Raw genomic sequence first — 224648 nt, forward strand, 5'->3', positions numbered from 1 at the left:
ACCCAACCCGTTGGGGGTTGAGTCCGGATAGGAGAGACGGTATCTACAGTAAAAGGATGCGGTAGGAGCGACTTCAGTCGCGATATCTCCCCGACCAAACCGCACCTGCCCGGCCATCCCTGGCCGGGCGTAAACCGCGCTGCGAAGCTTGCTTCGGTAGTGCCTTCTTTCCCGCGTTGTGCCTGCCATCCCTGGCGAGAGGCAGTGCCATTAGAGGGCCCTGCCCGGCCATCCATGGCCGGGCGTAAACCGCGCTGCGAAGCTTGCTTCGGTCGCGGTTTACCCCTCCTGCAAGAGTTTTCTTAGGTCGATGAGGGCGGCGTTGGCGCGGGACAGGTAATTGGCCATCACCAGGGAATGGTTGGCGAACACCCCGAAGCCGGAGCCGTTGAGAATCACCGGGCTCCACAGGGTCTGCTGGGTGGCTTCCAGTTCGCGCACCATCTGCCGGAAGCTGACGGTGGCGTTCTTGCGCCGCAGCACGTCGGCGAAATCCACCTCCACGGCGCGCATCAGCTGCACCAGGGCCCAGGACGCGCCGCGCGCTTCGTAGAAGACGTTATCGATTTCCATCCACGGGGTCTGAACATAGGTTTCCTGCTCGTCCAGTTCCCCCACCGGGGTGTCCTCGTCGGTGTTCAGCTGGGAACGGCCCACGCTCTGGCTGAGGCTCAGGCTGAGAGAGCCGAGCCGGTTCTGCACCTCGTTGAGCCAGTAGTTCAGGTTGTCGGCGCGGGTGTAGAAATGGGCGCTGCCGTCCTCGCGGCGAAGCGCGTCCAGATAGCTTTGCAGGGCGCGGATGCCGCGCCGGTACTCGCTTTCCGTGGCCGGCATGGCCCAGCTTTCAGCGTCGAAGTTGAACTGCGGCTCGGCCACGGCGAGGAAGGGGTTTTCCTGGCTTTGCGACTGAGAGCGGCTCATGTCCCGGCGCATCACCCGGGTCACGTCGCGGATCTGCACCAGCACGCCGTATTCCCAGCTGGGCATGTTGTCCAGCCACAGGCGGTGGGGCAGGATGTCGTTGCTCAGGTAGCCGCCGGGTTTGTCCAGCAGGGTGCTGGCCACGTGGATCACTTCCCGGGTGATGGTTTCGCCGGCCACGGCGCCGTCGGCGCGGCGCACTTCCGTCAGTTCCGGCTCCCAGCTCCAGTACCAGCCCAGGATCACATCCACCAGCAGCAGAATCAGCACCAGGGCCAGCAAGCCTTTCCAGATGCGGTTGTTCTTCGGGTCGAGCAGGGTGTCCCCCACTTTCTGGCCGAATTTATCGTCTTTCATGGGCGCTCCCCGTTTGCATCCCTTCCAGTGTCTCGCCACTACTATACCCCAGGCCGGCGTCAAGCCGCAGGCAAGGTCATCACCGCCGCGGCGGGCTGATCCTCCGTGCGTAGCCGGTAACGGAGCGCACCACCATAGATGGTCAGGATGCGGTCGACAATGGAGAGCCCCAGGCCGGCGCCGGGCACGTCCTGGCGGCCTCGGCTGAAGCGGCCGGTGAAGCGGCTTTGCTGCTCGGCGGTGAGCCCGGGGCCACCGTCGAACACTTCCACCAGAACCTGGCCGGCGGCGGCGCGCACCCGCACGCCCACCGCCGTCCCCCGGGGAGAATAGCGGCAGGCGTTGTCGAGCAGGTTGCGGATCAGCATGTCGGTGACCTCGGCGGGCAGCGCCACGGCCTGCCGGTCCGGCGCGTCCAGGGCCACGGTTTGCCCGCGCTGTTCCGCCAGGGGGGCGATCAGCGCCAGGCAGTCCCGGGCCACCGCCACCACGTCACAGCGCGCCTCGGCGGCGCCGGCCTGCGGATCCAGGCGCGACAGATTCATCAACTGCTCCACGGTGCGCGAGGCACGGTCCACGGCACGGCGCAGCTGGGTCAGCGAGGCACTCACCTCCTCCGGATCGGAAAGCTGGGCGGCGTTGTCGGCGTGCAGGCGCAGGGCCATGAGCAGGGTGCGCAGCTCGTGGGCGGCGTCGGCGGTGAAGCGCTTTTCCCGCTCCAGGGTGCCCACCAGCCGCGCCAGCAGCATATTGATGGCCTCGGTGAGCGGCGCCAGCTCGCGCACCGCCCGGTGACGCAGGGGCGCCAGATTGTTGGCGTCACGCTGCTGCACCGAGCGCGCCAGCCGGGTCAACGGCCCCAGCCCCCAGCGCACCGCCAGCCACACCAGCACCAGGATCACCGGCACGCTGAGCACATAGGGCAGCAGCACGGTGGCGGCCATATTGGCCACCAGGGAGCGCCGGGCCGCGTCGCTTTCCGCCACCACTACCCAGCGGTCGCCGGGCAGGGGCATGGCGTAGGCGTGCCAGCCGCCCACTTCCCGATACCGCCCGCCGGCGGCCGGATCCTCCAGGGGCAGAAGGGGGTCGCGGGGGGCACCATCGCTGGCCAGCACCCGCTCGCCGCCGTCCCACAGCTGATAGACGAAGTAGCGCCGGTAGCGGTGCTCGCTATCCTCCAGGCGCGCCACCGCCGGGTCCGGCACATGGCCTTCGTTCCAGAAAGCGGCCATCAACCGGCCGCTTTGCACCAGCTCAGCGTCGTACTGTTCGTCCAGTTCGTGATAAAGGGTGCGATAGGTGCCCCAGCCCAGCAGGGTGCCGCCGCCCAGGATCACCGCCACCAGGGCCAGCATCAGAAAGCGCCGGATCGAGAACATCAGCCTTCCCCGGCGGCCGGCGCCACCAGCATGTAGCCCACGCCGCGCACGGTCTTGATACTGTCCCCGCCGAGCTTGCGGCGCAGATGATGGATGTGCACTTCCAGGGCGTTGCTTTCCACTTCGTCGCTCCAGCCGTACAGGGCCTGCTCCAGGTGCGCGCGGGTGAACACACGGCCGGGGCCGCGCGCCAGTTCCACCAGCAGCGCCAGTTCACGGCGCGGCAGGCGCACCGGCTCCCCGGCCCGGGTCACGGTCATGGCGTCCGGGTCGATCACCAGCTCGCCCACTTCCAGCAGCGGCCGCGCCGGCTCCGGCCCGCGCCGCAGGCGCGCGCGCAGCCGGGCGCGCAGTTCCTCCACGGAAAACGGCTTGATCAGGTAATCGTCGGCGCCGGCGTCCAGGCCACGGACGCGGTCGTCGAGCCGGTCCCGGGCGCTGATCACGATCACCGGCACCGGGTCGCGGCGCTGGCGCAGGGTGCGCAGCGCTTCCAGGCCGTCCATGCCGGGCAGGCCCAGGTCCAGCAGCACGGCGTCGAAACGCCCCGCCTCCACCGCCGGCTGTACCTGGTCGCCGCGCGTCACATGGTCCACCGCGTAGCCGTCATGGCGCAGGGCACGTACCAGGCCATCGGCGAGCAGTTCATCGTCTTCCACCAGCAATACACGCATCCGGAGCTCCGTGCTTTCACGCCCTGATTGATTCGCGCCGTCACTATAGGACGGCCCCGAGGGGACCGCCATGGCCGGGGCCGGCGGCTTTTGCACCCCCCGGCGGTTACGGGGACAATATGCCGCCGTCCAGCCTGGACGGTGGAACTTAACGGTTTCTTAAACCCGGGCCGCCAGCCTGCCCGGAACCTCCGTGTCACGGAGGCATCCAACACCGAGGAACCGGCGGGAGGAAGGAATGACGTTTTCAGACGGATGGCGCGGCCTGCGTGCGCTGATGGTGCTGCTCGGCGTGCTGCTGGCCGTTCCGGCCACGGCGCTTTCCCTGGGCGGCGAGCCCGGCGGCGCCTTTTCCAGCCTGGGCGGCGGCGACGGCGAACTGCCGTCCGTGGACGAAGCCATCCAGGTGGTGCCGGACGCGGACTGGGACGGCCAGCGCTTGCTGGTGACCTTCAGCCTTCTCAAGGACGTCTACCTGTACCGCCACAAGCTAGATTTCACCCTGCGCGATGCCAACGGCAACCTGCTGGATGATTTCGACGACCTGGCGCTGCCGCCGGGCCAGGACAAGACCGACGAAATCTACGGCGACGTGAAGGTGTTCCACGATCAGCTGGACGTGGAACTGCCCCTGGACAGCGTGCCCCTGGCGGACACCGAGCTGGAGGTGAAGTACCAGGGCTGCATCGAGGACCGGCTGTGCTACCCGCCGGAGGTCCGCACCTTCGCGTTCAGCCCGCCGCGCCCGGGCGGCGATGACGGTGCCGACGACGGCGCGCCGGACAGGGCCGCCGCCGCCACGCCGACGGACGCCGGGGACGACGGTTTCCTGGCCACCCTATTCTCCGAGGACGCCAACGCCTTCAACCAGTGGATGAGCGGCCGTGATCTGGGCCTGATCGTGGCGCTGTTCTTCGCCGGCGGCCTGCTGCTGGCCTTCACCCCCTGCGTGTTCCCGATGATCCCGATCCTGTCCGGCATCATCGCCGGCCACGGCCATGCCCCCGGCCACGGCGCCGGCGCCAAGCGCGGCTTCGTGCTGAGCCTGGCCTACGTGCTGGGCGTGGCGGTGCCCTACACCCTGGCGGGGATGCTGGTGGCGGTCTTCGGCGCCGGCCTCAACCTGCAGTTCCTGCTGCAGCAGCCGGCGGCGATCATCACCAGCGTGGTGATCTTCGTGCTGCTGGCGCTGTCCATGTTCGGGCTCTATGAGCTGCAGCTGCCCGCCGCCCTGCGCCACCGCCTGAACAACGCCGGCCCCGGCGGCGGCGGGCTGTTCGGCGCCGCCGTGCTGGGCGCCATCTCGGCGCTGGTGGTGTCGCCCTGCGTGACGCCGATCCTGGCCGGCGCCCTGCTCTATGTGGCCGGCACCGGCGACGCCTTCACCGGCGCCGCCTCCCTGTTCGCCCTGGCCATTGGCATGGGCGTGCCGCTGATCATCTTCGGCACCGGCGGCGGTCACCTGCTGCCCCGGGCCGGCCACTGGATGGAGGAGATCAAGCGCTTCTTCGGCGTGATCATGCTGGGCGTGGCGATCTGGCTGCTCGACCGCATCGTCGGCGACACCCTGACCCTGGCCCTGTACGGCGTGCTTCTGACCGCCTACGGCGTGCACCTCGGCGCCCTGGAACCGGTGGCCGAGGGCGGCTCGCGGCTGAAGCGGGCGGCGGCCCTGGTGCTGGCCCTGTACGGGGCGGTGATGCTGATCGGCGCCGCCGGCGGCGGCACCGATCCCTGGCAGCCGCTCAAGCCGATGACCAACCCGGCGCCGCTGGCCGCCGCGGCACCCGCACCGGAGCGGAGCGACGCGCCCACGACCCGCCCGGCCCCGGACGGGGACCACGGCCCCTGGGTGAGCCTGGCCGGCCGCCAGCCCCTGCACGACGCCCTGGCCGCCTCCGCCCGGGCGGACCGGCCAGTGCTGGTGGACTTCTTCGCCGAGTGGTGCGTGGCCTGCAAGGTCATGGAGGACACCACCCTGGCCGACCCGCGGGTGCTGGAGGCCATGGCCGGCTTCGATCTGTACCGGGTGGACATCACCGAGATCAACGACGAGAACCAGAAGATCATGGAGGATTACAACATCTTCGGGCTGCCCAGCTTCGTGTTCTTCGACCCGGACGGCGCGGAAGTCCCCAATGCCCGGGTGCTCGGCGAGATGGACGCGGAGCGCTTCCTGAAGCATCTGGACAACAAGATCCTGCCGGTCACGTCGCCCTGATCTCCACATGTAACGAATGGTGTAAAGTCCTTTATTTCCGCAAGTGGATACCCTTAGACTGCGAACGTCGACGAAAAGCCGGACAAACCGGCATTTCGTCACACGTTCAACGCAGATAAGTGCAAATTCAGGGGTAGACGTCTTGGCCAGCATCCTCGTCCTGCACGGGCCCAATCTCAACCTGCTGGGTCAGCGCGAGCCGGACAAATACGGCACCACCACCCTGGCGCGGATCAACCAGGCGCTGGAGGAACGGGCCGTGAGCGCCGGGCACCGCCTGCAACATCTGCAAAGCAACGCCGAACACGAGCTGATCGAGCGCATCCACGCGGCGCGGACCGACGGCACCGATTTCATCCTCTTCAATCCGGCGGCGTTCACGCACACCAGCGTGGCCCTGCGCGATGCCCTGCTGGGCGTGGCGGTGCCGTTCATCGAGGTGCATCTGTCCAATGTCCACGCCCGGGAGCCGTTCCGCCACCATTCCTATTTCTCCGACATCGCCGAGGGCGTGATCTGCGGTCTGGGTGCCGCCGGCTATGAGCTGGCGCTGACCGCCGCCCTGGAACAACTGGATCAGGCACAGGACTGAGCATGGACATCCGTAAAATCAAGAAACTGATCGAACTGCTGGAAGAGTCCGGCATCGAGGAACTGGAAATCCAGGAGGGCGAGGAATCCGTCCGCATCAGCCGTGGTGGCCGCCAGGCGGCCGCTCCGGCGCCCCAGTATCCGCCGCAGTACATGGCCGCCCCGGCCCCGGCGCCGGCCCAGGCCCCCGCGCCCGCCGAGAGCGCCCCGGCCCCGGCCGATGACACGCCCAGCGGCCACCTGGTGCGCTCGCCCATGGTCGGCACCTTCTACCGCTCGCCGTCTCCGGGCGCCGCCGCCTTCGTGGAAGTGGGCCAGAAGGTCCAGGCCGGCGAGGTGCTGTGCATCGTCGAGGCGATGAAGATGATGAACCAGATCGAGGCGGACAAGTCCGGCACCATCGATGCCATCCTGGTCGAGGACGGCGAGCCGGTGGAGTTCGACCAGCCCCTGTTCTCCATCGTTTAACGGGGGTTTCCCATGCTGGAAAAGGTTCTGATTGCCAACCGTGGTGAGATCGCCCTGCGCATCCTGCGCGCCTGCAAGGAGCTGGGCATCCGCACGGTGGCCGTGTATTCCAAGGCGGACCGCGACCTGATGCACGTGCGCCTCGCCGACGAGGCGGTGTGCATCGGCCCGGCGCCGTCCACCGACTCCTACCTGAACATCCCGGCGATCATCAGCGCCGCCGAGGTCACCGACGCCGACGCCATCCACCCGGGCTACGGCTTCCTGGCGGAGAACGCGGATTTCGCCGAAAGCGTGGAACGCTCCGGCTTCATCTTCATCGGGCCGCGCGCCGACACCATCCGCCTGATGGGCAACAAGGTGTCCGCCATCGAAGCCATGAAGGCCGCCGGCGTGCCCACGGTGCCCGGCTCCAACGGCCCGGTGGGCGACGACCAGGACGCCACCCTGATGATGGCCGAGGAGATCGGCTATCCGGTGATCATCAAGGCCGCCGCCGGCGGCGGCGGGCGCGGCATGCGCGTGGTCGAGGACCGCCAGCAGCTGCTCAACGCGGTGACCCTGACCCGCTCCGAGGCCAAGAACGCCTTCGGCGACAGCACCGTGTACATGGAGAAGTTCCTGCAGAAGCCCCGCCACGTGGAAATCCAGGTGCTCTCCGACGGCGCCGGCCACGCCATCCACCTGGGCGACCGCGACTGCTCCCTGCAGCGCCGCCATCAGAAGGTGGTGGAAGAAGCACCGGCCCCGAACATTCCCGCCCACCTGAAGGAAGAAGTGGCCCAGCGCTGCGTCAACGCCTGCAAGGAAATCAACTACCGGGGCGCCGGCACCTTCGAGTTCCTCTACGAAAACGAAGGCTTCTACTTCATCGAGATGAACACCCGCGTGCAGGTGGAACACCCGGTCACCGAGATGATCACCGGCGTGGACATCGTCAAGGAACAGCTGCGCATCGCCGGCGGCGAGGGCCTGACCATCCAGCAGGAAGACGTGAACTTCCAGGGCCACGCCATCGAGGTGCGGGTCAACGCCGAGGACCCGGCCACCTTCGTGCCCAGCCCCGGCAAGATCACCTACTTCCACGCCCCCGGCGGCAACGGCGTGCGCGTCGACTCCCACGTCTACGGCGGCTACACGGTACCGCCCTTCTACGACTCCCTGATCGGCAAGCTGATCACCTGGGGCGAAAACCGGGACGTGGCCTTCGAGCGCATGCGCATCGCCCTGGAGGAAATCGTGGTGGAAGGCATCAAGACCAACGTGGCCCTGCACCGCGACAAGATCTTCCGCGACCCGGCCTTCAAGGAAGGCGGCGTGGACATCCACCACCTGGAAAAGAAACTCGGCAACCACTGACCCGAACGGCCGGCGCGGACCCACCGCCCGGCCCCTCCCCACCGTCCGGTATCGCGGCTGAAGCCGCTCCTACACCCCCCAACCACCTCCACCACGCCCCACAGGGAAGCGGCGTGCCGTCTGGCACGGAGGCGGGAACGGTTTCCCCCGGCCCGGACCGTTGGAGGCATGGATGCCGGAAACGAGCTACAGGGACGTACTTGCCGCGTGTCCGGGCCGGGGGAAACCGTTCCCGCCGGCCCCTCTGGAGAACCCACCCCAGAAAAAACCGCTAAAACAGAAAGTCCCGAATGCGCTCCGCCACTTCCCCCACCTCCCGCATCGACAAATCCGCCGCGTCCCGATACCCGAACAGCAAGGCATCGATCCACTCCGGCCGCCAATGGGGCCGATCCTCCACGCAGCGCAGGAAATGCAGCCAGTTGCGCCGCCGCGCCCAGCGCGACATGGACCAGGGCCGCACCTTCATATCCAGCACGTCGATCAGCCCGATGCGAAACCCGTCGATGACGATGTTGCCCGGGTGCACCGAGCGGAAGAACACCCCCTGGCGATGCAGCCGCGCCAGGAACACCCCCACCCGGTACATCAACTGGGCGTCCAACTCGCCCCGGGCCAGCAAGGCGCGCAGGGTGTCGCCGGGCATCGGCTGATAGACCGCCACGGTGTGCGGCTCGCCGATGATGCGATGCAGGCTTTCCACGGTCAGGGTGGGAATGCGCAGGCGCTCCAGCTGCCGGGCATGGCGCGCGAAACGCACCGCCGCCGGCGACAGCAGCTCGCGGTTGAAGAACCGCTTGCGCCGGAAGTACTTCAGATAACGGCCGTCGCTCAGCCGTAGCACCTTGATGCCGTGGCCATCACGCTCCACGACCTCCGACCGCTCCATCACGCGCTCCAGTTGCGCGCGGCTAAGAGGGTGGATGTGAACCATCGTTACGGGCTCCTTCAGAAACAACCCCGGGCCTCAGTCGGACCGGTGGCGGGTCAAACGGGGCAGAATCCCCCCGGTACGTTCCATGTAATCCAGATAGCGGTGGCCGTGGCGCTCCAGATGCCGCTGTTCCTCCAGCGGTACCCGCAGCAGATAGGCCAGCGCGAAGGTCACCGCCGCCACCGGGCCGGCCAGCCAGTTCTGCAACAACAGCAGCTGGGCCAGGGCCCACAGCAGCATGGCGGCGTAGGCCGGATGGCGGAGATAGCGGTACACGCCGTGGGCGCGCAGGACGCCGTCGTCGCCCGCCACCGGGCGCCCGTCCCGGCGCGCCCGCCACAGCAGCCACACCGAGGCGCTGCCCAGCAGCAGCCCCAGCCAGGCGACCTCGTCCAGGAACACGAAATCGGCGAATTCGAACCAGGGCACCAGGGCGTCCAGCAACGGCACCACCACCATGGCCACCACCACCAGCACCCGCAGCACCGCCTTCTCCAGATCCCGGCCCCGGCGGCGCGGCCGGCGCAACAGCGTCACGCGCGGGTCGCAGCCGTGCAGCAGCAGGCTGGCGATCATCATCAGAACCACGATCAGTTCCGCGGCGTTCTCGGTCATGGGCGGGGCACACCGAAAAGGGAAAGTAACCTTAACTATACGCCGGCCCGCCCCCGCATCGCCAGCCCCGGCGCCCTGCTCTATACTGCCGCCTCCTTTTTTCAGCCGCCGCGGAGACCCCATGGCCTGGCAGCAATTGCACATCGCCACCGACCCGGACCACGCGGATGCCTTCCAGGACGCCCTGGAGAACCTGGGCGCCGCCGCCGTCACCCTCACCGACGGCGCCGACCAGCCGGTGTTCGAACCGCCACCGGGGGCCCGGCCGCTGTGGAACACCACCGTGGTCACCGCCCTGTTCGACGACGACGCGGATCCCGAGGCACTGCTGGCGGCGCTCGCCAAACAGGGGCTGAAACCCGCCGACCACCGCGTGGAAGCGCTTGCCGACCAGGCCTGGGAGCGGGCCTGGATGGACGACTTCCAGCCCATGCGCTTCGGCCAGCGGCTGTGGATCGTGCCGAGCTGGTCCGAGGCCCCGGACGCCGGCGCGGTGAACCTGAAACTGGACCCCGGCCTGGCCTTCGGCACCGGCACCCACGACACCACGGCCCTGTGCCTGGAATGGCTGGACGGCGCCGATTTGAACGGCCGCCAGGTGCTGGATTTCGGCTGCGGCTCCGGGGTACTGGCGATCGCCGCCCTGCTGCTGGGCGCGGAGCGCGCCCTGGGCACCGACATCGATCCCCAGGCGCTCACCGCCAGCGCCGACAACGCCGCCGCCAACGGCGTGGCGGACGGGCTGGCGCTGTGCGCGCCCGATGCCATGCCGGCGGACTACCGGTGCGATCTGCTGGTGGCCAACATCCTGGCCGGCCCGCTGATCGATCTGGCCGGGACCCTGGCCGGTTACTGCCGCCCCGGGGCGCCCATGGCCCTGTCCGGCATCCTCGCCGACCAGGCCCAGGCGGTGCGCGACGCCTACGCGCCCTGGTTCGATCTCGGCCCCACCCGCCAGCGCGGCGACTGGGTGCGCATCGACGGCGTGCGACGGGGCTGACAGCGGACCGGACGTGGCCCGGTTGGCAAAGGCCGCGTCCCGGTCTTGCGGCGTACCCGGCTTTTTCTGTACAACGATCTTCCGACTCACCGAATCACGACATCCCATGGCCGGCCCTTACAAGACCCGCTGTCCGCATTGCGGCGCGCAATTCAAGATCAGCGACGAACACCTCGGCCAGGCCCGGGGCGCGGTGCGCTGCGGGTCCTGCCTGCGGATCTTCCAGGCCACCGACCACCTGGTGGGCGACGCCGCCCCGCCGGCGGCGGACCGCTGGCGCCATGCCCTGGACGACGCCCCCGCCGAAAACGACCACGACGGCCTGAAACTGAGCGACGATTTCCTCGACCTGGACGGCGACGATCCGGACGGCCCGGACCCGTTCGCGGACCTGGACGAGCCGTCCAACGGCGGCGATGGCGCCGACGAATCCTGGGCCGAGGCCCTGCTGGAGGAACTGGAAGACGAGCGCGACCCGGCGGCGCCGCCGGCCGGGGCGCCGCCACGCACCGAGCCCCCCGCCACGGCGGCCGCGCCGGAGCGGGCCGAGCGCCCGGCGCAACGGCCGGCGCGACGGGAAGCAGCCACCGACGACCCGTTCGAATTCCTCAACAGCACCGCCGCCCGCCGGCGCGGCGGCGGTGAACAACCCGACTATCTGGCGCCGCCGCCCAGCGGTCCGGCGGTGGTGGCCAAATGGGGGCTGCTGTCGCTGCTGGCGTTGCTGGTGCTGGCCGGCCAGTACGCCGTGTTCCACTTCCAGGAGCTGGCGCGCACGCCCCAATGGCGCCCCTACTACGCCCAGGCCTGCGAGGTGCTGGGCTGCGCCCTGCCGCTGCGCTCCGATCCGCAAGCCCTGCGCGGCGCCAACCTGGTGGTGCGCAGCCATCCGGAGTACCGCAACGCCCTGATGGTGGACGCCCTGCTGTTCAACGAGGCGGCCTGGCCGCAGCCGTTCCCGGTGCTGGAGCTCACCTTCCAGGATATGGACGGCAACACCGTGGCTTCGCGCCGTTTCCAACCCTCGGAATACCTGCGCGGCGAGCTGGCCGGCAACGGCGCCATGCCGGTGGCCACGCCGGTGCACATCGGTCTGGAAATCGTCGATCCCGGGGCCCGGGCGGTGAACTACAACCTGCGGCTTCTCGCCGCCGACCGGCCGGATCCGCGCCTCGGCGCCGCCCCCTGAACCGCTTTTCCGGCAGATCGGGCTTTCCCCCGGGCCTCCGTGTCACTATCATTGTCGCCCCCGCGCGGACCGCGCGGGCTGTTTGAACGCCCTTTCAGGCGGACACCTGAGACGGAAATCCTGCCAACCGACCCCTTCATCGCCATGCAGATCGGCCCCTACGTGCTTCCCAACCCCCTGATTCTCGCGCCCATGGCCGGCGTGACGGATCGCCCGTTCCGGCGCCTGTGCCGGGAATTGGGGGCGGGCCTCGTGGTGTCCGAGATGGTGACGTCCGACACGCGCCTGTGGAATTCGCGCAAATCGGCGCAACGTCTCGACCACCGCGGCGAGCCGGGCCCCGTGTCGGTGCAGATCGCCGGCGGCGAGCCGGAGATGATGGCGGAGGCGGCCCGGGCCAACGTGGACCGGGGCGCCCAGATCATCGACATCAACATGGGCTGCCCGGCCAAGAAGGTGTGCAAGCGCGCCGCCGGCTCCGCCCTGCTTTCCGATCCGGACCTGGTGGCCCGGATTCTGGACGCGGTGGTGGCGGCGGTGGACGTGCCGGTCACCCTAAAGATCCGCACCGGCCCGGACCGTGAAAACCGCAACGCCGTGGCCATCGCCCGCATCGCGGAACAGGCCGGCATCCAGGCCCTGGCCATCCACGGCCGCACCCGCGCCGACAAGTTCAACGGCGAGGCGGAGTTCGATACCCTGCGCGCGGTGACCGCGGCGGTGACGCTGCCGGTTATCGCCAATGGTGATATCAAATCGCCGGGAAACGCCCAACGGATACTGGAATCCACGGGTGCCAGTGGTATTATGATCGGCCGCGCCGCTCAGGGTAATCCATGGATCTTCCGGGACACCCTGCATTACCTGGAGCATGGCCGGCTGCCCCTGGCGCCGCGCGTCGACGAAGTGCGCGAGCGGGTGCTCACGCACCTCGACGATCTGCATCACTTTTACGGGGAATACACCGGCGTGCGCATCGCCCGCAAGCACCTGGGGTGGTACACGCAGTACCTGCCCGGCGGAGAGCCGTTCCGGCGCGGGTTCAACAAACTGGAAGAGGCCGGCCAGCAGAGGCGGGCCGTTGAGCAGTTTTTCCTGGAAATCAACAGCCTTGGCGATCGCGTCCGTTTCGGTCGCTATGGCGAGGTGTCTGCCCGGAACCTCTTAGCCCGGAAAAAGAATGGAGCACTGGCCGCATGACCCTTTCTTCAATGAAGACCGCCGCTGCACGGACACTCACAGAAATGAATACCGCCGAATCACGCAAGCCCCATCTGACGCTGGCCCGCAGCGAAACCCACGACACGCTGCGCAACTGCGTGCGACGGTCCCTCGCCGACTACTTCAACCAGCTCGACGGCGAGCCGGTGAGCGAGCTGTATCAGATGGTCCTGGCGGAGATGGAAATCCCGCTGTTGGAAAAAGTCCTGGAGTACACCCGCGGCAACCAGACCAAGGCCGCCGAGCTGCTGGGTCTCAACCGCGGCACCCTGCGCAAGAAGCTCAAGCAGTACGGTCTGCTGTAAGACCGCCCCGGATCATGAAGGGCAGTGCCACACTGCCCTTTTTTAGTTTCTGAACCCTGAACACACGCACGCCCCGCGTGCCGCCCCCGGCGTGCCGGCGTGACAGCGAAGGTGAGCAACCATGAGCAAGGCCGTTGAACGCGCGCTGATCAGCGTTTCCGACAAAACCGGCATCGTCGACTTCGCCCGGGCCCTGGCGGACCGGGGCGTGGAGCTGCTGTCCACCGGCGGCACCTTCCGCGCCATCCAGGACGCCGGCATCGCCGTGCGCGAGGTCTCCGACTACACCGGCTTCCCGGAAATGATGGACGGCCGGGTCAAGACCCTGCACCCCAAGGTGCACGGCGGCATCCTCGGCCGGCGCGGCCAGGACGACGCGGTGATGACGGACAACGGCATCCAGCCCATCGACCTGGTGGTGGTGAACCTCTACCCCTTCGAGCAGACCGTGGCGCGCCCGGACTGCACCCTGGAGGACGCGGTGGAGAACATCGACATCGGCGGCCCGACCATGGTGCGCTCGGCGGCCAAGAACCACGCCCATGTGGGCATCGTCACCGACGCCGCCGATTACGCCCGGGTACTGGACGATCTGGAAGCCGGTGACGGCCGGCTCTCCGACGCCCTGCGCTTCGACCTGGCGATCAAGGCGTTCGAGCACACCGCCGCCTACGACGGCGCCATCGCCAACCACTTCGGCAAGCTGGTGGGCGAGAACAACCAGGACTTCCCGCGCACCTTCAACCTGAATCTCCGCAAGGCCCAGGACATGCGCTACGGCGAGAACCCGCACCAGAAGGCGGCGTTCTACGTGGAGCGCGAGCCGGCCGGCGCCAGCGTCGCCACCGCCCGGCAACTGCAGGGCAAGGCGCTCAGCTACAACAACATCGCCGACACCGACGCCGCCCTGGAATGCGTGAAATCCTTCACCAAGCCGGCCTGCGTGATCGTCAAGCACGCCAACCCCTGCGGCGTGGCGGTGAGCCTGGACGGCATCGACCAGGCCTATGACCTGGCCTTCGCCACCGATCCGGAATCCGCCTTCGGCGGCATCATCGCCTTTAACCGGGAGCTGGACGCGGCCACCGCCAAGGCCATCGTCGACCGCCAGTTCGTGGAAGTGATCATCGCGCCGCGCGTCAACGAGGACGCCCTGGCCATCACCGCCGCCAAGAAGAACGTGCGGGTGCTGGAGTGCGGCGAGATCGACGGCCCCACCGCCGGCGGCCTGGACTACAAGCGCGTCAACGGCGGCTTGCTGGTGCAGGACCGGGACGTGGGCATGGTCGGCGAAAACGACCTGAAGGTGGTGACCAAACGGGCCCCCACCGACACCGAGCTGCACGACCTGATCTTCGCCTGGAAGGTGGCCAAGTTCGTCAAGTCCAACGCCATCGTCTACGCTCGCAACCGGCAGACCATCGGCGTCGGCGCCGGCCAGATGAGCCGCGTGAATTCGGCGCGCATCGCCGCCATCAAGGCGGAGCAAGCGGGCCTGGAGGTGAAGGGCTCGGTGATGGCCTCGGACGCCTTCTTCCCGTTCCGCGATGGCATCGACAACGCCGCCGCCAACGGCATCCGCTGCGTGATCCAGCCCGGCGGCTCGATCCGCGACGAGGAAGTGATCGCCGCCGCCGACGAGGCGGACATGGCGATGGTGTTCACCGGCATGCGCCATTTCCGGCACTGAATCAGGGGCACACATGAAAGTCTTGATCATCGGCGGCGGTGGCCGCGAGCACGCACTGGCCTGGAAAGTGGCCCAGGCCGAGGCGGTGGAAAAAGTGCTGGTGGCGCCGGGCAATGCCGGCACCGCCCGGGACGCCAAGCTGGAAAACGTGACGGTGGACGTGAGCGACCAGGCGGCCCTGGCCGAGCTGGCCGAGCGCGAAGGCGTGGCGCTGACCATCGTCGGCCCGGAAGCGCCGCTGGTGGAAGGCCTGGTGGACTACTTCCAGGCCCGCGGCCTGAAGTGCTTCGGCCCGTCCAAGGCCGCCGCCCAGCTGGAAGGCTCCAAGGCCTTCACCAAGGACTTCCTGGCCCGCCACGCCATCCCCACCGCCGCCTACGGCAACTTCACCGACATGGACCAGGCCCTCGCCTACGTCCGTGAGCAGGGCGCGCCGATCGTGATCAAGGCCGACGGCCTGGCCGCCGGCAAGGGCGTGATCGTGGCCATGACCCTGGAAGAGGCCGAGGACGCGGTGCGCGATATGCTGGACGGCAACAAGTTCGGCGACGCCGGCCACCGGGTGGTGGTGGAGGAATTCCTGGACGGCGAGGAAGCCAGCTTCATCGTCATGGTGGACGGCGAGCACATCCTGCCGATGGCCACCAGCCAGGACCACAAGCGCGTGGGCGACGGCGACAGCGGCCCCAACACCGGCGGCATGGGCGCCTATTCGCCGGCGCCGGTGGTCACCGACGAAGTCCACGGGCGCATCATGGACCAGGTGATCCGCCCCACCGTGGCCGGCATGGCCGCCGAGGGCATGCCCTACACCGGCTTCCTGTACGCCGGCCTGATGATCGGCGCCGACGGCCAGCCCAAGGTGATCGAATACAACTGCCGCTTCGGCGACCCGGAGACCCAGCCGATCATGATGCGCCTGCGCTCCGATCTGGCGGCCCTGTGCCTGGCCGCCCTGGACGGCAAGCTGGACCAGGTGGAAGCGGACTGGGATCCGCGCCCCACCCTGGGCGTGGTGATGGCCGCCGGCGGCTACCCGGACGGCTACGACAAGGGCGACGCCATCAGCGGCCTGGACGACGCCGACTCGGACACCGTCAAGGTGTTCCACGCCGGCACCGCCGAGAAGGACGGCCAGGTGGTCACCAGCGGCGGCCGGGTACTGTGCGTCACCGCCCTGGGCGACAGCGTGGCCGATGCCCAGCGCCACGCCTATGAGGCGGTGGCGAAAATCACCTGGCGCGACGCCTACCACCGCACCGACATCGGCTACCGGGCCGTGGCACGGGAACAATCGTGACGGCACGCCGTGCCTGAATCGATCCCCCTGTTCCTGGCGGCGGTGGCCGTCGGCTGCTACATCCAGACGGTCACCGGCTTCGCCCTGGGCATCTTCGTGCTCACCGTGGTCACCCTCACCCAGGTGGCCTCCATCCCGGTCACCGCCAGCGCCCTCAACATCATGAACCTGATGCTCGGCTCGGTGGTGGTGCTGCCCCGCCTGCGCCAGGTGAACTGGCGCCTGATCGCCCTGAGCCTGGCCGGCGGGCTGCCGGCCATGGCCCTGGGCGTGCTCGCCCTGGGTTACCTGGACCGCAACGCCGAGCACTTTCTGCACCTGTTGCTGGGCGGGCTGATCTTCGCCGCCGGCGCGGTGATGGCGCACCGCCCCAACCAGCGCGACACCCTGTCCTCGCCACCGGCGTTCATTGGCGCCGGCGCCCTGGGCGGCTTCTTCGGCGGCCTGTTCAGCATTGGCGGCCCGCCGGTGGTCTACCAGCTCTACCGCCAGCCGATACCCGCCGCCACCTTGCGCCTGACCCTGGTGGCGCTGTTCTCGCTCACCTCCATGGGCCGCCTCGCCGTGGTCGCCGCGCACGGCGACCTGACCGGCGACGTGCTGCGCACCGGCCTGATGAGCCTGCCGGTGGTGGCGCTGGCCGCCTGGCTCGGCCGTCGCTACCCGCCACCGCTCAGCGAGCGCGCCATGCGCCGCCTGGTGTTCCTGTTGCTGATGCTCAGCGGCGCCGCCGTCACCCTGCTGGCGCTTCTGTAAGCGCGTACCCCATCACACTGGCCGCCCCCGGCCGGTGCGCGGTGCCGCGAAAGCGCCTACAGTGGATGGTCGGTCGTCCTGGGGGGCGGCCCGCGATAACAACAGGGGGAGTTCCATGAGCGCCACCGAGTCCGCTACCCGCCACCCGTCCAGTGGCGGCGACGGCGCCGATATGAGCCGGCTGAGCCACTTCATCCCGTTCGACGGCCTGAGCGAATCGCACCTGGCGGAGATCCGCGACCAGGTGACGGTGCAGCGCCTGCCCGCCGGGCGGCTGCTGTTCAAACGCGGCCAGGCCTCCGACAAGGCCTGGTTCCTGGTCGACGGCGAGCTGGATCTGATCGACGCCGGCTACCAGGTGCGGCCGTTCGCCGCCGACGACGACGAAAACTACCTGGCCGTGGACAACTACCCGCGCCACACCGTCAACGCCATCACCCGCGAACCCGCCACTCTGTACGGCATCGACCGGGACAAGCTGGATCTGCTGATGGCCTGGACCCAGGCCCCGGACCTGCTGCCCGAGGACGATTCCGACGACCGCGACTGGATGGACGCCCTGCTTACCTCCGGCCTGTTCGCCCAGGTGCCGCCGGCCAAGCTGCACGCCCTGTTCGTCAAGTTCCGCCCCCGCGAGGTGGGCCTCGGCGAGGTGGTGGTGGAGGAAGGCGAGCCCGGCGACGTCTTCTACGTGATCAAGCGCGGCAAGGCCATGGTGACCCGGGCCGCCCCCGCCGGCACCCACACCCTGGCGGCGCTGAGCGCCGGACGCTTCTTCGGCGAGGACGCCCTGATCAGCGACCAGCCGCGCAACGCCACCGTCACCATGACCAGCGACGGCGAGCTGATGTGCCTGGACAAGAGCGATTTCCAGGCCATTCTGCAGGCCTCGGTAATCCGCCGCATCAGCGAGGACGCCCTGGACACCCTGGTGCTGGAGGGCGAACGGGCGGTGGTGCTGGTGGACGTGCGTCTGCCCATGGAATCCCGCCACGACACCATTCCCGGCGCCCGCAACTTGCCGCTCAACGAACTGCGCCAACGGGCCCGCGGCCTGGAACGGGAATTCCTGTACATCCTGTGCGCGGAAGGTCGACGCAGTGAGCTGGGAGCCTATATCCTCTCCGAAGCGGGCCTGGACGCCCTGGTGCTGGATCGGGGAGACAATGAAAACAGGGATACCCAGAACGAGGAGCACGCCGAGGCCACCGCGCCCCGGTGACCGGCGCCGCGCGGCGCGCCTGTGGCTGGGCGCGTTGCTGCTGCTGTTGGCGGCCCTGGGCCGCGCCGATCCGCCGCCCCCCTATGTGATCAGCAGCCTGCCGGAGCGGGCGCGCATCACCATTTACTCGGAATACCTGCCCGACCCCGGCGGCGACCTCTCCGTGGCGCGGGTGGCCGCCGGCGACCACGAGGGCGCCTTCCGGCCCGCCTCCCGCTTCGTGGAACGGCTGGGGCTCAGCGACCACCCCTGGTGGATCCGCGTGGCGGTGCGCAACGAGCTGGGCAATCAGCAGCGCTTCGCGCTGATCCTGGGTCCGCGCAACTACCACGACAGCACCCTGTTCGTGCCCGACGGCGACGGCCACCGCCCGGCCACCGCCGAGGAGCGCTTCCTGTTGCATACCCCGGTTTACCTGGTGGACCTGCCGCCCGGCGAGACCCGGGTGTTCTACTGGCGGGTCAATCCCCGGGGCGGGCTGCTCTACTCCATGCGCCTGGGCACCCTGGCCTCCGCCCTGAACGGCGACGCCGGCTTCATTCTGTATTGGGCGCTGCTGGGCATGATGCTGACCCTGGCCGCCTACAATGTGCTGGTGGCCACCCTGCGCGGCGGCCCCAGCCACGGTTACCACGCCGGCTTCCTGGTGGCGATGGCGGCGCTGCTGCTGTTCGTTTCCGGGGAACTGGCGGACAGCGCCTTCTGGGGCCCCTGGCTGCCGCGCCTGAAGCTGGTCTCGATCATGGCGGTGATCCTGTGCGCCTGCGGCGTGGGCCGCACCTTCGTGGACAGCCGCCGCTACGCGCCCTGGTTGCACCGCCTGTTGCTGCTGATTTCCGGCCTGGCGGTGGCCGGCCTGGTGATCGGCCCGTGGCTGTCGCCGGTGCGCGGCCTGACCCTGGCCTTCGGCCTGGCCCTGGTGGCCGCCGTGGTGATGCTGGTGCTGGCCTATCAGGCATGGCACCGGGAAGCGCCCCTCGGCGGCCTCTACTTCCTCACCAGCCTGGTGATCGCCAGCCCGCTGATCCTCGCCTGTCTGACCCTGTTCGGGCTCACCGGCGGCGGCCTGGACCTGGTGCTCAGCGTCATGGTGGCGGTCAACCTGGCCGCCTTCATCCAGGCGGTGGGCCTGCGCATCCAGTATCTGCGCCGCCAGCGCCTGATCATGGCGCAACGGCGCGACCAGGCGGTGGCCGAGGCGGTGAACAGCACCCGCCGGGAAACCCTGGCGCGCATGGGCCACGACGTGCGCACGCCGCTGAGCGGCATCCTCGGCATGGCCGAGATCCTCGACGACACGCCCCTGACCCCCAACCAGAAAGAGTGCGTGAGCGGCATCCGCAATGCCGGCGGCAACCTGCTCAAGATCATCAACGACGTGCTCGAATACTCCCAGCTTTCCGATCAGGGCGCCGACCTGAACCGGGAAGCCCTGGACACCAACGACCTGCTGATGGACGCGGTGGATCTGTTCCGCGAGCGCGCCGAGGAAAAGCAGGTGGAGCTGATCACCCATGTGCACACCAATGTGCCGGGGCGCCTTGAGGGCGACCCGGGCCGGCTGCGCCAGGTGCTCACCAATCTGCTGGGCGCCTTCATCCGCCATGCCCAGCCCGGCGAGCTGATCATCGACATCTCCCTGGAGCCCACCGGCCGGGCCGGCCTGGTGCGTTTCGAATTCAGCGGCTCGGCGCTGCGTCCGGGCACCCTGTCCCGGCTGCGCGAGCAGGATGCCCGCCGCGACAGCAGCGGCCTGAACCTGTCCATCGCCGAACAGCTGGTGGCCGCCATGGATGGCCGCCACGGCGAGCGCGACGAGCCCGGCGGCGACGCCGGCTACTGGTTCGTGCTGCCGCTGCCGGCGCTGGACCCGGCGCCGGACAGCGCCGACACCGACGGCTCCGTGCTGCAGGGGCGCAGCATGCTGGTGGTGGACGACTCCTCCACGGTGACCCGGGTGATCCGCCATCTGGCGCTGAGCTGGGGCATGCGCGTCACCGCCTGCCACGATCCCCGCGAGGCCCTCGCCTCCCTGCGCACCCAGGCCAACATCAACGAACCCTACGACGTGGTGCTGCTGGATCAACTGATGCCCGGCATGAACGGCCTGGACCTGGCGGCGCGCATCCATGAGGACCCGGTGATCACCCAACCCACCGCGCTGATCATGCTCACCGGGGTGAACAACGCGCCCAACGGCACCGAGGCGCGCAACGCCGGTATCCACCGGGTGCTGGCCAAGCCGGTATCGGCGCCGCGCCTGAAGCAGGCCCTGGCCGAGGAACTGGGGCTGCTGCACCGCTCTCCCCGGGGCCGCCGGCAGGCGGCGCCGGACCCGGGCCTGCGGCTGCTGGTGGTGGAGGATCACAAGCTCAGCCAGAAGGTGATCCGCGGCATGCTCAACAAGCTGGGGCTGGACCCGGAGTTGGCCGCCAACGGCAAGGAAGCCCTGGAGAAAGCCTGCCAGCGCCGCTACGACCTGATCCTGATGGATTGCGAGATGCCGGAAATGGACGGCTTCGAGGCCACCCGCCGGATCCGCGAGCACGAGCGCCGCCACGGCCTCGCCCCGGTGCCGATCGTGGCGCTCACCGCCCATATTCTGCGCGAGCACCGGGAACGCAGCCTGGCCTCGGGCATGAACGCCCATATTCCCAAACCGGTGGAGATGAGCGTGCTGCGCGACACCCTGGTGCGCTTTACGTCGGGCTCCGGCGGCGGCGCCACGCCACCGGAGACGTCCCCCGCCAGCGACGAAAGGCGCGACTGAAGGCGCTGGACTCGGAGAACCCCAGCAGCAGGGCGATTTCGGTGAGGCTCAGGGCTGGGTCGCGCAGGTAGATGTCCGCCAGGCTGCGGCGCAACCCGTCGAGCACCTCCTGGTAGGGCTGGCCCTGACGACGCAACCGGTCCTGCAAGGTGCGCGGCGCCAGGCCCAGGTCCGCGGCGACGCCCTCGATGGACGGCTCCCCGGCGCTCAGCCGCCGGTACAGCGCGGCCCGGGCCCGACTGACCAGATTGCCGTGGGCGTCGAAGTCCGCCAGCAGGGCGCGGGCCTCGCGCTCCATCATGCGCCCCAGGCCCGGGTCGGCGCTGCGCAGGGGCGCCGCCAGCAACTCCGGCGCCAGGCGCACGCCGTCGAAATCGGCGGCGAAGCGCACCGGCGCCCCCAGCGCCGCCTGGTAGCGCTCCGCGTCCGGCGGCGCCGGGTGGCGGAAACAGACTTCCAGGGGCGCCGCGTCCGCCGGCATCAGCGGCCGCATGAAGGTAACCCAGCCGGTGATCGCCGCCTCGCGCACGAAGCGCGCCGGCTCCCCCTCCACCGGGCAGTGCCACTCCAGGCGGACCTCGGTGTCGCCGTCGTGGCGCTCGGTGCGGCCCAGGTTGCCGGACAGCTTCTCGAAGCGCATCAGCCGGGCAATGGCCTCGTCCAGGTCGCGGCTGGCGAGAATCACGTAGCCGAGCACCTGATAGGAGCGCGGCCGTACCCGCCGGCCCACCTCGAACCCCAGGCCCGGGTCGCCGCAGGCGTCCAGAATCACCAGGAACAGACGCATCACGTCCAGCAGCGGCAGCAGCCGGCCCGGGTCCTGGAACACGGCCGGGTCGATGCCGGCCTGCTCCAGCACCGCTCCCCGCTCCAGCCCGTAGTGGGCGAGCAGGTCCGGCAACACCGAGTCCACGAAAGCGGCCGACAGGCTGCGTTCGTCGCCGGCCGCCTGATGCAGGTCGATCACCGCCATGGCGCCTCTTCACTGTGCTTCGGAAAGCCGTATGCTAGCATGCCGTCACGATCGCACCGGAGGCCGGCCATGACCGAACGACAGCTCTCCCCCCTGGACCGCCTGCTGAGCCGGGTGGACCACGCCATGCGCACCCTGACGCCGGGTTCGGCGCGGGCCGAGCGCCAGCCCAGCGGGCTCGATGAAGCCCGCGACGAGGGGCCGTTGTCCGCTCCGGAACGCCGTCACATCACCGGTCTGATGCGCATCAACCACACCGGCGAGGTGTGCGCCCAGGGCCTCTATCAGGGCCAGGCCAGCACCGCCACCCTGCCCCATGTGCGCCACGCCATGGAGGAAGCCGCCCGGGAAGAAGAGGACCATCTCGCCTGGTGCGAGGACCGCATCCGCGAGCTGGGCGGCGTGCCCAGCCGTCTCAACCCGATCTTCTACGCCATGAGCTACGCCTTGGGCGCCGGCGCCGGCCTGGCCGGGGACCGCTGGAGCCTGGGCTTCGTGGCGGAAACGGAGAATCAGGTGGTGCGACACCTGGAGGACCATCTGCAGCGGCTGCCCGAGCGTGACCGCCGCAGCCGCGCCATCCTCACCCAGATGCGCAGCGACGAGCTCAAGCACGCGGTCACCGCCAGCGACGCCGGCGGCGCCCCCCTGCCACCGCCGGTGCGCGGCGCGATGACGGCAATGAGCAAGATGATGACCTTCACCACCTACAGAATCTAGTGAACGGTTAAGAGTGAACAGTTAACAGCGGCGCGGGCAAGGCCGTGCCGGCTCGGAACGCATGAGGCCGCGCCCCACCCGGGAACGCGGCCTCAGCGTTTGAGCACCCGCAAGCCAACTCCGCGCGCTGTTAACTGTTACTTATTCACTGTTAACTGCTTTCTTCACAGGTTGCGGCTGTAGAAGATTTCCAGCATTTCCGTCTGCAGACGGTCGCGGATGTCCTTGAGCTCGTGGTCGTCGAACTCGTCACTGCCGGCGCCGAACAGATAATTGTTCAGATCGAAGTCCTTGAGCAACATCTTGGTGTGGAAGATGTTCTCCTGGTACACGTTCACGTCGATCATCTGATAGGCGTTCTGGGTATCCTCGGTGAGGAAGTTCTGGATCGAGTTGATGTCGTGATCGATGTAGTGCTTGGTGCCGTCCAGATCCCGGGTCATGCCGCGCACCCGGTAATCGATGGTAACGATGTCCGAGTCGAAGCTGTGAATCAGGTAATTGAGCGCGCGCAACGGTGAAATCACCCCGCAGGTGGACACGTCCACATCCACCCGGAAGGTGGAGATGCCGTTGTCCGGATGCGATTCCGGATAGGTATGCACGGTCACGTGGCTCTTGTTGAGGTGCGCCACCACGGAATCCGGCAGCGGCCCCGGCGCTTCCTCGTCCCAGTCCTCGCCGGAGGGCGGGGTCTCGTGCTCGGCGATCAGCATGGTCACGCTGGCGCCCTGGGGATCATAGTCCTGGCGCGCGATATTAAGAATATTGGCACCAATAATCCGGGTCACATTGGTGAGGATCTCGGTGAGCCGCTCGGCGTTGTAGAGTTCATCGATGTACTCAATGTACTCCTTGCGGTGTTGCTCGGTCTTCGCGTAAGCGATGTCGAAAATGTTGAAACTCAGGGATTTGGTCAGGTTGTTGAAACCATGGACCGAAATCTTGGGATTGGGATCTTTCACCACGGCGTTTCCCCGCTGACCAGTGCTACCGCGTTTTCAGGACTCAATGCTATAGCTGTGGGTGACCTCGACGCCACCACGGCTGAGCATGATGGCGGCGGAGCAGTATTTTTCGGCCGACAGCTCCACCGCCCGTTTGACGTGATTTTCCTTGAGGCCGTGACCGGCGATCACGAAATGCAGGTGGATCTTGGTAAAAACGGCGGGAATCTCGTCCTCGGCGCGTTCGGCGCTCAGTTCGCAGCGGCAGGCGGTCACGTCCTGGCGGGCCTTGCCGAGGATGTGCACCACGTCGAAGCTGGAGCAGCCGCCCAGGCCCATCAGGACGGTTTCCATGGGCCGCGCGCCCCGGTTCCGGCCACCATGGTCCGGCGGCCCGTCCATGAGGATTTTATGTCCGGTGCCGGATTCCGCCTCGAAGCAGACGTCACCCTGCCATTCAACCACCGCTTTCATTCGCGTTCTCCTGATCGGGCCATCCCGGAATGGTCGCGCAGACTACCATACCCCGGGGCGGCGCCATAGCCCGCGCGTGGCGCGGCATGGCGGGAAACGGCAGACTGTGCGACGTGTCCCTTGGCAGCCACGTGAAAAAAAGGCAAACTCCCTTAGCTTAAGTTGCTACTACTTTTTTCCGGCCCCAGCAACGTGCCTGCTACAGCAACGCCTTATTAAGCAAAGAGTGCCCATGAGCGACGGAAATAAGATAATCCCAAACCTGGATCGGTTTCTCGCCAATTGTCACCGGCGAAAATACCCGGCGAAAAGTACCATCATCTACGCGGGTGATGAGTCGGACGCCCTTTATTACATCCTCAAGGGTTCGGTGACCGTCATGATCGAGGACGACGATGGTCGCGAGATGATCATGGCTTACCTGAACGCCGGGGACTTCTTCGGGGAAATGGGCCTGTTCGAGGCGGAGCCGTCCCGTTCCGCCTGGGTCAAGGCGAAAACCGAGTGCGAGGTGGCCGAGGTCAGCTACGCCAAGTTCCGCCAGCTGACCCGCGAGGACGCCGACATCCTGTTCGCCGTCTCCGCCCAGATCGCCGGCCGTCTGCGCGCCACCACCCGCAAGGTCGGCGATCTGGCGTTCCTGGACGTCACCGGCCGGGTCGCCGGCACGCTGCTGGATTTGTGCAAGCAGCCCGACGCCATGACCCATCCGGACGGCATGCAGATCAAGGTCACCCGCCAGGAAATCGGCCGCATCGTCGGCTGCTCCCGGGAAATGGTGGGCCGGGTGCTCAAGAACCTGGAAGAGCAGGGCCTGGTGTCCGTCAAGGGCAAAACCATGGTGGTGTACGGCACCCGCTGACCGGTTACGAGCGAGTTACCCGGACACCACAAAGTCCCCACCGACACGTCGCCGGGCGGTCATATCCGCCCCCTAAAGTGCCGGTCGCCGTCCTTGGACGCGCGTCCATTCGCACTGCAAAAAGGGGCTCCGGTGACTGCTTCCAAACCTCGCCATACCCGCCGGCACCAGGCGCCGGCGCTACTCTGCCTGATTGTCATGCTGGCCGCCTGCGGTGGCGGCGGCGGTGGCGGCAACGCCGCCGGCCCCGTCGCCAACCAGCCGGACGGGCCGGAGCTTCCGGATCCGCCCGCTCCTCCGGAAACCGCCTGGTTCGATTCCCACTGGGACAACGGCGAGCCACCCGCGCCATCCCGGGCCGCGCCCCGGGGCGAGTGGCTGGCCACCGATACCCATGTGCACAGCGACCATTCCTCGGACGGCTCGATCTGGCGCCAGGCCAGTGATGACGCCCTGCCCGGCAACATGGCGGTGAGCGACCAGATCGGCCAGGCCCGCCGCCAGGACCTGGACTTTCTGGCGCTCACCGACCACCGCACCTACGATCAGCACTGGGACCCGCTGTGGACCTCCGACCGGTTGCTGCTGATTCCCGGCGAGGAGGCCAACGGCCGCCCCCACGCCAATATCCTGGGCGCCACCGACACCATCCTCGACGGCGCCAGTCCGTCCTCCGGCGCGGAGCACCGTCCCACCCAGCAAAGCCTGTGGGACGCCCATGGCCAGGGCGCGGTGATGCAGACCAACCATCCGGACCGGGACTGGACCGGCGACGACGGCGTGCCCAACGACCACGCCAGCACCCAGGGGGTGGACCTGATCGAGGTCTGGAACGTGGCCCAGGATATCGACGCCCAGCTCACCTACGCGGAAAGCCGCTGGAACCGGGGTTGGGAAACCGGCATCACCGCCAGTTCCGACAATCACTTCCGGGAACTGTGGCCGATCGGTTTCGGCCCCGGCACGGTGAAGACCCATGTGTTCGCCGCTACCCGCGGCGAGGCCGGCATCCTGGCGGGGCTGCGCGCCGGCCATACGGTTCTCGGTGACGGCGGCCCGCTGGCACCCCTGCTGACCCTGGAGGCGGATGCCCAGGGCGACGGCGTGTTCGAGGCGCTGCCCGGCGACGCCGTGGCGGTGCCACCCGGCGGCGGGTTGGCGCTGCGCCTGCGGGTGCGGGGCGGCTTCGGCCATCGGCTGCGCCTGTACACGGCGCCGGGCCGGCGCGTCGGCGCGGTGGCCGAGTTCATCGCCGGCCGCGCCGACCAGACCTTCAACACGGTGATCACCCGCCCCGACCGCCCCGGGCCGTTCTGGGTGTACGCCGAGCTGACCACCCTGGCCGGGGTGCGCAAGGGGCTGACCTCGCCGCTGTTCATGCGCACCGGCGCGCCGCTTCGGCCACGGGGCGAACGCGCCGTGCCGGAGAGCCTGACCATCGAGGACGACGCCGCCCTGGCCCTGGGCGAGCGCGGCCGCTTCACCGGCTTTCCCGACGTGGCCGAGGACCAAGGCGGCGTGCCGCTGACGGTGGCCGAACGGCACGGCCCCGAAGGCACCGACGTGGTGTTCCGGCGCGGTGACGGCACGGACGTCAGGGTGCTCAATACCGTGGCCGGCGGCGCCCGCTATCCGCGCATCGCCGCCGCCGGCGGCACCCTCTGGGTGATCTGGCAGGACGAACGCCAGGGCCAGGTTCCCCGCCGCCCGCGTATTCTGACCCGCGCCTCGGTGGATGGCGGCCTCACCTGGGGACGGGAATACACCCTGACCCTGGGCGGCGACCGCGCCATCCGCCCGGCGGTGGCGGCCCTCGCCGACGGCACCCCGGTGCTGGCCTGGAGCGACAACCGCCGGCGCTGCTTCGACCTGTACGTCCAGGTGGGGCTCAACGGCGAGGCGGAGAACCTCACCGCCGACAAGACCTGCGACTCCGGCAACGGCCTGGACACCCGCTCCACCCGGGACCCGGCGTCCCTGCATCCGGCGCTCACCGTGCTCGACGACGACACCGTGGTGCTGGCCTTCCAGGACAACCGCTTCGACGTGAACCCGGGCTGGACCGGCCAGACCGGGTTCCACGACGGCCTGGAAGGCCTCGACCGCACCGATCCCGACAACTGGGAGATTCTCGCCCGCCGCCGTGATCCGGCCAGCGGCGACTGGTCGCCGGCGGTGCGCGTCTCCAACAACGGCGACCCGGATGACGCCTTCGCCGAGGACGCCCTGGCCGACCGTCACCCGGCGCTGGGCCACGACGACCAGGGACGGCTGGTAGCCGCCTGGGACGCCAAGGTGCTGAACAGCTCCGGGGTCAACAGCGCCATCTTCGCCAGCGTCTCCGAGGACGGCGGCCTGAGCTGGTCGTCACCGCTACTGGTGGGGCGCAACGACGACGCCATGAGCCAGCGCCCGGCCCTGGGCCGGGCCCCGGACGGCACCGTGCTGGCGGCCTGGATGGACACCCGCGACGCCGATTGGCGGCACCGGATATGGGGCAGCCGCTGGACGGCGGAGAACGGCTGGGCCGACGCGCGACGGCTGTCCGGCACCGGCAACGGCGTCTGGCCGAGGCTGGCCGGCGCCCATCTGGTGTTCGCTTCGGACCGGGGAGCGGCGCCGCAGCGGGACGCCACCTGGCGAGTGCTTCACCGCGCCACGGCGCCGGTGGGGGACAGTCCCACCGCCATGGCGCGCACCCACAGCCTGCCCGGCGGCACCGTCGGCCAGTGGCGGGATTATTGGCGGGAACGGGGAGCGCTGGAGGACCTGGCCGAGCCGGACCACGACCACCGGCACCCCTGAGTCAGAAGAACAGGGCCTTGAGCGCGGCGCCCGGGTCGCCGGCCTTCATGAAGGCCTCGCCCACCAGGAAGCCGTTGATGCCGTTGTCGCGCATCAGGCGCACGTCCTCGCGGGAATGGATGCCGCTTTCGGTGATCACCAGCCGGTCGGCGGGCACCTCGTCGGCCAGGCTCAGGCTGGTGTCCAGCCGGGTCTCGAAGGTGCGCAGGTCCCGGTTGTTGATGCCCACCAGCTCGATATTGAGCTTCATGGCCCGCTCCAGTTCCTCCGCCGAATGCACTTCCACCAGCACATCGCAACCGGCCCGCTGGGCGGCGTGATAAAGCTCATCAAGCTGGGCGTCGGACAGCGCCGCGACGATCAACAACACGGCGTCGGCGCCCATCGCCCGGCTCTGGAAGATCTGCCACGGATCGATCATGAAATCCTTGCGCAGCACCGGCAGCGTCACCGCGTTGCGGGCGGCGCGCAGGTAGTCCTCATGGCCCTGGAAGAACTCCTCGTCGGTGAGCACCGACAGCGCGCTGGCGCCGGCTTCCTCATAGCGCCGGGCGATGTCCACCGGGTCGAAGTCCTCGCGGATCACGCCCTTGCTGGGCGAGGCCTTCTTGATCTCGGCGATCACCGCCGGACGGTGCTCGGCGACGCTGCGGTAGAGGGCGGCGGCGAAACCCCGGGCCTTGCCCTGGTTCTCCGCCATGGCCTCGAAGTCGCCGATCGTGTAGTGCTGCTGGCCCGCGTGAATTTCCGCGCGCTTGCGTTCGATGATCCGGTCCAGGATGGTCTCGCTCATGGCTGGCTCTACACCTCCTCTTTGAGGGCGAATGTGAATTGCGCCAGTTCGCGCATGCGTTCCGCCGCCTCGCCATTGTGAACCAGATCCTCCGCCATCCGAACCCCTTCTTCCAGGGTGCGGGTGACACCGGCCACATAGATGGCGGCGCCGGCGTTGAGGGTGATCATGTCGGCGGCCTTGGCGGCGTGTTCGCCCCGGCGCTTGCCGAAGGCGTCGCGGATCAGCGCCAGGGAGGCCTCCGGGTCGGTGACGTCCAGGCCCACCAGGGAGGCGGAATCGATGCCCACCTGCTCCGGCGTCAGTGTGTATTCACTGACCTCGCCATCCTTGAACTCGGCCACATGGGTCTTGCCGGCCAGGCTGATCTCGTCGAGGCCGTCCAGGCCGTGCACCACCATCACGTGCTCGGCGCCCAGGCGGCCCATCACCTCGGCCATGGGCCGGCACAGTTTGTCGGAGAACACCCCCACCACCAGGCGGCGCACGCCGGCCGGGTTGGTCATCGGCCCGAGGATGTTGAACAGGGTGCGCATGCCCAGCTCCTTGCGCGGACCGATGGCGTACTTCATGGCGCCGTGGTGGGCCGGGGCGAACATGAAGCCCACGCCCACGCCGTCCACGCACTGGGCGATTTCCGCCGGGGTCAGATCCAGGCGGATGCCGGCGGCCTCCAGCAGGTCCGAGGAGCCGCTTTTCGAGCTCACCGAGCGGTTGCCGTGCTTGGCCACCCGGCAGCCGGCGGCGGCGGCCACGAAGGCGCTGGCGGTGGACACGTTGAACAGGTTGGCGCCGTCGCCGCCGGTGCCGACGATGTCCACCAGGTGGCGGCGGTTCTCCACCACCACCGGGGTGACCAGTTCACGCATCACCATGGCGGCGCCGGTGATCTCGTCCAAGGACTCGCTTTTCATGCGCAGGCCGACCAGGAAGCCGCCGATCTGGGCGTCGCTGGCGCCGCCGGTCATGATCTCGCGCATCACGTCCCGCATCTGCTCCGTGGACAGGTCGATGTGGTCCACCACGGTGGCCAGGGCTTCCTTGATGTTCATGCGCTTTCCCCCTTCAGGAAGTTGTTCAGCAGGTCATGGCCGTGCTCGGTCAGAATCGACTCCGGATGGTACTGGACGCCTTCCAGGGGCAGGTCCTTGTGGCGCATGCCCATGATTTCGTCCATGTCGCCGTTGTCATCCTCGGTCCAGGCGGTGATCTCGAAACAGCCCGGCAGGGTCGCCTTGTCCACCACCAGGGAATGGTAGCGGGTGGCCACGTAGGGACTGGGCAGGCCGCGGAACACCCCCTGGCCGGTATGATGCACCGGCGAGGTCTTGCCGTGCATCACCGTGCGCGCGCGCACCACCTTGCCGCCGAACGCCTGGCCCAGGGCCTGGTGGCCCAGGCACACGCCGAGAATCGGCAGCTTGCCGGCGAAATGGCGGATCGCCTCCACCGAGATGCCCGCCTCGTTGGGCGTGCACGGGCCGGGGGAGATCATCAGCCGGTCGGCGTCCAGGGCTTCCATGCCGGCCAGGTCGATGCGGTCATTGCGGTGCACCAGCACCTCCGCGCCCAGCTCCTGCAGGTACTGCACCAGGTTGTAGGTAAAGCTGTCGTAGTTGTCGATCATCAGCACGCGCATTACTTGCCCTCCGGGGTCTGCAGGTCGAGGCCGCCCAGGGCCATGTTCACGGCGCGGAACACGGCGCGCGCCTTGTTCATGGTCTCCTTCCACTCCAGATCGGGCACCGAATCGGCGACGATGCCGCCGCCGGCCTGCACGTACAGCCGGCCGTCCTTGACCACCGCGGTGCGGATGGCGATGGCCATGTCCATGTCGTCGTTGAAGCCGATGTAGCCCACCGCGCCGCCGTAGACACCGCGCTTGGTGGGCTCCAGCTCGTCGATGATCTCCATGGCGCGAATCTTCGGCGCGCCGCTCAGAGTGCCCGCCGGGAAGGTGGCGGCCAGCACCTCCAGGGGACCCAGGTCCTTGCGCAGGGTGCCTTCCACGTTGGAAACGATGTGCATCACGTGGGAGTAGCGCTCGATCTCCATGTTGCCGGTAACGCGCACCTGGCCGGGCTCGGCCACCCGCCCCACGTCGTTGCGGCCCAGATCGATCAGCATCAGGTGCTCGGCGCGCTCCTTGGGATCGGCCAGCAGTTCCTCCTCCAGCGCCTTGTCGCGCTCCGGGGTGGCGCCGCGCTTGCGGGTGCCGGCGATGGGCCGCACCGTGACGGTGTCGTCCTCCACCCGGGTCAGGATCTCCGGCGAGGAACCGGCGATGTGGAAGTCATCCAGGTCCAGATAGAACATGTAGGGCGACGGGTTCAGATAGCGCAGCGCCCGGTACAGGTCCATGGCCGGAGCCGGGAAGTCACAGCTCATGCGCTGGGCCGGCACCACCTGCATGACGTCGCCGGCGAGGATGTACTCGCGGATTTTCTCCACCGCCGCGGCGTGCCGGTCGCGGGGAAACTCGGAGACGAAATCGTTCTCGTCCACCGGCGCGCCGTACACGCGGTGCTCCGGCTCCGGCAGGGGGGCGCGCAGCTTGCGCTGCAGCTCGTCCAGACGCGCCTCGGCGCCGGCCCGGGCGCCCTCCTCCGCCGGGTCCACGTGCACCACCAGGAAAAGGCTGCCGCGCAGATTGTCGAACACCACCACTTCCTCGGAGCGCATCAGCAGGATGTCCGGCACGCCGAGCACGTCCTCGCCGGGCGCCGGCCCCAGACGCGGCTCGAAGTAGCGCACGCTGTCGTAGCCGAAATAGCCCACCAGGCCGCCGTTGAAGCGCGGCAGGCCGGGCACGTCCGGGGTCCGGTAGCGCTGGCGGTACTCCTCGATCCAGGCGATCGGGTCGTCACGGTCGAATTCCTCGCGGCCGGCCTCGCCGTCCACCACGATATGGGAGCCGGTGATGCGCACCACTTCCCGGGCCGGCAGCCCGATGATGGAATAACGCCCCCAGCGCTCACCGCCCTGCACGGATTCGAACAGGTAGCTGTAGGGGCCGGCGGCCAGTTTGCGGTAGGCGGACAGCGGCGTGTCCAGATCCGCCAGTACTTCGCGTACCACGGGTACGCGGGTATAGCCCTGGCGGGCGGCATCGTCCAGATTTGGTGACATGGTGGTCCCCGGTTCTTATTCAGGTGTCGGATTGTAGCGAAAACAAAGGGTCGCCGTTATCGGCGGACACGCCGCGAGCGGCGCGCGAGGGCAAGCGTCACCATCGCCAGCGGGCGGGAGAGAAGGCAGGCAGCGGATTGTTTGATCTGGGGTGGATCACCGCGAACATCCTGAGCAAAAGCGACAGTGTCCGGATTCTAGCCCGCGAAACGGTCAAATGCCAATGGCGTGGCGCCGTCACGATGCCCATACTGGGCGCCATGACACAACCGCACTCCTGGACCGACTGGTTCGACGCCACCCGGGCCGCCGCGCCCCATTGTTTCATGCAGCTGGCCACGGTGGCCGCCGATGGCGCCCGCTGCCGTACCCTGACCCTGCGCGAGCGCCACGGCGCCGGCCTGTGGTTCACCACCGACCTGCGCAGCGACAAGGTCACCGAACTGCGCCGCCAGCGCCGCGCCAGCGACGGCGCGCCCCGGGCCGAGGCCTGCTGGTACGACCTCACCAGCCGCGTTCAATGGCGCTTTCGCGGCCCGATTCGCCTGCTGCTGCCGGAGAACCACCCGGACGACTGCCAGCGCCTGTGGGAACGGATCGGCGACGCCGACCGGGCCCGCTTCCATGGCCCGCCGCCGGGCAGCGTTCATCAGGGCCCGCCGCCGGAACCGGCACCGCGCATCGCCGAGGATTTTTCCATTCTGGTGCTGGAGGCGGAACGGGTGGACGTGCTGGAACTGGCCGACGAACCGCACCGCCACTGGCGCTATCAGGGCGTCGACGACACCTCCCCCGCGCGCCTGATGCCGTGAGCGTTCAAACGCCCCGGGAACGGGGCGGCGGGTTATTTGATCTGGCGCTTGCCCAGCTTGCGAGCCAGGGTGCGCCGGTGCATGCCCAGCCGGCGGGCGGTCTCGGAGATGTTGAAGCCGGTTTCCGCCAGGGTCTGGTGAATCCGCTCCCACTCCAGGGTCTTGATGGAGGTGGGGCGGCCTTCCACGGCCACCTCGGTGCTGCCGTCGGCGCGCTCGAAAGCGGCTTCGATGTCGTCGGTGTTGGAGGGCTTGGCGAGATAATGGCAGGCGCCCAGCTTAATCGCCTCCACGGCGGTGGCGATGCTGGCGTAACCGGTGAGCACCACGATCAGCATTTCCGGGTCGTGCTCGTGGAGAGCCTGCACGCAGGTCAGGCCGGAGGCGTCGCCCTTGAGCTTCAGATCCACCACCGCGTAACCGGGACGGTATTCCTCCAGGGTCCCGGCCAGGTCTTCCATGCCCTCCAGGGACCGCACCGCGTAGCCGCGCCGCTCGAAGGAGCGGCCCAGGGTGCGCGCCAGGGCGGCGTCGTCCTCGACGATCAACAACCGCCGGACGTCCTCGGCATGACCGGTATCAGCACTCATCAGGGTTCTCCTCCCTCCTGCTCGTCTTCCAGCGTGATCGCCGCCAGCGGCAGGGTCAGCACCACCTCGGCGCCGCCCTGGGGGCGGTTGTGGGCGCGCACGCCGCCACCCAGGGTGCGCGCCACGTTGACCACCAGGAACAGGCCCAGGCCGCTGCCCGGCCGGCCCTTGGTGGACTGGTAGGGTCGTCCCAGCCGGGTCAACATGGCGTCGCTGAAGCCGGGGCCATCGTCGCTCACCGCCAGCACCAGGGCGTCGCCGTCACGGCGCACGGTCAGCGTGACCCGCTCGCGGGCCGCCTCCAGGGCGTTGTCGAGCACATTATAAAGGCTCTGCTTGATGGCCGAATCGGACACAATGTCCACGTCCTCGCCGAAGCGGTCGTGGTAGGAGAAGGTCTTCACCGGGCGGCTGCCGCGCCATTCCTCGACGATGTCGTTGAGGAAGGCGTGCACCGTGGTTTCCTCGGAGGATTCGCCGCGCGCCTCCCCGGCGGACAGCAGGATGCCGCTGACGATGGACTTGCAGCGCTGTACCTGGGTCTGCATCTCGCCGATTTCCTGCCGCAGGTCCGGGTCGCCCTTGAACACCGGCATGTGCTTCCAGTCGCCCAGGATCACCGCCAGGGTGGACAGCGGCGTGCCCAGCTCGTGGGCGGCGCCGGAGGCCAGCAGCCCCATGCGCACGATGTGCTCCTCCTCGGCGGCGCGCTGACGCAGGTCCGCCAGACGCTCGTCGCGCTCGCGGCGGTTGCGGGTGATGCGGTTAATGAACACCACCAGCAGCACGGCGTTGAGCACGAAGCAGATCAGCATGCCCTGGATGTAGAGACTGAACGGCCCGCGCTCGTAATCCGGCGGCAGGGTCAGCGGCCGGCCGGCGAACTCCAGCCACACGAAACAGGCGGCGGTGATCAGCACGATCACCCAGGTGGACCAGGCCTCCAGCAGCACCGCCGCCAGCACCACCTGCAGCAGATAGAGGAAGATGAACGGGTTGGTGGCGCCGCCGCTGAGCCACAGCTGCACGGTGAGGGTGCCCACATCCACCAGCAAGGCCAGGAACAGCTCGCCGTTGCTCACCTCCCGGCCCACCAGCTTGAGACGCAGCATGCTGATGCCGTTGAAGGCCACCAGCCCGGCCAGCACCGCCATCATGTAATGCATGGGCAGCGCCACGCTGAACACGAAGTGGGCCACCAGAATGGTGCCGATCTGGCCGAGCACCGCGATCCAGCGCAGCTGGATCAGCTGCTGCATGTTATTGCGGCCGGTGGCGTCGTGTTCAGTGTGAACCGCTGTGGTCATGGTCGTCGTCTCCCTGGTCCCCGGGCCGGAATTCCTGACGCGCGGTGTAGAGCGCGCCGGCGGCCACCATCAGGGCGAGGATATACCAGGTAATGGCGTAGACCAGGTGATTGTTGTGGAACTCGATCACCGTCAGGCCCGGCACCGGCCCGGCCTCGGGGGCGGCGTCCGGATCGCCGGTGACGTCCACGAAGTACGGCGCCACCGGCGCCAGGTCGCGGGCCTCGGCGATGGCGGCCAGGTCCCGGGAGTACCAGCGGTCGGCGGCGGGGTCGTTGTCGCGCAGGAAGCCGCCGCCGGGCTGGTCGACACGCAGCAGGCCGGTGACGGTGACCGGCCCTTGCGGGCGGGCGTAGTCGGCGTCGCGGTCGGGCACGTAGCCCCGGTTGATCAGCACCAGGGTGCCGTCGTCGCGGCGCAGGGGGGTCATCACCCAGTAACCGCCGCCCAGGCGGGTGGTGGCCTGGACCAGGGTGTCGCGGTCATGGAGGTAGGTGCCGTGCAGGCGCACCGGGCGGTATTCGTCCCGGTCTTCGTTGACGCCGTCCCAGTCCATGGGGCGGGGCGCGGTGAGCGGGTCGGCGTGGACGCGCTCCTCCACGCGCTGGATCAGATCCAGCTTCCAGGCGCGGCGTTCCACCTGCCACTGGCCCAGGGCCAGAAAGCCGGCGAAGGCGCCCAGGGCCAGCAGGCCCCAGAACACCCGGGCCGCCCAGCGGCGGGCGCTCACCGGAGCGCCGCCAGCGTGGTTAGCCATACTCCTTCATCAGGCCGGGCATCATGTTCACGTTGAGGTGATACATCACCCACAGCGAGCCGGCCAGGGCGATAAACACGATCACCGCGGTGAAGATCAGCGCCAGCATGTTCCAGCCCCCTTCGGAGTGGAAGTTCATGTGCAGGAAGTAAATCATGTGCACGACGATCTGCACCGCCGCGAAACCGAGGATCACCAGGGCGGTCATGCCGGTGTCCTTGATCACGTCGCCCATCACCAGCCAGAACGGGATGGCGGTGAGAATCACCGACAGCACGAAGCCGGTCATGTAGCCCTTGAAGGTGCTGTGCGGCATGTCTCCGCCGTGATGATCGTTGGATCCGCTCATGGCAGCACTCCCATCAGATATACGAAGGTGAAGACGCCGATCCAGACCACGTCCAGGAAGTGCCAGAACATGGACAGGCAGAACAGGCGGCGCTGGTTCTCCGGAATCAGGCCGTGCTTCTTGAGCTGGAACAACAGGGTCACCAGCCACACGATGCCGAACAGCACGTGCAGGCCGTGGGTGCCCACCAGGCCGAAGAAGGCGCTCAGGAAGCCGCTGCGCCAGGGGCCCGCGCCCTCGTGGATCAGATGGTTGAATTCATACAGTTCCAGGCCCAGGAAGCCGGCGCCGAGCAGGCCGGTGATGGCCAGCCACACCATGGTGCCGCGCAACTGGTTGGCCTGCATTTTCAGCATCGCGAAGCCGTAGGTGATCGACGACAGCAGCAGCAGGCTGGTGTTCATCGCCACCAGGGGCAGATCGAACAACTCCATGCCGGTGGGGCCGTCCGCGTAGCTGCGCCCCAGCACGCCGTAGGTGGCGAACAGACTGGCGAAGATCAGGCAGTCGCTCATCAGGTAGATCCAGAAGCCCAGCAGAGTGCCGGTCTCCGGATGATGCTCGGTGGTCTCGTGGAACTGCAGCGGCTCGCCGCGCTCCGCGTTACCGGCCAGGGTGTCGTGGGTGGTCTCAGACATGGTTCGCAAGCATCCGTGTACGGTTTGCCTCGGTCTCGGCCACTTCGTCGGCCGGGATGTGATAGTCGCGGTCATAGTTGAAGGTATGACCGATCGTCACCGCCAGCAGGGCCAGGAAGCTGACGCCCACCAGCAGCCACATGTGCCAGATCAGCGCGAAGCCCAGCACCGTGGCGATGCCCGCCAGAATGATCCCGGCGCCGGTGTTCTTGGGCATGTGGATCGGCAGGAAACCTTCCTCGGGCCGCTTGTAGCCGTGCTCTTTCATCTGCCACCAGGCGTCCATATCGTGCACGCGCGGCGTGAACGCGAAGTTGTAGTACGGCGGCGGCGAGGAGGTGGACCACTCCAGGGTGCGGCCGTGCCAGGGGTCGCCGGTCTCGTCGCGCAGCTCGTCGCGGCGGCGGTAGCTGACCACCAGCTGGATCAGGAAGCTGGCGATGCCGATGGCGATCAGGAAGGCGCCGAAGGCGGCGATGATGAACCAGATCTGCACGGACGGATCGTCGAAGTGGTTCATGCGCCGGGTCACGCCCATCAGGCCCAGCACGTACAGCGGCATGAAGGCGAAATAGAAGCCGATGGTCCAGAACCAGAAGGACATCTTGCCCCAGAACGGATCCAGCTTGTAACCGAACGCCTTCGGGTACCAGTAGGTGATGCCGGCGAACATGCCAAACAGCACGCCACCGATGATCACGTTATGGAAGTGCGCCACCAGGAACAGGCTGTTGTGCAGCACGAAGTCCGCCGGCGGCACCGCCAGCAGCACGCCGGTCATGCCGCCGATCACGAAGGTGATGATGAAGCCCAGGGTCCACAGCATCGGCACTTCCATTTCGATGCGCCCGCGATACATGGTGAACAGCCAGTTGAACACCTTCGCCCCGGTGGGAATCGAGATGATCATGGTGGTGATCCCGAAGAACGAGTTCACCGTTGGCCCCGAGCCCATGGTGAAGAAGTGGTGCAGCCATACCATGTAGGACAGCACGGTGATCACCACGGTGGCGTAGACCATGGAGGCGTAGCCGAACAGGCGCTTGCGCGAGAAGGTGGAGACGATCTCGGAGAACACGCCGAACGCCGGCAGAATCAGGATGTACACTTCCGGGTGACCCCAGATCCAGATCAGGTTGATGTACATCATCACGTTGCCGCCCAGATCGCTGGTAAAAAAGGCGGTACCGAGGTAACGATCCAGGGCGAGCATGGCGAGCACGGCGGTGAGCACCGGGAAGGCGGCGACGATCAGCACGTTGGTGCACAGGGCGGTCCAGGAGAACACCGGCATGCGCATCAGGGACATGCCCGGGGCCCGCATCTTGACGATGGTGACCAGCAGGTTGACCCCCGATAGCAAGGTGCCCACCCCGGCTATCTGTAGCGCCCATATGTAATAGTCCACGCCGACGCCGGGGCTTTTTATGATTCCCGACACCGGTGGGTAGGCGAGCCAGCCGGTCTTGGCGAATTCGCCCACGAACAGGGACATCATCACCAGCACGGCGCCACTGGTGGTCATCCAGAAGCTGAAATTGTTGAGGAACGGGAACGCCACGTCGCGGGCGCCGATCTGCAGCGGCACCACATAGTTCATGATGCCGGTGATCATCGGCATGGCGACGAAGAAGATCATGATCACGCCGTGGGCGGTGAAGATCTGGTCGTAGTGGTCCGGCGGCAGATAGCCGGCGGCGTCGCCCACCGCCCAGGCCTGCTGGATGCGCATCATGATGGCGTCGGCGAAGCCGCGCAGCAGCATGATGATGGCCAGCACAATGTACATGATGCCGATTTTCTTGTGGTCGATGCTGGTGAACCACTCGTGCCACAGGTAGCCCCAGGCCTTCTTGTAGGTGATGAAACCGAGCAGCGCCAGGCCGCCCACGGCCACCATCGCGAAGGTTATGATCAGAATGGGCTCGTGATACGGGATCGACTCCAGGGTGAGGCGACCGAAGATCAGCTTTGTCAGGTCCAATTCAGACATTTCGTATACCGACGCTGGAAGCGTTTACCGATTGAGGGACCGGGCGTTGTCACCGGCCATGGTCAGATCCAGAAGTTCGCGCACCTCTTTCTCGCTACCGGCTTCGCGATCACGGGGATCACCGGCGATGCACATGGTCAGGCCCAGTTCCGTGAAGGCCATCATTTCGTCCATGCAGACGTCACCCGGCTCCAGGCAGCGGTTGAGAATGTCGTGGTAGAGCGTCTCGTCCGCGCTGGCGTAGTAGGTGACCGGGTTGGCCTGGCTGGGTTGCTCAAGCTCCCGATAAACGTCGCGGGTCAGCGCGTTGGGGCTCGCCTTGACCTTGCTGATCCAGGCATCGAAATCCGCCTCGCTGAGACCGTGGAACTTGAAACGCATGTCCGAGAAACCGGCGCCGCTGTAGTTGGCGGAGAAGCCGTCGTACACGCCGGGCTCGTTGATCACCGCGTGCAGTTTGGTTTCCATGCCGGCCATGGAATAGATCTGCCCCGCCAGCGCCGGAATGAAGAACGAATTCATGGCGCCCTCGGAGGTGATCTTGAAGCGGATCGGCCGGTCCACCGGCGCCGCCAGCTCGTTGACCACCGCCACGTTCTGCTCCGGATAGAAGAACAGCCATTTCCAGTCCAGCGACACCACCTCGATGACCAACGGCTCCACGCCCTCCGGAACCGGCCGGTTGGCGTCGATGCGCTCCAGCGGCCGGTAGGGGTCGAGCTTGTGGGTGCTCACCCAGGTCATGGCGCCCAGGGCGATGATGATCATCAGGGGCGCGCCCCAGATCACCAGTTCCAGGACCGTGGAATGGTCCCAGTCGGGCTTGTAGGTGGCGTTGTTGCCGGCCCGATAGCGGAAGGCGAACACCAGGGTGAGGATGATCACCGGTACGATCACCAGCAACATCAGGAAGGTGGCCCAGAGGATCAGGTCGCGCTGCTGGGACGCGATATCGCCGGACGGCGACATCAGCACCGTGTCGCACCCGCTCAACAGGGCGACGGCGATCAGAACAGGGGTTATGCGCAAAAATTTGAGTAACTGCATTGCCGGATCATACAGACGTGGCCCAGGGTGCGGCGCACTCTACCCGCCGGGAAGCGCGGCGGGAATTGGACATTTTGTCCAATGGCGGCGGAGCGCGTTTCGAGAGAAGCCTCGCACGCGCGATGATACGGCGCACCGGGGCGGGGACTGGATTTCCTTGACCGCCGGGGCCAGCATACCCCTAATGAATTCCAATAAACCAGCACGCAGCGAGACCGGATCATGTCCAGCACACACCAGCCCGCTTTGACCGACGCCCCCCAGGAGCCCGCCGCCGACCGCGCCAACGTGGCCCCCGGCGAGATCGCCGTGGGGGTGGTGGTCGGCCGCACCTCCGAGTATTTCGACTTCTTCGTTTACGGCATCGCCTCGGTGCTGGTGTTTCCGTCGGTGTTCTTTCCCTTCGCCGACCGCCTGGAAGGCACCCTCTACGCCTTCGTGGTGTTTTCCTTCGCGTTCATCGCCCGGCCCTTCGGCACCGCCCTGTTCATGACCATCCAGCGGCGCTGGGACCGCAGCGTGAAGCTCACCACCTCGCTGTTCCTGCTCGGCACCGCCACCGCCGGCATCGCCTTCCTGCCCGGCTACGAGACCCTGGGCGGCTTCTCGATCCTCCTGTTGGCGCTGTTCCGCATCCTCCAGGGCATCGCCCTGGGCGGCTCCTGGGACGGCCTGCCCTCGCTGCTGGCCCTGAACGCCCCCCGCGAACGGCGCAGCTGGTACGCCATGCTGGGGCAGCTGGGCGCGCCGATCGGCTTCCTGGTGGCCAGCGCCCTGTTCCTGTTCCTGTTCTCCAGCCTGGACAGCAGCGACTTCCTGGGCTGGGGCTGGCGCTACCCGTTCTTCGTCGCCTTCGCCATCAACGTGGTGGCCTTGTTCGCGCGGCTGCGGCTGGTGGTGACCCATGAGTACACCGAAGCCCTGGAGGAAGGCGAGCTGGAGCCCCTGGGCACCCGGGAAATGCTGCGCAAGCAGGGCTACAACATCTTCATCGGCTCCTTCGCCGCCCTGGCCAGCTACGCACTGTTCCACATGGTGACCATCTTCCCCTTGTCCTGGATCAACCTGGGTGACACCCAGGCCATCGGCGACGTGCTCGCCGTGCAGATCGCCGGCGCCATCCTGGGCATGGCCGGCACCGTGTTCTCCGGCTGGATCGCCGACCGCATCGGCAAACGCACCACCGTGGCCACCCTGGCGGTCCTGATCGGCGTGTTCAGCCTGTTCACGCCCATGCTGATGGACGGCTCCGCCCTGCAGCAGGACCTGTTCATCCTGATCGGCTTCGCCCTGCTCGGCGTCTCCTACGGCCAGGCCTCCGGCACCGTGACCGCCAACTTCGAACGCCGCTTCCGCTACACCGGCGCCGCCCTGACCTCCGACTTCGCCTGGCTGTTCGGCGCCGCCTTCGCGCCCCTGGTGGCCCTGGGCCTGTCCGCCAAGTTCGGCCTCGCCTACGTGAGCGTCTACCTGCTCTCCGGGGTGATCTGCACCCTGCTGGCCCTGCGCATCAACCGCCGCCTGGAAACCGGCGAGCCCTGACCGCCATAACAATCCACGGAGCCGCGCGGAACGCTACCCCGGAGCGTCCTGGTGCGGGCCCCTTTCCGGGACCCTTGAGAACAGGACGTTCGAAAGGGAGCCTACAGGGACGTACTCGCGGCGTTCCCGGAAAGGGGCCCGCACCAGGACGCGGCCCGGCTGGAGAGCCCAACGCTCAAAGACCGACGAAGGCTCAGCTCAACGACCCGAGTGCCGCCTTGGTAAACGGCTCCATGCCCTCGGTATCGCCCTCACGCACCTTCACCAGCCAGTTCGGATCCTGCAGCAGCGCCCGCCCCACGGCGATCAGATCGAACTCATCGGCGGCCAGCCGCCGCACCAGATCCTCGAGGCCCTTGTGGTTGGCGGTCCCGCCAATGCCCTGATTGTTGGCGCCGATGAAATCGTCGTCCAGGCCCACGCTGCCCACGGAAATCGCCGGCTTGCCGGTGAGCTTCTTGGTCCAGCCGGCCAGATTCAGGTCGGAACCCTCGAACTCCGGCACCCAGAAACGGCGGGTGGAAGCGTGGAACATGTCCACCCCGGCCTCCACGAACAGCGCCAGGAAACGCTCCAGCTCCTCCGGCGTGTGCGCCAGCCGCGCCTCGTAATCCTGCTGCTTCCACTGGGAATAGCGCAGCACGATGGCGAAGTCCTCGCCCACCGCCTCGCGCACCGCCCGCACCACCTCGACGCCGAACCGGGCCCGGTTCTCCAGGGAACCACCGTACTGGTCGTCACGCTGGTTGGTGCCTTCCCAGAAGAACTGGTCCAGCAGGTAGCCGTGGGCGCCGTGGATTTCCACCCCGTCGAAGCCCAGCGCCTTGGCGTCCCGGGCGCCGTCGGCGAAGGCGCGGATCACGTCGTCGATGTCGTTCTGGTCCATGGCCTTGCCGTTGGGCTTGCCGGGCTTGAACAGGCCGGACGGCGAATAGCCGGGGGCGTCCTTGTCCGGGCCCACGCCGGGCCGGCGGGTGCCGCCCACGTGCCAGAGCTGGGGAATGATGGCGCCGCCGGCGCCATGCACCTGCTCCACCACCCGCTTCCAGCCGGCCAGGGCCGCCTCGCCGTGGAAGGCGGGCACGGCGTCGTGGCCCGGGGCGCCGGGGTGGTTCACGGTGGTGCCCTCGGTGATCAGCAGGCCCACCTGGCCCTCGGCGCGGCGCCGGTAATAGCCGGCCACGTCCTCGCCGGGCACCTGGCCGGGCGAAAAGTTGCGGGTCATCGGGGCCATGGCCACGCGGTTGCGCAGCTTCAGGGATTTGCATTCAAAGGGACGGAACAAAGGCGCGAGATCGGCGCTCATGGACAAACTCCCGGTCGGTCAAACGTCATCAATAAAAAACAGTGACGTAATCTACCGTGATTCATCCGAAAGCGACACCGCCGAGGGCGGTTCCGTGAGTTCCAAGCGCCGCGCCTTCCAGTAATGGCGCCGCCAGTACACGTTGTTCAGGGAAGAGGTCATCACGCCACGGCTGGTGGAGGCGTGCAGAAAGCGATCGGCGCCCATGTAGATGCCCACGTGACGCTGGCGAAAACCGGTCTTGAAGAACACCAGATCCCCCGGCGCCAGGTCGTCCCGGGGCACCCGCCGGCCCTCCCGGGCCAGTTCCGCGGTGGTGCGCGGCACCTCCACGCCCAGTTGCGACTGGAAGGTGATCTGCACGAAGGCGGAACAATCCACGCCGCGCCGGTCGGTGCCGCCCAAGCGGTAGGGCACGCCGCGCCAGTCGTCGGCCTGCTCGCGCAGCAACGGCAGCACCGGCGAGGCGTCGCCCACCGGCACGTCGTCGCGCAGCAGCGGCGGCGGGTCACCGCCGGCGTCGCGGCTCTCCACGGCGGGCATGGGGCGGCTGGCGCAGCCGGCCAGCAGGGCGGCCAGCGCCAGCAGACCGAGCGTCGCCCGCCAGCGGCGGCAAAGGGGGTAAAGCGCACCGGGCACGGCGTCTCCCGAAGGTATCCCGAAACACGATTCCACGAACTATACCGCCGGCGGCGGTCCGGCCACCAGCCCCGCCGGCCGGTCAATGGCCGTGGTGGCCGTGCTCCATCATGTGTTTGGGGTTGTGCATGCCTTCCTTGATGCCGAAGCGGATCAGCAGCACGTTGACCGGATAGGCCACCAGCAACCCCACGGTCAGCGACACCACCAGGGCCGCCCAGAACAGCGGCTCGCCGATGCCGGCGCCACCGGCCAGGCCGGTGTTCACCGCCAGCGCGGAGGCCTCCATGGCGGTGATGCTCAGGGATTCCGCCACCACCGAGTCCTTGAGGGCCACCCAGAACGGCTCGCCGCTCTGCATCAACGGCCCCAGGGTGAAGCCGAAGCCGATCACATAGGCCAGGGCGAAGGTGGCCAGGTTCACCGGCCAGCCGCTGATCGCCAGCAGCCCCATCAGCACCAGCACGCCGAGGATCTCACCCAGGCCGCAGCCGGAGTAGCAATGGGCCACGGAGCGGAAGCTGCGCCGCCACAGGGAATCGCGGCGGATCTGGCCGCGCCCGGAATAGACATAAACCAGCAGCCCCAGGGGCCCGGAATACAGCACCGTGAGCACCCAGGCCACCTTCATGATGCCGCCCAGGAAGGCGTTGTCGTGGCGCAGATCCCGGATCGTCCAGGCGGCGCAGGCCAGGGCCAGTACCGCCCAGGCCGCCAGCACCGGCCAGCTCAACCAGGAAGTCATTGGCGTCGTCTCCTTTATTCGCGTCGGATAACGGTTCGCGTCGGATAACGGCGCCCATTGCAGCACAGCGCCGGCGCCGTTCAAGGCACCGGCGGGCAGGCTTTACGGAGTTTGACGAAACAGCGGGGTCAGGCGGGCAGTTGGGCGCGCATGGCGTCGATCACCGCCCGGTAGTCGTCCTTGCCGAAGATGGCGGAGCCGGCCACGAAGGTGTCGGCGCCGGCGGCGGCCACCGCGCCGATGTTGTTCTCGGAAACACCGCCGTCCACTTCCAGGCGGATGTCGCGGCCACTGTCGTCGATCAGGCGGCGCACCCGCTCGATCTTGCCGAGGGTGCCGGGGATGAACTTCTGGCCGCCGAAGCCCGGGTTCACGCTCATCAGCAGGATCATGTCCAGCTTGTCCATGACGTATTCCAGGCAGTCCGGGGAAGTGGCCGGGTTGAGCACCAGGCCGGCCTGGCAGCCGGCGTCGCGAATCAGTTGCAGGGAACGGTCCACGTGGCGCGAGGCTTCCGGGTGGAAGGTGATCATGGAGGCGCCGGCGTCGGCGAACATGCCGATCAGGTCGTCCACCGGGCTGACCATCAGGTGCACGTCGATGGGCGCGGTGATGCCATGCTGGCGCAGGGCCTTGCAGACCATCGGGCCGATGGTCAGGTTGGGCACGTAATGGTTGTCCATCACGTCGAAGTGGATCACGTCGGCGCCGGCGGCGAGCACCGACTCGCATTCCTCGCCCAGGCGGGCGAAATCCGCGGCGAGAATGGAAGGCGCGATCCAGGGAGTCTGTTTGGCCATGAAGTGTTGTCCTCGGTGCGTGGCTCAGCGGCGGCGACCGGCCAGGAACCGGTCCAGCTCGGTCAGACGTTGCGGCGTGCCGATGTCCCACCAGTGGCCCCGGTGGTGCTCGCCGCTCACCCGGCCCGCGTCGATGGCGGCGCGCAGCAGCGGCGCCAGCGGGCGCTCGCCGTCGTCCAGGCGCTCGAACAGCGCCGGGCTCAGCCGGGCGATGCCGGCGTAGGTAAGCCGGGGCGCGGCATTATCGCTCACCCGGCCCCCGCCTGTTAAATGGAAATCGCCGTCACCGTGGTGGGCCGGGTTGTCCACCAGCACCAGGTGGGCGTCGTCGCCCTCGTCCAGGGCCGCCAGCCGGCGGAAATCGTAGTCGGTCCAGATGTCGCCGTTGACCAGGATGAACGGGGCCTCGCCCAGCAACGGCAGGGCCCGGCGAATGCCGCCGGCGGTCTCCAGGGGCGTGCCCTCGTGGGACCAGTGCAGGCGCACGCCCAGATCGGCGCCATCACCGAGCCGCGCCGGCAACTGCTCGCCCAGCCAGCCGGTGTTGATCACGATGTCGCCCACGCCGGCGTCGCGCAGGGCCTCGATGTGGTACTCGATCAGCGGCCGACCGCCGGCTTCCAACAGCGGCTTGGGGGTGCGATCGGTGAGCGGGCGCATGCGCTTGCCGTAGCCGGCGGCCAGGATCATGGCCCGGGGCGCCGGGGTCACGGGCATTGCCATTCATCCAGCAGGCGGCCCAGGTCCGCCAGCTCCGGGCGCCGCGCGATCACGGCGCGCAGGTAGGCGAAGAAGCGCGGCGCGTCCTCCAGGTATTTGGGCTTGCCGTCCCGGTGGCGGATGCGCGCGAAGATGCCGATCACCTTCAAATGGCGCTGGGCGCCCATCAGGTCGCACCAGCGCAGCCACTCATCAAAGGCCTCCGGCACCGGCAGCCCGGTGGCCCGGGCGCGCTCGTGGTAAACCCGCAACCAGACCAGCACCCGGTCCTCCGGCCAGCTCAGGAAGGCGTCCTTGAACAGGCAGATCGGGTCGTAGCTGATCGGCCCGAGCACCGCGTCCTGGAAATCGATCACCCCCGGGTTGGGGTCGCTGACCATCAGGTTGCGCGGCATGAAGTCGCGGTGCACGAACACTCGCGGCTGGGCCAGGGCGACCTCGATCAGGGTCTCGAAGACCGCGTCCAGCCGGCGGCCCCGGTCGCCGTCCAGGTTCAGTCCCCGGTGGCGGTCCAGGTACCAGTCGCGGAACAGGTCCAGCTCCCGGCGCAGCAGGGCCCGGTCGTAGGCCGGCAGGCCGGTGACGTCGGCGTGGCGCTGCTGGGCGATCAGGGCGTCCAGGGCGGCGGAGAACCAGGCGTCCGCGTTGCCGTCGTCCAGGGCGGTGAGCCAGGTTTCCGTGCCCATGTCGGTGAGCAGCAGAAAGCCACGTTCCAGATCCCGGTGCAGTATCGCCGGCACGTTCACCCCCGCCGCCGCCAGCCGCTCGGCCACGTCGATGAAAGGCCGGCAGTCTTCCTGCTCCGGGGGCGCGTCCATGGCCACCAGGGAGCGCCCGCCGTGTTGATAGCGAAAATAGCGGCGGAAGCTGGCGTCGGCGGACGCCGGCTCGCCGGTCACCGGCGCGCCCAGCCAGTCGCCGACCCATTGATCCAGCGCCGCGCGCCGGGAATCCTCATTACCCATCTCAGGCTGCATTGCCACCTTCAATCCATTACACTGCCGCGATTCGACTGAAAACCCGTACCGCCACGACAACGCCGGCCCCACCGGCAGGGCGAGCGCCATCATGGACGCGGTCGGGGATTCCGAAACGGCCTTTTTACCTGTTCCGAGCAGCCGATGCCACTGCCCAAACCATCGTTTTTAGCCGGCCTGGCCCTGAGCCTGGCCGGCGTCGCCGGCGCCGATGACGACCTCAACTGGGTCGACCGGGAAACCATGGACGCCCTGCCCCCGGTGCAACAGCGCCCGATTCCCGTGTGGTGCAGCGGCATCTACTACAACCCGCGAGTGGGCGTGCCCGCCGAGCGCAGCGACACCATCATCACCGCGGACCGCACCAGCCTGACCCAGGACGGCCTGATCGAGATGGGCGGCGACGTGCTCATCGAGGAGCCCGGCCGCCGCCTGACCACCCAATCCGCCCTGCTCGACCAGTCCAGCGGCAAGTTCCAGGTGGACAACGCCCTGCGCCTGGAGACCGACCAGTTCACCTTCCTGGCGGACGGCATGAGCGGCCAGACCGACCGCCGCGAAGCGAGCCTGGACCGGGTGCGCTATGCCCTGTTCGGCCCCGGCGCCCGGGGCACCGCCGACTACATCGACGTGGTGGATCAGTTCATCACCGTGGAACAGGGTACCTACACCACCTGCGCGCCGGACTCCAACGGCTGGCAGCTCCAGGGCCGGCAAATCCGCCTGGACCGTAGCGAGGGCTGGGGCGAGGCCCGGGACGTGACCCTGAGGGTGAAGGGCGTGCCGCTGATCTGGCTGCCCTGGATCACCTTTCCCATCGACGACCGGCGCAAGACCGGGATGCTGTTCCCGACCATCACCACCAGCGACAGCGGCGGCGTCGACGTTACCCAGCCGGTGTACATCAACCTGCACCCGCAGATGGACGCCACCGTGGCGCCGCGCTACATCGACGGCCGCGGCAGCGGCCTGGAAACCGAATTCCGCTACCTGAACCGCTTCGGCCTGGGCCAGGTGAGCTACGGCGTGCTGTTCAGCGACCGCCAGTTCAACGACGAGAACCGGGAACTGGCGGCCTGGCAGCACAGCGGCTCGATCCAGCGCTGGCAGCTCACCGCCGACGTCAACTATGTGTCCGACGACTTCTACTTCAAGGATCTGGACACCGGCCTGGAGGTGAGCTCCCGGACCCACCTGCCACGCCTCGGCGAGGCGCGCTACTTCGGCCGCCACTGGCAGGTGCTGGGCCGCCTGCAATCCTGGCAGACCATCGACCCGACGCTGCCGGACGACCGGGAGCCCTACCGCCGCCTGCCCCAGCTGCAGCTCGCCGGTGACCCGCGACTGGTGGGGCCGGTGCGCGGCCTGTGGCTGAGCGACGTGACCGCCTTCGACCGCTCCGACAACGACACCAGCGCCAACCCCACCGGCGCCCGGGTGCACATGGCGCCGGGCCTGACCGCGCGGCTGGAGAAACCCTGGGGCTTCGTGGAGCCCCGGGCCCGGCTCTACCACACCCGTTATCAGCTGGACGACGCCGAGGACAGTGGCGTCGACCCGACCCTGACCACCTGGGGCGCCAGCCTGGACTCCGGGCTGTTCATGGAGCGCGGCACCCGGCTGTTCGGCCGCGGCTACACCCAGACCCTGGAACCGCGCCTGTTCATCAACAAGGTGGCCTACGCCGAGCAGGGCGACCTGCCCGACTTCGACGCCGGCGAACTGACCTTCTCGTACAACACCCTGTTCCGGGAAAACCGCTTCATCGGCTACGATCGCATCGGCGACGAGCAGAAGGTGGCCCTGGGCGTAACCAGCCGCTTCCTGCGCGACGACGACGGCCGCGAACAGCTGCGCCTGCGCATGGGCCAGGGCTACTACAGCGGCGAACGCAAGGTGCAACTGGACGGCGAGCCGCCGGACGACGCCGACCAGACGCCCCTGGTGGCGGACATGCGCTGGAACTTTGGGCACGATTGGTACCTCTACTCCGAAGGCCAGTGGGACACGCACGCCAACGAGCGCCAGCGTTCCTCCCTGCGCCTGGGGTACACCGACCGGGAACGCCGTATTTTCAACCTGGGCTTCCACGACTTGCCCCAGGAAGACATCCGCCAGTCGGAGATCGCCACTATCCTGCCGATCCACGACAATTGGCGGCTGATCGGCCGCTGGCTCTACGACATGGAGAACCAGCGCACCCTGGAAACCCTGGCGGGCGCCGAATGGCGCAACTGCTGCTGGAAAATTCGCCTGCTCAGCCAGCGGGAACTCGCCGACGACGACGGCGACGGCACCCTGGAAGGCGATTCCACGGTATTAATGCAGATTCAAATGACCGGGCTGGGCGGTTTCGGCGGCCGGGTGGACACCCTGCTGGAACGCAGTATTCCCGGATACAGGAGCGAGTATGATTAGGAAAACCCTGGTGGCGAGGCTGCTGGGCACCTTGTTGCTGAGCACGTTGTTGCTGTCCCTGGGCGCCCGCGCCGACATGCAGCCGCTGGACCGCATCGTGGCCGTGGTCAACGACGGCGTGATCATGCAGAGCGAGCTGGACGCCCGCGTCGACGACATCGCCGCCCAGTTCCGCGCCGACAACCGGCCGATGCCGCCGCTGAACGTCATGCAGGAGCAGGTGCTCGACCGCATGATCCTGGAACGCGTGCAGCTGCAGATGGCCGAGCGCGCCGGCATCCGCGTGGACGACGCCGCCCTCAACCAGGCCCTGGAAGGCATCGCCCGGCAGAACAACATGACCCTGCCGCAATTCTCCGAGACCCTGCGCGGCGACGGCTACGACTGGAGCCAGTTCCGCGAGCAGATCCGCAACGAGATGGTGATCTCCCGCCTGCAGCAACGCAGCGTGGCGTCGCGCATCCGCATCACCGACCGGGAAGTGGAGCGCTTCCTGCAGTCGGAGACCGGCAAGCGCATGTTCCAGGCCGATTTCCACCTCGGCCACATCCTGGTCAAGGTGCCCGGCGGCGCCAGCCCGGATCAGGTGCGCTCGGCCAAGCAGAAGGCCGACGATCTGGTCAACCGGCTGCGCGGCGGCGCCGATTTCGCGGAAACCGCGGTGGCCGAATCCGACGGCCCCCAGGCCCTGGAAGGCGGCGACCTGGGCTGGCGCGAAGCGGCCCAGTGGCCGAGCCTGTTCGCCGACGCCGCCATCGACATGCAAAAAGGCGCCATCAGCGAGCCGCTGCGCTCCGGGGCCGGCTTCCACATTCTCAAGATGATCGACCGGCGCGGCGGCGCCGCCAAGGTGGTCACCCAGTACCAGGTGCGCCACGTGCTGATCCGCGCCGACACCCTCACCACCGAGGCCGAGGCCCGCCAGGAAATCAACCGCCTGCACGACCAGGTGGCCAGCGGCGAGCTGAGCTTCGCCGAAGCCGCCGAGCGCGCCTCCGACGACCCGGGCAGCGCCCGCGAAGGCGGCGAGCTGGGTTGGGTGACCCCGGGTGAGATGGTGCCGGAGTTCGAGCAGATGATGACCGAAACCCCGGTGGATCAGCTCTCGCCGGTGTTCCAGACCCAGTTCGGCTGGCACTTCCTGGAGGTGGAGGACACCCGCGACACCGACATGAGCGACCGCTACCGCGACCTCCAGGCCCGTCAGGCGCTGCAGAAACGCCGCTTCGACGAGGAGCTGCAAACCTGGCTGCAGGAGCAGCGCGCGGAAGCCTACGTGGACATCCGCCTCAACGAGGACTCATGAGCCGCCCCCTGGCCCTGACCAGCGGCGACCCCGCCGGCATCGGGCCGGATCTGGCCCTGGCCCTGGCCGCCGGCGACGCGCCGCCGTCACTGGTGATCCTGGGCGACCGCGACGTGCTGAACGCGCGTGCCGCCGTCCTGGGCCTGGAGGTCACCCTGCCCGACTGGGCCCCGGGCCAGCCGGCGCCCGCCGGCGCCGCCCTGTGGCACTGCCCGGCGGGGGCGGCGGTCACCGCCGGCCGGCCGGATCCAGCCACCGGCGCCGGCACCCTGGCCATGCTCCAGCGCGCCGCCGACGGCTGCCTGGACGGCACCTTCTCCGCCATGGTCACCGCGCCGGTGGCCAAGAACGTGATTTGCGAAAGCGCCGACCCGACGTTCACTGGCCACACCGAATTCCTGGCCGAACGGGCCGGCGTGGACCGGGTGGTGATGATGCTGGTCGCCGGCGACCTGCGCGTGGCCCTGGCCACCACCCATCTGGCCCTGGCGGACGTTCCGGCGGCGATCACCGACGCCGGCCTGAGCCGGGTGCTGACCATTCTGCGCGACGACCTGCGCGCCAAATTCGCCCTGCCGCGACCGCGTATCCTGGTGCTGGGGCTCAACCCCCACGCCGGCGAAGGCGGCCACCTGGGCCGCGAGGAGCTGGACATCATCATCCCCACCCTGGAACGCCTGCGCGGCGAGGGCTTCCACCTCACCGGCCCGGTGCCCGCGGACACCGCCTTCCAGCCGGCGCTGCTGGAGCAACACGACGCGGTGCTGGCCATGTACCACGACCAGGGCCTGCCGGTGCTCAAGTACGCCGGCTTCGGCGAGGCGGTGAACCTGACCCTGGGGCTGCCGTTCATCCGCACCTCCGTGGACCACGGCACCGCCTTCGACCTGGCCGGCAGCGGTCGCGCCCGACCCGGCAGCCTGCGCGCCGCCACCGCCCTGGCGGCGGAACTGGCCCGGCGCGCCGGCACGGAGGCCGCCCCATGAGCGAGCACCGCGCGCGCAAGCGCTTCGGCCAGCATTTTCTCCATGATCCGGCCATCATCGACCGCCTGGTGCGCAGCGTGGCGCCCCGGGACGGCGAGACCCTGGTGGAAATCGGCCCCGGCCAGGGGGCGCTCACCTATCCGCTGCTCGACGAAGTGCGTCATCTGCAGGTGGTGGAGCTGGACCGCGACCTGATCGCCCTGCTGCGCGAACGGGTCGCCCCGGAGCGGCTCACCATCCATGAAAGCGACGCCCTGCGCTTCGATTTCGCCGCCCTGGCCGGAGACGGCCCCCTGCGCGTGGTGGGCAACCTGCCCTACAACATCTCCACGCCGCTGATCTTCCACCTGCTCGGCCAGGCGGACGCCGTGGCCGACATGACCTTCATGCTGCAAAAGGAAGTGGTGGACCGCCTCACCGCCGCCCCCGGCGGCAAGGACTATGGCCGCCTGTCGGTCATGGTGCAGTACCATTGCCAGGCGGATTACCTGTTCTTCGTGCCGCCGGGGGCCTTCCGGCCGCCGCCCAAGGTGGACTCCGCCGTGGTGCGCCTGACCCCGTACCGGACGCCGCCCTGGCCCGCCGACGACCCGGACTGGCTGACGCGGCTGGTGGCCCAGGCGTTCAGCCAGCGCCGCAAGGCGATCCGCAACAGCCTGAAATCCCTGGTCGACGCCGAGGTCTTCGCGGCCACCGGCATCGACGCGGGATTGCGCCCCGATCACCTGACGGTGGCGGACTACGTGGCCCTAGCCAACGCCAGCGGCGCCGCCCACCGTCACAGCGAACAATAAAGGAGTCCCGATGACCGCCGTGGACGAAAACCAGTACCGGATCCAGGTGTCGGTGGAAACCGAATACCTGGCCGACCAGAGCGACGAGGAAAATCACCGCTGGGTGTTCGCCTACCACATTCGCATCCGCAACCGGGGCGACATGACCGCCCGGCTGCTTACCCGCCACTGGGTGATCACCGACGGCGAGGAACGCACCCGCGAGGTGCACGGCGAGGGCGTGGTGGGCGAGCAGCCCAGCATCGCCCCGGGCCAGGAGTACCAGTACTCCAGCGGCGCGGTGCTGGAAACCGAGGTGGGCACCATGCACGGCAGCTACCAGATGCTGGCCGAGGACGGCACCTGCTTCGAAGCGGACATCCCCGCCTTCACCCTGGCGGTACCCCGCGCCCTGCACTGAACCGAGACCGCACGCAACCGAGGAAACACGCCCATGAGCACCTACGCGATCGGCGATCTTCAGGGCTGCCTGGCCCCGTTCGATGCGCTGCTGGCGCGCATCGGCTTCAACCCGGACCGCGACCGGCTGCTGCTGGCCGGCGACCTGGTCAACCGTGGCCCGGACTCCCTGGGCGCCCTGCGCCGGGTCCATGAGCTGCGTGACAACGCCCAGGTGGTGCTCGGCAACCACGATCTGCATCTGCTGGCCGTGGCCCACGGCCACGCCCGCCTGAAGAACAAGGACACCCTGCAACCGATCCTGGACGCCCCGGACCGGGACACCCTGCTCGGCTGGCTGCAGCGCCAGCCCCTGCTGGTGGAAGCGCCGGCGTTCGACGCCGTGATGGCCCACGCCGGCCTGCCGCCGCTGTGGACCCTGGAGCAGGCCCGCCAGCGGGCCGCGGAGATGGCGGCGGTGCTCGCCGACCCGGCCAGCGCGGATACATTCTTCCAGGAAATGTATGGCAATGAACCCGCCGGTTGGCGCGACGACCTCACCGGCCCGACCCGCTGGCGGGTGATCACCAACTACTTCACCCGCATGCGCTTCGTCGACCGCCAGGGCGACCTGGACCTGACCACCAAGGGCGAAGCGGACCAGCCGCCGGCGGGCTTCGTGCCCTGGTTCGAGCACCCGGACCGCCTGGAACGGGAGCGCCGCGTGCTGTTCGGCCACTGGGCGGCGCTGGAAGGCCACACCGGCGTGGCCGGTGTCGAGGCCCTCGATACCGGCTGCGTGTGGGGCGGAACCCTCACCGCTCTGCGGCTGGACGACGGTACCCGTTTCCGCTGTGATTGCGACGCTGCCCTGATCCCCTGAACGCCCCGAAACACCCGGCCCGGCGGCCGGGTTCCCGCCTCTCGACGTGTTGTTTACACCGTTTATCGGATAACTAAAAAACAGAATTTTTTTCAACAAAAACGCGTTTTTTGGTTTTGACTTGGCGCTCGATTTAGCGCCATGCTAGACCGAAGCTCGATCCCGTTATCACGCCGGCGTCCCGAACGCCGGCGGGGAGCACCCCGATGAATTACGCGCGGACCCAGGCCACCGCTTTTCACGCCGCCCCACGACGGCACGGGCCCGCTTTAATTCTTTCCGTCCCGTCGTTCCGACCCCGCCCACCGTCTTCACGCCCGACGTCACACCCGCGAAAAGTTGGAACGAAACTGGCATGGCACCCTTATCGCTTTCCCGATTTCGTATCGCCACGAGGGAGTAAGGCATGAGTATTCTCCACCACTATCAGGCCCGCTTCGACGCCACCCAGGAAGACGAAATGTCCCTGGAGGATTACCTCGCTCTGTGCAAGAGCGACCCCGGCGTCTACGCCTCCGCCGCCGAGCGCATGTTGATGGCGATCGGTGAACCGGAATTGGTGGATACCTCCAAGGATCCGCGCCTCTCCCGGATTTTTTCCAACAAAATGATCCGTCGCTACCCCGCCTTCAGCGAGTTCTACGGCCTGGAAGACGTGATCGAGAACATCGTCAGCTACTACCGCCACGCCGCCCAGGGGCTGGAGGAAAAGAAACAGATTCTGTATCTGCTCGGCCCGGTGGGCGGCGGCAAGTCGTCCCTGGCGGAAAAGCTCAAGGCGCTGATGCAGAAGGTGCCGTTTTACGCCATCAAGGATTCACCGGTGAACGAATCGCCGCTGTGCCTGTTCGACCCGGAGGAAGACGGCCCCATCCTGGAAGAGGAATACGGCATCCCCCGGCGCTACGTGAACAGCATCATGTCGCCCTGGGCGGTGAAACGGCTCAGGGAATACGGCGGCGACCTGAGCCGCTTCCGCGTGATCAAGCGCTATCCGTCGATCCTTGATCAGGTGGCGGTGGCCAAGACCGAACCCGGCGACGAAAACAACCAGGACATTTCCTCCCTGGTGGGCAAGGTGGACATTCGCAAACTGGAGGATTTCGCCCAGGAAGACCCGGACGCCTACGCCTTCTCCGGCGGGCTGTGCCGCGCCAACCAGGGGCTGCTGGAATTCGTGGAAATGTTCAAGGCGCCGATCAAGGTGCTGCACCCTCTTCTCACCGCCACCCAGGAGGGCAACTATAACGGCACCGAGCACATGGGCGCGATTCCCTTCGAGGGCATGGTGCTGGCGCACTCCAACGAATCGGAATGGCAGACCTTCAAGAACAACAAGAACAACGAGGCCTTCATCGACCGGGTCTATATCGTCAAGGTGCCCTACTGCCTGCGCGTCACCGAGGAGCAGCTGATCTACGACAAGCTGCTGCGTAACTCCAGCCTGCGCGACGCCCATTGCGCGCCGGACACCCTGCACATGCTGGCGCAGTTCTCGGTGCTCACCCGGCTCAAGGAGCCGGAGAACTCCAGCATCTATTCCAAGATGCGCGTTTACGACGGCGAGAACCTGAAAGACATCGATCCGCGCGCCAAGTCGATCCAGGAATACCGCGACATGGCCGGCGTCGACGAAGGCATGGACGGCCTGTCCACGCGCTTCGCCTTCAAGATTCTTTCCAAGGTGTTCAACTTCGACCACTCCGAGGTGGCCGCCAACCCGGTGCACCTGATGCATGTGCTCGAACAGCGCATTGAGCAGGAGCAGTTTCCGCAGGAAAAACAGGACCAGTACCGCCGCTTCATCAAGGAGTACCTGGTTCCCCACTACGTGGAATTCATTGGCAAGGAAATCCAGACCGCCTACCTGGAATCCTACTCCGAGTACGGCCAGAACATTTTCGACCGTTACGTGACCTACGCGGATTTCTGGATTCAGGATCAGGAGTTCCGGGACCCGGACACCGGCGAGATTTTCGATCGCCAGTCCCTCAACGAGGAGCTGGAAAAAATCGAGAAACCGGCGGGCATTTCCAATCCCAAGGACTTCCGCAACGAGGTGGTCAACTTCGTGCTGCGCGCGCGGGCCAACAACCACGGCCGCAACCCCAGCTGGATGAGCTATCAGAAACTGCGCGACGTGATCGAGAAGAAGATGTTCTCCAACACCGAGGAACTGCTGCCGGTGATCTCCTTCAACCCCAAGGGCAGCGAGGACGACCGCCGCAAGCACGACAACTTCGTCAAGCGCATGATGGACCGTGGTTACACCGAGAAGCAGGTGCGCCTGCTGTCCGAGTGGTACCTGCGCGTGCGCAAAGCCCAGTAAAAGAGCAGTTGAAAGTTACAAGTTGCAAGTTGAAACGCGGGTCGGGCAGACGTCATCGGGGAACGCCCGCTCCGCGACCAAATCGGAGCCGCCTTTTCAACTTGAAACTTTCAACTTGCAACTGCTTCCGGAGGAAGCCATGAGCTACATCATCGACCGGCGCCTGAACGGCAAGCACAAGAGCACGGTGAACCGGCAGCGCTTCCTGGACCGTTACCGGCGCCACATCCGCGAGGCGGTGAACGACGCCGTGGGCCGGCGCTCGATCCAGGACATGGAACAGGGCGAGCGCATCACCATCCCGCAGAAGGACCTGTCCGAGCCGATCTTCCACCACGGCAGCGGCGGCCGCCGCAACGTGGTGCACCCGGGCAACAAGGAATTCCAGCAAGGGGACCGCATCAAGAAACCCTCCGGCGGCGAGGGCGGTGGCGGCGGCCAGAAAGCCGGCGACAGCGGCGAAGGCGACGATGAATTCGCTTTCCAGATCGATCCCCGGGAATTCCTGAATTTTTTGTTCGAGGACCTGGAGCTGCCCAACTTGGTCAAGCGCCAGCTGGAAGGCACCCGCAGTTTCCATCTGCGCCACGGCGGCATCGTCAGCCACGGCATTCCCACCAAGGTGAACATCGTGCGTTCCATGCGCCAGGCCTCCATGCGCCGGCGCGCCCTGTCCGCCGCCAGCCGCAAGCGGCTGCGCGCGCTCAAGGCGGAACACGAGGAACTGCTGCAACAGGACCAGTCCCCGCAACGCCGGGAACGGCTGGCGGAACTGGAGGAACAAATCGCCAGGCTGCAGCGGCGCCTGGAGCGCATCCCGTTCCTGGACGAGGTGGACCTGCGTTACAACCATCACGTCAAGGTGCCCCGCCCGGTGAGCCGGGCGGTGATGTTCTGCATCATGGACGTGTCCGGTTCCATGAATCAGGACATGAAGGATCTCGCCAAGCGCTTCTTCCTGTTGCTTTATCTTTTCCTGCAGCGCAACTACGAGCACACCGAGGTGGTGTTCATCCGCCACCACACCAGCGCCAAGGAGGTCACCGAGGAGGAATTCTTCTACTCCCGGGAAACCGGCGGCACCATCGTCTCCAGCGCCCTCAAACTGACCCTGGACATCATCAAGGAACGCTACCCGGTGGACGAGTGGAACCTGTACGGCGCCCAGGCCTCCGACGGCGACAACTGGAACGACGACTCCCCGGGCTGCGCCAGCCTGCTGGAGAATGAGCTGCTGCCACGCATGCAGCACTTCTCCTACGTGGAAGTGATGCCGCGCAGCCACCAGGCGCTGTGGGATCAGTACCAGGGCGTCATGGAACGCAACGGCGACTTCTTTTCCATGGCGCAGATCGACGCACCGGGGGACATCTACCCGGTGTTCCGCCGGCTGTTCAAGAAGCGCATGGAGGCGGCATGACCGTGACCGAAAGCAAACTGCTGTCCACCGGCTCCGACTGGGATTTCGAAACCCTGGACCGCTACGACCGCGCCATCGCCGAGCTGGCCCACGGCAAGTACGGCCTGGACACCTACCCCAATCAGATCGAGGTGATTTCCTCGGAACAGATGATGGACGCCTACTCCTCCGTGGGCATGCCGGTGGGCTACAACCACTGGTCCTTCGGCAAACAGTTCGTGGAGGTGGAAGGCCGCTACCGGCGCGGGCAGATGGGGCTGGCCTACGAAATCGTGATCAACTCCAACCCCTGCATCGCCTACCTGATGGAAGAAAACACCATCACCATGCAGGCGCTGGTGATCGCCCACGCCAGCTACGGGCACAACTCCTTCTTCAAGGGCAACTACCTGTTCAAGACCTGGACCGACGCCTCGGCGATCATCGACTACCTGGTGTTCGCCCGCCACTACATCGCCGAGTGCGAGCAGCGCCACGGCGTGGCCGCCGTGGAGGAAGTGCTGGATTCCTGCCACGCCCTGATGAACTACGGCGTGGACCGCTACAAGCGCCCCACGCCGATCTCCGCCATGGAGGAAAAGCGCCGCCAGCGCGAGCGCGAGGAGATCCTGCGCCAGCAGGTCTCGGAGCTGTGGAAGACCTTCCCGGACCTGCAGCCCGCCACCCAGCGCCGCGAACCCAATTTCCGCTATCCGGCGGAGCCCCAGGAAAACCTGCTCTACTTCCTGGAGAAGAACGCGCCCCTGCTGGAGCCCTGGCAGCGCGAGCTGATCCGCATCGTGCGCAAGATGGCCCAGTACTTCTATCCGCAGCGCCAGACCAAGGTGATGAACGAGGGCTGGGCCACCTTCTGGCATTACACCCTGCTCCATGACCTGTACGACAATGGGCAGGTGGGCGACGGTTTCATGCTGGAGTTCCTGCAGAACCACAGCCAGGTCATCCATCAGCCACCGTTCGACTCGCCCTACTATTCCGGCATCAACCCCTATGCCCTGGGCTTCGCCATGTTCACCGACATCCGGCGCATCTGCGAACAGCCCACCGAAGAGGACCGCCACTGGTTCCCGGACATCGCCGGCAGCGACTGGCTCGCCACCCTCAAGTTCGCCATGGAGAGCTTCAAGGACGAAAGCTTCATCCAGCAGTTCCTGTCGCCCCGGCTGATTCGCGAGTTCAAGCTGTTCAGCCTGTTCGACGACAATGAGCGCGACTACATCGAAATCGACGCCATCCACGACGAGCGCGGCTACAAGGCGATCCGCAACAAGCTCTCCGAGCAGTACAACCTGAGCATTCAGGAGCCCAACATCCAGGTCCATGACGCCGATGTGCGCGGCGACCGCTCGCTTACCCTGCAGCACATCCGCCAGCACCACCGGCCACTGGACGAGGCCAGCAGCCGGGAAGTGCTGCGCCACCTCTACCGGCTGTGGGGCTTCGACGTGCATCTGGAAAGCGTGGACAACGGCACCGTGGTGGAGCGTCTGTCGATCCCGGACCTTTGATACGTCCGGTGCCTTGATTGATAAATATTCTCATTAATGCTTCTATCCGGGCCGTGTTGTTTACAGCCTGGAGAAGCTTTTTATGCGCCGTTTTGGTCTGCTCGCGTCCGCTCTTTCCGCCGCCCTGGTGCTGGCCGGCTGCGGATCCCCCAAGGAAGAGGTGAACGTCTACTCCGCCCGCAAGGAAGCCCTGATCAAGCCACTGCTGGACCGCTATACCGAGCAGACCGGCGTCACCGTCAACCTGATCACCGGCAGCGCCGACGCCCTGGTGGAACGCATGAAGGCGGAAGGCGAGCACAGCCCCGCCGACCTGCTGGTGACCGTGGACGCCGGCCGCCTGTACCGGGCCCAGCAGGAAGACCTGCTCGCCCCCACCCGCAGCGACGAACTGGACCGCCAGGTGCCGCCCGCCCTGCGCGAGCCGGAGGGCCACTGGTTCGGCCTGTCCGTGCGCGGCCGGGTAATCGTTTATGCCCCGGACCGGGTGGACCCGGCCAACCTGTCCACCTACGAAGCCCTGGCCGACGAGCAATGGGCGGACCGCATCTGCATCCGCTCCTCGGACAACATCTACAACCAGTCCCTGGTGGCCAGCCTGATCGCCCACGATGGCGAGGCGGCCACCCAGCAATGGGCCGAGGGCCTGGTGGCCAACATGGCCCGGGATCCGGTGGGCGGCGACCGCGACCAGATCAAGGCGGTGGCCGCCGGCGAATGCGACCTGGCGGTGGTGAACACCTACTACCTGGGCATGATGCAGGCCGCCGAGGACGCCGCCACCCGGGACATCGGCAACCGCATGGCGGTGTTCTGGCCCAACCAGGACGGCCGCGGCGCCCACGTGAACATTTCCGGCGCCGGCGTCGCCACCAACGCCCCCAACCCGGACAAGGCGGTGGAACTGCTGGAGTTCCTGGTCAGCGACGAGTCCCAGCAATGGTACGCGGAGACCAACCACGAATACCCGGTGCGCCCGGGCGTGCCGGTGAGCGAGCGCCTGCGATCCTGGGGCAAATTCAAGCAGGACGACCTGCCCCTGGTGAAACTCGGCGAGCTGAACGCCGAGGCGGTGAAGGTCATGGACCGGGCGGGCTGGAAATAACCCCTTGCCTCCCGGCTTCCCCGGGCGCGTGCGCGTCCGCTCCTGGCTGCTGCTGAGCCTGGCGCTGGCGCTGGCCGCGCCGGTGCTGGTGGTGGCCGGCAGCTGGCTGGCCGGCGCGTCCCCCAACTGGGCCCACCTGCGCGCCACCGTCCTGCCGGACTACGCGCGGCTGTCGCTGCTGCTGGCCGCCGGCACCGGCCTGGGCACCCTGGTGATCGGCGTGGGCGCCGCCTGGGCGGTGGCGCGTCTGCGCTTTCCCGGCCACGGTGTGCTGGAATGGGCCCTGCTGCTGCCCCTGGCCTGCCCCGCCTACCTGATCGCCTACACCTGGACCGGCCTGCTGGCCAGCGAGGGCGCCCTGCAGCAGGCGCTGGCCGTGTCGTTGCCGGACATCCGCGGCCCCGCCGGCGCGGTGGCCATGTTCACCCTGGTGCTCTACCCCTATGTGTACCTGATGGCGCGGGCCGCCTTCGTCGGCCAGTCCGCGCTGGCCCAGGAAGTGGCGCGCACCCTGGGCGCCGGCCCCTGGCGGCGCTTCTTCCGGGTCGCCCTGCCCCTGGCCCGTCCCGCCATCGTCGCCGGCCTGGCGCTGGTGCTGATGGAAACCCTGGCCGACTACGGCACCGTGGCCTACTTCGGCGTGCCCACCCTGAGCACCGGCATCTACCGCACCTGGTTCGGCCTGGGCGACCGCCTGGCGGCGGCGCAGCTGGCCGGCGTGCTGCTGGTGGCCATGGTCGCGCTGCTGTGGGTGGAACGCCGCGCCCGCCAGCAACGCCGCATCGCCGGGGCGGACGGCCCGCCGGCGCCGCCCCGGGTGCTCACCCGGGCCCGGGGCCTGCCCCTGGCGGCGCTGCTGTGGCTGCCGGTGGTGTTCGGCTTCCTGCTGCCGGCGCTGCAACTGGCGGCCTGGAGCCTGCCGCGCTGGCGCGGCCTGCTGGCGCCGGACTTCCTGCGCCTGCTCGGCACCAGCCTGCTGATCGCCGGCTGCACCGCGGCGGCGGCCACCGCCCTGGGCCTGCTGCTGGTGTGGGCCCGGCGCCTGCACGCCGACCGCCCGCGCCGGCTGGCGGCGCGCCTGGCCGGATTCGGCTACGCGGTGCCGGGCACCGTGCTGGCGGTGGGCGTGGTGATCGTGCTGGCCAGCGTGGACCGGGGGCTCAACGGACTGCTCGCCGGCCTGGGGCTGCCCCGGCCCGGGCTGCTGTTCTCCGGCACCCTGTTCGCGGTGATCTTCGCCTGCACGGTGCGCTTCCTGACCATCCCGGTGCAGGGGCTGGACGCCGGCCTGCAGGCACTGTCACCCAACCTGGACAGCGCCGCCCGCTCCCTGGGCCGGCGCCCGCCGGGCCTGCTCCGCCACGTGCACCTGCCACTGCTGCGCGTGCCCCTGGCCACCAGCGCCCTGCTGGTGTTCGTGGACACCCTCAAGGAACTGCCGGCTGCGCTGGTGCTCAGACCTTTCAACACCAACACCCTGGCGGTGCGCGCGTTCGAACTGGCCTCCGACGAACGGCTGGCGGACGCCGCCCTGCCGGCGCTGGCGATTCTGCTCGCCGGGGTGGTGCCGGTATTGTTGCTGACCCGTTCCATGCGCCCCGCCGGCCAGGCCACGCCGGTGGACGCCCGCTCGCCCGTGGAGAGCCATGCTGACCCTCGATGATCTGTCCCTGCGTTTCCAGCATCAGCCGGTGCTGGAAACGGTGAGCCTGACCCTGGAGGAAGGCCGCATCGGCTGCCTGATCGGCCCGTCCGGCTGCGGCAAGACCTCACTGCTGCGGCTGATCGCCGGTTTTCTGACGCCGTCCGCCGGGCGCGTCGCCCTGCATGGCGACACCGTGGCCGGCGCCGGCCGCTGGGTGACGCCGGAGGCGCGCCGGGTGGGCATGGTGTTCCAGGACATCGCCCTGTTTCCGCACCTGGACGTGGCCGCCAACATCGCCTTCGGCCTGCACGGCCAGCCGGCGGCGCGGCAGCGCCAGCGGGTCGAGGAATTGCTCGCTCTGGTGGGCCTGCCCGGGCTCGGCGGCCGCTACCCCCACCAGCTTTCCGGCGGCCAGCAACAGCGCGTGGCCCTGGCCCGGGCCCTGGCGCCGCGCCCCCGGCTGTTGCTGCTGGACGAGCCGTTTTCCGCCCTGGACGCGGAACTGCGCGAACAGATCAGCCGCGATGTGCGCCACATCCTGCGCCGGGAAGGCATCACCGCCCTGTTCGTCACCCATGACCAGAACGAGGCCTTCGCCCTGGCGGATCAGGTCGGGGTGATGAGCGAGGGGCGTCTGCTGCAATGGGATACGCCCTACCGGGTCTATCATCGGCCGGCGCACCGTTTCGTGGCGGATTTCATCGGCGGCGGCGTGCTGATTCCCGGCCGCGTCAGCGGACCGCGCCGGGTGGAAACGGCGCTGGGAGAACTGGGCGGGGACCTGCCGGACGGCGTCGCCGACGGCGCTCCGGTGGACGTGCTGCTGCGCCCGGATGATCTGGTGATCGACGATGCCGGCCCGCGCCGGGCGCGGGTGGTGGAGCGGGTATTCCGGGGCGCGCGCATGCTCTACACCCTGGAGCTGGACAACGGCCAGCGGCTACCCTGCCTGGCGCCCAGCCACCACGCCCACGAGGAAGGCACGGGCGTGGCGGTGCGCCTGGATCTGGAACACCTGGTGGTGTTCGCGCGGGTTTAGTCGAGCAGGTTCACCAGCCGTTGGCGAATGGTGCTGGTGCATTCGTCGATGATGGACGCCACCAGCTCCTCGCAGGACGGGATGGCGTCGATCAGGCCCTGCACCATGCCGCTGGTCCAGATGCCGTAGTCCACGTCGCCCTCGGTGAGCGCCACCTTGCCCTTGGCACCGGCCACCATGTCGCTGATCAGCTCGAACTTCATGTCCTTGCCGGCCTCGCGCTCGATCTCGTTGACCCGCTCGGCCACCTTGTTCTTGTACACCCGGGCGGTGTTGCGCAGGGGCCGGTAAACCAGCGTGGTATCCCGTTCCGTGCCCTCGACGATGGCGCGCTTGATGTTGTCGTGGATGGGCGCTTCCTTGGTGGCCATGAAGCGCGTGCCCATGTTGATGCCGTCGGCGCCCAGGGCCAAGCAGGCGGCCATCTGGGTCCCGGTGCCGATGCCGCCGGAAGCGACCATGGGGATGTCCAGCACCTTGGCGGCGGCGGGCAGCAGCACCAGGTTGGTGACGTCGTCCTCGCCCGGGTGGCCGGCGCACTCGAAGCCGTCCACGGACACCGCCGCGCAGCCCAGGCTCTGGGCCTTCAGGGAGTGGCGCACGGAGGTGCACTTATGGATCACCTTGACGCCGTGCTCGTTGAACAGGGGCATGAACGGCTCCGGGCTGCGCCCGGCGGTTTCCACGATCTTCACCCCGGCCTCGACGATGGCCTGGGCGTACTCCTCGTAGGGCACCGGCTTGATGGTCGGCAGCAGGGTCAGGTTGACGCCGAACGGCTGGTCGGTCATCTCCTGGCAGCGGGCGATTTCCCGGGCCAGATCCTCCGGCGTGGGCTGGGTCAGGCCGGTGATGATGCCCAGAGCGCCGGCATTGGACACCGCGGAGGCCAGCTCCGCGTAGCCCACGTTCTGCATGCCGCCCTGGATAATCGGGTAGCGGGTACCCAGCATTTCGGTAAGACGTGTTTTCATGGCGATCTCTCTCCCAAGGTGATTGGCCGACCCTACCCAGGGGCCCGGGCAAGGACAATGATCTTATCCGTCACCAACTGTGGCGGAAACGACCTGACGGCGCACCCGCCGGTCGCCGAACAGGTACAACCCCAGCGCCGCCACGATCACCGCCGCCCCGGCCAGCACCCGGGGACCCAGCTGTTCATCGTTGAGCAACGCCCCCAGGGACAGCGCCAGCACCGGCGTGATCAGCGTCACCAGGGCCACGGTGGCCGCCGGCAACCGGGTCAGCACCAGGAAGTAGCAATAGAACCCCACCAGGGAACCGAACACCGCCAGGTAGACGATGGCGCCCAGGCCACGCACGTCGCCGCTCCAGGCAATGCCCTGGCCGGTGGCCAGCAGCGCCGCGCCGTACAACGGCAGCGACAGCAGCAGCCCGCCCACGGTCTGCTGCATGGGCGCCAGGCCGGCGCCGAGCCGCTGCACCACGATGCCGGACAACGCGAACAGGCTCACCGCCGAAAGAATCCACAGCATGCCCCGGCCACGCTGGTCCACGGTGTCGGCGCCCTGCCACAGCGCGCCCAGGCTGTCGCCGAACACCAGCGCCAGCCCGGCCAGGCCCAGCAGGCAGGCGCCCCAGTGCCAGCCGTTGAAACGCTGGCCGCCGGGCAGCCACTGCATCATCACCCCGGAAATCAGCGGCGCCATGCCGAACACCACCGAGATCAACCCGGAGGGCAGGTCCCGCGCCGCCATATAGCTGCAGCCCATGGCGCCGAAAATGCCCGGCAGGGCGGCGCCGTAGCTGGTCAGGGCGCGCCGGTGCAGCGGCAACCCCTGGCCGCGCGCCCACAGCCAGAGCAGACCCAGCGCCGCCGCCAACGCCATGCGCGAACCGGCGGCGGCGAACGCCGGCAACGCCTCGCCGCTCCACTTGATCCCCAGGGGCGTGGTCGCCCAAACGGCGATCACGATCAGATAAGCGGCCAGGGTATTCATGGCGTTCCTTGAAAAAAGGGGCGGGGTTGTTCCGGGCCGGGCACCCGGGGAGAATGCGTCGTTAAAACAATAAAGCCGCGGGCAGGAAGCACCGCGGCCGGCGGAACGGCGTCAGCCGCTCACGCCCTCGGCGGCGAACCGCGCCATCGGCCATGCGGCCAACGGTTCGTCCGAAAACGGCTCGGCTTGCGAATAAAAACAGACATGCGACTATTCTGCGTCAAAGGGTTGGTGACAACAAATGGATATCTATCTTGTAGGCGGCGCGGTTCGCGACGAACTGCTCGGCCTTCCCGTCAAGGAACGAGACTGGGTGGTGGTGGGTGGCACCCCGCAACAACTCGCTGACCAGGGCTTCCGCCCGGTGGGCAAGGATTTTCCCGTTTTTCTGCACCCCGAAACCCGCGAGGAATACGCTCTGGCGCGCACCGAGCGCAAGAGTGGCCACGGCTACGGCGGGTTCGCCTTCCACACCGATCCCGCCATTACCCTGGAAGAGGATCTGATCCGCCGGGACCTGACCATCAACGCCATGGCGCGCACCGCCGACGGCCAGGTGATCGACCCCTACAACGGCCGCCAGGACCTCAAGGCCCGGATACTGCGTCACGTCTCCCCGGCCTTCGCCGAGGACCCGCTGCGGGTGCTGCGCGTGGCGCGCTTCGCCGCCCGCTACCGCTGCCTGGGCTTCCAGGTGGCGGAAGAAACCGTGGAGCTGATGACCCAGATCGCCCTCAGCGGCGAGCTTGAGCACCTGCCCGCCGAGCGGGTCTGGAAGGAAACCAGCCGCGCCCTGATGGAGCGTTCCCCGCAGGCTTTCTTCCAGACCCTGCACGATTGCGGCGCCCTGGCCGAACTGTTCCCGGAGCTGGCCAACCTGGACGGCGTGCCGCAATGCCCGGACCACCACCCCACCGTGGACGTGCTCACCCACCAGTACCGCTGCCTGGCCCAGGCGGCCCGCCAGAAGCTGCCGTTGACGCCCCGTTTCGCCCTGCTCTGCCACGATCTCGGCAAAGCGGAAACGCCCCCGGACGGCTGGCCGGAGCACCGGGGCCACGAGCGGCGCAGCGAGAACCTGGCCCGGGAATTCGCCGAACGGCTCAAGGTGCCGAAGGACCTGGCCGAAGCCGGCGTTACCATGGCGCGCTGGCAACGCCGTGGCCAGCGCGCCCTGACCCTGCGACCGCCGGACATCTGGGAGATGCTGCGCAGCCTGGACGTGATTCGCCGCCCGCGGCGCCTCAAGTTCTTCATCGGCGCCTGCGAAGCCTGCGCGCGCGCCTGCGCCGCCGATCCCAAGGCGCCGTTTCCGCAGGGCGAGTTCCTCCACGGCGCCGCCGAGGCGGTGCGTCAGGTGGATGTAGCCGGGTTGCGCAACGCGGGCCTGGCCGGGCCGGCCCTGGGCCACGCCCTGGACGAGAAACGCATCAAGACCATCAGAGAGTACAAACGGGAGTTCATCGAACAATGGCGCCAGTAGCCCTGGTCACCGGCAGCGCGCGCCGCATCGGCGCGCGCATCGTCCGCACCCTGCACGCCCGCGGCTGCCGGGTACTGATCCACTACCGTCACAGCGAAGCGGACGCCCATGCCCTGGCCGGGCAACTCAACGCCCTGCGCCCGGACAGCGCCGCCCTGCTGCGCGCAGACCTCACCGACCCGGACGCCGTGCGCGGCCTGGCGGAGCAGGCCCGCGCCCGCTTCGGGCGCCTGGATCTGCTGGTCAACAACGCCTCCAGCTTCTACCCGACCCCCGTCGCCGAGGCCGATGACGACGACTGGGACGCGCTCATGCACAGCAACCTGCGCGCCCCCTTCCTGCTCAGCCAGGGCCTCGCCGGCGCCCTCGCCGCCGCCGACGGCGGCGCCATCGTCAACATCGTCGACGTCTACGCCGACAAACCCCTGGCCGCCCACCCGCTTTACTGCATGGCCAAGGCCGGCCTGGCCATGATGACCAAGAGCCTGGCCCGGGAACTGGGCCCGGCGATACGCGTCAACGGCGTCTCCCCCGGCCCCATCCTGTGGCCGGAACAGGGTGCCGAGGACCAGGACGCCATCCTCGACGCCACCGCCCTGAAACGCGCCGGCGACCCGGACGACATCGCCAACACCGTGGCCTGGCTGGCCCTGGACGCCCCCTACGTCACCGGCCAGATCCTGGCCGTGGACGGCGGCCGCTCCCTCGCCCTCGCCGGCGCCTGACCACCACAAACCACTGATCGACAAGGAATAAATCAAAAAACGGATGGATTTTCGGGCCTTAGGCCACGTTAACGACATTGAATAGACGCCTCTAAGAGGACAAAGACCGAACATACGCTGCGTTAACAACCGGTATTTGCCCCCCCCCCCCAAAAGCCCTTCCAAGGCAGAATATTTGCCATTACTACCTTGTTTAAATCAATAAATTCAATGACTTGCCGAAGTCCGCCCCTGGGTGACCTGGCCCGCTGGCGATGGCGGGCACCTGAGCCACGCGGCCATGTGACCGCCTTCACACTACCCCTTGTCACCCCTGATTAGGGGAATTTCTTTACCACCTCCGGCCGCTAGGGTTTGCAGGAACGGATGATGATGGTCCGTTTTCAGCATGCCGCAGCCGGAGAACAACGATGAAACCCGCCTATCGCTCGAGCGCCTCCTTGGCGCTTTCCTTGCCGCTTATCGCCTTCACCGCCGTCCTGCTCAGCGCCTGTGACGACGATTCCGATTCCGACTACATGGAGGAGGATACGGGCGTCAACCGCCTGGTCGTCAGCGAGGACAACGCCGGCACCCTGGCCGGCCTGGTTCTCGAACAATACGATTCATTGCGCTATGGCGTGATGCAGCAGCAGATCTACGAGGCATTGGGCAACGTGCTCGACGGAGGCTGCCTGAACGGCGGCGTTCTGCTGGAGCCGGAGGGCACGCCGAACCCGACACTGATTCAGTTCGATCACTGCGAGTACACCACCGGCAATGTCGCGGACGGTACCGTAAGCCTGGAATACGATGGTGGCGCGCTCACCCGGCTGGACGCCGAGGCGCTTCGTTTCGAACAGACCCAGTCCAGCGATTACGTCATCGTTCAAAAAAGCCAGTTGGACGGTGGCTTCGACCTGGTACCCGGCACCGGCTCCGACGAGGTGGACTTTATAAACATCGAGGCCACGCTAAGGTTGAGCGGCACGCTTGATGGCGAAGACACGCCGTTTCTCGATCTGACAATGGATTACCGGGGTTTCGACGCCACCTCCGAATACCTGAGCGACGGCGTGGACGGCAGACGTCTGGATGGCGATCTGAGCTTCTCCGGTCCGCTCGAAGGGCTGGTCACGGTGGTCACCGACACCGTTCTGTCATTCGAAAGCGATCTTTACTGCCCCGCCGGTGGGAGTCTGACAATCACCGGCGGCGACGGCACTTCCCTCAGCCTGAATTTCGGCACCCCTATCACGGTGACCATCAACGGTATCACCGCCGATTACGATTGCGATGCTTTCGAGGAATGGATGTTCTCCCAAATGCCGTCCCCGCCAACCAGCCCCGGGACATAATGCACATTGCGACGGGACGCCGGTGAAAGCCGGCGCCCTTTCCCCTTGGCAGACTGCGGCGCAACAACAACGCACCGCCAGGGGGAATACCATGTTCGCACCACTCAGGTTCTTATCGCTTCCGCGCCGGGTTCTGCCCGGCTTCGTTCTGCTGCTCGCTGCCTGTGGCGGCGACCATGATCACCGCCCCGTCGACAATACGCCACCGGACAACGATGCCCGAGCCATCGCCGTGGACGCGCGAAACGCCGAATCCTTGCTGGGCGAGGCGATGTTCGTCACCAACCTGATGACCCTGAACGTGGCCTACGACCTGAACATGTACAGCGTGGTGATGCCGGTGACCGCCTGCGACAACGACGGCACCGTGGCACGGGAAACTGAACCGGACGGCGCCGGGCGCGTCACCGCGATTGATTATGAAAACTGCCGGATCTCCCTGGGACCGGACACCGACTTGATGCTCGACGGCGACCTGGCTTTCCAGTACGACAGCGCCGACCCGGCCTCGCCCTTCCAGGTCGACGCCACGGCCTTTGTTTCCGACCTGCGCGAGAATCAGGGCGGCACCGTGTACGGCAACCACACCCGCCTGGACGGCACCCTGCACATGACACCGGACCCGATCGCCGGCCTGCCATTCGCCAGCGTCAGCGACGCCGGGCTGACCCTGGCCTTCGAGTACCTGGAGGACGATCAGTCCCTGCATGCTCGGGAGTGGCGATTGCAGGATTTCGCCGTGCCGTTCGCCGTGGATCCGATGACCGGCGGCATGGGCATCGGCGCCCGCGGACGGCTGTCGCTGACCGGCCCGGATCAGCCCGCCGGGTTCATCGACGTGGACACCGACCCGCTGCTGTCCACCTCCATGGCGGCCTGCCCGGACTCCGGCGACCTGACCGTCACCGGCGCGGAAGACAGCCAGGTGCGCCTCAGCGTTCAGCACGCCGATGAAGCGGTGATCACCACCAACGGCAATGCCCGGCTGATCGATTGCGGTGACCTGCTCGACCTCGCCGACCCGATGGCGGCGCTGGTGATCGCGCACTAAACGTCGTCGGGGTGCACGCAAAATTTCATTTTCCTCTTCATTCCTACCCCGATAGGCTTCCTCAACAATTTTTTATTGCATTATCTCCATAAAACTTAAGAAAAAATTGTCTTGGGATAGGGAAAATAAGACTTTATTCTTGCCGCCACGCTCCGGCGATCCGCTGGGGCGTGCCCGCCGTGCTGTGCGCCTCCGTACTGCTCACCGCCTGCGAAGACGATAATTACCGCCCGGATCCGGAACCGGGCGAACCCGGCATTGCGTTAGTGAACAAAACGGCCAGGGCAGTCGCATTACCGCGGACGGCGTGGGCACCCATTACACCTGCGAGGAATTCGAGCAGTGGATCACGGAAGCCATCGGCCCGATGCTGACGCCCTTCTGAGCCCGTCTCCCTGAGCCCGCTCAGGGCCAGACGAACGGCACCTGCCACAGGCGCTGTTCGGGGAAGCGATAGTCCTCGAGCAGCGCCGCGTAGGTGCGCTTCAGCACCGGGTGCTCGGTGCGCGGGGCCAGGTCGGCCAGCGGGCGCAGCACGAAGGCGTGCTTGAGGATCTCGCCACGGGGCAGTTCCACGCCGTCCACGTCACCGGTGAGGTCACCGTAGGTGAGGATGTCGATGTCCAGGGTGCGGCTGGCGAATTTCTTTTCGCCGCGCACCCGGCCGTGGGCGCGCTCGATGGCGTGCAGGCGCTCGGCCAGCTCGCCCACCGGCAGATCCGTGTCCAGGGACGCCACCAGGTTGTAGAAGGCGTCGCCGCTGAACCCCACCGCTTCGCTTTCGTACACCGGGCTGAGGCCCAGCGCGCCGAATTCAGCGGCCAGCTGATCCAGGCCGGAGCGGATATTGTGGTCGCGGTCGATGTTGGAGCCGAGGCTCAGGTACACCGTGGGCATCAGGTTCGCTCCCCGCGTTCGATGATGACGCCCACGTCGCGGGAGCCGCGCAGGGCGCCGGGTTTGCTCAGCCGCAGCTTGAGCCAGGCGACGCCGAATTCCTCCAGCACCAGTTGGGCGACCCGCTCGGCCAGGGTTTCCACCAGCTGGAAGTCGCTGTCCTCGATGTACTGAATGATGCGCTTGCCGATGGCCTTGTAATTCAAGGCGTCATCGATGTGGTCGCTGGCGGCGGCGCGGGAGATGTCCGCGACCATCTCCAGGTCGAGGCTCACGGTCTGGCGGATGCGGCGCTCCCAGTCGTAGATGCCGATCACCGTGTCCACCTTCAGGTCGCTGATATAGACGATGTCCATGCTGGTCCTTGATAATGCCCCGGGATTTCGTAGCGGGATTATAGCCGGTGGACACCTTAGCATTACAGGAAAGCGGAGTCTGGCTGCTGCCTTTGTGCGCGGCCGCCTATCTGCTGGGTTCGATTTCCAGCGCCATTCTGGTGTGCCGGCTGTTCGGCTATCCGGACCCGCGTACCGAAGGTTCCAGCAACCCGGGCGCCACCAACGTGCTGCGCATCGGCGGCAAGCCCGCCGCCGCCCTCACCCTGCTGGGCGACGTGCTCAAGGGCACGATCCCGGTGGCGGTGGCCTACGGCCTGGGCCTGAGCGCCTTCGGCGCCGCCCTGGTGGGCTTCTGCGCCTTCCTGGGCCACCTGTTCCCGGTGTTCTTCCAGTTCCGTGGCGGCAAGGGCGTGGCCACCGCCTTCGGCCTGCTGTTTCCGCTGCACTGGCCCAGTGGCCTGGTGGCCGGCGGCGTCTGGCTGGTGGTGTTCGCGCTGACGCGAATTTCCTCGGTGGCGTCGCTGAGCGCCTTCGTGGCGGCGCCCATCAGCCTGTGGTTCTGGCTGCCGGCGGCGTTCTGGCCCATGGCGGCGCTCACCGCGATCATGGTGTTCCGCCACCGCACCAACCTGGCCAAGCTGCTCAGCGGCGAGGAACTGGGGTTCCGCGGTAAGCGGTAGCGGCTGATCGCGACTGAAGTCGCTCCTACAACGGACCTTGTAGGAGCGACTTCAGTCGCGATGAAAGCCCGCGATCAGGCGCTCAGCGGCGCCAATTCCGCCAGTGGCCAGCGTGGGCGCACCGCGATCGGCAGATCGCTGTGCTCGCCGGCGGCCAGCCGCAGGGCGCCGGCGTAGGCGATCATGGCGCCATTGTCGGTGCAGTAGGCCAGCCCCGGGTAATAGACGCGCACACCCCGTTTGGCCATGGCCGCGTCCAGCTTCTCGCGCAGCGAGCGGTTGGCGCTGACGCCGCCGGCCACCACCAGCCGCTCGGCGCCGGCCGCCTCCATGGCCCGCCGGCACTTGATCACCAGGGTATCCACCACCGCTTCCTGGAACGCCAGGGCGATGTCCGCCCGGTCCTGGTCGGACAGGGCGTCGGCGCCGCCCAGGTCATTGATGGTGTTGAGGGTGAAGGTCTTGAGCCCGGAAAAGCTCATGTCCAGGCCGGGCCGGTCGGTCATCGGTCGCGGGAAGCGGAACCGGCCCGCCTCGCCTTTTTCCGCCAGGGCGGCGATGCGCGGCCCGCCCGGGTAGCCCAGGCCCATCATCTTGGCGACCTTGTCGAAGGCCTCGCCGGCGGCGTCGTCCACGGACTCGCCCAGGGGCCGGTAGTCACCCAGGGCGCGGGCTTCCAACAGCAGGGAGTGGCCGCCGCTGACCAGCAGCGCCACGAACGGGAAATCCGGGCCGTCGTCCTCTAGCAACGGCGCCAACAGATGGCCTTCCATATGGTGCACCGGCACCGCCGGCACGCCCCAGCCGTAGGCCAGGGAACGGCCCACGCCGGCGCCCACCAACAGGGCCCCGGCCAGGCCCGGCCCGGCGGTGAAGGCGACGCCGTCCACCTGCTCCGGCCCGCAGCCGGCCTCGCTGAGCACCTGACGGATCAGCGGCAGCACGCGGCGCACATGGTCGCGGCTGGCCAGCTCCGGCACCACGCCCCCGTAGGCGGCGTGCATGTCGATCTGGCTGAACAGCGCCTGGCCCAGCAGGCCATGCTCGGTGTCATAGAGGGCGACGCCGGTCTCGTCGCAGCTGGATTCGATGCCCAATACGCGCATGTTTGCTCCCGTTCGGCCGGCCCGGGCGCGATGCCCGGCCGGGGCGCGCATGATACCGCCTGGGCCGGTGCTTTGCATTTTCTCCGCGCTCAGGTAGAATTCGCGCCTTGCTGTCTGGGTGGTCGACCGCCACCCCAGGGACACCTGAGCCCCGACAGCCCCAATTAACCGCAATATTCAATATTCAAGGTAGGTGATACTTCATGCCTCAGGTGAAAGTGAAAGAAGGCGAACCCTTCGACGTGGCCCTGCGCCGTTTCAAGCGTTCCTGCGAAAAAGCCGGTGTGCTCTCCGAAGTCCGTCGTCGCGAGAACTACGAGAAGCCCACCCAGGAGCGCAAGCGCAAGCGGGCCGCCGCTGTAAAGCGTCACCTGAAAAAGCTCCAGCGCGAGCAGCTGGCGCGTAAGCGCCTGTACTAAGGACAACGCCGGGCCCCGCCCGGCGTTTCCGGTTTCGTCATGAGCGCGCTCAAGGATCAGCTCAACGCCGCCGTCAAGGACGCCATGCGTGCGAAGGACAAAGCACGCCTGGGCACCCTTCGCATGGCCACCGCCGCGATCAAGCAGGTCGAGGTGGATGAACGCATCGAGCTGGACGACGCGCGCGTTCTGGCGCTGCTCGACAAGCAGATCAAACAGCGCAAGGACGCCGCCAGACAATACCGCGACGCCAACCGGGCCGATCTGGCCGAGGTGGAGGAAGCGGAAATCGCGGTGCTCCAGGAATTCCTGCCGTCCCCCCTCACCGAGGCGGAAATCGACGCTCTGATCGATAACGCCATCGCCCAAACCGGCGCCGCCGGCATGCAGGACATGGGCAAGGTGATGGGCGAGCTCAAGCCGCGACTGCAGGGCCGCGCCGACATCGGCGCCGTCAGCGGCAAGGTCAAGGCCCGCCTGGGCTGATCCCCAACAACTATTTCGGCGCCGCCAGCTTTCGGGCCAACCCGAATACCCGTGTACTCAGCACTCGCATGGCAATTTCGTAGGGCCAGGCGCATTTGCGCTGGAACCAGTAGCCCATGCGAATATCCAGCGACGTAAATACCATGTAGCGGTTACGCCGCACCCCCTTAAGAATCGCCGCCGCCGCTTTCTCGGATGTCACCGCATGGCGCTGGAAGCGCTGGGTCATGGCTTGCACCTCCGGGTCTTCCCGGTCCACGCCGACGATGTCGATGGTCCGAACCAGACCGGTGTCCACCCCGCCGGGGCAAACCAGACTCACTCCGATGTCGTGGTGGCGCAGATCAAAACGCAGTACCTCGCTGATGCCACGCAACCCGAATTTGGTGGCGCTGTAGGCCGCATGCCAGGGCAGGCCGAACAGCCCCGCCGCGGAGGAGACATTGACCACGTGCCCCCCTCGACCCCGTTCGATCATCGCCGGCAGAAAAGCGCGCAGCACGTGCACGGGCCCCATCAGATTGATCTCAACCAGCTTGCGCCAATGTCGTGATTCCAGGTTTTCGATGGTGCCCCAAATGGAAATGCCGGCGATGTTCATGACCACATCCACCGCGCCCTCGCGCTCCTGCACCTCCGCGGCCAGCTCGAACACCGCCTGCTCATCGGCAATGTCCAATGTCCGACGCACCACCGTCCGGCCACTGATGCTCTCGGCACGGCGCGCGGTTGCCTCCAGTGCCTCCCGGTTGAGATCGGCCAGACACAGGCGCGCCCCTTCGCCGGCCAACGCCAGGGCCGTGGCCCGGCCGATGCCGCTCGCGGCGCCGGTGATCAAGCAAAGCTTGTCGTTAAAATGCTTCATCGGAGTCTCCTACTGCATACTGATCGTATGCTGTCACGACCGCACCACCAATGAGGTAGCGGATAATGCCAATGTAAGGGACCTTTCCCGCCCCCCCCCCTGAAAGCGGCGGAATTTGTGACATACTGCGAAAAAAGAGGCCGCTACCGATGCCATCCGGCGATGCGATAAAGCACTGGGTGTCGATTCGTCACCTGAAGCATTTTCTAGCCCACGGCGACGCCGTCGGACTGGACAGTGGCGCCTTGCTGAAACACCTCGGCATCTCGGCCGCGCAGTTGGATGACCCCGAGGCCACCCTTGCGGTCACCACCCTGGAACCTCTGCTCGAACAGCTCACGGCGGCCTCGCCGGATCACCCCATCGGCCTGCTGCTGGCCCGTGATATCCAGCCCGCGACCTTCGGCGTGCTGGGCCTGTTGACGCAGAGCTCGCCACGCTTCGCCGATGTGCTGGAATTGCTGGTACGCTACAACGGTCTGCTCAGCGACATCGGTCAGGTATCACTGGTGCCCGCCCCTGGCCGCATGGCGATTCGCTGGGAATGCCGTGCCGGCAGCCCCCGGTTTCGCCGTCACGCCCGGGAATATGTCCTCGCCAGCCTGGTAACCCTGGCCCGCGCCCTGCTACCCGTCCACTCCGACTTCCCGCTGATGGTGAGCTTCCCCCACCCGGCCCCATGCCGCCGGGCTGAGCGCACTAAGTATCAGGATCTGTTTCGTTGCCCGGTATACTTCGAGCGGCCCAGCGCCGGAATCGTGGTGCGCGCCGCTTTGCTCGACCAGCCCTTGAGGCACGGCGACCCGGCCATCCGCCACGCCCTGGAACGGCACGCCGATGAGTTGCTCCGGCACCGTCACCAACCCGCGCCACTGAGCGGCGAGGTGCGCCGGCTGCTTACCGCCATGCTCGGTGAACAAGATCCTTCGGCCATCGAAATCGCACACCAGTTGGGTCTCAGCGAACGCAGTCTGCACCGACGGCTGAGTGCCGAAGGAAGTAGCTTCCAGGCATTACTGGACGCGGTGCGCCTGGCGCGCGCGCGCGTCTTGCTGCACGAGAGCAACGCCCCCCTCGACGAAGTGGCGATGTACCTGGGCCTACAGTCACGCCAATCGCTGATTCGCTGGTTTCGCCGACACACCGGTCTGACGCCGGGCCGTTATCGCAAGGAGACCTCATCATGACCACTCCGGACCCGCTGCAACCCGAATTCGGCTGGGCCGCCCCGGCCTCGCCACGCCTGCCTGCACCGCCGCCGCGCGAACGCGGCCTGGTGTTTCGCTCCGTGTCACGCGTATCACGGCTGTTCGGCCGCCCCGACCTGCCCTTGGTGTTCCCGGTCATTCATCTCAACCCAAGGATCTTCTGGGGCTGGCTGTTCTTCGCCTCGCGCCTGATGCCCTGGGGCCGCCTGCCCGCCCCGGTGCGTGAGAAGATCATCTTGCGCGTGGCCTGGCGCTGTCGCAGCCGCTATGAATGGGCCCAGCACGTGGATATCGCGCTACGTGTGGGCGTCCAGGATCAGGAAATCCTGGCCATCACCCGTGCGCCCGATGACATCGATAATGACGATGATCGCCTGCTGATGCGCGCCTGCGACCAATCCTGCGCCACGAAGCTGATTGACGGCGACACCTGGCGAGCGCTTACGGAACGCTACTCGCAAGCGGATTTGATCGAGCTACTAATGCTGATCGGCCATTATGAAATGGTGGCCGGCCTGCTGATCAACTCCGGCATCGAGGCGGAACCGACGGTGGAGCGGATATTGCAGGACCTCTATCGGCGTCTGAATCTGGCCACTTGATCAAAACCACCGACAGGCGGAAGATTGCGCCCCATGGCCGGCCGCATTCCCGAACACTTCATCCAGGACTTGCTCGCGCGCACCGATCTGGTGGCGTTGATCGATTCCCGCGTGCCACTGAAGAAGGCCGGCCGCAACTATTCCGCCTGCTGCCCCTTCCACCAGGAAAAGACGCCCTCCTTCACCGTCGCCCCGGACAAGCAGTTCTACTACTGCTTCGGCTGCGGCGCCTCCGGCAACGCCGTGGGCTTCCTGATGGAATACGACCACCTCAGCTTTCCGGAAGCGGTGGAGCAACTGGCCACCCGGGCCGGCCTGGAAGTGCCCCGGGAGGGCGGCGGCGACGCCCGCAAGGAAAAAGCCCGCCGCGACCGCCTGCAGACCCTGTACGACCTGCTGGCCCGGGCGGAACGCTTCTACCGCCAGCAGCTCAAGAACGCCCCGGAGCGCCAGAAAGCGGTGAATTACCTCAAGGGCCGCGGCCTCACCGGCCAGATCGCCGCCCGCTACGGCCTGGGCTTCGCGCCGCCGGGCTACGACAACCTGAGCCAGGGCCTGAGCCTGGACAACGAGGGCATCGAACAGGCCCTCACCGCCGGCCTGCTGGTGCGCCGGGAAGACAGCGGCCGCACCTACGACAAATTCCGCGACCGCATCCAGTTTCCGATCCGCGACGGCCGCGGACGCACCATCGGCTTCGGCGGCCGGGTGCTCGGCGACGGCAAGCCCAAATACCTGAACAGCCCGGAAACCCCCGTCTTCCACAAGGGCAAGGAACTGTACGGCCTGTGGGAATGGCGCCAGAGCCGGGACAAGACCGACCGCCTCTATGTGGTGGAGGGCTACATGGATGTGATCGCCCTGGCCCAGCACGGCGTACCCAACGCAGTGGCCACCCTGGGTACCGCCACCAGCGAGGACCACTGCCACCTGCTGTTCCGGCAGGTCAACGAGGTGGTGTTCTGCTTCGACGGCGACAACGCCGGCCGGCGCGCCGCCTGGCGGGCCCTGGAATCCGCCCTGCCGGCCCTGGACGACGGCAAGCAGGCCCGCTTCCTGTTCCTGCCCGAGGGCGAGGACCCGGACACCCTGGTGCGCGCCCAGGGTCCGGAGGCCTTGTTAGCGCTCACTGACAAAGCCGACACCCTGGCCACCTACCTGTTCCGTCACCTCTCCGAGGGGCTGGACCTGAACACCGTGGACGGCCGCGCCCGCCTGGCGCGACTGGCCCTGCCGTTCCTCGACAAACCCGCCGGCCCCGTCTACCGGGCCCTGCTGGAGGAGGAACTGGCGCGGCTCACCCGCCTGGAACGGAGCGCCCTGGAAAAGCTCCGCGAAAACCTGCCCAAACCGCGCCGGGCCGCCCCGGCACCGCCCCCGACCCGCCCGGAACCGCCCCCCCGGGAGGCGGATCCCGGCCCCTGGGACGCACCGCCACCGGACGACGATCCGGGCCCGCCGCCGGACTGGGCGGATTTCCCCGGGGAGGCGCCACCGGCCCGCGCCCCGCGCCGCCCGGCCCGCCGGCCCGCCCCCGGGGGCCTGACCCTGGTGGAACGGCTGGTGCTGGTGCTGCTTTCCCACCCGGAAGTGCTGGTGGAGCACCCCCTGCCGGAGGGCCTGGATCAGCTGGAGCTGGATCAGCGCGACCTGCTGCTGCAGGTGGCCGCCACCGCCCGGGACCAGACCGGCTCCCCGGCCGCCCTGCTGGGCGCCGCCATGGCCCTGGACCACGGCGAATCCCTGTCGGCGCTGCTGCGCGAGGCCCTCAAACCGCCCATGGACGCGGACGTGGCGCGCCGCTACTGGGAGGACGCCCTGGGCCACCTGCGCATCATGGCCCTGGAGCAGGCCCTTGAAAAAGAGCAGCGCCGCCCCGATCCCGATGCGGCCCGCCTTGGCGAGCTGATCCAGGCGCTCTCCCAGGCCCGCTCCCGGGCCCGCCAGGGCCCCGGCTGAAGCCCTCCGGAGGCGCCGCCGGCCACGCCGGCGTGAAGACCGGGGGACTTGACCAAACTGGCTCCAGCCCCCATATCCACGTATAATATGCCGTTTACCAACGACACCTCGTCAACCTACGGACTTTTCGCATGACGTCTCAGAAACAGCAGCAATCACAGCTGAAGCTTTTGATCGCGCTGGGCAAGGAACAGGGCTACCTGACCTACGCCGAGGTGAACGACCACCTGCCCGAGTCCATCACCGACACGGATCAGGTGGAAGACATCATCCAGATGATCAATGACATGGGCATCAGCGTGGTCGAGAAAGCCACCGATGCCGATCAGATCATGATGGACGAAAGTGCGGAAAGCACCGACGAGATGGCCGCCGAGGAAGCCGCCGCCGTCCTCGCCTCCGTGGAAAACGAACCCGGCCGCACCACCGACCCGGTGCGCATGTACATGCGCGAAATGGGTACCGTGGAACTGCTGACCCGCGAAGGCGAGATCGAGATCGCCAAGCGCATCGAGGAAGGCACCCGGGAAGTGATGCACGCCATGGCCTACTGGCCCGGCGCGGTGGAAATGGTCCTGGACGAATACCAGCGCATCACCGACGAGGAGCGCAAGCTCACCGACGTGATCGCCGGCTACCTGGACCCGGACGACGACGGCGCCGCCGCCACCAACGCCAACAAGGAGCCCCGCTTCAGCCAGAAGAAGAAGGAGGAAGCCGAGGCCGCCAAGAAGGAAAAAGACGAGGAAGAGGACGACGACGAGGACAAGGAGAACAAGGACAAGGACGACGAGGAAGAGGAAGACGAAGGCGGCCTGGATCCGGTACTGGCCGCGGAGCGCTTCAGCGAGCTGCGCAAGCGCTACGAGAAAGCCGAGCGCTCCCTGAAGCGCAACGGCCGCGACCACGCCAGCACCGCCAAGGCCCTGGAATCCCTCGCCGATCACTTCACCCTGTTCAAGCTGGTGCCGCGCATCTACGACGAGCTGCTCAACGCCGCCCGCAACCACCTGGACACGGTGCGCAAGTTCGAGCGTCAGATCATGACCCTGGCGATCCGCCGCGCCGGCATGCCGCGCCGCGACTTCATCAAGGTGTTCCCCGGCAACGAGACCAACCTGGAGTGGGTCGACAACCAGGTGAAGGGCAAGAAGTCCAAGGACTTCGCCGGCAAGCTGGGCCTGATGAAGGAAGACATCCAGCGCAACCAGCGCAAGATCCTCACCCTGGAAGAAATCGTCGGCCTGCCGGTGGCGGACATCAAGGAGATCAACCGCCGCATCTCCATCGGCGAAGCCAAGGCCCGCCGCGCCAAGAAGGAAATGGTCGAGGCCAACCTGCGCCTGGTGATCTCCATCGCCAAGAAGTACACCAACCGCGGCCTGCAATTCCTGGACCTGATCCAGGAAGGCAACATCGGCCTGATGAAGGCCGTGGACAAGTTCGAATACCGTCGCGGTTACAAGTTCTCCACCTATGCCACCTGGTGGATCCGGCAGGCCATCACCCGCTCCATCGCGGACCAGGCCCGCACCATCCGGATTCCGGTGCACATGATAGAGACGATCAACAAGATCAACCGCGTGCAGCGCCAGATGCTCCAGGAAATGGGCCGCGAGCCGACCCCGGAAGAACTGGGCGTGCGCCTGGAAATGCCGGAAGACAAGGTGCGCAAGGTACTGAAGATCGCCAAGGAGCCGATCTCCATGGAGACCCCCATCGGCGACGACGAGGACTCCAGCCTGGGCGACTTCATCGAGGACGGCAACATGGATTCCCCGGTGGACTCCGCCACCTCCCTGGGCCTGGAAGAGGCCACCCGGGAAGTGCTCGCCAACCTCACCGCCCGCGAGGCGAAGGTGCTGCGCATGCGCTTCGGCATCGACATGAACACCGACCACACCCTGGAAGAAGTCGGCAAGCAGTTCGACGTGACCCGGGAGCGGATCCGACAAATAGAGGCCAAGGCGCTGCGCAAGCTCCGCCACCCCTCGCGCAGCGAACATCTCCGCAGCTTCCTGGACGCGGATATGTAAGCTGGTATATAACTACCGGCCCGGACGGCACCGCCGCCCGGGCCGTTTTTTTTGGGGCCTATAGCTCAACTGGTTAGAGCAGCGGACTCATAATCCGTTGGTTCCAGGTTCAAGTCCTGGTGGGCCCACCAATTTCTCCTCCCTTCAAATCTCATTGCGCCCCAAACCCCTTTATTCCTGGGCCCCATTCAGTATAGTGCGTCTTATCACGTCCCATGACATCCACGGACATACCCCCAGAAAAAGGGGTACATCCGGGGGCATTTCCGGGGACGCCAAGGCAGATACCCCCAAAGGGAGGACGCATGAAACTAACCGCTACCGCAGCCAAACAAGCCAAACCCAAAGACAAACAATACAAAATGGCCGACGGCAACGGTCTCTACCTCCTGGTCACGCCAAAAGGCCAAAAGTACTGGCGGCATAAGTACCGTTTTGCCGGCAAGGAGAAAACTCTGGCTCTTGGCGTTTATCCTGAGGTCTCCTTGAAAGCAGCGCGACTCGCCCACCAGGAGGCGAGATCAAAAATTGCATATGGAGTCGACCCCAACGCAGAAAAGCGTGTGGCTAAACTAACGCGCCACCTCTCAGCCGAGGAAAGCTTTGAAGCCATAGGCCGTGAGTGGTTTGAAAGCCACATGAGCGACAAGTCTCCCGGCCACCGCAATCGGGCATTGCGCATGTTGGAACGCAACCTGTTCCCCACATTGGGAAGCCGCCCCATTGCTGAAATCAAGGCGACCGAGGTGCTGGCGGCACTCCGCCGCATCCAGAGCCGAGGCACCGTAGATACCGCGCACAGGGCAAAACAGACGGCGGGCCAGGTTTTCCGTTATGCCGTACAAACAGGCCGAGCCGAGCGCGACCCCAGCGCAGACCTTAAAGGCGCGCTGACCAGCCCCAAGACAAAGCACCTAGCGGCTATTACTGACCCCATAGAGTTGGGCCGATTGCTCAGAGCAATGGATGGCAGCACCTCCGGACAGGTTGTTAAGACAGCCCTCCTGCTCTCCCCTATCCTTTTCCAGCGGCCCGGGGAAATTCGCGCCATGGAGTGGAGCGAGATCAATTGGGGCGAGAAACGCTGGGAGATCCCGGCTGAGAAAATGAAAATGCGCCATGCCCATATTGTCCCACTCAGCCGCCAGGCTTTGGCGCTTCTTGAAGAAATTCACCCCCTGACAGGCCGAGGACGTTACGTTTTCCCTTCCGCTCGCGGGGCAAGCCGCTGTCTTTCCGAGAATGGCGTCAGAACCGCTTTGCGCGACCTCGGCTACGACAACGCGACCCAGACACCTCACGGCTTCCGGGCCACTGCCAGAACGATACTGGATGAAGTGCTGGATTACCGGACTGACTGGATTGAACACCAGCTGGCTCACGCCGTAAAAGATGCCAACGGCAGAGCGTATAACCGCACCAGCCACCTGAAGGCCCGGATCGAGATGATGCAGAGCTGGGCAGACTATCTGGACGAGCTCAAGGCGGGCGCAAAAATCATCCCTATGCCCCAGGCAGGGCAGTAGCACCTTTTTCCTAAGAGAAGTAAATCAAACGAGGTCATGCCATGAGCAAGAAGAAGTCGACTCTGGCACCACCACTTTTCGCCGATGATGACGACACCGTCATGTCGGTCTTCGGTGAGAGCTCAACGTTTAATTTTGTTCTAGGATACAGAGAGCTCATAACTGCGTTTGAGCATGCTTTAGCTCTGGAAAAAAGCCCCAAAAGACGTTTCAGCCATCTAACAGCGCTGGAAAATGCGGTCATAACCTTGAAAAAGGAGAGCACAACAACTGAACCCATTGGTAAATCGAGCTCACCACCGGAGCAGCATGCCATACAAAAAGCGGAAGAGATCATTGATCAAATACACGCCCTGGCTTCCTCGCCAAGCGGCGAGCCAGAACTCCTTTTGGTCTTCGAAAACCTCCTAAGATTCTCTCGAACCTCGTGGCTAGCCACAGGCTCCATGTCAGGCTTTGGAGCGTTCCAACACGAATCTACTCGCCATAAACAGCAAAGATCGGCCGCAGGATCCAGAAAAAATGAGACCAACCGCATGGAGAAGGAGCGCTCACTGAAGCTTTATGACCGCCTGAAAATTGAGCAACCCGGCTTCTCAATTTCTACTCGAGCAGACCAAGTCAAAGCCATGCGCAAAGAATCCAACTTCAGTGTAAATGATCACACGCTAAAAACCTGGCTGGGGAAACATGACAGGCAGGAACCTGGCAGAAAGCCGAAAAAAGGGTAATCAAGTGCGTATCGCGCAGACCTAGTATTCATAAAGACTGAAATGACAAGAATGGGATACGTCGTCCATTAAGACACGGAGGCGTATCAATGAATACCACGACACTCCCTGAAACCGGGTATCTTCGGCTCAAGCAGATCATCGGCCAGCAGGCCGTCTCCCCGGAACAAGCCGAGTCCAACCGCCTAAGCGGAAAGCGCCCTCTAACGCCCAAAGAGGGCATTCCGGCCATCATCCCCATCGCAGCTTCCACCCTGTGGCGCAAAGTCGAAAAAGGCGAGTTCCCTCAGCCCAAGCGGCTGCCGGGCCGGATCACAGTATGGCGCGTAGAAGACATCCGCCAGTATCTGGCACAGGAGAGCGCGTAATGGACCACCACGCGACTCTCATACCGCACTCCCGAGCCGAGACCGGCGCCAAAACTGGGGTCCGACAGCCCCTCAAGATCGCTCGAATCCTCGCCGTTCTATACCAAGGTGAGTCGCTTCATCGATTCGAGGCAATCAGGCTTGGCGACACAGCGCTGAACTCTACCATTAGTGCTTTGGCGAATGAGCATCACCTTGATTTCGATAGGGTAACCATCGCGCTCCCAAGCCGGTTCGGCGGTCCCGCGAAAGTCACAAACTACCGTCTCGCCGCGACCTCCCGAGCAAGAGCGGCAGCGCTGCTGAAACACTGGGGGGTCGAAGTATGATCCGCCAGCAACCGCGCACGACGGCAGAGCAGAGGTGTCTGCTGCCAATACTTTACCCCAATTTGCGAACAGCACAGGGCCGCAAGGCCCTGCCCGAATGGGGCTTAGGCAGTTCAGGCCGAACTTATCCACAGACGGTTATTCATAGTATCTATATAAGGGTTACTCCCCACTCCAAACACCAAGTGGCCGCCGGCGCACGGCCAATGGATTGCGGAAGGTAATCAGGGCACAAACGGTCAATCTTGGCGGCAAGGAGCTGCCCATCAACGCCAGCCAGCGGCTTGGGTGCTTTGAAGAAATACTAGTAGCGCTCAAAAGCCAAATGGATGCCATGATGAGCCACTACTCGCGGATCATGTTTCTCCGGCTCGACGTACGCCAACGCGATTACCGAGGCGACAACCGGCCCATGTCGGACTTGCTGCGAAAACTGAAGAAGCGACTATCGCGCCGCTACCAGACCAAGCGTATCGCTTACCTCTGGGTAAGAGAGCAGGAGAAGGCAGAAAATCAGCACTACCACCTGATCCTCATGCTGGACGGTCATACCGTGCGCCACCCGTCCAGGATCATCAAACTGGCAGAAGAGATAGCGGAAAAGTGGGATTGGCCCAAGCCCTATACACCTCAACACTGCTATTACCTGATTCACCGGGGCAATCAGGCGGAGTACAACGCAGCCTTCAAGCGTGGCTCCTACCTGGCCAAGGAGAGGGGCAAGGGCAAACAGGACCCGGCGAGCAACAGCTACAACCGAAGCCACATTAAGTTCCGGGCATGAAGCCAATAGGCGGAAGGTGTCATACCAGGTATGACACCCCGTTGGCACTGCTTCTCGCGCACCGGGGCGCCTAGCGCATTCTTCTCGAGGCGTTGATTCGGTAATACTCAGCAGCGCCCCAGGAATGGCTCCACCCCGACCAACATAGTACGATTGAATCTCAAATTTGGCATCCCGGCCGCAGCCCTATTGATGCCTCAAAGGGGGACGACTGAGCGTATGGATAAGAAGAAACTCAGCGAAAGAGACATCTGTACGAAATTTATCACCCCGGCCGTCCAGAAAGCCGGCTGGGACATCCAGGACCAAATCAGGGAGGAGTTTTCCTTTACTGCCGGGCGAATCCTGGTACGTGGGCGCTTACATACCCGCGCTAAGCAACGGCGCGCAGACTACGTGCTCAGCTATCAGAAGAACCAGCCCATCGCCATCATTGAGGCCAAGGACAACAAACACAGCCTGGGCGACGGTATGCAACAGGCTCTGGCCTACAGCGACGCCCTGGACGCCCCCTTCGTCTTCTCCAGCAACGGGGACGGTTTCCTGTTTCACGACCGCACCGGGCTGGGCGGGAAGACCGAGACCGAGCTCACCTTGGAAGAATTCCCCTCCCCGGCAACTCTATGGGCCCGCTATTGCCAATGGAAAGGCCTGGACGGCGCAGCTCAGGAAACTGTCGAGCAACCCTACTACGACGATGGCAGCGGCCGCACACCGCGCTACTACCAGATCAACGCCATCAATCGCACCGTGGAGGCCGTAGCACGCGGGCAGGACCGCATCCTGCTGGTGATGGCCACCGGCACCGGCAAAACCTATACCGCCTTCCAGATTATCTGGCGGTTATGGAAGGCCCGCCAGAAGAAACGCATCCTGTTCCTGGCTGACCGCAACATTCTTGTCGACCAGACCAAAAGCAACGACTTCAAACCGTTTGGCGACGCCATGACTAAGGTCTCCAAGCGCAAGATCGAGAAGTCCTACGAGATCTACCTCTCCCTCTATCAGGCCGTCACCGGCAGCGAGGAAGAGAAAAACATCTACAAGCAGTTCTCGCGGGATTTCTTCGATCTGGTGGTCATCGACGAATGCCACCGTGGCAGCGCCGCCGAGGACTCCGCCTGGCGGGAGATTCTGGATTATTTTTCCTCCGCCACCCATGTGGGCCTCACCGCCACCCCCAAGGAAACCAAGGACGTTTCTAACACCGACTACTTCGGAGAACCGATCTATACCTACTCTTTAAAGCAGGGGATCGAGGACGGCTTCCTTGCCCCCTACAAGGTCATACGGGTGGACCTGGATAAGGACCTTCAAGGTTGGCGACCCGAGAAAGGGCAACTCGACACCGACGGCAAGCTCATTGAGGACCGCATCTACAATGCCAAGGACTTCGACAAGACCCTGGTACTGAAGAGACGAGCGGAAACCGTCGCCGCCACCGTCACCCACTTCATGGAGCGGACCGACCCGTACCAGAAGGCCATCATCTTCTGCGAGAACATCGACCACGCCGAACGCATGCGCCAGGCCCTGGTGAACCTGAACCCCAAACGCGTCGTCGAAAACCGCAAGTACGTCATGCGTATCACGGGCGATGAGAACGAGGGCAAGGCCGAGCTGGACAACTTCATCAACCCGGAAGAGCGTTACCCAGTCATCGCCACCACCAGCAAGCTGATGACCACCGGGGTGGATGCCCAGACCTGTAAACTCATCGTCCTGGATCAAAGCATCCAATCCATAACCGAGTTCAAGCAAATCATCGGGCGCGGCACCCGGATTAACGATGACTACAAGAAGCACTGGTTCACCATCATGGACTTCAAGAAGGCCACCGAATTGTTCGCCGATCCGGCCTTCGATGGCGACCCAGTGAAGGTCTATGAGGTTGGACGCGATGACGATATCGTACCCGAGGATGAAACGATTCACGGCGTACGCGAGGAGCGCGGCGAGTACGACCGTATGGATACAGAGGACGGCTGGCATACCGATGACGCGCCTGGCGTTGAAGCCCTTGATGCCGAGGAACAGCAAACCAAGCGCCGCGAGACATTCATTGTCGATAACGTGGAAGTTAAGGTCGTCGCGGAGCGGGTCCAATACCTGGGCCCGGACGGAAAACTCATCACTGAGAGCCTTCACGATTACACGAAGAAGAAAGTGACGGACAGGTTCGCTTCCCTGGACGACTTCCTACGCCGCTGGAGCGAATCCGAGCGCAAACAGGTGGTGATCGAAGAGCTGGCCGAACAAGGGGTCCCCTGGGAAGCCCTGGCCGAAGAAGTGGAGCGCAAGACGGGGAAACACGCTGGCCCCTTCGATCTCGTCTGTCATGTGGCCTACGGCCAACCGCCGCTCTCTCGCAAAGAGCGGGCCGAGAACGTCAAGAAGCGCAACTACTTCGCCCGCTACGAGGGCCAGGCCCGGCAAGTGCTGGAAACCCTGCTGGACAAATACGCCGATGCCGGCATCGAGGAAGTGGAAGACATCAAAGTCCTCCAGCTCGACCCGTTCCGACAGTTCGGCACCCTCCCCGAGCTAGTTAGCGCCTTTGGCGACAAAGACGGCTACCTGAAAGCCGTTAATGACCTGGAAGCAGAGATCTATAGCCAGAATGCTTAATTCACTCGAGTTACAAGATTGCCTTGTCCAAGCAGGGTTTACGCCGGACATTAAAGTAAGAATAGCCAAGTTCACTCATGGCGAAACGACTGTCTATGTGAAAACGCCCTCAGGCAAAGGAAATGAAGATAGCCCTGTAATCAAAGAGCCCCTTGTATTGAGACCAGAGTGGCTACCTCTCCTCGACACGATTGGCGGGATTGAAGGTGTTTATCCGAACCGGGAAGCCTTCTTCCACAACTCCAATCTCAGAGACTTCCCTCAGGGCATCTCTTCCAGAGGTAAGATCAATTATAGGGGGCTGCCAGTAAGTGTTGAAAACAAACAAGCCCTCGCCAAACTGTTAACCTTGGTCTGTGATTTGGATGTTTCGGACCTGTCGTATTTCGACGGCAGCCATGAGCCGGAAAGCGCCTCTCTCTCTGAAACAGAGAAAGCAAGGCTGGCACTGGCACGCATTGGTCAAGGCAAGTATCGCAAGGCCCTCCTTAGCTATTGGGAAGGCTGCGCTGTCACCGGCGCCCACCAGCCAGAACTATTGAAAGCCTCACACATGAAGCCCTGGCGCTTTTCCAACAATAAAGAACGCCTTAATCCCTACAACGGTCTACTGCTGTCCGCGAATTTGGATGCTGCCTTTGATAGCGGCTTGATTACCTTTTCCTACCAGGGCGACATCCTAATTTCCAAAGGGTTTAGCGAGGCCAGCGATTTTGGCATCACACCAAAAATGAAACTCCGAAAACTCGATGTCCAACATCAGGAATACCTCACCTGGCATCGCGACAACGAATTTAAAGGATAATCCGTGAGCATTTCCACCGTTATCAAATCCATCCAGGACATCATGCGCAAAGACGTGGGCGTCGACGGGGACGCCCAGCGTATTGGCCAGCTGGTCTGGATGCTGTTTCTCAAGATCTATGACGCCCGTGAAGAAGAATGGGAGCTGATGGATGATAACTACCAGTCGCCCATCCCTGAGGCTCTACGCTGGCGCAACTGGGCCGCAGATGCCGAAGGCATCACCGGTGACGAGCTTAAAGCCTTCCTCGACAACACCCTGTTCCCCGGCCTCCAGAAACTGGAAGCCAAGGGCAACGACCAACGCGCCTTTGTGATCCGGGCCGTGTTCGAGGATGCCTACAACTACATGAAATCCGGCCAGCTGATCCGGCAGGTCATCAACAAGATTCAGGAAGGCATCAACTTCAACAAATCCTCCGAGCGCCACGAGCTGGGGGATGTGTACGAGCAAATACTCAAAGACCTACAGAGCGCCGGTAACGCCGGTGAGTTTTACACCCCTCGGGCCATGACGCGCTTTATGGTGAATCGCGTCGACCCAAAGCTGGACGAGAGCATCATGGACCCGGCCTGCGGCACCGGCGGCTTCCTAACCTGTAGCATCGACCACAAGCGCCAGCACTACGTCAGCACCGTGGACGACGAACAGGTCCTCCAGCGCACCATCCACGGCATCGAGAAGAAGCCGCTGCCTCACCTCCTGGCCACCACCAACATGATCCTCCATGGCATCGAGGTACCGAACCAGATCCGCCATGACAACGCCCTGGCCCGCCCCCTGATTAGCTGGGGCCCCAAAGAGCGCGTGGACGTTATCGTCGCCAACCCGCCCTTCGGCGGCATGGAAGAGGATGGCATCGAGACCAACTTCCCCCAGGCCTTCCGTACTCGCGAAACCGCCGACCTGTTCATGACGCTGTTCATCCAGCTGCTCAAGAGCGGTGGCCGCGCCGCCGTGGTCCTGCCGGATGGCTTCCTGTTCGGCGAAGGCATGAAAACTCGCCTCAAGGAAAAGCTGCTCACCGAATGTAATCTTCACACCATCGTTCGGTTGCCCAACGGCGTTTTCAGCCCCTATACCGGCATCAAGACCAACCTGCTGTTCTTTACCAAGGGGAAACCGACCGAAACCGTCTGGTACTACGAACACCCCTATCCAGAGGGCTACAAGAGCTATAGCAAGACCAAGCCAATGAAGTTTGAAGAATTCCAGACCGAAATGGATTGGTGGGGTGATGAGTCAAACGGCTTTGCCAGCCGGAAAGAGACTGAGCAGGCCTGGAAGGTCAGCATCGACGAAATTCGCGAGCGCAGCTACAACCTGGACATCAAGAACCCCTGGCAGGCCGAGGAAGAAAATCATGATCCAGATGAGCTGCTGGCCAAGTATGAGCAGCAGCAGGCGGAGATTCAGGAGATTCGGGATCAGTTGAAAGGAATTCTGACGGAGGCCCTGGGCCGCTCAGATCAAGAGGGGGCGGCATGAGCGCTGAGACGCTGATTACAGATAACCTAGATCTATGGACTGGAGCTATAACCAAAAGAATTACTAGCGGACGCGGAAGCAATAAAAAAATTGAGCTTACGGGTATACATAAACTCCGGCATTTAATCCTAGAGCTGGCCTGCCATGGGAAAATCGTTCCACAACTAGTCTCAGAAACACCCGCTTGTGAGGTCCTTGAAGATCTCCAGCTGAGGCGCAAAGAGCTCATTCGCAAGAAAAAAATCAAGAACTCAAAACCATTGCCGAATGTTTCAGCTGATGAGAAACCATCAAAGTTACCCTCAAATTGGGTTTGGACCCGACTGGGTTCTATCGCTGAGATAAACCCTCGAAATAGCGCTGAAGATGCTACGAAAGCATCGTTTGTTCCAATGCCATTAATCACCACCTCATATCATGGTTATCACGGGCATGAAACTAAGCCTTGGGGAAAAATCAAGAAGGGGTACACCCATTTTGCGGATGGAGATGTGGCTTTAGCCAAAATCACTCCATGCTTTGAAAACAGTAAAGCAGCTGTATTCAGAGGGCTCATAAATGGTCTGGGAGCAGGGACAACCGAACTCCATGTAGCCCGCCCTCTCAGCAATGCGGTTAATCCATACTACCTAATCCTGTTCTTAAAGTCCCCCCGTTTTCTGATCGCGGGTGAGAAAGTAATGACCGGGTCTGCTGGCCAAAAGCGTGTGCCAAAGGATTACTTTAGCTCAACCCCATTGCCTCTACCGCCAACTGAAGAACAACACCGCATCGTCCAAAAAGTCGACGAGCTAATGGCCCTCTGCGACCGCCTGGAACAGCAAACCAGCGACCAGATCGACGCCCACGACACCCTCGTGGACACCCTCCTCGGCACTCTGACCCAATCCCAAAACGCCACCGAACTGGCCGAAAACTGGACCCGCCTCGCCGCCCACTGCGACACTCTATTCACCACCGAACAGAGCATCGACAAGCTCAAGCAGACCATCTTGCAGTTGGCGGTTATGGGGTTGCTTGTTGAACAAAACGATCAAGGGGAAAAAGCTAGTTCTTTAATCTCTAGAATTTTAGATACCAGAGACCGGTTGGCCAAAGAAAAAAACATGAAGACAAAGGCCAGAGAGACAATAGACCCTGATGATACATACCTATCCATACCTGAAAATTGGACATGGATAAGGTTAGGAAACACAGCCAAGTTCATCGATTACCGAGGAAAGACACCTCGAAAAATCAACCGGGGAAAGCGGTTAATTACCGCCAAGAACATTCGACAAGGATACATTGACCTAACTCCAGAGGAGTTTATCAGCGAGCAAGATTACACAGATTGGATGACTCGTGGATTTCCTCGAACAAATGATCTCTTATTTACTCCAGAAGCCCCTTTAGGAAATGCTGCAATAGTCAATTTGGACGAAGAGTTCGCATTGGCTCAGCGCACCATTTGTTTTCAGTGGCACACCCCTGAAATCGCCCAATTCATGCTGATTCAGATTATGGCCTCTCCGTTTCAGGAACAACTTGTAAAGAATGCTACCGGCATGACGGCAACAGGTATAAAAGCATCAAAATTAAAAGAGATACCCGTTGCCATCCCCCCTCTTCAGGAGCAAGAGCGCATTGTCCAAAAAGTCGATGAGCTAATGACCTTATGCAACCGGCTACAGAAAAGCCTCAATCAGGTCAGCAAAACCCGCTGCCAACTGGCTGAAACCATTGTGGGAAGCGCCCTCCAATAAAGGCCCAAAGGAGAAATCATGGCAATCCAACAAGGCATTTGGCGCATCAACCCGGCTACTGGCAGCGAGATCGCCACCCCACAACGCCTCAACACCGCCCGACTGGACGATGAAAACCAGCTGGAAGAGCTGATCGTCCGGGATGTCTCCATTATCAACGGCGATTGGCTGCTGATTGGCCGGCAGGTACGTACTGCCTTCGACAAGCGCATCGACCTGCTGGCGCTGGATGCCAACGGCAGCGTGGTCATCATCGAGCTCAAGCGCGACAAGACACCCCGCGACGTGGTGGCGCAGACCATCGACTACGCCTCTTGGGTTGAATCCCTGGAAGATTCGGATCTGGTAGATTGCTATGTGGATTTCGCTACCCGCCATCAGCTCCCGAGCACCAGCCTGGATGCCGCCTTCCAAACACGCTTCGGCCTGCCGCTGTCCGATGTGGAGCTAAACGAATCTCACCAGATGGTTATCGTCGCCTCCGAGCTGGACGCCAGCACAGAGCGCATTATCAATTATCTGAACGACCGCCACGGCGTGGGCATCAATGCGGTCTTCTTCTCTGCGTTCAGCGACGGTGACCAGCGCTACCTGTCTCGCGCCTGGATGATCGACCCTCAGGAGACTCAGCACCTGGTCACAACCCGTGGCGTCCGTGAGTCCTGGAACGGAGAGTTCTACGTTTCCTTTGGGGGAGACTTTCGGCGCGACTGGGAAGATGCTCGCCGCTACGGCTTCATTAGCGCCGGCGGCGGCACCTGGTATTCCAACACGCTCAACATGCTGTCAGAGGGCGACCGTATCTGGGTCAACATTCCCAAGACGGGCTATGTGGGCGTGGGTATCGTGACCGGAGAGCGCATGCCCGTGAGTGATCTCACGGTCGACGGCACACCTCTCACAGAGCTCCAAAGCACCGTGGATTACAAAGCGCTAGCCGCAGAGCCTGAAGACACCACGGAGTATGTCGTGCCTGTCCGTTGGGAGCACGCCGTCCCGGCCAGCCACGCATTCGCCGAAACCGGACTGTTCGGAAACCAAAATTCTGTTTGTAAGCCCACTACCGCCAAGTGGTCGCACACGGTCGAGCGACTCAAACAAGTTTGGGGGTACGGCTTGTAAACAGAGTTGAGGACGCACCTCCACACCAACGCCGATCTAGGAAAAACACGCCTGGCACCCGCTTTCGGGGGTATTTATGGGGGCACATTGCTGGAACCTAAACAGGATTCATCTTTTAAATCATCGCGTTATGCTAATCATTCAAGTCCTGGTGGGCACCATTTTCGCCCCTCTCCCCCGGCGCCGTCCCCGTCGTTACTTTCCTTGGTCCGGGCTTCCCTGCCCCCATATTCACGCGCCACCGGATCCGTCCCGGCCGCTCTCCATATCGAGCCGGCTATACCAGATCCCGCTTTTCCGCTTTCGCCTTTCGGCGATCACGCAGCACGGCGGCACAGATAATCACCAGCACCCCCAAGGTCAGTGCCGGCCATACCAAAACATAGAAACCCAATAACCAGTTCATTGATTGATCCTCCGTGCGGATATCAAGATACGGAAGCGCCGGAGGGCGCCCCCGAATTCGCTTTCCCGGCATCCGGTTCATGGCCATCGTAATCACCTACCCGTTGCCGGATCAGATTGAAATCGAACGGCGCCTGACGGCTCATCAGACTCACCAGCACGCATACCAGTGTGCTGGTGCCATAAGCAGTCAACGAGGCCAGCAAAACGGTGTAGTCACGGAGAAATCCCGTGGCGAATACCACCATCGCAAGCACCGCCAGCAGTCCCGCCACAAGGCCAGCGGTCCGCCCCAGAAACCCAAACACCATCAACCCGATAATCACGCCGCCGCCGACACAGGCCAGCAACTCAAACAGCAGACCCGTGACGCCGTGGAGAGAAACCAGCTCGAATCGCGCCAGGCAGAATACCGCCATAGCGACCAGCACGGAGCTTGTGAACGCTCGATTGGTAACACGACTCCAATAGCAACTGGCGATCACGGGAAAGACGATAGCCCCCCAAAGCGCCCCCACGAACACCAACATCACGAGAATATCCAAGGAGAAGCTGGCGAAGATGATCCCCGCGGCGGTAGCCGCGATCATGGTTAGTCGGCCGACGAACAACATCCGTTCCGGACTGGCCCGGCCGCGAGCGATATTCTTTCCGTAGACATCGGCCATCATGATCGCCGAGAGCGCGGAAAGGTCCGAATCCGCCGTGGATGACAAGGACCCGATCACCAGCACGAAAAACAGAGCAATAAAGACGGGAGGCAGATAGCCGGACACCATCTGAGGAATGAGATTGTTCATATCACCATTGAGCGGCTCGACCCCCAGGGTGGCGGCCATCAAACCAATCATCCCCAGCCCAATGACAATGGCCCCATAGCCCACCGTCGCGGTGAGGAACGTAGGCTTGATGTGTTCCTCGTTCACGGCGAAAAGACGCTGGGATATGGTTTGGTTGCCAATGGCATACGCCAGTACCGCCACGAAAAAGGGAGCACCCTGTTTGAGTATCGCTTCCGAGGAGAAAAAATCCGCCTGCTCGGTGGTCAGATTGCCAAGGCCGGCGACCAATTGGTCGGGACCACCCATGGCGAAGAAGACGGCGGGGATAATGACCACGGCGATGGCCATAAGGGCCACCAGTTGGGCGAAGTCGGTCAGCACCGACGCACGAAACCCGGACCACAGCGTATACAGCAACACCCCCACGCCGGCCATAATCACACCGGCCTGAAAGGACAACGGCGAAAGCACGGAAACCAGGGCGCCCGCGGCCGTAAAGTTGACCATTAAGCTGATGACGCTGCCCAGAAGGTTGGAGAACGCCAGAATCAACTGACTGGAGGCACCGTGCCGGGCATGAATGAGCTCCCCCAGCGTATGCGCGTTCGGTGCCAGCTTACGAAACCGGCGCCCGAAAGGATAGATGAACAGGATCATCAAGGCGCCCCAGAGGCCATAATGAATCGGACCGGAAACGCCGTAGGTATAACCGGAAGTGGCGGCCGCATAGAAGGAGGCGGCCCAGATCCAGGTGGCCGTCATACTCGCGGCGCCAATGCCGAATCCGACGCGATGATTGGAAACCATGAACGCATCCGCGTCTTCTTTTTTCTTGCGAATGCTTAGGGTGAGCAGGTAGGTACCACCGTAAAAAGCCAGCATAAGAAGCACGATGGTGGCAACGGAGAACTGATGTAATGACTCGCTGTTCAAGGGCGTTTCCTTGTATTGATTGGACAGGGGCGCCCGGGGCCTGCGCGATTGGCATGGCGGGCGCGCTCATGGGCGTGGCGTGTCAATCAGTGAAAACCAGAGACTCGGCAACGACGAGCCGGGGGGCGACATCGCCAATGCCAGGGCGGGACACGCGAAGACCGGATCGGTCTACCCGAAGAGGAAGGGATCAGGCGGCGGGCGGCGTGGCATGCAGCGGCCCGCGCTCGAAAAGTGGAGTGTCATACTCTCCCTTTAACGATGACGTTAGCCGGTGGAAAAACGTGACTGTCGAGCGAGCCGATCAAGCGACGGGAACAAGTGCCGGACGGCGCTCGGGTGAAAACCGGGCAAATGGCCCAGGCTCTAGGGGCGGTAAGAATACTGCCTGGACCATGGCTTGTCCAATCGGCATCCGTTAACGCTCATCAAGAGGGAGACAGCGCCTTCAAACCCGCCAGGCCAATGAAAATAAGCAATATACACACCAGCCTGGCGGGACTGGCGGAATCCCCGAACAGAACAATACCCAAGAATACCGTCCCAATCGCACCGATTCCGGTCCAGACCGCATAGGCCGTTCCGACGGACAACTCCTTCATGGCGATCCCCAGCAGCCCCATACTGATCACCATCGCCAGGATCGTGGCGACAGTCGGCAACGGGCGGGTAAATCCTTCGGTATACTTGAGCCCGATCGCCCAGGCAATTTCAAACAGACCGGCAATAAAAAGCACTAACCAGGACATGGCACATCCTTGAAACGCAGGGGCCGTCCCCACCCGCACCATTATAGAACTTGCAGCCGGAAGGTCTACTTTGCCGCCCCGTTTTGGAGCACCCCCTGGCCGGCGACCAAGCTCCTTAGCACCTCGATTACCGGGACGATGAGCGATGATTGCTGATTTTTTCCGTATATCAGGTAGACCGGATAGGTGAATTCCGGGGCGTCCTCTTCGCGGCGAAGAGTGCCATCTTCAAGGTAGGGCTGCACCACTCTGGTGCGGAAATAACCGCTCCCCCCGTGCCTCAGTATGTAACGCAGCGCCAGCGGTCCCAAATCAATGCTGACGCTCGCCCTGGAGCGCTCCGGCCAGGCGCTGTCGTGCTGGCGCCGAAAATCCACACCCCAATCGACGTATACGTAAGGCGAGTCTCGCCCGGTGCCGCGCACCAGAATGAGCTTTTCCTCCATCAACTGTTCGACCTGCATGCCCGGCCAGTAGTCCGGCTGGTGCACCAAAGCGGCATCCAGAACACCCTGCTCCAACTTTTCATGCAGGATGGCGCGCTCGCCCACTTCGGCACGTATGGCGGCATCGGGAAAATCTTCACGTAAACGCACCAGCCAATCCAGTAGCCAGGGATTCCAGAGGCTGATTTCCGCCCCGAGAGTCACGGTGCGCCCCGCGCCCTCCGGCAACGGCAGCGAACGTCGGGCAGCATCCCAGGTGCTCACCAGTTGGCTGGCATGTCCGGCGAACTGCTCGCCATTGTCGGTTAGCCGGGCTCCGCTGCGGTTACGTACAAAAAGCCGGCAACCGAGTTGGCCTTCCAGATTGTGCACGCGGGCGGTGACCGTCGTCTGCGTCACATGAAGTCGCTCCGCCGCGGCCATGAAACTGCCGGAGCGAACGATCTCCAGGAAGGTGCGGGCAAGCTCGATGTCCATGCTTTATATCAATATTTATAATGTTAAAGCGCATTCTATTTCATTATTCCCTAAGAATGCATCCCGCCATACTGCCTCTCACGCTTGAATTGGATGGAGCCTTTGATGACCGCGCATGTCGCGCCCCCTTTCTCGGAAACGCAATGGCGGCGCATTCACGCCCTGCTGAAGGACCTGGACAAACGCCAGGCCCTGTGGCTGAGCGGCTATCTCGCGGGCCAGAAGAGCAATCTCGACCCATCAGGCCCGCCGGCCGGGCCAATCTCCGCCGTTCTGATCGCTTACGGCACGGAGACCAACAACAGTCGCGATCTCGCCATGCGCCTAAAGCGGCGCTGCGACGAAAACGGCGTCCCGGCGGACCTCCAGGACCTGGCGCGAGTGAGAGGGCGCCAGCTTAGCAAACGCGAACATCTGGTGGTGATTACCGCCACCCACGGGGACGGCGACCCGCCCGAGCCCGCTCTTCCGTTCTTCGAGACGTTGGCCGACGACACCGCCGCGCCCAGGCTGACCGGTCTGCGATTCGCCGTTCTGGCTCTGGGCGACAGTACCTACGAGCATTTCTGTACCGCCGGCCGCGAACTGGACGCGCGGCTGGAAGCGCTGGGCGGCCAACGCCTGATCAAGCGCCTGGAATGCGATGTGGATTTCGAGGGGCCGGCCAGGGAATGGCTGGCGCGGGTATTCGACAAACTGCCCAGGGACACACCCCCTGCCGTCGTGGAAAGCCCGGCCTCTCGAACGCCGGCCGTCCGGGGCTATGACAAACAGCAGCCACTGGAAACGGAAGTCCTGACCAATCAATGCCTCAGCGCGCCGGACCGGACCACCGCCATCCATCATCTTGAACTGGCGTTGGACGTAACGGACTTCCAGGCGGCGCCTGGCGACGCGGTGGGCGTGCTCGCCGATAATCCGCCGGAACGGGTGGCCGCGATACTCGACGCAGCCGGCCTGTCCGGCGAGCAGCCCGTGACGGTGAACGGTGTGGCACGGCCCCTTGTCGAGGCCCTTAGGCGGCATCGGGACCTCACTCTGCCCGGAAACCGGCTACTGGACTATTGGGCGGAATTGACCGGCGACACCGCCCTGAGGGACGCTGCAAAGGGGGGCGCGCCAAGCCAACGCGCCTTCCTCAAACGTCATCAGGTGCTCGACCTGCTCAACCACTACCCGGCCCGCCCGGACGCCGCCATCCTGGTGGACGTGCTGCGGCCTCTTCAGCCCCGCCTCTACGACCTGGCGAACAGTCTGGAGGCGGAGAGCGACGCCCTGCATCTCACCGTCAAGCACTTTCAATACGAATTCGAAGGCCGACGGGAAATCGGCATCGCGTCGCACTATCTGCTGAACCTGCAGCCTGGAGATCGCGCTCGTCTCTATCCGCACCGCAATGGCCGCTTTCACCTCCCGGACGACCCCCGCACGCCGCTGATTCTGATCGCCGAAGGCACCGGCATCGCGCCGTATCGGGCTTTCGTCCAGCACCTGATCGCCACCGGCCGCCATACTCCTTGCTGGCTAGTATTCGCGGAACAGCAATTCGAAGAGGACTTTCTCTATCAACTAACCTTCCAGGAAGCCCGGAGCCAAGGCGTTCTTGAACGCGTGGACACGGTTTTTCAAGCCGATCAGCCAGATCGTGCTCTGGTCGCACCGCTGCTTGCTCAACCCGACCACCTGATGGACTGGCTGAAACGGGATGCCCATATCTATTTCTGTGGTGACAAGGACACGCTTGGCGACGCCGAGAAGCGCTTGAAAGAGGCGGTGGACGATCGCCTCGGCGCGAGCCACTGGACGCAATTGTCGAAGGCACGGCGCCTTCACCGGAACCTTTACTAGGAGGTGGCATGGTCCATCGCGATTGCGATATCAGCCAACCCGTGGAAACGCTGCACGAGAACGAAAAACTGAAAGCCCGCAGCCACAACCTGCGCGGCACAATCGCCCATGGTCTGGAAGATGCACTGACCGGGGCCGTGCCCGGCGAGGATCCATTGCTGATGAAGTTCCACGGCATCTATCAGCAGGACGATCGGGACCGGCGTGCCGACCGGCGGCGGCGGCACCTCGAGCCGGCATACCAGTTCATGGTGCGCCTGCGCATTCCCGGCGGCATGCTGACCAAGCGACAATGGTCCGGCATCGACGCCCTCTCGCGCCGGTATGCGGAAAGAGGCATTCGTGTTACTACCCGGCAAACCGTCCAACTGCACGGTGTACGAAAACGTCATCTCCGCCCGTTGATGCAAGGCCTTCGTAAAATGAACCTGGACACCATCGCCGCCTGCGGCGATGACAGCCGGGGAGTGGTCTGCGGCGCCAATCCTTTCCTGTCCAGCGCCCACCGGCGGGTCGCGGAACTGGCCCGCGCCACCAGCGACCGGCTGCTCCCCCGAACCGGTGCTTATCCGGAAATCTGGTACCAGGAAACGGCACCGAAGACGGATAATGAAGAACCGGTCTATGGCGGCCTTTATCTGCCACGGAAATTCAAAGTCGGCTACGCCATCCCGCCGGTGAACGACATCGACGTTTACGGCCAGGATCTGGGTCTGATCGCCGTCGTCAACAACGGTCGACTGCTCGGCTTCAATGTCTGCGTGGGCGGCGGCATGGGTCAGTTGGACAGTCGCGAGGACAGCTATCCAAGACTGGCCGAGGAGATCGGTTTCATCGAGGCGGACGAAGCGCCCGCTTTCAGCGAAACGGTGATGTCGATCCAACGTGATTTCGGGGATCGCAAGGACCGCCATCGGGCCCGCTTCAAGTACACCCTCGACCGGCTCGGGATGGACTGGTTTCTGAAGGAACTGGCGTCACGCCGGGGACGCCCGCTGGAGCCGGCCCGGTCACAGCGCTTCGAACACAATGGTGACCGGCTGGGCTGGCAGCGAGGCGACGACGGGCTCTGGCACGCCACTCTTTACATCGAAAGCGGCCGGGTGGACGACGCCCTGCGTGCCCAGATCAGCGGGTTATTGGAACAGTACGGCGGCCAGCTCCGGTTAACCACCAACCAGAATCTGCAGCTGACTCATCTGGAAGAGCATGAAATTCAAACCGTGCACTATCGGCTGGAGGACCTGGGCCTGGCCTGGCGGCTTACGCCGGACACCCAGGCAGCACACACGCTCAGTTGCGTCGCCTTGCCTACCTGTGGGTTGGCGATGGCCGAGGCGGAACGCTATACGCCACGCCTGCTGGATCTATTCCAGCGCCTTAAAGGCCAGTACGGACTCGCCGACCTGCCTATCTCACTGCGCTTGACCGGTTGCCCTAACGGCTGCGCCCGCCCTTATCTCGGCGAGGTGGCGCTGACGGGCCGCGCCCCGGGCCTCTACAACCTGTATCTCGGCGGCAGCTTTCAGGGCGGCCGTCTCGCACGCCTCTACGCCGGCAATGTGGACGAAGCACGCTTCCTGGAACTGCTCGCCCCGTTGTTGAAGAGCTTTGCCCGTGATCGGAATGATGGCGAGCATTTCGGCGACTTCCTGATTCGATGGCGATTGCTTGACGACCAGCCGGCAACACCGACCCCCTGATACCGGAGCTTGCTATGTCCCAATATCTTTTTATTCAAAGCCAGGACCCTTTCACGGAAAGTCGCACCCGCCATCAATTCGATTTGATCGGACAGTTACACGAGGCAGGTCATGACGTCTCCGTTTTGCTGGTACAGAACGGTGTGACACCCGCACGCCGCGGAGCCCGAACCGGGAGTTTCGATCGTTTACTTGATTGGGGCGTTCCGGTTTTGGCGGACACGTTCTCATTGGAGCAACGCGAAATCGACGACGCGGACCTCAAGGACAATATCGGCTTGTCCAGCCTCCATGTCGTCATCGATGCCATGCTCGCCAACGGCAAGGTAATCTGGCACTGATTTTAAAGGAGACCAAGATGAGCCATCCACGGACTCTGACATTCGCTTTCATGGAACCACCGTTCGAAAGCGAACGCACTATTACCTTCTTTCGCTTATTGGATGCCGCCCTGGACCGGGACGTTGGGGTGCGTGTATTCGCCTACGAGGGCGCGGTAGCGCTGACCTTCGCCAGACAGCAACCTCACGGCAACGCCGTGCACGGTCGCGACAGCGCGGAAGAAGCCCACCCGCTTACCAAGGACTGGGTTCAGGCTTTGCAGGAAAAGGCACGAGCCCGGACGGTGGGCTTCGAGTGGATCAATTGCGGGCTGTGCGTGGACGAGCGCGGCGTCAACGATGTGATTGAAGGCTGTGGCCGGGGTGGCCCCCCGGATCTCTGGCGTTACGCGACCGATGCCCGCAACACCCTGACCATCGGTACGAGGTAACCATGAAAGTATTACAAGTGATCGACCAGGCCTATCGGACCACCACCGAGGAGCAGGACGACACCATCGTTTGGCTCACCCGATCCATGCGTGGCGTGGGGGGAAACCTGATGATTCTGCTCAGTGGGCACGGTGTGCATTATGCCGTGCTGCGCGAGCGGCAGCCGACGCTTACGCTGGGCAACTGGCGCCAGACCCAGCCCGCTGAAATTCCTCGGGATATCACTGAACTGGTCAACAGCGGTGTGCCGGTCTACGCGGTCCAGGACGACCTGGAAGAACGGGGACTTGGTGACTTGCCGTTGCAAGGAGGGGTTCGCCCCATCTCCCGCCGGGCGTTACCGGAACTGTACGAAGAAGCGGATCAGGTCTGGCAATGGTAACTCCCTCGCTGCATACACCTCTTTGCGAGCTGCTGCGGTGCCGCTGGCCGATCCTCCTCGCCGGCATGGGCGGCGTCGCCCGACACCGGCTGGCCACGGCGGTGGCTCAAGCCGGCGGCTTCGGCGTCCTCGGCATGGTCCGTGAGCCCGTGGACCGGCTGCGCGAAGAGGTAAAGGCGCTGCGCGCCGCCGGCATCAAAGGCTTCGCGGTAAACCTGATTCCCGCCGCCACGGAGCCCGCGCTTCTCGAACAACAGGTCGAAGCCTGTCTGGAACTGGCGGTGCCATGGATGGTGCTGTTCTGGGACGTCGACACAAGCCTGGTGCGCCGTCTTAAAGCAGCGGGGCTCGGCGTGATTCATCAGGTCGGCGGCCACGACGATGCCCTTGCCGCTGTCGACGCAGGGGCCGATATACTGATCGCCCAAGGCCTGGAGGCCGGCGGCCATGTTCGTGGCGAAATGACCACCTTCAGCCTTCTCACGGAACTGGTGCCCTGGAGTCCGGTGCCGGTTGTCGCATCGGGCGGCATCGCCGAAGGGCGCGGCCTGGCCGCCGCCTTGGCGCTCGGCGCCCAAGGTGCCAGTGTCGGCAGTGCCTTCCTGGCCACCCGGGAGGCCCACGCCCATGATCACCATAAGCGGCGAGTGGTCACCGCCCGGGGCGACGACACGGTCCATACCCGCCTATTCAACCGCAACTGGCACGAATCCGCGCCGGTCCGCGTCCTGAAAAACCGAGTTACCCGGGGCGAATACGACGATTTGAAAGCCCGCGGGACCAGCGACATCATCGGCGAACAGGATGGTCAACCGGTCTACCTGTTTTCCACGGATTCGCCACTGGCCGACGCCACCGGAGAATTGAATGACATGGCCCTGTATGCGGGCCAGAGCTGCGGTGCCATCCATCGGATTGACGACGCCGCGGAGCGCATTGATCAACTTGTCAACGAAGCCAGGCAGGCGATTGTCCAACTCCAAGGCCCCTAATGGGATTGATTCATAAGTCAATGAGGACGCCATGAAGCAGCCCGAAAGCATTCAGTGCAAACGCGTCTACGAAGACCCGGCCCGATCGGACGGGTACCGGGTGCTGGTGGACGGTATGTGGCCCCGAGGGATAAAAAAGCAGGCTCTGAAGCTGGACGAATGGCGCAAGGAGCTAGCGCCGTCGGCGGAACTCAGGAAGTGGTTCGGACACGACCCCCGGCGATGGGCCGCCTTCTATCAGAAGTTCCACGCCGAGCTTCGCGAACGGCGGGATGCGTTGAACGCGCTGCTTCGTAACTGTGACGGCCGGCCCCTGACGCTGCTCTATGCCGCCAGGGACACGGAGCACAACAACGCCGTCGCCCTGAAGATGTTTCTGGACTAAAACGCCGGCGGCTCCAGGATACGGATCAGGTTACGCCGCTGGGGCCGCACGATATCGTCCAGGGTGAACCCGTCCAGACGGGCGAGAAATTCCGCCAGCGCGTCTTCGAACATGCTTTTCAAAAGGCAGTTGGACGTGATCCTGCAACCGCTGCCCGGATTGAAGCATTCCACCAGCGCGAGTTCCGGTTCCATGGCCCGCACCACTTCTCCCACGCCGATCTCCGACGGCGCCCGCGCCAGCAGGATACCGCCGGCCTGCCCCCGGCTGGTGACCACGAACCCCGCCTTCTGGAGTTCGTGGACCACCTTGGTCAGGTGATGGCGGGAAATCCCGTAGGCATTCGCCACCGACGAGATCGTGAGGCGACGCCCCGGGTGCAAGGCCAGCTGGATCAACACCCGCAACGCATAGTCACAATGCCGGGTAATATGCATCAGCCAGGCCTCCCATCCGCTCGCCGGGTCAGCAGGATCCGCCCATAGCCGCCCAGGAACACCAGCCAGGCGCCACTCCAGGCGAGCGCGGCCAGCCACAGCCCCGCCATCATCGGCATGACGCCCAGGGCCACGGCCACCCGGGCCAGGCCGGCGCACAACATCAGCAGGTAGGCGGTCAACCCGCCGCGCCGCAAGCGTAAAGGGCGGCCGGTATGGCCGACCGCGACCCGGGTCATCACGCCCAGCACCATGGTTCCCATGGCACCGGCTCCCAGGGCATGCAGCCAGGCGGAGCCGGGCACCAGGGACAGCGCCGCCAGGCCCAGCAATACCAGCCCCGCCACCACCCAGAGGTGGCCCAGGTGCAATATCCACAGCAGCGGTTCACGCCCGGTTCGCCATCCGGCCCAGCCCACCAAACGCGCCAACACCAGCAGCGCCGCCAGCAACGCCAGCGCGGCCTGCCAGGGGGAGGACGTCAGGCCAGCGACCCGCAGGCACACCAGCACCGCCACCGTGATCAGGGCGGCACGGTCCAACCAGGGCCGAACGGTAACAAGTGCCGGATTCTCTCCCTGCTGACGCAGCCAGTTGCTCGTGAACGCCGGCGTGATACGTCCCCCGATCACCAGAATCAACAGGGCGCCGAGCAGAACCAGAGCATGCAGGTAGCGCGGGTCTCCACGCCAGTGGAAAGCGGCATCCAACCCCCAGAAAGCCAGCAGCACCAGCAAAACGACCATCTGCCGACGCTGGCGGGCGCGCCAGATACGCACTCCCGCATCCAGCATCACCAGGGGCACGAATAACAGGTCGAGGACCACTGCCCAGGGTGCCGCGTCGCCAGCCAGCGCCATCGCCAGGCGACCGGCCAGCCACACCAGCCACAGGGCAGCCAATCGCCACCCCGCCAACGGCGTCGTGCCGGTCCAGTTACACACCGCCGTGAGCAGAAAGCCGGCCACCGCGGCATTCAGGAAACCGGCCAGCATTTCATGTTGATGCCACAGCAACGGAGGCAATGCCAGGGTGCTCTGTCCGTGCCGCCAGACCCATAACCAAAGCGGCACCAACAAGGCGGCAACCAGCGCGCTGGAGAGGAAGAACGGGCGGAATGGAAATGCCCAGAGCGTGATCGGCGCGGGGCCGGGTGCGCGTTCTCGATGTTGATCCATAACAAGATTCCGGTGGGTTCTGGGTTCAAACGGGCCGCGGCGGCGGCCTTTAGATGTATTCTATATACATCTTTAATCCGCTCCAACTCAAGGATCAAGGGGGATCCATGAAAACCAGACTGCTTTTATTGCTGATCGGTATTCTGCTGCCATTCCAGATGGCCACGGCCGCCAGTGAGCCGGAATACCCCGCCGAGGTCACCTTCACGCTGCGCACCGCCGTGGCGGAGGGCAAGCTCGTTTATATCGGCCAGGGAGGCAACATCGATGGGCAGGTCAATCCTACCCTTCGGGTGCCGGAGAACGCCCTGGTACAGGTCAATCTGATCAACGGCGACGGCGCCATGCACGATGTGGTGGCGGATGCCTTCGGCGCCCGTTCCGACCGGGTCACCGGCCGCGATGCCAGCACGGTGATGGTGTTCCGTACCGGCAAGGCGGGTGAGTTCCGCTACTGGTGTTCCGTGCCAGGCCACCGTGCCGCCGGCATGGAAGGACTCATCCTGGTGGGCAAGGGCGCCTTCGATGCCGGCGACAAGGCGGCGGATCTAAGCCATCCGCCCACCGATATCCCGCCCGCGATCGGCGACCGGCCACCCCGTGACGTCTCCGTGGACCTCCATACCACCGAGAAGACCGGTCACCTGGCCGATGGAACCCGCTACAAATTCTGGACCTTCAACGATCAGGTACCCGGCCCGTTCCTGCGCGTCCGTCAGGGCGACCGGGTTACCGTGAACCTGCACAATGACAAGACATCCACCATGGTGCACTCCGTGGACTTCCACGCCGTGACCGGGCCGGGTGGCGGCGCCGAGGTCACACAGGCGGCGCCGGGCAAGACCGCGAGCTTCCGCTTCCGCGCCCTGAAGCCCGGCCTTTACGTCTACCATTGCGCCACGCCGATGGTGGCTCACCATATCACCAACGGCATGTACGGCCTGATACTGGTCGAACCCGCCGGCGGCCTGGCGAAAGTCGACCGGGAGTTCTACGTGATGCAGGGGGAGATCTACACCACGGAGGCCCATGGTCAGCATGGCGACCTGTCCTTCTCCCTGGACAAACTGCTGAACGAAAGACCCGAGTACTACATCTTCAACGGCGCCAGCGACGCCCTCACCAAGACCCATCGCATGGAAGCAAGCGTCGGCGAGACCGTGCGCATCTTCTTCGGCGTGGGCGGCCCCAATGCCACCTCTTCTTTCCATGTCATCGGCGAGATGTTCGACCGGGTCTACCATGAAGGCAGCCTGACCAGCCCTCCAATGCGGGATGTGCAGACCACCACGGTCGCCCCGGGCGGCGCCACCATGGTGGAGTTCCAGGTGGACTTCCCGGGCCGCTACATTCTCGTCGACCATGCGCTTTCCCGCATGGAACGAGGCCTGGTGGGCTTCCTGCATGTGAACGGCAAGGCGGACAAGGACATCTTCGAGCCCCTCGCACCTTAAAACCCACGGCCGGGTATCCACGGATGCCCGGCCCTTTTTTTAACTTTAAAGATGCATTGCGAATACATCTTTAAAGATGTAATTTAAATACACCTTATGAAAAGCAGTTCATCAACCCATGGGGAGAACCTCAGCCATGACCCACTATCGTAATCTTTGGTGGACGCTGATCGCGGTCCTCGCGGTCACCTTCGCTCTATTGGGGTATTTCGGTACCGAGGTGTATCGCAAGGCACCGCCGATCCCGGATCGCGTGGTCAGTGAATCCGGGCAGGTCCTGATGACCGGCGAGGACATTCTCGACGGGCAGACCGCCTGGCAGTCCGTCGGTGGCATGCAGCTCGGGTCGATCTGGGGCCACGGTGCCTACCAGGCCCCGGACTGGACCGCGGACTGGCTTCACCGTGAACTGGTTGCCTGGCTTGATCTGGAAGCCGAGCAGCGCTACGGCCTCGCCTACGACCAGTTGGACGGCGAACGCCAGGCCCTGCTCCGCCAGGCTCTGAAACAGGCCTACCGCGCCAACACCTTCGATCCCGAGCAGGGCACCCTGGTGCTGTCCCGGCAGCGCATTGAGGCCATGGCGCAGGCCGCTGACTATTACAAGCGCCTGTTCAGCGATGACCCGGCGCTGCGGGGCACTCGCGAAAGCTATGCCATGAAGGAGGACACCCTGCCCAGCCCGGAACGGCGGCAGGCATTGACGCGGTTCTTTTTCTGGACCGCCTGGGCGGCGGCCACCGAGCGGACCCCGGGCGAAGCGACCTATACCAACAACTGGCCCCATGAGCCGCTGATCGGCAATGTTCCCACCGCCGAGAACATCGTCTGGTCGATCGTCAGCGTGGTGTTGCTGATCGCCGGCATCGGCTTCCTGATCTGGGCCTGGGCCTTCCTGCGCCGGCATGATGAAGAGGAACCCACCGCGCCGGCGCGCGATCCGCTGACCCTGATTCAACTGACGCCATCCCAGAAGGCCCTGGGAAAATACCTGTTCCTGGTGGTGGCACTGTTCATCTTTCAGGTCTTCATCGGCGCCTTCACCGCCCATTACACCGTGGAAGGTCAGAAATTCTATGGTCTGGACGTGTCGCGCTGGTTCCCTTACAGCCTGGTGAGAACCTGGCACATCCAAAGCGCGCTGTTCTGGATCGCAACCGGCTTCCTTGCCGCCGGCCTGTTCCTGGCGCCAATCATCAATGGTGGCAAGGACCCGAAATTCCAGAAACTGGGCGTGGACATCCTTTTCTGGGCCCTGGTGGTGGTCGTCGTCGGTTCCTTCGTCGGCAACTATCTGGCCATCGCCCAGGTCATGCCCGCCCATCTCAACTTCTGGCTCGGGCACCAGGGCTATGAATACGTGGACCTGGGCCGCCTCTGGCAGATCGGCAAGTTCACCGGCATTGCCTTCTGGCTGGTCCTGATGATGCGCGGCATCACCTCGGCGTTGCGCCGTCCCGGCGAAAAAAGCCTGCTGGCCTTGCTGACCGCCTCGGTGGTGGCCATTGGCCTGTTCTACGGCGCCGGCTTTTTCTACGGCGAACGCACCCATCTGTCGATCATGGAGTATTGGCGCTGGTGGATCGTTCATCTGTGGGTGGAAGGTTTCTTCGAGGTGTTCGCGACCACCGCGCTGGCCTTCATCTTCTACAACCTCGGTCTGGTGAGCCGGACCATGGCCACCGGTGCCAGCCTGGCGTCCGCCTCCCTGTTTCTTCTCGGTGGTGTCCCGGGCACCTTTCACCACCTCTATTTCGCCGGCACCACCACGCCGGTGATGGCCGTGGGCGCCACCTTCAGCGCCCTGGAAGTGGTGCCGCTGATCGTGCTCGGCTATGAAGCCTGGGAGCACTCCCGGCTGCGCGAAAGAAGCCCCTGGATGGCGCAGCTTCGCTGGCCACTTTCCTGTTTCATCGCCGTGGCCTTCTGGAACATGCTCGGCGCCGGGGTGTTCGGCTTCATGATCAACCCACCGATTTCCCTGTATTACATCCAGGGGCTCAATACCACGCCGGTGCATGCCCATTCCGCTCTGTTCGGCGTCTATGGTTTCCTGGCGCTCGGCTTCACGCTGCTGGTGCTCCGCTATATCCGCCCCAATCTGGTGTTCAACAACAAGCTGATGGGCACCGGCTTCTGGCTACTCAACATCGGCCTGGTGTTGATGGTGACCACCAGCCTTCTGCCAATCGGCATCATCCAGTTCCAGGCCAGCGTCAGCGAGGGCCTCTGGTACGCGCGCAGCGAAGGCTTCATGCAGCAGGACATCCTGCAAACCCTGCGCTGGGTTCGCACTTTCGGGGATGTGGTGTTCATGCTTGGCGCCCTGGCGGTGGCCTGGCAGGTGGTGCTCGGCGTGATCCTGCATCGCGCGGAACCGTCACCGGAGCAACACGAGCAACCCGCTTCTCCCTGATTGAGCTGAATCGCGATCACGAACCAACCGCCCGGCGGCGGCCCCGCCGCCGGGCACCCGGAGTACGATATGGATGACAGCCTGTATGGCCTGAGCGGTCCCCTGCTGAAAAAATACGACCGCCCCGGCCCACGCTACACGTCCTACCCCACCGCGCCATGCTTTCGCCCGGTGGCCGGCGTCGAACGCTATCGCCATGCGGTGGAGCACAGTAATGGAGACCTGCTTCCCAGGCCATTGTCGCTGTACCTGCACATTCCGTTCTGCGAGAAGCTTTGCTACTACTGCGCCTGCAACAAGATCATCACCCACGACCACCAGAAGGCGGACATCTATCTGCGCTATCTGGAGCGGGAAATAAAACTGCAGGCCGAGCTGTTCGATCCGGATCGTCTGGTCAGTCAGATTCATCTTGGCGGCGGCACCCCCACTTTTCTTGATGACCATCAGCTGACCCGTTTGATGGACACCCTGGCGCGGCATTTCCGCCTCGACATAAGCCCCGCGCGGGATTTCTCCCTGGAGGTGGATCCTCGCACGGTCACCGGAGAACGGCTGGAATGGTTCCACGCCCTGGGATTCAACCGAATCAGTTTCGGCGTGCAGGATTTCGATCCCGCCGTCCAGCGGGCCGTCAACCGGGAGCAGAGCGAAGCGGCCATCGGTGATCTGGTGCGTTCCGCCCGGCAAGCCGGCTTTCATTCCATCAATCTGGACCTGATCTATGGCCTGCCTTTGCAGACCCGCGAGAGCTTCGCGGTGACCCTGGAAAAGGTACTGGCTCTGCGCCCGGACCGGGTGGCGGCATACGGCTACGCGCACCTGCCCGGCCGCTTCCGGTCGCAAAGATTGATCCGCACCTCCGACCTGCCCGGCGCCGACGACAAGCTCGACCTGCTGCGCCAGCTGGTCGAGCGTCTGCGCGCAGGAGGCTACCGCTATATCGGCATGGACCATTTCGCGCTGCCGGACGACGAACTTTCCCGGGCGCTGGACGACGGTCTGCTGCACCGCAATTTCCAGGGCTATTCAACCCACGCCCGATGCGATCTTCTGGGCATGGGCGTATCCGCCATCGGTAACATCGGCGACCACTACTGCCAGAACCAAAAGTCCCTCAAAACCTACTACCAGGCACTGGACCAGGACCGGTTGCCCATCGCTCTGGGTTACAGCAGAAGTGCCGACGACCGCCTTCGTCACGATGTCATACAGCAATTGATGTGCCTCGGCTGCGTGGACTTCGAGAGCACCGCCCGGCGTCATGGCATCGACTTTCTCCACTACTTCCAGACGGAGCTGGAGGCCCTGTCCACCTTTGTCGAGGACGGCCTGATCCGTTGCAACGAACACGGGCTGTATCTGCGCCCCGGCGGGCGGCTGGTAATGCGCAATCTGGCCATGGTGTTCGATGCCCACCTGGGCAATGCCCGTGAAACCCGGCATTTCTCGCGAACGGTTTGAGCCGGGCTCTTTCCTTGACCTGGGTCAGCGTCCCGGCTCGCAAGGATCGCCTCGGAAAAACACAACATATAGTATCAATTAACAAATAAACCAACCATATATTGATCCCCAGGCCTTGCCATGACCGACCAAGACACCCGGGTATCCGTGCGCGATACCGTCGATGAGTACCTGCAGCGCCTGGATTGGCGCGTGCATGCCAACGCCAACCAGGGCTACTCGCTGGGCGGCCTGATCCTGAACGTCTCCGGTAAGTTGATCGCCAATTACTGGCTTGACCAGGTCTATCCCCGGGCGGTGGCCACGGCTCATCGCGACGGCGATCTGCACCTCCACGATCTCGATATGCTGGGGGGCTACTGCGCGGGCTGGTCCTTGCGCAACCTGCTCGCAGAAGGCTTCAACGGTGTTCCCGGCCGCGCCGAAAGCCGGCCACCGCGGCATCTGTCCAGCGCCCTGGGGCAGATGGTGAACTTTCTCGGCACGCTGCAGAACGAATGGGCCGGCGCTCAGGCCTTCAGTTCCTTTGATACCTACCTGGCGCCCTATGTCCGCCGGGACCGGCTCAGCTATGACCAGGTCCGCCAGGCGGTACAGGAATTCATCTACAACCTGAACGTCCCCTCCCGGTGGGGCAGCCAGACCCCGTTCACCAACCTGACCTTCGATTGGACCTGCCCCGCGGACCTGCGCGAACAGGTGCCGGTGATCGGCGGCGAGGAGCAGGCCTTTTACTATGGCGACCTGCAGGCGGAGATGGACCTTCTCAACCGCGCGTATCTGGAGGTCATGGAGGCCGGCGACGCCAACGGCCGCGTTTTCACCTTTCCCATTCCCACCTACAACATCACGCCGGACTTCGACTGGGACTCGGACAACGCCAACCGCCTGTTCGCGCTGACCGCCAAGTATGGCCTGCCCTACTTTCAAAACTTTCTGAACTCGGACCTGCAGCCGCACATGGTGCGCTCCATGTGCTGCCGGCTGCAGCTTGATCTCGGCGAGCTTCTGAAAAGAGGCAACGGCCTGTTCGGCAGCGCCGAGCAGACCGGCTCCCTGGGCGTTGTGACCGTCAATTGCGCGCGCCTGGGCCACCGTTTCGCCGGCGACCGCGCGGCACTGTTCGCCGAGCTGGACCGGCTTCTGGGGCTGGGCCGCGACAGCCTGGAGATCAAACGGCGATGCATCCAGCACTGGATGGATAACGGGCTCTACCCCTACAGCCAGCGCTACCTGGGCACCCTGAGGAATCACTTCTCGACCCTGGGCGTCAACGGCCTCAACGAGATGGTTCGCAATTTCACCCGGGACCGGCTCGACATCGCCGATGAGGAGGGCCGCAACCTGGCCCTGGAACTTCTGGATCACGTCCGGCTCCGTCTGCGTGCGTTCCAGGAGCAAACCGGCCATCTCTACAACCTGGAGGCCACGCCGGCGGAGGGGACCACCTACCGTTTCGCCAAGGAGGACGCCAGGCGCTACCCGGGTATCCTTCAGGCGGGTACCGAAGCGGCGCCCTACTACACCAATTCCAGCCAGTTGCCGGTGGATTACACCGAGGATCCGTTCGAGGCGCTACTGCATCAGGATCCACTGCAAACCCGTTATACCGGCGGCACGGTGTTGCATCTGTACATGCGAGAGCGACTGAGCGACGCCGGCGCCTGCAAGCAGCTGGTCCACCGGGCCTTGTCGCGCTTTCGTCTTCCCTATCTCACCATCACGCCCACGTTTTCCATTTGTCCCGTGCACGGCTACCTGTCCGGCGAGCACGAGTTCTGCCCGCTTTGCGACGAAGAACTGCTCGCCAGGGCCGGTAGCGGCTTTCAACCATCAGACGCAAGGAGTTCGCCATGAACGCTTCCATTTCCTCCCGCCTCGATCCGGCCAAACGGCAACGCTGTGAAGTCTGGACCCGCGTCATGGGCTATCACCGGCCGGTGACGCAGTTCAACGCCGGCAAGCAGTCGGAACACCGCCAACGGCGGCACTTCGTCCAGCCACCGACTCGCTAGACCAACAGGAGGCAATCCGGGCCGGCTCGATCCGACCCGGAGTGAGCACCATGACACCAATACCCGTACGCCTGCCGGTCGCCGGGCTGACCCCCTTGTCCACACTGGATTATCCGGGCCGGCTGGCCTGCGTGGTATTCCTGCAAGGCTGCCCTCTGCGCTGCGGCTACTGCCACAATCCCGGCATGATCGCCCCGCGCCGGGGCGGTCTCACGGAGTGGCTGGAGGTAGAGGCCTTTCTGCACCGGCGGCGCGGCCTGCTGGATGCGGTTGTGTTCAGCGGCGGCGAACCGACCCGCCATGGATATCTGGAAGCGGCGATCCGTCGTGCCCGGGGGCTGGGGTATCGCATCGGACTGCACACCGCGGGCCCCTACCCGCGGCGCTTGCTACGTCTGCTGCCCTATCTGGACTGGGTGGGCCTCGACGTGAAAGGCGTGCCGGCGGATTTCGACCGCATCGCCGGACGCCCCGGAGTTGGCGTCCGGCATGGCCAGAGTCTGGACGTGCTGCTTTCCAGCGGCGTCGCGCTGGAGTGTCGAACCACCGTGCACTGGCGGGATTTTCAGATCGATCAGGTGGAGCGGCTGGCGCGTTGGCTGGCGCGTCGGGGTATCCGGCATTACGCGCTGCAACTGGCGCGCACCGAGCAATGCCTGGACCCCCGATACCAGCGGCCAGTTGCCGGGGCGCCCTCCCGAGCCGAGCTCGAACAACGCCTGGCGGCCCTGGCACCCTGCTTCGAAACCCTTGTTCTGCGCTAGAACCGGTTCAGGCCCCGGGCAAGGGATTCTTGGTGATCGCCACCGCCACCATGTAGGCGAACACCATAACCGCCAGAACCGTGAACAGCGCCCGCTGACCGGACGAACGCGCCCGTTTGATGGCCAGGGTGCCGAACCCGATGTACAACAGCAGCGCCGCCAGTTTGGCGGCCAGCCACGGCGTCTGATGAGGCCAGGCACGCAGCAACACCATCAGAATCAGCCCGCAAATAAGCAGCAGGGTATCCAGCACGTGGGGCGCCACCCGAACCCAGCGCCGCTGACCGAGAGGCGATTCGCGGACCGACCACCAGGCCCGCACCACAAAGAAGGACACGCTCAGTGCCGCCAATGTCATGTGCAGATGCTTGACCGTCAGATAGAGCACGTCGCGCTCCTTGATCTTGAAAATATGTCAGACTGTCCCCACCCACCCTGTTAAGAGTCGACGACGGACGTCCATGAAACTGACCCAGTACAGCGATTACTCCCTGCGCGTTCTGATCTACCTCGGTCTTCATGGCGAGGAGCTCGCCACCATCACCGAGATCGCCGACAGTTACCGTATTTCCCGGCACCATATCGTCAAGATCGTGCACAGGCTTGGCCAGCTCGGCTACGTGGAAACCATCCGGGGCAAGAACGGCGGCCTCCGCCTGGCCCAGGCCCCGGAACGCATCGTGATCGGCAAGGTGGTTCGCGACACCGAGCCCAGTCTGAACATCGTCGAGTGCTTCGACGATCCAGACGCCTGTGTACTGACCTCTTCGTGCGAGCTACGCAGTGCTCTGAATAACGCCCTCGGAGCCTTTCTCGAAACCCTGGACGGTTATACCCTGGCCCATCTCCTGAAGCCACGCCGCCGGCTCCAGCAGCAGCTTTTCGCCCGCCTGAAACCCGCCGCCGGCGCCTGATCCGGCCGGACTCCCTGATCCGGACTTGAACGCGCCCATTAACATGTATAAATTATACATGTTTTAACTCCGACAGCCATAGCCCGCAGGGGCCCGTGTACGGGAGCCCGCAGGGGCCCGTGTACGGGCCGGAGAATCCATGCAAGCCACCGAAACCTACGACGACCACGTCGTCCGTCTCTTTCTGCTCGCCGCCGTGGTATGGGGCGCCATCGGCATGTCCGTGGGCGTGTTCGCCGCCGCCCAGCTCTATTGGCCATCACTCAACTTCGGCGTTTCCTGGTTGACCTTCAGCCACATCCGGCCCGCCCACACCTTCGGCGTGATCTTTGCCTTCGGCGGTTCCGCCTTGATGGGGACCTGCTATTACGTGGTGCAACGTACCGGCCACACACGCCTGGCTCTGGAACGCCTGGCGCGCTTCACCTTCTGGGGCTGGCAGGCCGCTTGCGTACTGGCCATGGTGACCATGCCACTGGGACTTACCCAGGGCAAGGAGTACGCGGAGCCGGAATGGTGGATCGACCTGCTGATCGCCGTGGTCTGGGTGTCATTCGGCATCGTGTTCTTCGCCACCCTGGCCCGCCGCCGCATCCGGCATATCTACGTGGCGAACTGGTACTACGGCGCCTTCATCATCGCCGTCGGCCTGCTGCATATCGTCAACAACATGGTGATCCCGGTCTCGCTGACCAAGTCCTACCCGGTCTATTCCGGGGCGGTGGACGCCATGGTGCAGTGGTGGTACGGCCATAACGCGGTGGCGTTTTTCCTTACCGCTGGCTTTCTCGGGATGATGTATTACTTTGTTCCACGCCAGGCGCGCCAGCCACTCTGGAGCTACCGCTTTTCCATCGTCAACTTCTGGGCTCTTATTTCGGTGTACATGTGGGCGGGCTCACATCACCTCATCTACACCGCCCTGCCCGACTGGGTGCAATCCGTGGGCATGGCCTTTTCCCTGGTCCTGCTGATGCCCAGCTGGGGCTCGGCGGCCAATGGTCTACTGACCTTCAACGGTTCCTGGCATCGCTTGAAAACGGATCCGGCGGCGAAATTCATGGTGTTGTCACTGGTCTTCTACGCGGCCGCCACTTTCGAAGGCTCCATGATGGCCATCAAATCCGTGAACAGCCTCTCCCACTACACGGACTGGACCATCGCCCATGTGCACTCCGGTTCCCTGGGCTGGGTGGCGATGATCACCATCGGCTCGCTGTACGCCATGGCGCCGCGCGCGCTCGGCAAGCCCATGCATTCACGGGCGGCCATGGAGCTCCATTTCTGGCTGCACGTCACCGGCACTCTCCTCTATATCGGCGGCATGTGGGCGGCGGGTGTCATTGAAGGGCTGATGTGGCGTGAAACCCTGGCCAACGGCTCCCTGGCCCATTCCTTTATCGAAAGCCTGCTGGCCATCAAACCCTTCTACGTGGTGCGCTGGCTGGGCGGCCTGTTCACGCTCGCGGGCATGGGCGTGATGCTCTGGAATCTCTGGCATACCGCCGATGACGCTCGCGCGCGCCTGATCAACCCGATTCCGGTGCCGGTGCCCGAGCCGGTCCAGGACCAGACTCCGGAACCCCTTTCCAGCGCCGGCGGGAGTGCCTCATGAAGTTCCCGATTCGCTATCGTCACTTTGAGAAAATCGAGAAACACGCCTGGCTGCTGGGCATTCTCACCGCCTTCATGGTCTCCTTGGGCGGGCTGGCGGAGATCACGCCGCTTTTCATGGAGGCCCACCGCGTGCAGCCGGCGGACCATGTCCAGCCCTATGACCCGTTGCGTCTGGCGGGCCGCGATATCTATGTCCGTGAGGGCTGTTACCTGTGCCACTCACAAATGGTGCGCCAGCTGCGGTTCGAAACCCAACGCTACGGCGCCTATTCCACCGCCTCCGAATCCGTCTACGACCGTCCCTTCCAATGGGGCTCCAAGCGTACCGGTCCGGATCTGGCGCGGGTGGGCGGCAAGTACACCGACGCCTGGCAGCGCAAACATCTGCTGGCGCCACGCTCGCTGGTACCGGAATCCAATATGCCCGCCTATCCCTGGCTCGAGGAGGCCACCATGGACGCCGAGGACATCCAGGCGCGCATGCGTGCGTTGCGACGGCTGGGCGACCCCTATACCGACGAACAGATCGCCGCCGCTCCGCAGGCGCTTAAGGGCAAAACCGAACTCGATGCGCTGGTCGCCTATCTACAAGGTCTGGGCACACAGCGGGAGGCATCCGATGAGTGAACTCTGGGGACATGCCATCGGCGTCATGATCGTCCTGCTTATGGGCATCTTTCTCGGCATCTGGATCTGGGCCTGGCGTGACCGTCATCGCGTGGTCTTCCAGCGCATGGCGGACCTGCCCATGGAAGACCCCGTCGAGGCGCGCCGCCAAGTAAAAGCGGAAAAAGAGGAAACGACATGAGCCTGCATTGGTCGCTTTGGATCATGTTCCTGGTGGTGTTGAACCTGGGGATTACTCTGTTCCTTTTTCTGTGGGGCACCCGGGTACACATTCCCACCCGGGATGACGGCACCACCGGTCACGTGTGGGCCCATGGCACGCTGCGCGAAGGCGTGCGCAAATTGCCCGGCTGGTGGTACTGGATGTCCGCCAGTACCTTCGTGATCGGTATCGGGTACCTGGTCCTTTATCCCGGATTCGGTGCCTATGACGGCATTCTGGACTGGAGCTCCCGGGCTCAACTGGAACAGGCCCAAGCCAGAAACGAGGAACGCCTCGGTCCCCTGATGGAGCAAGCCAGAACGCAAGCGCCTTCCGAACTGGCCGGCGATGCCGACGCCGTACGGATAGGCGGCCGGCTTTTCCAGGATAACTGCGCCGCTTGCCATGGCCTGGATGCCCGGGGGCGCACGGCGATTGGCGCGCCGGATCTTGTTGACGACCACTGGGTCCATGGCGGCGACGAAGACACCATTCTCGCCAGCATCCGCGAGGGGCGCGACGGCGTCATGCCGGCCTGGGGGTTTCTCGGCTACGGGCGGGTCAAGAATCTCGCTCACTATGTAAGAAGTCTGTCGGGCCAGTCCCACGACACCGCCGCCGCCGCCGTCGGACGCGAACATTTCAGCACCTGTGCCGGCTGCCATGGTCCGGACGGCACCGGCAATCCGGCCATGGGCGCGCCAGACCTGACCGATGACGCCTGGATGTATGGCGGCGAACTGGAACGGATCATTGCCTCCATTCGCGACGGGCGCCAGGGGGAAATGCCGCCCTGGAAAGACAGACTGGACGAGGCCCGAATTCGCCTCATCACCGCCTGGATTCTGAGCAATGGGCCATCGTATTGAAAAAACACCCTGGTATCGCGTGCCGCTGCTCTGGCTGGGCCTGTTGATTCTGCTCGCCAGCGTGACGGCGAGTGTCCATCTGATCGTCATAAGTCTTTCAGTTCCCCAGGCGCACGGGCCCGCCGAACAGGGCACCGCATTCCGCGGCGTTCCGCTGCATCGTGAGCCCGGCCAGGTACGGGAAGCCCCCAATGAACGTTGATTGTCATCACTGCGGCGCCAGAATCGCCCACCCCGCCCTCTCCGCCCGGCTCGATGGACACCGGGTACCGGTGTGCTCCTCCGCTTGCCAGGACACGGTGCATTGGATCGACAAGCAGGGACTTGGCGATTTCTACCGCCTGCGCCAGGCGCCCTCCCGCAGGCCCGAACCCGAGGACGGTCACAACGCCGAGGTCTGGACCGATCCCCGGCTATCCCGTCATGTGCTACGCCGCCGCTCCGCTAAAAGCAGTGAGGTGGCTCTGCTGGTGGATGGAATACGCTGCGGCGGTTGCGTCTGGCTGATTGAACGAACGTTGAGTGCTCTGCCCGGTGTCGAAAGTGTCAACGTGAACGCCATGACGCGTCGTGTTCGCGTGATGTTTCAACCGGCCCGGACCACCCTGAGTGACCTTCTGGGCGCGCTTTCCAGCGCCGGCTACCAACCACGCCCTCTGGATTCCGGCTCTCTGGACGACGCTCGGCGCGATGAATCCAGACAGCTACTCAAGCGTTTAATGGTGGCTGGCTTCTGCATGATGCAAGCCATGATGTTCGCCCTGGTGCTCTATCTGGGACCGGACAACGAGATCCAGGGGCCGACGCTGGATCTGTTTCGCTGGCTGGGATTCCTGGTGGCGTCGCCGGTGGTGCTGTATTCCGCGCGCCCTTTCTTTCAAGGGGCATGGCGCGCCTGGCGCGGCCGGCACCTCAATATGGACGTACCGATCGCGCTGGCGGTTTCCATTATCTACAGCGCCAGCTTTGTTCAATGCCTGACTCGCGCCGGCGAGGTCTACTTCGATTCGGTAACCATGCTGGTGTTCTTCCTGTTGACCGGGCGTTACCTCGAGATGCGGGCGCGACATCGCGCACTCGATCACACCGACGCTCTGGCACGCCTCACTCCGAGCTGGGCGGAACGGCTCGACGACGAGAACCGGACACATCGAGTCCCATTGAGCGAACTCCGGGCCGGCGACCGTCTGCGGGTCCGGGATGGTGGCTCCATTCCCGCCGACGGGCTGTTGTTGGACGCCCATGCACGGGTGGATGAATCCCTTCTGTCCGGAGAATCCAGCCCGGTGGACAAAGTCGCCGGGGACCCGGTCATCGCCGGTAGCGTGGTGCAGGGTCAACCGATGACGTTTCGTGTGACCCATTGCGGCGAGGAAACCTTCCTCGCCAATCTGGCGAATCTGGCCACCCGCGCGCAAACAAGTCGCCCTCGCCTGGCGCGCGCCGGGGAGAAAACCACGTCCCGCTTCGTGCTACGGGTTCTCGCTTTGACCAGCGTTACCGCGCTGGTCTGGTCGGTGCTTGATCCCAGCCGGCTGCTGGACGCCTGCCTGGCGGTGCTGGTCGTCTCCTGCCCCTGTGCGTTCGCCCTGGCGGTGCCCGCCGCGATTACCCGCGGCCTGTCCGTGCTCGCGCGCCGGGGAGTATTGGTGCTCCGGCCGGATGCGTTGGAAGCGCTGACGGATATCGACCATGCCGTATTCGATAAGACCGGCACACTCACCGAACCGACCTTGTCCATCGTCGAGCATGACCTGTCCCTTGATCGGGATACCGTGTTCCTCTGGGCAGCCAGTCTTTCCGCGATCACCCAGCACCCCCTCGCTTCCGCTTTCGCCGCCGCCTGTGGCCAGCACGCCTTGCCGGTCGAACACGCCCGAAACCTCCCCGGGCTCGGCGTCACTGGCCAGGTCGACGGCCGCCGGTTAAGCCTCGGCAGAGCGGACTTCGCCACCGGCGGAAAGGAGGGAGATGACGACCTGGTACTCGCGGAAGCCGGACGTGTTCTCGGGCGCTTCCGGATACGGGAGCGGCTGCGCCAGGGCGCCGCCGACACGGTGCGCTCCCTGGCCGCGAAAGGCGTCACCAGCGAGATTGTCAGTGGTGATTCCAGGGACCGGGTACGTATCGTCGCGAACCGCCTTGGTATCTCAGAGTGGCGAAGCCGCTGCTTGCCGGACGAGAAGCTGGAACGCATTTCCGAACTGCGTCAGGCGGGGCATTCCGTACTGGCGGTCGGCGACGGCAGCAACGACGCGCCGGTCCTGGCGGGCGCCGATGTTTCCATAGCGCTGGCGTCCGGAAGTGATCTGGCCCAGGCACAGGCGGACATCGTACTCTGCTCCGGACATCTTGGCGGCATCAATGAAACACGGAACCTGGCCTTTGCCACATCAAGGGTACTGGCCCAGAATCAACGCTGGGCGCTGGCCTACAATCTGTGCGCCATGCCAATGGCCGCCATGGGCTGGGTGCCGCCCTGGCTCGCCGCCATCGGCATGTCCGCCAGCTCATTGGTGGTTGTCCTTAATGCCCTCAGGATCGATCATGACAAAATGGAAACCGGTCATATCGAACACGTCGCGGATGGAGCTCATCCATGAACATAATCCTGATCATGATTCCTCTGTCGCTGCTTATCCTGATTGGCGCGGTGACCGCTTTTTTCTGGGCGGTCAACCACGACCAGTTCGAGGATTTGAACAGCCCCGGGCTTCTTCCCATCGCGGACGCCACCGATGAAGAAAAGCGGAGGGAGGGCGAAACCCACCCTCCTGTTCGCTAGTTTTTGTTCTTCTTGTCGCGGCGCTTTTCTTTAAGCGTCCTCTTCGCCTTCTTCTTCTCTTTCTCCTTACTCATACCTGGTATCCTCCTTATAAGGTTCCACGTGTTTTATCAGAACGCTGTATTCATGCCCGAGAAAGCGAGGATGTACCATATCGCCAATGCGAGCGCCCAAAAGAGCCTCTCCAAAGGGTGAAAGGATCGATATAACCCGGCGATTCGGTTTCGCGCGGCCCGGCTCCACCAGAACGAAATCCATCTCACCACCGTGGTCCAGGTCGACAATCCATACACGGGTGTCAATATCCGCCGTCATTGAACGCTCTCGTTCACGCTTTCTCTCCTCCATTCTTGCCAACAAGCTACCAAGCACATGAGGTGACAACATCCACCATCCTCGAACCGACAGGTATCCGCGTACCTTCCCGGAACCGGGCAGACACCATCGCGCACACCAGGGCGCCATCAGCACATCTCCTGATCAAGAAAAGACATTATATTCGGGAAAGAAATGCCGGACGGGCGTGCCCGTCCGGCTTAGACGAGAAAGGTGGGGGGGACGGTCAGAAGAAATCGGCAAAGGATCACGGCGTGCCTCGAACCATGAATAAATTCAATGCCCTGACCATAGCCCAATAAAAATATAAAGCAACCCCGAAACGTGGAAAGCTGCCTAGAACACACCCTGGTCAATCATCGCATCGGCAACACGCCGAAAACCCGCTATATTCGCGCCCAGCACCAGATTCCCCGGCGCGCCGAATTCCATGGCGGTTTCGCTGGCATCACGATGTATTCCACTCATGATCGATCTCAGCGTTCTGTCCACCTGCTCCGCGGGCCAACGCGCCATGGCCGCATTCTGCTGCATCTCCAACTGGCTGACCGCCACGCCACCGGCATTGGCGGCTTTACCCGGGCCATAGCTGATACCGGCACGAAGAAAGAGGGATATGGCATCGCGCGAACACGGCATATTGGCGCCTTCCGAGACACAACGTATGCCATTGGCCAACAGTGCTTCGGCATCCGGCCCCAGCAACTCGTTCTGGGTGGCGCAAGGGAAAGCCAGATCCGCTTTCTCCAGCCAAGCCGGCAGGCGGCCGTCGTCATAATCCTCCGCGCGAACAAAAAACGCATCGCGGTGATCATCGAGATAACTGGCAAGGCGGTCACGGTTTCTCTCCTTGATGTTCTTCAACAAGGGCACATCAAGACCTGAGCGATGAATCAGAGTGCCCGTGGAATCCGAGCAGGTAATCGGCTTCGCGCCCAGCTCCACCAGTTTTTCCATGGTATAAAGCGCGACATTGCCCGCGCCGGAAACAAGACACCGTTTCCCCTCCAGAGTCTCGCCTTTCTCGGCCAGCATGTTTTCGGCGAAGTACACGCATCCATAGCCGGTCGCTTCCTTGCGGCCAAGGGAACCGCCCCAGTCCGTGGACTTGCCCGTAAGCACGCCTTCGAACCGACCACTGAGACGACGGTACTGACCATACAGATAACCGATTTCACGGTGTCCAACACCGATATCCCCCGCCGGCACGTCCATGGTGGCACCAATATGGCGATAAAGAGCTGTCATGAAAGCCTGACAGAACCGCATGACCTCGCCCTGAGTGCGACCCTTTGGATTGAAATCAGACCCGCCTTTCGCCCCTCCCAAAGGAAGCCCAGTCAATGCGTTCTTGAATATCTGTTCAAAACCCAGGAACTTTATGATTCCGCTGTTCACGCTGGGGTGAAAACGCAAGCCGCCCTTGTAAGGCCCCAGAGCCGAGTTGAACTGAACCCGATATCCCTTGTTCACCTGTACAGCACCCTTATCGTCAACCCAGGCCACTCTGAACAGAATTTGACGTTCCGGCTCAAGAAGACGCTCGACTACCCCCTCGCTTCGATAGCGGGGATCAGTATCCAAAACCGGCGACAATACCTCCAGAACCTCCTCCACTGCTTGGTAAAACTCTGTCTGGCCCGGACTACTTTGCTGTAGACGAGCGATTACACTGGAAACATGGCTCATAATGACTCCCTGAAGGGCGCCCCGTAACCGGTCGACGCTGGAATTCATGAAAAAAAGAGGGCATTGTGCTTGAAAAGGTTGACAGAGCCCCTCCGCCACCCTTTAAAAAAGCACTAGAATGGCAAACGGCGATGACCGCCAGAATAAAAGATTAACCGATTGGTCAATTCACCTGAAGTTCAAATTTTCCCGATCATGCAAAGCTGCCGCCTCTTCTCGCCACCCATCTTCCATCCTCAACGCCGGCCCCGGAGTTTTTCCGGCGGTCCGGCGAGACAAGCCCCCTATTCAAGCTTGTTACCTGGAGAAGAGAAGTGCTTATACAAGCGGCCAGCTCCGTGCATGCTTTTTTGCAAAGAAGAAACTGTGAGGAAGGCGCCCTGCTGCCCCCTCTCTCCGAGCTAGGAGCTGAACTGGCTCTGCCGGATAAAGACGTCAGGGAAGCGATGTATTTTCTCGATAGGATTGGGATGGTGGAAGATCGATTAGGAATCGGTCGCTACTTGGTAGCGCTTCCTTCATGGCAAGAAACAAAACAGCGAATAAAGCGAGCGATTTTTCAGGATCAACTGGAAATGCGCATTATTCTGGAGAGTGAGGCGGCCTCGCTTGCCGCCCACCGCCGAAACGAGGAGGATTTGCAGGAAATGCACCAAGCTCTTCAGGCTGGAAAGAACGCCGCTAATAACATAGGAGATTGCACTCGACAGATTTTACGCTTCCATTCCTCGCTTGTTGCCGCCGCCCACAATATCGCTTTGTCCAGCCTTTATAGTCACTGCGCCCCTGTTGTCGAGGAGACGATCAAAGAGATTGCGCGGCATGTTCCACCTTACAAGACCAATATGTCGGACCAGGAAGTTCTTCTCGGTACCATAAAAATGGGCGACGGCGAGGCCGCCGCGGAGATGATACATCGAATGCTGACCCCGGCATTACGCATCTCATTGATATCAGGGAAGATATTGCCGGATTGACTCGAACTCGACGGGCAGGGAGCGGCATTGCCTTACACGTCGAGCCAGGAAAACACCTGGCGCAGGAAAGCGGTGCCGTTTTCAGCGCGCCAGACGCCGTGGGCCATGATCACCTTTTCCGGCTGCCAGGCAAGGATCCGGCGCACACGCTCACGGGCGCGGCGGCGGCGCAGGGTACTGAGGCGCACTTCCAGCGGTGCCTTGCCGGGCCGCTCGGTGATGCCCCACAGCCGCGCGATCCAGCGCTGCCAGGGTTTCCAGTGGCGGCGCAGGAAGTCGTCGCTGAACGCTTCGCTGAAGTCCGCCAGGATGACCGTGCGCGAGGGGCGGTGGAAAAACACCACTTCGTCCAGGAACAGGGCCTCGCGTAGCCAGATCTGATCGAGGGTATCCGCCCAGACGCTCGGCGGGGTGTCGTCCAGGGTGCCGGTGAAGGTGAGGTCGGACCTTTTCCGTTGCGTGGAAGCCGGGCCCCAGAGAGCGGCTTCCGGCCAGGCCTGGTGCCATTCGTCCAGGTACAGGTGGTGCAGCTTGTTGGGACTGACCAGGTGCCGTACCGGGCCGAGTTCGTCCACGAAGGCGCGCAGGGCCGGGGTGAGCGGCACCGGCGACCAGACCCAGAGGCCGCCGCCCGGCAGGCGGACGATCACCGAGCGAGTGGAGTACGGAAAGCCGTAGAAATCGACCACCGGACCATCCACCAGCCAAAGCTCCTCGCCCACCTCAATAGGAGCCACTTCGGTCAGGGCCGTTTCGTTCATGGTCTCATTTCCCCTCCTGATCAGGATTAAGCCGTTCCCAGGCCCGCTGTGCGCGCAGCAACCGCGCCTTGGCGGCGAGGCGAAACAGCGGCCGGTCGCGGTGCCAGCGGGCCGCGGCATCGCCGCCCTGCTCTTCCCAGAGCCCGTCCGCGTCGTCGTAGAGCCCCTGGGCCCGGGTCAGGGCGCCGGTGAGCGCCAGGTGGGTCACCGGGTCGCCGGCGGGCCGGGCCGCCAGGGCGCCCAGACTCTCCAGGCCGGTGACCAGGACCTCCGCGAACCGCGCCGGCCAGCGGCGGACACGGGCTTCGCGCAGCAGCCAGGCCTGCACCGCCAGGGCGATGAAGGTGTCCTCGATGGTGCGGAACGGCTTCACCACGGTGTCGTAGCCGTCGCCGTCGAGCAGCCCATCGCCGGGCACCGCCACCGACTCGAAGCGCGCGGCGGTGTGCGGGATTTCCGGCACGAACTCCAGCGGCGCTTTATTTTCCAGGGTAACGCCGGCGGCGCCGGCGGGCACCCGGGCCACCTTCAGCGCCGGGCGCGGTCCGCCGTCCTCCAGGCGCGCCACCACCAGCAGTTCGGTGGCCGCTTCCCCCAGGGTGATCCAGCTCTTGGCGCCGTCCAGGCGCCAGCCGTCGCCGTCCCGGCGCAGCACCGTGGCGATGTCCCGGGGCCGGTTGCCGCCGCTTTCCGTGGCGCACAGGGCGAGCCGCGCGTCGGCGGCGGGTTGCTCGTTGACGCCGGCGAGCAACTGGCGCAGGGCGGCCTGGTAGCCGGCGGCGAAGGCCCAACCCACCCGGTCGGCGGCGAAGCCGCCGAGGATCGCCTGGGCCACCGGCGCCGGTTCGCTCTCCACCCGGGCCCGCCAGTCACGGCACCAAGCCGCCAGATCGCGCGGCGCGGCGGTATCCGGGGAAGCGGTGAGACAATGGCGCAGCGCCTCGAAGCGGCGCCTGTCGGTGTCCGCCCCGCTCAAAACGCGGCCCGCCCGACGGAGGCGCCGCCGTCCACGCAGATCGTCTGGCCGGTCATGTAGCCGCTTTCCTCGCCCAGCATGAACTGGATAGTGGCGGCGATTTCGGCGGGGCCGCCGAGCCGCCGCATGGGCACCAGATCCAGGTAGGCCGCTTCCCGGTCGCTGCCCGGCGGGTTGTTCTCGCGGAACAGCTCGGTCTCGATGGGGCCCGGGGCAATGGCGTTGACGGTGATGCCGGTGCGCGCCAGCTCCAGGGCCCAGGTGCGGGTGAAGTTGACCATGGCGGCCTTGGCGCTGCCGTAGGCGGTGCGGCCGGGCAGGCCGAAGATGGTCAGACTGGAGACATTGACGATACGCCCCCAGCCCCGAGCCTTCATGCCCGGCAGAAGGGCCTGGCTGGCCTGGATCGCCGGGTGCAGGTGCAGCGCCAGGATGGTGTCGAAAGTGTCCAGGTCGATCTCGCCCAAAGCCTGGGGCTTGATCATGCCCACGTTGTTGACCACGCCGTCGAAGTCGAAGCGGCCCGCCAGGTCCTGGAGGACGGCGTCGGTCTGGTCCCGGTCGCCCAGGTCCGCGCTCACCAGGGTGCCGGGAAAATCCGGGTCGTCGCCGTGGCGGGCAATGCCCACCACGCCGTGCCCGGCGGCGGCCAGGCGCTCGGCCGCGGCGCGGCCGATCCCCTTGGTGGCGCCGGTGATCAGAAAGGTGCGGCTTTGCATGTGCTCTCCCGTTGTTTCGTTATGTGGTCCGGCGGCGAGTCGCTCAGCCGCGCATCGGCTTGAGGGCATCCGCCCAGCGCTTGAGTTCGTCGAGCATGGCGATGGCGGATTGTTCCTGGATGTCCTTGGCCTTAAAGGTGCCGTCCTCAAGCTGCTCCTGCACCAAGGGCACCGCCACCTGCTCGATCAGCGGCATCATCTTCAGGGTGGTCAGCGTGGGCTTGGTGGCCTCCACCGAGCGCATGCCGCCGGAAATGCCGCCATAGCTGACGAAGGCCGCCGGCTTGTAATTCCACTCGTGGTAGACGTAATTGAGCGCGTTGAGCAGGGCCGGCGTGGGCCCGAAGTTATACTCCGGCACCACGAACACATAGGCGTCCGCTTCGTCCACGCTGGCGGCCCAGCGCTTGGTGTGCTCGTGCTGGTAGTTTTGCTGGCGAGGGTGGTGGGGCTCGTCGAAGACCGGCAGATTGAAATCGACCAGATCCACCCAGCGCACATCGAAGTTGCCATGGTGGCGGGCCAGCTCATAGAACCAGGTGCCCACGGTGGACCCCACCCGGCCCGGCCGGGTGCTGGCGATGATCACGTTCAGACGAAGCATGCTCGGCTCCTTGCGAAAAAAGAGAGCCTCCGGGTTTAGCACTATCCGGGCCGGCGGCGCAATCGCTCCGGTTGTGATCGCCGCCCCGGCGGTCCACTATGAGACGCCTTGCCGCCACCGATTCCGGCCCCAGCGACCCCATGACCGACACCGCCCTGCCCCCCTGCCTGCACGATCTGACCACCGGAACCCCCGGGGCCGGGTTGGTGCTGGCGCACTGCGGCTATCGGCCGGAGGCGTTCGACGAGGGCGCTTTCGCTGGCGCCGACATCGAGCCCCCCGCCGCCCTGGCCGGGGCCATCGCCAAGCGCCGCACCGAATACCTGGCCGGGCGGGTGTGCGCCCGAGCCGGCCTGCGCCACGCCCTGGGGCTGGAGGCGGTGCCCGGCATCGGCGCCGACCGGGCGCCGCGCTGGCCGGTGGGGGCGGTGGGCGCCATCACCCATTCCCGGGGCCGGGCCGCCGCCCTGGTGGGCGACGGCGCCAACTGGCAAGGGCTGGGCCTGGACGTGGAGCACTGGCTGGCACCGGCCCGGGCAGCGCGACTATGCGGTGAACTGCTGACTCCTGTGGAGCGCGAGGCCCTGGCCGGACTGTCCGAGGACGCCCTGGCCCGCCATGTCACTCTGACGTTTTCGGTGAAGGAAAGCCTGTTCAAGGCACTCTACCCTCTCACCGGCCGGCGTTTCTATTTTCAGGATGCGGCCCTGGAAGACGGTCGTATCCGGCTGCTGACCGACCTGTCGGAGGACTGGTCCGCCGGTACCTGCCTGTCTTTCAGGGCCGAGGAAGAGTCGGCGGGGGTGCTTAGCTGGATCACCATACCGCGATAAACGCGGCCTTCGGGCCGCGTTTATCGCGCCGTACAGCAACTAGTCGGCGCAGAACAGATTGCCCTCGTCGCGGCGGCTGAGACGTACCAGATCCACCGCCCCGGCGAACCCTTCACCGACCGTGGCGCCCACCGGATCGCTGCCTAGCACCGGCACGCCCGGCGCCACGTCAAAGCCTTCCACCGTGTTGCAGTCCACGGCCAAGGTCACACGCTCGCCATCGGCGGCGAGCTGGATTTCCCGCCAGCCGTCGCCCGCGTCCAGAGCGGTGAGCAGCCGGCGGCTCTGCGACGGCAGCTCCACCAGCAGGCGGTCCCGGGCCAGGCTGATGCGCAGCGCGGTGCCGCCCTCGCCGGCGAGTGCCAGCACCGGTACCGCATCGGCCTGATCGGTGCGGGCGCGCAGGTGCAGGGTGAACCGCTCGCCGATCACGCTGTTGTTCAGCGAGCCGGTATCGCGGGTGACCAGGCGGTAGTCGTTGGCGAACGCCGCCACGCGCCCCACCTCTCCGCCGTCGGTCAGGGTCGGCGCCGCCGGCTGATCGTCGGCGTCCAGCCCGTACAGCGGATCACCGTAGGGCGAGTGGTCGTTGATGCAGGGGCCGTCGCAGCCGTCCTGCGTGTCCATTACCCAGAAGCCCAGCACGTAGCCGTCCACCGGCATGTATTCCACCGGGGTCGGGTCGTCCCGGTCCACGTAGCGGGTCTCGTCGTCGCCACCGCAGGCCGCCAGGGCGGCGGCGAGCAGCGTGATCGGCAAAGCGTTTCTCAGTTTCATCGCGGCTCTCCTCAGCGGTCGGTGCGCGGGTGCAGGGTGACGTCGTCCACCACGGTGCCGTCCAGGGTGCGGGTCAGTACCCGCAGGGCCTCGCCCTGAATGTCCAGGGTGGTGTAGGTGTTGACGTTGTCGTCGAACAGCACGTCGGCGATCAGGGCGATGCCGCCGCCGTTGTTGTCGTAGTACTTGGCGGAGTCGGAGCCGGCGATCAGATAGGTGGCGCCGCCCGGCGCCGGCTTGCCGGCGGTCAGCGGCAGACTGCGCGAGTACATGTGATCGTGGCCGGAGAGCACCAGGTCGATGCCGGTTTCATCCACCACCGGCGGAATATGGGCCTGGGAACGGCCGTTGCCGGAGGCGGCGTTGCCGTTGTACGGCGGGCGGTGCACCATCAGGATTTTCCAGGTGGCGTCGCTGGCGTTCATATCGCGGCGCAGCCAGTCCATCATCACCGGCCAGTCCGCCTCGCTTTGCAGCTCCGAGGTGATCACGGCGATGTGCGCCGGTCCGCGATCAAAGCTGTAGACCGCGTCGTCGTAGGGCGCCGGCAGGCCGCTGTCGCTGCCGGGCAGCGGGATCAGATCGGCGAACTTCCGGGCGCCTTCGTTGTAGACCTCATGGTTGCCCTGGGCCGGCACGAACGGATGGGACGCCAGCATGTCGTCGCCTTCCAGCGCCTCGAAGAACAGCCGCACCAGCCGGTAGTCGGTCAGGTCCTCGGTGAAGTCGCCCACGTGCAGAATCAGATCGCCGTCCGGCAACTGGGCCTGCATTTTCCGGTACAGCTCGGTGACCAGGCCACTGCCGTTGAACAGGTTGTCGTTGGACACCGTCTGGGTGTCGCCAAACAGATGGATGCGTACCCGGTCATCGCCGTCGTCGGTGGCGAACCGTAAAGTGTCACTCATGGCCCCGTCGGCGCCCACCCGATACTGGTAGTCGCTGCCGGCCCGCAAACCCTCCAGGGTGGCCCGGTGCACGCGCACCACGCCGGCTTCGCTGCCGTAGAAGAACGGCACGATGCGCGATTCGCCGGTGATCTCCCGATCCAGGCCGTCAACGCCGAAGCGCACCCGCGAATCGGTCACGGTGCTGGCCGTGAACCAGGCCACGTTCATGGCGGTGGCATCCCGGCCGGGTGTGAGGAACACATAACGCGGCGTCTCGCCGAGCCGCTCGACCAGCGCCCGCACGTCGGTCATCAGGGAGGAGCCCTGGCCGTCGTAGGCGCGGAACAGCAGCGATTGGGTATCGGTGGCGGCCGGCAGGGTGACGTTCAGCCGGCCCTCCGCATCGGTGTCGCCGAGCACCGTGACATCGCTGATCTGATCGGTGCCGCTGTTGTAGCGGAAGGTTTCCAGGGTCACGCCGGGCACCGGATTGCCGGCCTGATCCACCACCAGCATCCGCGTGCTTTCGCCTTCGATGCCCCAGTCGGTGAGCAGGCGGTAGCGGCTGCCCACTTCCTTGCGTACCACCGGATGATGGAAGGTGTCACCGTCCAGGGTGCCGTTCACCACCACCGAGACGAAGGTGTTCTGAATGTAATCGCGTACCCTCAGGTTCAGGTAGGCGACCACGCCGGTGGCGTCGCTGAAGCCGGTGAATCGACCCTGCCAGCGGCCGCTGGTCTCGTTGACGCCGGTGGCGGTGAGGTCCCCGTCGTCCACGGTCATGGTGGCTTTGGTGCTGTCGTAGTCCAGCGTCAGGGACAGATCATTGAACGCTTCGGCGCCCACCGCGCGGATCGGAATGCTGAACGTGCCGCCCGGGTAGAACTGAATGTTGTCGCTGTCGATATAGAGACGCGGCGCGCCGGTGACCACATTGAACAGGTAGTTGCCGGCGGTGACGTTGCCGTTGATGTCGAACAGACGGTAGTCCACCCGGTGCCAGCCGTCGTCCAGGCCGGCGGCCTGATAGCGGATCCGGTCGCTGCCGTTGTTGGTCAGGTCGGCGGACACGTCACGGCCGTCCAGGGTCAGCTGGCTGGCCGCGAAGTCCACGCCGGACGCGTCATTCACCTGCAGGGCGATCAGCGGATCGGCGCTGTCCACGGTATCGCCGGACGCCGGCGTGGCGGTGACGCCCGGGCCGGCCAGGTCGGTGTCGTCGCTGTAGATGGCGGTGAAGTTGTCCAGCACCACCTGGGAATCAATACGCTCGGCGGTCTTCAGCACCAGGAAGCGGAACGGTTGGTAGAAGGTCAGCGGCTCGCGGTAGCCGCTGCCGATGCTGGCCTTCATGAAGTGCCAGCCGCGCTCCGGCAGTTGCTCGCCGTCGTTGTTGTAGTTGATGGTGACGGTCTTGCCGTCCGCGTCCTTGAGGCTGCCCCGCACCCACCAGACCTTGCCGGCCAGTTCATCGGGAATGTACACGTTCACGCCCAGGTATTTCGGGTAACCCGGCAGTTCGGTGACACCGCCGGGGTCGGTGAGATAGGCACCGAAGGTGCCGGGCTGGTCCGGGTTGGCCTCCCAGCGCAGCGCCATGGAATGGGCGCCGTCGAACACCTGGTCCTGGACGCGCTCGATCTCCACCCGGCGATGGCGCGCGCCGGCGGCCTGGAACATGCTCACGTCGCCCTCGAAATCGGCGACGATCTCCGGCGCCACGCCGATATTGATGGTGAGCGCGGCGCTCTTGCCGGCGGCGCTGACCGTGACCGTGCACTGGCGGCCCTGAACCGGGGCGGTGGTCACCTCACCGGTGTTGGCGTTCACCTGGCACAGGGCGGCGTCGTCCACCTGATACGCCAGCGCCTCGGCGGAGAAAGTCACCGCCTCGCCTTGACTGATCAGTTGCGGTTGCAGCGCCACGGTAGCGCCACTGTCCACGGCGATGGCGGCGCTGGCAAAACGGATCTCGTCCAGTTCCGCGGTGACACGGACCCGGGCCACGCCTTTGCGGTCCCCCACTTTCACCACCACATAGCCTTCCTGATTACCGTCACCGGCCCGGAAGGCGCCGGTGCGCGCGTCGATCAGGCCCAGGCCGGCTTCGCTGATGCCGTATTCCGGCACCTCGCCGCCGCGCTCCCAGGACGCGGCGTCATAGCCCACGCCCTTGAAGCGCCGGTAGGTGGAACCGGCCATCAGGGTAATGGTGCGCGGGTAGACCGCCACCGCGTCGCTGGCCGCGCGGGCCCGCTCGGTGTTGAGCGCCAGCCCCCACTTGGTGGCGGTGACCCGCTCGCCGCCGTCGGACGGGGTATTGAGCAGATAGGTGTAGCGTTCACCGGGCAGGCGCGCCGCCAGCGTGGTGGAGCCGCCGCCGTCCAGATTGATGGCGCGGTCGGCGCCGTAGGCGATCATCAACTGCCCCAGCTTGGTTTCGGTGATGCCGTCGGTGAGCGAGCCCACCGGCTTGTCCACCACCAGGAAGAAATAGCTGCCGTCGGCGCGCACGCCGAAGGCGGTGCGGCCGCTGATCGCGTTCTCGTTCTGGTTGTCGCCGAGCTGGCCGTTCTCCACCAGCAGGCCCCGACCGAAGCCAGCGCCGAGGGCGCTTTTCACATTGGCCCAGTCCGGGTCGTCGGTTTCATAGCGGATGTCCACCCGGGCGCCGGCGTTCAGGGCGCCGTCGTCCACCAGCAGGGCATGGCCGGCGGGGATCACATAGCCGTCGCGGTCCTCGACGCGTGCCACCACGGTGCCGCTCAGCGGCGGCAACTGGGCACTGATGCCGCCGTGCTCCAGCGTCACCACACTGATGCCGTTAGCTTCCGCCTTCACCAGCGCGGCGGAGCGACCGGTCAGGTCCACGGTGCCCCGGTAACTTTCCGCCAGGTACAGTTCCACCTCGCCGTTGCCCCGGCTGAAGCCGGTGTTCACCTGGGTGGCGTTGTCGAAGTAGTGCACGGTACCCAGCTCACCCAGAGCGCTGCCGTCCTGGTAGAGGTTGAGCGTGAAAGTGGGCACCTCCCGCAGGATATCGGCGCGGCCATCCTGGTAGACCACGATCAGGTCTTCGTTGCGGTCGGAGAAGCCGGTGTAGGTAACGCCATCCTTCTTGATCAGGCCGGTGTTCCAGCCTTGGGTCATGCTGTAGGGATCCGCGTTCACCGCCAGGATCAGGTTGTCGCCGTTGTCGATGGCGTGGTTCGCCGAGGTGGTGGTGCGCTCGAAGGAAAACTGCCCCCGCGAGCGGGTCACCGGCACCAGGGACAGGCTGTCGCCCAGATTGAACTCGGCGCTGATGATGGCTTCGTCGCGGGTGTGGTTGAGCCGCCCCTCGGTGATCGTCAGATCCCGGTTCACGGCATAGCGGTGGAAGTCGCTGATGTCGGTGGGCACGGTCTCCCGGGCGGTGGTGCCGGACACCGTGGGCGGCGTGGCCGGCGCGAATTGCGCCTCGGCGTCCTCCGGTGGCGCGATCACGTTGGCGCTGAACGATTCCGCGCCGGACAGATCCTCCACATAGGGCACATCCACCGGCTGGTCGCGGTAGACGGTATCGGTATCACCGCCGCAGCCGCTCAACGCGGCGACGGCCAACAAGCACAACGGGGCCACGCCTGCGTGGCGCCACCTGGGACGACTGCTCACCGTTTTTTCTCCCGGTCATTATCGGTAAAGGGACCAAACGAAGCCGGTACGGTAGTGGCCGCCTGTTGCAGAGTGGTGACCCGGGGATGACAGGGTTTATGTCAGTGATTTCGTCCCATGGGGCGGGATAAAGAACAAAAAAAGCGGCCCGGAGGCCGCTTCTTCAGAGGGTCGGAGTTGTCGGTTCAGAACAGGTCCTGGTCCAGGCTCATCAGGGTGGCCGGGCCGGCCTTGATCTGTTCGGCCAGGGCGCCGGCACGGGGCAACAGACGCTCGAAGTAGAAACGCCCCACGGTGAGCTTGGCGCGGCCGAAGTCGTCGTCCCGTTGCGCGGCGGTGACCATCATGCGCGCCCACAGCCAGGCGTAGGTGACATAGCCGAACAAATCCAGATACTCCACCGCGCTGGCGTTGACCATATCCGGGTCGTCACCGGCCTGGCGCAGCAGTTCGGCGGTGGTGCTTTCCAGCAAATCCACGGCGGCCACCAGCCGTTCTCGGATGCTGTCCAGCCCCTGCTCGTTGGCGTTGTCATCGATCCAGCCGCGCACGTCGGCCAGAAAGGCGTCCACGTACTTGCCGCCGTTGCGGGTCACTTTGCGGCCCGCCAGATCCAGCGCCTGAATGCCGTTGGTGCCTTCGTAGATTTGCGAGATGCGGCAATCGCGCACGAACTGTTCCATGCCCCACTCGCGCACGTAACCGTGGCCGCCGAACACCTGCTGGCCAATCACCGTGGTGTCGAAGCCGCGGTCGGTGAAAAACGCCTTGGCGATGGGGGTGAGCAGCGCCACCCGGTCCTGGGCCGCTTTCTTCTCCGCGTCGTTCTCGGAGAACTTGGCCTTGTCCAGTTCCATGCCCACGTAGGTGGACAGGGCGCGACCGCCTCCGTTGAGGGCACGCATGGTCAGCAGCATGCGGCGCACGTCGCCGTGCACGATGATCGGGTCGGCGTTGCCGCCTTCGTTCTGGACGCCGGTGGCGGCGCGGCCCTGCAGGCGCTCGCGGGCGTAGTCGGCGGCGCTCTGGTAGCTCACCTCGCCCAGGCCCAGGCCCTGGATTCCGATGGACAGGCGCTCGTAGTTCATCATGGTGAACATGGCGGCCAGGCCCTGGTTGGGCTCGCCGATCAGCCAACCCTTGGCGTCGTCGAAGTTCATCACGCAGGTGGCGGAACCCTTGATGCCCATCTTGTGCTCGATGGAACCGGCGGCCACGCCGTTGCGGGCGCCCGGGTTGCCGTCCGCGTCGGGCAGGAACTTGGGCACCAGGAACAGGGAGATGCCCTTGGAACCGGCCGGCGCGTCGGGCAGCTTGGCCAGCACCAGGTGAACGATGTTGTCCGCCAGGTCGTGCTCGCCGCCGGTGATGAAGATCTTGGTGCCGGAGATGGCATAGGCGCCGTCATCGGCGGGCACCGCCTTGGAGCGCATGATGCCCAGATCGGTGCCGCAGTGCGGCTCGGTGAGGCACATGGTGCCGGTCCATTCGCCGCTGTAGAGCTTGGGCAGATAAGCCTGCTTGAGTTCGTCGCTGGCGTGGGCGTCCAGGCACAGGGTGGCGCCGTTGGTGAGCGCCGGGTAGAGCGCGAAGGAGGAGTTGGCGCTGTGCATCATCTCCTCGAACAGCACCGCCAGGGACTTGGGCATGCCCTGGCCACCGAACTCCGGATTGCCGGAGAACGCGGTCCAGCCGTTTTCGGCGTAGGTCTTGAACGCTTCCTTGAACCCGTTCGGGGTGGTCACCTCGCCGTTGTCGAAGTGGCAGCCCTCTTCGTCGCCGTCGCGGTTGAGCGGGAACAGCAGGTTTTCCACCATCTTGCCGGCCTCGTCCAGGATCGCGTCGGACAGATCCCGGGTCACGTCGGCGGTGGCGGTCATGGACGCCCAGAGCTGGTCGGCCTGGAACACGTCGTTCAGAATGAACCGCATGTCGTCCAGCGGCGCTTTGTAGGTGGCCATTGGTGAATCTCCCGAAACTGGCTTGCGTTGCGGGACGATAGTTTAGTCCCGGCGAACGGGCCGTAAACGTTTATTTGTGACCCGCCGTTCATCCAACGGGCGCGGTTCCGGGCGCCGCCACATCCACAGCATGAGCGCGCACAGGAACAGCGGCACCCCGATTTTCACCGCGTTCGGCACCTCGGAGAGGGTGATCAGGCCGATGCTGATCAGCATCATGGTGGAGGCGGCGCACTTGGCCCGGCGGCTCATGGCGCGCTGTTCCCGCCACTGACGCACCGGCGGGCCGAAGCGTGGGTGGTCCAGCAGCCAGGTTTCCAGGCGCGGCCAGCCCCGGGTGGCCGCCCAGGCGGCCACCAGCATGAATACCGTGGTGGGCATCACCGGCACCACCGCGCCCACCAGCCCCAGGGCCACGCACAGCAGCGCCAGGGCGCGCCATAAAAACACCCTGATCATGGGCGGAATTACAGCATGCCCCGGGCGCGCCGGCAAAGGCGGCGCCGGTTGCTCAGGGGCCCGCGGACAGGTCCGCGCCCGGCGCCATCAGCGCCGCTGGCGCCAGGGGCTCGCCGTTCACCGTCAAGGCGCCGTCGCGCACCATCAGCCGCGACACCAGGCGGCCGTCCCGGTGCGCCACCAGCCCGGCCTGCATGGGCCCGGCCAGGTTGGCGCGCAGCGGCGGCGGCAACAGCCCCGGATCGGCGTCCAGGTTGAGGGCCAGGTCCACCAGCCGCAGCAGCCCCGCCGGCGGCAGCATCCGCAGCTCCGCCAGGCTGGCGTTGAGACCGTCCAGGCCACGGTAGTCCAGGCGGCCATCCAGGGTCAGCGGGCGGCCCTTGTCACCGTCCAGCACCGCCAGCATCGTCAGGCCGCTGCGGTCCGGGCGCAGCAGCTCCCGGGTCAGCACCGTCACCAGTTCCTCGCCCAGCTGCCGGGCCTGGGCGGCGTTGGCTTCCAGAGCCACCTGGTCGTCGGCCAGGGCGCCCACTATCATCTCGATGCGCAGCCGGTCCAGTTCCCGGGACAGGCGCTGGGCGCGCACGGCGGCGGCGCTGTCGATGCCCTGGTAGGCGAGCCCCAGGTAGCCGGAAGCCAGGGCCGCCGGCACCGCGTCGCCCCCCAGTCCGTCCAGCCACAGGCCCAGGTCACCGGCCAGGGTGTCGCCCTGGCGCCGGGAGCGGGTGCGCAGGGTCAGATCACCGGTGAACTGCTCGCGGCCGCCCCGGGTCATGCTCAGGCCGGTGGCGGCCAGGGTCATGTCCATCAGCGGCAGCACGTCGCCGAGCAGTTCGCTGACGGTGATGTCCACATCCAGAGCGGGCAGCGTGGCGGCGCCCAAGGGGCCGCCCACCTGAAGATCCCGGCCGGTGATGAAGAAGCGCCCGGTGGCCGCGTCCGCCCGAGGCGAACGGACGTCCAGGGTCAGCCGCCCCAGGGAGGCGCGGCCCGCCGCCGAGGACACCTGGAACGGCGTCACCGCGGCGCGCACGCGCAGGCCGCCGTCGAAGCGGTACAGGGTGCGCGCGGTGACCGGCGGCTGGCCCTGGAACACCTGGTCGACCATGGCGGTGACCGGCTCCGGCAGGCCGCTCAGATCGAGCCGCCCACGGGCGTAGGCGAGCCCCAGGGCCGGGCCGTCGTCGGTGAACAGCAGCGGCCCGAAGCGGATCTCGGCGCGATCGCACAGGGTGCCGGAGAAGGCCTCCAGTTGGGCCAGATCCGGCGGCAGCCGGTGGAGCACCAGGCAGGTGCGCGCCTCGGCGCCGAGCAGGCCGGCGTCGTAATGGCTGAGTTCCAGACGTACCAGATCGGAGCCCGGAATCAGTTCCAGGTCGGCCACCTGCTGGCGCAGGCGGCTCTCAACGGTCTGGCCGATCACATAGGTGCCGCCAAGCCACAGTCCCCCCAGGACCAGGATGGCGAGGATGATTTTTTTCATTGTTCCCCCAGGATGGTTCTCTTGTATCCATTTTCTTGTACCCGGGGCCACTATACCGGCATTTCGCCATCTCGCCTGTAAGCCATCCTCCATTCCGCAACGGCCTTAACGAAAAAAACCCGCCGATTGGCGGGTTTTCTCCGTGCGGGCCGGGGCCGGATCAGAACGCGAAGTGCTCCGCGTCCAGCTCCATCATGCAGTCGAGACCGCCTTCGATGGCGCCCTTGTGGCCCGCCGCGCGCGGCAGGATGCGCTTCATGTAGAAGCGGGCGGTGCTGATCTTGGCCTTGTAGAAGTCCTCGTCGCCGGCGCCGGCGGCCAGTTGCTCCTGAGCCTTGGCGGCCATGCGCGCCCACAGGTAGGCCAGGGTCACGTAGCCGGAGTACATCAGGTAGTCGACGGCGGCGCCGCCCACGTATTCCGGGTTCTGCATCGCCTGCATGCCCACCGCCTGGGTCATCTCGCCCCATTCTTTATTGTAGGCGGCCAGCGGCTCCACCAGCTCCTTGAGGTCGGCGTTGTCGCCGTGGGCTTCGCAGAACTTGTGCACGATCTTGGTGAAGTTCCGCAGGGCCTGACCCTGGGTCATCATCACCTTGCGGCCCAGCAGGTCCAGGGCCTGGATGCCGGTGGTGCCTTCGTAGAGGGTGGAGATGCGCGCGTCACGCACGTTCTGCTCCATGCCCCATTCGCGGATGAAGCCGTGACCGCCGTAGATCTGCACGCCGTGGTTGGCGGCTTCCAGACCCACTTCGGTAACGAACGCCTTGGCGATCGGGGTGAGCAGGGCCATCAGGTCATCGGCCTGCTTGCGCTCCTCGTCGTCCTGGGCCAGCTTCACCTGGTCGCCAAGCTGGGCGCACAGGTACACCAGCGCCCGGCCGCCTTCGGCGAAGGCCTTGGAGGTGAGCAGCATGCGGCGCACGTCCGGGTGCACGATGATCGGGTCCGCCGGACCGTCCGGGTTCTTGGGGCCGGCCAGGCTGCGCATGGCGAGGCGCTCCTTGGCGTAGGCCAGGCCGCCCTGGAAGCCCAGTTCCGCGTGGGCCACGCCCTGGATGGCGGTGCCCAGGCGGGCGAAGTTCATGAAGGTGAACATGCAGTTCAGGCCCTTGTTCTCCGGGCCGATCAGGTAGCCGGTGGCGCCGTCGAAGTTCATCACGCAGGTGGCGGAAGCCTTGATGCCCATCTTGTGTTCGATGGAGCCGCAGGTCACGCCGTTACGCTCGCCCACGCCGCCGTTTCCGTCGGTGTGGAACTTGGGCACGATGAACAGGGAAATGCCCTTGGTGCCCTTGGGCGCATCGGGAAGACGGGCCAGCACGATGTGCACGATGTTCTCGGCCATGTCGTGCTCACCGGCGGAAATGAAGATCTTGGTGCCGGTGATGGCGTAGGAGCCGTCGCCTTGCGGCTCGGCCTTGGTCTTGAGAATGCCCAGGTCGGAGCCGCAGTGGGGCTCGGTCAGGCACATGGTGCCGGTCCACTCACCGCTGGTGAGCTTGGGCAGGTAGGCGTTCTTCTGCTCGTCGGTGCCGTGGGCCTCGATGGTGGCCACCGCGCCGTGGGACAGGCCCGGGTACATGCTCCAGGACCAGTTGGCGGTGCCGGTCATCTCGGAGATGGCGATGCTGGAGGAGCCGGGCAGCCCCTGGCCGCCGAATTCCGGGTCGCCGCCCATGGCCGGCCAGCCGCCTTCCACGTACTTGGCGTAGGCTTCCTTGAAGCCCTTCGGCGTGGTCACCACGCCATTCTCGAAGTGGCAGCCTTCCTCATCGCCGGAGCGGTTCAGGGGAGCCAGTTCGTTTTCGGCGAACTTGGCGCCTTCCTCGAGGAAGGCGTTGAGCAGTTCGCTGTTAACCTCTTCCAGACCCAGTTTGGCGTAGTGGCCATCCAGATCCAGAACCTCGTTGAGCACGAAACGCATGTCGCGCAGGGGCGCTTTGTAATCGGGCATGTCAGGTCTCCCTAAAACACTCTGTGGGAAGCGGGAAAACCGGCCCCGGAACGGGCTGAGACACAGGCAGCGGGCGGGGCGGGTCCATCGTCAGGGAGACAAATGGTAGCCGTGCCCCGGAGCCGCTGCCCACAACTATTTGTGACCCACAAGTCAAACAAGCGTTTGAAATCACTTTTGTCGGACAAGACTGGTATAGTCCGCCTCCGAAGCCTTCCTATTCTTGGGTTCGCCAACAGGAGCACTCCCATGATCGACCCCAATCTGCTGGATATCCTGGTCTGCCCGGTGAGCAAGGCGCCGCTGATCTACGATGAGCAGCGCGAGGAACTCAAATGCAAGGCCAGCGGCCTGGCCTACCCGGTGCGCGACGGCATCCCGGTGATGCTGGAAGAGGAAGCCCGCACCCTCGACGACGACGAATTGCGCTCACTGTAAGGACCGGCCATGACCCGCTCGCTGCTCGCCCTGCTGCTGGCCCTGGCGGCGCCGCTGCACGCCGCCGAACAAGAGGACCGGCCCCCGGTGCCGGAGGCCGACCAGACCATGACCCGCGAGCAGAAGCAGAACGACTGCCTGCTGCGCGCCGCCCGGGACGCCGCCGACAATATCACCGCCGCCCAATTGCGCGGCTGGTGCCTGGAGAACGAGGAGCGGCCGGAACAGCGCTCCGCCCACGAGGACGCCCTGCGTACGCGCCTGGCCCTGGAACGCTCCAGCCAGGACAACCCCTTCGTGATCACCCCGCACCGGCGCAACTACCTGATGCCCTACAGCCACTGGTCGAACCCGCAATGGAACGACCCGGACCGCCAGGGCCAGAACCTTGATTCCCAGGAAGTGAAGTTCCAGATTTCCCTGAAGGCGCCGCTCTACGACGATTTCTGGGACGGCAGCACCCTGTACATGGCGTTCACCGGGCTGTTTTTCTGGCAGGCCTACAACAAGAGCGAGTCGAGCCCGTTCCGGGAAATCAATTTCACCCCGGAAATCTTCGTCGCCAAACCCTTGGACTGGGAACTGGGCCCGGTGAAAACCAAACTGATGACATTCGGTTTCCGTCACGATTCCAACGGCCGGGATGAACCCACCTCGCGGAGCTGGAACCGTCTCTACCTGCGCCACATTTCCCAGATCGGCCCGTACTATGTGTCCTTGATGCCCTGGTACCGGATTCCGGAAGACGACAAGGACTACCCGCTGGACCCGCGCGGCGACAACAACCCGGACATTGAAAAATACATGGGCCATTTCGAGCTGGAAGTCGGACGCGCGTTCGGCAACCACGTGCTGGAAGTGATGGTGCGCAACAACCTGCGCTCGGACAACAAGGGCGCCGGCCGGGTCAATTATTCCTTCCCCATCAACGAGCGCTTCAAGGGGCTGGTGCAGGTGTTCACCGGCTACGGCGACTCGATGATCAACTACGACGACTACGAGACCCGCTTCAGCCTGGGCATTCTGCTCACCGATACCCTCTAGTCCGGCCCGGCGCGGGCGGATGCTCCGGATCGCGGCGGTCCAGGGTGTCGTGGAGCAGGCCGCTGGAAGCAGGCTGGCGGGGGTATTCAGCGGCCACGTCCTGGCCTGGGGCGGCAAGGAGATTCCCTGGTGAGAGCGTTCAGGCGAGCTCGTCCAGGGTGCGCTGGCGCAAGGCCTGGAGGCGGTCACTGAAAGTCACCGGGTAGGGCCGCTCGGCGCGGGCGGTACCGCGCCAGGCGTCGGGCAGGGCCGCCAGCTCTCCGGCCAGCCGCCGGCGGGCGGCGTCCGCGTCCGGGGCCGGCACCGCCGGCTCGCCGTTGGCCACCACGGTGCGCAGCAGCGGCTGACCGTCCCGTTCCTCTTCGGCGCCGGTGAGGGTGTCGCCGGCCAGCCGGCCGTGGTCGTCATAGTGGCGCCAGATCTGCTTGGCGCCGGGGTAGATGGGCTTGCCCGGCGACGCCTTGAGGCGCGGGCGGCCCTGGTATTCGGTGAGCTTGTAGGCGAAGTCCAGGGACGGGGCGTCCGCCACCGAGCCCATTTCCGTGCCCACGCCAAAGCCGTCGATGGGGGCGCCGGCGGCCACCAGATCGGCGACCTTCCATTCGTCCAGGCCGCCGCTGACCACCACCCGCACGCCGTTCAGGCCGGCGGCGTCGAGTTTGTCCCGGGCGGCCCGGGCCTGGGCCACCAGATCGCCGGAGTCGATGCGCACGGCGCCCACGTCCAGGCCCTCGTCACGCACCAGGCCGATCACCTTGTCCACCGCCGCCAGGCTGTCGTAGGTGTCCACCAGCAGGGTGGTGCCCGGGTAGTCCCGGGCGTAGCGGCGGAAGGCGTCGATTTCCCGGTCGAAGGACTGGATGTAGGAGTGCGCCATGGTGCCGCGCAGGGGCAGGTCGAAGCTGAGCCCGCCAAGCACGTTGCTGGTGGCGCCGATGCCCGCCACCCGGTAGGCGCGCACGCTGCGCCAGGCGGCCTCCAGGCCGTGCATGCGGCGCATGCCGAAATCCAGCACCGGGGTACCAGCGGCGGCCTGGACCACCCGGGCGGCCTTGGAGGCGAGCAGGGTTTCCAGGTTCACGTAGTTCATCAGCAGGCTTTCCAGCAGCTGCCCCTCGGCCACCGGGGCACGCAGCTCCAGCAGCGGCTCCTGGGGAAACACCAGGGAGCCCTCGGGCACCGCCCGCACCTCGCCGCTGAAGCGGAAATCCGCCAGCCAGTGGAGGAATTCATCGCGGAAACCCAACGGCGCCAGGCGGCGCACCTGCTCCTCGGGAAAACGCAGTTCGGTGATCAGCCGGGCAGCGTGCTCCTGGCCGCAGGCCACCACGTAATTGCGCTGCCCGGGCAGCACCCGGTAAAAGAGGCTGAACACCGCCTCGCCGCTTTTTCCGTCCAGGTGGTAAGCCTGGGCCATGTTCAGTTCGTACAGATCGGTGAGCAGACCCAGTTCGTCCACCCGGGGCCAGACAGCGGTCATCGGCGCATCCTTTGGCTATACAGTCATCGCGGCACCGCCATGAATTGCGCCGGCGGCGGCGCTTTTCAAGCCCGTTGACCGGGCAGTTGGTCGAGCACTTCGCGGTGGGCGGCCAGGGCGGCGTCGTCGAACAGCACGAAGCGCACCCGCTTCACCCGCTCCAGGGCGGCGCCCTCGGCGGCCACCGTGGTCACCGCGATGCGCGCCGCCTCCGCCAGCGGATAGCCGAAGGCGCCGGTGGACAGCGCCGGGAAGGCGACGCTTTCCAGGCCCCGCGCCTCGGCCAGCCGCAGGGCGTTGCGGTAGCAGTCGGCGAGCAGCCGATCAGCGGGCTCGTCGCGACCATACACCGGGCCCAGGCAGTGGATCACGTGGCGATTGGGCAGCCGGTGGCCGCCGCTGATCACCGCCTGGCCGGGTTCGATGGGCGCCATGGGCGCGCACTCCTCGGCGAGGCCGGGCCCGGCGGCGCGGTGCAAGGCGCCGGCCACGCCACCGCCGGTGCGCAGCAGGGCGTTGGCGGCGTTGACCACCGCGTCCATGTCGGTCTGGTTGGCGATGTCGCCCTGGCGACATTCAATCGTGAAGCGGGTCATGTTCGGTTCCTGGCATTGCCGCCCGCGTAGGGTATCATCCGCGGGCGGGGGACTTGTCATCACTGCACGGAGATAGCTATGCGAATCCTGGCCCGATTCGGCGTTCTGGGACTGCTGATGCTGCTGGGCGCCTGCCAGACTCTCAGTGGCCTGGAAACCCCGGAGGTGAACCTGTCCAGCATCCGCCTGGAGCAGGTCAGCGTGTTCGAACAACAGTGGCAGGTGGTACTGCGCGCGCGCAACCCCAACGACCGGGAGCTGACGCTGAAGAGCCTGGACTACGAGCTGTTCGTCAACGGCGAGAAGCTGGCTCGCGGGCTCACCGGCGACAACGTGACGCTGCCAGCCATGGGCGACGCCCTAGTGAGCACCCGCATCACCACCAGCCTGATGCAGACCCTGGGCAAGCTGAAAGCCTTGCAGCAGGACCCGGGCGCGCCGCTGGACTACCGGATCAAGGGCACCGCCCGGGTCAAGGGCCTGGCCCTGCCACTGAGCTTCGATCAGCGCGGCGAGTTCCGGCTGCCGGACACGGTGCCGCCGCGCTAGGGCCGGTGGTCCGGGCCGCGAACTGACCCGGGCGGCCACCGGGCCGAGCGTTCCGGTCATCCCCCGGCGCCAGGCGGCGGGCTACAGTGAGGCTTTCTAGCAGGGACCCTTTCCATGCAAGCGGACTTTCAGGTTGCCATCATCGGCGCTGGTTTCGGCGGCCTGGGGATGGCCATCGAGTTGAAAAAACGGGGCCGGCATTCGCTGGTGATCCTCGAGAAAGCGGACCAGGTGGGCGGCGCCTGGCGGGACAACACCTACCCCGGCGCCGCCTGCGACGTGCCGTCCCATCTGTATTCCTTTTCCTTCGCCCGCAAATTCGACTGGTCGCGGCGCTTCGCGCCCCAGGCGGAAATCCTCGACTATCTGAAGCGCTGCGCCCGCGACCATGACCTGGAGCGCCACCTGCGCCTGGGCACCGAGGTCCGCGCAGCCCGCTTCGACGAGGACGCCGGCCTGTGGCGGATCGAAACCGACCAGGGGGAGCTCACCGCCCGCGCGCTGATCACCGCCACCGGCCAGCTCAACCGGCCGGCCTGGCCCCGGGTGCCGGGGCTGGAGCGTTTCCAGGGCCCGGTCTTCCACAGCGCGCGCTGGGACCATGGCGTGGACCTGGCCGGCAAGACGGTGGCGGTGGTCGGCACCGGCGCCAGCGCCATCCAGTTCGTGCCGGAAGTGGCGAAACAGGCCCGCCAGGTGAAGCTGTTCCAGCGCTCCGCCGCCTATGTGATCCCCAAACCGGACCGCCCCTACTCCCCCCTGGAGCAGCGGCTGATGGCCCGGTGGCCCTGGCTGCAAACGCTGGACCGGGCCCGGGTCTATGCCCAGAACGAAACCCGGGTACTGGGCTTCACCGCCCTGCAGGGGGTGATGAAAGTCTATCAGTGGCTGTTCCAGCGCTACCTGCGGCGCACCATCAGCGACGCCGTGCTGCGCGAGAAGCTGACGCCGGATTACCCCATGGGCTGCAAGCGCATCCTGATCTCCAACGATTATTTCCAGGCCATCGAACGCTTCGGCATCGAGGTGCGCACCGGCGGCGTGGCGGTGGTGGACGAAACCGGCCTGGTGGACGCGGACGGCCAGCACCACGACGCCGACGTGCTGATTTTCGGCACCGGCTTCCAGGCCACCGACTTCCTGGCGCCGATGACCATCCAGGGCCGCCGGGGCCGGGACCTGAACGAAGCCTGGCGGGACGGCGCCGAGGCCTACCTGGGCATCACCGTGCACGGCTTCCCGAATCTGTTCATGCTGTACGGCCCCAACACCAACCTGGGGCACAACTCCATCGTCTACATGCTGGAATCGCAGATCGCCTATGTGCTCAGCGCCCTGGAAGAAATGGAGCGCCCCGGAGTGGGCGGCCTGGAAGTGAACGCCGAGGTCCAGGACCGCTTCAACCGCGACATCCAGACGCGCCTGCGCGACAGCGTCTGGGGGCAAGGCTGCGACAGCTGGTACAAGACCGAAAGCGGCAAGAACACCAACAACTGGCCCGGCTTCACCTTCCGCTACCGGCGCCGGACCCGACGACTGGACCCTCGCGATTATGAGTTGCACCCGTGAACAGGGCGGCGTGGCGGAAAGCCCGTCGCAACGCCTGATCGCCGCCACCCTGCGCGGCAGCCTCAAGACCCTGCTCAGCCCCGCTTTCCAGGCCCGCGCTCCGGTGGGCCTGCAGCGCCGCTGGCTGGCCACGGTGGCCCGCGCCACCCTGCCCGCCCGGGGCGTGCCGCGCCGGCGCACCCGCTTCGGCGGCGTGCCGGTGGAGGTGGTCGGCGAGGGCCGCGCCGCCACCCTGCTGTATCTGCACGGCGGCGGCTACGTGAGCGGCGGCCCGGGCACCCACCGGGCCCTGACCACCCGCCTGGCCCGGGACCTGGACGCCACCGTGATGGTGGTGGATTACCGGCTGGCGCCGGAGGCGCCCTGCCCGGCGGCCCTGGACGACGCCATCACCGTGTACCGGAGCCTGCTCGACCAGGGCCACGAGCCGGCGCGCATGGCGGTGGCCGGGGATTCCGCCGGCGGCGGGCTGAGCCTGGCGTTCCTGCAGCACCTGCGCGACGGCGGCGGCCTGCCACTGCCCGCCGCCGGGGTGCTGCTCTCGCCCTGGGTGGATCTGACCCTGGCCCACACCCCGGACCGGGTGGCCGGCGAGGCCATGCTCAGCCTGCCCTGGCTGAACGCCGCCGCCGACGCCTACGCCCGGGGCCGCCGCGACGGCGCCGCCGCCTCGCCTCTGCACGGTGAACTGAACGGCCTGCCGCCGCTGCTGATCCAGTGCGGCGGTGATGAGATCCTGCGCGCCGACAGCGAGCGGCTGGCGGACGCCCTGGACGACGCCGACACCGAGGCCCGCTACCAGCTGTTCCCGAGCCGCTGGCACGTGTTCCAGTTGCACGGCGGCGTGCTCGCCGACGCCGACCGGGCACTGGCGGACATCCGCGCCTTCCTGACCGGCCACCTGGCCGCCGCCGGGGAGCGCGCCTGATGAGCCATATCCTGATCACCGGCGCCGCCAGCGGCATCGGCCTGGCCACCGCCCGGCGCTTCCACTCCCGGGGCTGGTCCGTGGGCCTGCTGGACATGAACGCCCAGGCCCTGCAAGCGGTGGAAGCGGAGCTCGGCGAGCGCACCTGGTCGCGGGCCCTGGACGTGCGCGACGCGGCCGCCTGCCGGGCGGCGGCGGATGCCTTCGCGGCCCAGGCCGGCGGCCTGGACGTGCTGTTCAACGCCGCCGGCATTCTGCGCATGGGGTTCGTGGAGGAAGTGGACCCGGAGCTGCACCGGCGCACCCTGGAGATCAACGTGCAGGGCACCCTCAATATGTGCCTGGCCTGCCTGCCGCACCTGAAAGGGGCCGACCGGCCCCACGTGCTGAACATGAGCTCCGCCTCGGCGCTTTACGGCGTGCCGCATCTGGCGGTGTATTCGGCGTCCAAGTTCGCGGTGCGCGGCCTCACCGAGGCCCTGGACCTGGAATGGCGCCGCCACGGCATCCGCGTGCAGGACCTGATGCCGCCGTTCGTGGACACGCCCATGGTCCGCGACCAGGCCTTCCAGGCGCCGGTGGTCAAGCGCATGGGGGTGAAGCTGAGCGCCGAGGAAATCGCGGTGGCGGCGGAGCGCGCCCTGGACAGCGACCGGGTGCACACCCCGGTGGGGCTGCCGTTCCGGCTCACCGTGCTGATGGAAAAGCTGACGCCGCGCCGGGCCACCCGGGAATTGATGCGCTGGCTGAGCCGGCCCTAATAGTGGATGGTGACCCGGCGCCGGCCCCACTCCAGGGCGGCGTCGCGGTCCTCGCCCATGTAGATATCGATCTTGTTGCGCCAGCGCCGGTGCATCTTGTCGCGCACGTACCAGATGCCGTCCAGGCCCTCGATGCGCACCGGGGTGCCGTAATCCAGCCCCTGGCCGAGCAGATCCCGGGACACGGCAATGGCTTTCATGCCGGGCACCAGGGTGTCGCCCCAGGCCGCCAGGCTGTGATCATCACCGGCGCCCTGACCGCGCAGGGAATTGAAGGCGGTGGCGGTGACGCTGGCCTTCGCTTCGAAGGAATCCGCCGTCACCGGGCCGGCGCCGAGCCACAGCGCCACCAGGGCCAGCGCCCTGAACCCGCTCTTCACCCGCCCTTCGCCAGACTGCGTCGATGACGTCATTACGAACCCTCTCGTGGCCATTGATGCTGTTCCTGCTGTCCGCCTGCGCCGGTGCTCCGCCCATCCCGCCGCCCCTGGAGCCCCGGGTGTGGCCGGCCGCCGGCGAGCCGCACGGCGTGATTCTCGCTCTGCACAGTTTCGGCGACCACGCCGCCGCCTTCAATCTGGCGGCGCCGGCCCTGGCCGAGGCCGGGTACAGCGTGTACGCCTTCGACCAGGCCGGTTTCGGCACCCGCAACCTGAACGACCGCTGGGCCGGGGAGGCCCGCCTGGTGGACGACGCCGCCGGCCTGGCCCGGCAACTGGCGGAACGCTACCCGGACCGGCCGCTGTACCTGCTCGGCGAGAGCCTGGGCGGCGCCGTGGCCATGCTGATGGCGGCCCGTCACCCGGACCTGCCGGTGGACGGGCTGATTCTCGCCGCCCCGGCGGTGCGCGAGGGGATTCGACTGCGCTACGGCGGCCGCGACACCTCGGTGCCGGCGGTGGGCATTCGCCGGCTTAACGGCCACCTGGGCGGGCACGGCGACTACCGGTTCTTCGAGGACGGTCCTCACCTGCTGCTGCAGGGCCGCCACTGGTCGCGGGTGACGGACGCCATCCTCGACTGGCTGCCACCGGCGCGGTTGCCGGAATGACGGCCCGGCGGCGGCGTTATTGTCCCGGTTGGTGGCGCCGAATTTGCTAGGCTTACGACGGTACCAAGCCCAACGGAAAGGAGACCGCGACACCATGAGCAAACGGGTTCTGATCACCGGCGGCAATTCCGGCATCGGTCTGTGCACCGCCGAGCAACTGGCCGCCCAGGGGGCGGAGGTGATTCTCGCCTGCCGCGACCAGGCCAAGGGCCAGGCGGCCCTGGCGCGTATCAAGCACAACCAGCCCGACGCCCGGGTGCGGCTGTTCGAGCTGGATCTGGCGGATCTCACCAAGGTGCGCGGCTGCGCCCGGCGCCTCAATGACGAGTTGGACGGCCTGGACGTGCTGATCAACAACGCCGGCGTGGTGCCGGACCGCCAGCAGTTCACCGCCGACGGTTTCGAGATGCAGTTCGGCGTCAATTACCTGGCGCCGGTACTGCTCACCCACCTGCTGCTGCCGCTGCTCCAGCAACGCCCGGGGGCGCGGATCCTGCACGTGGCGTCGGTGGCGCACTGGCTGGGGCGCATCAACTCGCGCACCTGGCGCGGCCGCCGCCCCTACCTGGTGATGGACGCCTACGGCCAGTCCAAGCTGGGCAATATCCTGTTCAGCGACGTGCTGGCCCAGCGCCTGGCCGGCCAGGACATCACCAGCAACGCCCTGCACCCCGGCGGCGTGGACACGCCCATCTTCCGCCACGCGCCGGAGCTGCTGATGAAGCTGATCCGCCCTACCCTGACCACGCCGGAGAAGGCCGCCCGTCTGCCGACGCGGCTGGCCCTGGACCCGGCCCTGGACGGCGTCACCGGCGGCTACTTCGACGCCAAGGGCCCGGCCGCCCGCTCGCCCCGGGCGCGCAACAAGAAGGTGGCGGAACGGCTCTACCAGGACAGCATGGCGCTGCTCGGCATCAACCCTCTGTAGGGCCGGACGCCTCCAGCGCCTGCTCGGCCACCGCCCGTTGCAGGCGCGGGTAGAGGTCCAGGAACACCGCTTCCAGCTCCCGGTAGTGGCGCTCGATGTCCACCTGGCAGCCCTGGAAGCGGTTGGCGAAGCGCACCCGGGCGGCGATCCGGTCCAGGGCCCGGCCCACGGTGTCCAGCTCCGCGTAGCGACGGATCCAGTCCTGGCTGACCATGCGGTCCACCACCGCGCGCATGTCCGCCGGCATCAACGGCTCGCCGGCGCGCAGCAGGCGGTAATCGTCGTCCAGGGCGGCGTCCAGGGGCCGGTCGTGAAAGCGTGCCCAGTGACGCACCAGAAAGTGATCGAACAACACGTCCAGGGCCACGCCGGCGAAACGCCGGCGCGGCGCCGCGAACAGCCGGCGGCTGTCGCGCACCGGCGGGTGGTGGTCAGTGAGGCGGTCCACCAGGCGGTGGTTGCGCAGGCCCTGGCGCACCGGCGCCGGCAACTCGTCCTCGCGCACACCACGCATGAAATCGCCCAGCAGATTGCCGACCTTGGAGGCCGGCGTGGGCCGGGCCAGGGCCAGGTGGGCGAAGTAGTTCACGCCCCGCCCCGCTCCATCAGGAACCGCAGGTTCTGGCGCGCCGCCGGCCATTCGTGATTGATGATCGAGAACACCACCGTGTCCCGGTAGACGCCGTCGGCGCTCACCGTGTGGTTGCGCAGCACGCCGTCCTGCTTGGCGCCGAGCCGCGCGATGGCCGCCCGCGAGGCGCGGTTGTGCCAGTGGGTGCGCAGCTCCACGGCGATGGCGTCCAGGGTTTCGAAGGCGTGGCGCAGCAGCAGCCATTTGCACTCGGTATTCAGGCCGGTGCGCTGGCAGCGGCGGGCGTACCAGGTGTGGCCCAGCTCCAGGCGGCGGTTTTGTTCATCGACGCGGAAGAAGCGGGTACTGCCCACCACCCGGCCGCTGTCCCGGTGGCGCACGGCGAACGGCAGCTCGCCCCGCTCGCGGCCGGCCAGCGCCTCGGCGATGTAGTCGCCGACCCGCTCCGGGGACGGCGCGAAGGTGTACCAGAGCTTCCACAGTTCGCCGTCCTGGCAGGCCAGCGCCAGATCGTCGGCGTGCTCGTGGTCCAGGGGTTCCAGGCGCACCCGCTCCCCTTCCAGCACCACCGGTTCGATCCAGCGGGCCACGGTCATTGCTTTTCCGCCGGGGCGTTCAGCTGATGGCGCACCCGGTCCAGGGCCGGCGCCACGGAATCGCACTGGTCGGCGCCCTGGTCACAGGCCACGCAGCCGGCGGCGGCGCTGGCCGCCATGGTCAGGTTCACCCGGTAGGCCAGTTGGGGCAGCTTGGCGGCGCTATCGCGCAGGGCCACGGCCTGCTCCTGGAGGGCACCGTGCTCGGCCCGGCAGGCCTCGACGGCGGCCTGGTCGGCCGGGTCCAGGCCCTGTTTCAGGGCGCGGCCCTGGTCCGCCAGGGTTTCAAGGTCATCGATCATGCCGTTCACCTGATCCGGGTTCTCCGGCGGCACCGCCAGGGCCGGGCCGGCCAGGGACAGGGTAAGCAGGGCAAGGATCCATCGTTGCATAGCAGGCACTCCTGATTATTGTTGTTGGTAGTGTCCATGGACCGGCGCCGGGGGCCGAAGGTTCAGCCCGGCGGCCAGGAGAACGGACGGCCGCCGAGCACATGCACGTGCAGGTGGAACACGGTCTGGCTGGCGCCGGCGCCGTTGTTCACGTTGAGGCGGAAATCCTCGAGCCCTTCGTCGCCGGCCACCTGGCCGGCCACCAGCAGCAGATGGCCGAGCAGTTCCTTGTCCTCGCCGCCGGCGTCGGACAGCTTGGCGATGGGCTTCTTGGGAATCACCAGAAAATGGGTGGGCGCCTGGGGATTGATGTCCCGGAACGCCAGGCACTGGTCGTCCTCGTAAATGATGTCGGCGGGGATTTCCCGGTCGATGATCTTGGAAAAAATCGTTTCACTCATGGCCGCGTCTCCAGACTCCCAGGATCGGAAAGGCCCAACGATAGAACACGGCGGCCTTCACGTCGATCATGATCCCGATCACACCCCGACCATGCGGCGCCAGCAATTTACAAAACCCGGGGTGAGTCCGCGCGGCCCGACTGACTATAATGGCGCCCTGACTTCACCCACCCTTTAACCCGACGAGACCTTATGGCCACGTTGTTCGTTGAAAACCTGACCGTGGTGGATTTTTCCTATCTCCACGCCAAGCGCGGCATGGTCGGCGAGTCGTGGATCGTGGATCTGGAGCTGTCCGGCGAGCTGGATGCCCAGGGCATGGTGTTCGACTTCGGCCACATCAAGAAAACCGTCAAACGCACCGTCGACGAGCGCGTCGATCACCGGTTGCTGGTGCCCCGCGACAGCGAACAGCTGGATCTGCACGAACGGGACGACGGTCACCTGAGCCTGGCCTGGCGCTACCTGGCCGGCGAGATCCGCATGGTGTCGCCGGCCTCGGCGGTGCTCGGCCTGCCGGGCATGGAAATCTCCAAGGCCGGCGTGACGCTCTACCTGATGGAGCTGATCCAGGAGACGGTGCCGGCCAACGTGGCCGAGGTGCGCGTGATCCTGCGCGAGGAGGACACCGGCACGGCGCCCTTCTACCACTATTCCCACGGGCTCAAGAAGCACGACGGCAACTGCCAGCGCATCGCCCACGGCCACCGTTCCGGCATCCAGATTTTCGAGAACGGCCGCCGCAGCCGCTACTGGGAAAAGCTCTGGGCGGACCGCTGGGAAGACATCTACATCGGCACCGAGGACGACCTGGAGGGTACCTACTACGTGGACGAGGTCCCCCACCACCGGTTCCGCTACGACGCCGACCAGGGCCACTTCGAGCTGGTGATCCCGGAGGACCACTGCTACCTGGTGGACCACGACTCCACGGTGGAGAATCTGGCCGGGCACATCGCCGGGGAACTGGCCCGGGAAGCGCCGGGCAAGCGCTTCCGGGTGCGCGCCTTCGAGGGCGTGGGCAAGGGCGCCATCGCCGAGGCCGGCGAGGACAACCCGGGCCGCGCCAAAGGCGGCTGGCTTACTGGCTCTTCAGTGCTGTGACGCACTGGAGAACCAGTTGGCAGTTGATAGTGGACAGTTGATGGTGAAAACAATGCACGGCAACCAGGTTTTCGCGGGGAATGGATAAACGCCATGCCTTTCCGCAACGTTGTTTTGGTTTTAACTGCCAACTGTCAACCGTCAACTCTCAACTGATTTTCAGGGCGTTTGCGCAAGAATGCTCTCGGTTTCTTCCTGAATCAGGCGGCGCAGCCAGCGGTGTGCCGTGTTGTGGTGCAGTAGCGGCGACCAGGCCATCTTCAGCTCGAACTCGGGGATCTCGAAGGGCGGCGCCTTGATCACCAGGTTGTCGTTCTGCAGCTGCATGCGCGCCACCCGGCTGGGCAGGGTGGCCACCAGGTCGTTGTTCATGGCCAGCAGGGCCGGCATCTGGTAGTGCCGGGTGAAGATGCTGATCTTGCGGCTGCGCCCCAGCCGCTGCAGGGCGTGATCGATCCAGCCCAGGCCGCCGAGTTTCTCCGGATTCATGCCGAAACCGACCCCGAACCCGGTCTTGGACACCCAGATGTGCTGGGCGGACAGGTAGCTGTCCAGGTCGAAGTTCTCGGCGATCGGGTTGTCGCGGTTGAGCAGGCAGGAAAAGGTGTCGCGCCACAGTGTCACCTGGTGGAAGGACCCGGGAATCTCGTTGAAGCGGTTCAGGGCCATGTCCACCCGGCCCTGCTCCATGTCCGGGTAGCTCACGTCCGAGGGCGTGAGGAAGTCCAGCACCACGTTGGGCGCTTCCTCGCGCAGGCGGCGCACGATGTGCGGCACCAGGGTGGCCTCGGCGTAGTCACTGGTCATGATGCGGAACACCCGCCGGCTGTCCGAGGGCTGGAAGCCGTCCTCCGGGGTGAACAGGGATTCCGCCTGGGCGATCAGCTGGCGCACCAGGGGTTGCAGCTCCTGGGCCCGGTCGGTGGCGGTCATGCCCTCGCTGGTGCGGATCAGCAGCGGGTCGCCGAACATCAGACGAAGGCGCTTGAGGCTGTTGCTCATGGCCGGCTGGGTGATACCCAGTTGCTCGGCGGCGCGGGTCACGTTCTTCTCGCGCAGAAGAACGTCCAGGTATTTGAGCAAATTAAGATCGGCGCTGGCGAGATTCATGGCCTGAATAATAACCCGTGAAACCGGCGAAACCCTAACTGTTAACCAGGTCGCTTTCTTGACCGAAGACCCTTCACGGGCATCGCGGCATCGCAAATAAATGCGTATGGTGCTGATTTCCCCCCAAAAGCAGTAGGGATTATGAATCAGCAGGAACAGCCCCGCATCGAGAAATTCGTGGTGCGCTTTCCGGCCGGCATGCGCGACCATATCGCCGCCGCCTCCCGCCTCGGCCACCGCAGCATGAACGCGGAGATCGTCGCGCGCCTTCAGCACAGCCTTGGCCACTGGCCCGATTCCCTGCCGGTGGCGCGCCATGCCGCCCCCGCCGGCGACGAGGAGTGCTACCTGCTCGACCGTTTCCGGGGCCTCCCCCCGGCCAAGCGCCAGGCCCTGCTCGCCCTGCTCGACTGAACCCCGATCATCGAACGCGCATTGGACCGTTCAATGCTGTTACTCTTTAACCAGGTTTCGTAGACGCCGAAGAAAACGGCGGCCGCCCGTCGGGGGTGGACACGTCGGAGGGATGGAACGCAGTTGAAGGACGAATCTCATCGGATGAGCGGATTGCCCAGCGGCAGCGACATCCGCCTGCCCTGGCATCTGCGCTTGCCGGGCCCGCTTGAACGGGACTTCACCGATTTTTTCCGCGACAGCGTGGCCAGGGTGGCGCCGTGGGCGGCGCTCAACGTGGTGGTGCTGCTGTCCCTGGCGCTGGCCCTGGAGTTCTCCATGTCACCGGAGGTGGCCGCCAGCACCTGGCGGCCGCGCCTGCTGTGCCTGATGCTGGCGGTGGCCACCGCCCTGGTGGCGCGCCACGGCGAGTGGCGGCGCTGGCTGCACGGGCTGAGCATGGCCCTGGCCCTGGCGGTGGCGCTCACCGGCGACTGGATGGCGCTCACCGTGGACCACCCCCTGGCGTTCAGCCTGTTCCTGCAAACGCCGCTGGCGATCCTGCTGATGTCGGTACTGCTACGGGTGCCGTTCTACTGGGCGGTGGCCGGCAGCGTGGTGATGATCGGCGCGCTGGCGGCGAGCCTCTACCAGGGAGGGCGCACCGGCGACGATCTGGCCATGGTGCTGCTGTTGCTGTCGCTGTCCAGCGCCAGCATGAGCCTGTTCGGCCAGTACATTTATGAGCGCCTGCTGCGCCAGCACTTCCTGTCCGAGAACGTGCTGTTCCAGCACCGCGACGAACTGCATTCCGCCAACCGGGTGCTGGAGAGCCAGGCCACCGTGGACGGCCTCACCGGCTGCCTCAACCGGCGCGGCATGGAAAGCCGGCTCGACGAGCTGCTGCACGGATTCAGCCGTGGCGGCGGCAAGGAGCGGGTCAGCGTGCTGCTGTTCGACATCGATTTCTTCAAGCAGTACAACGACACCTACGGCCATCTCGCCGGCGACGAATGCCTCAAGGCGGTGGCCTCCATCCCGCGCTCGCTGACCCAGGGCGACAAGGACTTCGTGGCCCGTTACGGCGGCGAGGAGTTCATGGTGGTGCTGGCCAACACCAGCCTCAAGGATGCGCTGGTGGTGGCCGAACGCATGCGCACCCGCATCGAGCAACTGGGCCTGCCGCACAGCGGCTCCCGGGTCAGCCAGGTGGTGACCATCAGCGTCGGCGTGACCTGCGCCGGGGAGCACGCCGCCGATGCCAACACCCTGATCAAATGCGCCGACGAGGCGCTCTATCAGGCCAAGGGCGCCGGCCGCAATCAGGTGGCCTACATGAACGACCAGGGCCGCGTGCTGGCCCTGTGAATCAGGCCTCGCCGTCCAGCCAGGCCGGCTCCGGCACCCCCAGCGCCAGCTCCGTGAGGAAATAACCCAGCGCCGCCAGCGGCAGCAACGCGCCGATGGTGGCGGTCAGCGACCAGCCACCATGGGCCTGGGACCAGCCGCCCACGGCGGACCCCAGGGCGCCACCGGTGAAGAAGGTCGCCATGTAGAGGCCGTTGAGGCGGCCCCGGTAGGTGTCGCCCAGGCCGTAGATGGCGCGCTGGCCGAGCACCACATTGGCGGACACGCCGAAATCCAGCACCACCGCCGCGATCACCAGCAACGCCACCGCCAGGGTCGAGCCCGGCTCCGCCAGCAGCGTCAGGCCGAAGGCGGCGCTGGAAATCAGCATGGCGGAAACCGTGGCCGGACGGGTGAAGCCCCGGTCCGCCAGGCGCCCGGCGATGGGCGCCGCCACCGCCCCGGCCACGCCGGCCAGCCCGAACAGGGCGATGCCGCCCTGGCTGAAACCGTACACCGGGCTCGCCAGCAGCAGCGGCACCGCGGTCCAGAACAGACTGAAGGCACCGAACAGGAAGGCCTGATACAGGGCCCGCCGGCGCAGGATCGGGGTGTGACGCAGCAGCCAGCCCATGGACAGCAACAGACCGCCATAACCAGGGCCGGGACGCGGCCGGCGCGCCGGCATTACCCGCGCCAGCACCAGGCTCAACGCCACCATCAGCAGCGCCGAGAGCACGAACACCGCCTGCCAGTCGAACGCCTCGGTGAGCGCGCTGGCCACCGGCCGCGCCAGCATGATGCCCAGCATCAGGCCGCTCATCACCGTGCCCACCACCTGGCCACGCCGTTCCGGCGGCGCCAGGTGGGCCGCGTAGGGCACCAGAATCTGCACCGCCACCGAGCCGAAGCCGATGCCCAGGGCGGCGGCCAGGAAGGTGGCGGCGTGATGGGCGAACAGGGCGGCGGTGAGCGCCAGGGCGGCGAGCAGCACCACCGAGATCACCAGGCGGCGGTTCTCCACCAGGTCGCCCAGCGGCACCACCAACAGCAGGCCGGCGCCGTAGCCCACCTGGGTCATGGTGACGATCAGCCCGGCGGCCCCCGGCGACAGGGACAGGGATTCGGCGATGGGCCCCACCAGGGGCTGGGCATAATAGATATTGGCGACGATCAAGCCGCAGGCGGTGGCCAGCATCAGCACCAACCAGGACGGCATCGTCGCCGGCGCGGCGTTCGATGACATGTGTCGGGTCCGTTATCGGAAAGGCGTGGGGTCGTCCACGTCCAGCTGCTCCGGATCCAGGGCGGCGCGGGCGTAGTCCCGCCAGACGCCGGCGTCCAGGAACAGCCGGTAGAGGTCCGGATCAAGGTGCCGATTATCGCGCATGCGCTGCATGATGCCCAGGGCCTCGGAGATTTTCAGCGGCGTTTTGTAGGGCCGCTCGCGGGCGGTGAGCGCCTCGAACACGTCGGCGATGGCCATGATGCGCGCCGGAATCGACATCTGTTCCCGGGTCAGCTCGCGCGGGAAGCCGGTGCCGTCCATGCGCTCGTGGTGGCCGCCGGCGTACTCCGGCACGCGCCGCAGTTTGCGCGGGAACGGCAGCGACTCCAGCATGTCCAGGGTCACGTCCATGTGGCTGTTGATGATGCGCCGCTCTTCCTCGGTGAGGGTGCCACGGGTAATGCAGAGGTTGCTCACTTCATCGTCGCTGAGCAGGGGCCGGGTTTCACCACGGGCGTCCACCCAGGGGCGCTCGGCGATGCGCCGCACCCGGGCCTCGTCCTCGGCGGCCATGGTTTCGCCGCCGATGTTGATGCGCTCCAGGAAGGTCAGGTCCGCTTCCAGGGCATCGATGTCCGTCTGCCGGCGCAAGCGGTGCTCCGGCTCCCGCTCCGGGTCTTCCAGGCAATCACGCAGGTAGCGCCGCTCCACCTCGGAGCGCGCCGCCGAGAAACGCGCCGCCACCAGCTCGATGCGGTCATGCAGGCCGTGCAGCTTGGTGGCCTTGTCGAGCACCGAATCGGGGATCGCCAGCTTGCCGCAATCGTGCAGCCAGGCGGCCACCCGCAGCTCGTACCATTCGTCCTCGTCGAGCTGGAAATCGGCGAATTCGCCGCCGTCCTCGCAGGCGGCCCGGGCCAGCAGTTCGGTGAGCAAGGGCACGCGCTCGCAGTGGGCGCTGGTGTGGGAGCTCTTGGCGTCGATGGCGCGGGCGAACACCTTCACGAAGGCGTCCAGCAGATCCTTGAGTTCGCGCACCAGCATCAGGTTGTTAAGGGCGATGCCGGCGTAGCCGCCGAGGGCTTCCAAAAGGGCCCGGGTGCGGGCCGGGAACGGCCCGGCGCCCTGTTCACCGCGAGCGTTGACCAGCTGCAGCACGCCCACCACCCGGCCTTCGTGGTTGGTCAGCGGCACCAGCAGCAGCGACACCACCCGGGTCACCAGGCCCGGCACCAGCCGCGCCCGGTCCTCGTCGTCCAGCGCCGGCGCGGTGAGATGCAGCGCCTCGCCCCCGCGCACGGTGCGCACCGCCGGGTGGCCGGCGTGGGCGTCGTCCAACGGCAGGCGCGGCTGATCCGGGCCCGGGTCGGCGCCCTCTTCCTCGCCGTCCAGGGCCTGGCGGGCGCACTCCAGCCACTCCTGGTGTTGCTCCTCGCGGCGCAGCCAGAGCACGCCGGCTTCGGCGCGGGCCAGGGCCAGCGCCTCCTCCAGCACGGTACGGGAGAGCGGCGCCAGGTCGCTCTGGGCGTTGATCTGGCGAGCCACCCGCAGCAGGGGCGGCAGCTGGGTGCCGGGCACCCTTTCCAGCTTGCTCATGGCGTCATTCCGTTGTCAGGCCGGCCTAGCATAGGCACAGCCCATCGTGGCGGTAAAGCGGCCTCGCTTGAACGGCGCCGGGCGATTGCCTACCATTCCTCGGTTCCGCAACCCTTAGCCTCGGACCCCTTTTCATTCATGAGCGTGCGCTACCGACTGCCCGATGGGGCAACCATGGAGTTTGATCAGCCGGCCTCCGCCCTGGAGATCGCCGAGCGGATCAGCAAGAAACTCGCCAAGCAGGCCCTGGCCGCCAAGGCCGACGGCCACCTCACGGACGTCTACCTGCCGCTCACGGATGGCACCGAAGTGGAAATCATCACCCGGGACCACGAGGACGCCCTGGAGCTGATCCGCCACGACGCCGCCCACGTGATGGCGGAGGCGGTGCAGGAGCTGTTCCCGGATACCCAGGTGACCATCGGGCCGACCATCGAGAACGGCTTCTACTACGACTTCCACCGGGAAGAGCCGTTCACGCCGGAGGACCTCAAGGCGATCGAGAAGCGCATGCAGGAAATCGTGCGCCGCAACGAGGACATCCGCCGGGAGGTGTGGGACCGGGACGAGGCGGTGCGCTTCTTCCTGGACCAGGGCGAGGAGTTCAAGGCGGAAATCATCCGCGACCTGCCCGCCGACCAGGAGGTCTCCCTGTACCGCCAGGGCGATTTCATCGACCTGTGCCGGGGCCCTCACCTGCCCTCCACCAGCAAGCTGGGCGACGGCTTCAAGCTGATGAAGGTGGCCGGCGCCTACTGGCGCGGCAACGCCGACAACGCCCAGTTGCAGCGGGTGTACGGCACCGCCTGGCGGGACAAGAAGGAACTCAACGTCTACCTCAAGCAGCTTGAGGAGGCGGAGAAGCGCGACCACCGCAAACTGGCCCGGGAGATGGACCTGTTCCATATCCAGCAGGAGGCGGTGGGCAGCATGTTCTGGCACGCCAAGGGCTGGCGCCTGCGCAAGAACCTGGAAAACTACATCCGCGACAAGATGATCAAGTACGGCTACGACGAGGTGGCCACGCCGCAGATGATGGACCGGGTGCTGTGGGAAAAATCCGGCCACTGGGACAAGTACGGCGACGACATGTTCACCGTCTGCACCCACGATGACCGGGAGATGGCGATCAAGCCCATGAACTGCCCCGGCCACGTGCAGATCTTCAACCAGGGCATCAAGAGCTACCGGGACCTGCCGATCCGCATGGGCGAATTCACCGCCCTGTTCCGCAACGAGGCCCACGGCGCTCTGCACGGCCTGATGCGCGCGCGCTCGTTCAGCCAGGACGACGGCCACATCTTCTGCACCGAGGGGCAGATCAACGAGGAAACCGCCGGCTTCATCCAGATGCTGCGCGAGGTGTACACGGACTTCGGCTTCGAGAGCTTCCGCATCAAGTTCTCCGACCGGCCGGAGAAGCGAGCCGGCTCCGACGAAACCTGGGACAAAGCCGAGGGCGCCCTGCGCGGCGCGGTGGAGTCCCTGGGCCTGGAGTGCGAGCTGAACCCGGGCGAAGGCGCCTTCTACGGCCCGAAACTGGAGTTCGTGCTGCGCGACGCCATCGGCCGGGACTGGCAGTGCGGCACCCTGCAGGTGGACTTCGTGCTGCCCGAGCGCCTGGACGCCGAATACGTGGCCGAGGACGGCTCCCGCCAGCGGCCGGTGATGCTGCACCGGGCGGTGCTGGGCTCCCTGGAGCGGTTCCTGGGCATTCTGATCGAATCCACCGCCGGCCACCTGCCGCTGTGGATGGCCCCCACCCCGGTGGTGGTGTGCACCATCACCAACGCGGTGGACGATTACGCCGCCGAGGCCGTGGCCCTGCTCAAGGCCAAGGGCGTGCCGGCGGAACTGGACACCCGCAACGAGAAGATCGGCTTCAAGGTGCGCGAGCATTCCAAGGGCAAGACCCCGCGCATCTGGGTGGTGGGCGAGAAGGAAGCGGAGGACCGCAAGGTGGCAATCCGCAGCCTGGGCTCCAAGGACACCGAGGAGCTGTCCCTGGAAGACGCCGTGGCGCAGCTGGCCGAGGCCACCCGCGCACCCATCTGAGGGCCCCGGTGTTGTAGGAGCGACTTCAGTCGCGATCCGCAAGGCGGTTGATCGCGACTGAAGTCGCTCCTACGGCGGCGAGGCAGGAGGCTCCATGTTCAAAGAGAACGAACGGCAACCGGAAGGCTTCAGCGTGGCGCTGGGCGAGGCGCTGGATAACCTGGCGCTCAACGACGCCGGTCTGATTCCGGTGATCGCCCAGCAGTACGATACCGGCGAGGTGCTGATGTTCGCCTGGATGAACCGGGAGGCCATCGAGGAAACCCTGCGCACCGGCCGGGTCTGTTATTACTCCCGTTCCCGGGGCACGCTGTGGCGCAAGGGCGAATCCTCCGGCCAGGTGCAAACCCTCCGGGAACTGCGCGTGGACTGCGACGGCGACGTGCTGCTGGCGCGGGTGGACCAGACCGGCCCGGCCTGCCACACCGGCCGCCGGGACTGTTTCTACTGGAAGCTGGACGGCGACCGGGCCACCATCGACAAGACGCCGCTCATCGATCCGGCGGAGCTGTACAAAAAAGACACCCCGAAATAAACCGGAACCAGGACCGCATCCGGATGCTGAAACTGCACAACACCCTCACCGGCACCAAGGACGACTTCGTTCCGCTGGACCCGAATCGCGTGACGCTCTATGTGTGCGGTCCCACGGTCTATAACTACGTGCACATCGGCAACGCCCGCCCGGTGGTGGTGTTCGATGTCCTGTACCGGCTGCTTGCGCGCCTCTATCCGGAGGTGGTGTACGCCCGCAACATCACCGACATCGACGACAAGATCATCAAGGCCTGCGCCGAGACCGGCGAATCCATGGACGCCCTCACCGGCCGCTTCACCACCGCCTTCCGCGAGGACATGGCGGCCCTGGGGACGCTGGAGCCGACCATCACGCCCCTGGCCACGGATCACATCGCCGACATGATCGCCATGATCGAGACGCTGATCGCCAAGGGCCACGCCTACGAATCCCAGGGCCATGTGCTGTTCGCGGTGGAATCCATGCCCGACTACGGCAAGCTCTCCGGGCGCAATCTGGAGGACATGCTGGCCGGCGCCCGGGTGGAAGTGGCGGACTACAAGCGCCACCCCGGTGATTTCGTGCTGTGGAAGCCCAGCGACGCCGACCAGCCGGGCTGGGATTCGCCCTGGGGCCGGGGCCGCCCGGGCTGGCACATCGAGTGCTCGGCGATGATCCACAAGCATCTCGGCGACGTGATCGACATCCACGGTGGCGGCCAGGATCTGATCTTCCCGCACCACGAGAACGAGATCGCCCAGGGCTGCTGCGCCCACGGCACCGAGTACGTGCGCTACTGGATGCACAACGGCTACATCAACATCGACGGCGAGAAGATGTCCAAATCCCTGGGCAACTTCCGCCTGGTGCGCGAGCTGCTCAAGGAATACCCCGGCGAGGTGCTGCGCTTCGCCCTGCTGTCCAGCCATTACCGCTCGCCGCTGAATTTCTCCGCGGAGCTGCTGGAACAGGCCGAGCGCAGCCTGGATTCGCTCTACTACGCCCTGCTCGGCCGGGGCGAGACCGTGCGCGCCCAGGCCGACTACGCGCTCCCCGAGGACCATCCGGTGCTGGAGGCGCTGCTCGACGACCTGAATACCTCCGAGGCGATCAGCGCCCTGCACGGCATCGCCGCCCGCCTGAACAAGGCGGAGCCCGCCGACAAGCCCGCCCTCAAAGCGGAGCTGCTGGCCGGCGCCGGCCTGCTCGGGCTGCTGGACGCGGACCCCACCGGCTGGTTCCAGAACAAGAAGGCCGGCGACGACGACCTGGACGCGGCCACCATCGATGATCTGGTGGCGCAACGCACCCAGGCCAAGAAGGACCGGAACTTCGCCCGCGCCGATGAAATCCGCGACCAGCTCAAGGACGCCGGCATCCAGCTGGAGGACACCCGCGAGGGCACCCGCTGGACGCGGGGCTAGTGTTCGTCACCGGCTTCGTTTTATGATGCGCGGCTGAACTCATCTCTTTTTCCTCGGGTGCCGCCGTGAAACGCGTCCTGCTCACCGGCCTGCGTGTCTACCAACTGGTGCTGAGTCCCTGGATCGGCAACCAGTGCCGTTTCTACCCGACCTGCTCGGAATACGCCCGGCAGGCGGTGGAAACCCATGGCAGCCTGCGCGGCAGCGCCCTGGCGGCGAAACGCCTGTGCAAGTGCCACCCCTGGCACCCCGGTGGCTTCGACCCGGTACCCGGCCGCGAGGAAGAAGCCCGTGACTGAGCGCCACGTCCGCCAGCGTCTGCTGCTCGCCGCCCTGCTGCTGGTGGCGCAGACGGTGCTCGCCTGGCACGCCCCCAGCCACATCTTCGACAGCCACCGCGACGCGGTGGCCCAGCACGATTGCGAAGCGCTCCATGGCCACGGCATGGCGGCGGCGCCGTCGCTGTTCGTGGCCCCGGTGCCAGTGGCCGCCCGCGCGGCGCTCGATGCCGGCCCGGCGCGCCCGGCCCATCAAACCGTTTCCCGCTCCCACCCGGCCCGCGCGCCTCCCCGTTTCTCCTGATCCCCGATCCATGACATTGCCAGGGCGCGATCCCTTCGCGCCGCCCCCGCGGCCCGCCGTGGCGTTTCGCCATGGCCTCGCGCCGCGGCTGTATATCAGGAGACAACATGAAACGCTTCAACGCCCCTCTGGCGGCGCCGTTCACGGCGGCCGCCCTGGCGGCCCTGTGCGGCTATGCCCACGCCGCCGAGCCCGCCGAGGAGAACCGCCTGGAATCCGTGGAAGTCTCGGCCCTGCCCCTGGGCAGTGACGCCGACCTGACCCCGGCGTCCTTCGATCTGCTGGAAGGGGACCTGCTGTTCCAGCAAAGCGAGGCCACCCTCGGCGACACCCTCAACGGCCTGCCCGGGGTGCACGCCGACACCTTCGGCGCCGGCAGCAGCCGGCCGGTGATTCGCGGCCAGACCGCGCCCCGGGTCAGCGTGCTGTCCGACGGCGCGCGCCTGTTCGACATGTCGGAGATTTCCCCGGACCACGCCACCACCGTGGAACCCATGCTCAGCCGCAAGGTGGAAGTGCTGCGCGGCCCGTCCACCCTGCTCTATGGCGGCGGCGCCATCGGCGGCGTGGTCAACGTGCTGGACGACAAGATCCCCACCCGCATGCCGGATGGCCCGGTGGAAGGCTTCGTGTCCGCCCGGGGCAACACCGTGGCCGACGAATCCGCCGGCGCCGTGGGCCTGACCACGCCGGTGGGCGAGCACCTGGCCCTGCACGTGGAAGGCGCCCGCCGCGAGGCCAGCGACTACGAGGTGAACGGCTTCACCGATCCGACCATCGACGGCACCTGGGCGGAGAGCAACAACGCCAGCGTCGGCCTGTCCTGGATCGGCGACCGGGGCTACCTGGGCCTGGCCTACTCCTACCGGGGCGATCTCTACGGCCTGCCCGGGCACAGCCACGAGTTCGAGGGCTGCACCGCCAACGGTTCCAGCCTGGAATGCGCCGAGGCCGGCCACGAGCACGAACATGAACACGGCGAACACGAAGCGCCGTTCGTGGATCTGGACAGCCGCCGGGTGGACCTGCGCGGCGAATACCGCCAGCCGTTCGCCGGCGTGGAGGCGGTGCGCCTGCGCGCCAGCCACACCGACTACCGCCACCACGAGATCGAGGAAGACACCATCGGCACCACCTTCCGCCACCGGGGCGTGGACGCCCGGGTGGAAGCGGAGCACGCGCCGATCCTGGGCTGGCGTGGCACCGTGGGCACCCAGTTCTCCGACGGCCGCATCGAGACCACCGGCGAGGAAGCCGTGGTGCCCGAGACCGACACCCGGGTGGCGGCGCTCTTCGCCGTGGAACGCTACCGTTTCAATGAACGCTGGCAACTGGAGGCCGGCGCCCGCTTCGAGCACCAGAAGCTGGACCCGGACGACGCCGACCGGCCGCTGCCCTCGGAAAGCGACAGCGCCGCGTCCCTGTCCACGGCCCTGACCTGGGCATTCCGCCCGGACTACAACGTGTCGCTGTCCCTGGCCCGTTCCCAGCGCCTGCCCCAGGCCCAGGAGGTCTATGCCCAGGGCGTGCACCTGGCCACCAACACCTATGAGTGCGGCCTGCTCGCCGACCGCTACACCTGCGGCGGCACCGCCAACGACGACAGCCTGGACACCGAAACCTCCCACAACGTGGGGATCAACCTGCGCAAGGTGAGCGGCGACCTGACCTTCGACCTGGGGCTGTTCCATAACCAGGTGGACAACTACGTCTACGCCCGCACCCTGGACCAGATCGAGGAATTCCGCCTGATCAAGTACAGCCAGGCGGACGTGACCTTCATCGGCGCCGAGGCCGAGGCCACCTACCAGTGGACCGACCGCTTCTCCACCACCCTGTTCGGCGACGCGGTGCGCGCCGAGTTCGACGATGGCGGCAACGAGCTGCCGCGCATCCCGGCGCAGCGCCTGGGCGGCCGGCTGAACACCTTCTGGCGCGCCTTCGACGGCGAGCTGGAGTTCTACCGGGTGTTCGCCCAGGACCGGATCGCCGGCTTCGAAAGCCGCACCCCGGGCCACGACATGCTCAATGCCACGGTGAGCTACACCCTGGCCGGCAACCCCCAATACAGCGTCTTCCTGCGCGGCAGCAATCTGCTCGGCGAGGAAGTGTGGAACCACGCGTCCTTCCTGGCTCGCACCGTCCCGGAACCCGGTCGCAACGTGACCGCCGGCGTGCGCCTGACGTTCTGACGCGATCCACGACGAAACGAATTCGGAGACAACGATGAAACGCTCTTTTTCCCCCACCGGCGCCGCCCTGCTGGCGGCCTCGGTGCTGCTTGCCGCCTGCAACAACGACACCGGTAGCACCGCGCTGCCCGGTGACGACCACGATCACGAGCATGAACACGGCGAGTCCGCCGGCCGCCTGGTGTTCACCCACGCCGACGGCGCCAATTCCCGGGTTTACGTGCACGACCTGGAAAGCGGCGAGACGATCGCCGATTTCGCCCTGGTGCATCCGGCCACGGCGGTGTACGCCAGCCCGGAAAGCCGCTACGCGGTGATCCTCCAGCGCGACAACGATCAGGTGGAATTCCTGGATAACGGCATCCACCTGCACGACGACCATACGCACGAGGACGCCCCCGCCATGCTGGGCTTCACCCTCACCGGCGTGGCGCCCACCCATTACCGGGTCAACGGCGAGCACGCCGCGCTGTACTTCGACGGTGATGACGGCGCCGGCCAGATGAGCCGCTTCGAGCTGTTCAGCGACGAGAGCCTGGAAGCCGGCGGCGTGCTCGCCGCCCAGACCCTGGACACCGCCCACCACGGCGTGGCGGAACCCCTGGAAGGGTTGGTGCTGGCCAGCCACACGGCCACCAGCGGCGATGCCCCGGACGGCGTCACCGTGTTCGAACTGCACGGTGACCATTTCCACGACGAGGGCGAGCTGGGCACCGCCTGCCCGGGCCTGCACGGCGCCGCCACCAGCGGCCTGTACACGGTGTTCGGCTGCCAGGACGGCGCGCTGCTGGCGGAGTTGCACGGCGACCACTTCCACGCCCACAAGATCGCCGCCCCGGAACGCCTGGCCACCGTGCTCGGGCACCCGGACGTGGCACAGCTGGCGGCGTTTTCCTACCCGGGCGACACCCTCTATGTGATCGACCCGGAAGCGGAAACCGCCACCGAGACCGACTGGCGTGACGGCGCCGTGGATAGCGGCGGCGACCCGGTGAGCGCCGTGGCCCGGGCGTTCGACGCCCACGGCGAGCACCTGCTGATCCTGGACGGCGAAGGCGATCTGCACGTGCTGGAAACCGCCGACTGGTCCCATCGCGGCAGCGTGTCGCTGCTGGACGACGTGCCCGCCGCCGGCCCGGCCCCGGCCCTGGCGGTGAGCGCCGCCGCGGAACAGGCGTTCGTCACCGACCCGGCGGCCCAGGCGCTGCATGTGCTGGATCTGGAAAGCCTGTCCGTGGAAACCGTGGACCTGGACTTCGCGCCCACCGGCCTGGCCTGGACCGGCATCGGCGGCGAGCACGACCACGGTGAAGGCGAGGAAGGGCACGACCACGACGACGAGCACGATCACGAGCACTGATCGTCGTCGCGCGCCTTTTCGCGACTGAAGCGGCCCCCCGGTCGCTCCTACAGCGGTGGCATAACCCTGCCGTAGGAGCGACTGGGCGGCACCCCGCTTCAGTCGCGATACCCGCGTCGCCATAAGCGCGGCTTTTCACTACAATAAGGCTCGTCCTCAAAGCAGTGGAATTCGGAGTCCCCCATGAAACGATGGCTGTTGGCCGCGGGCCTTGCCCTACCCCTTTCCGTCCTGTCCATTCCCGCCATGGCGGCGGGCTACGCCGGCCTGGATTACGTGCGCAGTAGCATCGAGCCGGACAACGGCGGCAGCGCCGATCCCAATGCGCTGCAGTTCAAATTCGGCAGCTGGATCAACCGCAACGAAACCCTGGGCGGTGAATTGCGCCTGGGCCTGGGCATCGGCGACGACAGCCTGGGCGGCGGCGCCGACGTGGAAATCGACCGCTACTACGGCGCCTATTTCCGTGGCCAGTTCCCCAACACCCTGCCGGTGCGCCCCTACGGCCTGATCGGCCTGACGCGCATGGAAACCACCGTGGACTACCCCGGTGGCGGCTCCGACGGCGACAACTACACCGACCTGTCCCTGGGACTGGGCGCCGACATCAGCCTCACCGACGTGGTGTTCGTGAGCGTGGAATATCTGCGCGCCGTGGACCGCAGCGGCGATGAGGTGAGCAACATCGGTATCGGCCTGAACGGCCGCTTCTGAGCGTCGCCCGGACCACCGGCCAGACACGAAAAAGCCGCGCGATGCGCGGCTTTTTTTGTGTCCGGAGGCGGCCCGCCGCCGGTCAGGGAATCGGCAGGTAACCGCCGTCCACGCCCTTGGTGACGATGGCCACCGCGTCGTGGGCGTGCAGGCTCTCCAGGTGATTCACCCGCAGCCAGAAATCCTGATAGCACTGCTGGCCATTCAGAGCCTGCTTGAGGCGCCGGGCGGCGTCCTCGCAGAACATCAGGTTCTGACCGTTCAGCTTGGCGAATTCCTGCTCGTCGACCCGCTTCACGGCGGTCTGCACCGGGGTCTTGAGCGCGCCTTCGATGGTGTCGATCAGGGCGGTGATCGGGAAGGCCTCGTCGCAGCCGGTGTCCAGCACCACGCGCACCTGCGCCACGGAGCGCTGGCTGTGCGGGGTGGCCATGATGCCTTCCTCGGTGCCCAGCCACTCGAACACCTTTTCCATGTCCACCTGGCTGTCGCCGCCGAAATCCTCGCGGAACTGCTCCTGGATCAATTGCCGGGCCAGAGCGGCGGAGCACGGGCAGGTGGAGGAATACGGCACTTCCACCGCCAGCTCCAGCCGCAGCCCGTCCCCGGCCTTGGTGGCCTTGATGGTCACCGGGTAGCTCTTCCAGCCGGCGTAGCTGCTCTTCAGGGCCGGGCGGCGCATGGAGTATTCGAAGTCGAACTGCACGAACGCCTGGTCGCTGAGCCCCTCGTGGGTGTCCAGGAAGTTGTCGAGCAGGGTTTCGATGGACGAAGCGCTCACCGAATGATCGCCGAAGGTCTCCTCCAGCATCAGGTACAGCCGGGACATGTGAATGCCCTTGGCGTCCGGGTTGGACAGGCTTACATAGGCCTGGATCGAGGTGCTCACCGGACGCTCGCCGGCCAGGGTGTCGCTGACCCGGGCAGGCAGGTGAATCTGGCTCATGCCGACCCAGTCCAGGGTGCTGTGAAGGTGGTCCACCATCGAATTGGAGGCCACGTCCGGCATGGATTTTGTGGTTCCGGCACCACTATCGCGCTTCATGGGGAATCTCCGTAGGGACGACGGCGGCGAAGCATGACGCCGATCAGGTGAACAGAATGGCAACCCGATTGTCATCGCCCGATCACACAGGGACGCGAAGTGTAGCAGAATCGCCGGGACAAATAGACCTCCCGGCGGTGAGGGATTGGCAATGGCGACGACAGGCCCGGTCTATAAGCCCGGCGCCGCCTATAGGGCGATTTCCGGGTCGTCCTCGGGCCGGCCCACCAGCTCCTGGAAGCGCTCCAGATCGCGCAGCGGCACGAACATCTCCTCGGCGCGGGCGTGGCGGCGCAGGGCGTCGGAAATGCTCACCGCCTGCTGGAGATCGTTCAGGGCGTTGTCGGTCTCGCCCAGGCCGGCCCAGGCGCAGGCCCGCTGGTAGAGGGCGTGGGCGTTGTCCTCGTCCACCTCCAGCACCCGGTCGCACAGGCTCAGCGCCCAGCGCTGCTCGCCCAGCTCCAGGGCGGCGTCCGCCTTCCAGGCCAGCGCCTCCGGATCGTCCGGGCGCAGCTCCAGGATGCGATCGTAGAGCTCGATCTTCTCCTTGTAGCTGCCTTCCTTGGTGGCTTTCAGCCACAGGCTGTGGATTTCGTTGGTGCGCTCGATCTCTTCCTGGTTCTCGGCGATGGTGCGCGACTTCTGGCGGAGCTCCTGCTCCAGATCCGCCAGCCGCGACTCGTATTCCACCGTCAGCCGGGACATCTCCTTCTCGGCGTAGACGCGGATGTTGTCCTTCAGGTCGCGGATCGTGGACCAGCCCACCAGCGCCAGGATCGAAGCGGCGCCGGCGATCAGATAGAAGAAGTAGGTCACCGTGTTGGTGGCGTAGCCCATGGCCTTGTCGGCCACCTCCAGCTCCCGGTCGGTGACGATGCGGTTCATGTCGTTGCGGTACTCCATCATGTCCTGCCGGATGGAGCGCAACTCGCCGAGAATCCAGTTCTCCCGGAACTGGGAGATCACCGGGCCCTTCTCGATCTCGCTCTCCGATTCCGGGCGGGGTTCGGCCGGCGCCTGCTGGGCCGTGGCCGCCACGCTCATGGTCAACCACACTCCCCAGATCGCCGCCTGCAGGCATCGCTTGAACAAGACCCTTTCCTCTTCACCAATGGGTTACCGATACGCCGGCGTATGGTGGCATTAAGCCCCGGCCGGCGCCAGCCTGAAAGGCGTGAACGCGCACCGACGCGCCTTGACAGGCCCCGCCGGATGCAATGTAGTGAGTTCATCCCCGAATGCCACCATCAAGGAGTTTCATGAGAAAGCATCGACTCATGGGCGCCGTGGCCGCGCTCGGTCTTCTGGCGTTCAGCGCCGGCGCCGCCGCGGAAACCTGGCGCATCGGTCTGGAAGAGATCGAAGGCAGCGTCCAGCACCGCTACGCCGAGCAGTTCAAGGAGCTGGTCGAGGAGCAAAGCGACGGCGACATCACCGTGCAACTGCTGCCCTACGGCACCTGGGGCTCCACCTATTCGTCGCTCTACGACGCGGTCCAGGGCGGCGCCATCCAGATGGGCTTCGGCTCCGGCGCCCTGGGCGGCACCGTGCCCGAAAGCCAGCTGCTCAACCTCAACTTCATCATGCCCGCCGATCAGCTGGAAACCACCAAGGTGCTCAACAGCGACGCCTTCCTGAAAAGCGAGGCCTGGCAGCAAGCCTTCCGCCAGCGCGACCTGGTGCCCCTGGCCGAGCTGCCCGAGGGCTATCAGGTCTGGACCGCCAACAAGGCGATCCGCGCCCCCGCCGACATGAAGGGCGTCAACATCCGGGTGATGGACAACAGCCTGCTGCGCTCCACCTACAACGCCTACGGCGCCACCCCCACCACCATCGCCTACGGCGAGCTGTACAGCGCCCTGCAGCAAGGCCAGGCGGACGCCAACATTCAGCCGGTGTTCGCCCACGAGGAAATGGGCTTCTACGAAGTGCAGAGCCACATGATCTTCGCCCGCCAGTCCCAGTTCGTGGCCACCCTGATGGGCAACGCCGACTGGTACGACGGCCTCTCCGACGCGCGGCGCGCCATGCTCGACAAGGTCACCGGCAAACTGGTGCGCGCCGGCCACGACATGCAGACCCGGTTCAATCAGGAACGTCTGGAGACCATCAAGTCGGAGAGTGACATCACCATCATCGAGCTGGACGACGCCCAGCGGGATGCCTTCCGCAAGCTGGCCAAGCCGGTGCGCCAAACCTACATCGACGAAGTGGGCGAGCGCGGCGAGCAGTCCCTGAACATCCTGCTCAAGGCGTTCAAGAAGGCCGGCGGCGAATAAATTCCCGCCCCGCCACGCCCCGAAAGCCCGGCCCCGCGCCGGGCTTTTTCATGGCGATCAACGGCGGTGCCATCTTCATCGCGGCTAAAGCGGAACGCCGCCCGGCCGCTCCTACCGCAACCCTCAAGCTACGGAGCCGCGCGAGACGCTACCTCGAAGTGTCTCGGTGTGGGCCCCTTTCCGGGACCCTGTTTGACAGGATGTCAAACCGGGAGCCCCCAGGGACGGGTTCACGGCGTTCCCGGAAAGGGGCCCACACCGAGACGCGGCCCGGATTAGGGCTGCAGCGTGGCGCCCCCGTCCGTCAGGGGCTGTCCAAAGACGGCAGCCAGAGGGAAATCTCCGGATAGGCGATCAGAATCACCGTGGCCAGCATCAGGATCAGGATGAACGGCGGCGTACCGCGAATCACCTCCAGATAAGGCCGGCGGAACACCGCGATGGCGGTGAAGATGTCACAGCCGAACGGCGGCGTGGCCGAACCAATGGCCGCCTGCAGGGTCACGATCACGCCCACGTGCACCGGATTCAGATCCGCGGCCTCCACCAGCGGCCTGAAGATCGGCACCAGGATCAGGATCACCACGATCGGGTCCACGAACATGCAGCCGATGAAAAAGGCCACCGCGATCAGCGCCAGGGCGGCGGTCTTGTTGTCGCCGATGGCCTCGATGGCCGGCCCCAGCAGCTGCTCCGGCACGCCGGCGGTGGCCAGCGTCTGCGAGAAGGCGGCGCCAATGGCCACCAGAATGAACACCACCGCCGTGATCATCCCCGAGGACAGCGCCAACCCGCCGAGATCGCGGATGCTCACCTTGCGGTAGATCACCACCTCCAGCAGCAGCGCGTAGGCCACCGCCACGGCGGACGCCTCCACGGCGCTGAAGAAACCCAGGTAGATGCCGCCCACCACCAGCACCGGGAAGCCCAGCGGCAGAATCGCCCGGCCGATGGCGGTGAAGCGCTCATCCCAGCTGGCCCGGGGCTCCGGCTCGATGCCTTTGAGCCGCGCCCCCACCCAGCAATAGGCGGCGAACATCAGCAGAATCAGAATGCCGGGCAGGATGCCGGCCAGAAACAGGTCGCCGATGGAGGTGCCCATCACCACGCCGTAGACGATGAAACCGATGCTCGGCGGAATCAGCAGGGCAATGTCGCTGGCGTTGATGATCAGCGCCAGGGCGAAGCTGTCCGGATAGCCCTTGGCCAGCAGGCGCGGGCGCATCGGGCCGCCCATGGCCACCACGGTGGCCTGGGTGGAACCGGACACCGCGCCGAACACCGCGCAGCCCGCCGCCGTGGTGATCGGCAAGCCGCCCCGCCAGTGGCGGCTGAAGGCATCCACCAGGTCCAGCAGGCGGTTGGCGGTGTGGCCCTTGGTGAGGATGTCGGCGGCGAAGATGAACATCGGCACCGCCGCCAGCACCCAGCTGCCGACGCCGTTGACCATCCAGCTCACCGCCTGGTCCGGGCCGAAGAAGGTCATCCCGGAGAACATCATGAACAGGGTGCCCACCGCCAACGGCACCATCATCGGGTAACCGAGCAACAGCAGCACGAGCATGATCAGGGCGAGCACGATCAACATGGAGCGGCTCCCCCCGGGCGGCGGCGCGACTCAGGCCCGGTCGTCATGGCTTTCCCCCGCTTCGGCGCCGTGCACCGGCACGTCGGAATAGGTTTCCCGTTCGTTGAACGAGCGCCAGATGCCCGGCGTCAGGGCGTTGCGGGCCAGGGTCAGCAGGTATTGCACACCGGCCAGACCAAACCCCGCGGGCAGCGCCAGATAGACGATCCACATGGGCAAACCCAGGGACGAACTGACCCGGCCCCGGCCGTGAATCTCCAGCACGTACTGGCCGGATTTCCAGGCGAAATAGAACATCAGGGCGGCGGTACCGGCGCAGATCAGCATCAGCAGCCCCTTGCGGGCGGCGCCGTGCAGTTGTTCATAAAGGGCGGACATACGAATGTGGCGGGCGTGACGGGCGGCGTAGCTGACCCCCACGAAGGTCATCACCACGATCAGCATTTCGGTGACTTCATAGGTGCCGGGAATGCCCTGGTCGAACACCAGCTGCCCGACCACATGGGCGCTCATCAGAAACGCCATGGCCAGCACGGTGGCGCCAATCACCAGGCGTTCGAGCACGCCGATGGCCCGGTCGAATACGGCGAGGACGGCAAGCAAACCGTTAAACGCGAACTTCATCGGCCCAATACAACCACACTGTTTACCTTTCATCAACGCAACGGAACGGCGGCCACCGCTTGCGGGCGGGCGCCGGCTACCGCCGGAAACTATTTTGACATCTAAATATTATATCTCTAAACTAGCCTACCACTGATCGCAAGGAATATCCCGGCCATGGCCGTTATTCACCCGACAAACGCTGCTTTCACATCAAAATGACCCTGTCTTCACACGGTCACATTGGTTTGTTAACCAGAGAATTAACGACCATGGCCAGACACGACGAAGTGTTGATCGCCCTACGCCAGATTATCCGCGCCACCGACCTTTACTCGCGCAAGCTGAGTAAGGTGGCCGGCCTCACCGCGCCGCAACTGCTGATTCTCCAGGCCATCGCGTCCCAGGGCGAGATGACCATGGGCGACATCGCCACGGAGGTGTCCGTCAGCCAGGCCACCGTCACCACCATTCTTGATCGCCTGGAAAAGCGCGGTCTGATCGAGCGCAAAAGGGGTGAACGGGATAAACGGCGGGTTTATGCTTATTTGACCGACGCCGGTCGCGACATCATGGAACGCGCGCCGACGCCGTTGCAGGATGAATTCATGTCGCGCTTCTCGCGCCTGGAGGACTGGGAGCAATCACTGATCCTCAGTTCCCTGCAGAGAGTGGCGGCGATGATGAACGCCGGGGACATCGACGCCTCGCCGGTGCTGGATCTGGGCGCCATCGACCGCATCCAGCCCGCCGCGGGCCGCCGGCGCACCGACTCTTCCTTCGAAACCGACCAGAAGTGACATCATGCTCGCAGACGACAAAAAAGCGGATTCATCTTCCGCTGACGACAAAGACGACATCATTCTCCGCAAGCCCGAGAGTCAGGACGGCGCGCGGGTGCACAAACTGATCGCGGAATGCAAACCGTTGGACGAGAACTCGGTGTACTGCAATCTGCTGCAATGCACCCATTTCGCGGACACTTCCGTGGCCGCGGAAATGGACGGTGATCTGGTCGGCTTCATCTCCGGCTACATCCCGCCCAAGCAGCAGAACACCCTGTTCGTTTGGCAGGTCGCGGTGCACGAGAAGGCACGCGGCAAGGGTCTCGCCAAGCGCATGCTGGACAACCTCATTCACCGTGATGAGACCGACAACGTCCAGTTCATCGAGACCACCATCACCCCGGACAACGAAGCGTCCTGGGGCATGTTCCGCAGCTTCGCCTACGAACGGCGGATGCCCACCGAGGAGTTCATTCTCTTCGATTCACGCATCCATTTCGCCGGCGAACACAACGATGAACACCTGCTGCGCATCGGCCCGTTCAATCGGGACGACGCCTGAACCCGGAATTCGACCAGACAGTTAGCGAGGTAGACAGAGCCATGGATACGGAAATTTTCGAGAATATTGAATCGGAAGTGCAGAGTTACGCACGCAGCTTCCCGGTGGTCTTCCAGAAGGCCCAGGGCAGCTACCTGTACGACGAGGAAGGCATCGCCTACCTGGACTTCCTGGCCGGCGCCGGCACCCTCAACTACGGCCACAACAACCCGGTCCTGAAGAAAGTCCTGCTCGACTACATCGAGAACGACTACATCGTGCACGGCCTGGACATGCACACCGTGGCCAAGCGCCAGTTCCTGGAAGCCCTGGACGAGTACGTGCTCAAGCCCCGCGAAATGGACCACGTGGTTCAGTTCCCCGGGCCCACCGGCACCAACGCCGTGGAAGCGGCGCTGAAGATCGCCCGTAACATCAAGGGCCGCGAGAACATCATCAGCTTCACCAACGGCTTCCACGGCGTGACCCTGGGCGCCCTGTCCGCCACCGGCAACAGCCACCACCGTGGCGCCGCCGGCGTGACCATGGGCGGCGTCAGCGTGATGCCCTACGACGGTTACCTGGGCGACGCCTTCGACACCACCCAGTACCTGGACAAGGTGCTGTGCGATTCCTCCAGCGGCATCGACCACCCGGCGGCGGTGATCGTCGAGACCGTGCAGGGCGAAGGCGGCATCAACGCGGCCAGCTTCGAATGGCTGCGCAACCTGGAGCACGTGTGCCGCAAGCACGACATGCTGCTGATCCTGGACGACATCCAGGCCGGCTGCGGCCGTACCGGCACCTTCTTCAGCTTCGATGAGGTGGGCATCAAGCCGGACATCATCACCCTGTCCAAATCCCTGAGCGGCTACGGCCTGCCCCTGGCGGTGGTGCTGCTCAAGCCGGAACTGGACCAGTGGAAGCCCGGCGAGCACAACGGCACCTTCCGGGGCCACAACCTGGCCTTCGCCACCGCCGCCAAGGCGCTGGAACACTTCTGGGCCGACGACAGCTTCGCCAAGGAAGTGCAGAAGAAGGGCGACATCATCACCGAGCGCTTCCGCGACATCGCCGGCGCCTATGATGATCACTGGTTCTACCTGAACGGCCGGGGCATGATGCAGGGCCTGGTATGCCGCGACGGCGAACTGGCCGAGGAAATCACCAAGGCGGCGTTCAAGCGCAAGCTGGTGATCGAGACCTCCGGCGCCGACGATCAGGTGATCAAGACCCTGTGCCCGCTGACCGTGTCCGAGGAAGAGCTGCACCACGCCATGGACGTGATCAAGGAAAGCGTGGCCGAGGTCATGAAGGACCGCATCAAGCGTGGCGACGCCCACTCCGTATCCAGCCTGGCGGGCTGAACCCCGCCCGTGCCGGCCGCCCCGCGCGGCCGGCGCTTTTCCTCTTTTTCCCTTTCAGCGTTTCAGAATTTTCAGGAGGTAGTCGATGATCGTTCGCACCTTGGCGGAAGCCGAAAAAACCGATCGCCGCGTGGTGGCGGAGAATGGTAACTGGCAGTCCGTGCGGCTGTCCCTGAAGGAAGACGGCATGGGCCATTCCTTCAACATCACCACCATCTTCAAGGGCACCAAGACCCACATCAAATACGCCAACCACTGGGAATCGGTGTACGTGCTGTCCGGCAAGGGCAAGATCGAGATGGTCGATAGCGGCGACGTGTACGAACTGACCCCGGGCACCATCTACCTGCTTGATCAGCACGACGAGCACTACCTGTACGGTGGCGAAAACGAGGACATGGTGGTGGCGTGCGCCTTCACCCCGCCGCTGAGCGGCAAGGAAGTGCACGACGAGAACGGCGTCTACCCCGCCGATCTGGACTGATCGGGGCACCCTCGCGACACCGAAAAAGCGGAGCCTCTGGCTCCGTTTTTTTTCGACCAAGGTCTAATTCAGGGGCGACGGGGGTTCCGGGATAGTAAGGGCACCAACGCGGCGGTCGGGGAACCCGCCGCGCATCGGGTGACAACCTTGCCTTGCTCCGACAATACGGCTCCGGAGAGTTTCCACGGTGCCCTCCCCCGCGGGGGGCCTCCTCTTTTTTTTGCCCACCGGATCAATTTGCCGAAGAGTGACGGCGGCAGGCCCGCCCGTGCCGTGTATACTGCCGGGACAACGAGTCACAGGCCCCTAATAATGAAAATACTGATCGCCGACGACCATCCCCTTTTTCGCGCCGCCCTGCGCCAGGCCGTGGACGTGAGCTTCGAGCACGCCGACATTGTCGAGGCGGACTCCCTGGCCGCGTTGGAGCGCCTGGGCGAGGATCAGGTGCCCTTCGATCTGATCCTGCTTGATCTGCACATGCCCGGCACCCACGGGTTTTCCGGCCTGATCTATCTGCGCGAGCTGTACAGCAAGGTGCCCCTGGTGGTGATCTCCGCCAACGAAGCCCTGGACGTGATCCAGCGTTCGATCCAGTTCGGCGCCGACGGGTTCATTCCCAAATCCGCCTCCGTGGACGACATGACCCACGCCCTGTCACGGATCATGGAGGGGGAACGCTGGGTGCCGGATTACGCGCGCCGGCCGCTGCCGCCGGAGCCCGGCGACTTCGCCGGCATGCGCGAGCGCATCACCAGCCTGACGCCACAGCAGTTCCGGGTCATGGGCATGCTCATGGAAGGCATGCAGAACAAGGTGATCGCCTACGAACTGGACGTCTCCGAGGCCACCGTGAAAGCCCATATGACCGCCATCTTCCGCAAGCTGGGGGTGCGCAACCGGACCCAGGCGGTGCTTGCCCTCAAGGACCTGGCCATCGAACCGCCGGGGCTGGAATAACGCCGTTACGGTTACAGCCCGCGCAGCACATTCAGGATGGTTTCCTCGCTGACCGGCTTCTGCAAGAAGCCCACCCCCTTCTCCCGGGCCCGGGCCTGCACCTCGGCGCGCCGGTCCGCGGTGATCAGCATGGCCGGCACCACGTCTTCCCAGTAACCGTCCAGGGCCTCGATCACCTGGAAACCGGTCTCGCCGTCGTCCAGCTGATAATCCACCAGCAGCAAGTCCGGCTCCGGCTGGCCCCGGGCCTGGCGCAGCGCCTCTTCCCGGGAGCCGGCGGTGACCGGTTCGCAGCCCAGGGCCCGCAGCAGCGCCTCCAGGCTGGCCAGCAGGGCCGGGTCGTTGTCCACGCAGAACACCCGGGTGCCCGCCAGATCCCGGCGATCCTCCAGGGCCGGACCGGGGCCCGCCGCCGGCTCCTCCACCGTGGTCACGCCGGCCAGAGGCACATACACCGAAAACACCGTGCCCTTGTCCGGCCAGGACTGCACCGTGATGCGGTGCCCCAGCAACCGGCAGATGCGGTCGGCGATGGCCAGCCCCAGGCCCAGGCCCTTGACCTGGCGACGGCCCTGCTGGGGCAGACGCAGAAACTCATGGAACACCTTGGCCTGCTGGTCCTCGGGGATGCCCGGCCCGGTGTCCCAGATCTCGATGCGCAGGGTGTCGCCGCGCCGGCGGCAGCCAAACAGCACCCGCCCGCGTTCGGTGTAACGGATGGCGTTGGACAGCAGGTTCTGCAGCACCCGGCGCAGCAGCGCCTCGTCGGTATACACATAGAGGTCGCTGTACACGGTGCGCAGGGAAAGCCCCTCGGCGCGGGCCAGCACGCTGAATTCCTGGCCGAGCTGCTGCATCAGCGGCCGCACCGCCACGGTGGCCGGGTTGGCCTGCATGGTGCCGGTGTCCAGGCGGCTGATCTCCAGCAGCGCGGAAATAATCTGCTCGGCGGCGCGCAGGGAGCTGTCGATGTGCCCCAGCACCTGGCGCTCGTAGCCGAACTCGCCATCGCGCTGGCCGAGCCGCTGGGACAGCGACGAGGCGAACAGCTGGGCGGCGTTGAGCGGCTGCATCAGGTCGTGCCCGGCGGCGGCCAGGAACCGGGTCTTGCCCTCGTTGGCCTGCTCCAACTGGCTGTTCACCTCGGACAGCCGGCGGGTGCGCTCGGAGACCATTTGCTCCAGGTTCTCGTTGATCTGGCGCAGGGCGATCTCGTCGCGCTTGCGCTCGGTGATGTCCATGTAGGTGCTGACGAAACCGCCGCCCTCCATGGGGTTGCCCCGCACCTCCACGATCACGCCGTTGGGCAGCTCCCGCTCGAAGCTGTGGGCGCTGCCCTCGCGCAGCAGCTGCACCCGCTTGCGCACGTCCTGCTCCAGATCGTCGCCGGCGTAGAAACCGCGCTCGGCATTGTGCCAGTACACCTCCTCGATGGGCCGGCCCAGGCGGATAAAGCCTTCCGGGTAACCGAACAGATTCACGTAGGCCTGGTTCCAAGCCACGATGTTCAGATCCCGATCCACCACGCAGATGCCCTGGCTGATGGTCTCGATGGTGGTGCGCAGCAGCTGGTGGTTGAACTGAATCAGCTGCGAGGCCTCGTCCATGATGCGCACCATGTCGTCGCGGCGCACGCTCTGCTTGCTGAGCAGCGACCCCATCACGATGCGCGCCGTGGACGCGCCCATGGCGCCGGCCAGCAGCCGCTCCACGTAACGCACCAGGTGCAGCGGCGCCGGCAGCGACGGGTCCTCGGAGATCTGCCGCCGGTGCAGGTAATCAAAGAACAGCGGCCGTGCCCGGGGATGGCCCAGGCCCCGCTCGCACACCTGCAGCAGCTCGCCGGTGGTGATCAGCGGGTGGCCCATGCCTTCCCGCCACCAGTCCGTGGGCGTGTCCACGAAACGGGTGGCCTGGGTCTCGTCCAGCGGCGAGTGGTGGGCACGCCGGGAGAACGCCACATAGGCCACCAGGTTCAGGCTCAGGCTCCAGAACACGCCGTGGGTGAGCGGCGCCAGGCCCTCGATGCCGAACAACGCGTAGGGACGCAGCAGGCCCAGGCCGAACAGGCCGTGGCGGTTCAGGTAGTCCACCCATTCCATGGGCAGCATCAGCGGCAGCAGAAGGCAGTAGCCCCACGCCAGGAAGCCGAGTATCAGGCCGGCGAAGGCGCCGCTCTGGTGGCCCCGGTGCCAATAGAGGCCGCCGATCAGCGCCGGCGCCAGCTGCGCCACGGCGGCGAAGGACAGCAGCCCGATGCGCGCCAGGCCGTCGAACCGGTCGATGAGAATGTGGAACAGGAACGCCAGGGCCAGCAGCACCACGATGCTCAGCCGGCGCAGCAGACGCACCTGGTTGCTCAGGTCGGAGAGTTCCTCGTCGCCCTGGATGCGGTACTGCACCCAGGCCGGCATCAGCACCTCGTTGGTGAGCATGATCGCCAGTGCCATGGTGGACATGATCACCATGCCGGTGGCGGCGGCGATGCCGCCGATGAACGCCAGCAGCATCATGGCGTTGTTGCCGGCGGCCATGGGCAGCGACAGCATGTACATGTCCGCCGACCCGGAGTGCGGCTGGGTGAGCAGGCCGGCGGCCACGATCGGCAGCACGAACACGGCGAACAGCCCCAGGTAGAGCGGCATCAGCCAGCGGGCCTTGCGCAGGTGCTGGAGGTCGTTGTTCTCCACCACCCCGGCGTGGAACTGGCGCGGCAGGCACAGGATCGCCAGCATCGACAGCAACAGGGCGGTGACGAAGTTCTGCGAGAACAGCGCCGGCTCGAAGGTGGCGCGCAGGTCCGGCGCCGCCATCACCCGCCGCCACAAATCCGCCGGCCCCTCGAACACCACGAACAGGCAGAACAGCCCCATGATCACGAACGCTACCAGCTTGATGAAGGACTCGAAGCTGACCGCCAGCATCAGGCCGGACTGGTGCTCGGTGGCGTCGATGTGGCGGGTGCCGAACAGCAGGGTGAACACCGCCATCAGCGCCGACACCGCCAGGGCGATGTCCAGCGGCGGCGTGGCGTTGATGCCCACCACGTGCTCGAAGGACAGAGTCACCGCCTTGAGCTGCAGGGCGATGTAGGGCAGCACACCGACGATGGCCACCACCGTGACCAGCACCGCCAGCTGCCGGGATTTGCCGTAGCGGGCGGCGAGAAAGTCGGCGATGGAGGTAATGTGGTGCTGCTTGCCCACCGACACCAGCTTATAGATCAGCTCGCCGCCGAGCAGCATGGTGAGGATCGGGCCCAGATAGATGGGCAGGTAGGTCCAGCCGCTGTGCGCCGCCTCCCCCACCGCGCCGTAGAAGGTCCAGGACGTGCAGTACACCCCCAGCCCCAGGCTGTAGGTCCAGGCGTTGTTCACCACCGGCAGACCGCGCCGTTCCGCCCGGTCGCCCCACCAGGCGATGATGAACAGCACCATCACGTACAACAGGGCCATCAGCCCCAGTTGCCATAGACTCAACAAGGCGTCACCACTGAAAGAGAACCTGGCAGAACCGTACCACCACCGCCAGCAGCAACACCATCAGGCCGGCGCGCTGAATCTTGAACTCCACCGTGGACAGGGCCATGCCCCGGGCCCAGAAGCGCAGCACGCCGGACCAGTCCCCGGTGCGGCGGATATAACGCCCATAGGCCAGGGCCACCAGAAGCAGGCCGCCGAGCAGCAGGGCGCCTTGCAGATATTGCATTGTTGTTCTCCTTGGAAGCTCTCCTCGGGAGTCGGTTGGGTATCAGGAACGCTTCAGTTTCAGGTACATGAGCGCCGCCGTGGTGGCGTCGCCCCGGGCGGTGTGACGGCCGATCACCGGCACCCCCAGTTTGCCGGCCACCCGCTCGAAACGCAGGTCCGGCAGTGCCTCCGGGCTGCGGTAGCGCTCGCGCTTGCGATACAGGTCGGACAACTCGACCACCGGGTTGGGCAGATCGAACCCGAGCCGCGCGCGCAGGTAGCGGTTGATCACCGCCAGATCGAAATCCAGGCACCAGCCCACCAGGGGCCGGTTGCCAATGAAGGCCAGCAATTGCTCCAGGGCGTCTTCCACGTCCAGGCCTTGGGCCAGATCCACGCCGCGCAAACGGTGAATGCAAATCGACTCGCCATCCAGGCTGGATGGCGGCGCCAGATGAAGGTCCAGGGCGGCGCCGGCGCACACCCGGCCGGCGCGGATCGGCACCGCCGCCACCGACACCAGTTCCGCGCGGCGCGGATCCAACCCGGTGGTTTCGCAATCCAGCGCCATCAGTTCGCTGCCATCCGGCGTCTCGAACAAATGGCCATGGGGGCCGTTGCCGTGGCGCCGTTTCTGTACCAGCCGTTTCAGCATGGCCACCTCAATATTCCAGATGGAAACGCCGGGACAGGCGTTTCTTGAATTCATTGACCACCTGCAGGGATTCACGCAGCAGGTCCCGCTCCAGGGCGGTGAGGCGTTCCACCAGTACCTGGTTGCCGGGCAGATCGCCGACCTCGCCCTCCAGCCGCATCAGTTGCTGCTTGAGCCGCAGTTCGGAAAACAGCGCCATGGCTTCGCCCAGCTCCTCGGCGAAGGCGGCTTCCATCTGGCCGGCGTCCACCAGCCGGTCGAGCCGCGCCAGGGTGCCGGTTTCCTGGATGCGCTGCTCCAGGGTCATGGAGCGCACCCCGTGGACCACGGGAAACAGCCCGCCCTTCTTGATATCGATGCCCTGGTCCGGTTTCTTCAACGCCCCGAACCAGTTCAACGGCGTGGAGAATTTCAACGACGGCCGGGCGAAGCGCGACAGCAGGATCTGGTCGCCGCTGCAGCGCTGGAACAACGCCTCGCGCAGACCCTCCACCAGCTCCGCCCGGCCGGCCACGGGATGGGCGTCGATCAGAATCGCCAGGTTCATCATGGCCGCGTCATCGCCCTGCCCGGCCCAGCGGGAAATCTGCTCGCGCCAGCGCGACACCGATCCCACCCAGTCCGGGTTGGACACCATGATGTTGCCCGGACAGCGCGGGTAGCCCAGCGACAGCAACGTTTCGGTGAAACGCCGCATGTGCTCCTCCCGCTCCGGCCAGTGGGCGGCGTCGTCGAGGATCAGGGCGTTGTCCTGGTCGGTCTTGAGAATCTGCTCGCCACGCCCCTCGCTGCCCAGCACCAGCAGGCAGCCATGCTCCTGGTGCGCCTCGGGCACCACGAACTGGAACGCCTTGCTGATGATGCGGCCGTTAAGCGCCGCCAGCAGGTCCATGGCGAAGCGCATCTTCACGCCCTGGGCCATCAGCGCGCGCACCAGCTCCGGCAGGCGCGCGCTGGCCAGGGACAGCGCTTCCAGGTTGTCGGCCCGCTCCACCTCCAGGCCGACCACGTAGGAGCGGCTGGAGAAGAAGCTGAGCACATCGGTGAGTTCCACCACGCCCACCGGCTTGCGGCCCTCCATGACCACCACCCGCTCCACGCGGCTTCGGGTCATGTTCACCAGCGCGGAGAACAGGAACTCCCCGGGCGGCACCTTGATCAGCTCGAAGGTGGCCAGCGACAACGCCGGCGACGCCGGCGTCAGCCCTTCGTTGACCAGGCCGCGCAGCAGATCGGTCTTGGTGATCACGCCCACATGGCCGTTGCGCTCCACCAGCAGGCTGTCCACCTGCCGCTCGTTAAGCGCCGCCACCGCCTCCTGGACGGTGCCTCCGGAAGGCAGCACCAGGGGCTCGCGCATGCACTGGTCCACCTTGGCCAGCATGAAGCCGGCCATGGTGACGCCGCCTTCCCGGCGCTCCGCCAGCAGCCGGTTCTTGCTGGCCAGGCGTTGCCGGAAGTAGTCGGCGAAGGCCGGCTGCTCATCGCACAAGGTCTTGAACAGATCGGCGGGAATCAGATAGCAGAGGGTTTCTTCCTCGGTGATGAAGCGGTAACGGCTGCGGCCGTTGAGCACGCTCAGGGCACCGAACAGATCGCCGGCGGTGTACACGCCCAGGCGGCCGGCGTCCGCCGGCAGGGTCGGGTCCAGCTCCAGCACCGCGCCCTTGTGCACCAGGTACACCGAGCGGGCCGGATGGCGGGCTTCCAGCAACACCTCGCCGGCCTCGAAGAAGGCCATCTCCATGGCCGCCTTAAGGCGCTCGCGCTGCCCGTCGTCGAGCAGCGAAAACGGAAGCTGGTCAAAATCCACGTCGATCATGGCGATTCACCCCGCCTTCGCGGGGGCCTCCACAACGGCAATCGGGGCGACGCCAGGCGCCGCCCCGATTCTTACTTTACGCCGTTTTTCGGCACCGTGCGTCAGTGTGCGTGGGCCTGGCCGGCGCCACGGGGCACGCGGATGTCCTCGACGATGTGCTGGATCTCTTCCGGCGGCGCCGCGGTCACGCGGGACACCAGGAAAGCCACCACGAAGTTGAGGATCATGCCCAGGGTACCGATGCCCTCCGGGGACACCCCGAACAGCCAGTGCTCGGCGCTGTTCAGCTCCGGCGACACGAACTTGAAGTAGACGATGTAGGAGAAAGTGAAGATCAGACCCACCGCCATGCCGGCGATCGCCCCTTCCTTGTTCATGCGACGGTAGAAGATGCCCATCAGGATCACCGGGAAGAAGCTGGCCGCGGCGAGCCCGAAGGCGAACGCCACCACCTGGGCCACGAACCCGGGTGGATTGATCCCGAAGTAACCGGCGATGCAGATCGCCACCACCGCCGCCAGCCGCGCGGCCAGCAATTCCTGCTTCTCGGTGATGTCCGGCTTGAGGGTTTTCTTGAGCAGGTCGTGGGACACCGCCGAGGAGATCACCAGCAACAGACCCGCCGCCGTCGACAGGGCCGCCGCCACGCCGCCGGCCGCCACCAGGGCGATCACCCAGGCCGGCAGATTACCGATTTCCGGGTTGGCCAGCACGATGATGTCGCGGTCGATGTAGACCTCGGCGTCGTTGTTGGTGGGGGTGTTGGTGACCACCCGCTCGCCGAAGTCCCCGGTGGCCTGACTGCGGTCGCCGGCGAAGTTGGGCTTGCCTTCGAAGGGCGCGCCGGCGGACATCTGCACGCGGCCGTCGCCGTTCTTGTCCATCCAGCCGATCAGCCCGGAATTCTCCCAGTTGTAGAACCAGCCCGGCAGCTCCTGATACTGGGTTTCGTTGACCGTTTCGATCAGGTTGGTGCGGGCGAAAGCGCCCACCGCCGGCGCGGTGGTGTACAGCAAGGCGATGAAGAACAACGCCCAGCCGGCGCTGATGCGCGCGTCACGGACCGTGGGCACGGTGAAGAACCGCACGATCACGTGGGGCAGACCGGCGGTGCCGCACATCAGGGCGGCGGCGATGAAGAATACATCCACGGTGCTTTTCTGGCCTTCGGTGTAGGCCCCGAAACCAAGGTCTTGAACGATACGGTCGAGTCGCTCGAGCAGGTACACGCCGGTGTCGTTGCCGGCGGCATCGAGCACCGTGGCGCCGAAGCCGGTCTGCGGCAGCACGTGGCCGGTCATCAGAATGGACAGGAACACCGCCGGCACCAGGAAGGCGAAGATCAGCACGCAGTACTGCGCCACCTGGGTGTAGGTGATGCCCTTCATGCCGCCCAGCACCGCGTAGAAGAACACGATGGCCATGCCGATGATCACGCCCAGGTTCACGTCCACTTCCAGGAAGCGGGCGAACACGATGCCGACGCCGCGCATCTGCCCGGCCACGTAGGTGAAGGACACGAAGATCACGCAGATCACCGCCACGGTGCGGGCCACGTTGGAGTAGTAACGGTCACCGATGAAGTCCGGCACCGTGAACTTACCGAACTTGCGCAGGTAGGGCGCCAGCAGCATGGCCAGCAACACGTAGCCGCCGGTCCAGCCCATCAGATACACGGAGGCGTCGTAGCCGGCGTAGGCGATGATGCCCGCCATGGAAATGAACGAAGCGGCGGACATCCAGTCCGCGGCGGTGGCGGCGCCGTTGGCGATCGGCGACACGCCGCCACCGGCGACGTAGAAGTCCTTCGTGGACGCCGCCCGCGACCAGATCGCGATGCCGATGTAGAGCGCGAACGACGCGCCCACGAAGATATAGGTGAGCAGTTGAACATCCATTTTTCCGGTCCTCTTGTTATTACTCTTCGTGGACGTCGAATTTGCGATCCAGTTTGTTCATGGAGCGCGCGTACAGAATGATCAGCGCCAGGAACACGTAGATCGAACCTTGTTGCGCGAACCAGAAGCCCAGCTTGAAACCGAAAAACTGAATGTTGTTGAGCACATCGACGAGCAGAATGCCGCAGCCATAGGACACGACGAACCACACGACCAGATAACTCAGGATCAACTTCACGTTGGCGGCCCAGTAGGCGCGGGCGTTTTCTTCTCTCATTGGTTTACCCCTCTGCGTACTGACGGTAAAACTCTTTCGAGCCTTGCCAGGAAGACTAAACAAAGGGGTGGGTCGCCACAGTATGACTTTAGTCGAAGGTCCGGCTGACGCGGGCTCCAGCCCGGCGGAGACTCGACGAAGGTCGAAGGCGGCAGCGGTGGGAGCGGCTTCCGCCGCGATGAAGATGGCAGCGCCGTTGAGCGCGGCTGAAGCCGCTCCTACGGCTGCTCGCCGACCGTGCGGTGAAGGCTCGCCACCAGAGGGCGAATGCGGGTTTCCCGTTTCACGCTTTGCAGCAGCGCGGCGGCCTCCGGCCAGCGGCGCCGGGAATAGCTGAGCCATTGTTTCACGCGGCCACACAGCTGCGGCTCGGTGCCGGTATCGAGAATCGACTCGCCGAAATCCCCCAGCACCGCCAGCACCTCCGACCAGTCTCCCGGATCGCCGCCGCGCACCGCCCGCACCAGCAACGGATCGGCCACCGCGCCCCGGCCCAGCATCAGGTCCGTGCAGCCGCTTTCCGCCTGGCAGCGGCGGGCGTCCTCGGCGGTCCAGATCTCGCCATTGGCGATCACCGGCAGGGACACCGCCTCGCGGATGGCGCCGATGCGGTCCCAGTAGGCCGGCGGCCGGTAACCCTGCTTCTTGGTGCGGCCGTGGACGGTGAGCCAGGCGGCGCCGGCCGCCTCCACCGCCAGGGCGTTTTCCAGGGCACGGCCGTCGTCGGCGTTGCCCAGGCGCATCTTCACCGACACCGGCACGGTGGCCGGCACCGCCCGGCGCACCGACGCCGTCACCGCGTGCACCACCTCCGGCTCGTCGAGCAGCACGGCGCCGCCGCGATGGCGGTTCACGGTCTTGGCCGGGCAGCCGAAATTCAGGTCGATGGCCGGCGCCCCGAGTGCCACGGCGCGCACCGCGTTGTCGGCCATGCAGGGCGGGTCCGACCCCAGCAACTGCAAATGCACCGGCGTGCCCGAGCGGGTGCGGGCGCCGTCGCGCAGCTCCGGGCACCAGCGATGGAACACCCGGGGCGGCAACAGGTTGCCGCTGACGCGCACGAATTCGCTGACGCACCAATCGTAGTGGCCGACATCGGTGAGCGCCCGGCGCACCCAATAGTCCGCCAGGCCCTCCATGGGGGCGAGAATCAATTTCATGGGCGCGGAGTATAACAGCGCGGAAGTGAAGGCGAGGAACCCCGCCCGTATCGCAAGCGAAACGCCATAGATTAAAGGAGATCAGAGGAAGAAGCCGCTTGCGACCAACGGGCGGGCATTTCACTATAGGTGGCGGCGCGCCGCGGCGGAAGGCCGTGGTTAGACCCTTTTGGAATGAGGATTCCGGCTATGAGCACCCACGAAGGCGGCTGCCTGTGCGGCCTGGTCCGCTACCGCGTCCAGGGCCCGTTTCATCAATTCCATCTGTGCCATTGCTCGCGCTGCCGGCGCTTCAGCGGCACCGCCCACGCCGCCAATCTGATGGTACCGGCCAGCCACCTGGAGTGGCTTGCCGGCGAGGATTCGGTGAGCCGCTATGATCTGCCGGAAACCCGCTTCTCCCGGGCCTTCTGCCAGGTCTGCGGCGGCATGGTGCCCCACACCCGGGGCGAGCTGGCCATCGTGCCCGCCGGCGGCCTGGACCGGGACCCCGACATGGACCCGGACGATCACATCTTCTGGGACGACCGGGCCGGCTGGTATGAACCGGGCCTCGGCGCTAAGAAGTACTCACAAACCCCGAACGGCTGATGGCCCGGATTGACCACCCCGCGGCGCTACAGTACTGTTGCGCCGCATTCCAAGAGAGAGACCCATGGCCAACAAAGCCCCGCAACTGGAAGAAGCCCTGGACAGCCTGGAAGCCCTGGTGGAGCGGATGGAATCCGGCGAGCTCACCCTGGAAGAGTCCCTGCAGGCCTTCGAACAGGGGGTAAAGCTGACCCGCGAATGCCAGCAGGCCCTGACCCAGGCCGAACAGAAGGTCCGCATCCTGCTGGATCAGGACCCGGAGGGCGAGCCCGCCTCCTTCGAAAATCGCGATGACGTCTGATTTGAACCGCTTCGACACCTTCGCCGAGGACAGCCGCTCCCGGCTCGAGGGCGCCCTCCGACGCCTGTTACCCGACCCCGCCACCAGCGCCAGCCCGCGCCTCGCCGAAGCGATGCGCTACGCCGCCCTGGCCGGCGGCAAGCGGATCCGTCCGATGCTGGTGTACGCCGCCTGCCGCCTGGCCGGCGGCGACGCGGACCGGGCCGACGTGGCGGCGGTGGCGGTGGAATCGATCCACGCCTATTCCCTGGTCCACGACGACCTGCCGGCCATGGACGACGACGACCTGCGCCGGGGCCAGCCCACCTGCCACCGGGCCTTCGACGAGGCCACCGCGATCCTGGCCGGCGACACCCTGCTCACCCTGGCCTTCGAGCTGCTCAGCAGCGCCGGCGACTACTCCGACACCGCCCGGGTGGCCATGGCCCGGGTGCTGTGCCGGGCCGCCGGCGGCGCCGGCATGGCCGCCGGGCAGATGCTGGACATGGCCGCCCACGGCCGGCTGCAGGACGTGGCCGCCCTGGAGCGCATGCATTACCTGAAAACCGGCCGGCTGATCACCGCCAGCCTGCTGCTCGGCTACCACGCCGCGGACCGCCCCGACGCCGCTCTGGAAGCGGCTCTGATCGCCTTCGGCGACGCCATCGGCCTGGCGTTCCAGATCCAGGACGACATTCTCGATGTCACCGCCGACACCGATCAGCTGGGCAAACCCAGCAAATCGGATGAAAAACACGGTAAAAGCACCTTCCCCGCCCTGCTCGGCCTGGATGCCAGCCGCCAGCGCGCCCAGAGCCTTTGCGACCAGGCCCGGGCGGCGCTGGCCGGCTACGGCGAGGACGCCCTGCCCCTGCAACAATTGGCGGACTACATCGTGCAACGCACCCACTGACCCCGGCACCCGGCAAGGGGCCGACCGGCGCCCCTGACGGGGACCCGTTCTGGCCGTTATAATCGATGCCCTTGCCGCCGACTGAATCAGGCTCGATATCCATGCCAAAGACGTTCACCGACATTCCGCTGACCCGCCCGCGCACGCCCCTTCTGGACGATGTCCTGGCGCCGGCGGACCTGCGACGCCTCCCGGAGGCGGAGCTGGAACGGCTGGCCGACGAGCTGCGCGCCTATCTGCTCTACGCGGTGGGCCGCAGCGGCGGCCACTTCGGCGCCGGACTGGGCGTGGTGGAGCTGACGGTGGCGCTGCATTACCTGTTCGAGACGCCCCACGACCGGCTGGTGTGGGACGTGGGCCATCAGTGCTACCCGCACAAGATCCTTACCGGCCGCCGCGACGACCTGCTCAAGGTGCGTCAGCAGGACGGCCCGTCCGGCTTCCCCAAGCGCGGTGAATCCGAGTACGACACCTTCGGGGTGGGCCACTCCTCCACCTCCATCAGCGCCGCCCTGGGCATGGCCCTGGGCGCCGAGAACGCCGGCGAGAAGCGCCGCACGGTGGCGGTGATCGGCGACGGCGCCATGACCGCCGGCCAGGCCTTCGAGGCACTCAGCCACGCCGCCCATACCCGCGCCAACCTGCTGGTGGTGCTCAACGACAACACCATGTCCATCGGCCACAACGTGGGCGGGCTGGCCAACTACTTCGCCCGCATCTGGGCCTCCAAGACCTACATTGCCCTGCGCGAGGGCGGCAAGAAGGTGCTCTCCGCCATGCCGGCGGCCTGGGACTTCGTGCGCCGCACCGAGGAGAGCATGAAGAACATGGTGAGCCCGGACATGCTGTTCGAGGCCATCGGCTTCAATTACATCGGCCCCATCGACGGTCACGACCTGGACGAGCTCACCGCCACCCTGGCCACCATGCGCGACCTGGAAGGCCCACAGCTGCTGCACGTCTACACCACCAAGGGCAAGGGCTTCGGCCCCGCCGAGGCGGACCCGGTGGGCTACCACGCGATCAACAAGATCGAGCCCAAGCCCAAGGTCCAGGTGGCCAAACCGGCGGCGCCCAAGGGGCCCAAGTACCAGCAGGTGTTCGGCGACTGGCTGTGCGACCTGGCGGAAAAGGATGAGCGCCTGATCGGTATCACCCCGGCCATGTGCGAAGGCTCCGGCATGGTGGACTTCGCCCGCCGTTTCCCGGACCGCTACCACGACGTGGCGATCTGCGAGCAGCACGCGGTGACGCTGGCCGGCGGCATGGCCTGCGAGGGCCGCAAGCCGGTGGTGGCGATCTACTCCACCTTCCTGCAGCGCGCCTACGATCAGCTGATCCACGACGTGGCGCTGCAGAACCTGGACGTGACCTTCGGCCTGGACCGGGCCGGCCTGGTCGGCGAGGACGGCGCCACCCATGGCGGCGTGTTCGATCTGGCCTACCTGCGCACCGTGCCCAACATGATCGTGGCGGCGCCCTCCGACGAGAACGAGTGCCGCCAGCTGCTCTACACCGCCTGGCTGCACCAGGGCCCGGCGGCGGTGCGCTACCCGCGCGGCACCGGCCCCGGCGCCGCCATCCAGCATGAGATGGCGCCGCTGCCCATCGGCAAGAGCCGCACCCTGCGCCAGGGCAAGGGCCCCGCCGCCCTGCTCGCCTTCGGCGCCCTGGTGCCGGCGGCCCTGGAGGCGGCGGAGAAGCTGGACGCCACCGTCATCGACATGCGCTGGGTGAAGCCCCTGGACCGGGACGCGGTACTGGACGTGGCCGACCGCCATGGCTTGCTGGTGACCCTGGAGGACCATCAGCGCATGGGCGGCGCCGGCTCGGCGGTGAACGAGCTGGTGCTGGACGAGGGTCTGGCGGTGCCGGTGCTGAATCTGGGCCTGCCGGACCACTTCATCCACCACGGCAAGCGCGACGAGCTGCTGGCGCAGCAGGGCCTGGACGCCGCCGGCATCGAGGCCAGCGTGCGCGAGCGCCTCAAGCGCCTGGACACCGCCCTGCCCCACCGGGCCTGAACCCGGCCTGTTTTGTAGGAGCGGCCGGGCGGCGTTCCGCTGCAGTCGCGATCAACCGGTGCGGCCATCGCGGCTAAAGCCGCTCCTACAGCAAACCAGAACCGCCAGCACCAGCAGCGCCAGGGAGCCGGCCACCAGATCGTCCAGCACGATACCGACGCCGCCGTTGAGGTGCAGATCCACCCACCCCACCGGCCCCGGCTTGAATACGTCGAACAGGCGGAACACGGCGAAGCCGGCCAGGCCCCAGACCGGGCGCCGGGGCACCACCGCCAGGGCCAGCAGCAGCCCGCCCAGCTCATCCCAGACCAGCGACCCCGCGTCATGAACGCCCAGCACCTCGGCGGCCAGCCCGCACAGTGGCACGCCGGCCGCCGCCACCAGCAGCACCGCCAGCATGTAGTGGGGCCGTGGCAGCCGCGCCAGCGGCCACCAGATCAGCAGAAACAGCAACGATGCCACCGTGCCCGGCGCCCAGGGCGACAGGCCAATGCCCAGCCCCTGGGCCAGCAGAACGAGAACGGATTCAGGGTGCATGGGGCGTTTTCCTTGATCGGATTTCGTGGGCACCGGCCCGCCGGCGTGGAACTGACTGTAGGAGCGGCCGGGCGGCGTTCCGCTTTAGCCGCGATCAGCCGGTGCGGCCATCGCGGCTAAAGCCGCTCCTACAAAACAATGCCGCAGCGTTCCTACGGGAAATGGCGCCAGCCGGGTGAGTCGGCGGGGCGCTCGCTGCCGTCCGGGGCGCGCAGACGCACCGGGCCGGGGCCGCTAATCCGGCCGATGGCAACGGTGCCCTCCGGCAGCGGGTCGTCGGCGGGCCAGGTGAACAGCAGCCGGTAATCGTCGCCGCCGGACAGCTGCAGCGCCAGCCGATCTTCCGCGTCCAGTGCCGCCAGCTCCTCGTTCACCGGCAGGGCCCCGGTGTCGATCACCGCGCCGAGGCCGCCGCTGGCCTTGAGCACATGCCCCAGGTCCTGGAGCAGCCCGTCGGAAATGTCGATGCAGGCGCCGGCCCGGCCGGCCAGGCGCCGGCCCAGGGTGAGATCCAGATCCGGGGCGGCGAAATGGCGGGCGCTGGCGCTGTCACGCTGGCCGGCCTGCCAGTGGCGCAGCCCCAGACCGCCCAGCCCGGGCACGCCGCCCACCGCCAGAATCTGGCCGGGCAGCGCGCCGTCCCGGCGCAGTACCCGGTCGGCGCGCACCGCGCCGGTGGCCTGGATCGCCACGCTGAGCGGGCCGCGCGTCATGTCGCCACCCACCAGGTCGATGCCGGCCCGGTCCGCCAGGGCGAACATGCCCCGGCTGAACTCCGCCAGCCAGGCCTCGTCCACCTCCGGCAGGGTCAGCGACAACAGGAACCACAACGGGCGGGCGCCCATGGCGTACAGGTCGGAGAGGTTCACCGCCAGGCAGCGGTGGCCGGTCTCGAAGGGGGGCAGGTCGTCGGGAAAGTGACGGCCGCCGACGCTGGTGTCCAGGGTCATCACCAGCTGTTCGCCGGCGGGCGGCGTAAGCAGGGCGGCGTCGTCGCCGGGGCCCAGCAACACGCCCTCGCCACCCGGGCCCGGGCGGCGGAAGTAGCGTTCGATCAGGGAGAATTCGTCCATGGCCCGCTCCCCGGCGGTTCAGGCGTCGCCGCCGTCCCGGTCGCCGTCACCCTGGTCGCGGCTGCGGGCGCCGCTGTCCGGCTCGCGGCGGCGGTGGGCGGTTTCCGCCGAGCGCAGGCGGCGGGCCAGCTTGTCGAGCACGCCGTTGACGTATTTGAAGGAGTCCTCGGCGCCGAACACCTTGGCCAACTCGATGCCCTCGTTGATCACCACCCGGTAGGGCACGTCCAGGCGCTCCTTCAATTCGAAGGCACCCAGCCGCAGCAGCGCCTTCTCCACCTGGGACAGCTCCTCCACGCGGCGGTCCAGGAAGGGCCGCAGCGCCTCGTCCAGGTCGCCGACCTGCCCCGGCACGCCATGCAGCAGATCATGGAAATAGGTGCGGTCCACCTTTTCCATGTCGTTGGTGGCCAGGAACTGCGCCTCGATGTCGCCCAGGGCGGCGCCGGCCAGTTGCCACTGGTAGAGCGCCTGCAGCGCGTAGCGGCGCGCCTTGCGGCGGGCGGCGGGGGAAGAGGAAGCGGTCATCAAAGCGCCTTGAACAGAGAAACCATTTCCAACGCGGACATGGCGGCCTCGGCGCCCTTGTTGCCGGCCTTGGTGCCGCTGCGCTCGATGGCCTGCTCGATGGAATCCACGGTCAGCACGCCGAACGCCACCGGCACGCCGGCCTCGTTCTGCACCGCCGCCAGGCCCTTGGCCGCTTCGCCGGCCACGTATTCGAAGTGGGCGGTGCCGCCGCGGATCACCGCGCCCAGCGCCACCACGGCGTCGTAGTCACGCTTGGCGAGCAGTTGCTTGACCGCCACCGGAAGTTCCCAGGCGCCGGGCACGCGGATGATCTCGATGTCGTCGCGGCTTACGCCGTGGCGCACCAGGGCATCCACGGCGCCGGCCAGCAGTGCTTCCACCACGAAGCTGTTGAAGCGGGTCACCACCAGGGCGTACCGGCCGCCCACGTTGTTGAGAGTGCCTTCGAAGGTCTTGATGTCTTGCATGGTCTGTTCCTGGTTCCTGTTCGAGTCCGCGCGGCGGCGCGGGGATCAGCCGTCCGCTTCCACGTATTCGACGATCTCCAGGCCGAAGCCGGAGAGCGCGTTGAAGCGCATCGGCGAGCTGAGCAGGCGCATCTTGCGCACGCCCAGCGCCTTGAGAATCTGTGAGCCGGTGCCGATATTGCGGTAGGCCCGGGACTCGCCCTTGGGTTGCGGCGCGGTGCCTTCGAAGAAGGCGCGCAGCCGGTTGAGGCTGGGTTCGGAATCCTCGTCCTGGCCGAGGATGATCACCACCCCGGCCTCGGCGCCGGACAGCTTCTCCAGCACCCGGTGCATGTTCCAGCCGGTGCGACCGTCCAGCTTGGCGCTCATCAGGTCGCGCAGCGGGTCCACCTGGTGCACCCGCACCACCACTTCCTTGTCCTCGCTGATCTCGCCCTTCACCAGGGCCACGTGCAGGTGGCCGTCCACGGTGTCGTTGAAGGCCACCAGCCGGAACTGGCCGTACCAGGTGTCCAGCGGGTGCTCGGAAACCTGCTCGATGGTCTGCTCGTTAAGGGCGCGGTACTGAATCAGATCGGCAATGGTGCCGATCTTGATGTCGTGCTCCTTGGCGAAGGTCTCCAGGTCCGGGCGGCGGGCCATGGAGCCGTCCTGGTTCATCACCTCGCAGATCACGCCGGCGGGCTCGCAGCCGGCCATGGACGCCAGGTCGCAGGCCGCCTCGGTGTGGCCGGCGCGGCGCAGCACGCCGCCGGGCTCGGCCATCAGCGGGAAGATGTGGCCGGGCTGGACGATGTCGGAGGCCTTGGCGTCCAACGCCACCGCGGCCTGCACGGTGCGCGCCCGGTCGGCGGCGGAAATGCCGGTGGAGACGCCTTCCCGGGCCTCGATGGAGACGGTGAACTTGGTGCCGAAGCCGCTGCCGTTGGCGCTCACCATGAGCGGCAGGTCGAGCTGCTCGCAGCGTTCCTTGGACATCGGCATGCAGATCAGGCCGCAGGCGTAGCGGGCCATGAAATTGATGGCCTCCGGGGTGACGTGCTCGGCGGCCATCACCAGGTCGCCCTCGTTTTCCCGGTCCTCGTCATCCATCAGGATCACCATCTTGCCCTGACGAATGTCCTCGATCAGTTCCTCGATACTGTTCAACTGCATAAGTCCGCCTTATTTCAGAAACCCGTGCTCGGCCAGAAAGGCCGTGGAAATGCCCTGGGAGCCGGGTTGGGCGGCGCGCTCGCCGAGCAGCAGCCGCTCCAGGTAGCGCGCAATGATATCAACTTCCAGGTTCACTGGCGTCCCCACCGCCCAATCCTGGATGGTGGTGACCTCCTGCGTGTGGGGAATGATGTTCAAGGAGAACACCGCGCCGTCCACGCTGTTCACCGTCAGGCTGATGCCGTCCACGGTGATCGAGCCCTTCTGGGCGATGTAGCGGGCCAGCTCCGCCGGCGCCTCGATGTCGATGCGCACCGAGCGGGCGTCCGAGGTCATCGCCTTGACCGTGCCCAGCCCGTCCACGTGGCCGCTGACCAGGTGGCCGCCCATGCGCGTGGAGGGCGTCATCGCCTTCTCCAGGTTCACCCGGCTGCCGTTCTTGAGCTGCCCCAGGGACGTGAGCGACAGGGTCTCGCCGGACACGTCGGCGCTGAAGGCGTCGCCGCCGTCCAGGGCGGTGACCGTCAGGCAGACGCCGTTGACGGCGATGGAGTCGCCCAGTTTGACGTCGCCGAAGTCCAGTTCGGCGCTCTGGATGCGCAGCGTCACGTCCCCGTTGGCGGGGGTCAGCGCCGCCACCCGTCCCTGGGCTTCAATGATGCCTGTAAACATGACTGTACCTCTGTGGATCCGGATGCGGACGCCGGTGAAGACCGGCCAAGCGTGCGGGAGAACCGCCGGGCGCGCGGAAATATGCAGGAGGAGCGCAATCATAAACGCCCCGGGGGATTCAGTCCAAACCCGGGGCGTGGAAGGTGGGTAAGCGGATGGGGCAGGAAAGACGCTACCAGGTCAGGCGACCACTGAGCAGCGCCCCCTGGCTGTGGTGCTCACCGCCCAGGCGACCCTGGTAACCGGCCCACAGGGACAGGGCCGGGGTCACCGCCAGGCCCACGCCCAGGTGCGGGGCCAGCTGCAAGCGGTCGCGTTCGGCGCCGGCCACCCGGAAGGTGCCCCCGGTGCCCACGAAGGCGGCGTCCTGCTCGGCGTGGGCGTCGCCGAAGCCGCGCTCCAGAGCGAGGCCACCGTGCAGGCTCAAGCGTTGGCGGCCGATCTGGAAATAGCGGGCGCCGTCGACCCCCACGGCGGCTTCCCCCACGCCCAGGGTGGTGTCGTCCACGGCCAGGCCCAGGGCGCCGGCGCCGGTTTCCGTGAAGGCGTCCCGCTCCAGCCGGGTCCAGGCCAGGCGGCCATAGGGCCGCAGCACCACGTCGCCCTGGATCAGGTCGATGCCAGCTTCCAGGTCCACCCGCAGGCTGTGCAGGTCGCTGTCGGACTCGGCGAGCACCCCGGCGGCGGCGCTCCGGCGGTGGTCCACCCGGGCGCGGCCGTAATTGAGATCGCCACGCGCATACAGGCCGCCATCCCCTTGCCAGCGCCCGTACAGACCGGCGAACCAGGCCTCCAGGTCGCCGTCCGCGTCCCGGTTGCGGTAATGAAAATCCCCCTGGCCGCGGCCGGCGGCGGCGCCCAGCAGCCAGTCGCCCCGGCGGCCGTCCACGCCCAGGGCCAGTTGCTCCCCCCGGAAGGTGTAGGCGGCGTTACCGGTGGGGAAATCAGCGTCTTCCTGGTAGCGGGAAGAACGCGCCTGCACCCACACCCCGCCGCGCTCGCCGCCGCCGTCCCCGGCGGCCCGGGCCGGGGTCAGCCCGGTGGGCGCCACGGTACGATGGGCACTCCCGGTTGGAGCCGCCAAGGCCTGCAGCCCCCGCTGCAGACGCTGGTTCAGCGTGGCCCGCGAGCCGCCGTCCAGGGCACCACCGCGCTGACGCAGGGCATCCGCGAACTGACGCTGCAACGCCATCGCCACCGTCGGGCCGGCCAACAGGCTGTCGCCGCTCAGCGCGGAGAACGCCGCCGGCGCCCGGGCGCCGCTGAGCGGCAACAGATGCTGCTGGACGGCGTGGCCGGTGGGCAGGGTTTCCGCGTGGGTCGCCACCGCCCGCTGGTTGTCGGTGCCCGCCAGGCTGGCGAAGCGCACGTTGTTGCGCGCCAGCCGCAGGGTCACGTCGCGGGCGCCGTACACCAGCGACGGATCAAGAAAGGCGTAGTCCGAGGACACATCGTCGAACTGGCCGAGGATCCCCCCATCGGCGCTGAGAAAGGTGTATTCGCTGAGCGGGCGATAGGCGCCGCCGGCGCCCACATGGATCACCGACCCGGCCAGCCGGGCCTGGCCGGCCACCAGGATCCGGTCACCGTCACCGCCGGACGGGTCCACTTCCACCGCCAGGGTGGCGCCGCTGTTCAAGGTCAGGTCGCCGTCCACGGCCAGGGTGCCGATGGAGTTGCCCGCCGCCAGGGTGCCGCCGGTTTCCACCACCGTGGCTCCGACCGTGCCGGTGCCCCCCAGGGTGGCGCCGTCGGCCACGGTCATGGCGCTGCCGTGCCAGTCGCCGTTCACCGCCAGGCCACCCTGGCCGACCCGCGTGGCGCCGGTGAAGGCGGCGCCGTCACCGTTAAGCGCCAACCAGCCCGCGCCGCTCTTGCGCAGCGCGCCGGTGCCCGAGAAATCATTGTTCAGCACGGCGGCGGCGGTCTGGTCGATGACCAGGGTGGCGTTATTGACGATATCGCCACTGCCCAGGCTGGCCGAGGCCCCGGTGAGCGTGCCGCCGCTCACCGTCAGCCCGCCACTGAAGGCATTGGCGCCGGTGAGCACCAGGTCCCCGGCGCCGCTTTTCTCGAAGGCGCCGGCGCCCAGCAAGCGACCGTCCCAGGTGAGCGCATGGCCGGCGTCGGTCACCGCCAGGGTGCCGCCACCAACGCCCAGTTGCAGTTGCCGGGCGGTGGCGCTGAACCCGGTACCGGTGACGATCAGCGTGCCACCGTCCAGGCCCAGGGCCCCGCTGCCCAGGGCGCCATCGGAGGCCACCGACAGGCCGCCCTCGCGGACCAGGGTGCCGCCGGCATGACCATTGGCGCCACTCAGGGTCAGCACGCCGGCGCCGGTTTTTTCCAGCACCCCGGCGCCGCTGATGGTACCGGCGTAGACGCCGTCCAGGCTTTGCTCAAAGCGCAGCACCCCCTGGTTGGTCACATTCCCCCCAAGCGCGTCGCTGTTCCCGGCCAGGGTGCCCCCTTCGATCAACCAGTCCTGGGCGCCGTTGCCGGTCAGCCGCCAGGTACCGACGCCGCGCTTGGCGAACGCCTCGAACCCCTGGAACGCGGTGCCGATGTCGCCCAGATCGAAGACCCCGTCGTCGGCGCCGCCCAGGGCCAGCACATCATTGCCGCCCTCGGCCCGGACCCCGCCGCTCTGCTGGAAGCCGCTCAGCAGCGTCAGCCGGTTGGCGCCGCCGGTGAAATGGATGGCGGCGGCGCGATTGCTGCCGTTACTGCGAGTGCCGCCGCTCACCGTGCCGCCCAGGGTAACGTCCAGATCCGCGCCGCTGACGCCAACGCCGCCCTCCGCCACCATGCCGAAACCGACGAAACCGCTGCCGCCACCTTGTACCTCGGCGCCGCTGGCGATTAGCAGGTCACCGCCGTCCATGACGATGCCGGCACCGCCGTCGCCGCTCTGGGCGCCGTCGCCGCCCCGGCCGCCCACCACCTCGCCACCGAGAATTTCCACACTGCCGCCGCCGGTGAGGCGCAGGCCCGCGCCGCCGTCGGCGCCATCACCGCCGGAGCCAACGCTGTCACCGCCCCAACCGCCATACAGGCCACCGGAGAATTGACGCACGGTGGCGGCGTTGTCGATCCACACCGCGTCACCGGCGGCGCCCCCGTCGCCGCCGCTCTCGCCGAGGCCACCGTCGCCGCCAAGGATATCGCCCCGGTTGATCAGCGTGGCGCCCGACATGCGCACACCGGTGCCGCCCTTGCCGCCGGCACCACCGGCGGCGGGATAGTCATAGGTACTGCCGGCACCGCCTTCGCCGCCGTTGCCACCCTGGATATAGCCGCCGGCATCATTGGTCAGGGTGCCGCCGCCGTCCATGTTTCGGAAGGCATCGCCGCCATCACCGCCGTTGCCCCCTTCGCCGGCCAGGTAATAGTCGGAAAAACCGCCTTCGCCCCCATCCCCTCCGTACAGTTCACCGGCATTATGAGTGCCGAGACCCACGCCTTGCCGCACCACGCCATGGCCGCCCATACCGCCATGGCCGCCATCGTCAAAAGGCCGCGCCAACTTCCAATCCAGCAGCCCAAGGGCGTGCAGGGGCGTATTGTTCGTGTTGCTCATCTCGATGTTGTAGAGATAGCTTGTCTGCCCGATTGACAGGTAATCGGCGGCGCCACGCTGGGTGGCATAGACACTGATAAGCCCGGAAGCGAAGGCGCCGCTGATCTTGTCGGCGATGTCCCGCGGGGTATCCGTGGCTTCGATCACGATGGTTGCCGTTACGCCGTCAATGGTGATGCTGAAACTGTCGCCGGGCACAATGCCCTTCTGGCCGGCCAGCGGCGCCGTGCCGTCCAGGCCATAGGCGGCGGTCTCCGCGGCTTCAGAATAGCCATCCAGCGAATGCCCCTGCCCGCCCGTGCCGCCGTCGTGCACGGTGCCCGCGCCGATGATCAGGGAGGCATCGGCATTGATCACGGCGCCTCCACCGTCACCCCCGGCGCCGCCGCGCACGCCATCGGAGCCGGTGCCATCCGCCCCCGGCATGCCGGACACCGCCGACGCCATCGCCGGCAACAGCGCCATGGAAAAACACAACCCGACCCGTTTTTTTTGGGTAAAAGCAGCCCCCCAAGGGCCAGAAAGAGAACAGGACATCGCACCCTCGATTCGGTATTTTTATCAACGATAAGGCAGAAAAATAGCAAGGCGCCGATCGCCTCACCACGGCGCCGTTTTATGAATTTCGTGAAAGTTATCATCCAAAAAAAGACAACAGGGATGATTCAAAAGGGGGAAGCAAGTGATCAGCCAAGACAACCCACCGGGCACCGTCCACGCCTTGGAAATGGGCGGCGGGGAGCGGTTCGAACTGCCCGGGGTACGCGGACGAATGGAACGGCTGGAATTGGCCAGCGGCCTGGTGCTGTATCGGGTGGATTACCGGGCTGGAGAAGACTGCACCTTGCAGCTCGACCGCCCCACCTTCCAGCAGCCCTGGATCGGAAGCATTTTCCATATTCAGGGCCGCTCCGGCATGGAGCTGCCGGACGGCAGCCATCACCAGGTCACGCCGGAGCGCGCCCTGCTGGTACGCACCGACATCAGCGGCACCTGCTTCCGACTCAGCCGTGGCGAACAGGTCCGGCACATTGGCGTGGCCTGCCCCCTGGACGTGCTCCGCGACCACCTGGGCGGCGGGCTGCCGACAGCCCTGAAGCCCTTCGTCGGCCGCTATGGCGACACGGTGGCGGTGCGTGCGCTGCATCCCAGCAGCCGCCTGCGGCAGTTCGCCACCAGCCTGTTCACCACCCATGCCCAGGGCCTGTGCCGGGGCATGAAGATGGAAGGCGCGGCCCTGCTGTTTTTGTCGGAAATTCTGGAAAATTATTGCGACAGCCCGGCCACCGAGGCGCTGCCCGCCTGGGAAGAACAGGCGTTTCTGGAAATCCGTGATGCCATTATCAACGACCCGGGGGCGCCGTTATCCATCCCCGCTCTGGCGGACCGGGCCGGCCTCTCCGAAAGCCGCCTCAATCAGTTGTTCCAGCACCAGGAAAAACGCTCCTGCGCGGAGTTCATACGCGGCGAGCGCCTGGACCAGGCCCAGCGACTGCTGGAAACCGGCGACGCCCCGGTCAAGGTGGTGGCGGCGCGAGCGGGCTACGGCCATGTCAGCAATTTCTCCCGCGCTTACCGCGCCCGCTTCGGCGAACCGCCCGCGCGCACCCTGCGCCGGGCGTTGACCCGCTGAGCCGGGCCGCCGGGCACCGGTTCGACGGGACCGGGAAAAACATGCACTATTTGCCTGCCTCGAACCCGACACTCCCATCAACCGTGTCCCCCGGCCGGCGTCCGCTTGACGCCGGCCCCGATCATTGGAGGAAACAGGGGTAATGAAGAAGCAAGACAGCGCGCCCATCAATCCCTTGCCGCTGGACTCGGAAACCATGCCGCTATGGAGCCGGGCCGGCTTTTTGATTCGGCGTCTCAACCAGATTCACTATGCGTTGTTCCTCAGCGAATGCGAGGAGTTCGATCTGACGCCGGTTCAGTACGGCATTCTCACCGAACTGCGGGAACACCCGGACATCGACCAGATTTCCCTGGCCCAGGAAGTGGGCATCGACCGCAGCAACGCGGCGGACATTCTGCGCCGCCTGGAAAAGCGCGGGCTGGTGAGCCGCCACCCCAGCAAACGCGACCGTCGCATGAAGCTCAGCCGGCTCACCGAGGACGGCGAACGGGTGACCCAGGAGATGTACGACAGTATGCGCCGGGCCCAGGAAAAGCTGCTCGCCCCGCTGCCGCCGGAAGACCAGAACGCCTTCATCATGATGCTGATGCGCCTGGTGAGCGCCAACAACCACCTCGGCCGCGCCGTTTTCCACCCCACCTGAGCCTCCACCGGCAGCCGCTTTTCCGTGCCAGGGTGCGGCCATATGGGAAGCACACTGATTATATTATTTTGGCGCCCAGCCCTGAAATACAGGATTTTTTGAATATATAACAATAACTTACAGAATAAACGGCGGCCGAACCCTTCCTTGAAATTAGGAAGTATACTGATATATATTCCGGAGACTTCCTTGCCGGCCGGCCCACAACGGGCCGCCGGCGCCCTTTTTTATTCGGGGAGGCTCCATGACCCGCACTTTTCAATACGGCGGCCAGATCCACGCCAACGGCATCCGCCAGCATTTCCTGCGCTACGGTGGCCAGGGCCCGGCCCTGCTGCTGGTGCCCGGCATCACCAGTCCGGCGATCACCTGGGAGTTCGTGGCCGAGCGCCTGGGCCGGCACTTCGACACCTGGGTGCTGGACGTACGCGGCCGCGGCCTGTCGGAAAGCGGCGACCACCTGGACTACGGCCTGGACGCCTGCGCCGATGACCTGCTTGCCCTGATTCGCGCGCTGGATCTGCACGACGTGATCGTGGTCGGCCACTCCATGGGCGGCCGCCACGGTATCCGCGCCGTGAAGCGCGGCGGCGCCGACAGCCGCATCGCCCACCTGGTGATGGTGGACCCGCCGGTGTCCGGCCCGGGCCGCCGCGCCTATCCCAGCGCCTGGCCCTGGTACGAGGATTCCATCCTGGAGTGCCAGAAGGGCATCGACGCGGACCGCATGCGCCATTACTGCGCCACCTGGAGCGAGGAACAACGACGGCTGCGCGCCGAATGGCTGCACACCTGCGACCTGCGCGCCATCCGCGCCAGCTACGACGGCTTTCACCAGGACGACGTGCACGCCGACCTGCCGGCCCTGACCGGCATCCGCACCGGCCTGATGGTGGCCGGCCGGGGCGACGTGATCCTGCCCGAGGACGAAGCGGAGCTCCGCGAACGGCTGCCGGACCTGCGCGTCAGCCGCACCCCGGACGCCGGGCACATGATTCCCTGGGACGACCCGGAAGGCTTCTTCCGCGCCCTGTCCGAATTGCTCGACCGGCCGCTTTAACGGCCCCGATAAGAAAAGGACCCGCGCCATGACCAGCTATCGAATCGGACAAATCGTCCCCAGCTCCAACACCACCATGGAAACGGAAATCCCCGCCATGCTGCGCGCCCGGGAAAGCCGCTTCCCGGAACGCTTTACCTTCCACTCCAGCCGCATGCGCATGCACAAGGTGACGCCGGAGGAACTGAAGGCCATGAACAGCCAGGGCGCCCGTTGCGCCGCGGAACTGGCGGACGCCCGGGTGGACGTGATGAGCACCGCCTGCCTGGTGGCGATCATGGCCCAGGGGCCGGGTTACCACCGCCACACCGAGGCGGAACTGCGCCAGGCCGCCCGGGACAACCAGTGCGACGCGCCGGTGATGACCTCCGCCGGCGCCCTGGTGGAAGGGCTGGAGATTCTTGGCGCCAGAAAAGTGGCGCTGCTGGCGCCCTACATGAAGCCGCTCACCGAGAAGGTGGTGGCCTACATCGAGAACGAAGGCGTGCAAGTGAGCGACTGGCGCTGCTTCGAGATCCCCGACAACCTGGAAGTAGGCCGCCGCGATCCTTTGAAACTGATCGAGGACGTGGCCGAACTGAAAACCGCCGACGTGGACGCGGTGGTGCTGTCGGCCTGCGTGCAGATGCCCTCGCTGCCGGCGATCCAGACCGTGGAGGACGCGCTGGGCATCCCGGTGGTGTCCACCGCCGTGTGCACCGTGCGCGGCATGCTCGACCGGCTCGGCCTGGAGCCGGTGGTGCCCGGCGCCGGCGCCCTGCTCAGCGGCCGCTACCCGACGCCGGAGGCGAATACCCGATGAGCTCCCCCGGTGACAACTACGCCGGTGTCTGGGACACGCGCATCGGCTTCGGCGAACGCGCCGCCCTGCTCAGCGTCGATTTCATGAAGGCCTACACCACCGACGGCGCCGATCTGTACGCCCCTGGGGTGGTGGCCGCCCTGCCCCATGCCGCCCGGGCCCTGGCCGCCGCCCGCGAGGCCGGCATCCCGGTGATCCACACCAACATCCGTTACCAGCCGGGGCGCTTTCTCGACGGCGGCATCTGGGTCAAGAAAGCTCCGGTGATGAAAGCCATGGTGGAGGGCAACCCGCTGGCGGCGTTCTGCGACGAAGTCGCGCCGGACGACCAGGAGTTGGTGATCACCAAGCAGTACGCCAGCGCCTTCTTCGGCACCACCCTGGCCGCCACCCTCACCGCCCTGGACATCGACACCCTGGTGTTGATCGGCTGCTCCACCAGCGGCTGCATCCGCGCCACGGCGGTGGACGGCCTGCAGCACGGCTTCCGCGTCATGGTGATCCGCCAGGCCGTGGGCGACCGCCACCCGGCCCCCCACGAGGCCAACCTCTTCGATATCAACGGCAAGTACGGCGACGTGATCGACGGCGCCGACTTCCTCGCACACCTGCAAGAAAAAAGGGTTTAACCATGACCACGACTAGGAAAATCGCTCTGGAAGAGCACTTCATGGCACCGGGTTTCCAGGAATACACCGCCATGTTCTTCGACAAGATCGACACCGCCAACCAGGACGACCTGGCGGCGCGCCTGGACGATTTCGATCGCCTGCGCCTGGAGGAGATGGACCGCCACGGCATCGAAACCGTGGTGCTGTCCCAATCCGGCCCCAGCGTGCAGGCGGAAGCGGATACCGCCCGCGCGATCCGCCGGGCCCGGGAAAACAACGAGTACCTGGCCGAACGCATGGCGCCCCACGGCGACCGCTACGCCGGCTTCGCCACCCTGGCCATGCAGGATCCGAAAGCCGCCGCCGACGAACTGGAATACGCGGTGCGGGAACTAGGCTTCAAGGGGTCGCTGATCAACGGCCACAGCAACGGCGTTTACTACGACGACCCGGCCTACGACGTGTTCTGGGAACGGATGCAGGATCTCGACGTGCCGCTGTATCTGCACCCCATCAATCCCTGGAAGGAAGTGGATTCCATGCGCGGCCACCCGGAACTGGCCGGCGCGGTCTGGGGCTGGGGCGTGGAAACCGGCACCCACGCCCTGCGCCTGCTGTTCGGCGGCGTGTTCGACCGCTTCCCCAACCTGAAAATCATCCTCGGCCACATGGGCGAGGGCTTGCCATTCATGCGCTGGCGTTTCGACAGCCGCTTCCCGGTGTACGCCCAGGGCGTGTCCCTGGATCTGCCGCCGTCACAATACTTCGGCCGCAATATCGTGATCACCACCTCCGGGGTGTGCTCGGCCCCCACCCTGATGGCCGCCATCGGCGAGATGGGCGAGGACGCGGTGCTGTTCTCCGTGGATTACCCCTATGAATCCACGGAACTGGCGGCGCGCTTCATCGAGGAAGCGCCGATCAGCGACGCGGTGCGTGAAAAAGTCTGCCGTGGCAACGCCAAACGGCTTCTGAAACTCTGATCTCCAAGAAAAATAAGGCGGAGCGACCCGCCATTTGAATCAAAGCGGTGCAACCGCACCACACAAGTGCTCTAGTATACAAAAAAAGTCGGGGACCCTTGCCAAAAGCCTCTTAAACCAAGGACTTGCGGCAACATTGTCTGGCACGGCGCTTGCTAATTATTTCCAGCCCCAGGCCATAGATCAGCATACTGACTATTAACAATACGCAGCATAGGTATCGAACGATGAAAGCATACGCAGCTTTACGCCACGCTCTTCTCATTCTCGGCACACTGCTCCTCACTTTGCCCGGCCTCGGCCAGGCAGCCCGCGTCGGCCATGTGGAGGCCTCCGGCCAGCCCCTGGACCAGGTACTCAAGCTCAGCGCCGAGCAAATCGCCGAGCGCACCGATGGACGGGTGGACCTGTCGGTGTTTCCGTCTTCCCAACTGGGCAACGCCCGCGCCATGACCGAAGCGGTGCAACTGGGCATGCAGGACGCCGTGGTGGTGCCCGCCGCCTTCATCGGCGGCTTCAACCCGCTGGTGTCGATCCTCGACATTCCCTACCTTCTGCCCACCAATGACGACCAGGCCAACCAGCTGCGCAAGAGCGAGTTCGGCCAGGCCCTGCTGGCGTCCTTCAAGGATCGCGGCTTCATCGCCGTGGCACTGTGGCCCGGCGGCTTCAAACACTTCACCTCCAACGAAAAGCTGGAAGGCATCGACGACTTCAAGGGCCAGAAATTCCGCATCATGGATTCCCGCGTGCTGCGCGCCCAGTTCGAAGCGGTGGGCGCCCAGGCCATGCCGATTCCCTTCGGCGACGTCTATACCTCGCTGCAAACCGGCGTGGTGGATGGCCAGGAAAACCCGCTGGATTCCATCGCCCGCATGAAATTCCACGAAGTGCAGGAGTATCTGCTGCTGTCCGCCCACGGCGTGGTGGAAAACGTGGTGCTGTTCAGCCCCACCTTCTGGTCCGGTCTGTCCGATGACGACAAGCAAACGGTCAGCGACGTGTTCACCGACAACGCCCAGGAACTGGCCCGGGTGAAAGGCGAAAACCAGAAGCAGGCCCTGGAGGAAATCAAAGCCGCCGGCCTGATCATCAATGAACTGGACGACGCCGAACAACAGACCCTGCGCGACAGAATGTACCCCACCGCCCGCGACGCCTTCCTGGAACAGGCCGGCGACGAAGGCCAGAAGCTGATCGACCTGTACGAAGGCGTGTACGGCGACATCACCGAATAACGGCGCTCCGGAGCGGCTCATGTGGACGAAGTTCTGGGCCGGGCTGGCCCTGGCGGAGCGGACCCTGATGGTCTGCCTGATGCTGGCCCTGCCCTGTCTCTACGGTCTCAACGTGATTCTCTACAACCTGGCCCCGGGCCTGGCGCGGCACTTCGACGGCATCGAGGAGCTGTCGCGCTTCCTGCTGGTGTGGCTGGTGTGCGTGAGCCTGGGATACACCATGGACAAGGGACGCCATGTGTCCATGAACCTGCTGCAACGGTTCATCGGCCCGGCCTTGCTGTTGTGGATTCAGCGCGTTCTCGATCTGGTCGGCGCGCTGTTCTGCGCCTACGTGGCGGTGCTCGGCTGGCGGTTTCTGCAGCGCATCATCGACACCGGCCAGGTCAGCAACATGCTGGATGTGTCCATGGGCTGGCTGTACGCGGCCCTGCCCCTGGGCATGGCGCTGCTGACCCTGCGCTACCTGCGCTATGTGCTGTTTCCCGCGCAGCGGCCGGTAGCGGACGACCACCCCGACTGAGGCCCGACGGCAAGGATTGTTCATGAAACCCATTCTCGTAACCTGCGTCGCCGTGGCCCTGTTCATCGCCGGAGCGGAGATTTTCCTGGTACTGGGTGTGTCCGGCCTGGTCGGCAAGCATCTGTTTCTGGAAAACCTCCCGGACATCGTGATGATCCAGAAGATGATCGGCGGCATTAACCAGTCCACCCTGCTGGCGATTCCCCTGTTCATCTTCGCCGCCGAGCTGATGGCGCGGGGCAGCATCGCGGCGCGCCTGACCGGCATGGTGGAAGCGTTCATCGGCCATCGCCGGGGCGGGCTCGGCCACACCACCACCGGCGCCTGCTTCGCGTTCGGCGCGGTGAGCGGCTCGGCGCCGGCCACCGTGGCCGGGCTCGGCAAGATTCTGTACCCGCGCCTGATCGAAACCGGCACCAATCGTTCCTTCGCCGTGGGCCTGATCGTGGCCACCGCGGAAATTTCCCTGCTGGTGCCGCCCAGCATCACCTTGATCATCTACGGCTGGCTCACCGGCACCTCGATCATCGATCTGTTCGCCGCCGGCCTGGCGGTGGGCTGCCTGCTGGCGTTCTGCTTTTCCGTGTACGTGCACATCCGCAGCCTGCGCGACGCGCCCCGCCTGCAGGAAAAAGCGGACGGCGCGGCACGGCGCAAGGCGGTGGAGGCCGCCCTGCTGCCCCTGGGCATGCCGGTGATCATTCTCGGCGGCATCTACAGCGGCGCGTTCACCACCACCGAGGCGGCCGCCGTGGCGGCGCTCTACGCCCTGCTGGTGGAAACCCTGATCACCCGGGCTCTGAGCTGGAAGGGCGTGGCCAAGGTGGCGGAATCCTCCGCCCTGGTCACCACGACCCTGTTCATCATTCTCGCGGTGGGCAGCTTCGCCAGCTATCTGGTCACCGTGGCCGGCGTGCCGGCGGCCATCGGCGCCTTCATCGCCGGCGCCGACATCAGCGCGCTGCAGTTCCTGCTGATCGTCAACGTGGTGTTCCTGATCGCCGGCATGTTCATGGACCCGGTGTCCATGCAGATCGTGCTGGTGCCGGTGCTGGCGCCGGTGGCCATGGCCCTGGGCGTGGATCCGGTGCAGTTCGGCATCATCGTGGTACTGAACGTGGCCATCGGCACCATCACGCCGCCATTCGGCCTGGACCTGTTCGTGGCCTCCAGCGCCCTGCGCGTGCCGGTGACCGAAATCATCGCCGGCGTCTGGCCGTTCCTGCTGGTCAATCTGGTGGTACTGGCCCTGGTCACCCTGTTCGCCCCTTTGTCCACCTTCCTGCCCGGCTTACTGCACTGACCAGGAAGGCGCGGAGTACCCTCACGAACAAATAGGAAGTACACTGATTAAATACCGAGGACAATCATCATGGCCTGGATACTCATGGAAAACGCCGGGGCCCTGTCCCCCGACGGCGGCGTCATGGCCGTCACCATCGACAAGATACCGGTGGCGCTCTACCGGTTCGGCGAGGACTATCTGGCCACCGGCAATGTCTGCACCCACCAGTACGCGCTGCTCAGCGACGGCTTCGTGGAAGACGGCTGCGTGGAATGCCCGCTGCATCAGGCGGTGTTCGACCTGCGCACCGGCAAGGCCCTGTCCGGCCCGGTGAGCAAGGATCTGGAGACCTACGCGGTGAAGGTGGAAGACGGCCAGGTGTTCGTGGACGTGACCCGCCCCGCCGAGATCAGCGAAGCGCCCGCCGACAACCGCATCGCCATGGCCGAGGAACGCGATCAGCGCTGCTTCGCCATCGTCGGCGGCGGTCAGGCGGCGGCCAGCGCCGCCCGCGCCCTACGCGACGCCGGCTTCACCGGCACGGTGAAGCTGTTTGCCCGGGAACAGGCGCTGCCCTACGAGCGCCCGCCCCTGTCCAAGGCGATCCTGCTCGGTGAAGCGCCGTTGCACGGGCCCACCTTGCTGGACGGGCCGGCGGCGGAACAGCTCGACATCGAACTGCACCTGGGCGTGACCGTGACCGCCATCGACGCGGAACGGAAAACGCTCACCGCCGGCGACGGCGAAACCCACGCCTACGACCAACTGCTGCTGGCCACCGGTGCCACGCCGCGCCCGCTGCCGATTCCGGGCGCGGACCTGTCCGCGGTGCACAGCCTGCGCACCCTGGAAGACGCCATCGCCTTCAAGCGCGCCCTGCAACCCGGCCGCCATATCGCCATCATCGGCAGCGGCTTTATCGGCCTGGAGGTGGCCTCCGCCGCCCGCCAGCGCGGCTGCGAAGTGACCCTCGTGGAAGCCGCGCCGCGCATCTGCAGCCGGGCGCTGCATCCGATGGCGGCGCTGCGCGTGCACAAGCTGGCGGAACGGAACGGCGTGCGCATCCTCACCGACGTGCAGACCACCGCTTTTGAAGCCGCCGACGGCGGCGTGGCCCTCAAACTGAATAACGGCGACACCCTCCAGGCGGACAGCGTCCTGGTCGGCATCGGCGTGATTCCGGAAACCGCCCTGGCGGAGAACCTGGGCCTGGAAATCGACAACGGCATCGTGGTGGACCGTTTCGGCCGCACCGGCCTGGAGGGCGTATTCGCCGCCGGCGATGCCGCCGTCACCCGCCGCGACGACGGCACCCTGCTGCGGCTGGAGTCCTGGCAAAACGCCCAGGAACAGGCCGCCGCCGCCGCCCGCACCATGGCCGGCCAGGACACCGCCCACGACGCCGTGCCCTGGTTCTGGAGCGACCAGTTCGCGCACAACATCCAGATGCTGGGCCTGCCCACGGCCGACGACCAGATGGTCGCCAAGCCCGGCTCCAACGGTGCCGAAACGCTGTACTTTCACAATGGCGAGCGCCTCACCGGGGTGATCGCCTTCAACGACCCCGGCGCCATCCGCCGGGGTCGCGAATGGCTGCGCCGGGGCCTGTCCGTGGACGCCCTGAACCGCCTTCTGGAAAACACCGCCGGCGCCGCCGGTGATGCCCGACTGCCCGCCCCACTCCGGAGAGGAACGATGAGCGATCTGTCCAACTACTACGTCTGGCCCCGGGAAGGTCTGACCCGCGTGCCGGACTGGGTGTACACCGACCCCTACATTTTCGAACTGGAAGTGGAACACATTTTCCACGGCCCGACCTGGAATTACGTGGCCCTGGAAGTGGAAATTCCCAACGCCGGCGATTTCAAACAGAGCAACGTGGGCCCCACCCCGGTGGTGGTCAGCCGCGACGAGGACGGCGACATCAACGTGTTCGTCAACCGCTGCTCGCACCGGGCCGCCCAGTTCTGCCGCGACCTGCGCGGCAATACCGAAGAATTCGTCTGCCCCTACCACCAGTGGTCCTACGATCTGAAGGGCAACCTGGCCGGGGTACCGTTCCGGCGCGGCGTGGACGGCAAGGGCGGCATGGCCAAGGAGTTCAAGACCTGCGACCACGGCCCCACCAAGCTCAAGGTGACCACCCGCCACGGCGTGGTGTTCGCGTCCTTCGACCACGACATGAAACCGCTGGAGGACTATCTGGGCCCGGACATGCTGCGTGAATTCGACGCCACCTTCGACGGCCGCGAGCTGAAGCTGCTGGGCTACTACCGCAATTCCCTGCCGGGCAACTGGAAGCTCTACCACGAAAACCTGAAGGACCCCTACCACGCCACCCTGCTGCACACCTTCCTGGTCAGCTTCGGGTTGCTGGTGGCCGGCAACAAGTCGCAGATGATCTGCGACGAGACCGGCCTGCACGGCGCCATGGCGTCGGCGAAAAGCGACGGCACCAACGTGAGCGAGGAAAACCGCAAGGAAATGCGCGCCTACCGGCCGGAGTTCCAGCTGGAGCGCGAGGACATGCTCAACTTCATTCCCGAATTCGACTCGGAGTGGAGCGTGACCATGCTCACCGTCTGGCCGAACCTGATCGTGCAGCGGGAAATGAACACCCTGGGCGTGCGCCAGATCGTGCCCAGCGGCCCCGAGGAGTTCGTGATGAACTGGACCATGTTCGGCTTCGCCGACGACGACGAGGAAATGACCCGCCACCGTTTGCGCCAGGGCAACCTGATGGGCCCGGCCGGCTTCCTCGGCCTGGAGGACAACGAAGCGATCAAGTTCGTCCAGGACGGCATGAAGCGCACCCAGCCCGGCGAACACCTGGTGGCGCTGGACCCGGATACCCCCGCCGGCACCTCCGACACGCTCATTTCCGAAGCGGCCATCCGCGCCATGTACCAAAGTTGGCGCCAGGCCCTGGACATTGAATAAGGGAGACTTTCATGGAAGCCATCAAAAAGAACCAAGCCGCTCCCGGGCTCGGCCAGGCGCAACTGGTCCACGCCATCGAGCGCTTCAATACCGACTACTGCCGCGCCCTGGACGAAGGCCGCCTGCACGACTGGGTGGAATTCTTCACCGAGGACGCCTACTACGTGGTGTCCGGCCGGGAGAACCACACCGCCAATCTGCCGGTGGGCCTGGTCTATTGCGAAGGCAAGGGCATGCTCAAGGACCGCGCCCTGGCGATCCTGGAGACCTCCATGTTCGCGCCGCGCTACCTGCGCCACTTCGTCACCAACACCTACGCCGAGCCCCAGGACGACGGCACCATCGTCGCCGGCGCCAACTATATGCTCACCCAGGTACTGATGGACCAGCCCACCGCCACCCTGCACCAGGTGGGCTGCTACCTGGACCGCTTCGTGTTCGAAAACGGCGAACTGAAGCTCCAGGAACGGCGGGCCATCTACGACAACCTTTTGCTGAACAATGACCTGGTGTATCCCGTGTAACCCTCTTGGCGCGCCCCGGTGGCGCGCCTTTTTTATTCTCTAACGCCATGGAGAGGGTCATGTCCAACCTGACCGGCACCGGCAAGGCCGGACTGGCCGCCTTCGGCTGCCTGCTTTTGGTGGGCACTTTCCTCGGCCTGTCTCCGATCCTGGCCAAGCTGGCGGATCAGGCCGGCGCGCCCCGGCTCACCTTTCTGATGGTGGGCATCGGCGGCGCCGGCCTGATCCTGATCGGCCTCACCGCCCTGGCCCGCCAGCCCATGCCGATCAACCGGCGCACTCTGGAATACGGCCTGGTCTCCGGCTTTCTGCTGGCGGCGCCCACCGCCCTGGGCTTTCTGGCGGTGCGCCATGTGGGCGCCGGCTACCTGTCCATGAGCTTCGCCTTCCCGGTGCTGTTTACCTGGATCATCGCCACCGTGATGCGGCTGGAAAAGGTGCGGCTGCTGCGGCTCACCGGCGTCGCCCTGGGGCTCGCCGGGGGGCTGCTGCTGGCCGCCGCCAAGGCCGGCAACGCCAGCGCGTCGCCGGGCTGGGCGCTGCTGGTGCTGGCCATGCCGATGATGCTGGCCGCCGGCAATGTGTACCGCTCGCTGCGCTGGCCGGCCAATACCTCGCCCCTGTTTCTCGCCGGCCTGATGGAAATCGGCGCCGCTCTGATGCTGATGCCCTGTGCGCTGCTGCTGGAACCCGGCCGCGGTGGCGAGCTGCTGGCCACCCGCGACACCGTGCAGTTGCTGTGGATCGAAGTGGGCGTGTTCGCGGTGCTGTATTCGTTCTATTTCGTGCTGCAGAAAATGGCCGGCCCGGTGTACCTGAGCCAGATCGGTACCGTGGCCGCCCTGGTCGGCACCCTGATCGCCATTCTCGCCCTGGGCGAAGCGCCGCCGCCGTTCCTGGGGCTGGCGGTATTGCTGGTGGCCGGCGGCACCTTGCTGTTTCATCGCGGCGCGCGAAGCTGACCGGCGGGTTCCGACGTCAAATCCGGCAAAATTTCTGCGAAAAAAGCGAAACACCGGTCGAGTCCGGCGCCCGTCAATGGTACAAACCGGCTATCGAAGACAAAGAGATGGCCATGCGCGAAGAAAAAGACGTCTGGTACGGCACCCCCTCCCAGGTGGTCAACCTGGGCACCTTCATTGTGTGCGGGCTGCTGTTTTTTCTGGTGATTCCGCTGTTTATCGCCCTGTGGCGCTGGCTGGAGGTGAAGTACACCAAGTACGAACTCACCACCCAGCGGCTGCGCACCCGTTACGGGGTGCTCAACCGAAAGACCAACGAACTGGAACTGTACCGGGTCCGCGACTACCAGCTTGAAGAACCCTTCTTCCTGCGTCTGTTCTCGCTGGGCAACGTGATCCTGCGCACCTCTGATCGCACCAGCCCGGTGGTCACCATAAAAGCCATCGAGAACGGCGAGGAGCTGCGCGAGAAACTGCGCCAGTACGTGGAAGAGTGCCGCACCGCCAAAGGCGTGCGCGAGTTCGACGTGGAATAGGGATCGCCATGACCACCTTCGACATTATTCTGCTGATCGTCGGCCTGGCGCTGCTGATCCTGGGCGCGGTATCCGGCATCGCCCTGTTCGCCCGCGCCATCAAACTCTCCGACAAATTCGGCGACGAAACCAACATCGGCACCCTCTGGGGCCTGTTCTTTCTCGGCCTCGCCGCCGGCCTGCTGATGATCTGGATCGCCCTCCCCTAGGCGGCGGTGCAATCGTCGCGCGCCGATTGCAGACGGGCTACCAGGCGCTCCACCTCCACCAGGGCATCGCGGATGGAGCGCTGCAACCGTTCACCGCCTTCCTCCTGATACTCGATGGCCACTTCATGGATATTCTCGATGCCCATGAACGTCATCGCCGTGCGCACGCTGTCTTCCAGAAAATTCATGTGCGCCATGGGGCCGCCGGCGCCCTGCCCGTGGCCACCCCGGGACGCCAGGATCACCGCGTGGCGGGGACGATCCGCGAGCAACGGCACGAAGGGCTCCTCGGTGTTCTCCGCATCGAAACTCACGGTACGCTCCAGGCGCACGATCTGGTCGATCCAGGCCTTGAACGCCGCCGGATAACTGAAGTTATAGAGCGGCACGCCCAACACCAGCACATCCGCGGCGATCACCTCGTCCACCAGGGTATCGCTCTCCGCCAGGGCCGCCGCCATGCGCGCGGAACGGCGCTCCGTGGGCGTGAACGCGGCTTCGATCCAATCCACCGTCAACAACGACGGCGGCCGGGCGCCGAGATCCCGGCGCGTCACCGGGTCGTCGGGCCGGGCCACCTTCCACTGCTCGATGAAATGATGGCTGAGGCGGCGGCTCAGGGAGCCGTGCTCATGGGTACCGGCCCGCCCTGGGCGGGGGCTGGCGTCGAGATGCAGCAAACGGGTCATCGGTTCTCTCCTTGGTTCGGGCCTCGGTTCAGGTTCGTTTCTGGGTGAAACTGCCTCACCCATGCTTGACACCCGCACCATGAAACCCGACGCTCATTTCAGCGACAAACGACCTTTTCTTGCCGGAATGGCAAAACAGAATTCATCCATCAGGCCCGCCATGACCGCCCGCAAACTGCCCTCTCTCTCCGCCCTGCGCGCCTTCGAGGCAGCGGCCCGTCACCGCAGCGCCAAACGCGCCGCCGAGGAACTGTCGGTAACGCCCACCGCCATCAGCCACCAGATCCGCCAGTTGGAAGAACAACTCGGCCTGGCTCTGTTCATCCGCAAGCCCCGCCAACTGGAACTGACGGTGCAGGGCCGGGAACTGCTGGCCACCGCCAGCGACGCCTTCGACGCCCTGGCGGACACCGTGGCGCGCCTGCGCCCGGCGCCGGAACAACACACCGTCACCCTTTCCACCATCCCGGCGGTGGCGGCGCGCTGGCTGCTGCCGCGGGTCTGCGAACTGCGCGACGCCCACCCGGACCTGAACCTCAATCTGCAGATATCCCATCACCTGGTGCCCCTGGACGGCGTGGCCGCGGACCTGGCGATCCGCTACGGCGCCGGCCACTGGCCCGGCCTGCGAGCGGAGAAGCTGTTTGACAACACTTTCGTGCCCGCCTGCAGCCCGACCCTGGGCGTGCGCACCCATGAGGACCTGCCCCTCGCCACCTTGATCCACTACGAACCCCCCAACCACAAAGGCGCCCTGCTCAGCTGGCCGGCCTGGCAAAAGCTCGCCCGGGTGCCCGGCCTGGACATCAGCAAGGGACTGGTCTTTTCCGACGAAACCCACACCATCGCCGCCGCTCTGGGCGGCCAGGGCATCGCGCTGATGAGCCGCACCCTGATCGCCGAGGAACTGGCCGACGGCCGGCTGGTGGAACCCTTCGGCCCGGAACTGCCCGGCGAGCCCTTCCACCTGGTCTGCCCGCCGGAACGGCTCAAGGAACCGGCCATCCAGGCGGTGCGGGATTGGGTGCTGGGTCTGCACCGCTGAAGCAAAACACCCGTTATGCGGTTCTGGGCCCTAAGAGAATGACTCCTGCGCCAATCAAACAGATCCCGGCGCCCAGCAGGTCCCACCGATCCGGTGCCCGGTGCTCCACGACCCACAGCCAGAGCAGCGACATCACGATGTAGACGCCGCCATAGGCGGCATAGGCGCGGCCGGCGTAATCGGTGTCCACCAGGCTAAGCAGCCAGGCGAACAACACCAGACTCAGCAGCCCCGGCACCAGCCACAGCGGCGACTTCTCCAGCCGCCACCAGGCCCACACGGAGAAACAACCGGCGATCTCCGCCAGGGCGGCGGCGACATACAAGAAGGGCGTGATCACGAGTGCAAGGTCAATGTATACAGATCACCGTGCTCATAGGCATCAAGACGGGCTTCCGCCTCTTCCGCCCAAGGATCGTCCAGCGCCTGATCCGGCGAATCCAGACTCAGCAGCAACTGCTCAACGACGATGGCACGCTCCTCGGGAGGCAACGCCATCGCCTGATTGATAATGTCCTCGGTTGAACTCATCGCCATACACCGCGTTGCAAGACTTCTCATACAGAGTAGCCACGGACAGCGGCGCAGACCAGAGCGGAAGGCCATACCGCAAGCGTCACCGACATATAAAGAGCCGTAGACGAAATCCTGCTGTAGGAGCGGCTTCAGCCGCGATCATCCTCTGGGCTATCGCGGCTGAAGCCGCTCCTACAGTACAGCACCCCTTTCCCCGGCCAGAATGAACCCAGAACCGCGCCTGCGCTGGAAAACCCACCCTTTACCGAAGCCCGATAAAAGCAAAAGCCGCCTTTTGGGCGGCTTTCGGAGGGGCCGGCCAACGCCGGGGTGGCGGCGCGGCCGGTAGCGCGGTGAGCGCGCGTTGGGACGTAATTATTTGGGGCGGTTGTCGAAGACGTGTTTGGCTTTGCCTTCGGAGCGGGCCAGGGTGCCGGGGGCGGCCAGGTCCACTTTGGTGCTGATGCCGATGTGGGTTTTCACCCGGTGCTGCAGCTCCTTGATCACTTCCACGGTGAGGGTCTCGGCCTGGGGCGCGGCTTCCGGTTTCAGCTCCACGCGCACGGTGACGTGATCCAGGTTGCCTTCCTTTTCCACGTGGATCTCGTAGTGCGGGGCCAGGGCCTCGATCTTGAGGATCTGTTCTTCCACCTGGGTGGGGAACACGTTCACGCCACGGATGATCATCATGTCGTCGCTGCGGCCGGTGATCTTGTCGATGCGGCGCATGGGGCGGGCCTGGCCGGGCAGCAGCCGGGTCAGGTCGCGGGTGCGGTAGCGGATGATCGGCAGTGCTTCCTTGCTGAGCGAGGTGAACACCAGCTCGCCGTATTCGCCATCGGGCAGCACTTCGCCGGTTTCCGGGTTGATGATCTCCGGATAGAAGTGGTCTTCCCAGATGGTCGGGCCGTCCTTGGTTTCGATGCATTCCATGCCGACGCCCGGGCCCATCACTTCGGAGAGGCCGTAAATGTCCAGGGCGTGGATGCCCAGGCGCGCTTCCAGCTCCTCGCGCATGGTCTGGGTCCAGGGCTCGGCGCCGAAGATGCCTACCCGCAGGCTGGAGGCTTTCGGGTCCAGGCCCTGGCGCTCCATTTCGTCGGCGATGTTGAGCATGTAGGAGGGCGTGACCATGATGATGTCCGGCTTGAAATCGTTGATCAGCTGGACTTGTTTCTCGGTCTGGCCACCGGACATGGGGATCACGGTGCAGCCCAGGCGCTCGGCGCCGTAGTGGGCACCAAGACCGCCGGTGAACAGGCCGTAGCCGTAGGCCACGTGCACCTTGTCACCGGCATGGCCGCCGCCGGCGCGGATCGAGCGCGCCATCACGTCGGACCAGACATCGATGTCGTTCTGGGTGTAGGCCACCACGGTGGGCTTGCCGGTGGTGCCGCTGGAGGCGTGCACGCGCACCACCTCGCGCATGGGCACCGCCACCATGCCGAACGGGTAGTTGTCGCGCAGGTCGTTCTTCACCGTGAACGGGAAGTGCCGCAGGTCGTCCAGGCTGCGCAGGTCGTAGGGGTGCACGCCGGCCTCATCGAAGCTCTTCCGGTAGAAGGGCACGTTGTTGTAGGCGTGGGTGAGGCTCCAGCGCATGCGGTCGAGCTGCAGTTCACGGAGCTGGGCGACGTCGCTCATCTCCACCGAGTCGAAACGGTTCTCAAGGTTGAATGGCATATCCATCTCCGCCTCTCTTTATTCTCTAATGGCAGGGCGCGCCGCGCCCGGCTGCGTTGCTTCAGATTCTTTCGATGACGACCGCGATGCCCTGGCCGACGCCGATGCACATAGTGCACAGCGCGTAGCGGCCCTGACGGCGCTCCAGTTCATGAAGGGCGGTGGTCACCAGGCGGGCGCCGCTCATGCCCAGGGGATGACCCAGGGCAATGGCGCCGCCATTGGGGTTCACGTGCTCGGCGTCGTCCGGCAGACCCAGCTCACGCAGGACCGCCAGGGATTGGGACGCGAACGCTTCGTTCAGCTCGATGACATCCATATCGGCCAGCTTCAAGCCGGTGGTAGCCAGCACTTTTTGCGTGGCCGGCGCCGGGCCGATGCCCATGATGCGCGGTTCCACCCCGGCTGTCGCCATGCCCAGAACCCGGGCGCGGGGTTTCAGGTTCCAGCGCCGGGCGGCGGCCTCGCTGCCCATCAGCAGGGCGCAGGCACCGTCGTTGACGCCGGAGGCATTGCCGGCGGTGACGCTACCGCCTTCGCGGCGGAACGGCGTGCCCAGCTTGGCCAGCGCTTCCAGGCTGGTCTGCGGGCGCGGGTGCTCGTCATCGCGCACGATCAACGGATCCTGCTTACGGCGAGGCACGCTCACCGGCACGATCTCGTCGGCGAAGGTGCCGTCCGCCAGAGCGCGGCCGGCTTTTTGCTGGCTGCGGAAGGCGAAGGCGTCCTGGTCCTCGCGGCTGACCTTGAACTGCTCGGCCACGTTCTCGGCGGTTTCCGGCATGGAATCAATGCCGTACTGATCCTTCATCCATTTGTTGACGAAGCGCCAGCCAATGGTGGTATCGAAAACGTCCGCCTGGCGGGAAAACGCCTGCTCCGCCTTACCCATCACGAACGGCGCCCGGGACATGGATTCCACGCCGCCGGCGATCATCAGGTTTCCTTCCTGGCAACGCAGGGCGCGGGCGGCGCTGCCCACCGCGTCCATGCCGGAGCCGCACAGGCGGTTCAGGGTGACACCGGGCACGTCCACCGGCAGGCCCGCCAGCAAGGCGCTCATGCGCGCCACGTTGCGGTTGTCCTCGCCAGCCTGGTTGGCGCAGCCGTAGAACACATCGTCCACGGTGCTCCAGTCCACGTCGGCGTGACGCTCCATCAAGGCCTTCATGGGAATGGCGCCCAGATCGTCGGCGCGGACCGGCGCAAGCGCGCCGCCGTAGCGACCCACCGGGGTGCGGATGGCGTCGAAAATCAGTGCGTCGCTCATGCGTCGCTCTCCTGTTCATGAATCACCGGGCCACGGATTTTGTAGGACTTGCCACGGAACAGGGCCACCAGCTCGCCGTCACCGTTGGTGACGCGCACGTCGTAGACGCCGGTGCGGCCCTTGCGGGTCTGCTCCCGGGCGTCGGCGGTGAGGGTGTCGCCCAGCTTGCCCGGCGCCACGTACTCGATGGAGCAACCGGACGCCACGGTGGCTTCGTTGTAGGAATTACAGGCAAAGGCGAAGGCCGAATCCGCCAGGGTGAAGATATAGCCACCGTGGCAGGAGTCGTGCCCCTGGATCATGGTCTCGGTGATCGGCATGGTGAGCACGGCGCGGCCCGGCGCCACGCTCTCGACCCGCATGTTCAGGGCCTGGCTGGCGCGGTCACGGGCGTACATGGCGTCGGCGCATTGCCGTGCCAGGGCGCCGGCATCCACCGTGGCGGAGGATTCGGGCATGGTACTGCTCTCCCTGGGGACCCCGGCGCCAGAACCGCCAAGGCCCCTCTGCGTATGTATTTATTGAATTATTGACCCGAAAATTTCGGGCTGCGTTTTTCCATGAAGGCGGCGACGCCTTCGCGGTAATCGGCGGTGCGGCCGGCCTGACGTTGCAGGTCGCGCTCCAGGTCGAGCTGGGTGTCCAGGTCGTTGGTGCCGCTTTCGTTGAGCGCCTGCTTGATCAGCGCCAGCCCGCGGGTGGGCTGGGTGGCCAGATGGGCGGCCAGGCTGGCGGCCTCGTCGCGCAGGGCCTCGTCGTCCGCCACCTTCCAGATCAGGCCCCAGGCTTCCGCCTGCTCGGCGCCGAGCTTGTCGCCCAGCATGGCCAGACCCTTGGCGCGGGCCAGGCCCACCTGGCGGGGCAGTTGCCAGGTGCCGCCGGAATCCGGCACCAGACCGATCTTGGCGAACGCCTGGGTAAAGCTGGCGGAACGCGCCGCCAGCACGATGTCGCAGGCCAGGGCGATGTTGGCGCCGGCGCCGGCGGCCACGCCGTTGACCGCGCACACCACCGGCACCGGCAGGGCGGTAAGGGTGCGGATCAGCGGGTTGTAATACGTCTCGATGGAGTAACCCAGGTCCGGCATCTCATCGCCCGGGGCCACGTTGCGGTCGGACAGATCCTGGCCGGCGCAAAAACCACGGCCGTTGCCGGTGAGCAGCAGAGCCCGGCAATCGCCGGATTCCACCGCGCCCCGCACTTCGGTGAGCGCCTGGCGCACCTCCTGGTGCATGGCTTCATTGAAGCTGTTGAGGCGGTCCGGACGGTTCAGGGCCAGAGTGGCCACGCCGTCGCGGAGCGAGAATTCGATGGTGTCGTAGGCCATGGTACGCCTCTGTGCTGGCAGTGACTGGCTGACGAAAATGCGGCCGCCCACGGCGAGCCGCGACCTGATAACGAGCATAGCCCAAACATGACACCAGTCAATACATAATTATCTAATTCATGTATCGCATTTAGAGATGGCCGGAATCTCTTTCTTGCTCTACTACCGTATTTTTTCTTTTTTATCATAAACTTACCGGAAGCATCACCGGGCGGCGCCTAGTGTTACAAAATCGTCCGTTTGATCGCTCTTTAGAGGTCATGTAGCTTAATCGGCCACCCCGTCACGGCCTCCGGGCCCGCTTTCTTGGAGATTCCGCCATGCCCTGTTACCAGCTTGAAGGCATCACGCCGGTGATTCACCCGGACGCCTATGTGGACCCCACCGCCGTGCTGATCGGCGACGTGATCGTGGGCCCGGATTGCTACGTGGGCCCCTGCGCCAGCCTGCGCGGCGACTTCGGCCGGCTGATCCTGGAGCGCGGCGCCAACCTTCAGGACACCTGCGTGATGCACGGCTTCCCGGGCACCGACACCATCGTCGAACAGGACGGCCACATCGGCCACGGCGCGGTGCTGCACGGCTGCCGCATCGGCCGCAACGCCATGGTGGGCATGAACGCGGTGATCCTGGATTACGCGGAGATCGGCGAATCCTCCATTGTCGCCGCCGGCGCCCTGGTCAAGGGCCGCTTCAGCTGCCCGCCGCGTTCCATGGTGATCGGCACCCCGGCGGTGGTGAAGCGCGAGCTCAGCGAGGAAGAGGTGCGCTGGAAATACGAAGGGACCCTGGAATACCAGGAGCTGGCGCGCCGCTACCAGCGGGCCATGAAACCCTGCGACCCGCTCACCGAGATGGAAGCGGACCGCCCGCGCATGCAAACCAACAAGATCGCCCCGAAGGGGGAGGAAGCGGCGGGCTAGTCGAGCCCACCGAAGCGCTGGTAGAAGCCGTCGCCGGCCTCCGGCAGCGGGCCCTGGGCGGTTTCCGCGTGCTGACTGATCCAGGTTTCCGCGCCCTGGCCGGTGAGCCGGTAGAGGTTGCGGGCCAGCTGCCGGGCGGCGCGGCCCTCCCAATCGGCGGGCAACAACTCGTCGGGTAACAGCGGATCGCGCAGCAGCAGTTTCCGGTATTCGTGGATCAGCAGGGTGCGCGCCAGGAAGCATTCCCTGGGCGGCAGACTCTTCTCCTTGCGCATCTGGTTCCACAGCGGGCGGAACTGATTCAGAAACTCGCCATAGCCCTCGGCGAGCTGATCCAGATTCCAGGCCTCGCGCACCAGGCGGCGCAGGGGCCGGGTGGCGAATTGATCCACGGTATCGGTCTGGAACAGAATGACGTCGTCCAGGGCGCCCAGCTCCTGGAGGGAGGCGTTCAGCTCGGCGCGGTCCACGCCCGGGTGCGCCAGCACCGTGGGCGCGAAAGCGCCAAATCCCATCCACTCCAGCTCCTGGCGCACGTCCCGGCGGCGGTCGGCGTCCAACTGGTTGAGGATCACCAGGGTCCAGGCGCCGTCCCAGGCGGGCTGGCCACCGGAGTAAACGCGCTTGAAGGCTTTTTCGAAGCGGCGCCGCCCGGCGCCGGTGAGGCCGTAGTAGCTGCGCCGGCCCACCTTCTCGGCGATCAGCCAGCCTTCGCGGGTGAGGCGGAACACGGAGGTGCGCACCAGGCGCTGGTTGACGCCCATGGGCGCCAGCAGCTCGATCAGGCTGCCCAGCCAGACGGTGCCGCCCCGGGGCACGATGGCATCCCCGAACACGGTGATGATCAGTGAGCCGGTGCGCAGCGGGCGGCGCTGTTGAAAGCGTTTGATCAGCGTTTCCAGATGATCGGACTGCAGGTCCAAAACCCTACCCCCATTGCCGGAACGGTCCCTCGAAAAGATTCGACATACTACCAAACGGCCCATCTGTATGACACAAACAACACACGAATTCCACGCTAAAACGGGGACTTGCCGGCATAGGTCCACTTTTATGACACATTAAACGCCGTATTGACTTGTATGCCGTATCGCTTTATACCTGTACCTATCGACGGGCCCGATGGGACAACAGAGGCCCGCATAAGAACAACTGGCATACGCTCAAAAGGTGCGATAATGAAAAGAACGCTGAAACAGCTGGCCGCTGGCGCGGTCACCGCCCTCGGTCTGACCCTGGCCACCGTGCCCGCCCAGGCCGCGGACACCATCCGAATCGGCTCCTTCCTTTCTGTTACCGGACCGGCGTCCTTCCTCGGCGATCCGGAATTGAAAACCCTGGAACTGTACATCGACAAGATCAACGAACGTGGCGGCGTGCTCGGCAAACAGCTCGAGCTGGTCCACTATGACGACGCCGGCGACGCCTCCAAGGCGCGCACCTTCGCCAACCGCCTGCTGCGCCAGGACCGCGTCGATCTGATCGTCGGCGGCTCCACCACCGGCGCCACCATGGCGGCGGTGCCGCTGATCCAGCAGGCCGGCGTGCCGTTCATCTCCCTGGCCGGCGCCGAAACCATCACCACCCCGGTGAAGAAGTGGGTGTTCAAGACGCCACAGTCCGACCGTCAGGCGGCCCGCCGGATTCTGATGGACATGAAGGAACGCGGCTTCACCAAGATCGGCCTGATCTCCGGCACCGGCGGCTTCGGTGCTTCCGGCCGCAACGTCACCAAGGAAGAGGCCGGCAACTTCGGCATCGAGATCGTCGCCGACGAGACCTACAACCCGAAGGACACCGACACCACCGCCCAGCTCACCCGCATCCGCAACACCGACGGCGTGCAGGCGATCCTCAACTTCGACTTCGGTCAGGGCCCGGCGATCGTGACCCGCAACTACGCGCAACTGGGCATCGAGATCCCCTTCTATCAGTCCCACGGCGTGGCCTCCGACAGCTTCCTGGAACTGGCCGGCGACGCCGCCGAAGGCCTGCGCCTGCCCGCTTCCGCGCTGCTGGTGGCGGACAAGCTGCCGGAATCCGATCCCCAGTACGAAGTGCTGAACCGCTACAAGAGCGACTACGAAAGCCGCTATAACGAATCGGTTTCCACCTTCGGCGCCTACGCCTACGACGGCCTGCAACTGGCGGTCCAGGCCATCAACATGGCCGGCGGCACCGACAAGGCCAAGGTGCGCGACGCGCTGGAAAGCATCGACGGCGCCGTGGGCGTCACCGGCACCTACCGGATGAGCGCCGAGGACCACATGGGCCTCGACGCGGAATCCTTCCGCATCCTTCAAGTGGAGGATGGCGACTGGGCGTTGACGGAATAATCCCAAGGCCGAATCGCGGCTGAAGCGGTGCGCCGCCCGGCCGCTCCTACCTCGTGCCACGCACGACCCTGTAGGAGCGACTTCAGTCGCGATCCCCCGCCCCAGCACCGCCCCGCCGCCCTCCTCCCACGACCATCCCGGGCAGAATCATGTTCAGCGAATTTTTCCAGTTCACCTTCTCGGGGATCACCCTGGGCGCCATCTATGCGCTGGTCGCCCTGGGGTTCACCCTGATCTACAACGCCAGCCATGTGATCAACTTCGCCCAGGGCGAATTCCTGATGATCGGCGGCATGGGCACCGTGGTCCTGATGGACGCCGGCGTGCCGATTTATTTCGCCATTCCCCTGGCCATCGCCATGGCCGGGGTGGCCGGCATCCTGCTGCACCGCCTAGCCATCGCGCCGGCCAAGAACGCCGACGTGGTGACGCTGATTATCATCACCATCGGCGCCTCCATCTTCCTGCGCGGGCTGGCGCAGGTGTTCTGGGGCAAGGAGTACCACGCCCTGCCGAATTTCAGCGCCACCGAGTCGATCAGCCTGGGCGGCGCGACCCTGCTCACCCAGAGCCTGTGGATTCTGGGCATCGCCGCGGTGCTGGTCACCGCCCTGGGGCTGTTCTTCACCCGCACCGCCCTGGGCAAGGCGCTGCTGGCCACCTCCATGAACAAGGACGCGGCCAGCCTGATGGGCATCAAGACCAGCGCCATTCTGATGATGGCGTTCGGCATTTCCGCGGTGATCGGCGCCGCCGCCGGGGTGATCGTGGCGCCCATCACCCTGACCTCCTATGACATCGGCATCATGCTCGGCCTCAAGGGCTTCATCGCCGCCGCCATCGGTGGGCTGGGCAGCAGCACCGGCGCCATTCTCGGTGGTCTGTTGCTGGGCCTGGCCGAAGCCTACACCGCCGGCTACATCTCGTCGGATTACAAGGACGCGGTGCCGTTCGTGATCATTCTGGCGATCCTGTTTTTCCTGCCCAACGGCCTGCTGGGCAGCCGCGCCGTGGAGCGAGTGTAATGAGCGAAGCGATTCCGCACCGTCCGTCCCGGGTCCGGGCGCCCGCCAAATGGCCGGGCCTGCTGGCCCTGGCCGTGGTGTTGCTGGCGTTGCCGCTGTTCGCCGGCAACGACTACCACTACGACCTGATGATCAAGATCGCCCTGACCGCCGCCGTGGCGGTGGGCCTCAACCTGCTGGTGGGCTACGCTGGCCAGATCAGTCTCGGCCACGCGGCTTTCTATGCCGCCGGCGCCTACGGCAGCGCCCTGCTGGTGCAGAACCACGGGATCACGCCGGTGCCGGCCATGCTGCTGGCCGCCGCCGGGGTGGCGGTGCTGGCCTGGCTGGTGGGCAAACCGATCCTGCACCTGAAGGGCCATTATCTGTCCATGGCCACCCTGGGCCTGGGCGTGATCGCCGCCATCGTGCTCAACAACGAGGATCAGCTCACCGGCGGCCCGGACGGCCTGCCGGTGGCGCCGCTGAGCCTGTTCGGTCATGAGCTGAGCGTGTTCGGCAGCTACGATCTGTTCGGCCTCACCGTCACCGGCACTCAGGTGTGGTACGGCATCGCCGCTGGCTTCCTGTTCCTGTCGGTGCTGTTCGCGCTGAACCTGATCGACTCGCCCCTGGGCCGCGCCCTGCGCGCCCTGCACGGCTCGGAAATCGCCGCCCAGGTGGCCGGCGTGGACACCGGCAAATTCAAGCTGCGGGTGTTCGTGATCTCCGCCGTCTACGCCAGCCTGGCGGGCAGCCTGTACGGCTACTACGGCGGTTTCATCACCCCCAACATCGCCTCGTTCACCCACTCCATCGAACTGATCACCATCGTCGTGCTGGGCGGCATGGCCTCCACCTACGGGGTGATCCTGGGCGCCGCCATCCTGCTGCTGATTCCGCAGTTCCTGACCGGCTTCCAGGAGCTGGAGATGGTGTTGTTCGGCGCCATTCTGATGGCGGTGATGATCTTCATGCCGCGCGGCCTGGTACCCACCCTGGCGCGCCGCTTCCAGAAGGAGGCCCCATGACCGCATTGCTTTCCGTGGACCAGCTGGGCAAGGAATTCGGCGGCGTGCACGCCGTGGAGGACCTGAGCTTCCAGGTGGAAAAAGGCCGCATCCATTCCATCATCGGCCCCAACGGCGCCGGCAAGACCACCCTGTTCAATCTGATCACCGGGCTCTACCAGCCCAGCAGCGGCGGCGTGCATCTCAACGGCCGCAGCCTGGCCGGCCACCAGCCCCATGAGCTGGCGCCGCTCGGCATGTGCCGCACCTTCCAGAACCTGCAAATCTGCATGAACATGACGGCGCTGGAAAACGTCATGCTGGGGCGCCACCGGCACCTCAAGCAGGGCACCTTTACGTCCCTGTTCAAGCTGCCCGCCCTGCGCCGGGCGGACCAGCAATGCCGGGAGGAATGCGCCGAGCTGATGGAATTCGTCGGTTGCGGCCAGTACATCCAGCACCACGCCTCGGCGATGCCCTACGGCGCGCTCAAGCGTCTGGAAATCGCCCGCGCGCTGGCGTCCTCCCCGGACATTCTGCTGCTCGACGAGCCCGCCGCCGGCCTCAACCGCAACGAGACCGATGCCCTGCGCGATGTGATCCGCCGGATCGCCGACAAGGGCATCACCGTGGTGCTGGTGGAACACGACATGAAGCTGGTGATGAGCATTTCCGACCAGGTGCTGGTGCTCTGCTACGGCCGCAAGCTGGCCGAGGGCACCCCGGACCAGATCCGCGCCAACCCGGATGTGATCGACGCCTACCTGGGCAACCGTCATTCCCGCGAGGAGGCCACCGCATGATCACCACCGTGACCGCCGACCCGCAGACCCAGCAACGGGCGCGCCCGACCGACGACCCGCGGCCCGCCGGCGAGCGCGCGGACAGCACCGACGCCGCCCGTGGCACACCGCTGCTGGATCTGAAGGGTATCCGCACCGGCTATGGCCGCATCGAGGCCCTGCACGGCCTGGACGTGGCCATTCACCCCGGCGAAACCGTGGCCCTGGTGGGCGCCAACGGCGCCGGCAAGTCCACCCTGCTCAAGGTGATCTCCGGCCTGCAGCCGCTCACCGGTGGCACCGTGACCTTCGATGGCGAGAACCTGAACCGGCGCAAGGCCGCCGACCGCGTCCACCGCGGCATCGTCCAGGTGCCGGAGGGCCGCCAGGTGTTCGCCGGTCTGTCCGTGGAGGACAACCTGATGCTGGGCGCCTTCAGTCGGCGCCGGGACAAGGGCGTGGCCGACGACCTGGAAGCCATGTACCGGCGCTTCCCGATCCTCAAGGAAAAGCGCCGCCTGCACGCCGGCAATCTGTCCGGCGGCCAGCAGCAGATGCTGGCCATGGGCCGCGCGCTGATGGCGAAACCGCGCCTGCTGTTGCTGGACGAACCGAGCATGGGCCTGGCGCCGCTGATCATCGAGGAGATCTTCGGCATCATCACCGAGCTGAAACGCGAGGGCATCACCATCTTCGTGGTCGAACAGAACGCCTCGGAAGCCCTGGCCATCGCCGACCGGGGTTATGTGCTGGAGACCGGCGACATCGTCGCCACCGGCAGCGGCGAAACCCTGCTCAACGACGACAGCGTCAAGGCCGCCTACCTGGGCGGCTGACCCGGCGGGCGACGGGCCCGCCCCGATTATCGAGCAGGCGCCGCGCGGACCACCGCCGCGGCGCTTTTTTTATGCCCCGGGACACGGGACGGCGAATCACCACCGAGCGGGCAAACAGAGCCAGGAACGCCAGACCCGCGAACACCAGAACGGCCAGATCGCCTGGGAAGCGCTCCAGGAGATAGCCAAAGGCGGGGGCCCCGGCGGCCTGGCCAATGGCGATGCTCAGAAAGCCCACCATAAGACCACTGGCGGGCCGGTCCGGCAGCGCGCTGACACCCCACACCAGATACACCCCGGTGAGGGTGATGTAGGCGGCGCCGAACAAGGCGCCGCCGAACAGTGCCAGTGCCGGCGTCGTGCCACCGATCCCCACCAGCACGGTCCCCAGGGCCAGCGCCCCGAGGAAGACCCCGTGCACGCGGTCGATCCCGAACCGGACCACCCAGCGTCCGGCGGCGGCGCCGACGATGCCGGCGATGCCAATGGCGACCCACAGACCGCCGGCTTCACCACCGTCCCAGCCAAGCCGCAGGGCAACCAGCTCGCTGCCGAAGGACCACAAAGCGGCACTGGAAGCGCCCATCAACCACGCCGCCACGATCAAACGCACCGGCAACCGATGGCGCAGCCCGGCCCCTTCCGTGGCCCGGGCTTCCGCGCGCGCCGGCCCGGGCACGGTGAACGCCACCACCACCGCCATGACGCAGGCGGTGGCGGCGAAGACCGCGAACGCCAGCCGCCACTGCGCGCCCGCCAGCAACGCCACCGGGCCGGACAGCATCACGCCGGCGCTGGTGCCCGCGTTGATCACGGTATTGGCGGGGTCACGGCGCGCCGGCGGCAGCGCGATGCTCACGGCGGCGGCCAGGGGCGGGGACGCCAGGCCGGTGCTGGATCCCGCCAGCATCACCGCCGGCGCCAACCAGAGCGCGGACGGCGCCAGGGCGATGCCGGTCATTCCCAAAGCCGCTACCAGCGCCGCCGCGATGGAGACGCTTCGGGCGCCAAAACGTTCCGTGAGGTGCGCTGACAAAACTATGGCGACGCAGTAGCCGAGAAACGAGCCGCCGGCGATCAGCCCGCCCACCGACGGCGACAAGGACAGGTCGGCGTTGATGCCGGGCAGGAACAACCCGAACGCGAAGCGGGCGAACCCGTAACACACCGCGATCAGGCCGAAACCGGCGGCCGCCAAGGAAAACCCCGCTCTCATCACGCCTCCGGATGGACCAGCGCCATGGCCGCGTCACGGGCTCGCGCCACGGCGTCCGCGCCGCGATATACCGCCGCCGCGGTAGCGCCCTCGTGCAGAATCATGACCTGCTCGGCCAGGGCCGGATCGGCCTTACCCCCGGTTTCCGCCGCCACGATCACCTGGATGCGTTCGAACAGGGCCTGCTTGTGAGCCCGCAGGGCGGCGGTGATCGCCGCCTGGTCACCACCGGTCTCACCATGAGCGCGCAGGAACAGACAGCCCCGGGCGCCTTCGGTGCAAATCCACTCCGCCAAGGCGTCGAACAACCCCTCCAGGCTGTCCACCTCCATGTGTTGCAGGAAGCGCCGGTCCCGCTCGGTGAGCACCGAGGCGATCAGAGCGGTCTTGCTGCCGGCGTGTTTATAGAGCGTGCGGCTCGACATGCCGGCACCCCGGGTTAGCCGGTCCATGCCGGTGGCGGTGAAGCCGTGGCGCTCGAACAGGCTTTCCGCGGCCTTGAGAAGTTTTGTCCTGGTATCCATGGATCGAGGGTAAAACGATCACTTTACCTTTTTCAACCCCCGCCAGCCGGACGCCAGGTTTTCTCCTCGGTGACCGGGCCGGGATGCCAGTGCTGAACGGTGGCCGGGACGCCGGCGATGCGCAGGTAGCGGCCATCCACCAGGAAGTCGCCGAGGCGGCCGGTGCTCAGGTGCCGCTCCCAGTAGTGGTCATAGCGGGGCGGCAGCACGCTCAGGGCCACGCCGTCCTCGTCGAGGAAGCGGTAGCGTCCCAGGAACACGGGCATGGGGGTGGCCGGGTCCGGGGCGTCGCCGGTGAGCGCTTGCACGTCCACCCGCCAGGGGCGTTCGCCAAGCCGGTGGTCCGCGTCCCGCCATTCCCCCTGGCGGCAGTGCACGCCGAAGGTCACCGCGCCGTTTTCATTGGCCGGGCCGCCGTCGGCGGACAGCAGCCGCCATACCAGCAGCGCCGGCAGTTGCCGGTCGGCGCCGGGGCGGGTGGGCCGGTTGTGTTCGATCACCCGCCAGCGGGGCGCCTGGCCCTCGCCGTCCACCTCGGCGGAGAGCTCGCAGCGGCCGCTTTGTTCACGGCTCAGGCGCAGCACCGGCGCGCCGGAGTCCAGGGCGCGGGGCGCCAGGTCGGCATCGTCCTTGATCAGCGGCGCTTCCTTTTCCCGGGCGAACTCATCGTCGGCGATCAAGGGGATGCGCACGCCCGGGGGCACGCCCAGGGCGTTATAGTGGTCCGCCTTGCCGAGAAAACGCAGGTCCTTCTCGAAAGCCGGCGCATCGGCGAAGGCCATCACCTTGATGTGCAGGGTGTCGAGCCCTTCGGCCAGGCGCAGGCGCTGGAGGCGGGCGCCGCCATTGCCGAGCAGGGTCTGGAACAAATGGGCCTCGCCGGGGCGCCGCCATTCCGGACCGCTGGTGTCCGGCTCCGCGGGCATGGCCTTGGCGTCCTCGCCAATCACAAGCTGGCTGAGATAACGGCCAGGGCCGCTGATCAACAACTCGGCGCGCCGCCCCTCAAGGACGCGCAGGCGGGCGCGGATGCCGTCGCCGGTTTCCGCCTCGCTAACCTCCCCTGGCGCCGGCACCGGCAGGGCCAGTTCCCGGACCGGCCCGGGCGGATAATATCGGGCGGTGGCGCGGGCGGCCCGCACCCGTTCCACCCGCTCGCCAACACCGTCCAGGCCCAGGGGCAGCAGGCGCACCTTGGTTTCCAGGTTGCCTTTCAGGGTCGCCACGGCGGTGTTCGGCAGGGCGCCGCCAAACGTCAGATCCAGGGGCGCGCCGTCGGCCCCCAGGGCCACCGGGTCCTGGAACACCAGCCGGCCGAACCGGTCGCGGACGTCCCGCCAGAGAGGGTGGTCGTAGAACAGTTCCACGCCCCAGGCGCTTTGCGCCTTGAAGGCGCCGATGGGCGAGGCGAACACCTCCGCCTCGGTGAGCGGCGCGCCCTGCCCGGCTTCGGCCCGGGCCACCAGATCGTCGGTGCGGCCCGCCACCGTGGCGGCGGCCAGGTATGGGGTCGGCGGCATCCGGTCCCAGGGCGCGTTGCCACGGGTCTCGCCATATTGCCAATGCAGGGCGCCGGCCTCCCAGTCCTCGGGGACCAGCGCCAGCAGTTGGCGCACCGGTTCCTCACGCCCCATGGAATCCCGGCTTTCATAGACCACGGCCAGGCGCTCCACCCAGCCGCTGTCACGCTCCACCACCAGGACGCCGGACAGGTGCTCGCCGTCCCGGCCTTCGCGCAGGGTGGCGAACACCCGGTCGTCGGTGACCGCCACCACCCGGGCACGCAGGGGCGGCAGCCCCACCACCCGGTCCAGGCGCCGCTCGGCGCCGGGCTCCGCCGGCAGGCCGGCGATCAGCCCCGGCGCCGGAAACTGGCGCGGCAGCAGGCGGCCCAAATCGTCGTCGTCCTCGGCCAGGGTGTTGAGCGCCTCGGCGTCCTGGGCCCGCGCCCAGGCCGGCGCCTCGCCGCCGTCTTCTCCAGCGCCATCGCCCAGGCGGAAGCCACCGCGCAGCACGGCGGCCAGGGCCGGCGCCCGGTCACCGGTCCAGGCGCTGCAATAGTTGCCGCTTTTTCGCTGGCCGCTGACGCACAGGTTGAGCGGCGTCAGGCGCAGGTCGCCGTCGTCGCCAACCCGGTAGCGGACCAGACCCTCGGTATCGATCACCACGTCCTTGGGGGTGGTGCCGCTGGGCATCTGGAACTCGGCGCGGGTATAGAGCCGGTAGGCGCGCTGGTCGCCGGGCTCGGGCTCGAAGGTGACGGTGTCCTGGAGCAGCTGGCAGCCACCCAGGGCGAACAGGGCGGCACACAGGGAGAGCAGGGGCAAAACGAGGCGGATCATGGAGCTCCTTGAGAAAGGACGGGCGTGAGGATGTCGGCGCCGCCGTACCCTACCTGCTCGGCGATAAAAATGCAGGAACGCGTTCGCGCCGCGCCCGTCCCCGCCCGCTCAGACCGTGGTGAGGGCCTGCAGGAAGGCATCGGCCACCGGCGTCAGATGGCGGGCGCGGGGATGCACCACGCAC

General features: G+C 66.0%; 213 protein-coding genes and 1 tRNA gene (1 of these 214 running past the window's edge). 124 read left to right on the forward strand and 90 right to left on the reverse strand.

Annotated features, from left to right (window positions below):
* Window positions 1-279: 279 nt before the first annotated feature.
* The 3 genes from HMJ39_RS10370 to HMJ39_RS10380 are packed head-to-tail and all read right to left on the reverse strand — an operon-like array spanning window position 280 to window position 3334.
* Window positions 280-1278, reverse strand: coding sequence for a DUF2333 family protein (locus HMJ39_RS10370; protein ID WP_194297246.1), 999 nt, complete (start codon window positions 1276-1278; stop codon window positions 280-282).
* A gap of 59 nt (window positions 1279-1337) precedes the next feature.
* Window positions 1338-2660, reverse strand: coding sequence for an ATP-binding protein (locus HMJ39_RS10375; protein ID WP_194297247.1), 1323 nt, complete (start codon window positions 2658-2660; stop codon window positions 1338-1340).
* Window positions 2660-3334 (reverse strand): response regulator, encoded by a 675-nt coding sequence (locus HMJ39_RS10380; RefSeq protein ID WP_194297248.1) that lies wholly within the window; start codon window positions 3332-3334, stop codon window positions 2660-2662. The genes HMJ39_RS10375 and HMJ39_RS10380 overlap by 1 nt, the downstream gene beginning before the upstream one ends.
* A gap of 238 nt (window positions 3335-3572) precedes the next feature.
* Between HMJ39_RS10380 and dsbD the strand changes: the two genes are divergently transcribed.
* The 4 genes from dsbD (at window position 3573) to accC (ending at window position 7973) form a co-directional block, all read left to right on the forward strand.
* Complete coding sequence (gene dsbD, locus HMJ39_RS10385; RefSeq protein WP_228462287.1) at window positions 3573-5555, forward strand: protein-disulfide reductase DsbD; 1983 nt, start codon at window positions 3573-3575, stop codon at window positions 5553-5555.
* 142 nt (window positions 5556-5697) lie between these two features.
* Window positions 5698-6147, forward strand: a complete 450-nt coding sequence (gene aroQ / locus HMJ39_RS10390; RefSeq protein ID WP_161384137.1) for a type II 3-dehydroquinate dehydratase — start codon at window positions 5698-5700, stop codon at window positions 6145-6147.
* Window positions 6148-6149: 2 nt separating this feature from the next.
* The gene (accB, locus tag HMJ39_RS10395) at window positions 6150-6614 is read left to right on the forward strand and encodes an acetyl-CoA carboxylase biotin carboxyl carrier protein (RefSeq protein WP_194297249.1); all 465 of its coding nucleotides are present in this window, start codon (window positions 6150-6152) and stop codon (window positions 6612-6614) included.
* Window positions 6615-6626: 12 nt separating this feature from the next.
* A complete protein-coding gene (gene accC, locus HMJ39_RS10400; RefSeq protein WP_194297250.1) occupies window positions 6627-7973 on the forward strand; it encodes an acetyl-CoA carboxylase biotin carboxylase subunit in 1347 nt (448 codons plus the stop codon).
* Between the two features lie 271 nt (window positions 7974-8244).
* Here the strand turns inward: accC and HMJ39_RS10405 are convergent, their stop codons facing one another.
* Both HMJ39_RS10405 and HMJ39_RS10410 read right to left on the reverse strand, forming a co-directional pair.
* On the reverse strand, window positions 8245-8907 hold the full coding sequence (locus HMJ39_RS10405; protein ID WP_194297251.1) for an aminoglycoside phosphotransferase/kinase family protein: 663 nt from the start codon (window positions 8905-8907) through the stop codon (window positions 8245-8247).
* Window positions 8908-8940: 33 nt separating this feature from the next.
* Window positions 8941-9522 (reverse strand): isoprenylcysteine carboxylmethyltransferase family protein, encoded by a 582-nt coding sequence (locus HMJ39_RS10410; protein ID WP_194297252.1) that lies wholly within the window; start codon window positions 9520-9522, stop codon window positions 8941-8943.
* 121 nt (window positions 9523-9643) lie between these two features.
* On the opposite strand from HMJ39_RS10410, the gene prmA reads away from it, so the two are divergent.
* The 9 genes from prmA to HMJ39_RS10455 all read left to right on the forward strand — a co-directional run bounded on the left by prmA (window position 9644) and on the right by HMJ39_RS10455 (window position 20975).
* Window positions 9644-10522, forward strand: coding sequence for a 50S ribosomal protein L11 methyltransferase (gene prmA, locus HMJ39_RS10415; RefSeq protein WP_194297253.1), 879 nt, complete (start codon window positions 9644-9646; stop codon window positions 10520-10522).
* 106 nt (window positions 10523-10628) lie between these two features.
* Window positions 10629-11711: a DUF3426 domain-containing protein gene (locus tag HMJ39_RS10420; RefSeq protein WP_194297254.1), complete on the forward strand. Its 1083-nt coding sequence runs from the start codon at window positions 10629-10631 to the stop codon at window positions 11709-11711.
* A gap of 144 nt (window positions 11712-11855) precedes the next feature.
* Window positions 11856-12911: a tRNA dihydrouridine synthase DusB gene (gene dusB, locus HMJ39_RS10425; RefSeq protein ID WP_194297255.1), complete on the forward strand. Its 1056-nt coding sequence runs from the start codon at window positions 11856-11858 to the stop codon at window positions 12909-12911.
* 44 nt (window positions 12912-12955) lie between these two features.
* Window positions 12956-13237, forward strand: a complete 282-nt coding sequence (fis, locus tag HMJ39_RS10430; RefSeq protein ID WP_138772945.1) for a DNA-binding transcriptional regulator Fis — start codon at window positions 12956-12958, stop codon at window positions 13235-13237.
* 121 nt (window positions 13238-13358) lie between these two features.
* Window positions 13359-14927, forward strand: coding sequence for a bifunctional phosphoribosylaminoimidazolecarboxamide formyltransferase/IMP cyclohydrolase (gene purH / locus HMJ39_RS10435; protein ID WP_194297256.1), 1569 nt, complete (start codon window positions 13359-13361; stop codon window positions 14925-14927).
* A 13-nt stretch (window positions 14928-14940) separates the two neighbouring features.
* Window positions 14941-16227 carry a phosphoribosylamine--glycine ligase gene (purD, locus tag HMJ39_RS10440; protein ID WP_194297257.1) on the forward strand — a complete coding sequence of 429 codons (1287 nt, stop codon included), beginning with the start codon at window positions 14941-14943 and terminating at the stop codon, window positions 16225-16227.
* A 9-nt stretch (window positions 16228-16236) separates the two neighbouring features.
* Window positions 16237-16983, forward strand: coding sequence for a sulfite exporter TauE/SafE family protein (locus HMJ39_RS10445; protein WP_161384127.1), 747 nt, complete (start codon window positions 16237-16239; stop codon window positions 16981-16983).
* 115 nt (window positions 16984-17098) lie between these two features.
* The gene (locus tag HMJ39_RS10450) at window positions 17099-18205 is read left to right on the forward strand and encodes a cyclic nucleotide-binding domain-containing protein (protein ID WP_228462288.1); all 1107 of its coding nucleotides are present in this window, start codon (window positions 17099-17101) and stop codon (window positions 18203-18205) included.
* On the forward strand, window positions 18150-20975 hold the full coding sequence (locus tag HMJ39_RS10455; RefSeq protein WP_194297258.1) for a hybrid sensor histidine kinase/response regulator: 2826 nt from the start codon (window positions 18150-18152) through the stop codon (window positions 20973-20975). Before HMJ39_RS10450 ends, HMJ39_RS10455 begins: the two co-directional genes overlap by 56 nt.
* Here the strand turns inward: HMJ39_RS10455 and HMJ39_RS10460 are convergent.
* The gene (locus HMJ39_RS10460) at window positions 20905-21948 is read right to left on the reverse strand and encodes an AraC family transcriptional regulator (protein WP_194297259.1); all 1044 of its coding nucleotides are present in this window, start codon (window positions 21946-21948) and stop codon (window positions 20905-20907) included. The genes HMJ39_RS10455 and HMJ39_RS10460 overlap by 71 nt on opposite strands.
* Before the next feature lie 69 nt (window positions 21949-22017).
* Here HMJ39_RS10460 and coq7 point away from each other — a divergent pair, with 69 nt between their 5' ends.
* Complete coding sequence (coq7, locus tag HMJ39_RS10465; protein WP_194297260.1) at window positions 22018-22668, forward strand: 2-polyprenyl-3-methyl-6-methoxy-1,4-benzoquinone monooxygenase; 651 nt, start codon at window positions 22018-22020, stop codon at window positions 22666-22668.
* 164 nt (window positions 22669-22832) lie between these two features.
* Here coq7 and speD read toward each other — a convergent pair whose 3' ends face one another.
* Both speD and HMJ39_RS10475 read right to left on the reverse strand, forming a co-directional pair.
* Window positions 22833-23636, reverse strand: coding sequence for an adenosylmethionine decarboxylase (speD, locus tag HMJ39_RS10470; protein WP_194297261.1), 804 nt, complete (start codon window positions 23634-23636; stop codon window positions 22833-22835).
* Between the two features lie 33 nt (window positions 23637-23669).
* On the reverse strand, window positions 23670-24089 hold the full coding sequence (locus tag HMJ39_RS10475) for an OsmC family protein (protein ID WP_161384122.1): 420 nt from the start codon (window positions 24087-24089) through the stop codon (window positions 23670-23672).
* A 232-nt stretch (window positions 24090-24321) separates the two neighbouring features.
* On the opposite strand from HMJ39_RS10475, the gene crp reads away from it, so the two are divergent.
* Both crp and HMJ39_RS10485 read left to right on the forward strand, forming a co-directional pair.
* Window positions 24322-24951 carry a cAMP-activated global transcriptional regulator CRP gene (crp, locus tag HMJ39_RS10480; RefSeq protein ID WP_138772954.1) on the forward strand — a complete coding sequence of 210 codons (630 nt, stop codon included), beginning with the start codon at window positions 24322-24324 and terminating at the stop codon, window positions 24949-24951.
* Between the two features lie 132 nt (window positions 24952-25083).
* Entirely contained in the window at window positions 25084-27756 is a 2673-nt protein-coding gene (locus tag HMJ39_RS10485) for a CehA/McbA family metallohydrolase (RefSeq protein WP_194297262.1), read from the forward strand.
* 1 nt (window position 27757) lies between these two features.
* On the opposite strand, the gene trpC is transcribed toward HMJ39_RS10485, so the two are convergent.
* The 4 genes from trpC to trpE are packed head-to-tail and all read right to left on the reverse strand — an operon-like array spanning window position 27758 to window position 31678.
* On the reverse strand, window positions 27758-28549 hold the full coding sequence (gene trpC / locus HMJ39_RS10490) for an indole-3-glycerol phosphate synthase TrpC (RefSeq protein ID WP_194297263.1): 792 nt from the start codon (window positions 28547-28549) through the stop codon (window positions 27758-27760).
* 8 nt (window positions 28550-28557) lie between these two features.
* Window positions 28558-29601: an anthranilate phosphoribosyltransferase gene (gene trpD / locus HMJ39_RS10495; RefSeq protein ID WP_194297264.1), complete on the reverse strand. Its 1044-nt coding sequence runs from the start codon at window positions 29599-29601 to the stop codon at window positions 28558-28560.
* Entirely contained in the window at window positions 29598-30188 is a 591-nt protein-coding gene (locus tag HMJ39_RS10500) for an anthranilate synthase component II (RefSeq protein WP_194297265.1), read from the reverse strand. Before HMJ39_RS10500 ends, trpD begins: the two co-directional genes overlap by 4 nt.
* On the reverse strand, window positions 30188-31678 hold the full coding sequence (trpE, locus tag HMJ39_RS10505; protein ID WP_194297266.1) for an anthranilate synthase component I: 1491 nt from the start codon (window positions 31676-31678) through the stop codon (window positions 30188-30190). The genes HMJ39_RS10500 and trpE overlap by 1 nt, the downstream gene beginning before the upstream one ends.
* 242 nt (window positions 31679-31920) lie before the next feature.
* Between trpE and HMJ39_RS10510 the strand changes: the two genes are divergently transcribed.
* On the forward strand, window positions 31921-32490 hold the full coding sequence (locus tag HMJ39_RS10510) for a pyridoxamine 5'-phosphate oxidase family protein (protein ID WP_194297267.1): 570 nt from the start codon (window positions 31921-31923) through the stop codon (window positions 32488-32490).
* A gap of 32 nt (window positions 32491-32522) precedes the next feature.
* On the opposite strand, the gene HMJ39_RS10515 is transcribed toward HMJ39_RS10510, so the two are convergent.
* From HMJ39_RS10515 to cyoA, 7 genes are read right to left on the reverse strand one after another with little or no spacing between them, the layout of a single operon-like run.
* The gene (locus HMJ39_RS10515) at window positions 32523-33080 is read right to left on the reverse strand and encodes a response regulator transcription factor (protein WP_194297268.1); all 558 of its coding nucleotides are present in this window, start codon (window positions 33078-33080) and stop codon (window positions 32523-32525) included.
* Window positions 33080-34387 (reverse strand): ATP-binding protein, encoded by a 1308-nt coding sequence (locus HMJ39_RS10520; protein WP_161384114.1) that lies wholly within the window; start codon window positions 34385-34387, stop codon window positions 33080-33082. The genes HMJ39_RS10515 and HMJ39_RS10520 overlap by 1 nt, the downstream gene beginning before the upstream one ends.
* Window positions 34365-35144 carry an SURF1 family protein gene (locus HMJ39_RS10525; RefSeq protein ID WP_194297269.1) on the reverse strand — a complete coding sequence of 260 codons (780 nt, stop codon included), beginning with the start codon at window positions 35142-35144 and terminating at the stop codon, window positions 34365-34367. The genes HMJ39_RS10520 and HMJ39_RS10525 overlap by 23 nt, the downstream gene beginning before the upstream one ends.
* Entirely contained in the window at window positions 35137-35493 is a 357-nt protein-coding gene (gene cyoD / locus HMJ39_RS10530) for a cytochrome o ubiquinol oxidase subunit IV (RefSeq protein WP_161384112.1), read from the reverse strand. The genes HMJ39_RS10525 and cyoD overlap by 8 nt, the downstream gene beginning before the upstream one ends.
* The gene (cyoC, locus tag HMJ39_RS10535; RefSeq protein WP_194297270.1) at window positions 35490-36131 is read right to left on the reverse strand and encodes a cytochrome o ubiquinol oxidase subunit III; all 642 of its coding nucleotides are present in this window, start codon (window positions 36129-36131) and stop codon (window positions 35490-35492) included. The genes cyoD and cyoC overlap by 4 nt, the downstream gene beginning before the upstream one ends.
* Window positions 36124-38124, reverse strand: coding sequence for a cytochrome o ubiquinol oxidase subunit I (cyoB, locus tag HMJ39_RS10540; RefSeq protein ID WP_194297271.1), 2001 nt, complete (start codon window positions 38122-38124; stop codon window positions 36124-36126). Before cyoB ends, cyoC begins: the two co-directional genes overlap by 8 nt.
* Before the next feature lie 24 nt (window positions 38125-38148).
* Window positions 38149-39171: a ubiquinol oxidase subunit II gene (gene cyoA / locus HMJ39_RS10545; protein WP_161384109.1), complete on the reverse strand. Its 1023-nt coding sequence runs from the start codon at window positions 39169-39171 to the stop codon at window positions 38149-38151.
* Between the two features lie 222 nt (window positions 39172-39393).
* Here cyoA and HMJ39_RS10550 point away from each other — a divergent pair, with 222 nt between their 5' ends.
* Complete coding sequence (locus HMJ39_RS10550) at window positions 39394-40713, forward strand: MFS transporter (RefSeq protein WP_161384108.1); 1320 nt, start codon at window positions 39394-39396, stop codon at window positions 40711-40713.
* A gap of 193 nt (window positions 40714-40906) precedes the next feature.
* On the opposite strand, the gene HMJ39_RS10555 is transcribed toward HMJ39_RS10550, so the two are convergent.
* The 6 genes from HMJ39_RS10555 to HMJ39_RS10580 all read right to left on the reverse strand — a co-directional run bounded on the left by HMJ39_RS10555 (window position 40907) and on the right by HMJ39_RS10580 (window position 45900).
* Complete coding sequence (locus HMJ39_RS10555; RefSeq protein ID WP_194297272.1) at window positions 40907-42019, reverse strand: NADH:flavin oxidoreductase; 1113 nt, start codon at window positions 42017-42019, stop codon at window positions 40907-40909.
* A gap of 51 nt (window positions 42020-42070) precedes the next feature.
* Entirely contained in the window at window positions 42071-42658 is a 588-nt protein-coding gene (locus HMJ39_RS10560) for an NlpC/P60 family protein (protein WP_323370888.1), read from the reverse strand.
* An 82-nt stretch (window positions 42659-42740) separates the two neighbouring features.
* Window positions 42741-43403, reverse strand: coding sequence for a DUF4396 domain-containing protein (locus HMJ39_RS10565; protein ID WP_161384106.1), 663 nt, complete (start codon window positions 43401-43403; stop codon window positions 42741-42743).
* A gap of 128 nt (window positions 43404-43531) precedes the next feature.
* Window positions 43532-44203 carry a ribulose-phosphate 3-epimerase gene (gene rpe, locus HMJ39_RS10570; protein WP_194297273.1) on the reverse strand — a complete coding sequence of 224 codons (672 nt, stop codon included), beginning with the start codon at window positions 44201-44203 and terminating at the stop codon, window positions 43532-43534.
* 24 nt (window positions 44204-44227) lie between these two features.
* A complete protein-coding gene (gene murU, locus HMJ39_RS10575; RefSeq protein WP_228462289.1) occupies window positions 44228-44920 on the reverse strand; it encodes an N-acetylmuramate alpha-1-phosphate uridylyltransferase MurU in 693 nt (230 codons plus the stop codon).
* Window positions 44911-45900 carry an aminoglycoside phosphotransferase family protein gene (locus HMJ39_RS10580; protein ID WP_194297274.1) on the reverse strand — a complete coding sequence of 330 codons (990 nt, stop codon included), beginning with the start codon at window positions 45898-45900 and terminating at the stop codon, window positions 44911-44913. Before HMJ39_RS10580 ends, murU begins: the two co-directional genes overlap by 10 nt.
* A gap of 144 nt (window positions 45901-46044) precedes the next feature.
* Between HMJ39_RS10580 and HMJ39_RS10585 the strand changes: the two genes are divergently transcribed.
* The 12 genes from HMJ39_RS10585 (at window position 46045) to HMJ39_RS10640 (ending at window position 61711) form a co-directional block, all read left to right on the forward strand.
* Window positions 46045-48318 carry an LPS-assembly protein LptD gene (locus HMJ39_RS10585; RefSeq protein ID WP_194297275.1) on the forward strand — a complete coding sequence of 758 codons (2274 nt, stop codon included), beginning with the start codon at window positions 46045-46047 and terminating at the stop codon, window positions 48316-48318.
* The gene (locus HMJ39_RS10590) at window positions 48311-49624 is read left to right on the forward strand and encodes a peptidylprolyl isomerase (protein WP_194297276.1); all 1314 of its coding nucleotides are present in this window, start codon (window positions 48311-48313) and stop codon (window positions 49622-49624) included. Before HMJ39_RS10585 ends, HMJ39_RS10590 begins: the two co-directional genes overlap by 8 nt.
* Window positions 49621-50610 carry a 4-hydroxythreonine-4-phosphate dehydrogenase PdxA gene (pdxA, locus tag HMJ39_RS10595; RefSeq protein WP_194297277.1) on the forward strand — a complete coding sequence of 330 codons (990 nt, stop codon included), beginning with the start codon at window positions 49621-49623 and terminating at the stop codon, window positions 50608-50610. The genes HMJ39_RS10590 and pdxA overlap by 4 nt, the downstream gene beginning before the upstream one ends.
* Window positions 50607-51404, forward strand: a complete 798-nt coding sequence (rsmA, locus tag HMJ39_RS10600; protein WP_194297278.1) for a 16S rRNA (adenine(1518)-N(6)/adenine(1519)-N(6))-dimethyltransferase RsmA — start codon at window positions 50607-50609, stop codon at window positions 51402-51404. Before pdxA ends, rsmA begins: the two co-directional genes overlap by 4 nt.
* Window positions 51405-51414: 10 nt before the next feature.
* Window positions 51415-51804 (forward strand): Co2+/Mg2+ efflux protein ApaG, encoded by a 390-nt coding sequence (apaG, locus tag HMJ39_RS10605; RefSeq protein ID WP_194297279.1) that lies wholly within the window; start codon window positions 51415-51417, stop codon window positions 51802-51804.
* Between the two features lie 33 nt (window positions 51805-51837).
* Window positions 51838-52665: a symmetrical bis(5'-nucleosyl)-tetraphosphatase gene (locus HMJ39_RS10610; protein WP_194297280.1), complete on the forward strand. Its 828-nt coding sequence runs from the start codon at window positions 51838-51840 to the stop codon at window positions 52663-52665.
* A gap of 406 nt (window positions 52666-53071) precedes the next feature.
* The gene (locus HMJ39_RS10615) at window positions 53072-54994 is read left to right on the forward strand and encodes a PrkA family serine protein kinase (RefSeq protein WP_194297281.1); all 1923 of its coding nucleotides are present in this window, start codon (window positions 53072-53074) and stop codon (window positions 54992-54994) included.
* Window positions 54995-55133: 139 nt separating this feature from the next.
* The gene (locus HMJ39_RS10620; RefSeq protein ID WP_194297282.1) at window positions 55134-56414 is read left to right on the forward strand and encodes a YeaH/YhbH family protein; all 1281 of its coding nucleotides are present in this window, start codon (window positions 55134-55136) and stop codon (window positions 56412-56414) included.
* Window positions 56411-57922: a SpoVR family protein gene (locus tag HMJ39_RS10625; RefSeq protein ID WP_194297283.1), complete on the forward strand. Its 1512-nt coding sequence runs from the start codon at window positions 56411-56413 to the stop codon at window positions 57920-57922. Before HMJ39_RS10620 ends, HMJ39_RS10625 begins: the two co-directional genes overlap by 4 nt.
* 82 nt (window positions 57923-58004) lie before the next feature.
* Window positions 58005-59027 carry a Fe(3+) ABC transporter substrate-binding protein gene (locus HMJ39_RS10630; RefSeq protein WP_194297284.1) on the forward strand — a complete coding sequence of 341 codons (1023 nt, stop codon included), beginning with the start codon at window positions 58005-58007 and terminating at the stop codon, window positions 59025-59027.
* A 4-nt stretch (window positions 59028-59031) separates the two neighbouring features.
* Window positions 59032-60690 (forward strand): ABC transporter permease, encoded by a 1659-nt coding sequence (locus tag HMJ39_RS10635; RefSeq protein ID WP_228462290.1) that lies wholly within the window; start codon window positions 59032-59034, stop codon window positions 60688-60690.
* Complete coding sequence (locus HMJ39_RS10640; RefSeq protein WP_194297285.1) at window positions 60674-61711, forward strand: ABC transporter ATP-binding protein; 1038 nt, start codon at window positions 60674-60676, stop codon at window positions 61709-61711. Before HMJ39_RS10635 ends, HMJ39_RS10640 begins: the two co-directional genes overlap by 17 nt.
* On the opposite strand, the gene HMJ39_RS10645 is transcribed toward HMJ39_RS10640, so the two are convergent.
* On the reverse strand, window positions 61708-62685 hold the full coding sequence (locus HMJ39_RS10645) for an NAD(P)H-dependent flavin oxidoreductase (protein WP_161384092.1): 978 nt from the start codon (window positions 62683-62685) through the stop codon (window positions 61708-61710). The two genes, HMJ39_RS10640 and HMJ39_RS10645, sit on opposite strands and share 4 nt — an antisense overlap.
* 63 nt (window positions 62686-62748) lie before the next feature.
* A complete protein-coding gene (locus HMJ39_RS10650) occupies window positions 62749-63672 on the reverse strand; it encodes a DMT family transporter (protein WP_194297286.1) in 924 nt (307 codons plus the stop codon).
* A 241-nt stretch (window positions 63673-63913) separates the two neighbouring features.
* Here HMJ39_RS10650 and HMJ39_RS10655 point away from each other — a divergent pair, with 241 nt between their 5' ends.
* The 4 genes from HMJ39_RS10655 (at window position 63914) to HMJ39_RS10670 (ending at window position 68268) form a co-directional block, all read left to right on the forward strand.
* Window positions 63914-65155 carry a multifunctional CCA addition/repair protein gene (locus HMJ39_RS10655; protein WP_194297287.1) on the forward strand — a complete coding sequence of 414 codons (1242 nt, stop codon included), beginning with the start codon at window positions 63914-63916 and terminating at the stop codon, window positions 65153-65155.
* Entirely contained in the window at window positions 65143-65880 is a 738-nt protein-coding gene (locus HMJ39_RS10660) for a pteridine reductase (RefSeq protein ID WP_194297288.1), read from the forward strand. Before HMJ39_RS10655 ends, HMJ39_RS10660 begins: the two co-directional genes overlap by 13 nt.
* Before the next feature lie 410 nt (window positions 65881-66290).
* Window positions 66291-67217 (forward strand): hypothetical protein, encoded by a 927-nt coding sequence (locus tag HMJ39_RS10665; protein WP_194297289.1) that lies wholly within the window; start codon window positions 66291-66293, stop codon window positions 67215-67217.
* 91 nt (window positions 67218-67308) lie between these two features.
* The gene (locus tag HMJ39_RS10670; protein ID WP_194297290.1) at window positions 67309-68268 is read left to right on the forward strand and encodes a hypothetical protein; all 960 of its coding nucleotides are present in this window, start codon (window positions 67309-67311) and stop codon (window positions 68266-68268) included.
* A gap of 405 nt (window positions 68269-68673) precedes the next feature.
* Here the strand turns inward: HMJ39_RS10670 and folK are convergent, their stop codons facing one another.
* Window positions 68674-69165: a 2-amino-4-hydroxy-6-hydroxymethyldihydropteridine diphosphokinase gene (folK, locus tag HMJ39_RS10675; protein ID WP_194297291.1), complete on the reverse strand. Its 492-nt coding sequence runs from the start codon at window positions 69163-69165 to the stop codon at window positions 68674-68676.
* Complete coding sequence (gene folB / locus HMJ39_RS10680) at window positions 69165-69521, reverse strand: dihydroneopterin aldolase (RefSeq protein WP_194297292.1); 357 nt, start codon at window positions 69519-69521, stop codon at window positions 69165-69167. The genes folK and folB overlap by 1 nt, the downstream gene beginning before the upstream one ends.
* A 47-nt stretch (window positions 69522-69568) precedes the next feature.
* On the opposite strand from folB, the gene plsY reads away from it, so the two are divergent.
* Window positions 69569-70183 carry a glycerol-3-phosphate 1-O-acyltransferase PlsY gene (gene plsY, locus HMJ39_RS10685; protein ID WP_256244673.1) on the forward strand — a complete coding sequence of 205 codons (615 nt, stop codon included), beginning with the start codon at window positions 69569-69571 and terminating at the stop codon, window positions 70181-70183.
* Window positions 70184-70257: 74 nt separating this feature from the next.
* Here plsY and tsaD read toward each other — a convergent pair whose 3' ends face one another.
* Window positions 70258-71289 carry a tRNA (adenosine(37)-N6)-threonylcarbamoyltransferase complex transferase subunit TsaD gene (gene tsaD, locus HMJ39_RS10690; protein WP_194297293.1) on the reverse strand — a complete coding sequence of 344 codons (1032 nt, stop codon included), beginning with the start codon at window positions 71287-71289 and terminating at the stop codon, window positions 70258-70260.
* Window positions 71290-71492: 203 nt separating this feature from the next.
* Between tsaD and rpsU the strand changes: the two genes are divergently transcribed.
* A complete protein-coding gene (gene rpsU, locus HMJ39_RS10695) occupies window positions 71493-71708 on the forward strand; it encodes a 30S ribosomal protein S21 (protein ID WP_014993329.1) in 216 nt (71 codons plus the stop codon).
* Window positions 71709-71747: 39 nt separating this feature from the next.
* Window positions 71748-72194 carry a GatB/YqeY domain-containing protein gene (locus HMJ39_RS10700; protein WP_194297294.1) on the forward strand — a complete coding sequence of 149 codons (447 nt, stop codon included), beginning with the start codon at window positions 71748-71750 and terminating at the stop codon, window positions 72192-72194.
* Between the two features lie 10 nt (window positions 72195-72204).
* On the opposite strand, the gene HMJ39_RS10705 is transcribed toward HMJ39_RS10700, so the two are convergent.
* Complete coding sequence (locus tag HMJ39_RS10705; protein ID WP_194297295.1) at window positions 72205-73059, reverse strand: SDR family oxidoreductase; 855 nt, start codon at window positions 73057-73059, stop codon at window positions 72205-72207.
* A 149-nt stretch (window positions 73060-73208) separates the two neighbouring features.
* On the opposite strand from HMJ39_RS10705, the gene HMJ39_RS10710 reads away from it, so the two are divergent.
* The 14 genes from HMJ39_RS10710 (at window position 73209) to HMJ39_RS10775 (ending at window position 90390) form a co-directional block, all read left to right on the forward strand.
* On the forward strand, window positions 73209-74246 hold the full coding sequence (locus tag HMJ39_RS10710; RefSeq protein WP_194297296.1) for an AraC family transcriptional regulator: 1038 nt from the start codon (window positions 73209-73211) through the stop codon (window positions 74244-74246).
* Complete coding sequence (locus HMJ39_RS10715; protein WP_194297297.1) at window positions 74243-74869, forward strand: carboxymuconolactone decarboxylase family protein; 627 nt, start codon at window positions 74243-74245, stop codon at window positions 74867-74869. The genes HMJ39_RS10710 and HMJ39_RS10715 overlap by 4 nt, the downstream gene beginning before the upstream one ends.
* Before the next feature lie 33 nt (window positions 74870-74902).
* Window positions 74903-76828: a DNA primase gene (gene dnaG, locus HMJ39_RS10720; RefSeq protein ID WP_194297298.1), complete on the forward strand. Its 1926-nt coding sequence runs from the start codon at window positions 74903-74905 to the stop codon at window positions 76826-76828.
* A 131-nt stretch (window positions 76829-76959) separates the two neighbouring features.
* The gene (gene rpoD / locus HMJ39_RS10725) at window positions 76960-78864 is read left to right on the forward strand and encodes an RNA polymerase sigma factor RpoD (RefSeq protein ID WP_161384081.1); all 1905 of its coding nucleotides are present in this window, start codon (window positions 76960-76962) and stop codon (window positions 78862-78864) included.
* A 54-nt stretch (window positions 78865-78918) separates the two neighbouring features.
* Window positions 78919-78995 (forward strand) — tRNA-Ile (locus HMJ39_RS10730).
* A 174-nt stretch (window positions 78996-79169) separates the two neighbouring features.
* Complete coding sequence (locus HMJ39_RS10735) at window positions 79170-80390, forward strand: tyrosine-type recombinase/integrase (protein WP_194297299.1); 1221 nt, start codon at window positions 79170-79172, stop codon at window positions 80388-80390.
* A 41-nt stretch (window positions 80391-80431) separates the two neighbouring features.
* Window positions 80432-81121: a hypothetical protein gene (locus tag HMJ39_RS10740; RefSeq protein ID WP_194297300.1), complete on the forward strand. Its 690-nt coding sequence runs from the start codon at window positions 80432-80434 to the stop codon at window positions 81119-81121.
* 89 nt (window positions 81122-81210) lie between these two features.
* On the forward strand, window positions 81211-81489 hold the full coding sequence (locus HMJ39_RS10745) for a helix-turn-helix transcriptional regulator (RefSeq protein WP_194297301.1): 279 nt from the start codon (window positions 81211-81213) through the stop codon (window positions 81487-81489).
* A gap of 540 nt (window positions 81490-82029) precedes the next feature.
* The gene (locus tag HMJ39_RS10750; RefSeq protein WP_194297302.1) at window positions 82030-82602 is read left to right on the forward strand and encodes a YagK/YfjJ domain-containing protein; all 573 of its coding nucleotides are present in this window, start codon (window positions 82030-82032) and stop codon (window positions 82600-82602) included.
* A 219-nt stretch (window positions 82603-82821) separates the two neighbouring features.
* A complete protein-coding gene (gene hsdR / locus HMJ39_RS10755) occupies window positions 82822-85230 on the forward strand; it encodes an EcoAI/FtnUII family type I restriction enzme subunit R (RefSeq protein WP_194297303.1) in 2409 nt (802 codons plus the stop codon).
* The gene (locus tag HMJ39_RS10760) at window positions 85223-86035 is read left to right on the forward strand and encodes an HNH endonuclease (RefSeq protein WP_194297304.1); all 813 of its coding nucleotides are present in this window, start codon (window positions 85223-85225) and stop codon (window positions 86033-86035) included. Before hsdR ends, HMJ39_RS10760 begins: the two co-directional genes overlap by 8 nt.
* A 3-nt stretch (window positions 86036-86038) precedes the next feature.
* The gene (locus HMJ39_RS10765) at window positions 86039-87523 is read left to right on the forward strand and encodes a type I restriction-modification system subunit M (RefSeq protein WP_194297305.1); all 1485 of its coding nucleotides are present in this window, start codon (window positions 86039-86041) and stop codon (window positions 87521-87523) included.
* Window positions 87520-89268 carry a restriction endonuclease subunit S gene (locus HMJ39_RS10770; protein ID WP_194297306.1) on the forward strand — a complete coding sequence of 583 codons (1749 nt, stop codon included), beginning with the start codon at window positions 87520-87522 and terminating at the stop codon, window positions 89266-89268. Before HMJ39_RS10765 ends, HMJ39_RS10770 begins: the two co-directional genes overlap by 4 nt.
* A gap of 18 nt (window positions 89269-89286) precedes the next feature.
* Window positions 89287-90390, forward strand: coding sequence for an endonuclease NucS domain-containing protein (locus HMJ39_RS10775; RefSeq protein WP_194297307.1), 1104 nt, complete (start codon window positions 89287-89289; stop codon window positions 90388-90390).
* A 277-nt stretch (window positions 90391-90667) separates the two neighbouring features.
* Here the strand turns inward: HMJ39_RS10775 and HMJ39_RS18875 are convergent, their stop codons facing one another.
* The 4 genes from HMJ39_RS18875 to HMJ39_RS10790 form a co-directional block, all read right to left on the reverse strand.
* On the reverse strand, window positions 90668-90796 hold the full coding sequence (locus tag HMJ39_RS18875) for a putative transporter small subunit (RefSeq protein ID WP_228462291.1): 129 nt from the start codon (window positions 90794-90796) through the stop codon (window positions 90668-90670).
* Between the two features lie 22 nt (window positions 90797-90818).
* Window positions 90819-92510: a sodium:solute symporter family protein gene (locus tag HMJ39_RS10780; protein ID WP_194297308.1), complete on the reverse strand. Its 1692-nt coding sequence runs from the start codon at window positions 92508-92510 to the stop codon at window positions 90819-90821.
* Between the two features lie 428 nt (window positions 92511-92938).
* A complete protein-coding gene (sugE, locus tag HMJ39_RS10785) occupies window positions 92939-93259 on the reverse strand; it encodes a quaternary ammonium compound efflux SMR transporter SugE (protein WP_194297309.1) in 321 nt (106 codons plus the stop codon).
* 65 nt (window positions 93260-93324) lie between these two features.
* Window positions 93325-94182 (reverse strand): LysR family transcriptional regulator, encoded by an 858-nt coding sequence (locus HMJ39_RS10790; protein ID WP_194297310.1) that lies wholly within the window; start codon window positions 94180-94182, stop codon window positions 93325-93327.
* Between the two features lie 105 nt (window positions 94183-94287).
* Here HMJ39_RS10790 and HMJ39_RS10795 point away from each other — a divergent pair, with 105 nt between their 5' ends.
* Genes HMJ39_RS10795 through HMJ39_RS10825 form a run of 7 tightly spaced genes read left to right on the forward strand, consistent with a single transcriptional unit; the run spans window position 94288 to window position 100265 of the window.
* Window positions 94288-96030: a diflavin oxidoreductase gene (locus HMJ39_RS10795; RefSeq protein ID WP_194297311.1), complete on the forward strand. Its 1743-nt coding sequence runs from the start codon at window positions 94288-94290 to the stop codon at window positions 96028-96030.
* Window positions 96031-96038: 8 nt separating this feature from the next.
* The gene (locus HMJ39_RS10800; protein ID WP_194297312.1) at window positions 96039-97733 is read left to right on the forward strand and encodes an NADPH-dependent assimilatory sulfite reductase hemoprotein subunit; all 1695 of its coding nucleotides are present in this window, start codon (window positions 96039-96041) and stop codon (window positions 97731-97733) included.
* Between the two features lie 14 nt (window positions 97734-97747).
* Window positions 97748-98074 (forward strand): DsrE family protein, encoded by a 327-nt coding sequence (locus HMJ39_RS10805; RefSeq protein ID WP_194297313.1) that lies wholly within the window; start codon window positions 97748-97750, stop codon window positions 98072-98074.
* A 17-nt stretch (window positions 98075-98091) separates the two neighbouring features.
* Window positions 98092-98505: a DsrE/DsrF/TusD sulfur relay family protein gene (locus HMJ39_RS10810; protein ID WP_194297314.1), complete on the forward strand. Its 414-nt coding sequence runs from the start codon at window positions 98092-98094 to the stop codon at window positions 98503-98505.
* A 2-nt stretch (window positions 98506-98507) separates the two neighbouring features.
* A complete protein-coding gene (locus tag HMJ39_RS10815) occupies window positions 98508-98888 on the forward strand; it encodes a hypothetical protein (RefSeq protein ID WP_194297315.1) in 381 nt (126 codons plus the stop codon).
* Window positions 98882-99880, forward strand: a complete 999-nt coding sequence (locus HMJ39_RS10820) for an NAD(P)H-dependent flavin oxidoreductase (protein ID WP_194297316.1) — start codon at window positions 98882-98884, stop codon at window positions 99878-99880. The genes HMJ39_RS10815 and HMJ39_RS10820 overlap by 7 nt, the downstream gene beginning before the upstream one ends.
* 31 nt (window positions 99881-99911) lie before the next feature.
* Window positions 99912-100265 (forward strand): DUF488 domain-containing protein, encoded by a 354-nt coding sequence (locus tag HMJ39_RS10825; protein ID WP_161384069.1) that lies wholly within the window; start codon window positions 99912-99914, stop codon window positions 100263-100265.
* Here the strand turns inward: HMJ39_RS10825 and HMJ39_RS10830 are convergent.
* On the reverse strand, window positions 100262-100702 hold the full coding sequence (locus HMJ39_RS10830) for an RrF2 family transcriptional regulator (RefSeq protein ID WP_161384068.1): 441 nt from the start codon (window positions 100700-100702) through the stop codon (window positions 100262-100264). The genes HMJ39_RS10825 and HMJ39_RS10830 overlap by 4 nt on opposite strands.
* The gene (locus HMJ39_RS10835; RefSeq protein WP_194297317.1) at window positions 100702-101880 is read right to left on the reverse strand and encodes an NnrS family protein; all 1179 of its coding nucleotides are present in this window, start codon (window positions 101878-101880) and stop codon (window positions 100702-100704) included. Before HMJ39_RS10835 ends, HMJ39_RS10830 begins: the two co-directional genes overlap by 1 nt.
* 107 nt (window positions 101881-101987) lie before the next feature.
* On the opposite strand from HMJ39_RS10835, the gene nirK reads away from it, so the two are divergent.
* From nirK to HMJ39_RS10865, 6 genes are all read left to right on the forward strand, one after another.
* The gene (nirK, locus tag HMJ39_RS10840) at window positions 101988-103334 is read left to right on the forward strand and encodes a copper-containing nitrite reductase (protein WP_161384066.1); all 1347 of its coding nucleotides are present in this window, start codon (window positions 101988-101990) and stop codon (window positions 103332-103334) included.
* A gap of 136 nt (window positions 103335-103470) precedes the next feature.
* On the forward strand, window positions 103471-105750 hold the full coding sequence (locus tag HMJ39_RS10845; RefSeq protein WP_161384065.1) for a nitric-oxide reductase large subunit: 2280 nt from the start codon (window positions 103471-103473) through the stop codon (window positions 105748-105750).
* A gap of 69 nt (window positions 105751-105819) precedes the next feature.
* Window positions 105820-107214 (forward strand): oxygen-independent coproporphyrinogen III oxidase, encoded by a 1395-nt coding sequence (gene hemN, locus HMJ39_RS10850; RefSeq protein WP_194297318.1) that lies wholly within the window; start codon window positions 105820-105822, stop codon window positions 107212-107214.
* A gap of 120 nt (window positions 107215-107334) precedes the next feature.
* Entirely contained in the window at window positions 107335-109071 is a 1737-nt protein-coding gene (locus tag HMJ39_RS10855) for a ribonucleoside triphosphate reductase (protein WP_194297319.1), read from the forward strand.
* Window positions 109068-109229: an anaerobic ribonucleoside-triphosphate reductase gene (gene nrdD, locus HMJ39_RS19060; RefSeq protein WP_161384062.1), complete on the forward strand. Its 162-nt coding sequence runs from the start codon at window positions 109068-109070 to the stop codon at window positions 109227-109229. Before HMJ39_RS10855 ends, nrdD begins: the two co-directional genes overlap by 4 nt.
* A 50-nt stretch (window positions 109230-109279) precedes the next feature.
* Complete coding sequence (locus HMJ39_RS10865) at window positions 109280-109993, forward strand: anaerobic ribonucleoside-triphosphate reductase activating protein (RefSeq protein WP_194297320.1); 714 nt, start codon at window positions 109280-109282, stop codon at window positions 109991-109993.
* 7 nt (window positions 109994-110000) lie between these two features.
* Here HMJ39_RS10865 and HMJ39_RS10870 read toward each other — a convergent pair whose 3' ends face one another.
* On the reverse strand, window positions 110001-110381 hold the full coding sequence (locus HMJ39_RS10870; protein ID WP_194297321.1) for a SirB2 family protein: 381 nt from the start codon (window positions 110379-110381) through the stop codon (window positions 110001-110003).
* Between the two features lie 73 nt (window positions 110382-110454).
* On the opposite strand from HMJ39_RS10870, the gene HMJ39_RS10875 reads away from it, so the two are divergent.
* The 8 genes from HMJ39_RS10875 to ccoS all read left to right on the forward strand — a co-directional run bounded on the left by HMJ39_RS10875 (window position 110455) and on the right by ccoS (window position 117007).
* On the forward strand, window positions 110455-110907 hold the full coding sequence (locus HMJ39_RS10875; RefSeq protein ID WP_194297322.1) for an Rrf2 family transcriptional regulator: 453 nt from the start codon (window positions 110455-110457) through the stop codon (window positions 110905-110907).
* A 139-nt stretch (window positions 110908-111046) separates the two neighbouring features.
* Complete coding sequence (gene ccoN, locus HMJ39_RS10880) at window positions 111047-112522, forward strand: cytochrome-c oxidase, cbb3-type subunit I (RefSeq protein WP_194297323.1); 1476 nt, start codon at window positions 111047-111049, stop codon at window positions 112520-112522.
* On the forward strand, window positions 112519-113151 hold the full coding sequence (gene ccoO, locus HMJ39_RS10885) for a cytochrome-c oxidase, cbb3-type subunit II (protein ID WP_228462292.1): 633 nt from the start codon (window positions 112519-112521) through the stop codon (window positions 113149-113151). The genes ccoN and ccoO overlap by 4 nt, the downstream gene beginning before the upstream one ends.
* Complete coding sequence (locus HMJ39_RS10890; protein ID WP_161384057.1) at window positions 113144-113332, forward strand: cbb3-type cytochrome oxidase subunit 3; 189 nt, start codon at window positions 113144-113146, stop codon at window positions 113330-113332. The genes ccoO and HMJ39_RS10890 overlap by 8 nt, the downstream gene beginning before the upstream one ends.
* Window positions 113329-114222: a cytochrome-c oxidase, cbb3-type subunit III gene (gene ccoP / locus HMJ39_RS10895; protein WP_194297324.1), complete on the forward strand. Its 894-nt coding sequence runs from the start codon at window positions 113329-113331 to the stop codon at window positions 114220-114222. Before HMJ39_RS10890 ends, ccoP begins: the two co-directional genes overlap by 4 nt.
* Window positions 114206-114424: a hypothetical protein gene (locus HMJ39_RS10900; RefSeq protein ID WP_194297325.1), complete on the forward strand. Its 219-nt coding sequence runs from the start codon at window positions 114206-114208 to the stop codon at window positions 114422-114424. The genes ccoP and HMJ39_RS10900 overlap by 17 nt, the downstream gene beginning before the upstream one ends.
* A complete protein-coding gene (locus HMJ39_RS10905; protein ID WP_194297326.1) occupies window positions 114414-116825 on the forward strand; it encodes a heavy metal translocating P-type ATPase in 2412 nt (803 codons plus the stop codon). Before HMJ39_RS10900 ends, HMJ39_RS10905 begins: the two co-directional genes overlap by 11 nt.
* The gene (gene ccoS / locus HMJ39_RS10910) at window positions 116822-117007 is read left to right on the forward strand and encodes a cbb3-type cytochrome oxidase assembly protein CcoS (RefSeq protein ID WP_161384053.1); all 186 of its coding nucleotides are present in this window, start codon (window positions 116822-116824) and stop codon (window positions 117005-117007) included. Before HMJ39_RS10905 ends, ccoS begins: the two co-directional genes overlap by 4 nt.
* A gap of 66 nt (window positions 117008-117073) precedes the next feature.
* On the opposite strand, the gene HMJ39_RS19205 is transcribed toward ccoS, so the two are convergent.
* The gene (locus HMJ39_RS19205) at window positions 117074-117472 is read right to left on the reverse strand and encodes a GreA/GreB family elongation factor (RefSeq protein WP_407645815.1); all 399 of its coding nucleotides are present in this window, start codon (window positions 117470-117472) and stop codon (window positions 117074-117076) included.
* 207 nt (window positions 117473-117679) lie between these two features.
* A complete protein-coding gene (gene gdhA, locus HMJ39_RS10920) occupies window positions 117680-119032 on the reverse strand; it encodes an NADP-specific glutamate dehydrogenase (RefSeq protein ID WP_194297328.1) in 1353 nt (450 codons plus the stop codon).
* A 314-nt stretch (window positions 119033-119346) separates the two neighbouring features.
* On the opposite strand from gdhA, the gene HMJ39_RS19160 reads away from it, so the two are divergent.
* Window positions 119347-120009 carry a FadR/GntR family transcriptional regulator gene (locus HMJ39_RS19160; protein ID WP_194297329.1) on the forward strand — a complete coding sequence of 221 codons (663 nt, stop codon included), beginning with the start codon at window positions 119347-119349 and terminating at the stop codon, window positions 120007-120009.
* Between the two features lie 32 nt (window positions 120010-120041).
* Here HMJ39_RS19160 and HMJ39_RS10930 read toward each other — a convergent pair whose 3' ends face one another.
* The 4 genes from HMJ39_RS10930 to HMJ39_RS10945 are packed head-to-tail and all read right to left on the reverse strand — an operon-like array spanning window position 120042 to window position 123069.
* A complete protein-coding gene (locus HMJ39_RS10930) occupies window positions 120042-120770 on the reverse strand; it encodes a DUF4336 domain-containing protein (RefSeq protein WP_194297330.1) in 729 nt (242 codons plus the stop codon).
* Window positions 120771-120774: 4 nt separating this feature from the next.
* Window positions 120775-121746 (reverse strand): acyl-CoA dehydrogenase family protein, encoded by a 972-nt coding sequence (locus HMJ39_RS10935; RefSeq protein WP_194297331.1) that lies wholly within the window; start codon window positions 121744-121746, stop codon window positions 120775-120777.
* Window positions 121743-122465: an SDR family oxidoreductase gene (locus tag HMJ39_RS10940; RefSeq protein ID WP_194297332.1), complete on the reverse strand. Its 723-nt coding sequence runs from the start codon at window positions 122463-122465 to the stop codon at window positions 121743-121745. The genes HMJ39_RS10935 and HMJ39_RS10940 overlap by 4 nt, the downstream gene beginning before the upstream one ends.
* A gap of 43 nt (window positions 122466-122508) precedes the next feature.
* Window positions 122509-123069 (reverse strand): NADPH-dependent FMN reductase, encoded by a 561-nt coding sequence (locus HMJ39_RS10945; protein ID WP_194297333.1) that lies wholly within the window; start codon window positions 123067-123069, stop codon window positions 122509-122511.
* A gap of 98 nt (window positions 123070-123167) precedes the next feature.
* Between HMJ39_RS10945 and HMJ39_RS10950 the strand changes: the two genes are divergently transcribed.
* Window positions 123168-123902 (forward strand): 4'-phosphopantetheinyl transferase family protein, encoded by a 735-nt coding sequence (locus tag HMJ39_RS10950; RefSeq protein WP_228462293.1) that lies wholly within the window; start codon window positions 123168-123170, stop codon window positions 123900-123902.
* Between the two features lie 39 nt (window positions 123903-123941).
* On the opposite strand, the gene HMJ39_RS10955 is transcribed toward HMJ39_RS10950, so the two are convergent.
* The 6 genes from HMJ39_RS10955 to HMJ39_RS10980 all read right to left on the reverse strand — a co-directional run bounded on the left by HMJ39_RS10955 (window position 123942) and on the right by HMJ39_RS10980 (window position 135086).
* Window positions 123942-124679 (reverse strand): hypothetical protein, encoded by a 738-nt coding sequence (locus HMJ39_RS10955; protein ID WP_194297334.1) that lies wholly within the window; start codon window positions 124677-124679, stop codon window positions 123942-123944.
* An 11-nt stretch (window positions 124680-124690) separates the two neighbouring features.
* Window positions 124691-129178 carry a phosphodiester glycosidase family protein gene (locus HMJ39_RS10960; RefSeq protein WP_228462294.1) on the reverse strand — a complete coding sequence of 1496 codons (4488 nt, stop codon included), beginning with the start codon at window positions 129176-129178 and terminating at the stop codon, window positions 124691-124693.
* Between the two features lie 233 nt (window positions 129179-129411).
* Window positions 129412-131187, reverse strand: coding sequence for an acyl-CoA dehydrogenase C-terminal domain-containing protein (locus HMJ39_RS10965; protein ID WP_194297335.1), 1776 nt, complete (start codon window positions 131185-131187; stop codon window positions 129412-129414).
* Window positions 131188-131229: 42 nt separating this feature from the next.
* Entirely contained in the window at window positions 131230-131646 is a 417-nt protein-coding gene (locus HMJ39_RS10970) for a YbaN family protein (protein WP_161384044.1), read from the reverse strand.
* Window positions 131647-131698: 52 nt separating this feature from the next.
* Complete coding sequence (locus HMJ39_RS10975) at window positions 131699-133129, reverse strand: DUF945 family protein (RefSeq protein WP_194297337.1); 1431 nt, start codon at window positions 133127-133129, stop codon at window positions 131699-131701.
* A 160-nt stretch (window positions 133130-133289) separates the two neighbouring features.
* Window positions 133290-135086 carry an acyl-CoA dehydrogenase C-terminal domain-containing protein gene (locus HMJ39_RS10980; protein WP_194297338.1) on the reverse strand — a complete coding sequence of 599 codons (1797 nt, stop codon included), beginning with the start codon at window positions 135084-135086 and terminating at the stop codon, window positions 133290-133292.
* Window positions 135087-135335: 249 nt separating this feature from the next.
* Here HMJ39_RS10980 and HMJ39_RS10985 point away from each other — a divergent pair, with 249 nt between their 5' ends.
* Together HMJ39_RS10985 and HMJ39_RS10990 are read left to right on the forward strand one after the other, a co-directional pair.
* Window positions 135336-135524: a Trm112 family protein gene (locus HMJ39_RS10985; protein ID WP_161384041.1), complete on the forward strand. Its 189-nt coding sequence runs from the start codon at window positions 135336-135338 to the stop codon at window positions 135522-135524.
* Between the two features lie 9 nt (window positions 135525-135533).
* Window positions 135534-136568, forward strand: coding sequence for a phospholipase A (locus HMJ39_RS10990; RefSeq protein WP_194297340.1), 1035 nt, complete (start codon window positions 135534-135536; stop codon window positions 136566-136568).
* A 139-nt stretch (window positions 136569-136707) separates the two neighbouring features.
* Here the strand turns inward: HMJ39_RS10990 and HMJ39_RS10995 are convergent, their stop codons facing one another.
* On the reverse strand, window positions 136708-138048 hold the full coding sequence (locus tag HMJ39_RS10995; RefSeq protein WP_194297341.1) for a nicotinate phosphoribosyltransferase: 1341 nt from the start codon (window positions 138046-138048) through the stop codon (window positions 136708-136710).
* 65 nt (window positions 138049-138113) lie between these two features.
* Window positions 138114-138644 (reverse strand): macro domain-containing protein, encoded by a 531-nt coding sequence (locus HMJ39_RS11000; RefSeq protein WP_194297342.1) that lies wholly within the window; start codon window positions 138642-138644, stop codon window positions 138114-138116.
* A 78-nt stretch (window positions 138645-138722) separates the two neighbouring features.
* Between HMJ39_RS11000 and HMJ39_RS11005 the strand changes: the two genes are divergently transcribed.
* The 4 genes from HMJ39_RS11005 to HMJ39_RS11020 all read left to right on the forward strand — a co-directional run bounded on the left by HMJ39_RS11005 (window position 138723) and on the right by HMJ39_RS11020 (window position 142451).
* Entirely contained in the window at window positions 138723-139193 is a 471-nt protein-coding gene (locus tag HMJ39_RS11005) for an LEA type 2 family protein (protein ID WP_194297343.1), read from the forward strand.
* A 114-nt stretch (window positions 139194-139307) separates the two neighbouring features.
* Window positions 139308-140762, forward strand: a complete 1455-nt coding sequence (locus tag HMJ39_RS11010) for a flavin-containing monooxygenase (RefSeq protein ID WP_194297344.1) — start codon at window positions 139308-139310, stop codon at window positions 140760-140762.
* Window positions 140746-141690, forward strand: coding sequence for an alpha/beta hydrolase (locus HMJ39_RS11015; protein ID WP_194297345.1), 945 nt, complete (start codon window positions 140746-140748; stop codon window positions 141688-141690). The genes HMJ39_RS11010 and HMJ39_RS11015 overlap by 17 nt, the downstream gene beginning before the upstream one ends.
* Complete coding sequence (locus tag HMJ39_RS11020) at window positions 141690-142451, forward strand: SDR family oxidoreductase (RefSeq protein ID WP_194297346.1); 762 nt, start codon at window positions 141690-141692, stop codon at window positions 142449-142451. The genes HMJ39_RS11015 and HMJ39_RS11020 overlap by 1 nt, the downstream gene beginning before the upstream one ends.
* Here HMJ39_RS11020 and HMJ39_RS11025 read toward each other — a convergent pair.
* Window positions 142448-142864 carry a 3D domain-containing protein gene (locus HMJ39_RS11025; protein WP_228462295.1) on the reverse strand — a complete coding sequence of 139 codons (417 nt, stop codon included), beginning with the start codon at window positions 142862-142864 and terminating at the stop codon, window positions 142448-142450. The two genes, HMJ39_RS11020 and HMJ39_RS11025, sit on opposite strands and share 4 nt — an antisense overlap.
* Window positions 142865-142887: 23 nt before the next feature.
* On the opposite strand from HMJ39_RS11025, the gene HMJ39_RS11030 reads away from it, so the two are divergent.
* Window positions 142888-143502, forward strand: coding sequence for an alpha/beta hydrolase (locus tag HMJ39_RS11030; RefSeq protein ID WP_194297347.1), 615 nt, complete (start codon window positions 142888-142890; stop codon window positions 143500-143502).
* 94 nt (window positions 143503-143596) lie between these two features.
* Entirely contained in the window at window positions 143597-144430 is an 834-nt protein-coding gene (locus tag HMJ39_RS11035; RefSeq protein ID WP_161384030.1) for an SDR family oxidoreductase, read from the forward strand.
* Here the strand turns inward: HMJ39_RS11035 and HMJ39_RS11040 are convergent.
* The 4 genes from HMJ39_RS11040 to HMJ39_RS11055 form a co-directional block, all read right to left on the reverse strand.
* The gene (locus tag HMJ39_RS11040; RefSeq protein WP_194297348.1) at window positions 144417-145019 is read right to left on the reverse strand and encodes an acyl carrier protein phosphodiesterase; all 603 of its coding nucleotides are present in this window, start codon (window positions 145017-145019) and stop codon (window positions 144417-144419) included. The genes HMJ39_RS11035 and HMJ39_RS11040 overlap by 14 nt on opposite strands.
* Complete coding sequence (locus tag HMJ39_RS11045) at window positions 145016-145618, reverse strand: GNAT family N-acetyltransferase (protein WP_228462296.1); 603 nt, start codon at window positions 145616-145618, stop codon at window positions 145016-145018. The genes HMJ39_RS11040 and HMJ39_RS11045 overlap by 4 nt, the downstream gene beginning before the upstream one ends.
* Window positions 145615-146010, reverse strand: coding sequence for a hypothetical protein (locus HMJ39_RS11050; protein WP_194297349.1), 396 nt, complete (start codon window positions 146008-146010; stop codon window positions 145615-145617). Before HMJ39_RS11050 ends, HMJ39_RS11045 begins: the two co-directional genes overlap by 4 nt.
* 62 nt (window positions 146011-146072) lie before the next feature.
* The gene (locus HMJ39_RS11055) at window positions 146073-146411 is read right to left on the reverse strand and encodes a histidine triad nucleotide-binding protein (protein ID WP_161384027.1); all 339 of its coding nucleotides are present in this window, start codon (window positions 146409-146411) and stop codon (window positions 146073-146075) included.
* A 192-nt stretch (window positions 146412-146603) separates the two neighbouring features.
* Here HMJ39_RS11055 and HMJ39_RS11060 point away from each other — a divergent pair, with 192 nt between their 5' ends.
* Window positions 146604-147515: a 6-carboxytetrahydropterin synthase gene (locus HMJ39_RS11060; RefSeq protein WP_194297350.1), complete on the forward strand. Its 912-nt coding sequence runs from the start codon at window positions 146604-146606 to the stop codon at window positions 147513-147515.
* A 159-nt stretch (window positions 147516-147674) separates the two neighbouring features.
* Here the strand turns inward: HMJ39_RS11060 and HMJ39_RS11065 are convergent, their stop codons facing one another.
* Window positions 147675-148625 (reverse strand): LysR family transcriptional regulator, encoded by a 951-nt coding sequence (locus tag HMJ39_RS11065; RefSeq protein WP_194297351.1) that lies wholly within the window; start codon window positions 148623-148625, stop codon window positions 147675-147677.
* Window positions 148626-148766: 141 nt separating this feature from the next.
* On the opposite strand from HMJ39_RS11065, the gene HMJ39_RS11070 reads away from it, so the two are divergent.
* Window positions 148767-149039 carry an Arc family DNA-binding protein gene (locus tag HMJ39_RS11070; protein ID WP_194297352.1) on the forward strand — a complete coding sequence of 91 codons (273 nt, stop codon included), beginning with the start codon at window positions 148767-148769 and terminating at the stop codon, window positions 149037-149039.
* A gap of 144 nt (window positions 149040-149183) precedes the next feature.
* On the forward strand, window positions 149184-150386 hold the full coding sequence (locus tag HMJ39_RS11075) for a GGDEF domain-containing protein (RefSeq protein ID WP_194297353.1): 1203 nt from the start codon (window positions 149184-149186) through the stop codon (window positions 150384-150386).
* Window position 150387: 1 nt separating this feature from the next.
* Here HMJ39_RS11075 and HMJ39_RS11080 read toward each other — a convergent pair whose 3' ends face one another.
* The gene (locus tag HMJ39_RS11080) at window positions 150388-151611 is read right to left on the reverse strand and encodes an MFS transporter (RefSeq protein ID WP_194297354.1); all 1224 of its coding nucleotides are present in this window, start codon (window positions 151609-151611) and stop codon (window positions 150388-150390) included.
* A gap of 12 nt (window positions 151612-151623) precedes the next feature.
* The gene (locus HMJ39_RS11085) at window positions 151624-153189 is read right to left on the reverse strand and encodes an HD-GYP domain-containing protein (RefSeq protein ID WP_194297355.1); all 1566 of its coding nucleotides are present in this window, start codon (window positions 153187-153189) and stop codon (window positions 151624-151626) included.
* 138 nt (window positions 153190-153327) lie between these two features.
* Here HMJ39_RS11085 and thrS point away from each other — a divergent pair, with 138 nt between their 5' ends.
* From thrS to HMJ39_RS11125, 8 genes are all read left to right on the forward strand, one after another.
* Window positions 153328-155244, forward strand: a complete 1917-nt coding sequence (gene thrS / locus HMJ39_RS11090) for a threonine--tRNA ligase (protein WP_194297356.1) — start codon at window positions 153328-153330, stop codon at window positions 155242-155244.
* A 94-nt stretch (window positions 155245-155338) separates the two neighbouring features.
* Window positions 155339-155779 (forward strand): phosphoribosyl-AMP cyclohydrolase, encoded by a 441-nt coding sequence (gene hisI / locus HMJ39_RS11095; RefSeq protein WP_194297357.1) that lies wholly within the window; start codon window positions 155339-155341, stop codon window positions 155777-155779.
* A 23-nt stretch (window positions 155780-155802) separates the two neighbouring features.
* Window positions 155803-157185 carry a cysteine--tRNA ligase gene (gene cysS / locus HMJ39_RS11100; RefSeq protein ID WP_194297358.1) on the forward strand — a complete coding sequence of 461 codons (1383 nt, stop codon included), beginning with the start codon at window positions 155803-155805 and terminating at the stop codon, window positions 157183-157185.
* A gap of 65 nt (window positions 157186-157250) precedes the next feature.
* The gene (yidD, locus tag HMJ39_RS11105) at window positions 157251-157484 is read left to right on the forward strand and encodes a membrane protein insertion efficiency factor YidD (protein ID WP_161384017.1); all 234 of its coding nucleotides are present in this window, start codon (window positions 157251-157253) and stop codon (window positions 157482-157484) included.
* Window positions 157477-157767, forward strand: a complete 291-nt coding sequence (locus HMJ39_RS11110; protein ID WP_194297359.1) for a hypothetical protein — start codon at window positions 157477-157479, stop codon at window positions 157765-157767. The genes yidD and HMJ39_RS11110 overlap by 8 nt, the downstream gene beginning before the upstream one ends.
* Window positions 157768-157874: 107 nt before the next feature.
* Entirely contained in the window at window positions 157875-159959 is a 2085-nt protein-coding gene (locus HMJ39_RS11115) for a TonB-dependent receptor domain-containing protein (protein WP_194297360.1), read from the forward strand.
* A 34-nt stretch (window positions 159960-159993) separates the two neighbouring features.
* Window positions 159994-161319 carry a hypothetical protein gene (locus tag HMJ39_RS11120; protein WP_194297361.1) on the forward strand — a complete coding sequence of 442 codons (1326 nt, stop codon included), beginning with the start codon at window positions 159994-159996 and terminating at the stop codon, window positions 161317-161319.
* 183 nt (window positions 161320-161502) lie between these two features.
* Window positions 161503-162033 (forward strand): outer membrane beta-barrel protein, encoded by a 531-nt coding sequence (locus tag HMJ39_RS11125; protein ID WP_161384013.1) that lies wholly within the window; start codon window positions 161503-161505, stop codon window positions 162031-162033.
* 82 nt (window positions 162034-162115) lie between these two features.
* Here HMJ39_RS11125 and folE2 read toward each other — a convergent pair whose 3' ends face one another.
* Entirely contained in the window at window positions 162116-163078 is a 963-nt protein-coding gene (gene folE2 / locus HMJ39_RS11130) for a GTP cyclohydrolase FolE2 (protein WP_161384012.1), read from the reverse strand.
* A 189-nt stretch (window positions 163079-163267) separates the two neighbouring features.
* Window positions 163268-164170: a tetratricopeptide repeat protein gene (locus HMJ39_RS11135; protein ID WP_228462297.1), complete on the reverse strand. Its 903-nt coding sequence runs from the start codon at window positions 164168-164170 to the stop codon at window positions 163268-163270.
* A gap of 167 nt (window positions 164171-164337) precedes the next feature.
* Here HMJ39_RS11135 and dctP point away from each other — a divergent pair, with 167 nt between their 5' ends.
* Window positions 164338-165357 (forward strand): TRAP transporter substrate-binding protein DctP, encoded by a 1020-nt coding sequence (gene dctP, locus HMJ39_RS11140; RefSeq protein WP_194297362.1) that lies wholly within the window; start codon window positions 164338-164340, stop codon window positions 165355-165357.
* A 304-nt stretch (window positions 165358-165661) separates the two neighbouring features.
* Here dctP and HMJ39_RS11145 read toward each other — a convergent pair whose 3' ends face one another.
* Window positions 165662-166945 (reverse strand): TRAP transporter large permease, encoded by a 1284-nt coding sequence (locus tag HMJ39_RS11145; protein ID WP_194297363.1) that lies wholly within the window; start codon window positions 166943-166945, stop codon window positions 165662-165664.
* Window positions 166946-166975: 30 nt separating this feature from the next.
* Complete coding sequence (locus tag HMJ39_RS11150) at window positions 166976-167569, reverse strand: TRAP transporter small permease (RefSeq protein ID WP_194297364.1); 594 nt, start codon at window positions 167567-167569, stop codon at window positions 166976-166978.
* A 251-nt stretch (window positions 167570-167820) separates the two neighbouring features.
* On the opposite strand from HMJ39_RS11150, the gene HMJ39_RS11155 reads away from it, so the two are divergent.
* From HMJ39_RS11155 to HMJ39_RS11175, 5 genes are all read left to right on the forward strand, one after another.
* Entirely contained in the window at window positions 167821-168348 is a 528-nt protein-coding gene (locus HMJ39_RS11155) for a MarR family winged helix-turn-helix transcriptional regulator (protein ID WP_194297365.1), read from the forward strand.
* Between the two features lie 4 nt (window positions 168349-168352).
* Window positions 168353-168895 (forward strand): diaminobutyrate acetyltransferase, encoded by a 543-nt coding sequence (ectA, locus tag HMJ39_RS11160; RefSeq protein WP_194297366.1) that lies wholly within the window; start codon window positions 168353-168355, stop codon window positions 168893-168895.
* Window positions 168896-168936: 41 nt separating this feature from the next.
* Window positions 168937-170241 carry a diaminobutyrate--2-oxoglutarate transaminase gene (gene ectB / locus HMJ39_RS11165; RefSeq protein WP_161386014.1) on the forward strand — a complete coding sequence of 435 codons (1305 nt, stop codon included), beginning with the start codon at window positions 168937-168939 and terminating at the stop codon, window positions 170239-170241.
* 85 nt (window positions 170242-170326) lie between these two features.
* The gene (locus tag HMJ39_RS11170) at window positions 170327-170725 is read left to right on the forward strand and encodes an ectoine synthase (protein ID WP_161386015.1); all 399 of its coding nucleotides are present in this window, start codon (window positions 170327-170329) and stop codon (window positions 170723-170725) included.
* A gap of 309 nt (window positions 170726-171034) precedes the next feature.
* Window positions 171035-171685 carry a response regulator transcription factor gene (locus HMJ39_RS11175; protein WP_194297546.1) on the forward strand — a complete coding sequence of 217 codons (651 nt, stop codon included), beginning with the start codon at window positions 171035-171037 and terminating at the stop codon, window positions 171683-171685.
* 11 nt (window positions 171686-171696) lie between these two features.
* Here HMJ39_RS11175 and HMJ39_RS11180 read toward each other — a convergent pair whose 3' ends face one another.
* The 7 genes from HMJ39_RS11180 to HMJ39_RS11210 all read right to left on the reverse strand — a co-directional run bounded on the left by HMJ39_RS11180 (window position 171697) and on the right by HMJ39_RS11210 (window position 181186).
* Window positions 171697-175164 (reverse strand): hybrid sensor histidine kinase/response regulator, encoded by a 3468-nt coding sequence (locus HMJ39_RS11180; protein ID WP_228462298.1) that lies wholly within the window; start codon window positions 175162-175164, stop codon window positions 171697-171699.
* Between the two features lie 7 nt (window positions 175165-175171).
* Entirely contained in the window at window positions 175172-175393 is a 222-nt protein-coding gene (locus HMJ39_RS11185; RefSeq protein WP_194297367.1) for a hypothetical protein, read from the reverse strand.
* Between the two features lie 42 nt (window positions 175394-175435).
* Window positions 175436-176029, reverse strand: a complete 594-nt coding sequence (locus tag HMJ39_RS11190) for a 3'-5' exonuclease (RefSeq protein ID WP_161386019.1) — start codon at window positions 176027-176029, stop codon at window positions 175436-175438.
* A 7-nt stretch (window positions 176030-176036) separates the two neighbouring features.
* Window positions 176037-177851 (reverse strand): DUF294 nucleotidyltransferase-like domain-containing protein, encoded by a 1815-nt coding sequence (locus HMJ39_RS11195; RefSeq protein WP_161386020.1) that lies wholly within the window; start codon window positions 177849-177851, stop codon window positions 176037-176039.
* A 101-nt stretch (window positions 177852-177952) separates the two neighbouring features.
* Complete coding sequence (locus tag HMJ39_RS11200; protein WP_194297368.1) at window positions 177953-179749, reverse strand: sodium:solute symporter family protein; 1797 nt, start codon at window positions 179747-179749, stop codon at window positions 177953-177955.
* Window positions 179750-179768: 19 nt separating this feature from the next.
* Entirely contained in the window at window positions 179769-180026 is a 258-nt protein-coding gene (locus HMJ39_RS11205; protein WP_194297369.1) for a DUF4212 domain-containing protein, read from the reverse strand.
* 218 nt (window positions 180027-180244) lie between these two features.
* On the reverse strand, window positions 180245-181186 hold the full coding sequence (locus tag HMJ39_RS11210; protein ID WP_194297370.1) for a tRNA dihydrouridine synthase: 942 nt from the start codon (window positions 181184-181186) through the stop codon (window positions 180245-180247).
* A gap of 189 nt (window positions 181187-181375) precedes the next feature.
* Here HMJ39_RS11210 and HMJ39_RS11215 point away from each other — a divergent pair, with 189 nt between their 5' ends.
* The 4 genes from HMJ39_RS11215 to dxs all read left to right on the forward strand — a co-directional run bounded on the left by HMJ39_RS11215 (window position 181376) and on the right by dxs (window position 184994).
* Window positions 181376-181777: a GFA family protein gene (locus HMJ39_RS11215; protein ID WP_194297371.1), complete on the forward strand. Its 402-nt coding sequence runs from the start codon at window positions 181376-181378 to the stop codon at window positions 181775-181777.
* A gap of 64 nt (window positions 181778-181841) precedes the next feature.
* Window positions 181842-182078 carry an exodeoxyribonuclease VII small subunit gene (locus tag HMJ39_RS11220; RefSeq protein WP_194297372.1) on the forward strand — a complete coding sequence of 79 codons (237 nt, stop codon included), beginning with the start codon at window positions 181842-181844 and terminating at the stop codon, window positions 182076-182078.
* Complete coding sequence (locus tag HMJ39_RS11225; RefSeq protein ID WP_161386026.1) at window positions 182068-182970, forward strand: polyprenyl synthetase family protein; 903 nt, start codon at window positions 182068-182070, stop codon at window positions 182968-182970. Before HMJ39_RS11220 ends, HMJ39_RS11225 begins: the two co-directional genes overlap by 11 nt.
* Window positions 182971-183071: 101 nt before the next feature.
* Complete coding sequence (gene dxs, locus HMJ39_RS11230; RefSeq protein WP_194297373.1) at window positions 183072-184994, forward strand: 1-deoxy-D-xylulose-5-phosphate synthase; 1923 nt, start codon at window positions 183072-183074, stop codon at window positions 184992-184994.
* Window positions 184995-185045: 51 nt separating this feature from the next.
* Here the strand turns inward: dxs and HMJ39_RS11235 are convergent, their stop codons facing one another.
* The 7 genes from HMJ39_RS11235 to HMJ39_RS11265 all read right to left on the reverse strand — a co-directional run bounded on the left by HMJ39_RS11235 (window position 185046) and on the right by HMJ39_RS11265 (window position 193474).
* The gene (locus tag HMJ39_RS11235) at window positions 185046-185531 is read right to left on the reverse strand and encodes a phosphatidylglycerophosphatase A family protein (protein WP_194297374.1); all 486 of its coding nucleotides are present in this window, start codon (window positions 185529-185531) and stop codon (window positions 185046-185048) included.
* Between the two features lie 152 nt (window positions 185532-185683).
* Window positions 185684-186604: a thiamine-phosphate kinase gene (gene thiL, locus HMJ39_RS11240; protein WP_194297375.1), complete on the reverse strand. Its 921-nt coding sequence runs from the start codon at window positions 186602-186604 to the stop codon at window positions 185684-185686.
* A gap of 18 nt (window positions 186605-186622) precedes the next feature.
* Window positions 186623-187132, reverse strand: a complete 510-nt coding sequence (nusB, locus tag HMJ39_RS11245) for a transcription antitermination factor NusB (protein WP_194297376.1) — start codon at window positions 187130-187132, stop codon at window positions 186623-186625.
* Entirely contained in the window at window positions 187132-187602 is a 471-nt protein-coding gene (gene ribH / locus HMJ39_RS11250; RefSeq protein ID WP_161386031.1) for a 6,7-dimethyl-8-ribityllumazine synthase, read from the reverse strand. Before ribH ends, nusB begins: the two co-directional genes overlap by 1 nt.
* A gap of 45 nt (window positions 187603-187647) precedes the next feature.
* Window positions 187648-188757 (reverse strand): bifunctional 3,4-dihydroxy-2-butanone-4-phosphate synthase/GTP cyclohydrolase II, encoded by a 1110-nt coding sequence (gene ribBA, locus HMJ39_RS11255; protein ID WP_194297377.1) that lies wholly within the window; start codon window positions 188755-188757, stop codon window positions 187648-187650.
* Window positions 188758-188766: 9 nt separating this feature from the next.
* Window positions 188767-189429 (reverse strand): riboflavin synthase, encoded by a 663-nt coding sequence (locus tag HMJ39_RS11260; RefSeq protein ID WP_161386033.1) that lies wholly within the window; start codon window positions 189427-189429, stop codon window positions 188767-188769.
* A 172-nt stretch (window positions 189430-189601) separates the two neighbouring features.
* Window positions 189602-193474: an autotransporter outer membrane beta-barrel domain-containing protein gene (locus tag HMJ39_RS11265; protein WP_194297378.1), complete on the reverse strand. Its 3873-nt coding sequence runs from the start codon at window positions 193472-193474 to the stop codon at window positions 189602-189604.
* A 217-nt stretch (window positions 193475-193691) separates the two neighbouring features.
* Between HMJ39_RS11265 and HMJ39_RS11270 the strand changes: the two genes are divergently transcribed.
* The 14 genes from HMJ39_RS11270 to HMJ39_RS11335 all read left to right on the forward strand — a co-directional run bounded on the left by HMJ39_RS11270 (window position 193692) and on the right by HMJ39_RS11335 (window position 206961).
* The gene (locus HMJ39_RS11270; protein WP_256244652.1) at window positions 193692-194642 is read left to right on the forward strand and encodes an AraC family transcriptional regulator; all 951 of its coding nucleotides are present in this window, start codon (window positions 193692-193694) and stop codon (window positions 194640-194642) included.
* Between the two features lie 142 nt (window positions 194643-194784).
* Window positions 194785-195288 (forward strand): MarR family winged helix-turn-helix transcriptional regulator, encoded by a 504-nt coding sequence (locus HMJ39_RS11275; protein ID WP_194297379.1) that lies wholly within the window; start codon window positions 194785-194787, stop codon window positions 195286-195288.
* A gap of 244 nt (window positions 195289-195532) precedes the next feature.
* Complete coding sequence (locus tag HMJ39_RS11280; RefSeq protein ID WP_161386035.1) at window positions 195533-196348, forward strand: alpha/beta fold hydrolase; 816 nt, start codon at window positions 195533-195535, stop codon at window positions 196346-196348.
* A 28-nt stretch (window positions 196349-196376) separates the two neighbouring features.
* On the forward strand, window positions 196377-197150 hold the full coding sequence (locus HMJ39_RS11285; RefSeq protein WP_161386036.1) for a maleate cis-trans isomerase family protein: 774 nt from the start codon (window positions 196377-196379) through the stop codon (window positions 197148-197150).
* Window positions 197147-197779, forward strand: a complete 633-nt coding sequence (locus tag HMJ39_RS11290; protein ID WP_194297380.1) for an isochorismatase family protein — start codon at window positions 197147-197149, stop codon at window positions 197777-197779. Before HMJ39_RS11285 ends, HMJ39_RS11290 begins: the two co-directional genes overlap by 4 nt.
* Before the next feature lie 2 nt (window positions 197780-197781).
* On the forward strand, window positions 197782-198744 hold the full coding sequence (locus HMJ39_RS11295; protein ID WP_194297381.1) for an amidohydrolase family protein: 963 nt from the start codon (window positions 197782-197784) through the stop codon (window positions 198742-198744).
* Window positions 198745-198971: 227 nt separating this feature from the next.
* On the forward strand, window positions 198972-199982 hold the full coding sequence (locus tag HMJ39_RS11300) for a TRAP transporter substrate-binding protein (RefSeq protein WP_194297382.1): 1011 nt from the start codon (window positions 198972-198974) through the stop codon (window positions 199980-199982).
* Between the two features lie 19 nt (window positions 199983-200001).
* Window positions 200002-200505 (forward strand): TRAP transporter small permease, encoded by a 504-nt coding sequence (locus HMJ39_RS11305; RefSeq protein ID WP_194297383.1) that lies wholly within the window; start codon window positions 200002-200004, stop codon window positions 200503-200505.
* A gap of 22 nt (window positions 200506-200527) precedes the next feature.
* Window positions 200528-201808: a TRAP transporter large permease gene (locus HMJ39_RS11310; protein ID WP_194297384.1), complete on the forward strand. Its 1281-nt coding sequence runs from the start codon at window positions 200528-200530 to the stop codon at window positions 201806-201808.
* A 69-nt stretch (window positions 201809-201877) separates the two neighbouring features.
* Complete coding sequence (locus HMJ39_RS11315; RefSeq protein ID WP_194297385.1) at window positions 201878-204730, forward strand: FAD-dependent oxidoreductase; 2853 nt, start codon at window positions 201878-201880, stop codon at window positions 204728-204730.
* Between the two features lie 11 nt (window positions 204731-204741).
* Window positions 204742-205254 carry an aromatic-ring-hydroxylating dioxygenase subunit beta gene (locus HMJ39_RS11320; RefSeq protein WP_194297386.1) on the forward strand — a complete coding sequence of 171 codons (513 nt, stop codon included), beginning with the start codon at window positions 204742-204744 and terminating at the stop codon, window positions 205252-205254.
* Window positions 205255-205313: 59 nt separating this feature from the next.
* Window positions 205314-206216 (forward strand): DMT family transporter, encoded by a 903-nt coding sequence (locus HMJ39_RS11325; protein WP_194297387.1) that lies wholly within the window; start codon window positions 205314-205316, stop codon window positions 206214-206216.
* Window positions 206217-206329: 113 nt separating this feature from the next.
* Window positions 206330-206752: a PH domain-containing protein gene (locus HMJ39_RS11330; RefSeq protein ID WP_194297388.1), complete on the forward strand. Its 423-nt coding sequence runs from the start codon at window positions 206330-206332 to the stop codon at window positions 206750-206752.
* An 8-nt stretch (window positions 206753-206760) separates the two neighbouring features.
* Window positions 206761-206961 (forward strand): hypothetical protein, encoded by a 201-nt coding sequence (locus HMJ39_RS11335; protein WP_194297389.1) that lies wholly within the window; start codon window positions 206761-206763, stop codon window positions 206959-206961.
* Here HMJ39_RS11335 and HMJ39_RS11340 read toward each other — a convergent pair.
* Window positions 206958-207650, reverse strand: coding sequence for an FMN-dependent NADH-azoreductase (locus HMJ39_RS11340; protein WP_194297390.1), 693 nt, complete (start codon window positions 207648-207650; stop codon window positions 206958-206960). The genes HMJ39_RS11335 and HMJ39_RS11340 overlap by 4 nt on opposite strands.
* 160 nt (window positions 207651-207810) lie before the next feature.
* Between HMJ39_RS11340 and HMJ39_RS11345 the strand changes: the two genes are divergently transcribed.
* Window positions 207811-208695: a LysR substrate-binding domain-containing protein gene (locus HMJ39_RS11345; protein WP_194297391.1), complete on the forward strand. Its 885-nt coding sequence runs from the start codon at window positions 207811-207813 to the stop codon at window positions 208693-208695.
* 13 nt (window positions 208696-208708) lie between these two features.
* On the opposite strand, the gene HMJ39_RS11350 is transcribed toward HMJ39_RS11345, so the two are convergent.
* The 6 genes from HMJ39_RS11350 to paaG form a co-directional block, all read right to left on the reverse strand.
* The gene (locus HMJ39_RS11350) at window positions 208709-209035 is read right to left on the reverse strand and encodes a YnfA family protein (protein WP_256244650.1); all 327 of its coding nucleotides are present in this window, start codon (window positions 209033-209035) and stop codon (window positions 208709-208711) included.
* Complete coding sequence (locus HMJ39_RS11355; protein WP_194297392.1) at window positions 209032-209226, reverse strand: addiction module protein; 195 nt, start codon at window positions 209224-209226, stop codon at window positions 209032-209034. The genes HMJ39_RS11350 and HMJ39_RS11355 overlap by 4 nt, the downstream gene beginning before the upstream one ends.
* A 360-nt stretch (window positions 209227-209586) precedes the next feature.
* Window positions 209587-210894: a phenylacetate--CoA ligase PaaK gene (gene paaK, locus HMJ39_RS11360; RefSeq protein WP_228462299.1), complete on the reverse strand. Its 1308-nt coding sequence runs from the start codon at window positions 210892-210894 to the stop codon at window positions 209587-209589.
* 61 nt (window positions 210895-210955) lie between these two features.
* Window positions 210956-212164 carry a 3-oxoadipyl-CoA thiolase gene (gene pcaF, locus HMJ39_RS11365; RefSeq protein WP_194297394.1) on the reverse strand — a complete coding sequence of 403 codons (1209 nt, stop codon included), beginning with the start codon at window positions 212162-212164 and terminating at the stop codon, window positions 210956-210958.
* A complete protein-coding gene (gene paaI / locus HMJ39_RS11370) occupies window positions 212161-212622 on the reverse strand; it encodes a hydroxyphenylacetyl-CoA thioesterase PaaI (protein WP_194297395.1) in 462 nt (153 codons plus the stop codon). Before paaI ends, pcaF begins: the two co-directional genes overlap by 4 nt.
* A 68-nt stretch (window positions 212623-212690) precedes the next feature.
* A complete protein-coding gene (gene paaG, locus HMJ39_RS11375; protein WP_194297396.1) occupies window positions 212691-213491 on the reverse strand; it encodes a 2-(1,2-epoxy-1,2-dihydrophenyl)acetyl-CoA isomerase PaaG in 801 nt (266 codons plus the stop codon).
* 320 nt (window positions 213492-213811) lie between these two features.
* Between paaG and HMJ39_RS11380 the strand changes: the two genes are divergently transcribed.
* Window positions 213812-214414: a phenylacetic acid degradation protein PaaY gene (locus HMJ39_RS11380; protein WP_194297397.1), complete on the forward strand. Its 603-nt coding sequence runs from the start codon at window positions 213812-213814 to the stop codon at window positions 214412-214414.
* Here HMJ39_RS11380 and paaX read toward each other — a convergent pair.
* A complete protein-coding gene (gene paaX, locus HMJ39_RS11385) occupies window positions 214411-215337 on the reverse strand; it encodes a phenylacetic acid degradation operon negative regulatory protein PaaX (RefSeq protein WP_228462300.1) in 927 nt (308 codons plus the stop codon). The genes HMJ39_RS11380 and paaX overlap by 4 nt on opposite strands.
* A 255-nt stretch (window positions 215338-215592) precedes the next feature.
* On the opposite strand from paaX, the gene HMJ39_RS11390 reads away from it, so the two are divergent.
* The 5 genes from HMJ39_RS11390 to HMJ39_RS11410 all read left to right on the forward strand — a co-directional run bounded on the left by HMJ39_RS11390 (window position 215593) and on the right by HMJ39_RS11410 (window position 220382).
* Complete coding sequence (locus tag HMJ39_RS11390) at window positions 215593-216750, forward strand: ABC transporter substrate-binding protein (RefSeq protein WP_194297399.1); 1158 nt, start codon at window positions 215593-215595, stop codon at window positions 216748-216750.
* Window positions 216751-216899: 149 nt separating this feature from the next.
* On the forward strand, window positions 216900-217775 hold the full coding sequence (locus tag HMJ39_RS11395; protein WP_161384917.1) for a branched-chain amino acid ABC transporter permease: 876 nt from the start codon (window positions 216900-216902) through the stop codon (window positions 217773-217775).
* Window positions 217775-218785 (forward strand): branched-chain amino acid ABC transporter permease, encoded by a 1011-nt coding sequence (locus HMJ39_RS11400; RefSeq protein WP_194297400.1) that lies wholly within the window; start codon window positions 217775-217777, stop codon window positions 218783-218785. The genes HMJ39_RS11395 and HMJ39_RS11400 overlap by 1 nt, the downstream gene beginning before the upstream one ends.
* Window positions 218782-219567 carry an ABC transporter ATP-binding protein gene (locus HMJ39_RS11405; RefSeq protein ID WP_194297401.1) on the forward strand — a complete coding sequence of 262 codons (786 nt, stop codon included), beginning with the start codon at window positions 218782-218784 and terminating at the stop codon, window positions 219565-219567. Before HMJ39_RS11400 ends, HMJ39_RS11405 begins: the two co-directional genes overlap by 4 nt.
* Window positions 219564-220382 carry an ABC transporter ATP-binding protein gene (locus tag HMJ39_RS11410; RefSeq protein WP_194297402.1) on the forward strand — a complete coding sequence of 273 codons (819 nt, stop codon included), beginning with the start codon at window positions 219564-219566 and terminating at the stop codon, window positions 220380-220382. The genes HMJ39_RS11405 and HMJ39_RS11410 overlap by 4 nt, the downstream gene beginning before the upstream one ends.
* On the opposite strand, the gene HMJ39_RS11415 is transcribed toward HMJ39_RS11410, so the two are convergent.
* The 4 genes from HMJ39_RS11415 to HMJ39_RS11430 form a co-directional block, all read right to left on the reverse strand.
* Complete coding sequence (locus tag HMJ39_RS11415; protein ID WP_194297403.1) at window positions 220357-221598, reverse strand: MFS transporter; 1242 nt, start codon at window positions 221596-221598, stop codon at window positions 220357-220359. The two genes, HMJ39_RS11410 and HMJ39_RS11415, sit on opposite strands and share 26 nt — an antisense overlap.
* Entirely contained in the window at window positions 221598-222122 is a 525-nt protein-coding gene (locus tag HMJ39_RS11420) for a TetR/AcrR family transcriptional regulator (protein WP_194297404.1), read from the reverse strand. Before HMJ39_RS11420 ends, HMJ39_RS11415 begins: the two co-directional genes overlap by 1 nt.
* A 32-nt stretch (window positions 222123-222154) precedes the next feature.
* Window positions 222155-224464, reverse strand: coding sequence for a hypothetical protein (locus tag HMJ39_RS11425; RefSeq protein WP_194297405.1), 2310 nt, complete (start codon window positions 224462-224464; stop codon window positions 222155-222157).
* A gap of 108 nt (window positions 224465-224572) precedes the next feature.
* Window positions 224573-224648 carry the 3' portion of a LysR family transcriptional regulator gene (locus HMJ39_RS11430; protein ID WP_194297406.1) on the reverse strand. 824 nt of this gene lie beyond the right edge of the window, so 76 of the gene's 900 nt are visible here — the last part of the coding sequence; its start codon lies off the right edge, out of view; its stop codon occupies window positions 224573-224575.

Source organism: Alloalcanivorax profundimaris, from assembly GCF_015265435.1.
Taxonomy (GTDB): domain Bacteria; phylum Pseudomonadota; class Gammaproteobacteria; order Pseudomonadales; family Alcanivoracaceae; genus Alloalcanivorax; species Alloalcanivorax profundimaris.

Excerpts from the sequence above, each read along its gene's own strand:
- HMJ39_RS10370 (WP_194297246.1), bottom strand. The coding sequence starts at position 1,278 with ATGAAAGACGATAAATTCGGCCAGAAAGTGGGGGACACCCTGCTCGAC.
- HMJ39_RS10375 (WP_194297247.1), bottom strand. The coding sequence starts at position 2,660 with ATGTTCTCGATCCGGCGCTTTCTGATGCTGGCCCTGGTGGCGGTGATC.
- HMJ39_RS10380 (WP_194297248.1), bottom strand. The coding sequence starts at position 3,334 with ATGCGTGTATTGCTGGTGGAAGACGATGAACTGCTCGCCGATGGCCTG.
- dsbD (WP_228462287.1), top strand. The coding sequence starts at position 3,573 with ATGACGTTTTCAGACGGATGGCGCGGCCTGCGTGCGCTGATGGTGCTG.
- accB (WP_194297249.1), top strand. The coding sequence starts at position 6,150 with ATGGACATCCGTAAAATCAAGAAACTGATCGAACTGCTGGAAGAGTCC.
- accC (WP_194297250.1), top strand. The coding sequence starts at position 6,627 with ATGCTGGAAAAGGTTCTGATTGCCAACCGTGGTGAGATCGCCCTGCGC.
- HMJ39_RS10405 (WP_194297251.1), bottom strand. The coding sequence starts at position 8,907 with ATGGTTCACATCCACCCTCTTAGCCGCGCGCAACTGGAGCGCGTGATG.
- HMJ39_RS10410 (WP_194297252.1), bottom strand. The coding sequence starts at position 9,522 with ATGACCGAGAACGCCGCGGAACTGATCGTGGTTCTGATGATGATCGCC.
- prmA (WP_194297253.1), top strand. The coding sequence starts at position 9,644 with ATGGCCTGGCAGCAATTGCACATCGCCACCGACCCGGACCACGCGGAT.
- HMJ39_RS10420 (WP_194297254.1), top strand. The coding sequence starts at position 10,629 with ATGGCCGGCCCTTACAAGACCCGCTGTCCGCATTGCGGCGCGCAATTC.
- dusB (WP_194297255.1), top strand. The coding sequence starts at position 11,856 with ATGCAGATCGGCCCCTACGTGCTTCCCAACCCCCTGATTCTCGCGCCC.
- fis (WP_138772945.1), top strand. The coding sequence starts at position 12,956 with ATGAATACCGCCGAATCACGCAAGCCCCATCTGACGCTGGCCCGCAGC.
- purH (WP_194297256.1), top strand. The coding sequence starts at position 13,359 with ATGAGCAAGGCCGTTGAACGCGCGCTGATCAGCGTTTCCGACAAAACC.
- purD (WP_194297257.1), top strand. The coding sequence starts at position 14,941 with ATGAAAGTCTTGATCATCGGCGGCGGTGGCCGCGAGCACGCACTGGCC.
- HMJ39_RS10450 (WP_228462288.1), top strand. The coding sequence starts at position 17,099 with ATGAGCGCCACCGAGTCCGCTACCCGCCACCCGTCCAGTGGCGGCGAC.
- HMJ39_RS10455 (WP_194297258.1), top strand. The coding sequence starts at position 18,150 with ATGAAAACAGGGATACCCAGAACGAGGAGCACGCCGAGGCCACCGCGC.
- HMJ39_RS10460 (WP_194297259.1), bottom strand. The coding sequence starts at position 21,948 with ATGGCGGTGATCGACCTGCATCAGGCGGCCGGCGACGAACGCAGCCTG.
- coq7 (WP_194297260.1), top strand. The coding sequence starts at position 22,018 with ATGACCGAACGACAGCTCTCCCCCCTGGACCGCCTGCTGAGCCGGGTG.
- HMJ39_RS10475 (WP_161384122.1), bottom strand. The coding sequence starts at position 24,089 with ATGAAAGCGGTGGTTGAATGGCAGGGTGACGTCTGCTTCGAGGCGGAA.
- crp (WP_138772954.1), top strand. The coding sequence starts at position 24,322 with ATGAGCGACGGAAATAAGATAATCCCAAACCTGGATCGGTTTCTCGCC.
- trpC (WP_194297263.1), bottom strand. The coding sequence starts at position 28,549 with ATGAGCGAGACCATCCTGGACCGGATCATCGAACGCAAGCGCGCGGAA.
- trpD (WP_194297264.1), bottom strand. The coding sequence starts at position 29,601 with ATGAACATCAAGGAAGCCCTGGCCACCGTGGTGGACCACATCGACCTG.
- HMJ39_RS10500 (WP_194297265.1), bottom strand. The coding sequence starts at position 30,188 with ATGCGCGTGCTGATGATCGACAACTACGACAGCTTTACCTACAACCTG.
- trpE (WP_194297266.1), bottom strand. The coding sequence starts at position 31,678 with ATGTCACCAAATCTGGACGATGCCGCCCGCCAGGGCTATACCCGCGTA.
- HMJ39_RS10510 (WP_194297267.1), top strand. The coding sequence starts at position 31,921 with ATGCCCATACTGGGCGCCATGACACAACCGCACTCCTGGACCGACTGG.
- HMJ39_RS10515 (WP_194297268.1), bottom strand. The coding sequence starts at position 33,080 with ATGAGTGCTGATACCGGTCATGCCGAGGACGTCCGGCGGTTGTTGATC.
- HMJ39_RS10520 (WP_161384114.1), bottom strand. The coding sequence starts at position 34,387 with ATGACCACAGCGGTTCACACTGAACACGACGCCACCGGCCGCAATAAC.
- HMJ39_RS10525 (WP_194297269.1), bottom strand. The coding sequence starts at position 35,144 with ATGGCTAACCACGCTGGCGGCGCTCCGGTGAGCGCCCGCCGCTGGGCG.
- cyoD (WP_161384112.1), bottom strand. The coding sequence starts at position 35,493 with ATGAGCGGATCCAACGATCATCACGGCGGAGACATGCCGCACAGCACC.
- cyoC (WP_194297270.1), bottom strand. The coding sequence starts at position 36,131 with ATGTCTGAGACCACCCACGACACCCTGGCCGGTAACGCGGAGCGCGGC.
- cyoB (WP_194297271.1), bottom strand. The coding sequence starts at position 38,124 with ATGTCTGAATTGGACCTGACAAAGCTGATCTTCGGTCGCCTCACCCTG.
- cyoA (WP_161384109.1), bottom strand. The coding sequence starts at position 39,171 with ATGCAGTTACTCAAATTTTTGCGCATAACCCCTGTTCTGATCGCCGTC.
- HMJ39_RS10550 (WP_161384108.1), top strand. The coding sequence starts at position 39,394 with ATGTCCAGCACACACCAGCCCGCTTTGACCGACGCCCCCCAGGAGCCC.
- HMJ39_RS10555 (WP_194297272.1), bottom strand. The coding sequence starts at position 42,019 with ATGAGCGCCGATCTCGCGCCTTTGTTCCGTCCCTTTGAATGCAAATCC.
- HMJ39_RS10565 (WP_161384106.1), bottom strand. The coding sequence starts at position 43,403 with ATGACTTCCTGGTTGAGCTGGCCGGTGCTGGCGGCCTGGGCGGTACTG.
- rpe (WP_194297273.1), bottom strand. The coding sequence starts at position 44,203 with ATGGCCAAACAGACTCCCTGGATCGCGCCTTCCATTCTCGCCGCGGAT.
- murU (WP_228462289.1), bottom strand. The coding sequence starts at position 44,920 with ATGCCCGTGACCCCGGCGCCCCGGGCCATGATCCTGGCCGCCGGCTAC.
- HMJ39_RS10580 (WP_194297274.1), bottom strand. The coding sequence starts at position 45,900 with ATGCAGCCTGAGATGGGTAATGAGGATTCCCGGCGCGCGGCGCTGGAT.
- HMJ39_RS10585 (WP_194297275.1), top strand. The coding sequence starts at position 46,045 with ATGCCACTGCCCAAACCATCGTTTTTAGCCGGCCTGGCCCTGAGCCTG.
- HMJ39_RS10590 (WP_194297276.1), top strand. The coding sequence starts at position 48,311 with ATGATTAGGAAAACCCTGGTGGCGAGGCTGCTGGGCACCTTGTTGCTG.
- pdxA (WP_194297277.1), top strand. The coding sequence starts at position 49,621 with ATGAGCCGCCCCCTGGCCCTGACCAGCGGCGACCCCGCCGGCATCGGG.
- rsmA (WP_194297278.1), top strand. The coding sequence starts at position 50,607 with ATGAGCGAGCACCGCGCGCGCAAGCGCTTCGGCCAGCATTTTCTCCAT.
- apaG (WP_194297279.1), top strand. The coding sequence starts at position 51,415 with ATGACCGCCGTGGACGAAAACCAGTACCGGATCCAGGTGTCGGTGGAA.
- HMJ39_RS10610 (WP_194297280.1), top strand. The coding sequence starts at position 51,838 with ATGAGCACCTACGCGATCGGCGATCTTCAGGGCTGCCTGGCCCCGTTC.
- HMJ39_RS10615 (WP_194297281.1), top strand. The coding sequence starts at position 53,072 with ATGAGTATTCTCCACCACTATCAGGCCCGCTTCGACGCCACCCAGGAA.
- HMJ39_RS10620 (WP_194297282.1), top strand. The coding sequence starts at position 55,134 with ATGAGCTACATCATCGACCGGCGCCTGAACGGCAAGCACAAGAGCACG.
- HMJ39_RS10625 (WP_194297283.1), top strand. The coding sequence starts at position 56,411 with ATGACCGTGACCGAAAGCAAACTGCTGTCCACCGGCTCCGACTGGGAT.
- HMJ39_RS10630 (WP_194297284.1), top strand. The coding sequence starts at position 58,005 with ATGCGCCGTTTTGGTCTGCTCGCGTCCGCTCTTTCCGCCGCCCTGGTG.
- HMJ39_RS10640 (WP_194297285.1), top strand. The coding sequence starts at position 60,674 with ATGCTGACCCTCGATGATCTGTCCCTGCGTTTCCAGCATCAGCCGGTG.
- HMJ39_RS10645 (WP_161384092.1), bottom strand. The coding sequence starts at position 62,685 with ATGAAAACACGTCTTACCGAAATGCTGGGTACCCGCTACCCGATTATC.
- HMJ39_RS10650 (WP_194297286.1), bottom strand. The coding sequence starts at position 63,672 with ATGAATACCCTGGCCGCTTATCTGATCGTGATCGCCGTTTGGGCGACC.
- HMJ39_RS10655 (WP_194297287.1), top strand. The coding sequence starts at position 63,914 with ATGGATATCTATCTTGTAGGCGGCGCGGTTCGCGACGAACTGCTCGGC.
- HMJ39_RS10660 (WP_194297288.1), top strand. The coding sequence starts at position 65,143 with ATGGCGCCAGTAGCCCTGGTCACCGGCAGCGCGCGCCGCATCGGCGCG.
- HMJ39_RS10665 (WP_194297289.1), top strand. The coding sequence starts at position 66,291 with ATGAAACCCGCCTATCGCTCGAGCGCCTCCTTGGCGCTTTCCTTGCCG.
- HMJ39_RS10670 (WP_194297290.1), top strand. The coding sequence starts at position 67,309 with ATGTTCGCACCACTCAGGTTCTTATCGCTTCCGCGCCGGGTTCTGCCC.
- folK (WP_194297291.1), bottom strand. The coding sequence starts at position 69,165 with ATGCCCACGGTGTACCTGAGCCTCGGCTCCAACATCGACCGCGACCAC.
- folB (WP_194297292.1), bottom strand. The coding sequence starts at position 69,521 with ATGGACATCGTCTATATCAGCGACCTGAAGGTGGACACGGTGATCGGC.
- tsaD (WP_194297293.1), bottom strand. The coding sequence starts at position 71,289 with ATGCGCGTATTGGGCATCGAATCCAGCTGCGACGAGACCGGCGTCGCC.
- rpsU (WP_014993329.1), top strand. The coding sequence starts at position 71,493 with ATGCCTCAGGTGAAAGTGAAAGAAGGCGAACCCTTCGACGTGGCCCTG.
- HMJ39_RS10700 (WP_194297294.1), top strand. The coding sequence starts at position 71,748 with ATGAGCGCGCTCAAGGATCAGCTCAACGCCGCCGTCAAGGACGCCATG.
- HMJ39_RS10705 (WP_194297295.1), bottom strand. The coding sequence starts at position 73,059 with ATGAAGCATTTTAACGACAAGCTTTGCTTGATCACCGGCGCCGCGAGC.
- HMJ39_RS10710 (WP_194297296.1), top strand. The coding sequence starts at position 73,209 with ATGCCATCCGGCGATGCGATAAAGCACTGGGTGTCGATTCGTCACCTG.
- HMJ39_RS10715 (WP_194297297.1), top strand. The coding sequence starts at position 74,243 with ATGACCACTCCGGACCCGCTGCAACCCGAATTCGGCTGGGCCGCCCCG.
- dnaG (WP_194297298.1), top strand. The coding sequence starts at position 74,903 with ATGGCCGGCCGCATTCCCGAACACTTCATCCAGGACTTGCTCGCGCGC.
- rpoD (WP_161384081.1), top strand. The coding sequence starts at position 76,960 with ATGACGTCTCAGAAACAGCAGCAATCACAGCTGAAGCTTTTGATCGCG.
- HMJ39_RS10735 (WP_194297299.1), top strand. The coding sequence starts at position 79,170 with ATGAAACTAACCGCTACCGCAGCCAAACAAGCCAAACCCAAAGACAAA.
- HMJ39_RS10740 (WP_194297300.1), top strand. The coding sequence starts at position 80,432 with ATGAGCAAGAAGAAGTCGACTCTGGCACCACCACTTTTCGCCGATGAT.
- HMJ39_RS10745 (WP_194297301.1), top strand. The coding sequence starts at position 81,211 with ATGAATACCACGACACTCCCTGAAACCGGGTATCTTCGGCTCAAGCAG.
- hsdR (WP_194297303.1), top strand. The coding sequence starts at position 82,822 with ATGGATAAGAAGAAACTCAGCGAAAGAGACATCTGTACGAAATTTATC.
- HMJ39_RS10760 (WP_194297304.1), top strand. The coding sequence starts at position 85,223 with ATGCTTAATTCACTCGAGTTACAAGATTGCCTTGTCCAAGCAGGGTTT.
- HMJ39_RS10770 (WP_194297306.1), top strand. The coding sequence starts at position 87,520 with ATGAGCGCTGAGACGCTGATTACAGATAACCTAGATCTATGGACTGGA.
- HMJ39_RS10775 (WP_194297307.1), top strand. The coding sequence starts at position 89,287 with ATGGCAATCCAACAAGGCATTTGGCGCATCAACCCGGCTACTGGCAGC.
- HMJ39_RS18875 (WP_228462291.1), bottom strand. The coding sequence starts at position 90,796 with ATGAACTGGTTATTGGGTTTCTATGTTTTGGTATGGCCGGCACTGACC.
- sugE (WP_194297309.1), bottom strand. The coding sequence starts at position 93,259 with ATGTCCTGGTTAGTGCTTTTTATTGCCGGTCTGTTTGAAATTGCCTGG.
- HMJ39_RS10790 (WP_194297310.1), bottom strand. The coding sequence starts at position 94,182 with ATGGACATCGAGCTTGCCCGCACCTTCCTGGAGATCGTTCGCTCCGGC.
- HMJ39_RS10795 (WP_194297311.1), top strand. The coding sequence starts at position 94,288 with ATGACCGCGCATGTCGCGCCCCCTTTCTCGGAAACGCAATGGCGGCGC.
- HMJ39_RS10800 (WP_194297312.1), top strand. The coding sequence starts at position 96,039 with ATGGTCCATCGCGATTGCGATATCAGCCAACCCGTGGAAACGCTGCAC.
- HMJ39_RS10805 (WP_194297313.1), top strand. The coding sequence starts at position 97,748 with ATGTCCCAATATCTTTTTATTCAAAGCCAGGACCCTTTCACGGAAAGT.
- HMJ39_RS10810 (WP_194297314.1), top strand. The coding sequence starts at position 98,092 with ATGAGCCATCCACGGACTCTGACATTCGCTTTCATGGAACCACCGTTC.
- HMJ39_RS10815 (WP_194297315.1), top strand. The coding sequence starts at position 98,508 with ATGAAAGTATTACAAGTGATCGACCAGGCCTATCGGACCACCACCGAG.
- HMJ39_RS10820 (WP_194297316.1), top strand. The coding sequence starts at position 98,882 with ATGGTAACTCCCTCGCTGCATACACCTCTTTGCGAGCTGCTGCGGTGC.
- HMJ39_RS10825 (WP_161384069.1), top strand. The coding sequence starts at position 99,912 with ATGAAGCAGCCCGAAAGCATTCAGTGCAAACGCGTCTACGAAGACCCG.
- HMJ39_RS10830 (WP_161384068.1), bottom strand. The coding sequence starts at position 100,702 with ATGCATATTACCCGGCATTGTGACTATGCGTTGCGGGTGTTGATCCAG.
- HMJ39_RS10835 (WP_194297317.1), bottom strand. The coding sequence starts at position 101,880 with ATGGATCAACATCGAGAACGCGCACCCGGCCCCGCGCCGATCACGCTC.
- nirK (WP_161384066.1), top strand. The coding sequence starts at position 101,988 with ATGAAAACCAGACTGCTTTTATTGCTGATCGGTATTCTGCTGCCATTC.
- HMJ39_RS10845 (WP_161384065.1), top strand. The coding sequence starts at position 103,471 with ATGACCCACTATCGTAATCTTTGGTGGACGCTGATCGCGGTCCTCGCG.
- hemN (WP_194297318.1), top strand. The coding sequence starts at position 105,820 with ATGGATGACAGCCTGTATGGCCTGAGCGGTCCCCTGCTGAAAAAATAC.
- HMJ39_RS10855 (WP_194297319.1), top strand. The coding sequence starts at position 107,335 with ATGACCGACCAAGACACCCGGGTATCCGTGCGCGATACCGTCGATGAG.
- nrdD (WP_161384062.1), top strand. The coding sequence starts at position 109,068 with ATGAACGCTTCCATTTCCTCCCGCCTCGATCCGGCCAAACGGCAACGC.
- HMJ39_RS10865 (WP_194297320.1), top strand. The coding sequence starts at position 109,280 with ATGACACCAATACCCGTACGCCTGCCGGTCGCCGGGCTGACCCCCTTG.
- HMJ39_RS10875 (WP_194297322.1), top strand. The coding sequence starts at position 110,455 with ATGAAACTGACCCAGTACAGCGATTACTCCCTGCGCGTTCTGATCTAC.
- ccoN (WP_194297323.1), top strand. The coding sequence starts at position 111,047 with ATGCAAGCCACCGAAACCTACGACGACCACGTCGTCCGTCTCTTTCTG.
- ccoO (WP_228462292.1), top strand. The coding sequence starts at position 112,519 with ATGAAGTTCCCGATTCGCTATCGTCACTTTGAGAAAATCGAGAAACAC.
- HMJ39_RS10890 (WP_161384057.1), top strand. The coding sequence starts at position 113,144 with ATGAGTGAACTCTGGGGACATGCCATCGGCGTCATGATCGTCCTGCTT.
- ccoP (WP_194297324.1), top strand. The coding sequence starts at position 113,329 with ATGAGCCTGCATTGGTCGCTTTGGATCATGTTCCTGGTGGTGTTGAAC.
- HMJ39_RS10900 (WP_194297325.1), top strand. The coding sequence starts at position 114,206 with ATGGGCCATCGTATTGAAAAAACACCCTGGTATCGCGTGCCGCTGCTC.
- HMJ39_RS10905 (WP_194297326.1), top strand. The coding sequence starts at position 114,414 with ATGAACGTTGATTGTCATCACTGCGGCGCCAGAATCGCCCACCCCGCC.
- ccoS (WP_161384053.1), top strand. The coding sequence starts at position 116,822 with ATGAACATAATCCTGATCATGATTCCTCTGTCGCTGCTTATCCTGATT.
- HMJ39_RS19205 (WP_407645815.1), bottom strand. The coding sequence starts at position 117,472 with ATGGCGCCCTGGTGTGCGCGATGGTGTCTGCCCGGTTCCGGGAAGGTA.
- gdhA (WP_194297328.1), bottom strand. The coding sequence starts at position 119,032 with ATGAGCCATGTTTCCAGTGTAATCGCTCGTCTACAGCAAAGTAGTCCG.
- HMJ39_RS10930 (WP_194297330.1), bottom strand. The coding sequence starts at position 120,770 with ATGAACGAAACGGCCCTGACCGAAGTGGCTCCTATTGAGGTGGGCGAG.
- HMJ39_RS10940 (WP_194297332.1), bottom strand. The coding sequence starts at position 122,465 with ATGCAAAGCCGCACCTTTCTGATCACCGGCGCCACCAAGGGGATCGGC.
- HMJ39_RS10945 (WP_194297333.1), bottom strand. The coding sequence starts at position 123,069 with ATGCTTCGTCTGAACGTGATCATCGCCAGCACCCGGCCGGGCCGGGTG.
- HMJ39_RS10950 (WP_228462293.1), top strand. The coding sequence starts at position 123,168 with ATGAGACGCCTTGCCGCCACCGATTCCGGCCCCAGCGACCCCATGACC.
- HMJ39_RS10955 (WP_194297334.1), bottom strand. The coding sequence starts at position 124,679 with ATGAAACTGAGAAACGCTTTGCCGATCACGCTGCTCGCCGCCGCCCTG.
- HMJ39_RS10965 (WP_194297335.1), bottom strand. The coding sequence starts at position 131,187 with ATGGCCACCTACAAAGCGCCGCTGGACGACATGCGGTTCATTCTGAAC.
- HMJ39_RS10970 (WP_161384044.1), bottom strand. The coding sequence starts at position 131,646 with ATGATCAGGGTGTTTTTATGGCGCGCCCTGGCGCTGCTGTGCGTGGCC.
- HMJ39_RS10975 (WP_194297337.1), bottom strand. The coding sequence starts at position 133,129 with ATGAAAAAAATCATCCTCGCCATCCTGGTCCTGGGGGGACTGTGGCTT.
- HMJ39_RS10980 (WP_194297338.1), bottom strand. The coding sequence starts at position 135,086 with ATGCCCGATTACAAAGCGCCCCTGCGCGACATGCGTTTCGTGCTCAAC.
- HMJ39_RS10985 (WP_161384041.1), top strand. The coding sequence starts at position 135,336 with ATGATCGACCCCAATCTGCTGGATATCCTGGTCTGCCCGGTGAGCAAG.
- HMJ39_RS10990 (WP_194297340.1), top strand. The coding sequence starts at position 135,534 with ATGACCCGCTCGCTGCTCGCCCTGCTGCTGGCCCTGGCGGCGCCGCTG.
- HMJ39_RS10995 (WP_194297341.1), bottom strand. The coding sequence starts at position 138,048 with ATGACCGCTGTCTGGCCCCGGGTGGACGAACTGGGTCTGCTCACCGAT.
- HMJ39_RS11000 (WP_194297342.1), bottom strand. The coding sequence starts at position 138,644 with ATGACCCGCTTCACGATTGAATGTCGCCAGGGCGACATCGCCAACCAG.
- HMJ39_RS11005 (WP_194297343.1), top strand. The coding sequence starts at position 138,723 with ATGCGAATCCTGGCCCGATTCGGCGTTCTGGGACTGCTGATGCTGCTG.
- HMJ39_RS11010 (WP_194297344.1), top strand. The coding sequence starts at position 139,308 with ATGCAAGCGGACTTTCAGGTTGCCATCATCGGCGCTGGTTTCGGCGGC.
- HMJ39_RS11015 (WP_194297345.1), top strand. The coding sequence starts at position 140,746 with ATGAGTTGCACCCGTGAACAGGGCGGCGTGGCGGAAAGCCCGTCGCAA.
- HMJ39_RS11020 (WP_194297346.1), top strand. The coding sequence starts at position 141,690 with ATGAGCCATATCCTGATCACCGGCGCCGCCAGCGGCATCGGCCTGGCC.
- HMJ39_RS11025 (WP_228462295.1), bottom strand. The coding sequence starts at position 142,864 with ATGACGTCATCGACGCAGTCTGGCGAAGGGCGGGTGAAGAGCGGGTTC.
- HMJ39_RS11030 (WP_194297347.1), top strand. The coding sequence starts at position 142,888 with ATGCTGTTCCTGCTGTCCGCCTGCGCCGGTGCTCCGCCCATCCCGCCG.
- HMJ39_RS11035 (WP_161384030.1), top strand. The coding sequence starts at position 143,597 with ATGAGCAAACGGGTTCTGATCACCGGCGGCAATTCCGGCATCGGTCTG.
- HMJ39_RS11045 (WP_228462296.1), bottom strand. The coding sequence starts at position 145,618 with ATGACCGTGGCCCGCTGGATCGAACCGGTGGTGCTGGAAGGGGAGCGG.
- HMJ39_RS11050 (WP_194297349.1), bottom strand. The coding sequence starts at position 146,010 with ATGCAACGATGGATCCTTGCCCTGCTTACCCTGTCCCTGGCCGGCCCG.
- HMJ39_RS11055 (WP_161384027.1), bottom strand. The coding sequence starts at position 146,411 with ATGAGTGAAACGATTTTTTCCAAGATCATCGACCGGGAAATCCCCGCC.
- HMJ39_RS11060 (WP_194297350.1), top strand. The coding sequence starts at position 146,604 with ATGGCCACGTTGTTCGTTGAAAACCTGACCGTGGTGGATTTTTCCTAT.
- HMJ39_RS11065 (WP_194297351.1), bottom strand. The coding sequence starts at position 148,625 with ATGAATCTCGCCAGCGCCGATCTTAATTTGCTCAAATACCTGGACGTT.
- HMJ39_RS11070 (WP_194297352.1), top strand. The coding sequence starts at position 148,767 with ATGAATCAGCAGGAACAGCCCCGCATCGAGAAATTCGTGGTGCGCTTT.
- HMJ39_RS11075 (WP_194297353.1), top strand. The coding sequence starts at position 149,184 with ATGAGCGGATTGCCCAGCGGCAGCGACATCCGCCTGCCCTGGCATCTG.
- HMJ39_RS11080 (WP_194297354.1), bottom strand. The coding sequence starts at position 151,611 with ATGTCATCGAACGCCGCGCCGGCGACGATGCCGTCCTGGTTGGTGCTG.
- HMJ39_RS11085 (WP_194297355.1), bottom strand. The coding sequence starts at position 153,189 with ATGAGCAAGCTGGAAAGGGTGCCCGGCACCCAGCTGCCGCCCCTGCTG.
- thrS (WP_194297356.1), top strand. The coding sequence starts at position 153,328 with ATGAGCGTGCGCTACCGACTGCCCGATGGGGCAACCATGGAGTTTGAT.
- hisI (WP_194297357.1), top strand. The coding sequence starts at position 155,339 with ATGTTCAAAGAGAACGAACGGCAACCGGAAGGCTTCAGCGTGGCGCTG.
- cysS (WP_194297358.1), top strand. The coding sequence starts at position 155,803 with ATGCTGAAACTGCACAACACCCTCACCGGCACCAAGGACGACTTCGTT.
- HMJ39_RS11115 (WP_194297360.1), top strand. The coding sequence starts at position 157,875 with ATGAAACGCTTCAACGCCCCTCTGGCGGCGCCGTTCACGGCGGCCGCC.
- HMJ39_RS11120 (WP_194297361.1), top strand. The coding sequence starts at position 159,994 with ATGAAACGCTCTTTTTCCCCCACCGGCGCCGCCCTGCTGGCGGCCTCG.
- HMJ39_RS11125 (WP_161384013.1), top strand. The coding sequence starts at position 161,503 with ATGAAACGATGGCTGTTGGCCGCGGGCCTTGCCCTACCCCTTTCCGTC.
- folE2 (WP_161384012.1), bottom strand. The coding sequence starts at position 163,078 with ATGAAGCGCGATAGTGGTGCCGGAACCACAAAATCCATGCCGGACGTG.
- dctP (WP_194297362.1), top strand. The coding sequence starts at position 164,338 with ATGAGAAAGCATCGACTCATGGGCGCCGTGGCCGCGCTCGGTCTTCTG.
- HMJ39_RS11145 (WP_194297363.1), bottom strand. The coding sequence starts at position 166,945 with ATGTTGATCGTGCTCGCCCTGATCATGCTCGTGCTGCTGTTGCTCGGT.
- HMJ39_RS11150 (WP_194297364.1), bottom strand. The coding sequence starts at position 167,569 with ATGAAGTTCGCGTTTAACGGTTTGCTTGCCGTCCTCGCCGTATTCGAC.
- HMJ39_RS11155 (WP_194297365.1), top strand. The coding sequence starts at position 167,821 with ATGGCCAGACACGACGAAGTGTTGATCGCCCTACGCCAGATTATCCGC.
- ectA (WP_194297366.1), top strand. The coding sequence starts at position 168,353 with ATGCTCGCAGACGACAAAAAAGCGGATTCATCTTCCGCTGACGACAAA.
- ectB (WP_161386014.1), top strand. The coding sequence starts at position 168,937 with ATGGATACGGAAATTTTCGAGAATATTGAATCGGAAGTGCAGAGTTAC.
- HMJ39_RS11170 (WP_161386015.1), top strand. The coding sequence starts at position 170,327 with ATGATCGTTCGCACCTTGGCGGAAGCCGAAAAAACCGATCGCCGCGTG.
- HMJ39_RS11185 (WP_194297367.1), bottom strand. The coding sequence starts at position 175,393 with ATGCAATATCTGCAAGGCGCCCTGCTGCTCGGCGGCCTGCTTCTGGTG.
- HMJ39_RS11190 (WP_161386019.1), bottom strand. The coding sequence starts at position 176,029 with ATGCTGAAACGGCTGGTACAGAAACGGCGCCACGGCAACGGCCCCCAT.
- HMJ39_RS11195 (WP_161386020.1), bottom strand. The coding sequence starts at position 177,851 with ATGATCGACGTGGATTTTGACCAGCTTCCGTTTTCGCTGCTCGACGAC.
- HMJ39_RS11200 (WP_194297368.1), bottom strand. The coding sequence starts at position 179,749 with ATGGATGTTCAACTGCTCACCTATATCTTCGTGGGCGCGTCGTTCGCG.
- HMJ39_RS11205 (WP_194297369.1), bottom strand. The coding sequence starts at position 180,026 with ATGAGAGAAGAAAACGCCCGCGCCTACTGGGCCGCCAACGTGAAGTTG.
- HMJ39_RS11210 (WP_194297370.1), bottom strand. The coding sequence starts at position 181,186 with ATGAAATTGATTCTCGCCCCCATGGAGGGCCTGGCGGACTATTGGGTG.
- HMJ39_RS11215 (WP_194297371.1), top strand. The coding sequence starts at position 181,376 with ATGAGCACCCACGAAGGCGGCTGCCTGTGCGGCCTGGTCCGCTACCGC.
- HMJ39_RS11220 (WP_194297372.1), top strand. The coding sequence starts at position 181,842 with ATGGCCAACAAAGCCCCGCAACTGGAAGAAGCCCTGGACAGCCTGGAA.
- HMJ39_RS11225 (WP_161386026.1), top strand. The coding sequence starts at position 182,068 with ATGACGTCTGATTTGAACCGCTTCGACACCTTCGCCGAGGACAGCCGC.
- dxs (WP_194297373.1), top strand. The coding sequence starts at position 183,072 with ATGCCAAAGACGTTCACCGACATTCCGCTGACCCGCCCGCGCACGCCC.
- HMJ39_RS11235 (WP_194297374.1), bottom strand. The coding sequence starts at position 185,531 with ATGCACCCTGAATCCGTTCTCGTTCTGCTGGCCCAGGGGCTGGGCATT.
- thiL (WP_194297375.1), bottom strand. The coding sequence starts at position 186,604 with ATGGACGAATTCTCCCTGATCGAACGCTACTTCCGCCGCCCGGGCCCG.
- nusB (WP_194297376.1), bottom strand. The coding sequence starts at position 187,132 with ATGACCGCTTCCTCTTCCCCCGCCGCCCGCCGCAAGGCGCGCCGCTAC.
- ribH (WP_161386031.1), bottom strand. The coding sequence starts at position 187,602 with ATGCAAGACATCAAGACCTTCGAAGGCACTCTCAACAACGTGGGCGGC.
- ribBA (WP_194297377.1), bottom strand. The coding sequence starts at position 188,757 with ATGCAGTTGAACAGTATCGAGGAACTGATCGAGGACATTCGTCAGGGC.
- HMJ39_RS11260 (WP_161386033.1), bottom strand. The coding sequence starts at position 189,429 with ATGTTTACAGGCATCATTGAAGCCCAGGGACGGGTGGCGGCGCTGACC.
- HMJ39_RS11265 (WP_194297378.1), bottom strand. The coding sequence starts at position 193,474 with ATGGCGCTGTTGCCGGCGATGGCGTCGGCGGTGTCCGGCATGCCGGGG.
- HMJ39_RS11275 (WP_194297379.1), top strand. The coding sequence starts at position 194,785 with ATGAAGAAGCAAGACAGCGCGCCCATCAATCCCTTGCCGCTGGACTCG.
- HMJ39_RS11280 (WP_161386035.1), top strand. The coding sequence starts at position 195,533 with ATGACCCGCACTTTTCAATACGGCGGCCAGATCCACGCCAACGGCATC.
- HMJ39_RS11285 (WP_161386036.1), top strand. The coding sequence starts at position 196,377 with ATGACCAGCTATCGAATCGGACAAATCGTCCCCAGCTCCAACACCACC.
- HMJ39_RS11290 (WP_194297380.1), top strand. The coding sequence starts at position 197,147 with ATGAGCTCCCCCGGTGACAACTACGCCGGTGTCTGGGACACGCGCATC.
- HMJ39_RS11295 (WP_194297381.1), top strand. The coding sequence starts at position 197,782 with ATGACCACGACTAGGAAAATCGCTCTGGAAGAGCACTTCATGGCACCG.
- HMJ39_RS11300 (WP_194297382.1), top strand. The coding sequence starts at position 198,972 with ATGAAAGCATACGCAGCTTTACGCCACGCTCTTCTCATTCTCGGCACA.
- HMJ39_RS11305 (WP_194297383.1), top strand. The coding sequence starts at position 200,002 with ATGTGGACGAAGTTCTGGGCCGGGCTGGCCCTGGCGGAGCGGACCCTG.
- HMJ39_RS11310 (WP_194297384.1), top strand. The coding sequence starts at position 200,528 with ATGAAACCCATTCTCGTAACCTGCGTCGCCGTGGCCCTGTTCATCGCC.
- HMJ39_RS11315 (WP_194297385.1), top strand. The coding sequence starts at position 201,878 with ATGGCCTGGATACTCATGGAAAACGCCGGGGCCCTGTCCCCCGACGGC.
- HMJ39_RS11320 (WP_194297386.1), top strand. The coding sequence starts at position 204,742 with ATGGAAGCCATCAAAAAGAACCAAGCCGCTCCCGGGCTCGGCCAGGCG.
- HMJ39_RS11325 (WP_194297387.1), top strand. The coding sequence starts at position 205,314 with ATGTCCAACCTGACCGGCACCGGCAAGGCCGGACTGGCCGCCTTCGGC.
- HMJ39_RS11330 (WP_194297388.1), top strand. The coding sequence starts at position 206,330 with ATGCGCGAAGAAAAAGACGTCTGGTACGGCACCCCCTCCCAGGTGGTC.
- HMJ39_RS11335 (WP_194297389.1), top strand. The coding sequence starts at position 206,761 with ATGACCACCTTCGACATTATTCTGCTGATCGTCGGCCTGGCGCTGCTG.
- HMJ39_RS11340 (WP_194297390.1), bottom strand. The coding sequence starts at position 207,650 with ATGACCCGTTTGCTGCATCTCGACGCCAGCCCCCGCCCAGGGCGGGCC.
- HMJ39_RS11345 (WP_194297391.1), top strand. The coding sequence starts at position 207,811 with ATGACCGCCCGCAAACTGCCCTCTCTCTCCGCCCTGCGCGCCTTCGAG.
- HMJ39_RS11355 (WP_194297392.1), bottom strand. The coding sequence starts at position 209,226 with ATGAGTTCAACCGAGGACATTATCAATCAGGCGATGGCGTTGCCTCCC.
- paaK (WP_228462299.1), bottom strand. The coding sequence starts at position 210,894 with ATGCCATTCAACCTTGAGAACCGTTTCGACTCGGTGGAGATGAGCGAC.
- pcaF (WP_194297394.1), bottom strand. The coding sequence starts at position 212,164 with ATGAGCGACGCACTGATTTTCGACGCCATCCGCACCCCGGTGGGTCGC.
- paaI (WP_194297395.1), bottom strand. The coding sequence starts at position 212,622 with ATGCCCGAATCCTCCGCCACGGTGGATGCCGGCGCCCTGGCACGGCAA.
- paaG (WP_194297396.1), bottom strand. The coding sequence starts at position 213,491 with ATGGCCTACGACACCATCGAATTCTCGCTCCGCGACGGCGTGGCCACT.
- HMJ39_RS11380 (WP_194297397.1), top strand. The coding sequence starts at position 213,812 with ATGCCCTGTTACCAGCTTGAAGGCATCACGCCGGTGATTCACCCGGAC.
- HMJ39_RS11390 (WP_194297399.1), top strand. The coding sequence starts at position 215,593 with ATGAAAAGAACGCTGAAACAGCTGGCCGCTGGCGCGGTCACCGCCCTC.
- HMJ39_RS11395 (WP_161384917.1), top strand. The coding sequence starts at position 216,900 with ATGTTCAGCGAATTTTTCCAGTTCACCTTCTCGGGGATCACCCTGGGC.
- HMJ39_RS11400 (WP_194297400.1), top strand. The coding sequence starts at position 217,775 with ATGAGCGAAGCGATTCCGCACCGTCCGTCCCGGGTCCGGGCGCCCGCC.
- HMJ39_RS11405 (WP_194297401.1), top strand. The coding sequence starts at position 218,782 with ATGACCGCATTGCTTTCCGTGGACCAGCTGGGCAAGGAATTCGGCGGC.
- HMJ39_RS11410 (WP_194297402.1), top strand. The coding sequence starts at position 219,564 with ATGATCACCACCGTGACCGCCGACCCGCAGACCCAGCAACGGGCGCGC.
- HMJ39_RS11415 (WP_194297403.1), bottom strand. The coding sequence starts at position 221,598 with ATGAGAGCGGGGTTTTCCTTGGCGGCCGCCGGTTTCGGCCTGATCGCG.
- HMJ39_RS11420 (WP_194297404.1), bottom strand. The coding sequence starts at position 222,122 with ATGGATACCAGGACAAAACTTCTCAAGGCCGCGGAAAGCCTGTTCGAG.
- HMJ39_RS11425 (WP_194297405.1), bottom strand. The coding sequence starts at position 224,464 with ATGATCCGCCTCGTTTTGCCCCTGCTCTCCCTGTGTGCCGCCCTGTTC.